Origin of the sequence: Bacillus cereus group sp. BfR-BA-01309 (assembly GCF_022664315.1) — a bacterium.
GTDB lineage: Bacteria > Bacillota > Bacilli > Bacillales > Bacillaceae_G > Bacillus_A > Bacillus_A mobilis.
The window spans coordinates 1-230,686 of record NZ_JAKUHE010000002.1; the positions used below are offsets into that span (position 1 = coordinate 1).

The window sequence follows — 230,686 nt, forward strand, 5'->3', positions numbered from 1 at the left end:
ATGATTTCGAACTTGTGCTTTATCCTAAGCTCCCTCAAGATGGCGACATATAAGCGTTTATGCTTTGTCGTCACCTTGTTGGTGTAATTAGATTTACTCCATTAAGCCCTAAAGCATCATTCGTCGAAACAGCCAATACGACAGGCTTGCCATTTCTTAGCGTCGCTTTCGCTGCCATTAATACTGGGGAGTCTGTCATTGCATTTGCAAATTTACTCATAGAATTTCCGGTTAGTGGTGCAATTACCATGCAATCTAGTGGGATTTTAGGTCCTAGTGGTTCTGCCCCAACGATTGAATTAATCGCTTTAAAGCCTGTTACTTCTTCAATCTTTTTAATCCACTCTGCCCCTTCTCCAAATCTCGTATTTGTTGATTGAACAGTGTAAGAAACAACGGGACGTACTTCTGCTCCCTCAGCAATTAATTTTTCTAAATGAGGCATTACTTCTTCATACGTACAATGTGAACCAGTAAAACCAAACCCTATTCTTTTCCCTTTTAAAATCATTCTCCATTCTCCTTTCTTGCGATTACATCTTCTGCTAATAACTGAGAAAGAACGTTCGCTAAAATTTGTCCCGCTGTTTTCGGAGCAACAATACCTGGTAATCCAGGTGCTAACAGCGCTTTAACTCCTCTTTTTTCCGCATATCTAAAGTCGGTACCGCCTGGTTTAGAAGCTAAATCAATTACTAACGTATGGGCCGGCATTTTTGAAATGACATTCGCTGTCACAACGAGATGCGGAATTGTATTAATGACAATATCGATATTCCCTACTTCTTTCTCAATATCTTGCATATGAAAAGGAGAAAACATCATTTCTGTAATACGTGCAATATGTTCCGATCGTCTTGCTCCAACTTTGACATGGGCTCCTAATGATTGAAACGCTCTGGCAACACTCATCCCGGTTCTACCAAATCCTAAAACCATTACATTGGAACCATGAATTGTATAGTCGGTATGTTGAATTACCATCATTAATGTACCTTCTACAGTCGGAATAGAATTGTAGATTGCGACATCATCACGATCAAATAATTTAACGAGTTTTCGGTTTGTAGTAGATACGAGATTTTCCAAGTAAGGCGTGCCAATACCTGAATATATAGTAAAGTGTTCTGGTGTATTTTCAATTTGTTCTTTCGTTATAGAAACTTTCTCGTTTGAAAAAATAGTATCTACTTCTCCCTTGGCATTTGTACCTGCAACTGGCAAAATAATTGCATCTACAGAAGTGAAATCTAAATTTTGTATACTTTCTTTTGCTGCCCCTGTGAAGCCATGATCTAACTGGTCAAACCCTATCAATGAAAGTTTCGCATCCAATTCAACTAGCTTGCGAATTACTTCTAGCTGTCTTGCATCTCCTCCTATGACAGCAATATGCATCTCAGTCAACATTCCCTAATTCACCTTCTTTTTCTGTCATTTATAAGAAAAGTGCCTACTTTTTCTTTTTCCTCCACATCATATGTAATGTACGGGTTTTAGGTGATTGAAAAACAAAAAGCACACATGATTGATCCCGCTCTTTGTATGCAGAAAGACCTCCCCTCAAAATTCCGCATATGAGAGGACATTATGTAGGAAATTGATTGCCCGTAAAAGCTCGATTCATGTGAGCTAATACTCTGCGGGGAATGCGCAAAAAAAGATGACCAAAATGGCCATCTTTCACTTCGAATTTGGACGATCTGTAATATCACAAAGGATCATATCATGCCCTACTTTCTTAATTTGGCTCCACGTGACTCTTACTTCTTGTGGTTCCTTTTTAAAGCCTCCCCATTTCCCAGCAGGTATGATAAGAGCCTGTATTTGACCATCCTTCTCATCAATTTCTAAATCCACATAACCTAGAACCCCCATTTTTTCGGCTCTTTCTAAATTTACGATCTCTTTACCGCTTAATTCACTTAATCGCATACGCTCTCCCCCTACAGAAGTTATGAATGTAAGTTATCCATAATTAGTACCTATTCTGTATATCCAAAAAAAATAACCGTATCTCATTTAAAAGAGATACGGTTATTTTTACATACTTTATATAAAGCAATTATAGTTTTATTCCTTTTGGAAGTTTTCCATCTGGACTAATTAATGCTGCAGAGAATTCATCTGTAAACATGTTACGAATTAACTCATCAACATTTGCTTTCGTTACAGTGTTTACACTTTCAATAATCTCATCAAGTGAACGATGCTTACGAAGTAGCAATTCATTCTTACCATTGCGGCTCATACGGCTATTCGTACTTTCTAAGCTTAACATTAAGTTTCCTTTTAATTGCTCTTTACTATTAATAAGCTCTTTTTCTGTAATACCTGTATTTTTCAATGTTTCTAATGTTTCCTGCATTGTGTCATACAGTGTATCTAATTGTTGGCTACCTGTTCCACCATACAGCGTTAACATACCTGTATCTTCATAAGAAGAATGGTAAGAAAATACTGAGTAGGCTAACCCGCGTTGCTCACGTACTTCTTGGAATAAACGGCTACTCATACTACCGCCTAAAACGTTATTTAATACAATTAAGTTATAAATATCTTCGTGTCCCATTTGTAAGCCTTTATATCCTAAACATAAATGAGCTTGTTCTGTTTCCTTTTTACGTGCTACCTTATTAAAATGGAAAATTGGGCTATGTACTTGTTCACGGTTTGTTGTTCCTTCATAACTACCGAAATACTGCTCTACCGTTTGTAAAAAGGCTTCATCAATATTTCCTGCAACTGAAACAACGACATTTTCAGGTGTGTAATGATCTTTTATATATTGACGTAGCGTATCACCTGTAAATGTATCAAGCGTTTCTTCAGTTCCTAAAATAGGATATCCAAGCGGATGCGTTTCATATGTTGCTTTCGTTAACATATCATGCACAATATCATCTGGAGCATCTTCGTACATTTTAATTTCTTCACATACGACATTCTTCTCTTTTTTCAGTTCTTCCTCATCAAATGTTGAATTAAAGAACATATCTGCTAATACATCTAAAGCATATTTAGCATGCTCATCTAGCACTTTTGCATAGTAACAAGTGTATTCTTTTGAAGTAAAAGCATTCACTTGCCCACCAATGCTATCAAATGATTCTGCAATTTCGCGTGCACTTCGTGTTTCCGTCCCTTTAAAGAACATATGCTCTAAGAAGTGGGAAACCCCATTATTTTTTTCATTTTCATTTCTTGATCCCGCATGGATCCAAATACCAATCGCAACCGATCTTACGGTTGGTATATTCTCCATAACGATTCTTACACCATTTTTACAAGTATATTTTTTAATCAAAAACTTTCCTCCTACTGCCAGTTTCTCTAAATAATTGCTATTATTTAATGATAACAAGTTTAAGGATGAATGTCATGCAAATGTATTTAATCCACACGTTTTTCATCCAGTAATTCTGTTATATTCCCTACTCGATATCCTTGTTCCTTCAATTTTGTAATCATTGTATCTAATGCTTCTGCTGTAGATGAAGTTGGATGCATTAATACGATAGCACCTGGATGTATTTTTCTCATTACTCTCTGCAATAGTACATCTGGATCAGGTCGTTTCCAATCAATTGTATCGACAGTCCACATGATCGTTCCCATTTGAAAATCATCAGCAATTTTAACGACTTCATCCCGAAAACTTCCACTCGGCGGGGCAAACCATCTCACCTTTTGATTCGTTGCAACTTCAATCATTCGATTTGTTTTTAGTAACTGATCTCGTATTTCATCAGACGATAACGTTTTCATATTAGGGTGTGTGTAAGAATGATTTCCAACTTCTTGATTTGCATCGACAATCATTTTTGCAAATCGCAAATTTTCTTTCACCCAGCGTCCTTCTAAAAAGAAAGTCGCCTTCACATCATGTTTTTTCAATATCTCTAATATACGCGGCAAATACTCGTTTCCCCATGCCACATTTATTGTTAATCCCACCATCTTTTTATTTGGATGTCCCCTATAAATTGGAGCTGGTGATAAATCTTTTAAGTGAACACTCGGTGATACTTCCTTGAATTCAAGATTTTTTTGATCAAATTTCTTCAGCTTCTTCATATTATTATAGGATGCTTCGATATCAACTTGTCTTCCATTATATCCCGGTGTTGCTTTCCATATTTTATCAATCATCGCATTTTGAGGTGCAATCTCATATTGTTTTGCATGTTTTTGAATTTCTTCATACAAGTTATCCTGTGCAAAAACGGAATAAGAGCCTACACTGACATATAAAAAAAATATACATATGTATGCCAATATACGAGCTTTCATATAAACCCTCCCATTAACTATATAAATACCTTTTTCTTCTTATCTTTGTTAATTTGAGCGTTATAATGAAAACTATACCTAAACTGACATAAAAATATATATAAATCATATTTTTTACATAACAAAAAAAGCCAGTTCAACTGGCTTTTACTTATTGCTGCTCTTGTTTGTTTTCTTCTTTAGCAGCTTCTTTTTCTTGCTCTTCTTTTAGCAATACTTTTCTAGATAGATTCACACGACCTTGCTTGTCAATCTCGATAACTTTAACTGTAATTACATCACCGATCTTCACAACGTCTTCTACTTTACCTACACGCTCAAGTGCAAGTTCAGAAATGTGCACTAATCCATCTTTACCGCTGAATAGTTCAACGAAAGCACCGAATTTCTCAACACGTTTCACTTTTCCTTCGTAGATTTCACCTACTTGTACTTCGCGAACGATATCTTCGATAATTTTCTTAGCTTTGCCATTCATTTCTTGATTTATTGAAGAAATGAATACTGTACCATCTTGCTCGATATCAATTTTAACGCCAGTTTCTTCAATAATTTTATTGATTTGTTTACCGCTCGGCCCAATAACGTCACGGATTTTATCTGGGTTAATTGTCATTGTAATAATCTTTGGAGCGTAAGCTGATAATTCAGTACGTGGCTCTGCAATAACAGATAACATATGATTTAGAATGTGCACACGACCAACTTTCGCTTGTTGTAATGCCTCTTCTAAAATTTCACGAGATAGACCATCGATTTTAATGTCCATTTGTAGTGCAGTAACACCTTTTGCTGTACCTGCTACTTTAAAGTCCATATCACCTAAATGATCTTCCATACCTTGAATATCAGATAAAATTGTGTAATGCTCACCAGTTTTAACTAGACCCATTGCAATACCTGCAACTGGAGCTTTAAGTGGAACACCAGCATCCATCATTGCTAAAGTACTACCACAAATACTTGCTTGTGAAGTAGAACCATTTGATTCTAAAACTTCAGATACAAGACGTACAGTATATGGGAAATCTTTTTCAGATGGAATTACAGGTTCAAGAGCACGTTCTCCTAGTGCACCGTGACCAATTTCACGACGACCTGGTCCACGCATCGGTCTTGTTTCACCAACACTAAATGATGGGAAGTTGTAATGGTGCATAAAGCGTTTTGATTCTTCTACACCAAGACCATCTAAAATTTGTACATCGCCTAATGCACCTAATGTACAGATACTTAATGCTTGTGTTTGTCCACGTGTGAATAAACCAGAACCGTGTGTACGAGATAAAATGCCAACCTCTGATGCTAATGGACGGATTTCGTCACCTTTACGGCCATCTGGGCGGATTTTTTCAACTGTAATAAGACGACGTACTTCTTCTTTTACAATCTTATATAAAATCTCATTTACTTGTCCCAATGTATCAGCGTCAGCTTCTTGCGCTTCGTAATGCTCAATTACACGCTTTTTCACTTCGTTAATTGCATCTTCACGTGCATGTTTCTCATGTACTTGAATTGCAGAATGCATATCCTTCTCAGACATTTCACGTACAGCTTGATTAAGATCAGCGTCAACTTCATAAAGTTTCACTTCTGATTTCTCTTTACCTACAGCTTGTACAATCTCTTCTTGGAATGCAATTAGACGTTTAATTTCGTCATGTCCAAACATAATTGCTTCTAACATCGTTTCTTCAGGCACTTGATCTGCTCCTGCTTCAACCATGTTAATTGCATCTTTCGTACCAGCTACAACAAGGTGAATATCACTTTGCTCTTGCTGTTCTACTGTTGGATTAATAACGAATTCGCCGTTAATACGACCAACTGTTGCACCCGCGATTGGACCTTCAAATGGAATATCTGAAATCGATAACGCTAATGAAGAACCAAGCATAGCTGCCATTTCAGAAGAACAATCTTGATCAACACTCATTACAATGCTGACAACTTGTACTTCGTTACGGAAACCATCTGCGAAAAGTGGACGAATTGGACGGTCGATTAAACGACTTGCCAAAATTGCTTTTTCACTTGGACGACCTTCACGTTTAATGAAACCGCCAGGAATTTTTCCGACTGCATATAAACGCTCTTCATAGTTTACTGTAAGTGGGAAGAAATCTACATTTTTTGGTTCTTTTGATGCAGTTGCTGTAGATAGAACCGCTGTATCGCCATATCTTACTAATACTGCTCCGTTCGCTTGCTTCGCAAGCTGACTTGTTTCAACTGTTAGCTGGCGACCAGCTAAATCTATCGAGAAGACTTGCTTTTCTTGACTCATTTAAGTACCCCTCTCAATTTAAAGTATTCAATTCTTCTATGTAAATGGATAGTATATCACAATATTCTACCTCTAGTATTACCGAAAATGAAGTAAGCTATAAAGGGTAGAAGATATATTTTTACCTAACAAAAAAGCGGGAATATTCCCGCTTCTTTGACTATCGACGTAAGCCAAGCTTTGTGATTAATTCACGGTAACGTGTGATATCGCTATTACGAAGGTAAGTTAGTAAGTTACGACGTTTACCAACCATCTTTAATAGACCACGACGTGAATGATGATCTTTCTTGTGAGTACGTAAGTGCTCGTTTAGAGTGTTAATTTGCTCCGTTAGGACAGCAATTTGAACCTCTGGAGAACCAGTATCAGTCTCATGAGTTCTAAATTGTGCAATGATTTCATTTTTACGCTCTTGTGTTAAAGCCATCCTATTTCACCTCCTATTAATTAAACCCCCAATTACCTAGCAAGCGTCGGTGAGTCGCAATGCCAAGCAATGGTTGTCATAAAGTACATAACATAGAATACTACTTTTCATTTGAAAAAGCAAGTATATTCTTTTCGTTCGCAAAATATTCTTGTGCTGTTTTCTTATCTTTTGCGATTTGTTCAACTAACTCATCGATGCCATTGAATTTCTTCTCTTCTCTTATACGCATATGCCACTCTACTGTAACATTTTGATCATATATGTCTTTGTTAAATTCAAATAAGTGCACTTCAATAGATAATTGACGCTCATCTTCTTTAAAAGTTGGTTTATATCCAATATTACATACACCATCGTACCATTCATCGTGAACCTTTAATCTCACTGCATAAACACCTACAGGTGGTAATAGATACTCATCACTTAAACCTACATTTGCTGTAGGAAAACCAATTTGACGTCCACGTTTATCACCGTGTACAACCGTTCCCCCTACTGTATATGCTCTGCCTAAAATAGATGGAATTTGTTCCATTTCGCCATTTCGAATTAACTTTCGTAATGCTGTAGAACTTACTTTCTCTTCTTGAAATTCAACTTTTTCAATCACAGTCTGTGTAAACTCCCCTCTTGCATGAAATGGTAAAGTCTCCATCTTTCCTTTTCCTAAACGTCCATATGAATAATCAAACCCTGCTACTACATGCTTTACATTTAAACCAATAATATAATCATCTACAAATTGTTGTGGCAATAAGCCTGCAAACGATTCATCAAATTTAATAACATATAATATATCGATCCCTAAGTTTTCGACTATTTTTTCTTTATCACACATTGGTGTAATATACTCCGCATGGGCTTCCTTTTTCCCTAAAACAACAGATGGGTGCGGATAAAATGTCATAACTGCACTTTTATATCCCCGTTCATCCGCTATTTGTTTCGCAGTTCGAATTACACATTGATGTCCTAAATGAATGCCATCAAAAAATCCTAATGCCATTACAGTCGGTGGTAATTCTAATTTATTTTGTTCATGTGGATGAGTTAAATGAATAAGTTTCACGCTTGAATTCACCTTTTTCTGTAATAATCCTTCCAATAATTCATTATAGCTTTAGTTCTTGATTATTCACAAGTACTTTCATCGGCTTTAGCATACCAGGGTGTTTTGGATGGTGCTCAAAAATTGCAAGGCAGCGATCATTTTTATCAAACACTGTTATAAATGGTGCTGTTATTTGCAATTCATTTTTTAAGAACATACCATTCTTTATTTTCTCTGCTTGCTTTTCATCTACAACAATTTTCGGGAACTTACTTAATGCTTCATCAATCGAAATGAAGATAGACTCTACTGTTCCATTTTGCACGTTTTCTTCAATTTCTTCAAATGATATGCAATCTTCTAATAAAAATTCTCCAGAAGCTGTTCTTACAAGGTGAGACATATGTGATGGAAAACCAAGTTTTTCACCAATCATTACTGCTAACGTTCTTACATATGTTCCTTTACTACACGTTACACGGAAACGGAATGAAATATTTTCCCCCTCAAACACTTCACGGTCATCTAGTAATACAAATTCATGAATTGTAATTGTACGAACTGGACGCTCAACTTCTTGTCCTGCTCTTGCATATTCATATAATTTTTTCCCGTTAACTTTTACAGCCGAAAACATCGGAGGCATTTGTTCAATCGTACCTGTTAATGCAGCAAGAGCCCCTTCTACTTCCTTACGAGTAATAACGCGATCTACATGTTTCGTTTCAACAACTTCACCAGAAGCATCTTCAGTTGTTGTTGAAAATCCAAGTGTTACTTCACCTTCATATGTTTTCGTCTCACTTGTTAAAAATTGTGCAATCTTCGTTGCTCGTCCCACACAAATAGGTAATACTCCTGTTACATCTGGATCTAATGTTCCTGTATGACCAATTCGTTTCTCACGCAATATCTTTCTTAATTTAAATACACAATCATGTGATGTCATGCCTTTTGGCTTATGTAATAATACTACACCTTCCATATATGTTCACCTCATCATAATTCTTTCATAATAATTATCCAAAATTTATTTTGCATTGAAAAAATGGATAGACAAATGTCTATCCATTATTCTTCACGTTTATCGTCTTTATTAATTTGATGTAAAAGTGTATCAATTCGATGACCATATCCGATAGACTCATCAAATTCAAAGGAAATTTCCGGTGTTTTACGAAGACGAATACGTTGGCCAATTTCTGAACGAATGAAGCCTTTTGCCTTCGCTAAACCTTTTAATGTACTTTCTTTCTGTTCTTCATCACCTAAAACAGAAATATATACTGTAGCAATTTGTAAATCCCCACTCACTTGTACATCTGTTACTGTAACAAATCCGACACGTGGATCTTTAATTTTACGACTGATGATGTCGCCTAATTCTTTTTTCATTTGCTCGCCTACACGGTTTGCACGTAATTTCATAACTCTTCACCTCATTCAATACCATTCCAATTGTGTTATTGTACGTTCAATTTCAGGAAATGAATCGATGTACTCGAGTACACGATTCATTTCTTTTTCACAAATAACACGATTAGAGGATACAGAAACAATTGCAATTTCTGTACGTTGCCATACATCTTGATGCCCTACTTCTGAAACAGCTACATTATAACGCTGCTTCACACGAGTTAGCACCCGTTGCAAAATTGCTCGTTTCTCTTTTAAAGAATGCACATCGTAAATCATACACTCGAATGAGAGTGAAGCGATAATCATCGCTTCACTTCTTCCATAATGTACGCTTCAATGATGTCCCCTTCTTTAAGATCATTATATCTCTCAATTGTAATACCACACTCATAGTTTTGTGCAACTTCTTTTACGTCGTCTTTGAAACGTTTTAACGTATCAAGTTGTCCTTCGAAAATTACTACGCCATCACGGATAATACGCACGCCACTATCACGTGTAATTTTACCGTCAATTACGTAACAACCTGCGATTGTTCCAACTTTTGTTACTTTGAATGTTTGGCGTACTTCCGCTTGACCGATTACTTTTTCTTCGAATTCTGGATCCAGCATACCTTGCATTGCTGATTCGATTTCTTCGATTACTTTATAGATAATACGGTGTAAACGAACATCAACATTCTCTAATTCAGCTGTACGCTTCGCATTCACATCAGGGCGTACGTTAAATCCAATTACAATTGCATTAGATGCAGAAGCTAAAATGATATCAGATTCTGTGATCGCACCTACGCCTGTATGGATAATTTTAACTTTAACACCTTCAACATCAATTTTACGAAGTGACGCTGCCATTGCTTCTACAGAACCTTGTACGTCTGCTTTCACAATTAAGTTAATTTCTTTTACATCGCCCTCTTGGATTTGTTGGAATAAATCTTCAAGGCTTAATTTAGATTTCTCACCACGTTGAGCAAGTAACGCTTCTTGTGCACGTGATTCACCGATTTGACGAGCTTTCTTCTCATCAGCGAATGCCATGAAACGATCTCCCGCTTGTGGTACTTCGTTTAAACCTGTAATTTCAACAGGAGTTGATGGTCCAGCAACTTTTACACGACGACCAATGTCACTTACCATTGCACGAACACGTCCGAATGAAGTACCAACAACGATTGGATCTCCAACTCGAAGTGTACCGTTTTGAACAAGTAATGTCGCGATAGTTCCTTTACCTTTATCAAGCTGTGCTTCAATTACAGTACCAGTTGCATAGCGGTTTGGATTTGCTTTATATTCTTCAACTTCACTTACAAGAAGAATCATTTCTAATAAGTTGTCAATTCCTTCACCTTGAATTGCAGAAATTGGTACGAAAATTGTATCTCCGCCCCAAGCTTCTGGAACTAATTCATATTCTGTTAATTCTTGCATTACACGATCAGGATTTGCCGCTGGTTTATCCATTTTATTCACAGCTACAATAATTGGTACTCCAGCTGCTTTCGCATGGCTAATCGCTTCAACTGTTTGAGGCATAACACCGTCATCAGCTGCAACAACAAGGATTGTAATATCTGTTACTTGCGCACCACGAGCACGCATCGTTGTAAATGCCGCGTGACCAGGCGTATCTAAGAATGTAATCTTCTTGTCATTTACTTCAACTTGGTATGCACCAATATGCTGAGTAATTCCACCTGCTTCGCCTGCAGTTACTTTTGAATTACGGATAGAGTCAAGTAAAGTTGTTTTACCATGGTCAACGTGTCCCATAATTGTAACTACAGCTGGACGTTCTTTTAAGTTCTCTTCATCGTCTTGCTCATCGATGAATGTTTCGAATTCAGTCTCGCTTACAACTACTTCTTCTTCTACTTCAATACCATAATCAGTAGCAATTAATTCAATTGTATCTTTATCTAAGTCTTGGTTAATTGTTGCCATAATTCCAAGCATAAAGAGCTTCTTAATAATTTCAGACGGCTCTTTGCTTAATTTTTTAGCAAGCTCACCTACTGTAAGACTTCCAGAGAAAGTAATTTTATCTGGTGTTTCTACAGTTTGTGTTTGTTGTCTTCCAGCAAAGTTATCTTGACGTTTGTCTTCATTTCCTTTGCCTTTTTTCTTTTTCTTATTGCTGTTCTTTTTACTACGAACAACTTTTTCTTCTACTTCAAACTCATCTGCAACAGAAGGTTTTTCAGTTTGATACGCATTATCTAATTTATTTACTACTTCATCTTCTAACATTGTCATATGATTCGAAACCTCGATATTCATTTCTTTTAGTTTTGTCATAAGATCTTTACTTGAGATATTATGTTGTTTTGCATATTCATGCACTCGAATTTTACTCATACCTTCACCCCCGGTAATTTGTATCGAGCATGCTACGCAGCTTTTTCGCAAAGCCTTCATCTAACACAGCTACAACGACTCGCTCATCTCTCCCAATCGCATGCCCTAATTGTTGTCGATTTTCGACCTTTCTCATTGGTACGTTGTAATACGTCGTTTTATCCATGATGCGTTTTGTAGTATTTGCTGACGCATCTTCAGATAGCAATACAAGCTTTGCTTTGCCACTTCGTACTTCTTTTAAAACAAGTTCTTCACCCGAAATAATTTTCCGAGCCCGGTTTGCTAGTCCTAAAAACGATTTCCAATCGGACACTTATTTCGACTCCTTCTCAACAAGCTCAAGAAGCTCTTCGTATAGAGAACCGTCGATTTTCGCTTTTAGATGATGTTCCAAAACATTTTTCTTTTGGGCTTGAAGAATGCTTTCTTTATCTTTTGATAAATAAGCACCTCGTCCTGATTTCTTTCCAGTTAAATCAATGGACACTTCTCCCTCTTTGGAACGAACAATGCGAACGAGCTCTCGTTTTGATTTCATTTCTTGCGTTGCAACACATTTTCGTAACGGAACTTTTCGATTGCTCATACTCATCACCTCTATTCGATTTCGTCTTCAACTGAATCGAATCCGAATGCGATTACGCTATCTTCTTCTGTTACAATACCAAGTTGTTTCGCATCAGACTCACTCTTAATATCAATTTTCCAACCTGTTAATTTAGCTGCAAGACGTGCATTTTGTCCACGCTTACCAATAGCTAATGACAGTTGGTGGTCTGGAACAACAACTGTTGTTGCTTTTTCTTCTTCATCTACAAGTACTTTAACAACTTGTGATGGGCTTAAAGCATTTGCAACATATTCTACTGGATCATTTGACCAGCGAACGATGTCAATCTTTTCGCCTTTTAGTTCGTCTACAATGCGTTGTACACGTTGTCCTTTTGGTCCTACACAAGAACCTACTGGATCAACATCAATGTTCTCTGCATGTACAGAAATTTTAGAACGATCGCCTGCTTCACGTGCTACAGAACGAATTTCAACAGTTCCATCATAAATTTCAGGAACTTCCATTTCGAATAAACGTTTTAAAAGACCAGGATGTGTACGTGATACGTAAATTTGTGGTCCTTTTGTTGTTTTTTCTACTTTCGTAATGAATACACGAATACGATCATGTGGTTTGTACTGTTCGTTTGGCATTTGCTCACTTACAGGTAATAAAGCTTCTACTTTCCCTAAGCTTACATAGATGAAACGAGCATCTTGACGTTGTACGATACCAACCATAATATCTTCTTCACGGTCACTAAACTCAGAGTAAATAACACCACGCTCTGCTTCACGCACTCGTTGTGTTACAACCTGTTTTGCAGTTTGTGCTGCAATACGACCGAAATCTTTTGGTGTTACTTCAATTTCTAGTACGTCACCATCTTGATAGTTTGGATTAATTTGTCTTGCTTCTTCAACAGAAATTTCAAGACGTGGATCAAACACATTATCAACAACGTCTTTACGTGCTAATACTTGAATTGTTCCCACTTCTGGGTTAAAGCTCACACGAACGTTTTGTGCTTGGTTAAAATTGCGTTTATAAGCAGAGATTAACGCTGCTTCAATCGCATCAATAATAATATCTTTGCTAATTCCTTTTTCTGACTCTAATACGAGCAAGGCATCTAACAACTCAGTGCTCATGAAGATCCCCCTTCTAACTAAAACGTAACAGCAAGTCGCGCATTTGCAACTTTGTCCATTGAAATTTGGATTTCTTTTTTACGTGTTTTAATTGTTAATAATAGTGTAATTGTAGTACCATCGTAGGAAAGTAGTTTTCCTTCAAACATTTTTTCACCATCAATCGGCTCATATGTTTTAATTGCCACTTGTTTTCCTACCGCTTGCTGGAAGTCTTTCTCTTTCTTTAATGGGCGTTCCGCTCCAGGAGATGATACATCCAAAAAGTAAAGATGAGGAATTGGATCCTCTTTATCTAAAGCTTCGCTTAAACGTTCACTTACCGCACCGCATTCTTCAATGTCGACTCCTTTGTCAGAATCGATGAATACGCGTAAGAACCAGTCTTGTCCTTCTTTCACATACTCTACATCTACAAGTTCAAGATTTAACTCTTCAACGATTGGCTGCGCAAATGCTTCTACAACTTCTGTGACTTTCTTATCCATAAACAGCCTCCTTCCTGCCGCCATGTACCATTTACAAGAAAAGACTCCGTCCATAAAACGGTTTATCTTATTCTTTCTCGTTAGCTAACAAAAGCCCCTGCCGTTAAGCAGGGAATATCTGTCTTAGTATTACCAAATTTAAGAAGTAAAACTTGTAACAAAATATGTATATACGACAGAAATTTCTTACCTCTCCACATCAATAAAACGTAGATAGTAACACGAAAGAGTGGGTTTCCCCACTCTTTTTTTTACACAATATACATGACATGGTTATCTCGGTTAATAGTATACCATAGCAAATGTTGATTTGCAAAGACTTTTCCTACCTACTAGAACAGTGATAACTGGTTTTGATCAGGTAGATCGCCTAAGCAACCTTGACTATCTAAATACTCAATAATTGTTTTCGAAACCTTACTGCGCTGCTGTAAATCTTCTTTTGATAAGAAATCTCCATTTTTGCGTGCTTCTACAATACTTAAAGCTGCGTTTGTACCAAGTCCAGGCACTGCATTAAATGGAGGAATTAAAGAATCCCCATCAATAATAAATTCTGTTGCATGCGAACGGTATAAATCAACCTTTTGGAATGAGTATCCACGCTCACACATTTCAAGTGTCATTTCTAGTACTGTTAATAAACTTTTCTCTTTCGGCGCTGCATCCAAACCTTTTTGTGCAATTTCATCAATTTTTACACGTATAGATGCTGAGCCTTTCGCCATCGCCTCTACGTCAAAGTCATCTGCACGAACTGTAAAGTATGCCGCATAGAATAAAAGCGCGAAATGCACTTTAAAATATGCAATACGTACAGCCATAAGTACGTAAGCAGCCGCATGGGCTTTAGGGAACATGTACTTGATCTTCTTACATGAATCAATATACCAACCCGGTACATTATTACTTTTCATGTCCTCTTCCCATTCTTCTGGTACACCTTTACCTTTACGAACCGACTCCATGATTTTGAAGGCTAATGATGGGTCTAAACCTTGATAGATTAAATATACCATGATGTCATCACGACAACCGATAACTTCACTCAGCGTACATGTACCGTTATAAATTAACTCGTTGGCATTACCAAGCCATACATCCGTACCATGCGATAGTCCTGAAATTTGGACTAACTCAGAGAATGTCGTAGGCTTCGTCTCTTCTAACATCTGCCTTACGAATTTCGTACCAAACTCTGGTATACCAAGTGTACCTGTTTTACAGTTAATTTGTTCTTCCGTTACACCTAACGATTCAGGTCCTGAGAAAATTTTCATTACTTCCGGATCGTCTGTTGGGATTGTTTTCGGATCAATACCGCTTAAATCTTGTAACATACGAATAACAGTTGGATCATCGTGTCCTAGTATATCAAGTTTCAATAAGTTATCATGAATCGAGTGGAAATCAAAGTGTGTCGTTCTCCACTCAGCACCTATTGAATCTGCCGGGAACTGAATTGGTGAAAAATCAAAAATATCCATGTAATCTGGCACAACGATAATACCACCTGGATGCTGTCCAGTCGTACGTTTTACACCGGTACATCCTGATACTAAGCGGTCAATCTCTGCATTTCGAATCGTTAAGTTATGATCATTTGCATAACCTTTTACATACCCATAAGCAGTTTTTTCCGCAACTGTACCTATTGTACCCGCACGGTATACATAATCTTCACCGAACAGTACTTTCGTATAGTTATGGGCACGTGGTTGGTATTCCCCGGAGAAGTTCAAATCGATATCGGGTACCTTATCTCCTTTAAATCCAAGGAACGTTTCGAACGGAATATCATGTCCATCTTTCACGTATGGAACATTACATGCCGGACATTCTTTATCCGGCAAATCAAAACCAGAACCTACAGAACCATCATTAAAGAATTCTGATTGCTTACACTTCGGACATACATAGTGTGGTGGTAATGGATTTACTTCTGTAATTTCCATCATCGTTGCAACGAATGATGAACCTACCGATCCACGCGAACCTACTAGATATCCATCTACTAACGATTTTTTCACAAGCTTATGTGAAATTAAATAAATTACGGCGAATCCATGCCCAATAATACTTTTTAATTCTTTTTCTAAACGCGCTTCTACAATTTCAGGTAACTCTTCACCATAAATGCTACGCGCCATTTTATAACTCATATCACGCGTTTCATCATCTGCACCCTCAATTTTCGGTGTATATAGATCGTCTTTTACTGGATGAACATCACCAATTAATGATGCAACCTTTTGTGTATTCGTTACAACAATTTCTTTCGCAACGTCTTCACCTAAGAATGAAAAACACTCTAACATTTCATCCGTTGTACGGAAATGTACAGGCGGTAATGAATGTCGGTTTAACGGATTGGCTCCGCCCTGCGAACTAACTAAAATTTTGCGATACATTCCATCCTCTGGATCTAAATAATGCACGTTTCCTGTAGCAACAACTGGTTTATCTAACGTCTCACCAAGTTTTACTAAATTAGAAATAATTGTTTTTAACTGTCCCTCATCTCGAACAAGTTCACGCTCTACTAAATGACGTAACACCTCTGGAGGCATTACTTCAATGTAATCATAGAACTGCGCAATTTCTTCTACCTCTTCAGGCGCTTTTTGCATCATCGCCTCAAACACTTCACCTTTATCACAAGCCGTTCCTACTAAAATTCCTTCGCGATATTTTTTTAATAGTGACCTTGGTACTCGTGGTACTCGGTAAAAGTAATTTAGGTGAGAATAGGAAACAAGTTTATATAAATTTTTCAATCCTACATCTGATGTGGCAAGTAACGTCATATGACTTGGACGTCCACGCTTATACGCATCCCCTTGCCCCATGCTATCATTTAATTGATCGTGATATTCAAATCCCTTTTCAATCACATCTTTTAACATTTTCACAAGTAAGTATCCCGTTGCTTCTGTATCATAAATCGCACGGTGATGTTGCGTTAATTCAATATCAAGCTTTTTACACATCGTATTTAATCGATGGTTTTTCATTTCTGGGAATAAGAATCTTGCAAGTTCTAACGTATCAATAACAGGATTATTCGTTTTTTCTAATCCAGCCTTTTTAAAACCTACGTTAATAAAGCCCATATCAAAACTTGCGTTATGCGCAACAAGTGTATGGTCGCCCATCCATTCTTCAAACTTTTTAAACACTTCGTCCACTTCTGGTGCATCCGTTAACATATCATCTGTAATACCTGTTAATTCAATAATCGTCGCAGATAATGGTTGATGCGGATTTGCAAACGATTCAAAGCGGTCAATAATTTCGCCGCCTTTTACTTTTACAGCCGCTAACTCGATAACAGTATCATATACAGCTGATAAACCTGTCGTCTCAACGTCAAAAACAACATACGTTTCCTCTGCAAGTAAACGATGCGCTTCGTTATATGCAATTGGTACACCATCATTAACTAAATTCGCTTCTACACCATATATAACTTTAACCCCAGCCTTTTTTCCCGCAGAATATGCCTCTGGGAAAGACTGCGCAACAGCATGGTCTGTAACAGCAATTGCCTCATGTCCCCATTTACCTGCTTGAGCAACAAGTCTAGAAACAGGAGTAACAGCGTCCATTTGGCTCATCGGTGTGTGAAGATGCAGCTCTACACGTTTTTCACCTTCTGGCGCTTTATCTTTACGAGACGGTCCTGTTATTTCATTAATATCATTTGCAATCATTACTAAATCTCGAACAAACGTATCATTTTGAACAGAACCACGCGCTTTCACCCACATTCCTTTTTTCAAGGATTGCAGCATAGGAATATCTTCTTTATCACGTGAGAACATTTTGATCATAATTGAATCCGTATAATCTGTTATTTTTAAAGTTAATAACGTACGGCCACTACGAAGCTCTTTCGTTTCTACATGAAAGACATACCCTTGAACTGTTTTTCTTCTTTCTTCATCTTGAATTTCTCGCATCGGTGTAATCTCTTCATCTGGCTTAATAAGATACCCAAGCACAACCGGTCCTTCATGCACAACGCTACTTTCTTCAGCTTGCTTCTTCGCCATTTCTTCCATAGCTTGTATAACACGTTCACGGTCTTCTTGCTGCGTTTGCTCACGAAACTTTTGCATTTCTTCTGTATTTTGCTGTATATGTGTGTCTAACTGAAAACGCGGGAATCCAAAAGCTTCGTATTGATCTCCTACTGGTTTCGCAACGTTTTTCTTTAAAGCGGTAGATTCCAGCTCGTTATTCACATTTATTAGCAACTTCACTCCATTCACCTGCGGAAGCTGCTTCTTTAAGTAAGCAAACATAGGTGAAAATGTAATTCGTTCCGTACAAAGCGGCCAATACGCCCTCACTTCTTCTTCTGTAAATTGTTTATTCTCTGCTTCTAATGCAAATGTTGTTCTTGCAATATGAGAAAATGATTGCTTAAGCTTTGTTTCTAGCAATTCATATAATTCTGTAGGCAAAATACGTGGCACTTGTAAATCAAAATGCCAACTTTTATTCGCTTTATCAATAACGAGCCTTTCAATACCACCGCCTTGTAAATATTGATTTATAAGGTCATCTGGTATTTGCAACTGCTGGAGCAAAATTTGAAATCGCTCTTGTTGTTCATTTGTTAAAGACATAAGCACTCTCCTTCCATTTGCTATTATAAATTGAAACGTACTACAAAGAAAGATTTCTCCCTTCTTCTTTTACAAAATACGTTTACAAAGAAAGAGAAGGTACCTCATTGCGAGGTACCTCTTCTTATTTTAAAATATTTGCAATATATGTTTGAAGTTCTTCTACTTTCACTTCTTCAGACTCGCCTGTAGCACGTACTTTCACTTCTACAATACCTTCGTCTGCTTTTTTACCAACTGTCACACGAACTGGAAGGCCGAATAAATCTGCATCTGCAAATTTAACACCTGCACGTTCTGCACGATCATCTAGTAATACTTCATATCCTTGCTCTTGTAATGAGTTGTAGATGTTTTCACCCATTTCACGTTGCGCATCAGATTTCATATTTACTGGAATTACATGCACATGGAATGGTGCAACAGCTTTTGGCCAAACTAAGCCGTTCTCATCATTAAACTGCTCTGCGATTGCTGCCACTGTACGAGATACACCGATACCGTAACAACCCATAATAAGTGGTTGTGTTTTTCCGTTTTCATCTAGGAATGTTGCGTTCATTGCTTCACTATAACGTGTTCCTAATTTGAATACATGACCAACTTCAATTCCGCGTGCGAAAAGAATTGTTCCGTTTCCGTCCGGAGACTGGTCTCCTTCTTGAATGAAGCGTAAATCTGTATATTGACTTACTTTAAAGTCACGTTCTGGATTTACATTTACATAATGGAATCCTTCTTCGTTTGCTCCTGAACATCCGTTAACAATTGATGCTACAGCATGGTCAGCGATAATTTCGATGTCATCTGTTACACCAATCGGTCCTAATGAACCAACTTCACAATGTAATAGTTCTTTCACTTCTTCATGAGAAGCAAGCTCAACAACTGAAGCACCGTATACATTTTTCACTTTTACATCGTTGACTTCATGATCACCACGAACAAGTACAACTACTAATTTCTCATCTACTTTAAATACCATAGACTTAATACACTTGTCAGCTTCAATGTTTAAGAATGTAGATACTTCTTCAATTGCTTTTTGATCCGGTGTTGCTACTTTTTCAAGTGCCTTTTCTGCTTCGTCACTCTTCGTATACGTAGCTACAACAGGAGCCATTTCGATGTTCGCTGCATAATTAGATGTATCAGAGTATGCAATTGTATCTTCACCAACATCAGATAATACCATAAATTCATGTGTATCTTTTCCGCCCATTGCTCCAGAGTCAGCAATAACCGCACGGAAATTCAAGCCACAACGAGCAAAAATGTTAGAGTATGCTTTGTATAAACGATCATACACTTCATCTAAGCTCTCTTGTGTAGCATGGAAAGAGTATGCATCTTTCATTAGAAACTCTCTTCCACGTAATAAACCGAAACGAGGTCTTTGTTCATCACGGAATTTTGTTTGAATTTGGTATAATGTTAACGGTAATTTTTTATATGACTTCACTTCATCACGTACAAGATCCGTAATTACTTCTTCATGTGTCGCTCCTAATGCGAATTCACGAGCGTTACGATCTTTCATACGCATTAATTCAGATCCGTAAGAATACCAACGGCCTGACTCTTGCCATAATTCTGCAGCTTGCATCGCTGGCATTAATAATTCTACAGCACCTGCGCGCTCCATTTCTTCTCGAACGATACGTTCTACTTTGTGTAGTACTTTTAAACCAAATGGTAGAAAACTATAAATACCTGAAGCATTTTGACGCATAAAACCTGCACGAAGTAATAACTGATGACTCTTAATCTCCGCATCAGCTGGAACTTCACGTAATGTAGGACTGAATACCATACTTTGTTTCATTTATTCGCACCTCTTCATTTTACTCTTATACGCAGTAAAACCCCTCACCTCGAGTTAGGTGAGGGATTTTATTCTACGATCTCTATTTCATTATAAGTTTCACTTTATTTTACAAGAAAAACTTACGAATGTCATTCCAAGTTACAACTAACATTAGTAACATTAGTAATGCAAAACCAATAAAGTGAACCATGCCTTCTTTTTGGCGGTCAATTGGTTTCCCTCGTAACGCCTCAATTAAGAAGAAGAACAAACGTCCACCATCTAAAGCAGGGACTGGTAGTAAATTAAATAAACCAAGGTTAATGCTTAAAACTGCTGCTAAACTTAATACACGTGTAAATCCATAATCTACAACTTGATCTGTTAGATTATAAATTCCTACTGGACCTGACAACTCATTAATAGAGAATTGACCAGTTACTAATTTCACAAGAGACTCAAAAATTAGTTTCGTCCATTGGTATGTTTGTTCAAAACCTGATTTAATAGAACCCATTACTGTTTTCTCTACTGGAGAGTAAACACCAATTCTACCAACTTCTTCTTTACCTTCTTTATCGAGCGTTGGCGTTACTTTCACATTAAACTGTTCACTATCACGCTTTACTTGTAACGTAATTTCTTTATTTGGATTTTCACGTACAATAGAAACAACATCTTTCCATGTACTTGTGTTTTTCCCATCGATTGCTTGAATTGTATCATTTTCTTTTAATCCAGCTTGCTGTGCTGCACTTTTCTCCATTACTTTTCCGACCATTGGCTTGTCAACGGGAACACCTTGTACAAATCCAAGAATCACAAAAATAACAAATGCTAAAATGAAGTTCATCGCAGGACCCGCAAAGATTGTTAAAGCACGTTGACCCAATTTCTTGGAGCCGAACTGCCTATTATACGGAGCAATTTGAATTTCTTCACCAGCAGTAATGATACGAGCCTTTTCATTCACTCGGAATGTTTGAAGCTCTTCCTCGTACTCTTCATAGCCCGAAATTGTTAAATTATGCTCTAAATCAGCTTGTTCGACTTCAATGACGCGAACATTTGGATACTTTTCATATCCATCAAAAACTAATTTCGCAACTTCGTCTTTTTCATTTAATACAAGGCCAACCTTTTTACCAGGCTTTAACTCAACTGTGTCTGCATCCTCGCCAGCCATTCTTACATAGCCACCAAGGGGCAGTAATCGAATCGTATACACCGTTTCATTCTTTTCAAATGAGAATATTTTCGGACCAAAACCAATCGCAAACTCACGGCATAAAATACCTGCTCTTTTTGCGAAATATAGATGCCCTAGCTCATGGAAAAATACGAGTGCACCGAAAATTAATATAAAGGCAATCGCTGTATTCAATTCCATAACCACCTTTGCTAAATTTGTTCCATCACAAACCGTCTTGTGGCTGCATCAATTTCCAGAATTTCCTCTAAGCTCGGACGTGCAATGACATTGTGATGGTTCATTGCTTTTTCAATGAGGTCTTCCACTGTTAAGAAACCAATTCTCTTTTGTAAAAAAGCTTCAACAGCTACTTCATTCGCTGCATTCATTACAGCTGGCATACTTCCACCTGCTTTTCCAGCTTCATACGCAAAACGTAGGCAACGGAATCGTTCTTGGTTCATTTTCTCAAAATGCAACGTTCCTATTTCCCATAAGTTTAACTGTTTTGTGTCTGAAAGAGGCAATCGATCAGGATATGTAAGTGCGTATTGAATTGGTACTCGCATATCAGGTGAGCCAAGCTGTGCCATTACACTACGATCTTCAAATTCAACCATAGAATGGATAATACTTTCTTTATGTAAAACAACATCGATTTGCTCATAAGGGATACCAAAAAGCCAATGTGCTTCAATTACTTCTAGCCCCTTATTCATCATTGTAGCAGAATCAATTGTAATTTTCGAACCCATTGACCAGTTTGGATGTCGAAGCGCATCTTCTACGGTCACATGATGCAATTCATCTCTCGTTTTATCACGGAAACTTCCACCAGAAGCCGTAATAACTAATCGAGAAATTCTTTTTTCATTTTCACCATTCAAACATTGAAAAATAGCTGAATGTTCACTATCTACTGGAAGTAACGAAACATTATGTTTTCGCGCTGCTTCCAGTACAAGATGCCCTGCAGTTACTAACGTTTCTTTATTTGCAATTCCAATTGTTTTTTTCGCCTCAATTGCACGAAGTGTTGGTAACAACCCTACGCTACCTACAACAGCATTTACTACAATCTCCGCATCTGGATGTAATGCCACTTCTAAAAGCCCTTCACTACCATATACAACTTTTGTATTTCCAGAAACAGCTTGTAATTTTAAAACATCTTCCTCTCTTTGCACAGAGACGATTTGCGGAGAAAATTCTTGAATTACCTTTACTGCGTAGTCAATATTTTTCCCTACAGAAAAAGCAACGAGACGGAATTGGTCTGGGTGCGAGCGTAATACATCTAAAGTTTGTGTACCAATTGATCCGCTTGCACCTAATAAACTAATGTTTTTCATGACTCCAACCCCTCGTTCATTTATTAATTATATTGTAATAAGAAGTAGAGAATTGGTAAAACAAATAACCAACTATCTGTTCGATCTAATATACCACCATGCCCAGGTAAAATTGTACCTGAATCCTTTACGCCGTAATGACGCTTAAATGCAGATTGTACTAAATCGCCAATTTGTCCAAAAATAGAAATGATAATTGTCAACACAATTAAAATCCCTACATTAGCCTCAACTGGGAAGAACATATTGTAAACAACTGCCACAACAATTCCACAAACGATGCCGCCTAATGAACCTTCAATTGTTTTATTAGGACTTATTTCTGGCCATAATTTTCTTTTTCCTAATGCTTTTCCTACGAAATATGCGCCTGAATCAGTAGCCCATATAACAAATAATGCACAAAACACATATTTAATTCCTAATATTCTCGTTTCATTCAAATATAGGAATCCCATTCCAACATATGCTGTTGCCATTAGTAAAAATGAAGCATTGTCAAAAGTAAATGTATTCTTAGAAAGGACTGTATATGATAAAAGTAATAAAACAATCACAAATGTGATCTCTAATTTACCTAATCCAATCTGCGTAAACAGTTCTGATGCACTACTTGGAATTAAAATAATCCATAATAATACTGCAGCTAAAACTGTTGGTACTGAAATAAGCGTAAGCTTATTCATACGAATTAATTCATATAAACCTATAGAAGCAAGTGCATACACTAAAACCGTAAAAGGCACGCCACCGTAAATTACGATGGGAATGAATAGCGCGGCAGCAACCACTCCAGTAATAATTCTCTGTTTCACTACCAAACCCTCTCTTTCTACACGCCTCCGAATCTGCGCCCTCTATGCTGAAAGTCTGTAATCGCATTTAGCAAATGTTCCTCGGTAAAATCTGGCCAATACACATCTGTAAACCAAAATTCCGAATATGCAATTTGCCATAACATGAAATTACTAATACGTAGCTCTCCGCTCGTACGGATTAACAACTCTGGGTCAGGTAAAGAACTCGTCATTAAATAGGAAGAAAGCATTTCTTCACTTACATCTTCAACACGAATTTTTCCTTCCTCACTATCTTTCACCATATGTTGCACAGCAGAAACGATTTCATCTCGACTTCCATAGTTTAACGCGAAATTAAGAATTAATCCCGTATTCTCTTTCGTATCTTCCATGGCCTTTTCCATCGCTCTGCGTGTATGCGTAGGAAGACGATCTTGTTGTCCTATTACTCGGACTTGTACGTTCTCTTCAATCAATTCTGGTAAAAATGTACCTAGAAATTCTTCTGGAAGCCTCATTAAATAGTCAACTTCCTTTTTAGGTCTTTTCCAGTTCTCAGTTGAAAAAGCATAAAGAGTTAATACTTTTACATTAAGTTTGCTTGCAAATTTTGTGATTTTCTTTACAACTTGCATGCCTTCATGATGTCCCGCAATACGAGGCATCGCTCTCCTCTTTGCCCATCTTCCATTACCATCCATAATGATGGCAATATGTTCTGGGATATATCCTTTTTTCACTTTTTCAACGAGATGATCAAACGATGCGACCTTTTTACTTTTAAAAAAAGGAAAGTTTTTAAACATCATTCATACCCTCCAGCAAGCAGACGTATGCCTAAAAGTGTAAAAAGACCCCCTTAAGAAGAGGGTCATATTTGCGAAGGTATCGCTATTACACTTCCATGATTTCTTTTTCTTTGTTTTTTGCGATTTCGTCAACTTTTGCAATATATTTATCTGTTTCTTTTTGGATATCTTCAGTATATCCTCTTAAATCATCTTCTGTAATCTCGCCAGCTTTTTCAAGCTTCTTAAGATCATCGTTACCGTCACGACGTACGTTACGAACAGCAACTTTCGCTTCTTCAGCATATTTTTTCACAACTTTAACAAGATCACGACGACGCTCTTCAGTTAATGCAGGGAATGCAATACGAATTACAGTTCCATCATTAGAAGGGTTTAAGCCTAAATCTGCTTTTAAAATTGCTTTTTCGATATCACCGATAGAAGTTTTATCATAAGGCTGAATTACAAGTAAACGTGCTTCTGGAACTGTAATGTTCGCTAATTGCACAACAGGTGTTGGTGCACCATAGTAATCAACTTGTACCTTATCTAATACAGACGAGCTTGCACGACCTGCGCGAACTGTTGCCAATTCACGAGAGTAAGCAGCAACTGCTTTTTCCATTTTTTCATTTGAAGACTTCAATACTTGTTGTCCCATATTTATTTCCCCCTTACAACTGTTCCGATATTTTCGCCTAAAACGGCACGTTTAATGTTACCTTTTTCCATAACAGAGAATACAATTAATGGAATATCATTATCCATACATAAAGAAGAAGCTGTTGAATCCATTACACCTAAACCTTCTTTTAATACATCTAAGTAAGTAAGTGTTTCGTATTTCGTAGCTGTTGGGTCAAGAGATGGATCTGCATTATATACGCCATCTACATTGTTTTTCGCCATTAAGATAACGTCTGCTTCGATTTCCGCTGCACGTAGTGCTGCCGTTGTATCTGTAGAGAAATACGGGTTACCTGTACCTGCTGCAAAGATCACAACACGTTTTTTCTCTAGATGACGAACTGCTTTACGACGAATGTAAGGCTCTGCTACTTGACGCATTTCAATTGAAGTTTGAACACGAGTTTGAATTCCAATGTTCTCTAGGCTATCTTGAAGAGCTAATGAGTTCATAACTGTTGCTAACATACCCATGTAATCTGCTCCAGCACGATCCATTCCCATTTCACTTCCGATTTTTCCACGCCAAATGTTTCCGCCACCAACAACAACAGCAACTTCTACATCAAGTTCTGCAATTTCTTTCACTTGTTCCGCAACTGATTTAATAACAGATGGGTTAATTCCAAATCCTTGTTCGCCAGCTAACGCTTCTCCGCTTAGCTTTAATACGACACGATTATATTTCGGTTTACTCATAATGAACCTCCAATTGCTTACATCTTTATTTTAAAAAAGGGAACACAATGTGTTCCCTAATCTTTATTAGTTACTACCTTTTACTTGGTTCATTACTTCTTCAGCAAAGTTGTCTTCGCGTTTTTCGATACCTTCACCAACAGCGTAGCGAACGAATCCTTTTAATGTTCCGCCTTTAGACTCAACGAATTGACGAACTTTCATATCAGGGTTTTTAACGAATGCTTGGTCAAGTAAGCAAATTTCTTCGAAGAATTTGCCAAGACGGCCTTCAACCATTTTTGCAACGATTTTTTCAGGCTTGCCTTCGTTTAAAGCTTGTTGTGTTAATACTTGACGCTCATGCTCAACTTCTTCAGCTGTTACAGCATCGCGGTCAATGTATTTAGGGTTAACTGCTGCGATGTGCATTGCTACATCTTTAGCAGCTGCTTCGTCAGTAGAACCTTCAAGAACTGTTAATACACCAATACGTCCACCCATGTGTAGGTAAGCGCCGAATGCATCAGCATCAGTTTTTGATACGATTTCGAAACGACGAAGTGTAAGTTTTTCACCAATTTTAGCGATTGCTTCGTTGATGTGCTCTTCTACTGTTTTGCCGCCTTCGATTGTTTGAGCCATAGCTTCTTCAATGTTAGCTGGTTTGTTAGCTAATAAGTGAGCAGCTAATTCTTTAATTAACGCTTGGAAACCTTCGTTTTTCGCAACGAAATCAGTTTCAGAGTTTAATTCTAAGATTAAAGCTTCGTTACCGTTTGTTTCGATGAAAGTTAAACCTTCAGCAGCGATGCGGTCTGCTTTTTTAGCAGCTTTCGCGATACCTTTTTCACGTAAGAAGTCAATTGCCTTCTCCATGTCGCCATTAGTTTCTGTTAAAGCTTTTTTGCAGTCCATCATACCTGCGCCAGTTTTTTCACGTAATTCTTTTACCATTTGTGCAGTGATTGCCATACTATTCATCCTCCTAAAATATGTATTTATACCTTTTATAAAGGTGTTTATACCTTAAAAAAGGTGATAAAAGGCCGAACCCCTTATCACCTTTCCAACTTTGTTACGCAGTAACAGTTTCTTCACCTTGTTTTGCTTCAAGGATCGCGTCTGCCATTTTAGATGTAAGAAGTTTTACAGCACGAATTGCATCATCGTTTGCTGGGATAACGTGATCGATTTCGTCTGGATCACAGTTTGTATCAACGATACCGATGATTGGAATGTGTAATTTGCGTGCTTCAGCAACTGCAATACGCTCTTTACGAGGGTCTACTACGAATAATGCACTTGGAAGACCTTTCATATCTTTAATACCGCCTAAGAATTTCTCAAGACGCTCTAACTCTTTTTTAAGTTGAACAACTTCTTTCTTAGGAAGTACTTCGAAAGTACCATCTTCTTGCATTCTTTCGATGTCTTTAAGACGCTTGATACGTTTTTGGATTGTTTGGAAGTTTGTTAAAGTTCCACCTAACCAACGTTGGTTAACGAAGTACATACCAGCACGAGTTGCTTCTTCTTTAATAGCTTCTTGTGCTTGTTTTTTAGTACCTACGAATAAGATGTCTCCACCTTCAGCAGCGATGTCGCGCATCGTTCTGTAAGCTTCCTCAACTTTTTTCACAGTTTTTTGTAAGTCGATGATGTAGATACCGTTACGCTCTGTGAAAATGTAACGCTTCATTTTTGGGTTCCAACGACGAGTTTGATGTCCGAAATGAACACCAGCTTCAAGCAATTGCTTCATAGAAATTACTGACATAATATAGTTCCTCCTAAATGGTTTTTGATATCCTCCGTTTACTTCATCTCTAAGCGAAACTACAAACGTAGCACCAACACTTAAATCAGTAAACGTGTGTACTTTGTACTGACACCACTGCTTACTATATCATACTGAAATATTACAATCAAGTCGAAAATGCGAAGAATGTAAAACTTTCTTTGTTCACACTCGAATTCTAGTATTACCAACCTGTATTTCTTTTAAGCAAAGAAATGAAATGAAATTCATAGCTTTTCCGAAAAACACGATTATGGCGCTACTTGCCAACACCAGCAATCTTTTATACACAAAAAACTCTCCTCAAAAAATGAGGAGAGTTTTATAAATTAGTTTGTTTTTAATTTAGCAAGTTCCTGTAGAAACTTGTCGTTTAGCACTTTAATGTATGTTCCTTTCATACCTAAAGAGCGAGACTCAATAACACCAGCACTTTCTAATTTACGTAATGCATTTACGATTACAGAACGAGTAATTCCTACGCGATCAGCAATTTTACTTGCAACTAGTAAACCTTCTGTTCCATTTAATTCTTCGAAGATATGCTCAATTGCTTCTAACTCACTGTAAGATAATGAGCTAATCGCCATTTGAACAACAGCTTTACTACGTGCTTCCTCTTCGATTTCTTCCGCTTTTTCACGTAAGATTTCCATACCTACTACAGTTGAACTGTATTCAGCAAGGATTAAATCATCGTCTAAGAACTCTTGACCAAGACGAGCTAATACTAATGTACCTAGACGCTCACCGCCACCAACGATTGGTACGATTGTAGTTAAACCTTGACCGAATAATTCTCTATTTTCTACTGGGAATGCTGTGTAAGCACTGTTTACATCTAAGTTAGAAGATGTTTCTGTAATGTTGAATAAGCTTTGTGTGTATTCTTCCGGGAATTGACGCTCTGCAAGCATTTGTTTCATACGCTCATTCTCAATTTGTTGGTGAATTGCATAACCTAGTAATTTACCACGACGACTTACTACGAATACGTTCGCTTCGATTACTTCACACATTGTGTCAGACATTTCTCTAAAGTTTACAGGCTTTCCTGCTGCGCTCTGTAATAACGCATTTAATTTTCTTGTTTTTGCTAATAATTCCATTTCAAAAGTTCCTCCTACATGTTACTCACATATTTTTTCATCACTTGGAAACTAGGGCGAGTCACCTGATGACACAATTACAAAATAAACTGGCTCACATCTTTATTTTTAGCAATCGTTGCTAATTTCTCCTCAACGTACTGAGGCGTTATCGTTATTTTCTCTAACGTAATTTCAGATGCTTCAAACGATAAATCTTCAAGGAGCTTCTCCATAATCGTATGAAGTCTTCTTGCTCCAATATTATCTGTATCCTGATTAACTTGATAAGCAATCTCAGCAATCTTACGAATAGCTTCGTCTGAAAATTCAATTTCTATACCTTCAGTCGCTAATAAAGCCATATATTGTTTAATTAACGCATTGTCAGGCTCGATTAATATTTTAACAAAATCATCTGTCGATAATTTTGTTAATTCTACTCGAATCGGAAATCTCCCTTGCAGTTCCGGAATTAAATCCGACGGTTTAGACATATGAAACGCTCCAGCTGCAACGAATAAAATATAATCCGTTTTTACTGATCCGTATTTTGTCGCAACATTCGATCCTTCTACAATCGGCAGAATGTCACGTTGCACACCTTCACGTGATACATCTACGCTATTCGACTGCTTACCAGCAATTTTGTCAATTTCATCGATAAAAATAATCCCGAGCTGTTCAGCACGATAAACAGCCTCTTGTGTAACTTCATCCATATCAATTAAGCGCTGTGCTTCCTCATTTGTCAAGAGTTTTCTTGCTTCTTTTACAGAAAGTTTACGTTTTTTTGTTTTTTTCGGCATAAAACTTCCTAATGCATCTTGGAAATTCATCCCCATTTGTTCCATGCCAGTTCCTTGTAACATATCGAACATGGAAGACTGTTGCTCAGTCACTTCAATCGATACAATTTCATCTTCAAGAAGTCCTGCAGCAAGCTTTCTTTCCACATCTTGACGTTTCTTTTCGATTTCAACATCTTCCTGTGCATCAGATGTTTGATTCGAATTTTGAGCACCACCAAATAGCATTTCTAATGGGTTTTTAAATCCAGATTGTTTCTCTGGACTCGGCACTAAAATTTCTACAAGACGTTGGTTCGCTTGTTCTTCTGCTTTATCTTGTACTTTAACTACCATTTCTTCTTTCACGATACGAACTGACGTTTCCACAAGGTCACGTACCATCGATTCTACATCTCTACCTACATATCCAACTTCTGTAAATTTCGTAGCTTCAACCTTAATAAAAGGTGCTCCAACGAGTTTCGCCATTCGTCGTGCTACCTCTGTTTTACCAACACCCGTTGGTCCAATCATTAAAATATTTTTAGGCGCAATTTCATCACGTAGATTTTCAGCTAATTTACTTCGACGATATCGATTTCTTAAAGCTACAGCAACCGCTTTCTTCGCATCTTTTTGACCGATAATGTATTGATCTAATTTTTCCACAATTTGACGCGGAGTAAAATGTAAATGCATATAAAATGCCTCCCTTACGATTCTACAATTCTTCCACAATTATATTGTGGTTTGTATAAACACAAATATCGCCAGCAATGTCTAAACTCGCTTTCGCAATTTGCTTCGCTGTTAAATGTTCACTTGCATATTGTTTTAAAGCACGACCTGCAGAAAGCGCATAATTCCCACCAGATCCAATCGCTAAAATACCATCATCTGGTTCGATTACTTCTCCTGTACCTGAAACAAGAAGCATAGTTGTTTTATCCATGACAATGAGCATCGCTTCTAGTTGACGTAACATTTTGTCGCCACGCCATTGTTTTGCCATCTCAACTGCAGCACGCTGCAAGTTTCCATTGTACTCTTCTAATTTTCCTTCAAACATTTCAAAAAGAGTAAATGCGTCAGCAACGGAACCTGCAAAGCCAGCTAAAACTTTCCCTTGGAAAAGTTTACGGACTTTACGAGCTGTATGTTTCATTACAACTGCATTTCCCATCGTCACCTGGCCATCTCCAGCCATTGCACATTCTCCATTATGATGAACTGCAAATATCGTTGTAGCGTGGAAATTTCCCATAGAAAAAACTCCTTTATATGTTTTTATAGCTTTAAAAGCAATTTATGCCCGTGGGTGATGCTTCATGTAGACCGAACGCAATCTTTCTTTAGAGACATGCGTATAAATTTGTGTCGTCGACAAATTCTCATGACCGAGTAGCTCCTGTACAGTACGTAAATCTGCCCCTTCATCTAACATATGTGTAGCAAATGTATGCCTTAACATATGGGGACTGATCCGCATTGTCAGTGAAGCTTTCTTAATGAGTTCGTTTAATACATAGCGTACCCCTCGACTTGTTAGCGGCGTGCCTTTCGCATTTAAAAATACCATATGAGAGTGTTCTTCAGTTTTGTGAGCTAACTGTTTTCTCCCGTTCTCTATATAAGTAATTAAAGCATCTTGCGCATAGCTTCCGAACGGAATATACCTTTGTTTTTTTCCTTTTCCCATTACTAAAATTGTTCCCACCGCGAAGTCAATATCGGTAAGTTGTAAATTGACACATTCACTCACACGGATTCCAGTCGCATACATCAATTCTAATAAAGCTTGATTCCTTTGACCTAGCGGCGTTTCCGTATCAGAAACTTCAAACAATTCCTCTAATTCTTCAGCATATAAAAACTTTGGGATTGACAATTCTTTTTTGGGGAGTGACGCAAGTGCAAACGGATTATCTTTCCGATAACCTTCACGCATCAAAAAACGATATAAACTTCGTAAGCTTGATACTTTTCTTGCGACAGATTTACGGGCTAACTTTTCATCGTGCAACGTCGTTAAGTACAAACGAACATCCGCGTATGTAACATCTAAAAAAGAGGATATGCCTTCTCGCTCCATAAATTGCACAAAATGTTCTAAATCATTTTGATAACTTGCAATTGTATATTTTGAATAATTTCTTTCAATTTGTAAATATCCAACGAATAATTGTAACAATTTCTTCACATTCACACAGTTCACCTCAATAAAGGCTACTAAATCGTATCACAACTTAGTAGCCTTTGCAAGAAATTTAACTAAATATTTACAAAATTTTGAATTGTTTCTAAAGCGCGTGTTGCATAGGCTTCATTTCGTTCTGCTTTTTTCTTAATTTTCTTCTCTAACGGTGCAAACAGACCGAAGTTCGCATTCATTGGTTGGAAGTTTTTCGCATTTGTCGCAGTAATATAATTCGCCATACTTCCCATTGCAGTTACAGATGGTAATACAACCGGCTCTTCACCTTTCACAAGTCGAGCAGCGTTAATACCTGCTAGTAATCCTGATGCTGCCGATTCAACATATCCCTCTACTCCAGTCATTTGACCAGCGAAGAATAAATCATCACGTTGTTTATATTGATATGTTGGACGAAGTAAGTTAGGTGAATTAATAAACGTATTACGATGCATTACACCATAACGTACAATCTCTGCGTTTTCCAGTCCTGGAATCAACTGTAACACTTCTTTTTGTGGTCCCCACTTTAAATGCGTTTGGAAACCTACGATATTGTATAACGTTCCTGCTGCATCATCTTGACGTAACTGAACAACAGCATATGGCGTTTTCCCTGTTTTCGGATCTTCTAATCCAACAGGTTTCATTGGTCCAAATACTAACGTCTGTCTTCCTCTACTTGCCATAACTTCTACTGGCATACAACCCTCAAAGAAAATTTCTTTTTCAAATTCTTTTAAAGGTACTGTTTCAGCAGCAATTAAAGCCTCGTAAAAACGGTCAAATTCCTCTTCCGTCATTGGGCAGTTTAAATATGCAGCTTCACCTTTATCGTAACGAGATTTTAAATATACTTTATTCATATCAATGCTGTCTTTCTCAACAATCGGTGCTGCAGCATCATAGAAATAAAAATAATCTTCACCTGTTAATTCTTTTAATTGTGCAGCAAGATCAGGAGACGTAAGTGGACCTGTCGCGATAACAGTAGGCCCTTCTGGAATTTCAGTAATTTCTTCATTCATCACAGTTACGTTCGGATGGTTTTTCACATACTCCGTTACCTTTGCCGCAAATTCATGACGATCTACAGCTAAAGCCCCCCCTGCTGGTACAGAGCACTCATCAGCTGCACGAATAATAACAGAGTCCATTAGACGCATTTCTTCTTTAATAACACCAACAGCGTTTGTTAATGTGTTTGCGCGAAGCGAGTTACTGCATACTAACTCTGCAAATTTATCTGTGTGATGAGCTGGTGTTTGCCTTACTGGTCTCATTTCATATAATTTTACTTGGACACCACGTTTTGCAATTTGGTAAGCTGCTTCACTTCCTGCAAGACCTGCGCCAATGACGTTTACTACTTGTGTTGTCATATTAATCACCTTTCCTTTTCTTCCCGAAAAAAATGTGAGCAGTTACGCTCACATTTGTTGTTCTTCTTCATAATCACACGAAATACATTGTACTTGCACGCCTTTTTTCAACTTCTTCTCTACAAGCATACCTTCGCACTTCGGACATTTACGACCAATTGGTTTATCCCAAGATACAAAGTCACACTCTGGATACGTACCGCATCCATAGAAAAGACGTTTCTTTTTATTACTACGGCGTTCAATAATTTGACCTTTATCACACTTCGGACAAGTAACACCGATTTCTTTCACAATCGGTTTTGTATTACGACAATCTGGGAAATTCGAACAAGCCATAAATTTCCCGTATTTACCCATTTTAAAGACCATTGGGTGATCACACAATTCACAGTCTTCCCCAGCTGGTTCATCTTTAATTTCCACTTCACGCATTTCTTTTTCCGCTTTTTCTAAACGCGGTTCAAAGCCTACGTAGAAATCATCAACAATTTTTACCCAATTCGCATTTCCTTCTTCTACTTCATCAAGACTTTGCTCCATGTTAGCAGTAAATTCAATGTTAATAATTTCTGGGAAAAACTCTAAAATAAGTTCAATTACTATTTCACCAAGTTCAGTTGGAACAAAGCGTTTATTATCCAAACCTACGTATCCACGTTTTTGAATCGTTTCAAGTGTCGGTACGTAAGTCGATGGTCTTCCAATTCCAAGCTCTTCAAGTGTTCTTACTAGACGAGCCTCTGTATAGCGCGGCGGAGGTTGTGTAAAGTGTTGCTTCGGTTCTAAATCCTTCGAAAATACCGTTTCCCCTACTTCTAAAGGTGGCAACATTTTATCCTTTTCTTCAGCCCCGTCATCTTTCGACTCTACATACACTTTCATAAATCCTGGAAACTTTACAACCGATCCACTTGCACGGAACTGAACATTGTTATTAATGAGTCTAGCTGTCACAGTATCCATTATAGCAGACGCCATTTGACTTGCAACAAATCGCTCCCAAATCAGTTTATACAACCGAAGTTGATCACGACTTAAGAAACTCTTTAGTTCCTCTGGCCTTCTCATTACCGAAGTAGGACGAATTGCCTCATGCGCATCTTGTGCGTTCGACTTTTTCGTTTCTTTCTTCTTTTCTGTTCCTATGTATTCCGCACCAAACGCCTCAGTAATGTAAGTACGCGCCTCTGTTTGAGCTGTTTCTGAGATACGTGTTGAGTCAGTTCTCATATACGTAATAAGACCTACAGTTCCTTGCTTGCCAAGATCTATCCCTTCATACAATTGCTGCGCGAGCATCATTGTTTTCTTTGCTCGCATGTTTAACTTACGAGCTGCCTCTTGTTGCAAGGAAGATGTTGTAAACGGTAATGCAGGATTACGTTTTCGCTCTTTTCGCGTTACATTTTCAACTGAAAACGCATTATCTTTCATCTGTTCAATTATTTCATTCACTTGCGTTTCATTCGTTAATTGAACTTTTTCACCATCTACACCGTAAAAACTTGCTTCAAATGTGTCTTTCCCCTTCACAAATTCTGTCTTGATTGTCCAGAATTCTTCAGGCTCAAAGATTTGAATTTCTTTTTCACGTTCGATAATTAAACGAACTGCTACAGATTGTACGCGTCCTGCACTTAATCCTTTTTTTACTTTCTTCCATAATAAAGGACTAATATTGTAACCCACAAGACGATCTAGTATACGTCTTGCTTGTTGTGCATCTACTAAATCCATATTAATCGCACGAGGATGTTTAAATGATTCTTTTATTGCATCTTTTGTAATCTCATTAAACACAACTCGGCAATCTGATTCAACGTCCACATTTAACGTATTGGCTAAATGCCAAGCAATTGCTTCCCCTTCGCGGTCTGGATCGGCCGCGAGATAGACTTTCTTTGCTTTTTTTGCCGCTGATTTTAAATCTTTTAAGACGGGACCTTTACCACGAATGGTAATATACTTCGGGGTGAAGTTGTTCTTTACTTCTATCCCCATTTGGCTTTTAGGTAAATCGCGAACGTGTCCCATAGACGCGACAACTTTGTATTTTTTCCCTAAATATTTCTCAATGGTCTTCGCCTTAGAAGGCGACTCCACGATTACGAGGTAATCTGACATGCTAGTGCCTCCTTAAGAGGTGGATTCAAGTCTTCATCAATCTTATTGATTTCTCTTGTTTTTGTCAATCAAGAATGAATATACCATACAGTGCCTTTCTACCATTTGTCAATAATTGTTTAATAAAAACATGAAAATATAAGGTTAATTTAAAATCTCTTCCAAGATATCTTCTGCATTTCTTACTAGTTTTGCTCCTTGTTGAATTAGATGATTCGTTCCTGATGCACTATCTATAAATATAGGTCCAGGAAGTGCAAATACCTCTCTATTTTGCTCTAAAGCAAGGTCCGCAGTAATAAGTGTTCCACTTCTTGATTTCGCTTCTACAACTAAAACACCCTTACTTATACCACTAATGATTCGGTTCCTTTTTGGAAAATACCATTTTTTCGGTGCATAGTGCGGCGGATACTCTGTTAATAACAATATATATTCATTCCATGTTTCATATAAATGTCTATTCTCTTTTGGATACATATACGATAATCCATGTCCTAGTATTGCAATAGTCGGACAATGCCGTCTTACTGTAATTTCATGAGCCATTGTATCTATCCCTCTTGCAAACCCACTGACAATAAGCCATTCTCTTTCTAATAATGGGTGTAAAATAAATTGTAAACTCTCATGCCCATATAAAGTCGGTTCTCTCGTTCCAATAACCGCTAATTTATTCGCCTTATTGAGAAAATCCTTCTCACCTTTTCCATATAACACAAAGGGCGAATCTTGTATTTCACGTAATAATTGTGGATAATCTTCATCACAGATAGTCATATAAAAGATTCGATTTTTCTCTAAATAAGATATATATTGCGAGAGATTTGAACTTTGAAGAAAACGTACTAATTCTGAAGATTTTTTCGAGGATATTCCAGTGTAGTATTCCATTTGTGTTGCATTAAAAGTGTATATTCCCTTCAATTCAGGATCGACATATAGTAGTCTTTCCATCGCCTTCCAATGATCTGCTAAAAAATAATGAAGATGTAATAATCGTTCTCTTTTCATCTTAATTCTCCTTACCCATAATTTTTATTATGTAAACAAGAATTACGTAAAAAGACACCTTCAAGCAAGAAGGTGTCTTTCAACAGATTAGTAGTTTTTACAAGTCTCAAATAGACCTTTTTCTTTTAAGACAGAGATTAGCGTTTCGCCCATAACCGCTGGAGTTTCCGCTACTTTAATACCACAAGCTTCCATCGTTTTAATCTTTTCAGCAGCAGTTCCTTTACCACCAGAAATGATTGCACCAGCATGGCCCATACGTTTGCCTGCAGGCGCTGTTTGGCCACCAATGAAGCCTACAACAGGTTTTGTCATATTAGCTTTCACCCATTCAGCTGCCTCTTCTTCCGCTGTACCACCGATTTCACCAATCATAATTACAGCATGCGTTTCTTCATCTTCATTAAATGCTTTTAACGCATCAATAAAGTCCGTACCGTTAACTGGGTCCCCACCGATACCTACAGCAGTAGATTGGCCAATACCTTCTTGTGTTAACTGATGTACAGCCTCATACGTTAATGTACCAGAGCGAGATACGATACCTACATGGCCTTTTTTATGAATGTAACCTGGCATAATACCAATTTTGCATTCATCAGGCGTAATAACACCAGGACAGTTTGGTCCAAGTAAACGTGTATGTTTACCTGCCATATATCTCTTTACGTTTACCATATCTAATACAGGAATTCCTTCAGTAATACATACTACTAAATCGATTTCTGCATCAACTGCTTCCATAATTGCATCAGCCGCAAAAGCGGGTGGAACGTATACAACTGAAGCATTTGCGCCTGTTGCTTTCACTGCATCTTCTACAGTATCAAATACTGGTACACCTTCAATATCAGTGCCACCTTTACCTGGCGTTACACCACCGACAATTTTCGTACCGTATTCAATCATTTGTTTTGTGTGGAATAATCCTTGAGAACCTGTAATACCTTGAACAATAACTTTTGTATCTTTATTAACTAATACGCTCATTTTTCTCCCCCGCTTTCTATTAGCCCACTAGTGAAACAATTTTTTGTGCACCGTCTGCCATAGATTCTGCTGCAACAATATTTAAGCCAGACTCATTTAAAATTTTCTTACCTAACTCTACGTTTGTACCTTCAAGACGTACAACTAAAGGCAATTCAAGACCTACTTGTTTCGTCGCTTCAATAACACCTTCTGCGATAACATCACACTTCATAATGCCACCAAAAATGTTAACAAAGATACCTTTTACATTTTTGTCAGAAAGGATAATTTTGAATGCTTCTGTAACTTTTTCAGCTGTTGCACCGCCACCAACATCTAAGAAGTTAGCTGGATCGCCATGGTAATGTTTAATGATATCCATTGTAGCCATCGCTAAACCTGCACCATTAACCATACAACCGATATTTCCATCTAAAGGAATGTAGTTTAAGTCATATTTAGAAGCTTCAATTTCTTTTGAATCTTCTTCATCAAGATCACGAAGTTCTAAAATGTCTTTATTGCGATATAAAGCATTAGAATCAAAGTTTAATTTTGCATCTAATGCCATAACTTTACCGTCACCTGTTGTAACAAGTGGATTAATCTCCGCGATAGAGCAATCTTTTTCGATAAACGCACGGTATAAGCCCATCATAAACTTCACAGCTTGTCCTACAAGCTCTTTTGGAATATTGATGTTAAATGCGATTCGGCGTGCTTGGAAGCCTTGCAAGCCTACTGCTGGATCAATGTATTCTTTAAAGATCTTTTCAGGTGTTTGTTCTGCTACTTCTTCAATTTCTGTTCCACCTTCTTCAGATGCCATTAAAACAACTTGAGAAGTTGCACGATCTAAAACTAGACCAACATAATATTCTTTCTTAATATCGCAACCTTCTTCGATAAGTAAGCGTTTTACTTCCTTACCTTCAGGACCTGTTTGATGTGTCACAAGTGTAGTTCCTAAAATGCTCTCTGCATATGTACGAACTTCATCTAAATTTTTTGCAACTTTTACTCCGCCAGCTTTGCCGCGTCCACCAGCGTGAATTTGTGCTTTTACTACACATACATCCGTTCCTAATTCTTTCGCTGCTTCTACAGCTTCTTCTACTGTAAATGCAACCTTCCCGTTCGGAACGCTAACCCCATAGCTTCTAAGGACTGCCTTACCTTGGTACTCATGGATATTCATGGTCCCATCCTCCCCTGTTTTCCTGTTTTACTCGAAAAGTTTTTTAATGTTTAAAAAACATTACATTGCCATTGTATAAGATGATTGGCACGCTGTCTACAATAAAGTGTCAGAAAACTGAAATCGCTTTATTCTTTTTTGAAAATAATAATGTTCATATACCAAAATAAAAAAATAAGCTGCATATTCGCAGCTTATTTTTGAATCATATCTTTAATTGGTGCAAACGATTTCCGATGTTCTTCTAATACTCCATGCGCTTCAATCGCTTCTAAATGTTGTTTTGTACCATATCCCATATGTTGCTCAAATCCATATGCAGGATACTTTTCTCCAAGTTCTTTCATCATACGATCTCTCGTTACCTTCGCAATAATGGATGCAGCTGAAATAGAAATACTTTTCGCATCACCTTTAATGATGGATGTTTGCGGAATTGGTGTAGGAAGTTTCATCGCATCAATTAATAAATATTCTGGTGCACAAGATAAATTCGCAACAGCATCTAACATCGCTTGTTTCGTCGCTTGATAAATATTTATCTCATCAATAATTTGTGGTGATACAATTCCAACTCCAATTGCAATTGCTTGTGCTTTGATTTCATCATAAAAACGCTCTCGCTTCGCCTCACTCAGCTTTTTCGAGTCATTTAACCCTGGAATATAAAAATCTTCCGGAAGGACAACAGCTGCCGTCACGACAGGCCCAGCTAGTGGCCCACGCCCTACTTCATCTATACCCGCGATAAGTGTGAGCCCTTTTTCACGTAATGCAATCTCGTACCTAGACATTTCGAAAAACTTTTCTTTTTCTTTCTGCGCTAATTCTTTTTGTTTATGCCACTTCAAAATGAGCTTTTGTATCCCTTTTCGCTCGTCTTTCATTAATAGTTGAAAGCGATCATCTTCTTCACTCATTATTTCATGCAGTAAACGTTCCGCTTCTTGAATAGTCACTTTTTGCATTCATGCCACTCCCTTTATATACAAAAAAGAAAAGACGTACTAACGCACGTCTTATACTTCTTCTATTTTTTCTGCATCTTCTGTCTGCTCTGCAAACTCTTCCGGTGTTTCAAACGTCATTTTTCCAAGTTTTCCACCGCGAAGCTCACGAAGTACAAGCTCAGATGTTTTATCATAATCAATCATTCCGCCGCCCATTAAACAGCCTCTATTTTTTCCAATTGCATCGAATAACTCTACAATATCTTCTGGAATTTCATTTAAATTATATCGCTCTTTCAAACGTTCTGGATAATGTTTCTCCATAAAACGTAGTGCGTAAACAGCAACATCTTGTAAATTTAAAATTGAATCTTTAATTGCGCCTGTTGTCGCTAAACGAAGACCCACTAGTTGATCTTCAAATTTAGGCCATAAAATACCAGGTGTATCTAACAGTTCCATTTCCTTCCCAACTTTAATCCATTGTTGAGCTGTTGTTACACCAGGGCGATCTCCTGTTTTAGCAATATTTTTCTTCGCTAACTTATTAATTAACGTAGATTTACCAACATTCGGTATACCTACAATTAATGCACGAATCGCTCTCGGTCTAATACCTTTTGCAGCCATTTTATCAAATTTTTCTTTCACCAACACTTTACAAGCTGCTGCAATTTCCTTCATACCTTGTCCAGCTTGTGCGTTAATTGAAATTGCCATTTGGTCTTTTTCTTTAAAATATGCGATCCATTGCTTTGTTAAACGATCATCTGCCATATCCGCTTTATTTAAAACAACAAGCCTCGGTTTATGTGTAATGATCTCATCGATCATTGGATTTCGAGAAGATAAAGGTAATCGAGCATCTACAAGCTCAATTACAACATCAATTAACTTTAATTTTTCTGTTACTTGGCGTCTAGCCTTTGCCATATGTCCCGGGAACCATTGAATTACCATGTTGCCACCTTCTTTTTCTTTTATTTCACAATACGAGCATCTTTTAAAGGCCAATATAGTATATTTGCTTTTCCAATCACTTGGTCCATTGAAATTGTACCAATCGAGCGACTATCTTTACTAAAACGACGATTATCGCCTAAAACAAATAATTGACCTTCTGGAACAGTTTTCTTCCCTGTCATTTCTTCAAGAGTAAAATCATATGTAAGCGGTCCGTCAGCAATTCGTTTTTTCTGCTTGTCTAAATACGGCTCCTCATAAGCCTTTCCGTTAACATATAGTTTATCATTACGATACTCTATTTCATCGCCTGGCAGGCCGATAATACGCTTAATATAATCCTTATCTTCCGTTGCTCGGAATACGATAATATCAAATCGTTTCGGATCTCCTATGTGATAACCAATTTTATTGACAATCATTCGATCGCGATCATGTAAAGTAGACGCCATCGACACTCCATCTACGAGAATTGGCGCAAAGAAAAACTGTCTAATAACACCCGCTAATACAACAGCAATCAAAATTGCCTTGATCCATTCCCAAAGTGAACTCTTTTCTTTCTTCATGCATTTCCCCTCCACGATTATGTAAGCTGCTCGTATTATATCAAAATTTTATATAGATTGGAAAAAGGGAGCTTGTGCATTTACAAGCTCCCATACATGTCTTATCGAATTTCTTTAATACGTGCTTTTTTACCGCGAAGGTTACGTAAGTAGTATAACTTAGCACGACGTACTTTACCACGACGAAGTACTTCAAGTTTCGCGATTCTTGGCGTGTGAACTGGGAATGTACGCTCAACACCTACACCGTAAGAAATCTTACGAACTGTGAATGTTTCACTGATTCCGCCACCACGACGTTTAATTACAACACCTTCGAAAAGCTGAATTCTTTCACGAGTTCCCTCAACTACTTTTACGTGTACACGTAAAGTGTCTCCAGGACGGAATGAAGGAAGGTCAGTTTTTAATTGGCCTTGAGTAATTTCTGCGATTAATTGTTGCATATTAAATTCTCTCCTTTAAACAGATGCTCTTATAAAGTCTTAATAAATTACAGCGGAACATCGTTAATACGGCCACTGATTTCAGTAGCACAAGTGTTATAATAGCATATTGCTAGGACTGTTGCAATAGAAAATATATCTAGCCCTTACTTGTCTTCTTTAATCTGTTCTAGCCATTTCACTTCTTGCTTAGATAATTCTCGTTCTTCCAGTAAATCCGGTCTACGCGTGTACGTACGACGTAGTGATTCTTTGTGTCGCCATTCATCAATATTTTTATGATTTCCTGACATTAATACATTAGGTACCTTCATACCACGAAAATCAGCTGGACGTGTATAATGAGGATGCTCTAATAAACCTGTACTAAACGAATCCTCAACTTGTGAAGCATGATTTCCTAACACTCCTGGCAGAAGACGCACGACACTATCAGTAATAACCATAGAGGCTAACTCTCCGCCGGTTAATACGTAGTCACCAATAGAAATCTCATCTGTTACGAGATGCTCACGAATTCGTTCATCGTACCCTTCATAATGACCACACACAAAAATAACATGCTCTTCTTCAGCAAGCTCTTCTGCCTTCTTCTGCGTAAAACGCTCTCCTTGTGGACACATTAAAACAACTCTCGGTTTACGGTCTGTTTCCTTCGTTAACTCTTCCACTGCATCAAAGATAGGCTGAGGGGTTAATACCATCCCAGCTCCACCACCATACGGATAATCATCTACGCTATTATGCTTACTCGTTGTATAATCGCGGAAATTGACAACACGAAGCTCTACCGCTTCTTTTTCTTGTGCTTTCTTTAAAATTGAAGATCCAAACACACCCGTAAACATATCTGGAAACAATGTTAAAATGTCAATTTTCATTATAGCAATCCTTCCATTACATGAATGGTTACTAATTTATTCTCAATGTTAACTTGAAGTACAACATCATCAATATAAGGAATTAATAGATCTTGACCTTTTGGACGTTTAATTACCCAAACATCATTTGCGCCAGGAGATAAAATTTCTTTTATTGTTCCTAACGCTTCTCCTTCTTCCGTTACAACACTGCAACCAATAATTTCATGGTAGTAGTATTCGCCTTCAGCTAGTTCGCCTAACTGCTCTTCTGGTACTTTTATTAAAGAACCTTTAAACTTCTCTGCTTCATCTACATTGTTGTATCCTTCAAATGTTAATAAATCAAATGTCTTATGTTGACGATGAGAAGTTACTTTCACCGGAAGGTAGTCTGTACTTTTCTCATTACTTATGTATAATGTGTTTCCTACTTTATATCGCTCTTCTGGAAAATCAGTACGAGAAATAACACGAATTTCTCCTCTTACGCCATGAGTATTTACAATTTTCCCTACGTTAAACCACTTTGTCATAAATAGTATGTCACCCCTGGTTTCTATATAAATTAAGCATTTCCATTTCATATATGGAACATGCAACTTCTCTTTAAATGTTAAAAAAGGGAGAGGAAATAACTCCTCGCCCTTTTTACGTTTATTGAATTTCCAGTGTTACTTTTTCATCATTATGATGTCCCACTGAATACAAGAGCATTCGAATTGCTTTCGCAACTCTCCCTTGCTTTCCAATGACTTTTCCAACATCCTCAGGATGTACAGTTAATCGATACTTTATCTCTCCGTTGTAAAGTTCCTGTGTAACTTTTACATCTTCAGGATGATCGACAAGAGGCTTGACAATCGTCTCGACTAACTTCTTCATAGTCATTGCCTCAATTACTTACCTTGTTTAGATAAGTGGAATTTCTCCATGATACCTTGGTTAGAGAATAAGTTACGAACTGTATCAGATGGTTTAGCACCATTTCCTAACCATTTTAATGCTGCTTCTTCGTTGATCTTAACTTCAGCTGGTTGAGCAACCGGATTGTAAGTACCGATTTCCTCAATGAAACGTCCGTCACGAGGAGAACGAGAATCTGCAACAACTACACGATAGAAAGGAGTTTTTTTAGCTCCCATACGTTTTAAACGAATTTTAACTGCCATTTATAAAGCACCTCCGAATTTATTTCACACAGATAATTATATTAGCAAAAAGACTATTGCTTTGTAAAGTATTTTTTCTTAACAGAGCCATCTTTTTTCCTTACATGAATGGAAACTTCAATCCACCTAGTCCTTTTTTCTTACCTTTTTGCATTCCAGTCATCGTTTTCATCATCTTTTTCATATCATCAAATTGCTTGATTAAACGATTGATCTCTTGTACCGTTGTACCGCTACCTTTGGCAATGCGCTTTTTGCGACTAGCATTGATTATTTCCGGTTGTTCTCGCTCTAATTTAGTCATAGAACGAATAATTGCCTCAATATGCCCAATTTGTTTTTCATCAACTTGCGCATTTTTCAGCCCTTTAATTTTATTTGCACCAGGAAGCATTCCTAACAATTCATCAAGTGGTCCAAGTTGACGCACTTGTCCAAGTTGTTCTAGGAAATCGTCAAGCGTAAACGAAAGCGTACGCATTTTTTGCTCAAGTTCTTTTGCTTTCTCTTCATCAACTGTAGCTTGCGCTTTTTCAATTAATGTTAAGACGTCTCCCATCCCTAAAATACGGGATGCCATACGCTCTGGATGGAACGCTTCAATCGCATCTAGTTTTTCACCCATACCAGCAAATTTAATCGGTGTATTTGTTACAGCCTTAATAGATAATGCCGCACCACCGCGCGTATCACCATCTAATTTCGTTAATACAACACCTGTTAAACCTAACTGTTCATGGAAACTTTGTGCAACATTTACCGCGTCTTGACCCGTCATCGCATCGACAACAAGGAAAATTTCATCCGGTTTCGCAACTTCTTTCACTTTCGCTAATTCATCCATTAGTTCTTCATCAATATGCAGACGACCTGCTGTATCGATTAAAACATAATCGTGATGATCTTCTTTTGCTTTTGCAATCGCTTGTTTCGCAATTTCAACAGGACTTACTTGATCTCCTAAAGAGAATACAGGCATGTCCAATTGCTTCCCTAATGTTTCAAGCTGTTTAATCGCTGCTGGACGGTAAATATCCGCTGCAACAAGCATTGGTTTACGATTATGCTTTTTACGAAGCAAATTCGCAAGCTTACCTGTCGTCGTTGTTTTACCCGCACCTTGCAGACCAACCATCATTATAACAGTCGGTGGCCTATTAGCAACAGCAATTTTGCTTTGCTCTCCGCCCATAAGTTCTGTAAGTTCTTCCTGTACGACTTTAATTACTTGTTGTCCAGGTGTCAAACTTGTCATTACATCTTGTCCGACAGCACGTTCAGACACACGCTTTACAAAATCTTTTACTACTTTAAAGTTAACGTCCGCTTCTAAAAGAGCTAGACGAACTTCTCTCATCATTTCTTTCACATCGGCTTCAGAAACTTTTCCTTTGCCGCGGATTTTTTGCATTGTCTGTTGAAGTCGGTCGGCTAATCCTTCAAATGCCATATTGCCGCCCTCCTAATCTAATTTTTCGATAGCTTCAACAACTTGTTTCATTTCTTCATTCACATGCTCTTCTTCGCTGATTAGCTGTTTTAGCTTTGCAACAAGTCGCTGTCGCTCTTGAAACTTTTGAAGTAATACTAATTTATCTTCATATTCTTCAAGCATCGCTTCAGTCCGTTTAATGTTATCATACACGGCTTGGCGACTTACATCAAATTCTTCCGCAATTTCACCAAGAGATAAATCATCTAGATAATAAAGCGACATATAACTTCTTTGTTTTTGCGTTAACAACGATTGATAAAAATCAAATAAATAGTTCATTCTCGTTGTTTTCTCGAGCATGTTGGATCATCCTTTGTTAAGTGATTTCCCTTTACATGAATTAGTTTACATGGAGTACAAAAGAGTGTCAAGTTTTTTTCTTAACATCACATATTTTTTATAGAAAAAGAAGCGGAAAATACCGCTTCTTTCACTTACACTTACACTTCTTCTGTTTCTACTAAGTTCGCAAATAAACCATACACATATTGTTCTGGATCAAACTGCTGCAAGTCATCCATTTGCTCCCCTAATCCAACAAATTTCACCGGTACATCCATTTCGTTACGAATCGCTAATACAATACCACCTTTAGCAGTTCCATCTAACTTCGTTAAAACAATACCAGTAACATTCGTTGCTTCACGGAATGTTTTCGCTTGACTTAAACCGTTTTGTCCTGTTGTTGCATCAATAACAAGTAATACTTCATGAGGAGCCCCCGGTACTTCACGCTCAATTACACGCTTCACTTTCTCTAACTCTTTCATTAAGTTTACTTTATTTTGTAAGCGCCCTGCTGTGTCACATAGTAATACGTCTACTTTACGTGCTTTCGCAGCTTGTACAGCGTCATACATAACCGCCGCTGGATCAGATCCTGATCCTTGTTTAATCACTTCTACACCAACGCGATCGCCCCATACTTCTAATTGTTCAATCGCTCCCGCGCGGAATGTATCTCCTGCTGCCAATAGGACAGACTTACCTTCTGTTTTGAATTTATGTGCTAGTTTACCAATCGTCGTCGTTTTTCCTACGCCATTAACACCGACAAATAAAACAACTGTTAATTGATCCTCTTGCATATTAATTTCGTTGCTAAATTCACTGTCACCTTTGTAAATTCCTACTAACTTTTCTGAAATAACAGCTTGTACTTCTTTTGGATCTTGGATGTTACGACGTTGCACTTCTTCTTTCAATTGATCAATTAATTCCATTACCGTCGAAACTCCGACATCTGCACCAATTAAAATTTCTTCTAGTTCCTCAAAAAAATCTTCATCTACTTTACGATAACGATAAACTAAATCATTTACTTTATCTGCAAACGAATTCCTCGTCTTTTCTAACCCTTGTTTAAATTTCTCTGTTACCGTATCTGTTTGTTTTGAAATTTTTTCTTTTAATTTTTTAAAAAAGCTCATACTGTCCCATCCTTCCTAATTACTTACCACTAGTTCTTCTCCATCATCTAAACGAACCGAAACAAGTTTAGATACCCCTGACTCTTGCATCGTTACACCGTACAATACGTCAGACTCTTCCATTGTACCTTTTCTATGTGTAATGACAATAAACTGTGTCTCATCACTAAATTTCTTTAAATACTGTGCAAAACGGGCAACATTCGCCTCATCAAGAGCCGCCTCTACCTCATCTAGTACACAGAATGGAACTGGACGCACTTTTAAAATACCAAATAACAGCGCAATTGCTGTTAAAGCACGCTCTCCACCTGAAAGTAAACCTAAGTTTTGCAGTTTCTTCCCTGGCGGTTGCGCTACAATATCAATACCCGTATTTAATAAGTCCTCTGGATTCGTCATGACTAAATCCGCTCTACCGCCTCCAAATAATTCAGAGAATACTGATTGAAACTCCATTCGGATTCCTTCAAACGTAGTAGAAAAGCGTTTTTTCATCTCTTCATCCATTTCAGTAATAAGCTGGTGTAATGTCGTTTTCGCTTCTTCTAGGTCATCTTTTTGCTCTAGTAAGAATGTATGACGCTCTGCTACACGCTCATACTCTTCAATTGCCCCTAAGTTTACTGTGCCTAGCTCTTCGATGGATAGTTTAATTAGTTTCACCTTTTTACGTGCATCCTCGGCAGGCATTATCATTGTATACTTCAGTTTTGCTGCTTCAAATGAAATTGTATATGTTTCACGTAAATGTTGTAATCTATTTTCTAACTCTACATCAAGTCGGTTTATTTTTACTTCTTGATCTTTCAACATCTCAAGAATGTATTTATGCTTACCTGTTGTTTCTTTCAGATTACGCTCTAACTGTTCTACTCTTTCTTGTAACGATACGCGTTGTTCACGACGAGAGCGAATTAACTCTGAAGTTTGATTACGATCATATGCTTTCTTCTCAATCATATTCGTAATTTGTTCTTCACCACTTGAATTCGATGTCATTTCTTGTTTTAAGAATGCTAAATCCTCTTTCGTTTTGACAAGCGTTGCATCCGTTTCTTCTTTTTCCTTCGTCAATCGTTCAACTTTTTCTTTTTGATTAGATAAGCGTTGTTGCTTTTCAGCCGCCAACACTTTTAACTCAGTCATTTCTTTTTGAACTTTTTCTTTAGAAGAATGCTGCTCACTTTTTTGTTTTGTTAAAGCGACAATTTTGCTATCTAATCCCGTAATCTCCGCTTGAAGAGTCGCTAAAATCTTTTCTAGCTCTTCTTTACGCCCTTGTATCTTCACTTGATCTTGTAAGAATCCTTCAATCTCTAAATCGTAAATAGATAAACGATCATTAATACGATGTTCTTCTAATTCTAAACGATTAATTTCTTCTCTTAATTTCTGTTCATCTACACGCTCTACTTCTACACTTTGCCTTAGTTCGCGTATTTGCACTTCTCTTTCTTGAATCTCTTGCTTTACTGCTTTAACAAAGTTTTCTAACTTCGTTGTTTTCTCTTCCATATCAGTTAACTTGCTCGTCCACTCTTCTAGTTCACGTTGACGTCCTAATAAAGAAGATTTCGCCTGTTTTACCGCTCCACCTGTCATAGAACCACCAGGGTTCACGACATCACCTTCGATTGTTACAATGCGATAACGGTATTGCAGTTGTTTCGCTAACTCATTTGCCCCGCGTAAATCTTTCGCAACAATAACAGTACCTAATAAATTCGAAACTACATTTTCATACTTATTGTTATATTGCACAAGTTCTGCCGCCACACCTACAAACGATGGGTGTTGATTTACAGTACGTAATTGTTCAAATGATAACGATCTACTTTTAATAACAGCTTGCGGTAAAAACGTTGCTCGCCCATGTTTATTTTGTTTTAAAAACGCAATTGCATTACGAGCATGTTCTTCTTTTTGTACGACAATATGCTGCATTGCTGCACCTAGAGCAATTTCCATTGCAATTTCATATTCTTTCGGTACTGTTAGCAGTTCTGCGACAGCACCCTCGATACCTTGCAGCTTATTTTCTCTAGCTTTTAATACTTCACGTACCCCTTGATAGAAACCAGAGTAATCTTCTTGCATCTCTTCTAGCATTTCTTTTCGAGAACGTGCCTGTTGTACAAATTGATACGCTTGATACAGTTTTGTTTCATTTTCACTATACTGCGTCTTGCATTTCCCAAGTGCCGCTTCTGTCTTTTGTATATTCGAAAGGATACCAGCTACTTTTTCTTTCACTTGTTCATAACTTTCCACAAGCTTCGTCTTTTTCGCGGTAATTTCCATACGCATTTCTACATATTTCGCATTTTCTTCATCAAGGCGTTCATTTTTAGAGTTTTGTTGTTTAGATTGTTCTTCAATCATAGATAACTCATTGCGATGACTAGCTTGTTGATTTAAAAGTTCAATATAGTCACCTTTTAAATTCTCAATTTGTTCCTCTAAATTGTCAGCAAAAGTTGCAAGCAGTAACTCATTATCATGCAATTTCGTTTCCAACTCTTTTACTTGATTTACAAATTGCATCAACACTTCTGTACTGGATTCAATTTCACCATCATAACTTGTAGCTTTCTCTGTTAATTCAACAATTAACTGCTCGAGTTGCGCACAATGCGTCGTTGCATTTTGTTTTCTCTCTTTTAATAACTCACGCTGTCCTTCTAACTTTTCTAGCTCTTTACTAGAAAGAAGAAGTACTTCTTGTAAGGAATCTACAGACTCATCTACAGCTTGTAATTGTCCTCGTAATTCCTCTAGCTCTTCTTCACCTTTTTGTAAATGCGTTGACATTTTAGCTTCTTCGTTTTTATTATGCCCAAACTGATTTCGAAGCGCTTCCCATTTCTCATGTAATTCTTCAATTTCATGTACAATAAGCGCCGCTTCTACTTTCTCTAATTCTTCTTTTTTCTCAAGATAATCTTTCGCAATAGAAGCTTGTCTTTCTAAAGGTTCTACTTGACTACTTAATTCGTGAATGATATCTTGTACACGATTTAAGTTTTCTTGTGTATCTGCTAATTTTGCTTCAGCTTTCTTTTTACGAAGTTTGTATTTCAGCACTCCAGCAGCTTCTTCAAATACACCACGACGTTCTTCCGATTTACTACTTAAAATCTCTTCAACTTTCCCCTGGCTAATAATCGAAAAAGCTTCTCTTCCCATACCAGAGTCCATAAATAAATCGATAATATCTTTCAATCTACATGATTGTTTATTAATATAAAAATCACTATCACCAGAACGAGATACACGACGTGTTACACACACCTCATTATATTCAATCGGCAAACGTTGATCTTCATTATTTAAAGTTAATGTTACTTCAGCAACATTAACTGCTCTTCTCGTATCACTGCCTGCAAAAATAATATCCTCCATCTTTGCACCACGTAACGATTTTGCAGATTGTTCACCAAGTACCCAGCGAATCGCATCAGTAATATTACTTTTCCCACTTCCATTAGGTCCTACTACAGAAGTTACACCTGGGACAAAATCAACAGATACACGCTCAGCAAACGACTTAAATCCTGCTATTTCTAATCTTTTTAAAAACACGAAAGGCCTTCCTCCTATTCTCCGTTGTTATAACTGTTGTCTATACAAAAACAAGCTATTATACGGATTTCCCTTCCTTTTATTCACAAACAAAAAGAAAGTTTCATTCTATGCATAAGGAATCCCCCTCATTCAAAGGGGGATTCCTTATAGTTGTTCTTTTAATTTTTTCAATGCTTCTGCAGCAGCTTGTTGCTCTGCTTCTTTTTTCGACTTGCCACTACCAAGACCTAAAGCCACATTATTTAACGTAACACGTGACACAAATTCTCGGTTATGAGCCGGTCCTTTTTCTTGCAAAATTTGATACTCAATATTGCCACTACCATCACGCTGAATCAACTCTTGTAATTGACTCTTATAATCCATCACATGAGAAAAAGCACCTTCATTAATTTTCGGATATACAACTTCTTTTAAGAATCCCCAAACTGTTTCAAGCCCTTGATCAAGATAAAGGGCACCAATAAACGCTTCAAAGACATCCGCTAATAAAGCTGGTCGTTCACGTCCACCCGTCATTTCCTCGCCTTTTCCTAATAAAACAAGGCTACCAAATGACAATTCGTTTGCAAAACGAACAAGAGATGGTTCACATACAATAGCTGCACGTAGTTTTGTTAACTCTCCTTCGCTCATTGTCGGATATTTTTGAAACAGATACTGCGATACAGTGAGTTCCAATACAGCATCACCAAGAAATTCAAGACGCTCATTGTCCTCATGCGGTTTTTTTCGATGCTCATTCACATACGATGAATGCGTAAATGCTTGAATCAATAATTTTTCATCAGAAAACGTAATACCTATTTCTTCTTGAAATACTTTAAACGCTTCACGATATTTTGTTTCGTATTTTTTTTCTCTATGTTTTCGGTACGGCATAAGTCCCTCCAGATATAAGCCGAGAAGCCCCGCTAAAAAACGGGACTTCACTTAAGCATTATAGATGACTCTCTATGTAAGTCACAGCATCGCCAACAGTAGCAATCTTTTCAGCATCTTCATCAGAAATTTCCATTTCGAATTCATCTTCCAATTGCATTACAAGTTCTACTACATCTAGGGAGTCTGCGCCTAAATCTTCTTTAAAGCTCGCAGCTGGTACTACTTCAGTTTCTTCTACACCTAAACGATCAACGATGATTTTTGTTACACGCTCTAAAACATCTGCCATTCCATTCACCTCCCCTCAAATATTATATTAAATATTGGCCAAAAAAACTAGCTGAAATCAATTCTTTTATTACATTACCATACCGCCATCAACATTTAACGTTTGACCTGTAACATATTTGCTTTGATCAGAAGCAAAGAAAGTTACAACATTTGCGATATCCTCCGCTTCACCAAACTGAGCTACAGGAATTAATTTTAACATTTCAGCTTTTATATTTTCATCTAATACGTCTGTCATATCTGTGGCAATAAACCCAGGAGCAATTGCATTTACAGTAATATTACGGCTCGCTAACTCTTTTGCTGATGTTTTTGTTAATCCAATTACACCCGCTTTAGCAGCAACATAGTTTGCTTGTCCTGGATTACCTGTTACTCCAACAACAGAAGCGATATTAATAATACGTCCATGACGTTGACGCATCATATATCGAGATACTGCCTTCGTACATAAGAATACACCTTTTAGGTTTGTATTAATAACTGTATCCCATTCTTCTTCTTTCATACGCATTAATAAATTATCTTTTGTTACACCTGCATTATTTACAAGAATATCAACTTGTCCAAATGTATCTACAGTTTGTTTCACCATATTTGTAACGTCTTCAGCATTTGCAACATCTGCTCTTACTGCAATTGCATCCGAACCTAATTTCTTTATTTCATCAACTACTTCATTTGCCTTTTGCTCATTACCAGCATAATTTACTACAACATTTGCCCCTTGTTTCGCTAAATCAATCGCAATCGCACGACCAATTCCACGTGACGCGCCAGTTACTAATGCTACTTTCCCTTTTAACATCAGTTTTCTCCTCTCAAATTTGAAATGGTATCTTTTAATGTCTCTTCATCATATATCGCATATGCTTTCACTGATGAATCAATTGACTTCATAAGTCCAGCAAGTACTTTCCCAGGTCCAATCTCAATAAATGTATCTACACCTTGACTCACCATATTTTCAATGGACGGGTACCATAAGACAGGCGAATAGAGCTGTTCAATTAGCTTTTCTTGAATATGTGTACCGCTTGTAATAACGTCTGCTGTTACATTTGCGATAACAGGAATATTCGTATCTTGAATTGTAATTTCATTTAGGACACTTTGGAACTTCTCAGCTGCCGGCTTCATAAGTGAAGAGTGGAACGGTCCACTTACCTTAAGCGGAATTGCTCTCTTTGCACCATTTTCTTTCGCTCTTTGAGAAGCAATCTCGACTCCTTGCTTTGTTCCAGAAATCACAATTTGCTTCGTACTATTCATATTAGCGATTTGTACCGCATATCCTTCACTTGTTACTTCTTCTGTAACTTGTTTCAGCATATGTGGATCAGCACCTAAAATAGCCGCCATTGCACCTTCTCCGCCAGGAACAGCTTCTTCCATATATTCCCCACGTTTCCTTACAGCGTATACAGCGTCTTCAAAAGTTATTGCACCCGCTGCTACAAGAGCGCTATATTCACCTAAACTATGTCCTGCAACAAAGTCTGGTGTAATATCATACTCTTTCAAAGCTGTCAAAATAGCAAAACTCGTTGTTAATAAGGCAGGCTGCGCATTTGTCGTTAACGTAAGCTTTTCCTGCGGTCCTTCAAAAATCACTTCTGAAAGTGAATCTTGCAACACCTCATCTGCTTTTGCAAACACATTTGCAACCTCTTTATTATTCTCCGCTAACTGTTTACCCATTCCAACTGCCTGTGAACCTTGGCCCGGAAAAAGAAATGCTAGTTTTCCCATTTCAAATCCTCCTCTTATTGGAGTGGCTCTTTCTCCATTACACTTGAAATAGTAGGAATTACTTCTTTCGCTACCATTTCTCTCGTTTGACGAATCGCACTAAATATCGATTGGTCATTGGAAGAACCGTGAGCCTTAATGACAGGAGCTTTCAATCCAAACAATGCCGCTCCCCCATACTCCGAATAATCCATTTTATCTTTTAATACCATAAGTTTTGGCTTTAATACCGCTGCTGCTAATTTACTCGTAAACGAACTCATTAACTGCTCTTTTAACATAGAGAATAATGCAAGTGCCGTTCCTTCTAATGATTTTAGCGCTACATTCCCTGTAAAACCATCACACACAACAACATCTGCTACACCTTGCAATAAATCTCTTGATTCAACGTTCCCAACGAAATTAATTGGGGCATCCTTAAGCATTGCAAAGACTTGTTTTGAAAGCTCGTTCCCTTTGCCATCCTCTGTTCCAACGTTCAAAAGTCCAACGCGAGGATTTTTAATTCCCCTTACTTTCTCAGCGTATACAGATCCAATTACTGCATATTGATATAAATGAATTGGTTTTGCATCAACGTTCGCTCCAACATCTAACATAACAAAACCTTCTCCATCAACAGTTGGCATTGTAGGGGATAAAGCTGGTCGCTCAATTCCTTCCATACGACCTACAACAAACAATCCAGCCGCCATTAAAGCTCCTGTACTACCAGCTGATATACAAGCATCCGCTACGCCGTCTTTCACTTGCTGCGCTGCTAGTACCATTGAAGCTTGTTTTTTTCGACGAACCGCTCTTACTGGTTCATCTGTCGATTCGATTTTTTCATCTGTATGAAGTATAGTAATTCGTTCTTCACTCGTTAAGTATTGACGAATTTCCTCTTCTTTCCCTACTAACGTAATATGTAAATCAGAATATTCCTTAATAGCTTTCATTGCTCCTAATACGACAGCCTTTGGAGCGTGATCGCCGCCCATTGCATCTATTGCGATTTTCATAAGTTGTTACCTTCCTCACTATAATTACTAGATCGATACATTTCAAAAGTGCCTGTAAAAACAAGTTCTTCTCCAACAAAGCTACGCACTTTTACAACGGTCCGTCCTTTATCATTCTCTACATCTTCAACGCGTGCTTTTGCAACAACACGCTCTCCTAATTTTACAGGACGAATGTATCGAATGGTAGACTTTGCAGTTAAAGCTAATTCTTCATCAATAACTGCAACAGCTAGTGAGTTTGCTTGTGCAAACAAATGATGCCCACGGGCAATCTGATTTCTTTTAAATACGTGTTCTACCTTCACTTCAAAGATAGAAATCGCATGTCTATCTAATTCTATATCGATAATTTCTCCGACAACCTCTTCTAACGGTAAAGATTTCACATCTTCTTCATGTTGCTTCGTAGCTACATGTTTAATTCTTTCTCTTAATTCAGGAATAGATAATTCCATACGATCAAGACGTACGGTTTGTATACTCACTTGAAATTTTTCTGCTAAATCTTCATCCGTAATAAAAGGATTCGTTTCTATTGTTTGTTGTAATAATTCTTGTCTTTCTTTTTTACTTCTTCTTTTTTTCATACCGCACCATCCATTTTTATGACTAGGTACTAACAGTAGTATATAATCATTAAAAGTAGAATGCAACAAAAACTTTTGTTGCCTCCCTTTAATCGAGCTTCTCTCCTTGGAACACACCTGTCCCGTCAAGATAAGTACGCAGCGAAGCATATTGATCATTATGCCAAAACGCTTCGGAATCTACTAGTAATGCTGCATCTTGTCTTGCAGTTTCTAACGCTCGATAATCATGTACCATATCAGCAACCTTGAATTCTGGTAAACCACTTTGCTTACTTCCAAAGAAATCTCCAGGACCTCTTAACTCTAAATCTTTTTCTGACAATACAAATCCATCGTTCGTTTCGGTCATAATACGCATTCGCTCTTTTCCCGTTTCCGATTTTGGATCCGCGATTAATAAACAATATGATTGTTCACTACCACGCCCAACACGTCCCCTGAGCTGATGAAGCTGCGATAAACCGAAACGTTCTGCATCATAAATAACCATGACAGTCGCATTCGGTACGTTCACACCTACTTCAACAACTGTTGTCGACACGAGAATTTGCACTTTATTTTCACTAAATTGTCCCATTATCTCTTCTTTTTCTTGAGATGATAATCTTCCATGCATTAATCCAACTTGACATTTCCCTTGATAGTGATAAGTCAGCATACTATGTAAGTCAATCGCATTTTGTACATCAAGTTTCTCAGATTCTTCAATAAGGGGACAAATTACATATGCTTGTCTCCCTTTTTTTATCTCCTTCTCTACAAAACCGAGAACTCGATCTAACATATCATGTTTTGCCCAGTATGTTTCAATTACCTTTCTACCAGCTGGCATCTCATCGATTATAGAAACATCCATCTCTCCAAATGCAGTAATTGCTAACGTACGTGGAATTGGGGTCGCTGTCATAAATAATACATCTGGACTTTCACCTTTCTCCCTTAAAACCCGTCGCTGCGCTACACCAAATCGATGTTGTTCATCAGTAATAACGAGACCTAACCTATGAAAGATAACTTCATCTTGAATTAAAGCATGTGTTCCGACAAGGATATCTATTTCTCCTTGTTCTAATTTAGCCAAAATCTCTCGACGCCTTACACCTTTAACAGAACTTGTTAGCAATTCAACCTTCATACCAAAGTGTGAGAACGTCTCTGCGAGCGATTGATAATGTTGCTCCGCTAAAATTTCTGTAGGAACCATTAAAGCACCTTGATAATGTGCTAATTTCGCTGCATAAAGGCCAATCGCTGCAACGACTGTTTTCCCAGAACCTACATCACCTTGCAACAGACGATTCATCCGATAAGGAGATGCCATATCTTTCATAATTTCATCTACTACCCGGCTCTGTGCACCAGTTAACGGAAACGGAAGTGCATCGATAAACTCTTGCAATTCTGCTGAAGGAATTTCTTTTTTCGTCCCTTTCGAATTTTCCCTCTCCATTTTCCGTAATGTTTGCATTTTCAGCTGAAATAAGAAAAACTCCTCATACACAAAACGGCGACGTGCTTGTTTTAAATCTTCCTGCCCTGCTGGAAAATGCAATGCCCGAAGCGCTTCATAACGCGGCAATAATTTATATCGACTAAGCAATCCATCAGGCAGCACTTCAACTATAGATTCTCCATACTCCTTGAATGCTTGGGCAATAAAACGGCGCATCTGCTTTACTGTAAGTTTCCCTTTCACTGAGTATACAGGCTCTACTTCTTGTTGACGTGCAACTGGTCCAAAATGAAGCTCTGATACCGCAATCGTTTGACGATGCTGATCCCATTTACCAGTAATCGTTACCGTTTCATCTAAATTTAACTTCTGCTTATAGTACGGCCTATTAAAACATACAGCTGTAATTAAATAACGACCGACGAGGACACGAACCGTAAGACGCGACTTCTTCTTCCCGTAATATTGTAGTAAAGGAGAACTATGAACTTTCCCTTCAACTGTTACCCGTTCATCATGCTTTACTTCAGCAAGATCTTTCATCGCATAATCTTCATAACGGTACGGAAAATGTTCTAATAGATGAGAAACTGTATAAATTCCCATCTCGTGTAGTAATTCAGATGTTTCTCCTCCGATTCCCTTTACATCCGTAACAGGAACTTGTACAACTTCATTCAAGATTCTCACGCTCCGTCACATTATTTTCTTTGATTCATTATCCATTAACGCGATTGACATCAGTAATCGCTCTATTTCACCTTATATATTCTATCATAGGCATTCTAAGAGAAACTACTCAAATCCATCATAAGCAACACGAAAGAAAAGAGCCTTACTATTAGCAGCAAGGCTCTTTTTTATCTTCAATATACTAGCCTTTTGAATAAAAACTAGTAATAAACTTCATATTACTACTTCTTATCCATTAGCAAGTAAGTAATCCATTTATTTTCAAAACGAATTTTTTCTTATTCTACAGAGAAGATGAAAGAATACACCGGTTGGTTTCCAGCATGTACTTCTACTTCTGCATCTTCAAAATTCTCTTCTACAAATTCAACTAACTCAGCTACTTCTTCGTCAGTCGCATCTTCACCTTGTAGAATCGTTACGATTTCAGAATCTTCATCAATAAGTGCTTCTAGTAATTGCTTTGCAGCCCCTACTTTTTCAGCATTTGTTGATACGATTTTTCCATCTGCGATACACATGAAATCATCTTTTTGAATTGCTACACCATCAATTTCCGTATCACGTACCGCATACGTAATTTGACCGGTTTTCACATGAGATAAAGCTTCTTTCATGTTTTCTTCATTCTCTTCTAACGTTCCAACTGGATTAAATGCTAACATTGCAGCCATACCTTGAGGAACTGTTTTCGAACGAATCACAATCACTTCTTGATCAACAACAGACGCTGCTTGTTCTGCTGCCATCACGATATTTCCGTTATTCGGTAAAATAATGATTTTTTCAGCGTTCGCTTCTTCAATCGCCTTCACAATATCCTCCGTACTTGGATTCATCGTTTGGCCACCTTCGATCACTTTCGTCGCGCCAATGCTCTCAAATAAAGTTTTGATACCAGATCCCATAGCTACAGTTACGATACCGTACGGTTGTTTCTCTTTAGACTGGCTAGTCGGCTCAGGCATCATAGTAGGCTCATCTAATAAAGCAGTATGCTGTTCACGCATATTTTCTACTTTAATTTTAATTAAACTACCATAGCGTTGTCCATAATTCATAGGATCTCCAGGATGTTCCGCATGAATATGAACCTTAACAACCTCATCATCTGATACAACAAGTAGTGAATCTCCGTATACACTAATATCTTCACGGAATTTTTGTTCAGAGAAATTATGTTCTTTCATTTTTTCAGGCTCTAATTTCACCATGAATTCCGTACAATATCCATACTTTATATCTTCTGTACTCAATTGGCTTTGTACACTACGGTGATGTTCTGCGCGTACCATGTCATTCATAGATGGTTGGGCAGACACATTAGAAGAAATCGTTTCTCCTTTTAAGTCAGCTAAAAATCCTTCATATACAACAACAAGACCTTTACCACCGCTATCTACAACGCCAACTTGTTTTAATACAGGTAATAAATCTGGCGTACGATTTAACGATGCATTTGCTTCTTTCACAACGTCTTCCATAAACAAAACAAAGTCGCGCTGTTTTTTCGCAACTGTCACTGCATATTTACCCGTTTCTCTTGCAACCGTTAAAATCGTTCCTTCAATCGGTTTCATAACCGCTTTGTAAGCCGCTTCTACCCCAGCATCTAAAGCTGCAGCAAAATCAACTGTTGTTAATTCTTCTTTTTGTTCAATGGATTTAGAGAAACCACGGAATAACTGAGATAAAATAACACCAGAGTTACCACGAGCTCCCATTAATAATCCTTTGGCTAAACTTACGCCGACTTTACCAGCATGCTGTGAAGGATTTTCTTTCACTTCACGTGCGCCTGAAGTCATTGATAAGTTCATGTTTGTACCGGTATCGCCATCTGGAACTGGAAATACGTTTAATGCATCAACAAGCTGAACATTATTTGTTAAATTATTCGCTCCTTGCATGATCATTTGTGATAAACGTTTCCCATCAATTTTTTGAATTGACACAGATTTTCCTCCTTAATGCACATTACAAGTTTATTACTTTAACTCCTTGTACGTAGATGTTTACAGAATCTACTGCTAGTCCTACAGTTTGATCTAATGTATATTTCACTTTCGTCTGCACGTTATGTGCTACTTCTGAAATTTTCGTACCATAGCTCACAATAATATACATATCAATATGTACTTCATCTTCATCTTTACGAACAATAACACCTCTAGTGAAGTTTTCTTTTCGTAAAATATCTGTTAAACCATCTTTTAACTGATTTTTTGATGCCATACCTACGATACCGTAGCAATCTACTGCGGCACCTCCAGCAATTGTTGCAATTACATCTGTACTAATATCAATTTGACCATACTTCGTTTTAATTTCAATTGACATCTCGTTTCCCCCTTCATAAATGGTGAAAGTGAGCTAGACTACTTTAGTTACTATCATATAATCTTTTTAAAGAAAATTCCATCGTTCTTTCTTTTCACTCTCATATTTTATGTTTTAAATCACATTTTTTATGATGAGCAAAATAGTCCATTGTTATTATACAACATGTACCACTATAATATGTCAAGTAATTTTTCTTGATTTCAGCTTTTCATCATCGACATATGGTGTCAAGTAATTTTTCTTGATTTCTTTTTTCTACGGTGTTGCATTCTCTTTTTAGTTGTGTTAAATTATAGTAGTGTTTTTAGCATCGCAAAAAAGACTAACATTGAAAAATTACGTATGGTAAGGTATCAAGGGAGGGAAATATAAATGGCTCGTGTTTGTGCTATCACTGGAAGAAAAGCTCGTTCTGGTAACTCTCGTTCTCACGCAATGAACGCTACAAAACGTAAATGGGGCGCTAACCTTCAAAAAGTTCGCGTACGCATCGACGGAAAAGTTCAACGTGTTTACGTTTCTGCTAGAGCATTAAAATCTGGCAAAATCGAACGTGTTTAATAATAAAAAAAAGAGCCTCTAGGCTCTTTTTTTACTATGACAATGAAAAAAGCACCGGTAATAGGTGCTTTTTTTAATCTTTTTTGAAGGTATTTAACATGGCACGAACAATTCCACCAAGAAATTTAGGTAACTTAATTGTATAAAATCTCATGGTTTCCCTCCTAATCCCCATTACTCCACTTGTTCACTATATGATGTAAGGAGCAAAATTGTTTCTTTAATCAGTGCTTCTTATCACCATTAATATGCCAGAAGTAAATGAAAAAGTACCTTTTTCCTCAACGAGTTCATTACTGATACAAAGTGTTGATCCCCATTCTATTGTTTTATTAGTTAGAGGATACTTAAATCCAAGCAATGTAATCCCTTCCACTATTTCAGTAACCGGCACAAAAGATACATAAGGGAAATTTTTATTGTCTTCAATTATATGTGTACCCACTTTTTTCACGCTTATTTCATTTTTATTGTCTACAATACACATTTCTATCTCTACTTCTAACCCTCTTAAAAGCATCTGTATATTTGCTAAACCGTGATCCAGCCTTCCACCAGTGGCACCAAAAATACGAATCAATGTCGGATTTTGTTCTAACGCCCAGTTAATCGCAATTTCTAAATCTGTTTGATCTTTTTCACGAGGAACAATATGTAAGTCATTTGTTTGCTGGCCCATCCATACTAATTCTTCTTCAGTAACTGAATCGTAATCTCCAAACGCAACAGCTGGAGTAATTCCTCCTTTTAATAAACGATATACGCCTCTATCAACTGCCGCCCACACTACTTTCTCACTTTCATATCGAGAAAAATCTGCACAATATTCCGCAGGTCCGCCCGCTAAAATATGAATAATCATGTTTCCTTCCCCTTCTATTGTAAAAAGGCAATCTGCCATTCGGTAGATTGCCTTTTTACATATTTTTTCTCTATCCTTTATAAATAGTGAAAACTTACTACACTAGAAGTTTCACTGGGATAAAGACTCGTTCATTCATTATCCACGAATGACACGAATTGCTTCACCGCGGTCTTTTTGATTGTATACTGCTGATCCAGCTACAAGCACATTTGCTCCTGCTTCAACACAAAGTCTTGCTGTTTCAGCATTGACACCACCATCAACTTCAATTTCTACTTCTAGATTGCGCTCTTTAACCATTTCTGCAACTTGTTTGATTTTCGGTAATACAGAATGGATAAATTTCTGCCCACCAAATCCTGGGTTTACTGTCATAAGTAATACCATATCTACATCTTCTAATACATGCTCAATCGTTGAAACTGGCGTATGCGGATTTAATACAACTCCCGCTTTAATGCCATGAGATTTAATTAACTGAATTGTACGATGCAGATGAGGGCACGCCTCTACATGAACAGTAATAATATCCGCTCCCGCTTTTGCGAAAGTCGGGATATAGTTATCAGGATTTTCAATCATTAAATGTACATCTAATGGTAACGATGTAATCGGACGGATAGCTTCTACAATTAATGGTCCAATCGTAATATTTGGTACGAAATGTCCATCCATTACATCGACGTGAATGTAATCCGCTCCGCCTTTTTCTACATCTTTAATCTCTTCCCCTAATTTTGAAAAATCTGCTGATAAGATCGATGGTGCAATTTTAATCATAACTAATACCTCGGCTTTCTCTCTCTAATTTCTTCTACGAATTGTTTGTAATTCTTATAACGATATTCTGTAATTTTTCCTTCTTCAACCGCAGCCTTCACAGCACATTTCGGTTCGGAAAGATGTGTACACCCTCTAAATTTACAGTATTGGCTCGCTTCTTTCAACTCTGGAAAACAATATGTAAGATCTTCTACCTCTATATCTATGAAATCAAGTGAACTAAAACCAGGTGTATCTGCAACTAGTCCGCTTCCAACCGCAATTAATTCTACGTGTCTTGTCGTATGTTTCCCGCGTCCTAAATGCGAGGAAATATCATTCGTTTTCAATTCTAAATCTGGGCGTAAAACGTTAAGCATAGAAGATTTCCCAACACCAGATTGCCCTGCTACAACAGAAACACAGCCTTCTAAGAATGGTTTTAAAATATCAATACTTTCCGATGTATTTATAGAAGTAAATAATACATCATATCCCATCTCACGATAGTCATTCGCATAAGATTCAACAGTCTCTCTCATTCTTTCATCCACTAAATCCATCTTACTAATGCAAATAATCGGCTTAATATTATGATATTCAATCAGCACTAAAAATCGATCTAACAGTCCCGGATTAAAATCTGGTTCTACTGCTGAGAAAACGAGAATTGCTTGATCAACATTAGCAATAGGAGGCCTAACAAGTTCATTTTTTCGATCAAATACTTCAAGCACGTATCCTTCACTCGGATTATCTGCTTGAAAAACAACTTGGTCTCCTACCAGTGGTGTAATTTTATTTTTTCTGAACACACCACGCCCGCGGCATTGGGTAATCCCTTCTTCATGCTGCACATAATAAAACCCACTTAGAGCTTTTACAATTTTTCCTTCTGGCATATAATTCTCCTTTATTTTGTATAAAGTGAACCTGTAATTCATATTGAATGGATTAGAATTCTTTAAATACTTATTTCAAAACCCGTCATATATACAAGTTAATATATTTAATCTACCATCAAATTCAACATATTATTTATAACAGTATCACTTTTATAACTTTTTGAATCATATATTTTTGCCTGTTATACATTCCACTATAAGTGGACAGCATAACAGGCAAGAGTAATACATTCCATCCCCTCTAGAAAGAAAATGGAAGTCATTATTATTGAGTTGGGTATGGTACTTCTTTGTCGATAATCGTTACACCATCTCGTACAATTTTATAGTGTCCTTTTGTACCTTCTTGAATTACAAATTCTAAAGAAATAGTTGCCGACTCTGAAATTGTTCTAGTTTCAATTGGTCTATCCATTTTTTGTTGCATATCTTCTTTATAAATTTCTATCGTTTGCGGTTTTTTCTCACCTATTATAGAAGACTCATACGGAATAGAAATATTACCCACTTTCACTGTTTTCGTTACTTTCGGCTTAGGACCCTCTGAGATGACAATCGTCACTTTATCTCCTTCTTTTAACGGTGTTCCTGGTTTTGGAGATTGCGAAATTACAAGTCCTTTATCAACAGTATCGGAATACTCTCGTTTTATATCTGGAGTTAGTTTTCTCTCATTCAAATAACCATTTACGCTATTTTCAGTCCATCCTGAGAAATCACCTGGTCTAATTTGATAAGGACCTTTACTTACCCAAATTTTCAGTTCTTGTTCCGCCTCTACTACCATTTGATCCGGCGTCGGAATTTGCTCTACGATTTCACCTTTTGGCCTATCATTTTCAATATAATTTATTGTAACTTGCTTATATTTTTCTTCTAATTCAGCCCTTATACTCTCAAAATCTTTTCCTGTGAGATCACTCATCTTACTTTTCTTTTTTCCGCCTGATTGATAGATAGTAATTTTAGAGTTTTCTTTCACGACTCTTCCTGCCACAGGGTCTGTTTTTATCACATCACCGGCTTCAACATCATCTGTATATACAATATTAGGTTCCGTAACCTCAAAACCCTTTTCAACTAATTTATTTACTGCTGTCGCATACTTCATACCCGCCACATCAGGGACTTTTACATCTTTTGGAATAAAGAATCCCGGAATAACAGTAAGCGCTAACGTTATTCCAATTGCTAAAAGTAAAAATGTCGTTATTAAAACTTTAATCCATTTATTACTTCTTTTTTTCTTCTTATTTGATTCCGTTTCTTCTTTTCTTTTTTGTTCGTCCACTTTATTTCCTTTTAAAACAATTGTTTCATCAGTTACATTTTCGAATAATTGTTCTTGTTGAATAATAGGAATCGCTTTTGTCGCTTCCATATCTTCCGGTATGTAAAATGGCTGCTCATTTATCCTCTCTGGATATAGCGCAGTTTCAATATCTCGTTTCATCGCATTGGCAGATTGATATCGGTGAAACGGATCTTTCGCAGTTGCCTTTAATATAATATTTTCGACACTTTGCGGAATATTTTCATTCCATCTCTTTGGAGACGGAATTTCACTTTGTAAATGTTTTAAAGCTATAGCAACAGCAGATTCGCCAGAAAACGGTTGTCTTCCTGTTAACAACTCAAACATAACGATTCCTAGAGAATAAATATCTGATTGTTTATTTGCTATCCCGCCGCGTGCTTGTTCTGGTGATAAATAATGCACCGAACCGAGTACCGAATTTGTATGTGTAATTGTTGTTGCACTTGTAGCTGTCGCAATTCCAAAATCTGTTACTTTTATTACTCCATCAGCTCGAATTAAAATATTGTGCGGTTTAATATCACGGTGCACAATTTCAAAATGATGGGCGTGTGCCATGGCGGATGTTAACTGCTCCATAATATCAAGAGCTTCTCCTATAGGTAACATCCCTCTCTCAATTATGTATTGCTTCAATGTTTGTCCTGGTACATACTCCATTACAAGATAATATATACCATCTTCTTCTCCGACATCATACATATTCACAATATTTGGATGCGACAACGTTGTAACAGACTGCGCTTCTCGATGGAAACGTTTAATAAACTCTTCGTTATTTGAATAGTCGAGTCTTAATATTTTTACCGCTACATCTCGGCCAAGTATATCATCATGAGCTAAATACACATTGGCCATTCCACCGCCACCAATCATTTTCAGTAGCTTATAACGGTCATTTAAGCGTTTTCCAATCAGCACGTTGCACTTCACCTACTTTCGTTTGTCGAACCCGCATAATCAATAAGAACAAGGGTGATATTATCTTCCCCGCCACGATCATTCGCCAATTGAATGAGACGTTGTCCCTTAGTTTCAAGCTGTTCATTTAGCTGTAAAATTTGTTGCATATCAGCAATAGAAACTTTGTTAGATAATCCATCAGAGCAAAGAAGTAACTGATCATCTTCCTCAAGCACCAATGTTTTCACATCTAAGCCGACTTTTTCTTCTGTTCCTAATGCCCTTAACAAAACATTCTTTTTCGGGTGATATTCTGCGTCTTCTTTTGAAATTTCACCATGTCTCACAAGTTCATTTACAAGGGAATGATCTTCCGTTACAAGCGAGATTTCCCCCTCTGATACCATATAACAACGACTATCTCCTATATGACCTATTGTCACAAAGTTTGGCGTACAAATCGCTATTATAAGTGTTGTTCCCATACCATTACATTCTACATGTTGTTTAGAGTACTCATATATACGCTCATTAATAATCCCAACACTCGTATGTAACCACTCTTCTACTTTTTTTGGTTCATTCATATTATGCGTTTGCTTCCAATAATCATGGAATAATTGAATGGTCATCGAGCTAGCCACATCACCAGCTCGATGACCTCCCATTCCATCTGCTACTACCGCTAAAATATTTCCATCTAAATTGTGAAAAACTCCTGCACTATCTTCATTATGTTGACGAACTTTTCCTTTATCCGATAGAAACACGGCTTTCATCTCGTCACCTCGTCTCTTCTTTACGCTCCTTCGCACGTAACTGACCGCAGGCTGCATCAATATCATGACCTTGTTCACGGCGAATTGTTACATTCACTCCACGATCTTTTAACGTTTTTTCAAATAAGAAAATTTGTTCACGTGGCGTACGTACATAATCACGTTCAGGTACGTAGTTTACCGGAATTAAGTTTACATGACATTTTACACCTTTTAAAAGCGCAGCAAGTTCTTCAGCTTGCTCAACTTGGTCATTTTCTCCTCCAAATAAGCCATATTCAAACGTAATACGACGCCCTGTTTTATTTACATAGTATTTAACAGCTTCCATTAAGTCTGGTAGCTTATAAGCACGGTTAATCGGCATTAATTTAGAACGTAACTCTGTATTTGCAGAATGCAATGAAATCGCAAAATTAATTTGCATATCTTCTTCAGCGAACTTATAAATTTTTGGAACAATTCCACTTGTTGAAACTGTCATATGTCTTGCGCCAATATGAATTCCTTTTTCATGGTTTATAATGCGTAAGAATGACATTAAGTTGTCGTAATTATCAAACGGTTCTCCAATTCCCATAACAACAAGTGAACTTACACGTTCTTCTGTTTCATCAAGTGCACGTTGCACTTCTACTACTTGCGCTACAATCTCTCCAGCCTCTAAGTTTCGTTTTAACCCACCAAGTGTAGATGCACAGAACGTACAACCAATACGGCATCCGACCTGTGTTGTTACACAAATAGAATTTCCATATTCATGTCGCATTAACACTGTTTCAATAGAATAACCATCATATAATTGGAATAAGAATTTAATTGTTCCATCAGAAGACGTTTGTTTTACCAATGTATTTAAAGTAGTAATATCAAAGGAATTCGACAATTTATCGCGTAATCCTTTAGAAAGATTCGACATGTCGTCATAATTTTTTACACGTTTTTTATATAGCCAATCAAAGATTTGTCCTGCACGGAACTTTGGTTCTCCTTGTTCCTTTAACCAATCTTGCATTTCATGAAGTTGTAAAGAATAAATTGATGGTTTCTTCGTTTCTAGATTTTTCTTTTGTTTTCTCACAGTCGTTTCCACGATGCTACACCTTCTTCCTTAAACAAGCAATATAAAAGCCATCTGTTGCAAAATAATGCGGTAAAATTCGTACTTGACCTTCATCAATATACGGATTTAACTTTTCTGGCATGCGATCTTTTATCGTAGTATCCCATTCAAATTCAGGATGCTCTTGTAAAAATTGCTTAATTACTTGTTCATTTTCTATTTTTTCTATTGTGCACGTACTATAAACAAGGCGACCACCTTGTTTTAACAATGGTGCTATTTTTTCTAGTATTGCAAGTTGAATCGTCGATAATCTTTCACTATCGCCTTTATTTTTACCTAACTTAATATCAGGTTTACGTCTAATCACACCAAATCCAGAACATGGTGCATCTACTAATATTTTATCAAATGTTTCATTTGCAAAGTGTTCTTGCACTTTTCTAGCATCTAGTGCTTTTGTTTCGACATTTTCTAGACCAAGTCGCTCTGCTTGTTGCTTAATTAAACGTACTTTGTGTGCATGTAAATCAAGAGACATAACTTGACCTGTTCCTTTTAATCGCTCTGCAATGTGCGTTGTTTTTCCGCCCGGAGCAGCACAACTATCAAGAACTACATCTCCCTCATTTGGTTCTAAAGCGCGCGCTACAAGCATAGAACTTTCATCTTGAATAGAAAGAAAACCTTTTTTGAACGCATCTGTATGCGCTACATTCCCTCTTTCAATTTGAATTGCATCCTCTGATAAATCGCCGCTCTTCGCTTCAATACCTTCACTAGCCAACAACTCAATCGCTTCTTCTACTGTTATTTTATCAACATTTACACGCGCTGTTGGTACTGGGGGTAACATGTTCACTTCACACATTTTCTCTGCTGTCTCTAAACCATATTCAGATGCCCAGTCTTGAACAAGCCACATTGGATGACTTGTTGCAATTGCCAAACGTTCTACTGGATCCTTGATTTCATCTACAGAAGGTACTCCTTCTCTCTGAATCGAACGTAATACCCCGTTTACCATACCAGCAATCCCTTTATGCCCGCGACGCTTTGCAATTTCAACTGCTTCATGAATAGCCGCTCTTTCGGGCACTCGATCTAAATAAATCATTTGGTATAAAGATAAGCGAAGTAATACTCTTACCCACGCCTCAACCTTCTTTTTTAAAAAAGGCTGTAAATAATAATCTAATGTGTCACGACGTTGAATCGTTCCATATACAATTTCAGTTAACAAACCAATATCTTTTCTATCAATTGCATTTTTTTCAATTAGATTGTTTAAAAGTAGGTTACTGTATGCACCACTTTTTTCTACTTGAATTAAGCCATCAAGAGCTAACTCACGAACATTTTTACTCATGCATTTTCTCCTAACTTCGTTCCAATTTCAGGTTTTGTGCCGCGTAAAAATTGTGAACAACTCATACGTTTTTTACCAGAAGGTTGCAATTCAGTGATTTTAACACCTGTCTCATTCCCTGTTGCAACAACAAACCCATCTTCTTCAAGAGCTACTATTGTACCTGGTTCAGCTTTCTCTGTAATAGAGACCTTCTCTCCCCACCATACTTTAATAACTTGTCCTGCCAAAGTCGTATAAGCAACTGGCCATGGATTCAATCCGCGAATGTGATTGTATACTTCTTCACCTGTTTTTGTCCAATCAATTTTCTCTTGCTCACGTTTTATATTATATGCAAACGTTACTTCTTCTTCGTTTTGTTTAATTGGTTCTAACTTACCTTGGATTAATAAAGGTACTGTTTTAGATAGAAGGTGTGCCCCTGCTTCACTTAACTTATCGAATAAAGAACCTGTCGTTTCACGCTCTTCAATCTCCACTTCTACTTGCGTTAAGATATCACCAGCATCCAATTTCTCTACCATATACATAATTGTAATACCCGTTTTTTCTTTACCTTCCATAATTGCATAATGGATTGGTGCACCACCACGAAGTTCAGGTAGTAAAGACGCATGGACGTTAATACATCCATACTTCGGTGCTTCTAAAATTTCATTTGGTACAATTTGACCGAAAGCAGCTGTTACAATTAAATCTGGCTCTAATGCCAAGACCTGTTCATATTCGTCTTTTTCACGAATTCTTAACGGTTGTAACACCGGAATACCATGTTTTTCTGCTTCAACTTTAACAGGTGTAGGTGTTAATACTTTTTTTCTACCTACCGGACGATCAGGCTGCGTCACAACACCTATTACATCATAGCCATCTTCGATAAGACGACGAAGCACCGGCACTGAAAAGTCCGGTGTTCCCATAAATACTACTTTTATCATTAAAAAACCGCTCCTTTTAATACCTATTCTAATTCGTTTTCCTCATAATATCTTGTCGCTTTCGATGTAAATAACACACCGTGTAAATGATCGATTTCATGTTGAATGGCACGTGCTAAAAATCCTTCTGCTTCTAGTAAAAATACTTTACCTCGGCGATTTTGCGCACGTACTTTAATATAATCCGCACGTTCCACTTCACCATAAAGTCCCGGGAAGCTTAAACAACCTTCGGGACCTACTTGTTCACCACGTTTTTCTAGTATCGATGGATTGATTAACTCGATTTTCCCCGTATCATCATCGGTATCAACTACCGCTACTTGCAAGCTTACACCTACTTGAGGCGCGGCTAAACCGACTCCGTCCGCAATTAACATTGTTTCATGCATATCTTTCAACAATTTCACTAACTTTTTATCAAAGTTAATTACTCTTTCGCATGGTGTTTCTAACACTTCATTTGGATGCTTTACTATTTCTAAAACTGCCATATTTCCCTCCGCTACATTAACATTGTTGGATTAAAATCAATTGAGATTTGTAGCTCTTTTTGCATTTCTGCTTGATAATGTTCATTTACCATTTTGAGCACGTTCTTTAAGTTTGGTTCCCGTTTGTATTTTATCATGCATTGATAACGATATCTATCTTTTATCCTTGGAATTGCTGAAGCAACCGGTCCTAACACCATCGTTTGCTGCGTGCAGTGCGCCCGTAAATGACCGACAATTTTTTCCGTCACTTGCACTGCCTTTAATAATTCTGGATGAGATACTGTTACAAGTACAACATAGTAATAAGGTGGATATTGTCTTGTTCGTCTCATTTGCATTTCTTGATCAAAAAACACATCATAATGTTGGTTCTTTGCTAATTCTATACTGTAATGTTCTGGCGTATACGTTTGAATTATAACTTCCCCTGGCAATTCATGTCTGCCTGCCCGTCCACTTACTTGCGTCAATAACTGATACGTCTTTTCACTCGCTCGAAAATCAGGTAAGTGAAGCATCGTATCTGCAGTTAAAACCCCGACAAGCGTTACTTTAGGAAAATCTAATCCTTTCGCAATCATTTGTGTTCCAAGTAGTATATCTGCTTTTTCTTCCCCGAATGCCTTTAATAATTTTTCATGCATTCCTTTGCGACTTGTCGTATCTACATCCATTCGAATGACTCGTGCCTCTGGAAATAGTTTTGTAATTTCTTCTTCTACCTTTTGTGTACCTGTACCAAAGAAACGAATATATGTACTTTGACAAGCAGGACACTCAGTCGGCATATTCTCTTCGTAACTGCAATAATGACATTTTAAACGATGGTTCATTTTATGATATGTCAGCGAGATATCACAATGCGGACATTGTACAACATACCCGCAATCACGGCACATAACAAATGTAGAATGACCTCTTCTATTTAAAAAGAGCACCATCTGTTCTTTCTTTTCTAATCGATCTGCTATTTTTTCATGCAATGCCTTCGAAAACATTGAACGATTCCCGTCACGAAGTTCCTCACGCATATCAACAATCTCTACTGTTGGTAAAGCTTGTTCGTTCATACGTTTTTCCATCGTTAGTAATTCATACACACCTTTTTTCGCTCTTGCAAACGATTCAAGTGTCGGTGTTGCACTACCAAGAACGATAGGACATTTATGATATTGTCCCCTCCACACAGCTACATCCCTTGCATGATACCTCGGATTATCTTCTTGCTTATAGCTCGATTCGTGCTCCTCATCAATAATAATAATCCCTAAATTTTCAAAAGGTGCAAATACGGCTGAACGTGCACCAACTACAACTTTCACTTCTTTTCTTAAAATCTTACGCCATTCATCATATTTTTCTCCAACAGACAGCGCACTATGAAGAACCGCAACTTGCGAGCCAAATCTACCTTTAAAACGATCTACCATTTGAGGCGTTAGTGCAATTTCAGGAACAAGCACAATAGCTTCTTTCCCTTTCGCAAGTACCGCTGCTATAGATTGTAAATACACTTCTGTTTTTCCGCTTCCTGTAACACCATATAGTAAAAATGGATTGTAAGTTTCATTTGTAATTGATGATAAAATCGGTGTAATAACTTGCTTTTGTTCCTCCGTAAGTGGGAATGGTTTCGTTTGTTCAAAATCATCATCGTCATACGGATTCCGATATACTTCCACATACTTTTCTGAGATTAGCCCTTTTTTAACAAGTGCTTTAATCGGAGCATCTGTTATTTGCAACTCTTCTGTTATGACTTTCAACGGCACACTTTTATAATTTTCCACAAAATAATAGAGTACATCTTGTTGTTTTTTACTTTTCAGTTCAAATGCTGCTAATTCTAATTTATCTTCTGGCAACTCCGGTTGGACGACTCTTTGTTTCTTCTTTTGCACTTTATCTTTTACTTGATAAACAACTTCAATCGTGCCATTTTTAATTTCTTGTTGAATCGTGCGGTATAGATGTGGCTGTGTCTCAATAACTTCCCAATCTATCGCTTCTTTGTCCTGAAATAAAAACAGTAGTTCAGGTGCTACTTCTTCTTGTTTACGAAGTTGTAGACGCTTTTTATACGTCGCTTTTATCGCCGTTGGAAGCATGACTTGAAAAGCTGAAATCATATAACATAATGTTTCGCTTGTAAGCCAATATCCAAGCTTTAATAATTCTTCGTTTAAAACTGGTGTTACATCTAATATTTCATGGATTGTCTTTAATTTCTTACTTTCTACTTCAGCCGAATCTTTGATCCCAATAATAAAGCCTTGCAATTTCCTTGGACCAAATGGAACTACTACACGCATGCCTGTCTGGACAATATCTTCCCACTTTTTAGGGATAATATAATCAAATGGTCGATCTGTCTGACGTGCAGGTACATCAACAATTACACTTGCAAATTTCATAGACGATCATCTTCTAACATCATTTCAATTTGCTTTAATATTTCACGAGCAACCTCTTTCTTCGTTAAAAGTGGCAACTCTATAACTTCTCCATCTTTTCTATACATTGTTACAATGTTCGTATCTGTACCAAATCCGGCTCCTTGCGCCTTTACATCGTTCGCAACAATCATATTCGCATTTTTCTCACGTAATTTTTTTGTTGCGTATTCTTCTACGTTTGTCGTTTCAGCCGCAAAACCGATCAGTAACTGTTTGTCCTTCATCTCACCTAACGTTTTTAAAATATCTACTGTTCTCTCGAGTTCGATTACAGCATCACCATTTTTCTTTTTCATTTTATTATCATGAACATATTTCGGGCGATAATCTGCAACTGCTGCTGTTTTAATGACAACATCTATGTTTTGATACTGTTGCAGAACTACTTCTAACATATCTTGTGCAGATTCCACTTGTACCGTATTTACATGTAATGGTGGGTTTAATGCTGTCGGTCCCGAAACAAGTATGACATCAGCACCTAAGTTCGCTGCCACTTCCGCAATTGCATATCCCATTTTTCCAGAAGAAAAATTGGTCATAAAACGAACTGGATCAATCTTTTCACGAGTTGGGCCAGCAGTTATTAATATTTTTTTTCCTCGCAATGGTTTTTGTTCTGAAAAAGCCTCTTCTAATCGTGCAATAATTGCTTCCGGTTCTTCTAGTCTTCCCTTCGCTACATAACCACACGCTAAAAAACCTTCTCCAGGCTCAATAAATGTATATCCTAACGTTTTTAACGTCATCATATTTTTTTGAACAATTTTATTTTCATACATATGCACATTCATAGCAGGTGCAATCCACACTGGGGCTGTAGTAGCTAACAAAGTAGTTGTAATCATATCGTCTGCAATACCGCCAGCTAACTTCCCAATACAATTGGCAGTAGCTGGTGCAACAAGTACTACATCTGCCCAATCTGCTAAATCGATATGTGCAATAACAGCTGAGTCTTTCTCATCGAATGTATCTGTATATACGTCATGGCGAGAAAGTGCTTGAAATGTAAGAGGCGTAACAAACTTCATTGCCGACTCACTCATCATTACTTTTACAATAGCACCAGCTTGTGTCAATTTACTAGTTAACGCAGCCGCTTTAAAGACCGCAATGCCTCCTGTTACACATAGAAGTATCTTTTTCCCTTTTAGCATATGGCTCGTCCTCTTTCTTTTTCAAACTTATAATACTGAATCAGAATTCCCAGCTCGTCAGTACCAATATTTCTTCCCTATCGTAAAAAAATAACAACCTACTTGTAAATAGGTTGTTACCGTTACATAGAAAATTATAAAGTCTATGTTTTCATTTGTCGAAAAGAATGTCTTAATCGATGATTTTGCCTTCACTCGGTACATATTTTAATACTTCTGCATCGATTTCTTCTAGTGATTTACCTACACATTTATGAGAAACAGGTTGCTCGATAACACAGTTATCAGCAAGTTGCATTTCACGCGCACGTTTTGCAGCTACTGTTACAAGTGTATATTTAGAATCGATTTTTGTTAATAATGAATCAATTGATGGATTTAACATAATTATAGACCCTCCGTCATTTCTTTATAATATTTTGCTACTCTTTCGCGGCGGCAATGTTCACCAACCACAATTGCTTTAATTCTTTCACAAGCTAATTCAACTTGATCGTTTTCTACAACATAGTCGTAAGCGTCCATCATTTCGATTTCTTCTTTCGCTACCGTTAAACGATTTTCAATAACATCTTCAGTTTCTGTACCACGACCGACAATACGGTTCTTTAGTTCAGATAAACTTGGAGGTGCTAAGAAAATAAATACACCTTCAGGGAATGCTTTCTTAACTTGAATTGCTCCTTGCACTTCAATTTCTAAGAATACATCTTTTCCTTCTTGTAATGTTTTTTCAACATAGTCAATCGGTGTTCCGTAATAATTACCTACGAACTCAGCCCACTCAAGTAATTTTTCATTACGAATCATTTCCTCAAATTCTTCTCTCTCTTTAAAGAAATAATCCACACCATCTACTTCACCTTCACGTGGCTTACGTGTCGTTACTGAAATGGAGTACTGAAAACGTGTATCCTCATGACTAAACAGCTCTTTTCGAACCGTTCCTTTACCAACCCCAGAAGGTCCTGAAAGAACGATGAGCAATCCTCTTCTACTTCTCATAAATATGTAAAACCTACCCTTCCTCACTTAAATCTTCTTTATTATTCAAACGATGTGCAATCGTCTCTGGCTGAATTGGACTTAATACCACATGCCCATCATCCATAACAATAACCGCCCTTGTTTTTCTCCCATACGTAGCATCAAGCAAAGCATTATGTTCGCGTGCTTCCTGTACTGTTCGTTTAATAGGAGCTGACTCCGGACTTACAATAGCAATAATTCGATGAGCAGATACAATATTTCCGTATCCAATATTTAAAAACCGCATGGCCATAGTTTGCGCCTCCTAGTAAGTCTATCCGATTTCTCCACCACGTATAACTTTATATATTTTTTGAAAGCTACTCAATATTTTGTACTTGTTCACGAATTTTTTCAAGGTTATTTTTCATTTCTACAACATATTTTGAAATTGTTAAGTCATTTGCCTTAGAACCAATCGTATTAATTTCTCTATGCATCTCTTGTACGATGAAATCCATTTTCCTTCCAACAGGCTCTTCAATCTGCAGTGTTTCACGAAATTGCTCTAAATGACTTTGCAAACGAACTAACTCTTCGTGAATATCACAACGCTCTGCAAAGATTGCGACTTCTGTTAACAATCTTTGTTCATCTAGTTCTTGATTATGTAATTCTTTTAAGCGATTTTCTAATCGTTCACGATATTTTTGCGTAACAATCGGTGCATGCGGAATAATTGCATTTACACAATTGTGAATCTCTTGTAAACGATACGCTATATCTTTATGTAATCGTTCTCCTTCGCCATCTCTCATCGTTTTTAACATATGAGCAGCTTGGCGAACAGCCTCATATAAACTGTTCTCAAATTGTTCATTTACATTTTCTACTTCTTCAATCGCTGTTACTTCTGGCATTGCCATTAATTGCTGAAGTGTAATAGAATCTTGTAATTGAAATTTTCCTTTTATATCTTCCATAATCGATTGGTACTGCTCAAGAAGCGACCAATTCACACTTAATTTTCTTTCAACAAGCCCTTCACCCGTTATACTAATAGACACTTCAATGCGCCCACGTCGAACTTGCTCTGCAATTATTTTACGAATTTTGTCTTCAAATACCATCATTTGCTTCGGAAGTCGAATACTCATCTCTAGAAAACGGTGGTTCACCGATTTCATTTCTACTGTAATTTGAAAAGTATCATTTTCTACTCTCGATCTTCCAAATCCTGTCATACTACAAATCATTTTTTATCACATCCAAGCCATGAAATAACTCAATGAAAAAGGTAATAGAGACAAGGCTCTACTACCTTCTGTAAATTATATCACATTTTCATATCATTGACTATTTCAAGTTTAATCCCTTCTTATATAATACTGGCTTTTCCTTCTTCCCTTTTTTCCCTGTTAATAAAGAACCTACTAATAAGAAGGTCGGAATTGATGACAAGCCTCCAATTAACAACCAATCTCTCGCTTGTATTGGCATTGTACTAAAGATCGGTTGTAGCGGTGGGTAATATATAACCACTAACATTAACAGTAAAGAAATGATAACCGCTCCTACTAAATACACGTTCCCAAACGGATTACGGTGGAAGATAGAATGTTCACTTCGGCAATCAAATACATGAATAAGTTGTGCAAGTACCAACGTCGCAAACGCCACAGTTTGTGCATATTTCAGCTCATTTGGATGTTGATTATATGCAATAATAAACGCCACTAACGTCACTGCTCCAATTAGAAAACCACGGCTTATAATTTTCCATGCAAGCCCTCTAGCAAATACCCCTTCTTTCGGATGACGCGGCGTTCTCTTCATCACGTCCCCTTCCGCCTTATCCAATCCTAATGCCATCGCCGGTAAACCGTCAGTAACTAAGTTCACCCATAAAATTTGAATGGGAACCATCGGCAACGGTAATGCAAGTAACATTGCAAATAACATGACTAAAATTTCTCCTACGTTCGACGCTAATAAATAACGAATAAACTTACGTATATTCTCGTATATATTTCTACCTTCCTTAATTGCTGATTTAATCGTAGCAAAATTATCATCTAGCAAAACAAGAGAAGAAGCTTCTTTCGCAACGTCTGTTCCTGTAATCCCCATCGCTATCCCAATATCCGCTGTTTTTATAGCCGGAGCATCGTTTACTCCATCACCTGTCATCGCTACTATATGCCCTTTATTTTGCAACGCCTTAACAATTTTCAATTTATGTTCGGGTGATACTCGAGCAAATACATACGTATCTTCTACAACACTTTCTAGTTCCTCTACATCCATATTCGCGAGTTCTACTCCTTCAACAACACGCCCACCAGGTGGTAAAACCCCTAATTGTTCCGCAATTGCCATTGCTGTCACTTTATGATCTCCTGTAATCATCACTGTTCGAATACCAGCTTCTCTGCACTCTTTCACAGCCTGTTCTACTTCTGGTCTTGGCGGATCAATCATTCCCTGTATCCCGACCAACATAAAATCTTTTTCAACGTCTCTTTCATGTTCAATAGAATCTGTTACTTTTAACGGCTTAAATGCAACTGCAATTGTTCGAAGCGCTTGACTACCTAAACTATGAATAGCTGCCTGTACTTCTTTTCTATATAACTCACTTAACGGTTGTTGCTTATCCCCCCATAAAATCGTTTGACTCATTTGCAGGAGGACGTCTGGTGCTCCCTTCGTAACAAGAAATTTTTTCCCCTCTCTATCTCGCACAATAACACTCATCATTTTTCGAGTTGAATCGAATGGAAATTCACGAATAATTTCAAATTTCCCTTTCAGCGCCTCACGCGTTATCCCCGCTTTCATTGCTGCAGCTACAAGCGCTCCCTCAGTTGGATCTCCATCTAATACATACGCCTTTTTCTTTTGAATAATATTTGCGTTATTACATAGTAAGCCAAATGTAAGTAGTTGATACAGTGCTTTTGTTTTAGCTGGATCGAATTCTTTTTCACCTTTCAAAAAAGAGCCATTAGGTTCATATCCTTGCCCCGTCACTTTCCATAACTCTCCACCTGACCACATATGTGTCACCATCATTTTGTTTTGCGTCATTGTTCCTGTTTTATCAGAGCATATAACAGAAGCGCATCCTAACGTTTCTACCGCTGGTAACTTCCTTACAATTGCTCTCTTTTTAATCATACGCTGTACGCCAAGCGATAAAGCTACTGTAACGATTGCTGGTAATCCTTCAGGAATAGCAGCAACAGCTAGCGACACGCCTGCTAAAAACATATGATATACTTCATTCCCTTGATACACACCGGCTAATACGACAAGCGCTGTCAAAATAAGTGCCACAATAATTAATATTTTTCCGAGTTGCTCTAATCTTCTTTGCAGTGGCGTTTCCATCTGCTCTGCATTTTGTAACATATTTGCAATTTGGCCCATCGCTGTATTCATACCAGTTGCTACAACGACTCCTGTTCCAGCTCCTCGTGTAATCATCGTACCCATAAAAGCCATATTTTTTTGATCACCAATTGAAACATCTTGCCCTTGCAGAGCTTCTACCTTCTTCTGCACTGGTACTGACTCTCCTGTCAAAGCTGATTCTTCGATATATAAACTTGATGCCTCAACAAGACGTACGTCTGCCCCAATACGATCACCACTAGAAAATTTAATAACATCCCCTAAAACGAGTGCTTTAGATGGTGCCTTTACCCACTTTCCATTCCGTAGCACAGTAACTTGCGGGGCGGCTAGCTCTTTTAAAGCTTCCAGTGACTTTTCAGCCTTTCTTTCTTGAAAAAAGCCAAGAATACCATTGATAATAACAATTGCCACAATCGCAATAGAATCAATGTATTCACCTAAAAAAGCCGACACTATTGTTGCACCAAATAAAACAAGTACCATAAAATCTTTAAATTGCGCCAAAAATACCATCAGTGCAGAAGGTCTTTTTGCTTCATCCAATTCATTTGCACCAAATTTTTCTATTCGCCCTTCTGCTTCTTTCTCGGTAAGTCCAACCTTCACATTCGTATTCGTTCTTTCTTCCACTTCATGTGCGCGCATTCCATACCAGTTCATCCCACTATCGACCTCCTGATTCCAGACATACTCTATTGAAAGCTTATTCAGCCTCGTCCAAAAAAATGCTATAATTAACTTTTAGTTAGAAAGGAGTGTTCATTTATGGCATTCGATGGATTATTTACAAGAGCAATTACACATGAAATTGCAAATTCTCTTTACACAGGAAGAATTTCCAAGATATACCAACCTTCAAAATACGAGATTTTATTACATATTCGAGCAAACGGAAAAAATCAAAAACTGATTCTTTCCGCTCATCCGACATATGCACGTTTACACTTAACAAATCAAAATTACGATTCACCCGCACTTCCGCCAATGTTTTGTATGCTTCTTCGCAAGCATTTAGAAGGTGGATTCATTGAAAAAATTGAACAAATTGATTTAGAGCGCATTATTCAAATTACAGTTCGCAGCAGAAATGAAATTGGTGACGAATCGCTAAAAACATTAGTAATTGAAATAATGGGACGACATAGTAACATCATTTTAGTAGACACAAAAACAAACAATATTTTAGATAGCTTAAAACACGTTTCTCTAGCAGTAAACCGACATCGAACTGTATACGCCGGGGCGGAATATGTTGCACCACCAGCACAACATAAAATTAACCCACTTCAGATTGAAACAAATGATGAATTTATTAGGCCGCTAGACTTTCTATCTGGAAATATGGATAAGCAGCTTGTCGGCACCTTTACGGGAATATCGCCGTTATTTGCAAAAGAAGTAGTGAAAAAAGCAGGTATGGTAAATGAAAAGGCATTAGCGGATGCATTTTTCTCCATACAAAAACCATTACTAACTCATACATATTCACCAACAATGACTACTTCAAATGGGAAAGAATTCTTTTATCTTTTCCCTCTTGCACACTTGCAAGGAGAAAACAAGACATTCGCATCTGTTAGTGAATTGCTAGACCGTTTCTTTTTCGGAAAAGCAGAGCGCGACCGTGTAAAACAACAAGCTTATGATTTAGAGCGCTTTATGCAAAACGAAAAAAATAAAAATGAGAAGAAGCTCATTAAACTAGAAAAAACATTACAAGATGCCGGAAAAGCAGATAAATATCAGCTATTTGGAGAACTACTTACAGCCAATATGTACGCTTTGAAAAAAGGTGATAAAGATATTGAAGTCGTTAACTATTACGACGAAAATGGCGGAACTGTAAAAATTACATTAGATCCTTTAAAAACACCATCTGACAATGCGCAACGCTATTTCCAAAAGTACCAAAAAGCGAAAAATTCAGTTGTTGTTGTAGAAGAACAAATCGAAAAAACAAATGAAGAAATTCTTTATTTTGATAGCTTACTTCAACAAATGGAAGCTGCTTCTTCAAAAGATATTGAAGAAATTCGTGAGGAATTAGCTGAAGAAGGTTATATGCGCAATCGTAAAACGAAAAACGCAAAGAAAAAGCCTACCAAACCAGTATTAGATAAATATTTTGCAAGTGATGGTACAGAGATTTTCGTTGGTAAAAACAATAAACAAAATGATTATTTAACAACGAAGTTTGCCCGTCGTGATGAAATTTGGTTACATACGAAAGATATCCCTGGGTCTCATGTTGTCATTCGTTCTCTTGAACCTACCGAAGAAACTGTGTTAGAAGCTGCTAAAATCGCTGCCTATTTTAGTAAAGCAAAAGATTCTAGTTCTGTTCCTGTAGATTTCACTAAAATACGCCATGTCAAAAAACCGAGTGGTGCAAAACTTGGTTTTGTTACGTACGATAATCAGCAAACCGTATATGTAACACCGGATGCTGATACTGTAATGAAATTAAAAGCGTAAATATAAAAAATGCGTTGTTTATAAGCAACGCATTTTTTATTTATTTTCAATTTAGTTGCTATATCTATATCCATTCAATATTGTCAAAAAAATTGACAGTGTCATTTCACGTTTGTATAAATTTTTTTACAGCATGTAAATAAAGTACGAGGGTAACTCCAATCAATATTTTTTTATCCCCCTGCTATTTATTGAAGCAATCTGGATTTTATGAATAAACCGTCTCCCGCAAATGGTGGGCTATTTTCTTATCTCCCCTAAAATATATGTTTTCCCTACTATCCTTTCTTCAAATATACATTTTGGCACACTATTTGCTTTATTCAATACTGTGAATAGGGGGAATGAACATGATTTTAAAAATTAATAAAATCCAAAATCAACTACAAAACTATGAAATTGACGGATTACTGATTACAAAAAAAGAAAATCGCCAATATGCAACAAGCTTTACAGGTAGTGCTGGCGTCGTCTTAATCTCTGCGGATAAAGCTGTTTTTATCACTGATTTTCGCTATGTAGATCAAGCGAAATCACAAATAAAAGATGCTGAAATTATTATGCATACAGGAAATTTAGAAAAAGAAATTGCAAATCAAGTATCGAAATTAAACATTCAAAAACTCGGAATTGAAGAAAACAACATGACATTGCAACAATATAAAAACTTACAAAAATACGTACATGCGGAAATGGTTCAAGTGTGCGAAATCATCGAAAATATTCGTATTATTAAAGACACGCCTGAAATAGAAACAATGAAAATCGCAGCTAATATTGCTGACGAAGCATTTCACCACATCCTTACGTTTCTCAAACCAGGAATAAGTGAAAATGATGTACGAGATGAGTTAGAATTTTTCATGCGAAAAAAAGGGGCTACATCCTCTTCCTTCCAAATCATTGTAGCTTCTGGCATCCGTTCTTCACTTCCTCATGGAGTTGCATCAAATAAAATAATCGAACGAGGCGACGTCGTTACATTAGATTTCGGTGCACTTTACGATGGATATTGTTCCGATATAACACGTACTGTAGCAATTGGTGAACCATCAGAAGAATTCAAAAAGATATACAATGTTGTACGAGAAGCGTTAAAACGTGGGACGGAAGCGATTAAACCTGGAGAAACTGCGAAAACTATCGATGATATAACGAGAGATTACATTACAGAACATGGATACGGTCAATATTTTGGACACTCTACTGGTCATGGTCTTGGGTTAGAAATTCATGAACCTCTCCGCTTATCCCAAGAAAGTAAAGCTACTTTAGAAGAAGGTATGGTTGTTACAGTGGAACCAGGCATTTATATACCAAACTGGGGCGGTTGTAGAATTGAAGATGATATTGTCATTACAAAAGACGGATATGAAGTTATTACAAAATCAAATCGGGAACTAATTGTTATCCCTTGTTAAAATCATAGCCTATTTAAAGGAGTTTTTCGTTGCACATAGAATTCTTTCTCTGGAGTCATCGTTTAAAGAGGGGGAATTAAAATTGAATTTTGTAATTGATAAAATAGATGGTTTACATCCTGAATTTTCTAAACTTGTTTCCATGATGAATTACGCTCGCTACACAACAATGCAAGCGGTGGAAGGTTTAACAATTGAAGAACTTGATTATTTATATGATGAGGAAGCAAACTCAATTGGCATGCTTTTGTACCATATGGCTGCTATTGAATTTTACTACCAGATTCATACTTTTGAAGACCGTGAACCAACGGAGGCTGAGTTAGTACGGTGGTTACCTGCTATTGAGTTAGGTGATCTTGGACGCGAGAAAATAAAAGGAAAATCGATAGAATTTTACATAAATTCATTACAAGAAGTACGTTCCAAGACGATCGAGACTTTTCAATCGTTACCTGATGAATGGCTATTTCAAACGACAGAATTTTGGTATGACAAACCTGCAAACAACTACTTTAAATGGTTTCACGTTTTTGAAGATGAAATCAATCATCGCGGACAAATTCGTTTAATTAAAAAGATGCAAAAAGCTCATTCAGTAAAATGAGAAAATGCCACCGAATAAGGTGGCATTTTCTTTTATTCATTAGCGAAAAGCTTTTCATTTACTTTTTTGGCGACTACCGCTACCAACATTAAAATGCATATTAAATATATCAATTTCGCAATAAATAACCAGCCTTGAAACATTACAATTCCATCTATTATCTCATTTCCTTTCAATAACAAAAATGGAATCGTGCTTATTACAATGATAAACTCGATGCTGAAAACAATTTTCTTTTTTCGGCTATATGCCTTCCATTCTTTCCAGCGATACATAGGTGCAAAAATCAATACTCCTATACATAATATAACTGGCACCCATTCACTTTTAAGAAATTGCCCTGAAACAACCGATAATAGTAAACAAACGAGCACGCCATAATACCCTATTTTCTCTCTCAATCGTACTCCCCCATTCTACTTCTTCTTTAATATGTAACTTGCTATGCTTATAACAATTTTCAGAAAAATAACTACTACAATGACAATATAAAGACCTTTTGCAGACGACATCCATTCTTGAAAAATAGACATTTTTTCCATTTGCTTCTGACCTTCTATTAAAATAAACCCTACGACAAACGAACTAACAACAATGATACCTATCATAATTCCAATACTTTTCTTGCTATATTTTTTCATATCATCCCAGTTATATAAAAGTACAAATACAAACCCGAAAACAGGTATGATACTGGTCCATTCATTGTTTGTAAACAGATTTAAAATGATTAATAGACTACAAGATATAACGAATCCCCAGAATCCAATTTTTTTGTGCATAAGCCCTCCCTAAATCCCATTTTTAGGATTAATTGTATTGTATCATCCATTTACTATTACAGTACATGAAATTTCACTTTTTTCTTTTTCCTATACTCACATACTTTCACTGCTTTCATACAATAAACTACACGAATGCCTAAAGGATGTGAATGTTATGGGAGTTGAATTAACACTGTTACACGCTCTCTATATTCTTTGTTTACTCACTATTATCGCCTTTTTTATTCTCCGGAAAGATACAACGATTATTTGTATCGTTTTTATCTTTTTATTAGCATTATCCGCTACAAGTTCTATCCCTCTTGCCATTAGCGGTATTTTTCAAAGTTTCATTTACGCTATTACTGAGCTATTACCAACTATATTAATCATCTCCATTATCGTATCCATGAGCAATCTACTCGTTCATACTGGTATAAATGATACGATGATTTCACCATTTACAAAGATGATTCGTACCCCTACCCTCGCCTACTGGATTATCGGTCTTTTAATGATGACTATTTCTTTCTTCTTTTGGCCTTCTCCAGCTGTCGCCTTAATGGGAGCTATTTTATTACCCGTCGCTGTACGCGTCGGTCTTCCTCCAATTGGAGTTGCCATTGCTATGAACTTATTCGGGCACGGCATCGCCTTATCTGGTGACTTCGTTATTCAAGGTGCACCGAAATTAACAGCGGATGCTGCTGGTCTTCCTGTTTCCAGCGTTGTTTCTGCTAGTGTTCCGCTCGTTGTCGTTATGGGCATTGTAACAACTTCCGTCGCATTTTTCTTCTTACGTAAAGAATTTCATACAGGCTTATCGATGCAAGAATCTATTTCATCAACTGAGTCTTCTAAAACGCTCACTTCATTATCTTCTCGGACAAAAAAATGGATCGCTATTTGCATTCCGATCGTATATGCCATCGATATCCTTTGCATGATTCAATTTAAACTACAAGGCAACGACGCAACTGCACTTATCGGCGGGACGACTGTTATTATGATTATCATCATTTCCCTTATCGCCTATAAAGGTAATGGACTAAATAAAACGACCGATTATTTTATAGAAGGGCTCCAATTTGGCTTTAAAATCTTTGGTCCAGTTATCCCAATTGCCGCACTCTTTTATTTAGGAGATAGCGGCTTTGTAAAAATTATCGGGGATTATTTACCGAAAGGTTCACACGGAATCATTAACGACTTAGGAATCGCCTTATCTCAAACTGTTCCTTTAAACCAATATGTATCAGCGGGAACATTAACTATCGTTGGTGTCATAACAGGGTTAGATGGATCTGGCTTTTCCGGTATATCACTTGCTGGTTCAATTGCCAATCTTTTCGGAACAGCACTTGGGCATGGAACAGCTACATTAACAGCACTTGGGCAAATTGCTGCAATCTGGACCGGAGGCGGGACTTTAATTCCTTGGGCGCTTATTCCTGCCGCTGCCATTTGTAAAGTGGATCCGTTTGAACTTGCACGCCGAAACTTTTTACCAGTTGTGATTGGCTTAATTGTCACCACCATCGTTGCGATGTTTATCCTATAACATAAGCAAGTGTTCTCTTGCTTATGTTTTTTCATTGTAAAATTCATCATGAATTATTGGCTTTCAAAAGGGATTATGTATATGTTAGCGAAGTTATATTAGGAGAGTATTTATTTCAAAACGTTTACGAGAAACAGATTACTTCCATTCGAAAAGGGGACATAACTATGAATGAATTGATTTTCGTCTTATTAATTTGTCCATTACTTATCTTTATCGTTTCTGTTATTGGAACACGCAAGACGAAAACGTATTACGTCATGCCGATTGTAACGTTTGCTAGTTTTTTAATAATAGGTGTTATCGCCTTTACTCCAAAATTTTTCTTTTGGGTTGGCATGTACAGCATCTTCTCATTTATTGTTTCTTATATGACGCTATTGTTTGTGAAAGGATATGAGGTTGCGGAAAACGCTAAATAGTTATTAACGAGGAGATTGTCATATGATTTTTTTTGATATCGACGGAACTTTACTTGATTATGAGGCCGCGGAAAGAAATGGTATTATAGATTTCTTTCAAGTATATAGTACTATTTTTTCAGATAATGAATTAGAGGCCACGAAAGTCTGGCATGAATTATCCGAAGAATATTTCAACAAATTTTTATCCAAGGAATTATCTTTTCAAGAACAACAAGGGATGCGAATGTATCATTTATTTAAAACATATGGATTAAACTTATCACCCGAGGAATCTCAGCACAGATTCAATCAATATATAGAACTATATAAGAACAACTGGACCTTGTTTGAAGATGTACACTATACATTACAGACCTTGCAGCATGGTGGACACTCATTAGGTATCATTAGTAATGGTGACTATGAACAACAAGTCGAAAAATTAACCGCTCTAAACATTCTACAATATTTCAAATGCATATTTACTTCTAGTGAAATTGGTATATCGAAACCAAACCCTGAAATTTTTCAAAGAGCTGTATTACAATCGAATCTTGAAATGAAAGATTGCTATTATATTGGCGATCGATTAGAAACAGATGCAATTAGTAGTACAGCAGCTGGAATGCAAGGGGTATGGTTAAATCGGGATAACTTGCAACTCAATTGTGATGTTCCTACTATCTGTTCTTTACATGAATGTTTAACAATAATATAAAAACAACGACCGCGTTCCCCCGCAGTCGTTGTTTTTCGTGTTACGCTGTGATCCAAGCTTCGTTTGCTGGATTTTTACGCCACTCTTGTAATTTTCTCGTTTCAGCTTGTCCGATCATACCTTTTTCTGCCGCTACTTCAGTTAATGCACTGTAGTCGCTTAAAGAGTATGATGCTACGTTAGCTGCTTCTAGTTTTTCTTTTCCTGCTTCTAGCTCGTATGTGAAGATTGATACGATTCCTAATACTTCACAGCCAGCTTCGCGAAGTGCTTCTACACATGTAATTGCACTACCGCCAGTTGAAATTAGGTCCTCTACTACTACTACTTTTTGACCCTTTTCAGCTTTTCCTTCGATTTGGTTCCCTTTACCGTGACCTTTTGCTTTACTACGTACGTAGCACATTGGTAAATCCATACGATCGCTTACCCATGCAGCGTGCGCAATACCAGCAGTTGCTGTTCCTGCAATAACTTCTACAGTTGGGAAGTGCTCTTTAATTAACTCTTCTAATCCAGCTGCAATTGCTTGACGTACTTTTGGATAAGATAAAGTTAAACGGTTATCACAATAAATTGGTGATTTCATACCTGAAGACCAAGTGAATGGATCATTCGGTTGTAAAAATACTGCTCCAATTTCTAATAAATGCGATGCGATTTCTTTTTTCATACTGTTACACCTTCCCACTGTTGTTTTACTGTTTTATACGCTTCAAGCGGATTTTCTGCTTTTGTAATACTACGTCCAACTACGATGTAGCTTGAGCCAAGTTCCCTCGCACGTTTCGGTGTTGCTACGCGCACTTGGTCATTTACATCATCGCTTGCAAGACGAATCCCCGGTGTTACTGTTACAAATTCATTTCCGCATACTTCACGTAATTTTGGAACTTCAAGTGTTGAACAAACAACGCCATCAAGTCCACTTTCTTTCGTTAGTTTTGCATAATGAGCAACCGCTTCTTCTAACGTTTTCTCAATGCCGATCTCTTTTTTCATCATAGCTTCCGAAGTGCTTGTTAGTTGTGTAACTGCAATACAAATCGGTCTCTCTTTTCCTTCTTGCTTACCTTCCTCTAATCCCTCAATCGCAGCTTTCATCATACTGCTTCCCCCAGCAGCATGAACATTTACCATATCAACATCTAGACCAGCTAGGCTACGCATAGCGCTTTTTACTGTATTCGGAATATCATGAAGTTTTAAATCTAGAAAGATCTTATGTCCTTTTTCTTTTAAGTACGTAATAATTGCAGGGCCTTCTTTATAAAATAACTCCATACCAACTTTGACAAATAACTCTTCCCCTTCAAAGTGGCGCAAGAATTGCTCTACATCTTGTTTCCCTGGAAAATCTAGTGCAACGATTAACGACTGTGACATGTTTGCTTCCAGCTCCTTCCTTGACATTCCGAAATGTGATCAAATCCTAATTCATCTAATAGTGCTGGTAACTCTTCAATAATTGTCGGACATACGAACGGATCGATAAAGTTCGCTGTACCTACTGCAACTGCGCTTGCACCAGCGTAGAAGAATTCAATTACATCTTCCGCTGTTTCAATACCACCCATTCCGATAATTGGAATGTTAACCGCTTGACTTACTTCATGTACCATACGAATCGCTACTGGCTTAATCGCAGGACCTGATAATCCGCCTGTACGGTTTGCTAAAATTGGTTTAGCTGTTTTTAAATCTAGACGCATACCAAGCAATGTATTAATCATCGTTAAACCGTCTGCACCTGCATTTTCAATCGCTTTTGCAATTTCCACAATGTTTGCCACGTTCGGTGACAACTTCACGTATACAGGTACTTCAGAAACCTCTTTTACTCGCTTCGTTAAATCAGCAGCAATTTCAGGATTTGTACCAAAGGCGATACCACCTGTTTTTACGTTCGGACAAGAAATATTTAATTCTAGTGCGTGGACATTAGGCGCTTTAGAAATTTCCTTTGCAACCGCTACGTAATCCTCAGCTTGTGAGCCTGCAACGTTCGCAATGATTGGAAGATCAAATTGTTCTAACCATGGTAATTCAGAATTCATTACTTTTTCTAACCCTGGGTTTTGAAGTCCGATTGCATTTAACATGCCGCCCGGTGTTTCAGCAACACGAGGCGTCGGATTTCCATAACGTGGTTGTTCTGTCGTCGCTTTGATCATGATTGATCCTAGTACACTTAAATCGTAAAACTGTGCATATTCACGACCAAATCCAAAGCATCCAGATGCCGGTATAATTGGATTTTTTAATGATAATCCCGGTAATTCAACTTGCAATCTGTTCATAGTACAACCTCCCCGATTGGAAATACTGGTCCGTCGCTACACACCTTCTTGTAAGAATGTCCACTTGGATCTTCTTGTAAGTGGCATACACATGCGAAACAAGCTCCAATACCACAGCCCATACGTTCTTCTAAAGAAATATAAGCTTTTTTCTCTTTGTAACGTCCTTCTAATGCACGAAGCATCGCTAACGGACCACATGAATAAAGAATATCAAAGTCAATTCCGTAATTATCAATTACATCTGTGACAAATCCTTTTGTGCCGTGTGTACCGTCTACTGTCGCAACGTACGTATCACCAAGTTCTGCAAATTTCTCTTCATAGAAAACGACATCTTTCGTTTGAAAACCTAAGATGTGAATTACGCGTACACCTTTTGCAACAAGGCGCTGTGATAATTCATAAAGTGGTGGTACGCCAATCCCCCCGCCGACTAGTAAAGCTGTTTGACCAGCTTCTGCTTCTTCTACAGGAAAACCGTGTCCTAGTGGTCCTAGTACGTCTACCATTTCACCTTTTTTTCTAGTTGCTAATGTTTTTGTCCCTTGTCCTTCTGCACGATATAGCATTGTAAATTCGTTCTTCTCTTGATCTACATTACAAATACTAATTGGGCGGCGCAGAAGGGGCGCAATGCCCTCTGCTACCTTAATGTGTACAAACTGCCCTGGTTCGTTCATTTGCTGTACTAACGTTCCTTGAAGCACTAATTCGTAAATGTTTTTTGCGATTTCTTTTTGATTAACGACGATCATATTTTGCTTTTGCATCATGCATGTACCACCTCGTGACGCTTTGTTTGCGTAATTTCTTTCATTGAATGAGCTGAGAATGTCATAGATTCTAGTACTCGTAAGATTGCTCTCGTTGTATCAAGTGATGTTAAGCAAGCCACACCATTTTCTACTGATTCACGGCGAATGCGGAAACCATCACGCGCTGGTTGTTTGCCTTTTGTTAATGTATTGATTACAAACTGTGCTTTTCCTTGACGGATAATGTCTAGTAAGTTGTAGTCTTCAGAATCAATTTTGTTTACAACTTGTACTGGAATGTTTTGCTCTGCTAACGATTGTGCTGTTCCAGCTGTTGCTAATAAGTTATAGCCGATTTCATGGAAACGTTTTGCAATTTCCATCGCCTCTTCTTTATCTTTATCCGCTACAGTAATGATTACTGATCCGTGCGTTGGAATGTTAATTCCAGAAGCAACTAACCCTTTGTATAATGCTTTTTCAAGTGTTAAGTCTTTCCCCATTACTTCCCCTGTTGACTTCATTTCAGGTCCTAATGTTGTATCAACTGAACGTAGTTTCGCAAATGAGAATACCGGTGCTTTTACATACACTTCTTTCTCTTCTGGGTGATAACCAGTTCCGTATCCTTGTTCTACAAGGTTTTGACCTAAAATAACTTTCGTTGCAACATTCGCCATCGGTACACCTGTAATTTTACTTAAGAATGGTACTGTACGGCTCGCACGTGGGTTTACTTCAATTACATACACTTGATCTTCAAATACTACAAACTGGATATTTAGTAATCCAACAATATTTAAACCTTTTCCAAGTGCAATGGTATGTTCAATAATTTGTTCTTTCAGTTTTGCAGATAAGCTTTGTGGTGGATATACTCCGATTGAGTCACCAGAGTGAACTCCAGCGCGTTCAATATGTTCCATAATACCTGGAATGAATACATTCTCACCGTCTGAAATTGCATCTACTTCAATTTCTTTACCAACCATGTAACGATCGATTAATACTGGATGATCCGCGTGAACTTTTACCGCATTTTTCATGTAGTGCAGCAGTTCTTCTTGACGATATACGATTTCCATCGCGCGTCCACCTAGTACGTAAGATGGTCTTACTAATACTGGGTACCCAATTTTGTCAGCGATTGCTACCGCTTGCTCTACAGTCGTTGCTGTTTTACCAACTGGTTGCGGGATACCAAGCTGTGTTAGAGCTGCTTCAAACTTATCACGATCTTCTGCACGGTCTAAATCTTCAAGTGATGTTCCTAAGATTTTCACACCGTGAGCTTCTAATTTAGCAGCTAAGTTAATTGCCGTTTGTCCACCGAATTGGACGATAACACCTTCTGGCTTTTCTAAATCGATAATGTGCATTACATCTTCGATTGTTAATGGTTCAAAGTATAATTTGTCAGAAATACTGAAGTCTGTTGAAACTGTTTCTGGGTTGTTATTAACAATGATTGCCTCATATCCAGCCTCTTTAATTGCCCATACAGAGTGAACTGTTGCATAGTCAAACTCAACACCTTGACCGATACGAATTGGACCAGACCCTAGTACGACAACACTCTTACGATCTGTTCTAACCGATTCATTCTCGTCACCATATGTGCTGTAATAGTATGGTGTTGCAGATTCAAACTCTGCCGCACAAGTATCTACCATTTTATAAATAGGAGTTATATTGCTTTCTTTACGCATATCGTAAATTTCACGCTCTGTTTTGTTCCAAGCTGCTGCAACGTAGTGATCACTGAAGCCCATTTCTTTCGCAGATTGTAGTACTTCCATATTTTCTACATTTGCTTTTACTTCGCGTTCCATATTTACGATATTTTCAACTTTTTGTAAGAAGAAGAAGTCCATTTCACACCAATCGTTGATCTCTTCTTTCGTTACACCTTGACGAATTGCTTCTGCTACAATAAACAGTCGCTCATCATCCGCTTTTATAATGCGTTTTTTCATTGTCTCTTTATCAAGCTCTTTTAAATGCGCTAACTCTAAGTGATAAACGCCAAGTTCTAAAGAACGGATCGCTTTTAATAATGATTGCTCTAGGTTACGTCCGATTGACATAACTTCACCAGTTGCCTTCATTTGTGTACCCAGTGTTCTGTTCGCTGATTCAAACTTATCAAATGGCCAGCGCGGAATTTTTGAAACAACATAGTCTAATGCTGGTTCGAAACAAGCGTATGTTTTTTGTGTTACTGGATTTATAATTTCATCTAATGTTAAACCGACTGCAATTTTTGCCGCTAGCTTCGCAATTGGATACCCAGTTGCTTTAGATGCTAGTGCAGATGAACGACTTACACGTGGGTTTACTTCGATTACATAGTATTGGAAGCTATGTGGATCAAGTGCAAGCTGAACGTTACATCCACCTTCAATTCCTAATGCACGAATAATTCGTAATGAAGTGTTTCGTAACATTTGATATTCACGGTCACTTAATGTTTGGCTCGGTGCTACAACGATAGAATCACCTGTGTGAACTCCAACTGGATCGATATTTTCCATGTTACATACTACAATCGCGTTATCATTTGAATCACGCATTACTTCATATTCAATTTCCTTACAACCAGCAATGCTCTTTTCTAATAAACATTGTGTTACTGGACTATGTTTTAATCCACCTGATACGATTTCAATTAGTTCTTCTTCATTACTACAGATTCCGCCACCTGTTCCCCCCATTGTAAATGCTGGGCGAACAATAACTGGATATCCAATTTCTTTTACAAATTCATGTGCTTCTTCTAGCGTATGGATAATGGTACTAGATGGAATTGGTTCATTTAATTCCTGCATTAATGTACGGAATAAATCACGATCCTCCGCTTGCTCAATTGCTGATAATTTTGTTCCTAAAATTTCAACTCCGCACTCTTCAAGTATGCCTGATTTCGCAAGTTCAACAGCCATGTTTAAACCTGTTTGACCACCTAATGTTGGTAAGATTGCATCCGGACGTTCTTTACGAATGATTCGGCTTACAAATTCTAATGTTAAAGGCTCAATGTATACTTTATCTGCTGTTGCAGTATCTGTCATAATTGTTGCTGGGTTAGAGTTAACAAGGATTACTTTGTAACCTTCTTCTCTAAGAGATTGACAAGCTTGTGTACCAGAGTAGTCAAACTCTGCTGCTTGCCCAATTACAATTGGTCCTGATCCGATTACTAAAATTGTGTTAATGTCTAGGCGTTTTGGCATAACTCTTCCCCTTCTTTCTTGAAGTTTTCAATCATTGCTAAGAAATCTTCGAATAAATCATTTGCATCTTCTGGTCCTGCTGAAGCTTCTGGATGGTATTGTACTGTAAATGCTGGGAACTTCGTATGACGAAGACCTTCTACTGTTCCATCATTTAAAGCGACATGTGTAATTTCAAGTTCTGTATTTTTAACTGATTCTTCTTCTACTGCGTAACCATGGTTTTGAGATGTAATTGCTACTTTTCCAGTTGCAAGATGTTTTACTGGATGATTTAAACCACGGTGACCGAATTTTAACTTACTTGTATTCGCACCAGATGCTAGAGCGAACAATTGATGTCCTAGGCAAATTCCGAATAAAGGAACTTTACCGATAATGTCTTTTAACATTTCAATTGCTTCTGGTACATCTTTTGGATCCCCAGGTCCGTTACTTAACATAATTCCATCTGGGCTAAGGCGTAAAATCTCTTCTGCTGTTGTATTGTAAGGTACTACAATTACATCACAATCACGTTTATTTAATTCTCTTAAAATACCATGTTTCATTCCGAAGTCTACAAGTACAACTCGGTGTCCACGGCCTGGGCTTGGGTATGGATCTTTCGTTGATACGCGTTTCACGTGATCTGTAAATACTGTCGCTTTTAATTGGCTCACGATGTATTCTACATCTGCATCCATGTTACATAGACGCCCACGTAATGTACCGTATTGACGAATTTTTCTCGTTAATTTTCTCGTATCAATTCCTGCTAAGCCTGGGATATTTCTTTCTTTTAAGTAATCATTTAACGAAATTTCATTACGGAAGTTTGATGGGTGATCACAAATTTCGTTTACGATTAAACCATTTACAGATGGATGAATCGATTCAAAATCGTCACGGTTGATGCCGTAGTTTCCGATTAATGGGTACGTGAATGTTACGATTTGACCGCAATATGATGGATCAGATAATGTTTCTTGATATCCAGTCATTCCTGTTGTAAATACAACCTCACCTGACTTTTCGATTTCTCCTCCGAAACCTTTTCCAATTAATACTGTTCCATCTTCTAAGATAAGTTGTCTTTTCATACTAATGCACTCTCCTTTTGCCATGCGATCTTACCACCAACGATTGTCATTACCGGCCATCCTTGGCATTTCCAACCTGCGAATGGTGTATTTTTTCCTTTTGATAAGAATGTTGTTGGGTCAATCTCTTCTTCTTGTTCTAAATCAATGATTGTAATATCAGCTGTTCTACCTTCTTTCAGGCGACCTGCTTCTAAGCCGAATGTATCAGCTGGCTTTTCTGTTAAGAATTGAATTAACTGTTCTAATGTAATAATTCCTTTTTTCACAAGGTTTGTGTATAGAAGTGGGAATGCTGTTTCAAAACCAGTAATTCCGAATGGTGCTCTTTCAATTCCTTGTGCTTTCTCTTCCGCTGTATGCGGTGCATGATCAGTTGCGATCATATCGATTGTTCCATCTAGTAGACCTTCAATTAATGCTGCGTGATCTTCTTTTCCACGAAGCGGTGGGTTCATTTTAAAGTTAGGATCAGCTGATGGGATATCATCTTCACATAACACTAGGTGATGAGGTGTTACTTCTGCTGTTACTTTAATTCCAGCGCGTTTCGCATCACGGATTACACGTACAGATCCTTTCGTACTTACGTGACATACGTGATAGTGACAATCTGCCGCTTCAGCAAGCAGTATATCCCTTGCAATATGTACAGATTCACATACTGATGGGATACCGTTTAATCCGTGTTTCTCAGAAAACTTCCCTTCATGTACACAACCTTTATTAATAAGAGTATTCTCTTCACAGTGCGCAACCACTGCCATATTTAATTTCGCTGCATGCTTCATAGCAGCCAACATCATGCTAGCATCTTGTACGCCTACACCGTCATCAGTGAAAGCAAATGCTCCAAGTTCTTTTAACGTCTCGAAATCTGTCATTTCAGAACCCGCTTGGCGTACTGTAATTGCTCCGTATGGTAGTACGTTGACATGCGCTTTTTCTTTAATACGATTTTGCAAGTCTTCCATATGTTCTCTGCAATCTGGTACTGGGCGTGTATTTGGCATTGCACAAATTGTAGTGAATCCACCTTTTGCCGCTGCTAGTGTACCTGTTTCAATTGTTTCTTTATGTTCACCACCTGGTTCACGAAGATGTACGTGTACATCTACTAATCCAGGTGCGATTAACTTTCCGTTCACTTCGATTACTTCAGCATTATCTGCCGTAATATTTTCTGCTACCTTAGCGATTTTACCGTCTTGTACGAGAAGATCTGTTGCTACGATTTTTCCTTCTTCATTCATATAACGACCATTTTTAAACAAGTAATTCATGTTTCATTCCTCCTAATACATTTGGTAAGGCGCGTTTTAGTACAGCCATTCTTACGTAAACTCCATTTTCCATTTGTTTAAATATGCGTGAACGCTCACACTCAACAAGTTCACTTGCAATTTCAACATCACGGTTTACAGGAGCTGGATGCATAATAATGCTTCCTTCTTTCATACGCTTTTCTCTTTCCACTGTTAATCCGTGTTTCTCATGATACTCTTTCATAATGTCTGTTTCATAATGATCATGACGCTCATGTTGTACACGAAGTAACATCATTACATCCACTTCTGGAACAAGTTCATCTAATGGTTTGTATGTTCCAAATGTGCTGTCTTCATCTTTCCACTCTTCTGGACTTGCAAAGTAAATTGTTGCACCCAGTTTCGTTAATGCTTCTGCATTAGAACGTGCTACTCGGCTATGACGAACATCTCCTACTATCGCAATCTTTAATCCTTCAAATCTTCCAAACTCTTGTTTAATTGTAAGAAGATCGAGTAGGCACTGCGTTGGGTGGTTTCCACATCCATCTCCAGCGTTTAAGATTGGGATATTTACCTGATCTTTCAGTTCATCGAAGTAGCGATCTTGCTCATGGCGGACGATTACCGCTTTTGTTCCGATTGATTCTAGTGTTCTTATCGTATCGTATAAAGTTTCTCCTTTTTGTACGCTAGATGCATCAGCTGAAAAGTTTAAAACTTCAAGTCCTAATCTCTTCTCAGCAACTTCAAAGCTAAATCTCGTTCTCGTACTATTCTCAAAGAACAAGTTCGCAACAAAAGTTTGCTCTGTCGTTTTGCTCTCTTTTCCATTCGCGAAATCTTCTGCGTCTTTTAGGATTTCTGAAATTTCTACTTCCGATAATTCACTCATCGTTAACAAATGGCTCATCGTCATCCCTCATCTTTCTGATTTTTATGTTACCACTTTTGTATTTTTATAACAACCTTTGTATAAAAATACCCTAGTCATGTGAGACTAGGGTGCAAGAAAGAAGCCACCCTTTCCGGTCTCACAGGACTGAATTAAAAGGTTATTATTATGAAGCAATCTGCTTAGATTGTGTTATTTGTTTCGTTTCTGGTAGTAGTAGATTTAACAGTACACCTACAATTGCTGCTAGTGCCATTCCTTCTACTTGGAACGATTCTCCTACGTGAAGTACCGCTCCACCAATACCGATTACTAGTATTACTGATGCAATCATTAAGTTTCGTTTGTCACTTAGGTCTGTTTTATCATCTACCATCATGCGTAATCCGCTTGATGCGATTACACCGAATAGTAAGATTGATACGCCACCCATAACCGGTGTTGGGATCGAATGAATCAGTGCAGAAATCTTACCGATAAACCCGAACATGATTGCGAACACTGCTGAACCGATGAATAAGTATACACTGTATGCTCTCGTAATTGCTAGGACACCGATGTTTTCACCATACGTTGTATTCGGTGGCCCACCGATAAGTGATGCGATTAATGTTGCTACTCCATCACCGAAGATTGAACGGTGTAAACCTGGTTTTTCAATTAAATCTCTTTTAATAACATTTCCAAGTACAATTTGATGTCCGATATGCTCTGAAATTGTTACTAGTGCAACTGGTACCATCAAGAGTACAATCTTCCACGAAAACTCCGGAGTATATGTTACAAATGGTACTGTGAAATCTGGTACAACAAACCATTTTGCCTCAGCTATCGGCTTTAAGTCTACTAGCCCTTGGAAGTAAGCGAAGATATATCCGCCGATAATACCCAGTAACACTGGTATGATACTGAAAAACCCTCTTCCGAATATAGAGCAGATAATTGTAATTGCTAATGTTACTAACGCTACTGAAAAGTGTGTAAAGCTATATTTGCCATCCGCACCGTTCATCGCCATGTTAACTGCTGTATGTGCTAAAGCTAGACCGATTACCATTACTACTGGACCAACTACGATTGGCGGAAGTAATTTCATAATCCACTCTGATCCTGACTTCTTAATTCCGAGTGAAATTAAGATGTACACAAGTCCTGCTAACAAACCACCGAGCATTGCTGCTCCAGGTCCACCTGCTGTTTTCGCTGTTATTATCGGTGCGATAAAGGCGAATGATGATCCTAGATAGGCAGGTACTTGACCTTTCGTTATAAGAAGAAACGCTAGCGTTCCTAATCCACTTGATATTAATGCTACTGACGGATTCAATCCTGTTAAAAACGGAACCAGCACTGTTGATCCAAACATCGCGAACAAATGTTGTATACTTAAAAATAACCATTTTCCCGGTTTCGGTACTTCATTAACGTCTAACACTGGCTTTTGTTCCATTGTTACATCCTCCTTCAGTTTAATTCTTTGCAATAAAAAAACTCTTTGTGCCTGTGCACAAAGAGTCCTACACTTTCGTATGCCAAATTTGACATATGAAAGCCAAGACCCTTTGGCAGCCTCACAGGACTACATTTAAAAGGGCTTTACTTATCGTATATGCTTACTCGATCTTGTTGATCTGTCTCTTGCAAATCAACTTCGATACGCTCTTCACTTGATGTTGGAATGTTCTTTCCTACATAATCAGCGCGAATTGGTAGTTCACGATGACCTCTATCAACAAGAACCGCCAGTTGGATTTGTGATGGTCTACCTAAATCCATAAGAGCATCCATTGCTGCTCGAACTGTTCTTCCTGTATATAATACATCATCTACAAGGATTACTTTTTTCTTTGTAATATCTACAGGGATATCAGAACCTTTTACAAGTGGTTCTTCGTTTTTCGATTGTAGTGTTAGATCATCACGATATAACGTAATATCTAGCTCTCCAACTTCCATTTCTTTTCCTTCAATTTGACCAATTCGTTCTGCCAAACGTTGTGCAATAAAAATTCCACGAGTTTTAATTCCGACAAGAACACAATTATCGACACCTTTATTTCGTTCCACGATTTCATGACTAATTCGTGTTAAAGCGCGGCGAATCATTTGGTCATCTAAAACGACTGCTTTCTCTTGCATGCTCTACACCTCCAAGCTTTTTTTCTTGCGTGAGAGTAATGGTATAAAAAAAGTCCTCTCAGCGTGTGCGAGAGGACTTTTGAAAAAGGGTACAGCATACCCTATGTATTTCAAACCGTTACCTTCTCAACCTCACGGGGCTGTGTTAAAGGATCATTATTTAACTGTTGTCAGTATCTCAGTTTTCTTATGATTTGTCAATACTATTTTCGTAAAATATTTAATGCATCTTCAAACACTTCTGGAATCGGTGCCTCAAACTGAATATACTCACCAGTACGAGGGTGGTCAAATCCTAAAATACCTGCGTGAAGTGCTTGTCCATTCATGTCTAATGTTTTCTTCGGACCATACTTTGGATCTCCAGCAAGTGGATAACCAATATATTTCATATGAACACGAATTTGGTGCGTACGTCCCGTTTCTAAGCGACATTCTACAAGTGTGAAATCTTTGAATCGCTCTAACACTTGGAAATGCGTAACAGCATGCTTACCATTTTCATCAACCGTCATGCTTTGACGCTCTTTCTTATCACGAGCAATCGGAGCATCAATTGTTCCCTTATCATGCGGAATAACACCGTGTACAATCGCTTTGTAACGTCTTGTTACTGTTTTTGCTACAAGTTGATTTACAAGTGATTCATGCGCCACATCATTTTTAGCAACCATTAATAGGCCTGATGTATCTTTATCAATACGATGCACGATACCTGGACGCATTACACCGTTAATGCCTGATAAGTCTGTACAGTGGTGCATAAGACCGTTCACAAGCGTACCACTTGTATGACCTGGTGCTGGATGTACAACCATACCACGCGGCTTATTAACAACGAGTACATCTGCATCTTCATAATAAATTTCTAAGTTCATATCTTCTGCTTGAATATCTAACTCTTCTGGATCAGGAATCGTTACTGTAATTTCATCGTTTTCTCTAACTTTATAATTCACTTTTACCGACTTTCCATTAACTGTAACAACATCATCTTTAATCCATTGTTGTACTTGTGAACGTGACCATTCACTGTTTATTTCTGCAACGAATTTATCAATTCGCTCGCTTTTTTGTTCTTCTGCAACTGTTACTTGTACTACTTCACTCATTCAATTACTCCTTCGTTTTCTTGCCTTCTAATAATGTTTGAATAATAATTAATACAACACCAATACATAATGCTGAATCAGCTATATTAAATACTGGATAGTTGTACGAGAAAATATACACGTGAATGAAATCCACTACTTCTTGTCTAAATACACGATCAATGAAATTACCAATTGCTCCGCCTAATATTAGACCTAATGAAATTCCTAGAAGTTTGTCTGTTTTCGCATATTTTTTCATATAAATTACGATAAATGCTACAAAAACGACTGTAATAATGTAGAAGAACCACATTTTGTTTTCTAAAATCCCCCAGGCAGCTCCTCTATTTCGATGTGATGTTATGTATAATACATTATCGATAATCGGAATGCTCGTACCCAATTCCATGTTCTTTACAATTAGCCATTTCGATATTTGATCGATGGCAATGACAAATAACGCTATTACATAATATATCATTTTCATTTCCCCCACAAAGACAGTGTACCTCAAAATTTTAGCATAGCTGCAACCTTTTCACAATGAACCTTTATAGAAGAATAAAATAAATTAAAAAAAGGTAATATAATATCGTTGTGCGCATTCATACATTTACTTTTTCATAGAAAAATTCATGAATGGTACGGGCAGTCGGCATCGTCTTCATTTGTTTTACCGAGATTACTCTCCCTGTCTCTTCACAAATACCATACATATCTATTTCCATTTTAAATAATGCACGTTCTACATCTTTTAAGTCCTCTTTTATATCATGTAATAGGAGTTTTTTCTTTATCTCTTCCTTAATTTCATATCCAAGCTCTTCGCTAAACTCTGTATCATATTTGTGTATGACCTCTTTAGCTAGCCTCTCTTGTAACTCTTTTCGCATCAATTGCAATTCTTCTTTGATTTCCATATACATTTCATTCACGTGTACATTCCTCCCAGCTGCAATGTACGATTAGTGTGTCCGAAATTTCTATGCTTACCTCACACACATTTTTCCTTCATAGGAAAGAGAGTGAAAGTTATTTCAATATATCGTCAATAAAAAAACTGACTGCACTTAGGCACAGTCAGTTTTTTCATTATTTTACATAGTTTTCTTTAACAACTGTTGCACAACGCTCACATAATGTTTCATGTTCAGCATCTTTACCAATTGTTTCTGAAACTACCCAACAACGTTCACATGTTTCACCAGTTGCTTGAGCAACAACAACCGCTGTATGCTCATACTTCGGCGCATCTGCTGGCGCTTCTTCCATCATGCCACCAAGTTTATACTCAGAGACGATGAATAATTGCTTTAAGTCTTCACTAATAGACTCTAACATAGCTTTCATTTCTGCAGTTGGATATAGTGTAATGCTTGCATTTAATGACTTACCGATTACTTTTTCATTACGAGCTACTTCTAACGCTTTTAATACGTCATCACGTAATGTCATAAATGCATCCCATTTTGTTTTTAATTCTTCCGCACCATCTAATTGTACAGCTTCTGGCATATCAGTTAATTGTACACTTTCTTCTGTTACACCTGGAACGTATGGCCATACTTCATCAGCCGTATGCGGTAAGATTGGTGTTACAAGTTTCGTCAACGCAACAAGAACATCATATAATACAGTTTGAATTGCACGACGATCTTCATGGTTTGCACCTTCAATGTATAAAATGTCTTTTGCAAAGTCTAAGTAGAATGAACTTAAATCAATTGTACAGAAGTTATGAATTGCATGATATACAGCCGCGAAGTCGTATGTTTCATATGCTTCTTTTACTTTTGTAATTAAGTCATTTAATTTCACTAACATGTAACGATCTACTTCACGAAGTTCAGCTACAGCTACTGTATTTTCACTTGGCTTAAAGTCATCTAAGTTTCCTAATAAGAAACGGAATGTGTTACGGATTTTACGATACACTTCTGCTACTTGTTTTAAAATATCATCTGAAATACGTACATCAGATTGATAGTCAACTGAAGATACCCATAAGCGTAAAATGTCTCCGCCTAGTTGATCCATAATTTTCTTCGGTACGACGATATTTCCAATCGACTTACTCATTTTACGTCCTTCACCATCTAATACGAAACCATGGCTTAGTACGCCTTTATATGGAGCTTTACCTGTTACAGCAACTGCTGTTGATAATGAAGAGTTAAACCAACCACGGTACTGGTCAGATCCTTCTAAATATAAATCAGCTGGACGTTGTAAGTCATTGCGCTCTTCTAATACCGCTTGGTGAGAAGAACCTGAATCGAACCATACATCCATGATGTCTGTTTCTTTACGGAATTCACCATTCGGGCTACCTGTATGTGTAAATCCTTCTGGTAATAGATCTTTCGCTTCACGCTCGAACCATACATTTGAACCGTGCTCACGGAATAAATCTGCTACATGGTTAATTGTTTCATCTGTAATAATTGGATCGCCATTCTCTGCATAGAATACAGGGATTGGTACACCCCATGCACGCTGACGAGAAATACACCAGTCACCACGGTCACGAACCATATTATGAAGACGAGTTTCTCCCCATGCTGGTACCCATTTTGTTTCCGCAACAGCTTCTAATAATTCTTTACGGAACGCTTCAATAGATGCAAACCACTGTGCTGTCGCACGGAAAATAATTGGTTTTTTCGTTCTCCAATCATGTGGGTATGAATGCGTAATGAATGTTAGTTTCAGTAACGCGCCTACTTCTTCTAATTTCTCTGTAATTGGCTTGTTAGCTTTATCATAGAATAAGCCTTCAAATCCAGGTGCTTCATTTGTTAATACACCTTTATCATCAACTGGACAAAGTACTTCTAATCCATACTTTTTACCAACAACAAAGTCATCTTCCCCGTGTCCTGGCGCTGTATGAACACAACCTGTACCTGCATCTGTTGTTACGTGATCTCCTAGCATAACTAATGAATCACGATCGTAGAATGGATGTTTTGCAACTGTATACTCAAGTTCGCTACCTTTTACCGTTTTCACAACTTTAGTATTTTCCCACTCTAACGTTTTTGCAACTGTCTCAAATAGTTCAGAAGCAATAATATATTTTTCATCATTTACTTTTACAATAGCGTATTCAAGTTCTGGGTGAACAGAAATACCTAAGTTTGCAGGTAACGTCCAAGGTGTTGTTGTCCAGATAATGAATTTCTCATCACCTTCTAATACGTTCTTTCCGTCTTTTACAGGGAATGCTACGTAAATAGATGCTGATTTTTTATCTTGGTATTCAATTTCAGCTTCTGCTAAAGCAGATTCACTCGTTGGAGACCAATAAACTGGTTTTTGCCCTTTATAGATATAACCTTTTTTCGCCATATCACCAAACACTTTAATTTGTTGCGCTTCATAAGCTGGCTCTAAAGTAATGTATGGGTTATCCCAATCAGCACGTACACCTAAACGCTTAAATTGTTCACGTTGACGTTCTACTTGTTCATATGCATACTCTGCACATAACTTACGGAACTCAGCAACTGTCATTTCTTTACGCTTTACACCTTTATTTGTTAAAGCTTGCTCAATTGGTAAACCGTGTGTATCCCAACCTGGTACATATGGTGCACAGTAACCAGTCATTGATTTATAACGAACAATAAAGTCTTTTAACACTTTATTTAACGCATGTCCCATATGAATGTCACCATTCGCATATGGAGGGCCATCATGCAATACAAATAAAGGACGACCTTTCGTATGTTCTTGTACCTTTTCATAAATATTCATTTCAGCCCACTGTTCTTGCATTGCAGGCTCACGTTTTGGTAAATTCCCACGCATTGGGAACTCTGTTTTTGGCATTAGTAATGTATTTTTGTACTCCATGCTCAATTCCTCCTTACATGTATAAAAGAAACACTTAAAAAACGGAATAAAAAAGAGACCTTCTCATCCCAAAAAGGGACGAGAAAGTCTCCCGCGGTACCACCCTAGTAGATCCTATACATATGTATACAATCCTCTTTATATTCTTAACGCGAATATACGCCTACGCTTACTCTATTTGTTCAGCGCGGAACTCCAGGGTGATATTCCCATTATCTCCTTATCCTGAGCTTACACCATCCTCAGTTCGCTATATAAGGTATGAAAAGGTACTTATCCCTATCTTCGTTTTTCTTAATAAATATGTTGTTTAAAATTATATGTAATAATGAGAAAAACGTCAAGCTTACACTGTTTCTTCTTTTTTCAACAGTTCATCTACTTCGTCTTCTAACTCAATTAGTTTATCCCAATCATCGTTGTTTAACATTTCAAGCTGTGTTTCTAGTAACATACGGAAACGAGTGCGGAATACTTTCGCTTGTTTCTTTAGCTCTTCAATATCAAAAGCAACTTTTCTTGATTTTACTAACGCTTCGTTAATAATACGGTCTGCATTCTTTTCAGCTTCACGTACGATTAATTTTGCTTCTTTTTGCGCATTACGTTTTACTTCTTCCGCTGCTTCTTGTGCAACAACGATCGATTTGTTTAACGTATCTTCAATATTAGAGAAATGATCTAACTTTCCTTCTAATTGCGCAACTTTTTCTTCTAAAGCTTTTTTCTCACGAATGACTAATTCATAATCTTTGATAATTTGATCAAGAAACTCATTTACTTGATCTTCATCATAGCCACGGAATCCGCGACCAAATTCTTTGTTATGAATATCTAATGGTGTTAACGGCACAACGCCACCTCCAAGTAATTATCTAAATTTCCTCTTTCAATTATATCTTTTCTTCGACAAAATAGGAGGATTTCCTTCTAAAAAACCAATCATTTTAGTATACCATACAAAATTCTCCATTTGTCGCGCTTTGTTCTACCTTCTACAGAAAACAATTTACTTCGCCCATATCCTCTCACTGAAAAAACATCTCCTGGATAACATTCATAAGAAGTTTGCTCCACTGTTTTCCAGTTCACTTTTACTAAACCATTTTTTATGAAAGGTTGTACTTTTTGTCTGGATATATGTAACATTTCAGCTAACATAACATCTAAACGAAGTGAAGAAACCGTTCCAGATTTCTCTCCCCATGTTTCTTGCATCTGTAGAATTTTTTCTCCTTGCACTGGCGATAAGGAAACTTTCGTTTTCCCTATAGATTGTAAGTTCATCTCAATATAAGATACAACTTCTTTTGCGACTACAATTTGGGCACGATCTTCTTGAAGCAAAATATCACCACACTTTTCTCTCGTTAAACCGAGAGACATAAATGTACCTAATATTTGCCTATGTTCTAGCGTATAAAACTTGGAAGGATAGTCAATTTCCAATACTTCTACTTGAAATTCTTCTTCATTTACTACTAGATAGTCCGGATAAATGAGTGCTCTTTTGCGCTCTGCATGAGACGTTGCACCATCAAACTGTACAGAAACATCCCCTTGTCCTATCACCATAGTGACAATTTGTTGTTGTCTTGGATCAAGGAAGTCTGTTAACTTCACTTGATGGTACTCCGCTACCCGCTTCCACTCTAACACCTTATCCACAAAGACCTCTTCATCTGGTCTGAAATGTTCATAGATGCTCATGTATTTAACCTCTTACTATAAGAAATAGCCGAATATACTTACTAAACCCTTCGTAGCAAGCTTTAATGTAAAAATCGCAACGAGTGGAGAGATATCAATCATACCAAGCGGCGGGATAAATCTGCGAAATGGTTCTAAATACGGTTCACAAATACGCGCAAGAATATCTCCAAAAGTTGATTCCTTTGCACCTGGGAACCATGATAGGAGAATGTAAATAATAAGTGCCCACGAGTAAATCTCGATAGCAGTAATTAAAACGTTTAAAACTGTTACCATGGCGTATTACCACCTCTTTATATTTGTGTCTTCTTCTTCACCGAATAACTCTGAAATTGCACCAACAATATCTACATTTTCAGGGGTACACATAAATGTTTTCGGTCCTATTTTTTGAATGTCCCCGCCTATAGCGTATACAGTACCACTTAAAAAGTCAACGATACGTACAGCTTGATCAGTAGACATTCGTTGTAAATTAATTACAACAGCTCGTCTACCTTTTAAATGGTCCGCAATCCCTTGCGCTTCTGAATATGTGCGTGGTTCTAATAAAACAACTTTTGAAGATTGCTTTGCCGTTTCAATGCTCACAACATTTTGTTTCGGTTGCGCTTTTGGAAACGTAACATCTTGTTGTTCTGGCGGATCTTGCTGCTTCTTCATGTCTGTTTGCTCCTTTTCATAACTATATTGAGCTGCTTCTTTTTCTTCCGGTGTATCAAAAAAGAAGTATTTTACTTTTGACCAACTCATAATAAGATTCTCCTTCCTTTTACGCTTTTCCTACTAAAATCGTCCCCAAACGAATATATGTAGCACCTTCTTCAATTGCAATCGTGTAATCATTGGACATTCCCATTGATAACTCTCTGCATGGCGCATGTAATAATTCTAGCTCCTGCACCTCTGTTTGTAGCTTACGTAACTCCTTAAAACAGCGTCTGATTTCTTCCTCTTCTTCTGTAAACGGAGCCATTGTCATTAGTCCAACCACTTCAATCTTATCCAGTTCTTGCAAACTTTGAATAAAAGAAATAGTTTCTTCTATTGCCAATCCTTGCTTTGATTCTTCAGATGATGTTTTCACTTGAATAAAACATTTCACTTTTTTATCAGCACGTTTTTGAATTTCTTTTGCAAGTGAAAGACGATCTAACGAATGTAAATAATCAATTTCATTAATGATTTCTTTTACTTTTCTCGTTTGTAATGATCCAATAAAATGCCAATTCACTTTTGAACCGAAATGTTCGTACTTCTGTAAGAAACCTTCATTTCTATTTTCACCTAAATCAATAATTCCAGCTTCAATTACTTCGTTTGTCTTTTCAATTCCTACCGTTTTTGTAACTGCAACGAGTTTAATATCTTGCAACGAACGTCCTGCTCGTGCGCAAGATTGTTTAATTGCTTCGTTTACAGTTGTTAAATTTTTTTGTACTGTCACTTGCTTTCTTCCTCCTTAAAACCTATGAAACTCAACATTCTCCCTGTCTTACCTTGATCACGGCGATGAGAGAAAAATAGTTGCTCTTCACAGCTTGTACAAAGAGATGACATTACAATATTCTCTTCTTTTATGCCTGCTTGTACACATAATATACGATTAATTTCTTTTAAATTAATTGCGTACTGCCCATCAGAAATTTTTTTATAAGGGACAGAACCATTTACTACTTGCTCTGCTGCTGTTAACACTCTATCATCAACAACGTAACAACAAGATCCAATTGCTGGTCCAATTGCAACATGAATTTCATCACTTGAAATCCCTTCTGCATTCCATTTTTGAATCATTTCCTTTGCAATCTCTTTTACAGTCCCTTTCCATCCAGCATGCGCAAGTCCTATCATACCATGTGATGGCGCATAAAAATAGAGTGGAACACAATCCGCGTAACATGATGTTAAAAGAACATCATTATCAGTCGTATAAATGCCATCTGTTTTTGAAATACCGTCTTCATATGAATAGACGCCACTTCCTTTTTCCTGTTGTCCTACTTTTTCAACATGATGATCATGAACTTGTTCAGAGCAAATCCAGTTTTCTAATGGTTTTTGTAACTTATTTGCTAAAATACGTCTGTTTTCATGAACGTTCTCCACGATATCATTCACATGTAATCCTAAATTCATCGCATGAAAGGAGCCCGTACTTATCCCATCATCTTTTGTCGTAAATCCAGCAGTAATGTTTCCAAGTTCTTTCCACGCTTGTAAATACAGTATACCGTCCACATATTTAAATGGTTCTCTCATAACAAAGCGACCCCTTTTTAATTAAAATAACATAAAAAAGCATGGTACTTCCTGTCTATTTTACCATACTTTTATTTTTTCATAATCCCAACAGAAAAAAAAGAGGAATTTGTAATATTCTTTATGAAATTGTCGGTGTTTGTATTGATTCTGTTACAGAATTAACCGGATTTACTCTAACAAGTATGACATCTTCCCCAATTTTCACAATTTCCTTCCAAGGAATTACAATTTCTACATCTTTCCCAAAAATCCCTAACATGCGTGCCTGTTTGGAAATAATAATAGACCCGATCTTCCCTGTGTTTATATCGATTTCGATATCTCCAATATTTCCAAGCCTTTTTCCATCTGAAACATTTATTATCTCTTTCATCTGCAACTCCGAAATTCTTATCACTTTCATCCTCTCCCTTATATATGACGAATTGAAAAAACACCGTTTCTCAAATTTACAGGAAGCACCTCTACTAACCCCATATGATTTTCATTATATGAACACAACTTCCCTACTATGAGCGAAGACAAACTATATTACATATAAAAAGGTTTCACCATAAATGGTGAAACCTTATCCTTGAATCGTCTTATTCATTTGTTTAATAGCCGATTTCTCTAAACGTGACACTTGCGCTTGAGAAATCCCAATTTCTTCTGCGACTTCCATTTGTGTTTTTCCTTGGAAGAAACGTTTTCGAATAATCATTTTCTCACGATCATTTAAGCGCTTCATTCCTTCTTTCAACGCTAACTCTTCAACCCACTGCTCGTCCTTTTGTTTTTCATCACTTAACTGATCCATAACAAAAATAGGATCTCCCCCATCGTTATAAATCGGCTCAAATAATGAAACCGGATCTTGAATCGCATCTAAAGCAAAAACAATTTCTTCATGAGTCACTTCAAGCACTTTTGCAATATCCATTGCTGTTGGTTCTTTTGAATTTTCTGCAATCAATTTCTCTCTTACTTGTAACGCTTTATACGCAATATCTCGTAATGATCGAGATACGCGAATCGGATTGTTATCACGCAAATATCTGCGTATTTCCCCAATAATCATCGGCACAGCATACGTTGAAAATTTTACATTTTGGCCTAAATCAAAATTATCAATGGATTTCATAAGTCCGATACAACCAACTTGAAATAAATCGTCAACATATTCTCCTCTGTTATTAAATCTTTGGATGACGCTCAGTACAAGACGTAAGTTTCCATTCACTAATTTCTCTCTTGCGCTTATCTCTCCACTTTGCATTTCACGAAATAATTTACGCATTTCATCATTTTTTAGTACGGGAAGTTTAGCTGTATCAACACCGCAAATTTCTACTTTGTTTCTCGTCAAAGTGTTCCCTCCTATCGGGAGTTGCTGTACAGTGTAAAGTATTTCCTTTGGAGGGGATTTTATGCATGCGGTTTTCTCTTCATTTTTCATTATCGTTGTCTCTTCTCATACAACGACAGAGAATAAGACCAACCTAGATAACGGCTGGTCTTATTCTTTACACCATTTTATTAAATTCTTTTCGTAATCTTTTTATGATTCTTTTTTCTAAACGCGAAATGTATGACTGTGAAATCCCAAGCATATCTGCCACATCTTTTTGCGTCTTTTCCTCTTCGCCAGCAAGCCCAAACCGGAGTTCCATAATTTGTTTTTCACGATCATTTAATTGATGCAATGCTTTCATTAGAAGATGACGATCTACAGTAGCTTCTAAATCTTTTGTAATAATATCATCGTCTGTACCTAATACATCCGATAATAAAAGTTCATTCCCGTCCCAATCGATGTTAAGCGGTTCATCAAAAGAAACTTCTGATCGGTTTTTATTATTTCGGCGCAAATGCATTAAAATTTCATTTTCTATACAACGTGAGGCATACGTTGCTAATTTTATTTTCTTTTCTGGATTAAATGTATTAACCGCTTTAATAAGGCCGATTGTTCCAATACTAATCAAATCTTCAATATTTATCCCTGTATTTTCAAACTTTCTTGCTATATATACAACTAGCCGTAAGTTTCGTTCAATCAGTAACGACCTTGCTGCCTGATCTCCTTTTGGCAATTTATTCAAAAGAACTTCCTCTTCTTCTTTCGTTAACGGTGGTGGCAACGCTTCACTTCCACCAATATAATAAATTTCATCGGTCTTAATTCCTAATTTCAACAATACTTTATACCAAAGGTATACTAAATAAAATTTTAATTTCATCATATTATCCCGCCTCCCATTATTAAGCAATTACTACTTTTTGCGAAATTAACATTTTCGGATGCACAATACATTGATACTCTCCATTGGTTGACAACTGTTGTGTATTTAATCCAATCAATACTTTGCTGACTACAATAGAACTACCTTCATAATCAATTTGCACACTGTCTGGCTTAACGGCCCATAAAAATTGACTCTCTACTCCTACTGCTCGGAAAGGAATTAATCGTAATTTTGTCGCCCACCCAGAATCATTCTCTGGTATTTGAGGAATCTCTGTTTTGGAATAAATTTGTTCTGTTAACCACGCTGGCAAGCAATGTTCTAATGATGAAATATGCATAATCATAACGGGTGTTTTTGTTAACGGGTCGTAAAGTTGGTTCCCACTATCAATTAAACCTGCAAGTTCTAGTTCCTCTTCAGCTAATTGAATTTTCAATTTCACAATTTGATCATAGTGTATTTTTGTAACCTCTACGCTTTCAATACGCTTTTTAGAAAAATAATAAATTACTGGAAAACCAAAAACGACAAACAACCAGCTAATTGGATCACCATAAGAAATGGATTGAGATTGAACCAATCCATTTACCATTTCATTCGTTTGCAAAAAGAAATGAGTGCCAATTAACCCTCCGCCAACCATAAAGGTTACAAAGTAAAAAGTAAAAACAGTTTGTGCATAATTTCTAAACGTTGTAAACCCAAATGCTGTATACACAATTAGTAACGAGTACAGTAGTTTCATAATTGGATGTGTCATCATAGAAGCAAAAGGAGTAAAGGCAAAAATAACAATGGTTGAACCTATAAATGCCCCTAACACAAGCCTCCATCTTTTGATCTTCTTTTTTAACACGGTAGCTGTTAATAAAAGTAAAAGAAAATCAATGCAGGCGTTTAGCAACCAAACAACGTCGGCGTAAACAACCAAACAATTCACCTCTTTTTTTGAGTTGAGACTAGTATAATGCATATCCAATAGGAAAGTGTGTCAATTTGCGGAGGTGTTTTTTTGTTATTTTGTGCTTTCTAGACAGAATCTGTCGGTAAAAAATAAAAGTATATGTTTCATAGAATACTATACTTGTTTGCTTTCGCCGAATTTTCAGGTTGGGGGCTTACTGCCCGAAAAACAGCTGGATAAACCGAAATATATAAAATAAAAAAAGACCTGCTTAGCAGATCTTTTCCCTGTATAAAACAAAAAAGGAGCATGAAAGCTCCTTTTCTTTTATCGTCTACGACGGTTACGTAAAAATGCTGGAATATCGATGTCATCTGAATCTGTATGACGCTCATGCACAACCGGCTCTTCACGTTTCATTTCACGCTTAACTTCACGTTGTTTTGAAGGTTGAGCTACTTGCTGTTGCTGTTGTTGCGTGTGATTCGCAGTCGGACGGATAATTGGTTTTGGTGGCTGCGTCGCAGCACTATCATCAAAACCAGTTGCAATTACAGTTACAACGATATCATCTTTTAATCCTTCATTAATAACAGAACCGAAGATCATATTTACTTCTGGATCTGAAGCTGAAGCTACAATGTCTGCCGCTTCTTGTACTTCATATAAGCTTAAGTTAGCTCCACCCGTAATGTTCATGATAACACCTTGAGCTCCATCAATAGATGTTTCTAATAATGGACTAGAAATCGCTTTTTTCGCAGCTTCAGCAGCACGATTTTCTCCATTACCAGAACCAATACCCATTAAAGCAGAACCTCTATTAGACATAATTGTCTTTACGTCTGCGAAGTCTAAGTTAATTAAACCTGGTGTTGCAATTAAATCAGAAATACCTTGAACACCTTGACGTAATACGTTATCTGCTTCACGGAATGCTTCTAACATCGGCGTATTTTTATCAACAATCTCTAATAAGCGATCATTTGGAATTACAATAAGTGTATCTACATTTTCTTTAAATGCTGCAATACCAGATGCTGCTTGTGTTGCACGCTTGCGTCCTTCAAATGTAAATGGACGTGTTACAACACCAACTGTTAATGCACCTAATTCTTTTGCAACTTGAGCAACAACTGGAGCTGCACCAGTTCCAGTTCCGCCGCCCATACCAGCAGTTACGAAGACCATATCTGCACCACGAAGTGCTTCTTGGATCTGTTCTTTACTTTCTTCTGCAGCTTTTTTCCCTACTTCAGGGTTTGCACCTGCACCAAGTCCACGTGTTAATTTTCCACCAATTTGCATTTTTGTTTCAGCTTTTGATAGATTTAATGCTTGTGCATCAGTGTTCACAGCGATAAAGTCTACACCTTGTACACCGTGTTCAATCATACGGTTTACAGCATTGTTTCCGCCACCGCCGACACCGATAACTTTTATATTCGCTAATTGATCTTGAGTAGTATCAAACTCTAACATGTCGAAATCCCCCTAGAACCTCATTTTTCGTGTCCAATTTTAATCCCATAAATAACGGAATACACGTTTTACTTTTGACATCATACGGTCATCATTTTGATTATTATTGTTTTGATTACGAGTTTTTTGTTTCGCAGGTTGCTGTTGTACCGGCGTTGGTGCTGGTGCTGGTACTGGTTCAAAATGTTCTTGCTTTTCCTGCACATTTTTCCCACGTAATTTAGCTTTTTGATAAGAATGTTTAATTAATCCTACTCCGCTTGTATATTGAGGCTCACGCACACCAATATAATCAGGAGTCGCTATACGAACATTTTCATGTAAAATATCATATGCAAGATCAAGAACACCAGGCATAGAAGCAATTCCACCAGTTAGTACATAACCAGAAGCTACTTGCTTTACTCCTAACTTACGCACTTCATCTTGAACAAACATTAAAATTTCCTCTACACGAGCCTCTATTATATCCGATAATTCCAACTGAGAATATTGTTCTGTTTGATCGCTTCCCATAATAGGAACCGTAAACATCTCTTCTTCAGATGCTGTATCATAAAAAGCATGTCCATATTTCAACTTAATTTGATCTGCATTTTCTGTTGAAGTTTTCAACCCAATCGCAATATCCTTTGTTATATGGTCTCCACCTAACGGTAATACGCTCGTCGCTTGTAACTCTCCATCTTTAAAAATAGATAAAGTTGTAGATCCTCCCCCCATATCAACAAGGGCTACTCCTCTATGTTTTTCATCTGAAGATATAGCAACTGTTGCAGCCGCTAAAGGTTGAAGACAAATATCAACTATTTCAAGACCTGCTTTTTCTACACAACGAAGTAGGTTATGTAGTAAAGTTCTCGAGCCTGTTATAAGTGTACCTTCCATTTCTAATCTTACACCGATCATCCCGCGTGGATCGTTAATCTCGTCAAGACCGTCTACAATGAACTGTCGAGGTACCACATCAATAAACTCACGTTCTGGAGCAATTGACACAACTTGTGCTGCATCTAGAACGCGTAAGACATCTTCATTCCCGATTTCACGATCTTCATTTGAAACAGCGACTACTCCGTGACAAGGAAGTAGCTGTACCTGGTTTGCATTGACACCTACTACAACTTGCTCAATGTGGATACCCACCATGCGCTCAGCTTGTTCAATTGCTTTTTTAATTGATCGAACAGTCTCGTCTATATCAACTATCGATCCCTTCTTTAAACCATTTGATTTTACATTTCCAACACCAATAATGTTTAAGCTGTCATTAACCATTTCACCAATGATGACTTTAACATTGGATGTACCGATGTCAAGACTAACATATATTTCATTGCTGTTCATTCTTTGGCACCTCCTTCTTTATTTATACCATACAACTCAATATATGGAACAACAATCGCAACTTTACTATTTATAAGAAAAATATTCAACGTCTTTATACGTTTCCCTTTTTTAACCCTATATTTTTCTTATTTTTATTTAACATTCATTTAAGAATATCGCAGTAAACTGTGAATAACTGCTTATCTTGAAATAATTCTATTTCAAGTGTAAAGATTACCGCCAAGTATAAGTCTACACTAAGATGTACTCATAGAAAAGTGAAACTTGTACCAATCCTAGTATGAATCTAAGAATTTTTACATCTTTTTCATCAAATGAACCATTCTTGTAAATTCAGATGCATCAAGCAGAACGTTCGTTTCGTTTTTTCTACCATGACGTAGTGAAAACTATCTTTCTATTCTTTCTTTTCTTCCGCTCCTAATTCTTTCGTATATGCCCCTACTTCTAAGTCAATTAACACCTTTTTACCCGGCTCAATTGTTTTTAGGATAAGCGGATAAGCTTCCATACGCTTTGCGAAATTTTGAATCGTAGTGCTCACTTCGTATCCTTCGTTCATATATAAAGTAAGATGATCTTCATTCGCATTCGTCGGTGAATAACGAATCTCAGAAATAGATCTTAAAATAGTTGGTGTTAATTTTTCAAGCTCAGCAATTAACTCCTTCATTTTCTCCTCTTTAAAAGGTTCAAAAATTGGCGCTGCAACAGGGAGTTTTCCGTTCGGAAGTACATCGAGTGTTTTCCCGTTCTCTAATAACGGTTGTAATTTCCCATCTTTGTTTATATAACCAATCGTTAAATATTCTTCAATATGAACATCAATTTTATTTGGAAAACGTTTTTTTACATTTACCGATTTAATTTCTTTTCGTTTCGTTAGGTTTTCTTCGGCTTTATGTGCTGTCACTCGGAAATAACTTGTATCATACGTCACACCTGATTCCTTCATCACTTGTTCATCTGTCATATAATGATTTCCAAACACACTTATCTTTTTGATATTGCTTAGTGGAGACCGAAAGTAAATTAAAAAGAGCACTAATAAAAATAAAATTGATATGTATAAAATCAACCGATGATTAACATTTTTCTTGTTTTTCTTCTGTTGATTTTTTAACTTTGGTACACGATCCTGTAGTTTAATCACTTTACTATTTTTCATGTACGATCCCCCTACGTAACATAAAGAACGGCATGTTCCTCATGCCGTTCTTATCTTCTTATTATAACATAAATGATAATGAGCGGAACGAATAACCGTTATCTTCCAATGATTTCTACTTCTGTATGCATTTCTACGCCAAATTTATCCTTGATTGTTTGTTTTATGAATCCAATTAAAGATAAGACATCTTGCGCACTGGCTCCCCCAGTATTAATAATAAAATTTCCATGCATTTCAGAAATTTGAGCTCCACCTATTTGATAACCACGAAGCCCCGCCTTTTCTATTAAGTTTCCTGCAAAGTATGGGATTGGGTTCCGAAATATACTTCCTGCACAAGGATGATTCCACGGCTGTGTTTCACGGCGGTAGTCTTTATTCTTTTGCATGACGCTTACGATTCCTTCACGCTCTCCTACCTGCAATTGAAACTCGGCTTCCAAAACAATACCAGGACGTTTCGTTTGCAATACAGAAGTACGATAGGAAAACTCCATTTCTTCATGCGTTAACCAATCAATTGTTCCGTTTTCAAACAAAATAAGAGCTTTTGATAATATGTTTGATATATCCGATTGATGTGCTCCTGCATTCATATACACTGCACCACCAACACTTCCTGGAATACCACTGGCAAATTCCAGACCGGATAACCCTTGACGACTAAGTAAAGTTGATAATTTAATAAGGGGATACCCACCACCAACTCTTACTCTATGTTTTTCGACTTCTAAGTGGTCTAATCCTTCTCCTAAACGAATAACGACACCTTCTATACCTAGATCAGATACAAGAAGGTTCGAACCGCGACCAATTACAGTCCACTTTGTTTTATATTTTTTTACTAACTGCAACGTTTTTTCAATACCGGCAACATGCTTTGGCACAATTAAAATATCAGCTGGTCCACCTATTTTCATAGTGGTATAACGCGCTAACGCTTCATTCACTAACACGCGACCAACGTTTGCTTCTATAAGCTCATTTACTAATTGCTCCATAAACAATCTCCCCCATACTAATTATCCTTATTACAGTAGTATGCAGGGCGTTCACCTAACGTTATTTTTTTACAAGCTTATTCATTACTTCATACAGCTTATTTGCTGCATCTGGAATACCTAATTGTGCAGCAGCCAGCTTCATATTTTGTAATGTTTGGGCATCTAATAAAATTTCATCAATATCACGAATAAGCGTTTCTGCTGTTAAATCTTTTTCAAGTAACATTTTTGCTGCTCCTTTATCGACAACAGAACGCGCATTTTTTTCCTGATGGTTATTTGTTACGTAAGGACTCGGAATTAACACACTTGGCTTACCTAGCGCTGTTAATTCTGCAAGTGTTGTTGCCCCCGCTCTTGAAACAACAAGATCTACACCTGTAAGTACCTCTGGCATATTATGAATGAAAGGTTTAATAATAACATTATTCGGATTCCCTTTTTGCTTCACAGCTTCCATCACTTTGTCATAATGAACTTCACCGGTTACATACAATATTTCGTAACTTTTATTTCCAAACTGTTCAATTGCCTCTACGAAAGCATCGTTAATTGGTCTAGCCCCACGGCTTCCACCAAAAATAAGTACGGACTTTTTAGGAAGAGATAAACCTACTGAACGTTTTCCTTTCATTCCATTCTGATCCATTACTTCTGATGCTCGTGGATTTCCTGTCATTACCACTTTTGACTGTGGAAAATGTTCTGCAGCCGCTTCAAAACAAACTGCAACTTTATCAACATAGCGGCTTAAAAATTTATTCGTTACACCAGGTACACTATTTTGTTCATGTACAATAGTTGGAATACCTAATTTTGCCGCAGCATATACAACTGGTCCACATACATATCCACCCGTTCCAATCACAATATCCGGATTAAAACGACGAATATATCGTTTACTATCTTGTACACCCTTTAGGAAACGCATCACCGTTTTCACATTATCTAACGATATTTTACGCTTAAATCCACTTATAACAATAGATTGAAACGGTATTCCTGCTTTTGGAACGATTGTGCTCTCTAATCCACTCTCCGTACCAATATATAAAAACCTTGCTTCCGGATTTAATTTTTTTATTTCTCTTATTAAAGCAAGAGCCGGATAAATATGACCTCCAGTGCCCCCACCACTTACTAATACACGCACTACTAACTCCTCCGCTTCTCTTTTCTGATTTCAGTCGTATTTATTTCTATATACATCATGTTTCTTCGCGCACATACGAAAAACCCTGTCTTATAAAACAGGGTTTAGTAGCGAGAATGGCGACTTATATTTAATAATACACCTACTGCCATTAACATTAATGTCAAACTTGATCCACCATAACTTAAAAACGGCAAAGTAATACCCGTAACAGGCATCAATCCTGTTACAACACCAACATTAATCATTACTTGAATCGCAATCATCGCCACAATACCTACTGCTAAAAACGTACCATATAAATCTGGCGCTCCTAAAGCTATACGAATCCCACGCCATAATAACAGACTAAATAATAATAACACAAATGAACCACCAATAAAACCTAATTCCTCAGATAAGATTGCAAATATAAAGTCTGTTTGTGGTTCAGGTAAATAAAGAAACTTTTGTCTACTTTGTCCAAGTCCGAGCCCGAATAATCCACCAGGTCCAATTGCGAGTAACGATTGAATAATTTGAAATCCACTTCCAAGCGGATCTGACCACGGATCTAAATATGATGTAATACGTTTCATCCGATACGGTGCTGATGCAATTAGCCCTACAAATCCTGCTACACCAAGCAAACCAAACATTGCAAAGTGAAAGACCCTTGCTCCCGAGACAAATATCATGATGATACATGTCCCAACCATTACCGTTCCTGTCCCAAGATCTGGCTGTAACATAATCATTCCAAAAGCAAGAAATACAAAACCTAGTGCTGGTAGTAAGCCACGTTTAAAAGAGGTAATTAATTTTTGTCGCTCCGCTAAAAATTTCGCTAAAAAAATAATCATCGCGAACTTCATAAATTCTGACGGTTGAATGGAAAATGCCCCGATTCCAATCCAGCTTCGCGCTCCTCCTCGAACGAGTCCTACTCCAGGAATAAGAACAAGAATAAGAAGAATGAAGCAAACTAGCAAAATTACTTTTGAATACGTACGCCACACCCAATAATCAATTTTCATAATAAAAAACATAGCCACTACACCTAGACTTGCAAATAGCAATTGCCTTTTTGCAAAAAAGAATGAGTCCCCCATTTTATAAGAGGCCCAAACCGCACTCGCACTATACACCATAATCATTCCGATTGTTAACAACGCAAGTGTAACGATGATGAGAATAAAATCAGGCGTTTTCTTCATTACCCATAAACACCACCTCTTTAGGCAGAAACTTTTGCCTATGTAACAAAACATCAGTAGGTGTTAGCCTACTGATGTTTTGATTTACTTTATATAAGTTTATGCACAGCTTGTATAAAAATGTCTCCTCTTTCTTCAAATGTTTTAAATTGATCCCAGCTTGCACATGCTGGAGAAAGAAGGATTACATCGCCATCTGTAGAATGAGCATAAGCTTTCACTACAGCTTCATCTAAAGTATCGACACTTTCAATTGTATCTAATCCCGCTTTTTCTGCAGCTCTTACTAATTTTGGAGCTGTTTGTCCAAATGTCACAATTGCTTTTACATTTTTGAAATACGGAATTAAATCATCGAATTCATTTCCACGATCAAGCCCACCTGCTAATAACACAATCGGTTGTGTAAACGCAGATAAAGCTTTCTCAGTCGCTAACATGTTCGTAGCTTTTGAGTCATTATAAACCTTACGATTGTTAATAGTTGTTACATATTCTAAACGATGTTTTACACCTGTAAAACGTTTTAACACCGCCGTAATCGCTTCATTAGAAACACCCAATAATTTTGCGATACTCATCGCTGCTAAAATATTTTCTAAATTATGTTGACCAGGTAAAACGATATCGCCTACTTCAACAACTTTTTCACCTTTAAAATAAAGAGCATTCTCTTTTATACACGCACCATCTTCAATTTCTTTCGTTGTCGAGAATAGTACTTTTTGCCCTTTACTATAAGCAGATAAAGCCATCACATCTGCATCATCTGCATTTATTACACTATAATCATTTTCTGTTTGGTTTTTAAAAATATTTGCTTTTGCTAAACCATATTCCTTCTTCGTCCCGTGATAATCTAAGTGGGCCTCAAATAAATTTAAAAACGCAGCAATTTTAGGTTGGAACAATTCTACTCCCATCAATTGGAAAGATGAAAGTTCTGTAACTACAACTTCATTTTCTTTTGCATCCTGTGCTACTTCACACGCTACAGTTCCAATGTTCCCTGCAATTACAGGATGCTTTTGTCCTTCTTTTAGCATTTCAAATGTAAGCATTGTCGTCGTCGTTTTACCGTTAGACCCCGTAATCCCAACAAATGGAGCTTCTGAAATACGATATGCAAATTCCACTTCCGTAACAATCGGAATTTGCTTTTCTTTCGCAGCTACTAATATTGGATTAGAATACGGGATTCCTGGATTTTTTACTACAAGAGAAATATTTCTCTCTAACAATTCTAAAGGATGACCTCCGCATACAACGTCCATTCCTTTTGCTTGTAATTCTGCCGCAAGTACATTATCCGCTAAAGGCTTTCCGTCATTTACAATAACATTTGCCCCTAATTTTTGTAACAGCGTAGCTGCTGCATAACCACTTTTTGCAATGCCTAATACAAGAATATTTTTATTTTGAAATTCAGTTACAGTTTTCAATTACATCCACACCCCGATATAAATTCCTAACACAGCTAATAAAAATCCTACAGACCAAAACGTCACAACTACACGCCACTCTGACCAACCACATAATTCATAATGATGGTGTAATGGACTCATTTTAAAGACACGTTTTCCTGTTGTTTTAAAAGAAATGACCTGAATAATAACAGATAAAGTTTCCATTACGAATACTCCACCAATGATTACAAGTAGTAATTCTTGTTTTAATAAAATCGCTACAGCTGCAATGGCTCCACCTAAAGCTAAAGAACCTGTATCTCCCATAAACACTTTTGCTGGATTTGCATTGAATACTAAAAATCCAAGTACAGCTCCTACAACTGCCATACAGAATATCGCTACTCCAAATTGCTCTTGTGCGACTGCAATAATACTAAACGCTCCAAATGCAATAGCAGCTGTTCCTGATAATAAACCATCTAAACCGTCAGTTAAGTTAACTGCATTTGATCCACCAATAAGCATAAATAATACAAGTACAAAATACGCCCAACCTAGTTCAAACTTAACGTATGTTCCCGGAATCATGATGTATGTGTGGAACGCTTGCCCTTTTCCAATTAAAAAGAACGCAATAGCAATAACAAGCTGACCTACTAATTTTTGTTTTGATGTTAAACCAAGATTTCTCTTCTTAACTACCTTTATGTAGTCATCTAAAAATCCAATTAATCCGTAGCCAAATGTCACTAATAATAATAACGAAACCTCTGCACCTAAATGATTAAATTTAATTGCCATAATAAGTGAAGTTACCATCATAGATACATATATGACAATACCACCCATTGTCGGTGTCCCTGATTTTTTTTGATGTGACTTTGGTCCCTCATCACGAATACTCTGTCCGAACTTTAATTTCCTTAAAAATGGAATAAACAATGGCGAAAGGGCAACAGAAATTAAGAATGCTACCCCAGCCGTTACTAATAAACCTTGCTCAAGCACATGTAGTCCTCCTCTCACGTTGTTACTCTTCGTTGTTTAAACGCTCTGTAATTGCTTCTTTAGCGACTTCACGATCGTCAAAATGATGAACGTCTTTACCAATAATTTGATACGTTTCATGACCCTTACCAGCAATAATGATGATATCTTCAGCTTTCGCGTTAGCAATTGCATGGTATATCGCTTCTTTTCTATCAATAATTACTTCATAATTATTCCCATTTGCACCCTGCACCATATCATCTAAAATAGCCCCCGGCTCTTCACTTCTTGGGTTATCTGAAGTGTAAATTGCATGAGTTGCATATTTTGTTGCAACACTTGCCATGATTGGTCTTTTTGTTCGATCTCTATCTCCGCCACAACCGACGATACAATATACATCGCCTTTTGCAAACTGTTTTGCTGTTTTTAATACATTCTCTAAGCTATCTGGTGTATGTGCATAATCAACAATAACTGTATAATTTTGTCCACCATCAACTACTTCAAAACGTCCCGGAACTCCAGCTAGTTGCTTTATTACATCAATAACCGTTTCTAAACTTACACCAGAAACAAGTCCTGCCGCTGTTGCCGCTAATACGTTATATACATTAAATTTCCCAATCAATTTCATCGTAACATTTACACTTTCATACGGTGTGACAAGCGTAAATGTAGTTCCACCACTCGTCATAACGATATCTTTGGCCATAATATCACTTGTTGTATCAATTCCATACGTTACAACAGTCGCCGCAGTACTTCTCATATATTCCGGAGTTACAGCATCATCGTTATTCAGTACCGCGTACTTTTCACGATTATGATTATAACTATTGCCAAGTTGTGCAAATAGCAACCCTTTTGCATGTTTATATTCTTCCATCGTTTTATGATAGTCTAAATGATCTTGTGTTAAATTTGTAAACACTGCTACATCGTAATCACATCCGTGTACACGACCAAGATCTAAAGCATGTGACGAAACTTCCATTACTGTACTATCTACACCGTGCTCAACCATTTTTGAAAATGTCTGTTGAAGTGTTAGTGCATCTGGTGTTGTATTTTTCACCTCAAATGTTTCATCACCGATTTTCATATTAATTGTTCCAATTAACCCCGTTTTATGACCATGTGCGCGCATAATCTCATCCATAATATGCGATGTTGTTGTCTTTCCATTTGTACCTGTAATTCCGATTAAATGTAACTTGTGTGTTGGTTGACCATAAAAATAATCAGCTAAAATCGCTAACGAACGAAAAGTGTTTTTCACAAGTACAACTGGAACGTCAACATCAATTGGTCTTTCCGCAACAATAGCAGCCGCTCCTTGTGCCGCTGCTTGCTTAGCAAAATCATGGCTATCAACCGTATATCCTTTCATACATATAAATAAGCTTCCCTCTTTCACTTTACGTGAATCAGCTTCTATAGATGTGATTTCTGGATTTTCTTTTGGAACAACTGGAAAATCATGCAAACATGATACAAGTGTATGCAACTTCATTTCACTAAACCCTCTCTACATTGTGTATTTATCTCTTTTTTAATAAGCAACACGTTACCTCCTAAATATATAAAATAGGAGGTAAGTGCTACTGTGTCTAATAAATAGACTTATTTATAATTGAAACTCTTACGGTCTCAAATTAAGTAACTCTTCTATAAAGAACTCACTTCCACCAATTGTACCATAAAACGTACTAGGTTACCTTTAATTCCCGAAGTAAATTCTAATTTTTGAGCCCTCTTTCACTTTAGCTCCTGCTTCTGGAGATTGTTTAATAACTTTATCTCCGTCTCCGCTTATATCAAGCTTCAAATCGACGAGTTGCGTCTGTAAATCTTTCTTTTTCATACCAATTAAATTCGGAACTTCCACAGTTGGTATATCGCCCCATTTATATTCTCTCTCTACTTGTTCTGTTCTCGGTTTCACGCCCATAACAGGAAGTGCATCACGAAGAATGTTCCCAACAATTGGCGCTGCTACCACTCCACCAAATTGCGTTACACCTTTCGGATTATCAACAGCAACATAGACAACAATTTCCGGATCATCCGCTGGAGCAAAACCGATAAAAGATACTATATAATTATTCTCTAAATATTTACCATCTTTCACTTTTTGAGCCGTACCTGTTTTTCCACCTACACGATACCCATCAATGAAAGCACCTTTACCTGATCCCTTTGCTACAACATTCTCTAGTGCATACCGAACTTTTTCTGAAGTTTCCTTGGAAATAACTTTTCTTTTTTCCACAGGTGTCTTTTTACTTACAACTTGATTGTTCTTCGGATCAATAAATTCCTTAGCTATATACGGCTGGTACAATGTTCCACCATTTACAGCCGCTGCTACTGCCGCTACTTGTTGAATTGGCGTAACAGAAACACCTTGACCGAATGAAGTTGTCGCTTGCTCGACTGGACCGACTTTATCTAAATTAAATAAAATCCCACTACCTTCACCTTGCAAATCAATTCCGGTTTTCTGTCCAAAGCCGAAATTACGAATATATTTAAACAATCGGTCTTTACCAAGACGATCACCAAGTTCAATAAATCCTGGGTTACATGAGTTTTGAACTACTTCTAAAAACGTTTGGCTACCATGGCCTCCCGCTTTCCAGCATTTCAATCTAGCTCCACCCACTTCAGCTGCTCCATCATCATAAAACGTATCTTTCTCTAAGTCTACTAAATTTTCATTCAAGGCTGCTGCTAACGTAATGATCTTAAATGTTGAACCAGGCTCATACGTACTCCATACTGGTAAATTTCTATTATATACTTCTGGAGAAACACTTTGAAAATCTGCTGGATCAAAGCTCGGTCGACTCGACATACCTAAAATTTCACCATTTTTCGGATTCATTGCAATCGCAATCATACCATCTGGATTATATGTCGACTCTGCAATATTCATTTCTCTTTCCATAATTCTATTAATACGTGCATCAATTGTTAAACCTAAATTCAAACCAGCTTCTGGTTTTTTGAAATCATCGCCAACATTAGGCATCCTTTGTCCCTTTGCATCTGCAAAAAAACGCACATGACCGTCATCACCATTTAGCTCTTTATCATAATATTTTTCTAGTCCCATAAGACCTTGGTTGTCACTACCTGCAAACCCTAATACGTGTGATAAAAAGTTGCCAAATGGATAGTACCGGATCGAGTCCTCTGCGATATAAACACCTTTCAAACTTAATCCTCGTACCTCTTTCGCTTTACCATGCGATATTTTCCTTCCGCCTTTATCTAACCTTACAATTGATTCTTTTTTTGTAATCCTCTTATAAATCTCATCTTTTTCCACACCTAATACTGCAGCTAACTTCTCTGCAGTCTCTGCTGGTTTTTCAATTTGCCTCGGTACAACAAAGACAGTTGGGGCACTTTTATTCGTAGCAAGTTCCACACCATTTCGGTCTAAAATTTTCCCACGTTCAGGTTCAAAAGTAATATTACGACTCCATGAATCCTTCGCACGATCCGTTAACATATTTCCAAGAAAAAATTGCACATATCCAAGACGAATATCGATGATAGTGAAAATAAGTATACCTGATATAAGTATAAAAATAAGTCGTTTTCTAACCGTTACATTTGATACACGCATATTGGAACAAGCCTCCCTTACGCCTAGCTTGTTCCAATATATGCTTGTACCTATTTAATTAGAACTTCTTCTCTTTTACCATTACGGTTTTTCTGCTTCTTGTTGTGGTTCAAGTGGCGGTACAAGTGTTACACCTAACTCTGTACCAGGTTGCAACAATGTTCCTTCTGCCACACTTTGTTCAGTTACGTATCCGGTACCCGTAGGTTTTAGGTTAAGCTTTAATGTTTTCGCTAAATTCATAACATCACGCAGTGCCCAGCCTTGTATATTTGGCATTGTAGGTTTATCTCCTACTAAGAAGACTCGGTCACCCTTCAATGTTTGCTCAGTCGCTTTCGGCACTTGCTGCTGTACTTTCCCTTCACCTAATACGATTGGACGAAGTTTTGCTTTATCAATAGCTTTTTTTGCTTCTTCCATCGTTTTTCCTGTTACATCTGGAACAGCAGTTTGTTGTTCTTTCACATATTTCTTCGGGTCTTTTATTTCATTTGGCTTAATCTTTAAATACTCTAAACTATTTTTGGTTACATATTTAAAAATATCAGCTAAAGGCTGTGCGCCACTCTCATCATCTTTCAATTTCGGTTGTTTCACAGCTACATATACAACAAGTTGCGGATCATCCATAGGTGCCATACCTAAGAACGAGAATATATAATTCTCTCTTCCTGTCATATAGCCACCTTTTCCATCCGGAATTTGTGCTGTTCCTGTTTTACCACCAACTGAATAACCATCGACTTTATAAGCTGTTCCTGTTCCTTTCGGTGATGTAACAACACGTTCTAATAACTGTCTTACTTGCGCTGCTGTTTCTTTTGTAACAGGTTTTCCCACTTCTTCTGGCTTATGTTCTAATTTTACTTCCCCTGTTATTGGATTTACAATTTTATCAACTGTATAAGGTTTCATCATTTTTCCATCATTTGCAATAGCAGTTGCAGCTTGCACAAGCTGAATTGGCGTTACAGTAGAACCTTGTCCAAAAGCTGTTGTTACTTGCTGTATTTGCTGATCGAATAAAATTGTATTTGAACCTTCACCAGGTAAATCAATCTTCGTTTTTTCATCTAATCCAAAGCTATGAATATACTTTCGGAAACGTTCTGGACCAAGTTTTTGATCCCCTAAAATCGCAAACGCTACGTTGGAAGAGCGCTCTACCCCTTCATCAAATGTGATAGATCCCCATCCAGCGCCGCCGTTATGATCTTTTATTTTTCGGTTTCCGACTTGATATGTACCAGACTGATAATAATCTTGTCCTTTATACACACCTTCATTAATAGCTGCTGCTAGCGTGAATATTTTCATTGTTGATCCAGGTTCAAATGCATTTGCAATTGCGTCATTGAAAAAATATTTAATTTGACGGCTATTTGGATCATAACTAGGTTTACTAGACATCCCTAATATTTTCCCTGTTTTTGGATCCGCAACAATTCCTATTAAGCTTTCCGGTTCATAATGCTTACTCGCAGCTTTCATCGCATCTTCTAAATAACTTTGAATACGTTGATCTATCGTTAAATACGCGTTATCGCCGTTTTTAGGTGCCTCTACATTCACTTTCCCGCCGTCAAGAGACACACCTTTACGATCGCCTGTATAAGCTACTTTTCCGTTAGAAGCACTTAAATACTTATCTAAACTTTTTTCTAAACCAAATTGTCCTACCGAAGTTCCCTTATCATTCGGTTTAGCATGACCTATAACATAAGATGCAAAATCACCGTTTGGATACACTCTTGCATTTTCAGTAATAAAGGATATGCCTGGCAATTTCAATGCTTCTATTTGTTCCTTCTGTTCTTTCGTCAAATCTTTACCTAGCGTTCCAAATTCGACTTGGCTTCTATCTTCTTTATTTAGCGTATCTAAAATCTTCGCTTCATCTTTTCCGAGTACTCCCGCAATTTTCTTTGCAGTATCCTCTTTATCCTTAACCTGATTCGCACCTTTTAATTCCGCTACAAGTTTATAAGAGTTTGCATCTTGCGCTAATACATGACCATTTTGGTCATAAATCGTTCCTCGATTTGCTTCGAGAACTCCTGCTTTACTATGTTTTTGCTGAGCGAGTTTATCCAAATCTTGATTATGCACTGTTCCTGTTGCTTGTATGTAAAAAAATCGGGCTAATAATAGCAAAAAGAGCAGGAGGAATAAAATCATAAAGTACCCTGCTCCCTTATTGGTATGAAATTTAGTCATATTTCTCTTCATTTTCCCTTCACACCTATTGCCTTATTTGAGGCCCTTCACATTATTCGCATTAATTTCTAGCCCGTGTTTTTTTGCAACTTCAGCGATTCGTTCATAGCGACTTAACTTCTCTACTTCAGCCTGCAACTCTTGATTCTCTTTTTGCTGCTGCACAATTTTTTGTTCTATCGTCGCTGCTTCTACATTAACTTGATAAAGGCCTGCTTTATTTCCAATAAACGCTACACAGGCATACAATAAAAAGCCAATAAATGCTACATACAACAGTTTTTCGATTCTTGTAATCTTCGCTTTAGCTTTTGGCTGAACCATTTGCTGTGGGGGCGTTTGAATCTGTACCTCTTCTTGCGCTTGTTGTTTGTACTTTACAGCTAAGTTACTCATACCTCTCTCCCCTTTTTATCGTTTTTCAGCGATTCTCAATTTCGCAGAACGCGCTCGATTATTTTCTTCTAACTCTATATCAGAAGGTAAAATCGGTTTTCTTGTAATAAGCTTTAGTTTCGGCTTAAATTCTTCAGGAATAATCGGTAATCCTGGTGGCAATTGTGGAGTTGTACTATTTCGCTTAAACGTCGTTTTACAAATACGGTCTTCTAAAGAATGGAATGTTATAACACTAACTCTTCCGCCTGGCTTGACCATCTCAATTGCAGATTCCAACGCTTCTTCAAATACTTTCAATTCATCATTTACGGCAATACGGATCGCTTGGAACACTCGCTTCGCAGGATGTCCACCCGTTCTACGAGCAGGAGCTGGAATACCCTCTTTAATTAGTTCTACTAATTCCGCTGTCGTTTCAATAGCTTTATTCTCACGATATGCTTCAATTTTCCTAGCTATTTGTTTTGAAAATTTCTCTTCACCATACTGGAAGAAAATCCTTACAAGCTGCTCATATGACCAGCTGTTCACAACATCATATGCTGTTAAGGGGGCATCTTGATCCATTCGCATATCTAACGGTGCATCATGATGATAACTAAAGCCACGCTCTGGTGTATCTAATTGCGGGGATGAAACACCTAAATCAAATAAAATACCGTCTACTTCTGTTATACCTAATTCCTGTAGTTTTTCAGATAAATAACGGAAATTACTTTTTACTGTTATAAACTGCTCACCGTATGAAGAGAACTTTTCTTTCGCATTTTGAATCGCTATCTCATCTTGATCAAACGCGATTAATTTTCCACCTTCAGTTAATTGGGATAATAAATAAGAACTATGTCCTCCTCCCCCCAGTGTACAATCTACATATGTACCACCTGGCTTTATATCTAAGCCGTCTACTGTTTCCTTTAAAAGCACTGTTACGTGTTTAAACATTGTTGCACCTACTCTTTTTCCAATTAATTATGTTGAATGCATCTCTTCCCCTAAACGCATATTTCACGATTAGAGAACGAAATACTATGAAAGAACGACTCATTTAACTTGCCTACAAAGGCAGCATACTATACAAATCGCTATTTTCTTTTATTATATACTAAATTTTATCATCTTTTGCGGGAATTTAAATAAAAAACTGTCGAAAAAGATAATAATACGTTTACATTTTGTGCTATTTTGTCATATATTTAAGTATCCTGCATAATTACGATATCTATTGTTTCCAAATTGATAATTCAGAAAAATTTCACTTCACAGTAAATTCAACGGAACAAAAATAAAATCCTGCTCCTAAGAGCAAGATTCTATAGTTTTATAACATGATGTTTTCCATCCCAAGAAAACGGGTTTTCCATTACACGATCAACAAAATCCAAACCGAACTGATTTAAATAGTAACATACATTCCACACACGCTCTTGCGGCGCCCCTAATGGACGAAGCGCAAATTGTATGCGACGGAATTTATTTAACTGCACTTCATGTTTTTTCTCAACATTTCTTTTCAACATTCTTTCCAACAGTTCAATTTGTTCATTAATTTTGAATTCATTTTTCCCTGCAAACGTACTTAATCCAGGATCTATTTTCTTCACAAACTGTTGTAATGACGTATGGATATCAATGATTTCTTTTTTCGCCTCTACAAATCGATCATCTATCGGTTCCTCTATTTGATTAGATAACCAGTTTTCACGCAGCGTATCTACGTTATTTAAGAACGGATCACTGTCTTGCAATTGTAAATCGCGTAAATCTGTCGCTATATCCCTCTCTATATAAGTGATTGTAATACGCGGAACGACAGGTGGCATTCGGAAACCGATAGTATGGAAGACTTGTTGTAATTCACTCCAGTAAGCTAATTCCCCTGGCCCTCCAATAAACGCAAGCGTAGGAAATACATACTCTTGCATAAGAGGGCGCGTTACAACATTATTACTAAAGCGTTCCGGGCTTCTCTCCATCTCTTCCATCAATTCCTCATACGAAAAGGAATACGCTCCATCCTTCCCAACAAACTTCCCTTGATTATCTTCAAGTAATACTCGCTCATTATCAATTTCCATGAATATATGCAATGCATTATACTTTGTTTCAATAATTGGTTTATATCCTAATTCTTTAATTACTTCCTGTTGGTTATGAAGCCCCTCTTGCACTTCTTTATACTTACCTATAATTCGCTTGAAAAACGGCACTTCTAATTTTCTTAATTCAGGATGATGCGAATCAACAAGAATTAAACCAGAATGCACGAACATTTTCATAATAAGATGGCCAAAGAAATCTACATACGTATTCGATTTCTCCAAAGAATCATCAATAAATTGTAGTACATCCTTTGTAAAATTCGTTTCAGGGTATGTTTTGAAAATTTCTTCAACCCACTTTCTACAGTCTTCCAAAGCAAGTTCAGACTCTGAAGCACTCGCCTTTTTCGGATTACGATCATGAAAAATAGTCTTTTTGATTTTTTTATTCTTCGTTACAAAAGTATGATTAATTTCATCCATATCATGGTCTTCACCAGCAATCCAGAAAACAGGAACAACTTTAACACCTAGACTTTTTTCCTTTTCCCTCGCAAGCTGTAAAACTGAAATAATTTTATGAATTGTATAAAGTGGTCCAGTTAATAACCCAGCTTGTTGTCCAGCTATAACAACATATGTATTTTCATCTTCAAGCGCTTTTACATTTTGAATCGTAGCTTCTCCCGCTTGTAATTTTGTATTATATTCTAATAAATGCGCTACTAAATCTTGGCGGAAAAACTCCCTCTCACGCAAATCATGTACACGCTGTTTAAAAGCATCTTCTGTTAACATATAGTCAAAACACGACTGTATCTCTTTTTTACCGTTCATATAGTCCGCTACAACACCTTGTTGCGGAACAGAGATTTCTTTTATCTCCATATAATTCTTCCTTTCGTATCCTGTTCTCTCACCAATCCACATTGTAGTCAATGTTGCACGTAAAAGCAAAGAATTACACTTATCCTTTTACTTCTAATCCTTTTATTGCATCGAACAAAAATTGAAGTGTCGGAACGGATCGTTGCTGTTTCTTAGCTTCTTCTATCACATATCCAACAATCGCACCGATTTCCGTTTGTCTACTCGCCCTCACGTCAGCCAGCATAGATGATGTATTATGAGACGTTCTTTCACATATGCGGCGTACCATTTCCCATACCATTTCTTTTTCTTCTTTAACGAGAAAGACGACTTCCTGAAATACTTGTTCCATCAATCGATAAAAAAAAGGGTTCGTAATCAACTCTCCGTTCTGAACTTGTAATAATGCTGTCAACGGATTAATACATGCATTAACTACTAATTTTTTGTGCATAACATTCTTCCAATCATCTTCTATTTGAATCGGAAAATGAGGAAAAGGAAAACAATTAAATATTTTTTCAAACTGCATAGACTGACCGTGCACGATTCCAAACTTCGTTACACCTATCCCTGTATGATAAACGATATGTTCTTCTTTTTTCGCACCATGCTCTACAATCCCAACCGCAATATTTTCATTCCCGATTTGCTGCATAACATGAAGATGCGACATTCCATTTTGCAAAAAGATTAATGAGGATTCCCTTCGCACAAAAGGTAGTATGTCAGTTATATGATATTGCTTAACAGCAATAAATATATAGTCTAACTGCTGGTCTATCATACTTTCTATTGGTAAAACAGGCGGGAATACCGTTTCACATTTCCCCTCCCTCATACAAGTTACACCCATTACATTCAATTCCTCAGCCTGTTTAGCTGTCCTTGTAAACAACGTAACATCTTGCTTACTTTTTTGTAAATAAAATGCATACAATAGACCGATAGCTCCTGGTCCTACAATTCCGATTTTCATTTTCACACAAGGAACTCATATGAACACGATACATAAGTCCCTTTTCCCTCCCCCTTTTCATCCCGCAAAAACCTGATTGATGCGGAATCATAATTAACTACAGGTGAACAAATCCCACCGATTACAGTTTCACTTTATCTTCCTCAATTATATGAATACAGTTTACAATTTTATTGCTCTTTGACAAACAAATGCAACCTCTTCTTCAATATGTATATACTACCTATTAATATGCTTCTACTCTTAGTTTAGCAAATCCTCAAAAAAATAATAAAAGAAATATACTATAATCTTCATAAAAATAAAAAAATGAGTTATAATATTATTATAAATATTTTTACTTTTCTGCATTCAACGAGACAAGAAAAGGATGTGATGTTATGGGATTCCCAAAAGTTGAGCGCTTGCTCATCAATTATAAAACATTAGACGAATTTAAAAAATTTAAAGGTTGCGGAGCTCAAGAACTATCCATGTTAGAAGAATTACAGGCAAATATTATTGAAAATGATAGTGAATCTCCATTTTACGGTATTTATTATGGCGGATCACTAATTGCACGTATGAGTCTATATATGAAACGGAACGGCGGGGAACCATTCGAAATTACGGGTACTTACCTAGAACTCTATAAACTTGAAGTGTTACCAACTTTCCAAAAACAAGGATTCGGAGAAATGCTTGTAAATTATGCGAAGGGGCTACAGTTCCCAATTAAAACGATCGCGCGTATCCATTCAGCTGGTTTTTGGGATAAATTAAATTTCCAGCCTGTATCAGTACCCGATGGTGATTTTTATGTTTGGAACCCAGAAACAAATTTGAATACGGTTACAAACGAAGAGTCTGCATAAGAAATAAAAAAACAGCTACATAGCAGCTGTTTTTTTATTTCTTTAACTTTTCTAATTTCCCATTCGAACGAGCACTATTTCTTTCTGCTACCATTACACTTCTTTTTTGATCGATATAATCAAGCAATGTTCTATATTCTTCCTCATATACTGATAATCGCTCCAAAAGACTCTCTCTCTCTGTTTGTAACGAGTCAATTTGCTGTTGCAACACCATTAAGGAGTTTTCATCTTTATAATTTTGCAAGAAATCAATAACATCATTCAATGTAATTGACGTGGGCTCTAATACCTTTGTCTCTTTCACTTCATAATTTTCTACTTTACGTAGTTGCTTCGCTTCTTCGATACGTTCTTTGTATTGCTTCCTAACGTAAGAATTCCATCTAAAGCCACATGCTGCTGGTGTACGAGATAAATGTCTTCCCACTTCTTTAAAGGCAGATAATTGCGTTCCACCTTCTTGAATATGCCGGAGTACTACTTCTGCCAGAAGCAAATCTTCATCATCAGTCCAAGCATCTTGTCTTGTTGTCGCCATCTCTCTAGTCCTCCCTATGCATTTTTTATTAAACATATGCAGTTACTAGAAAAGATAGAATACAACAAATGAAGAATAAGACAAAAAAAATAAACGTAGAAGATATCTTCTACGTTTATTTCCCGCAATTACTTGCTGATTACTTCTTTACCTTTGTAAGTACCGCATGCTTTACATACACGGTGAGCTAATTTCGCTTCACCACAGCTTGGGCACTCTACCATACCAGGTACTGATAATTTGAAATGCGTACGACGCTTTCTTTTTACTGTTTTAGAAGTTCTTCTAAAAGGTACAGCCATTCTTCCCACCTCCTTAAAAGAAATAGTTATTTTCATATGAAGGCCTAAACCAGTCTTCCGATTATTTGTCAAAAAACTTTGCAAGTCCTGCTAATCGTGGATCAACAGTCTTTTCTTTGTTTTCTTCCGAAATCACTTGCCAGTCTTGACCTTGCATCGGTGCTCCACCAGAAACATCATCACTGAAAATTTGCATTGGAATCTCCAAAAGTATATTTTCCTTGATTACGGGCAGTAAGTCAAGTACTTCTCCTTCTAAACAATGAATTTCAGCTTCAGTTTCAAATTCTTCTTGTGAAGTTTGGAACACCTCAGTTGTTTTAATGTCAAATGGTAATGTCACATCTACTAAAGAGCGAGAACATGGTAAAACCATGCTTCCAGTTATATGTAGATGGAACGTAAACTTACCGGATCCAAAATCAACTCTTCCTGTTACATGAACAGGATTAATTTCACGAATATCTTTCTCGACCTCTTGTAGCTCACTTACATCTACCATCTCATCCAATGTCAATCCTTTATTTCTCAATTTATTCAATTGATGGATGGACCATTTCATATCATATCACCTCAAGGCAACAAACAAAATTATAGCTAGCCATTTTATATTTGTCAATGTTTTTTCTTTACACTATAATGAAGTCATCATAGTAAATAATATATAGAGTATCACGTTTTTCAAAAAGATGCTACATCGAAAGGAGAGATTACCATAAAAGCCAGTGGTATAGTTGTTGAATATAACCCTTTTCATAACGGTCATGATTATCATGTGCAACAAACAAAAAAGTTAACACACGCTGATATTACAATCGCTGTTATGAGTGGCCCTTTTTTACAGCGTGGTGAGCCAGCACTCCTATCCAAATGGTATCGTACCAAAATGGCCTTATCATGCGGTGTAGACCTTGTTGTAGAGCTTCCATACGCCTTTTCAACACAAAAGGCTGAAACCTTTGCAAATGGTGCTATTTCCATTTTAAACGCCCTACACGTTTCTGAAATTTGTTTCGGTAGTGAAGATGGACAGATCGAAAATTTTTATAACACCATTTCTGTGCAAAAAGATGAAGAAGAGACTTTTAATCGTCTTGTAAAGCAATTTATGAATGCGGGTAACAGTTACGCAAAAGCTACATCTGACGCCTTCCTACACATTTTACCATCCGAAAAAAACATAGACATGTCACAACCGAATAACATATTAGGATTCCAATACATGAAATCAATTTTCTTACAAAATAGTTCTATGCAAGCACAAACGATAAAAAGATTCGCATCTCATTATCATGATGAAACATTTAGCGATCAACATATTGCAAGCGCAACTAGTATTCGCAAGCAACTTTTTAGCGAAAATAGTTCTTTTGCAGAAATTGAACCTTTTATCCCAAAAGCGACTGCTTCTCTTTTAGCAAGCTACAAACAAAACTACGGGATATTACATAATTGGGAACAATACTTTTCATTTTTTAAATACAAACTCATGACGATGTCTCCAGAAGACTTACGACATATATATGAAATAGAAGAAGGTTTAGAGCATCGTATTTTATCAAAAATACAAACCAGTTCTTCCTTCCATTCATTCATGGAAGCATTAAAAACGAAGCGTTACACGTGGACTAGATTACAAAGAGCTTGTACACACATTTTAACAAATACAACAAAAGAAGAAATACATAGCGCAAATATAGAGCAGCATGCACCGTACATTCGTCTACTAGGCATGTCACAAAAAGGACAAACTTACCTTTCAAAAAACAAGAAAAAAATAGAACTTCCCATCCTTACCCATACAAAAACATTTGACCATCCTATTTTATATATAGAGAGAAAAGCCAATTCTGTATATTTCTCCATCATGCAAGAACCATTACGAACACAACTACTAAAACAAGATGCAACACACCATCCAATTCGTTATGATGAATCAACTGCAAAATTTCTATAAAAAAACCTCTCTTTTTCAGAGAGGTTTATTTTTTCTTACCCATTTTTTCCAAATACAGTAATGCATCATCCAGCGTATCTACTGGCACAACTTTCATTTTTGTTTTAATATCTTTCGCAGCCTCAAGTGCATCTTTATAATTCGATTTCTCCTCACCTTTTTCATTTGGCGCAAAGAACACTTCAGCACCAGCATCACTTGCAGCGACCACTTTTTGCTGAATACCACCAATCGGTCCAATTTCTCCCTTTTCATTAATCGTCCCTGTTCCAGCTATTTCATGCCCTCTTGTTAAATCATCTTCCACAAGTTGATTATATATTTCTAATGTAAACATTAGGCCTGCCGATGGTCCGCCTATTTCATGAGAATCAATTTTCACTTTCGGATCTACCACTAATTCTCTTTCCGTAACGATAGAAACCCCTATGCCAACGCGTCCATTTCCATTTGGGATGGTCTTTGCATTTAGATCTTCTTTTAACTGTTTTCCATTCCTCTTGTACTCAATATTTACTGTATCTCCTTCTTTTTTCCCTGTCATATATTCAATAAATTGCTCCGTCTTTTCAAAAGTTTTTCCGTCGACAGCTACGATAACATCTCCAAGTTTAAGCTTTCCTTCTGACGGCATCCCTTTCGCTACACCAGCAACCAATACACCTTTATTTTCAAAAGAAACAGTACGATTTGCACGTTTATAAGCATTATAGATGGCTGCATTTTGCGAATCTTTCATCGCATAATTTTGCCGAAATTGATATTCTTCATCACTTTCACCTTTTTGCAATATTTCTTCCGCTTTCGAAATATGTGTATATTTATTAAACTGTGCCGCTATTAAATTCACCACATTTGCTGGTCCCATTGAAACCGTAACAAGCATAAAATCACCAGATTCTTTCGTTCCACCCTCCACTTGAACGTAAGGCTCTAATTTGGCCGCCATCCCTGGTTTTGTTACATAATACGGTAAACGTACGTAAACAAGTAACATCGCCAATATAACCCCTATTAAAATTGCATATATAAACCGAAAACGCTTAAACATTATGTTTCTCCTTCCATTGCTCAATTAATAAAAAAATATTTGCAACATGTTTTTCAGCTTCTACTTCTCCAACTCGAATAATGTCTTCAATATTTGTAAAAGCACGTGAACTAAATTGTTCTACAGCTGGTCGCATCATTAAATCCGATGCAATTTGCCGATTCATCACAAGCTCATGTTGCATAATTTCAATACTCTGCATAATTACATCATAAATAGACGTAACCTCTCCATTCACTTTAATCGGGGATACATCAACAGCAATAACAATATCGGCACCTAACTCTTTCACAACCGATACTGGAATGCGATCAATCACTCCGCCATCCACCAATAATCGTCCATCTATTTTTTCTGGCACAAACACTCCAGGTACAGATATGCTAGCTCTCACCGCCTCTGCAACAGGACCACTTGTAAAAACTACTTTTTCCCCCTTCAAGATGTCAGTAGCCACAACAGCCGTCGGGATATCTAACTCTTCTAAATTTTTATTATATGTAAACATTTTAATCATATCTTTGACACGTTTTCCAGCAATAAATCCCATTTTCGGAACCGTAAAATCTAAATAATATTTCCTCTTAAAAACATTTGCCAGTTTATACAGCCTTTCAACGTTTGAGCTAGCTGCATAAAATGTACCTACTAAAGCCCCCATACTACTTCCTGCAATCATATGAATCGGTATACCATTTTCCCTTAAAACTTTTATAACACCAATATGAGCAAATCCTTTTGCCCCCCCAGACCCAAGAGCTAAACCAATTTTCGGTTCTTTCATTTTTCTCACCCTTTATTTTTTTTCATTCCTTTTTTCATACTTATGGTCTAAATTCACCACGTATCCACGTATACTGAAATGAACGTTTTTGGGACAAAGGGGGATTTACTTACATGTATGAAAAATGGAAAACAGCTTTCCTTACCATATCAACATTGTTTTTAACCTTTTCTCTTGTACTCCACCCCCAAGCTGCTTTGCAAGCTTCCATTCGAGGGTTAAATATATGGTGGGAAGTTGTATTCCCTTCACTTTTACCGTTTTTCATCATTGCGGAACTTCTAATTAGTATTGGTGTTGTAAAATTTATAGGTGTTATATTAGAACCACTCATGCGACCACTTTTTCGCGTTCCAGGGATAGGCGGATTTGTCTGGGCAATGGGAATGGCTTCAGGATTCCCTGCTGGCGCCAAATTAAGCGCTAGACTGCGTAAAAGTAATCAGCTAACACAGATCGAAGCAGAGCGCCTCGTATCTTTTACAAACTCATCTAATCCACTCTTTATTTTTGGAGCTGTTTCTATCGGTTTTTTCAATAATCCGAAATTAGGAATCGTATTAGCTGCTGCACATTATTTAAGTAACTTTGCCGTCGGGTTATTGATGCGTTTTTACGGCAATAACAACGTTTCCACGAATGATAAACATACTACTAAAAAACGTCCTTTTCAAAACCCTTTTTCAATCCTACACGAGACACGCATGCAAGAAAAAAGACCAATAGGAAAATTACTTGGGGACGCTATCGTTTCTTCTATTCAAACGTTACTTATGATTGGTGGATTTATTATTTTATTCTCTGTTTTAAATAAAATGATTACTGTATTCCATATTACAGCAGCACTTTCTTTTATTATGCAACATATTTTATCATTCTTCCAACTAACTACAGAATTTAGCCTTCCGATATTATCAGGCATTTTTGAAATGACACTCGGAAGCCAAATGATTAGTCAAGTAAATGAAACACCCCTCCTGCAACAAGCTATGGTAACAAGCTTTATTTTAGCATTTAGCGGCCTTTCTATTCAGGCACAAGTTGCTAGCATATTAGCTGAAACAGACATCCGATTTAAGCCCTATTTTTTCGCGCGAATTATTCAAAGTATTCTTGCTCCTATTTTCACTCTTATATTTTGGAAACCATTTTATGAAAAAGTAACCTCTTTTTCACCTATGCAAAAAGATATCCCCGTATTTTTACCAAATCATTCTTCTATATTGCATGAAATTTGGACATCTTTTGTGCATTATGGACCGATATTCACATTATTTTGTTTATATGTATATGTTATCTTATTATTTTTTCGTAGCAACAAAGAAAAACCCCGTTCACTTTAACGGGGTTTGAAACTTTTCTTTTAAAGCACGTTCTACAACAGGAGGTACAAGATCTACTACGCTTCCGCCATATCTCGCAACTTCTTTCACAATGCTCGAGCTTAAAAATGAATATTGATTGTTTGTCATAATAAAAAATGTTTCAATATTTTCATCTAATTTTCGATTCATAGAAGTAATTTGCATCTCATATTCAAAATCAGAAACCGCTCGTAACCCACGTAAAATCGCGTTTGCATTACGCATTTTCGCATACTCCACTAATAGTCCACTATGTGAATCTACCTTTACATTCGGGATATCCTTTGTTGCTTCTCGAATTAAATCTAAGCGCTCTTCAACTGAAAAGAACGGTTTTTTTGACGAGTTGTTTAAAACTACTACGTATACCTCATCAAATACTTTTGCTCCCCTTTTAATAATATCCAGATGTCCAAGGGTAATTGGATCAAAACTTCCCGAAGAAATAGCTATACTAGTCATTCCGTCCCCTCACCTTCATACTTATAAATCGATATTGCTGTAATCCCATAATTTTCAGCTCTTACTTTTACAAGTCTCCCTATAGACTCAGGTAAAACCACATCATTACCATGCTCTGACATAATTAATCCATCTCTATGTAACAATCCATGTTGATCCATCACACTAATTAAAGATACAATTTTTTGATCTTTATATGGAGGATCAATTAATATAAGGTCGAATGATATTTCACGTTTTATAAGAGCCTTTACCGCACGTTCTGCATCATTTCGATATACTTCAGCTTGTTCCTGAATTCGACAACTTTCTAAATTTTGATGGATTACCTTTATCGCTTTATTATCTCGATCAACAAAGATTGCTTTATCAATCCCTCTACTTATAGCCTCGATTCCAAGACCACCACTACCGCCAAATAAATCAAGAGCGGTACCGCCATCAAAATAAGGGCCTATCATATTAAAAATTGATTCTTTTACTTTATCTGTCGTTGGACGTGTTGTATTACCTGGCACCGCTTTAAGTGGATGCCCTTTACATTTTCCTGAAACTACTCTCATCTGTTGTCACTACCTTTATTTCAATCTATCGAGCAATTATAGAAAGCCTTTCTCCATTCGGTAACCGCTACCAAACTATACGATTCCATTCATCTTTCAACAAACATTAGAAGAACTTAACTTAAAATAATCGCTCAGCATTTTTATGTATTCATCTCACTATTCGCTAACACGAACTATTCCTTTCACTTTACCTTTTTTATCCTATCATAAAATAAAAAAAAGAAAAATAAAAAGCCAAACATAAAATTTAATTTCATGATGTATATCTTCATTTAGATTGGACATAAATAATTATAACAACATCACCTTCGATGTTGTTGCCAACCGCGGAGAAGACTTACGTTTCCCCATAAGTTCTTCCTCCGGTTTCTCCTCTCCCTTTGCCTTCTTACTAGTACAAGCTAGTATAAGAAGGGCCCTGCTTTGCAGGGTTTTTTTTCTTTGTCTACTTTTCATTTAAAAAGTGAGATGGTACAGTAAGTAAAAGAAAGAGGAGGAAAAAATATGATTCAACGTTTTATAGAACTCGGAGAAGGCTACTCTGATTTATATGAATTACTTGAAATTGCCAAATCAAATCAAGAACGTATAACACATATGTTACAATTTGAAACGATTAAAAATGAAAAAAAAGTGTGCTCACTTGTTGTAATATTAAAACCAACTACTACTGGTGATTTCCAACCATTATACATATGTCGTGAAGGCATTCCTGTATTTGAAAATAAAAAAAGTAAACGCGTCATTTTATTTGAAGAAACAGCTGAACAAATAGGAAAAAAAGTAACTACCTTTACGGTAAAACCATCCACAACTTTCCCAGAAAAAGAACTATTCTTCAATCATTTAATTGGTATTTTACGAATGAATAATTTCATTCCTCCAATGAAATAACACTTTATTTCAAATAAAAAATCCCCCGCTAAAATTAGCAAGGGATTTTTTTATTAGCTATAATCGTATTCTTTTGCCCGATCAGGACGTGAATTTTCAAATTCCGTTTTTAAATACGGGCGGTACGACGGTTCTATCTTTTTCACAAAAGGAAGTTTGTTCAACTTTTGCATCATATGCTCAATTTGTTCCATATCACAATATACTACTGCGTATTTTAAGCGTTTTGATATGTAATGTATGTTACCATATTTCCTTAAAATCTTGGCATGTTTCAATGAATGTAAATAAACAATCATACTTTGTCGTTGCCCGAACATAATCTTCTCCATCTTCTCCTTTTAAAAACATATATTTTATATTTTATGAAAACCAATCAGAAATTTATGACATTACAGGACAAACTCTGTATACGTTTTCTTCTACCTTCTAAAAAACGGGGTGATTTACCCCGTTTTACAGCCACAACCTCCGCCGGTACCACAACCGCCACCACAGCCACCAGCATCAAAAAATGGATTTCCTGTTGGAACTTTGATGGAAGAAGACACCTCCGAACCGATTGCTACACTAACTTCATCTAACAACTTTTGCAAAGCTGTTTCTACTCGTTTAAAAGCTGCAATCTTATCGTGTAAGTCTATAGAACGCTTTAACTCCCTCATTTTCGTCGAAACGAAAGTATAATCAGGATGGTATTTACCGAAACGTTGCACTTCTTCATATCGTTCTTTCATCGCTGTAAATTGCTGAATTAGCGTCTGAACTTCCACATCTTCATGCAATTCTTTATAACACTTACGATAATCTTCTGCTATATCTGAACAGATGATCGCTTTTGCAAGCTGCTCTGCCTTATCTAATATCAATACGCTTTCCAGCGTCGCTACAATCATGAGAGACACCTCCGAGTATTCATCATACCACATTTAGAATAGAACTACTAATTGAAGTGCCTCACTAAACAGAAAGATATCACTCTAACTATTTTCCATATAATTCTAGCACATACTTATACATTAATATGTTCCGCAATATTATATTTCAGAACATCCCATTTCCCACTATTTTCTTTCACGTAACTAATACATGCATTTTTTAATGGTGTCTTAAACGAAATATCTTCCGGTGCAATTGCATGTAAAATTGCTTTTATCGCATGTGAATGAGCTACAATGATAATACGTTTGCCAGAATGAGTTTCTGCAACATTTTTTACAGCAGCAAAGCAACGAGTTACAATCTCTTCATCTTGCTCCATACCTTCTACTTTACCTTCTGCAATTAGCTCCCTAACAGTCGCAACCGGCTTCCCAGAAGCTTCACCAAAATTACGTTCAACAAATCGCTCATCTAATAAAATCGATTCCAGTCCTGTAGCCCCTGCAATTTCCTTAGCTGTTTCGTGCGCTCTAATTAATGGGCTACTTATAATCACATCCCATGCTTCCGCTTGCAAAGCAGCTGCACTTTGACTTGCTTGCTTCTTTCCCACTTCATTAAGTGGAATATCTTCACGTCCCTGAATAATCTCTTGAAAATTCCAATCAGTTTGTCCATGTCGTACTAAACAAATTTCCGTCATGCTCATGCTGCAACTCCTTTTTAAATAATCCGCTTCTATTGTATCAAAAGTTCTGCATGACGGACATAGTTTTCCCTTCCAATTATGTTGTATTTTGCTGCTTCATATACTGAAACATATCGATCATAATGGAAGCCACTGCCAATTGATTTTGAAATTTCTCAACTTTATCTGGTATCGTTTTTTTGAAATGTTGCATAGCCGCTAACTCAAATGCCTCTTTTTCTTCAGGGTTTCGCGTTAATTTTCTATACCAGTACGGTTGTTCCCTAATATAGCGAGATAAATCCTCATCCGCCTTTATAAACTCCATAATTTCTGCTCTCATCCGCTTTCCCCCCTAATCCTTCTGAAAGAAAAATGGATTATTTTCGGAAGTACTTTCTTCTTGCCGCGCGGGCTTCCCTTGAAATTGTTGAAACACTTGTTGCACACTACCAATAGCACTCGTCACATTCGCTAAATGGTGTTGCATCTGTTCCACATCTAGCTTTTTAAAGAAAGAAAGCATTTGTCCCATCACATCAGCAGTTTTTTCCTCTTCAGTTCGATTATCTTTTTCTTGTTTATTTTCCTTTACCGAAGAAAAAGCTGGCGCTCCATCCGGTCTGAAAGTTGCCCATATCGGATCTTCTTCACCAAGTAAGTACCATTCTTCATAAAACTGTTGCCAAGTTTTGTGACCACTTCTAACCTCATGAACCATTTTAGGGTGATGGTTTACAAACTCTTTAAACTGTTGAACCGATGGATGTAACGGTCCTTTTGTTGTTGGCATAATCCTCACCTCTTCATGTATATCTACTATATAGTAAGAAAAAAAAGGCACATGGTTCGCCTATTTTTAGACGATTCATGCACCTTTTTATCCTGCTATTTGCATACGGTAAGATTCTCACCTACAATTCAGTAAATACGAAGTACTTAAACGTCAGGTGTCCCCTACACAACTTAAAGTTTCACTTTATTTCCGAATAAAGTTTTGTGTATAAAACTTATCGTATACCCCAACACCTAACCCTGTAAATTGTTCATTTAATACATTCTTTCTATGCCCTTCACTATTTAACCAACCTTGCACCGCCGCAATTCCATCACTATGTTGCGCCGCTATGTTCTCACCAGCAAGTTGAAACCCGACTTTCCCGCGCTGTAAACGATCTCCTAACGTACCTTGTGTAGGTGAATCGTGTGCAAAGTAATTATTATCCTTCATATCTTTACTATGCCCTATAGCCACATCTGCTGTTTCTTGATCCCAAGCTAACAACGGTAACTTATGACGACTTCGAATAATATTTGTTAAATCAAAAATTTGTTGCATATTCCCATTCTCTATTTGTTTCATTTTATCTGGAGTCAATGGTTGTTCCGCTAGTAATTCACCTGAATAAACAAGCTGATACGGTTTTTGGCGTAATAATGTTTCATCATCCATATAACGAACACCAACAAGCTCATGTGTAAAATGATCAAAATATAATTGTGCCCAGCCATCTTCTACAGGTATTAATGGTTGTTCCATCACTTCCGTGTCAGATAACTCAAATTGATAACTATTTTTCCCTCTTTTTAACGAAATCTCATGCGAGAGTGGATTCTTTTTATACACTTCTTCATACTTTTCATTTATATAATAAGGCGACACCTTAACTTGCTCTCCAGCAACATACGCCGTTACAACTTTTCGTTCTGCAACCCCAAATTGCACATACTGAGTTAAATCTTGATTGTATACCCACCATTCATATCCGTAAGCAGATGGCTCTATTCGAGATGGTTCGCCCCATTTTGCTAATAAATTTTCAGAGTCCCCACCAATTATACTTAAAACAGTATCGGACGAGTCTTCATTTACTTGTTTTTTCTTTTTCACAATTTTATTTTCTTGCTTTGATTGAGATGGGGTTAATATATATTGTGAAACGAGTAATTTCCCGTATAAATCAATAGCTAAAATTAAAAATGTAATCATTACGATACGCAATAATTTCTTCACTCGATATACCTCCTGCAGAAAACATAAAATTGAGATATACACAAATCCTTTTCTTTCCTTTTTTGTGTGTACCGTACTCTTTTCACTATATCATATTTTCGCAAAAAAAGTCTGGATTATCCCTTTTCTCTCAATATGAATTGCACTTTCTTATTATTCATACTATTATAAAAATAATAACGTAACATGAAAAGAGGAGGTATTATATGCAATTTACAAATACGAAATTTAATGGGGCAGTCGTTGATTTAACACTATTAACAGAAATTATGGAAAAGAACCATTTTGTACTTGCTGGACAATGGGATTATGAGCGGGTTACATACGATTATAAATTCGAAATATTAGACGATGTTTATTATTTGCGTGTACAAGGTTTTGCTGTTGAAGGTGACATTGGTAGCAGACACGCTGAAGTAAAGTTACTTCCTCCCTTATTAGGAAAACATTATTATCCTCATGGCGTTGAATATGGTGATGGTGAAACTTTCCCAACGAATGTACTTCAAAAAAGCGAACAACTCCTACAAAATGTCGAAAAAGAGTTAAAAGAGTTCCAAATCATTGAATAAAATAAAAGTGAGTGCATCAATATGATGCACTCACTTTTATTTCGTTTGCAAATACGGCGGCAATTGCTGTAACTGCTCTTTATCCTTTTCACGCTCTCGACGCGCCCATCGAAAGAATACATAGCCGATAATTGTACCATACACTATTTCCTGGACAATTTTCATAATGATGCCACCTGTTTGTTGGTCTTGTACGACTGGCATCCAGTGTAAAAATTCTGGTCCTGTTATATTTAAATCTGATAAGGTTCCCGCCGGTACACATAGTTCCATCGCCTTCATCCAAGCAGCCGGATCCGTATACGTTGCAAATAACGGTGCAGTCGCAAAAATGATTAACGCGCAAGCTGGCGTTAATAATATACCGTTAGCAAACATATAACCAAGTTTCTTTATATCACTTAACGTTTGATATTCGGGTAATGGATTTAGCATCGGCCACCACATCATGATTGCCGTAAAGAACAATATAGCAAGACAAATAGGATGTGCAATTTGACTTTGTTTTACTGTATCGAAAACAACTGGTAAATGATAAAAAGAAAACAGGCCATTAAATACAAACAATGCAATTAGCGGCTTAGCAAATACCTTTAATATAATTTGAACGAACTTAAAAGAAGTAATATAACGATATAACCAAACTGGTATACCAAGCAACAATAACGGTGGAACTGCAATATACATAACTGCCATTTCAAACATATGTGCACTAAATATAATATGACCAATTAAATCAATAGGCCCTCCCTTTACAAAGTACAAAAGAACAATCCCAGTCGTAAAATAAAAAATTTGCTTCTTACTTACCTTCGTCGCATTTTCAAATCGCGTTCTATATGGCCCAATAATTAAAAAGTACCCAATAAGAATCGAAAGCATAAATAATAAAAAGATTGGACTCCATAAAGCTTGAAAACCAAATATCCACAAGTTGCCCATTGCCACACCCACCTTCTGAAGGTTACCCTTTCACATAATATGAAGAGGGAGCTGTGACAACACAAGCTCCCTTATTTTTCACTTTTCAAATCCACACAATTGTCATAAAAGCTAAAATTGTAATTAACCCGATTAACAGACCAGAATAAAGAAAGAAACTTGCCGCTTCATGTCCTTTATGACTCATATGCATAAAATAATACAATTGAAAAATTACTTGTACCACTGCTAATAGTAAAATAAATGGTACTGAGAAAGTCGGACTAAAAGTTTTCGGATATGCTACTGCTGCAAATGCAACTAATGTTAAAAAAATCATTAATGTAAATGTAATAACTTGATGCTTCATTTCCTCCGCACTTTTTCTCTTCCGATAAACAAGATCAACTTTAGGATTATTCGTTTGCTTTATCGCCATTGTTTATCCCACCATTCCCATCAAATATACTACAGTGAAAATAAACACCCAAACTACGTCAATAAAGTGCCAATAAATCGATGCAACATAAAACTTCGGTGCATTGTATAAATTTAGCCCTCTCTTCGCATTTCTAAAGATTAATGTTAAAATCCAACACAATCCAAACAATACGTGGAGTCCATGCGTACCAACAAGAGCATAAAACGCGGAACCAAACGCACTACTTCTCATAGTATGCTTAAATTCATGCGTATAATGATAAAACTCATATATCTCAAACCCTAAAAATCCTAAACCTAGCAACACTGTTACTAGTAGCCAAAGTTGCATTTTCTTAAAGTTAAAGTTTTTCATATGATACATCGCATATACGCTAGTTAAACTACTCGTTAATAAAAGCATCGTCATAATGAAAACGAGTGGCATTTGGAACATCTCTTGAGATGTCGGTCCACCATTTGTAGAATTTTTTAACGCTAAATATGTGCCAAACAAGGAAGCGAACAATACTGTTTCGCCTCCAAGAAATAACCAAAAACCGACAAACTTATTTTTTCCCTCAAGGGTTGCTTTTTCAGGCTCTGCTGGAAATGTTTCATTCGTTAATTTTTCATCTACATGCATTATGCCTTGCCCCCCTTATCTTCTAAATCTTCCTTATGAATATGATATCCATGATCATCGATTACTGAACGTAGGAACATCGTTCCAAAGGTAATGATTAAACCAATAATTGCTACTAATAACCAAAACTTATCTTTTCCGCCCTGCATATACATTGCACCGAATGCCGCTATAAACAATCCTAACGAAATGATAAATGGTGAAAACGATGGATTTGGCATATGAATATCACCAACTGGTTCCGCCGCTGTCATCTCTTTATTCCCTTCACGTTTTTCAATCCAAAACGGATCTAATCCACGCACAAATGGTAATTGTTTAAAGTTATATTCCGGTGTAGGTGCTGGCATTGTCCATTCTAATGTACGTGCATCCCATGGATCACGACCAGCCTTTTCTTTTGATACTGTTGTTTTTATTACATTGAATAGAAGAACAATCGTTCCAAGAGCCATAAACACCGCTCCAATAGAACTAACCATATTCCCCATTTCCAATCCTTGACCTTCAAGATATGTGTAGTAACGACGCGGCATACCAATTAACCCTAGGAAATGCTGAATAAAGAACGTTAAATGGAAACCAATAAAGAATAGCCAAAACGTTATCTTCCCTAACGTTTCATTCAATACTTTATTAAACATCAGTGGCCAATAATAATGAGCTCCTGCTAGTAAACCAAATACAACACCGCCGACAATTACATAGTGAAAGTGTGCTACTACGAAATAGTTATCATGAAATTGATAATCAGCTGGTGCAGATGCTAGCATAACACCTGTAACTCCCCCCATTACGAATGATGGAATGAAAGCTACTGCCCACATCATTGGTGTCGTAAAACGAATACTTCCGCCCCACATTGTAAAGAGCCAGTTGAATATTTTGATACCGGTCGGAACCGCAATCGCCATTGTTGCAACTGAGAAAATAGCATTTGCAACTGGACCAAGCCCAACAGTAAACATATGATGCGCCCATACCATAAATCCTAAGAATCCAATTAATACCGTCGCAAACACCATCGATGAATAACCAAATAATCGCTTTTTCGAAAATGTCGCGAAGATTTCCGAGAATATTCCGAAAGCTGGGAGTATAAGAATGTATACTTCTGGATGACCGAAAATCCAGAATAAATGCTCCCATATAATTGTATTCCCGCCCAATGCTGGATTAAAGAAACTTGTTCCAAATAAACGATCTAACATTAAAAGTCCTAATCCTACAGTTAACGGCGGAAAAGCGAATAATATTAGCGAAGATGTTACAAATGTCGTCCATGTAAACATCGGCATACGCATATACGTCATCCCTGGCGCACGCATATTAATAATGGTTACAAGGAAGTTAATACCTCCAATTAATGTACCAATACCAGAGATTTGCAAACCGAGTACATAAAAATCAACACCATGGCCTTTAGAGGCTAAAGCTAAAGATGCATAAGACGTCCATCCTGCATCAGGTGCTCCACCTAAAAACCAACTTAAATTTAAAAATACTCCACCAAAGAAAAATAACCAAAATCCGAGTGAATTCAAAAACGGGAACGCTACATCGCGTGCACCAATTTGAAGTGGTACAGCGGCGTTCATAAATGCGAACACGAGTGGCATAGCTGCGAGGAAAATCATTGTTGTACCGTGCATCGTTAATACTTGATTATAAGCATCCCCAACAAGAAAAGCGTTGTTAGGAATCGCTAATTGAAGGCGAATAAATAGAGCTTCTATTCCGCCTATTACAAAAAACAATCCACCTGCAATTAAATAGAGAATGGCAATCTTTTTATGGTCTACTGTCGTTAAATAATCCCATATGACAGCACCCATCCCCTGTTTTTTTGCTACAGAACTCACGTTTTCAACCTCCCCTTCGCGAATAATCCCTCTTTACTTTTCAACTTTTAACGTTTGTAAGTATGCATTTAATGCATCAATTTGATCATCCGTTAAGTTGCCATATTTACCAGTCATTTTATTTCCTGGTTTCATATTTTCAGGATCTTTCAGCCATTTTTTTAAGTTTTCTTCATTGTTTTCGGCAATACCGGCAACCATATCGCGATCCGCAAAGTTTGCTAAGTTTGGTGCGATACGAGCGGAAGGTGGTCTACTATCATTAGATCCAACTGCGTGACAACCAATACAGCTTTTATTAAATATTTCTTGGCCCTCTTGCGCCTTTGTTGAAGCTACTTCTTTCTTCCCATCAATCTTCTTCATATCAGCAAGCCACTTTTTGTACTCGCTTTCATCTAAAGCTTTCACTTTGAATTGCATTAAAGAATGTGATGGGCCGCAAAATTCTGTACAAAAACCATTATAAGTGCCCGATTTATCTGCCTTTAACCACATTTTGTTCACATTATCTGTATTTGTATCCATCTTCCCAGCTAAAGATGGAACCCAAAACGAATGTTTAATATCGGCACCCTTCAAATTCAAATACACTTTCTTACCTGTGGGGATGACTAAATCTTGAGAAGTTACTATTTTTTCTGATTTATAAGAAAATTCCCACCAATAAAGATTCGCTGTTACATCAACAACGATAGTATCTTTATCAATATTCTTTTTCTCCATCGCACTTACATCAGCAAGTTTGAATGTATATGTAACCGTCGGAACAGCTAAGATTAACAAAAGAATAATCGGAATAACTGTCCAAATAATTTCTAGTTTGTGATTCCCTTCAACTTGCTCCGGAATATAATCTTCCTGACCCTTCTTTTGTCGGAAACGCACAATTACATATAAGAAAATAATAGTAACTACTAGTACTACTCCTACCATAATCGCAGTTGCTAGTAAGAGCAAATCATATTGCATTTTTGCTACTTCTCCTTGCGGAATTAAAGTAGATTGAAAGGCTTTACCGCATCCCCCTAACAGTAAAGCCAGCAGTGAAACGAACGAAAGCAGTCGCCACTGTTTCTTCATACAAACAACCCCCACTTTCCTTGTGAATTAGATTGTACTTTATAGTTAAGTAAAGTAAATCTCAACGTAAAGAAATCCAATTATGTCGTTGTCTTAGAAGAATGTAACTACAATCATTGATACAAATAAGATTGTTAAATAATTTAGGGAATAAACAAACATTTGTACGGACCATTTGATGTCATCTTTCTTACGGAAGCCATAAAATCCTAAAACGATCCATCCGATGTTTAACAATGTTGCAATTACCATAAATGTTATCCCTAGACCACTCATATAAAATGGTAGTGGTAATAAACATACTGTCCAAATCATAATTTGGCGTTTCGTAATTTCAAATCCATGAACTACAGGAAGCATTGGAATTCCTGCATTTCGATATTCATCAACACGTTTCATTGCTAATGCAAGGAAATGTGGGATTTGCCAAATAAACATAATCAAAAATAGCATCCAAGCAATTGGATGGCCTAAAGATGGATCGATTGCTGCCCATCCAATTAAAGGTGGAACTGCACCAGAGATACTACCTACAACAGTATTTAGTGTATACTTTCTCTTTGTCCATAAACTATATAGAACAACATATGTGAAAGCACCAATAAACCCCATTAACACTGCCATTGGTGTTGTTAATAATAAAAATACAAACCCAAGAAGTAATATAACTAATCCAAATGTAAGTGCAAATCCTGGTTTATACTTTCCAGTAACCGTTGGACGAGTCTTTGTTCTTTCCATTAATGGATCGATGTCTCGATCAATGTAGTTGTTTAAACAACATACCCCTGCCATAACTAATCCAGAACCAACAATTGTAAAAAATAACTTATCCAGATTGTCCATCACACTTAATCCATTAAAGTGTAATGCCAACCAAAATCCTGTAAATACAGTAAGTGTATTTGAGTTTACAATCCCCATTTTAACGAGCGCTTTTAAATCTTGTAACCGAGTTGTTTCCGGTACACTTGTAACAGCAGACTCATCATGCAGCTCACTTGTTGCATGGTTCATCACTTTAACCCCCTCTTAAAACTTTCATCTTTCTTTTTGCGCCTATTTCCAATGAAATATTTCGCTTCTATATAGCAATATTATTACAGTAGAAACATTGTTAACCCATTCTACTACTAATCTACGCCCATACTCCAATATATTAAATCATATTTCCCGAACATTTTGTGAAGAAAACATGAACTTTTTGTGTCGAACATAAAAAACTTAATTCTTACGTGTCCTTATCATAACATGATGTTACCTTCTATCATAAACTTTTTTGTCATATTTAACACGTATTCTCCCCATTTCTTTTCAAAATAGCCTATTTTCTCCCTAAAATTTTCCTTATACATCCTATTTCTACACCCATTTTCTCTCCCCTGTCTTCCCCCGCCATTTCTTTGCTATTTTATTATTTTTTATATATCATAGGAACTAGCGCGTTTTATTCTATACATAATGGAATGAAAATATTTCGCAATAACTTCATAGCAGAAAGATGGTGAAAGAGATTGCAACGCTTTATTAAATGGTTAGCAGTCATTACGAGTCTTGATTTATTAATAGTTTTACTAGGAGGCGCCTTAGTTACAAAAACGGGTTCTGGCCAAGGCTGCGGTAAATCATGGCCACTTTGTAACGGTGAATTTGTTCCATCTAATTTATCAATGGAAACTATTATTGAACTGAGTCACCGCCTTACATCAGGATCCGCAGGAATTCTTGTCACTCTCCTTTGTATTTTGTCCTGGAAATATTATAAGCATGTGCGCGAAACAAAAACGTTAGCAATTTTATCCTTCGTATTTTTAGTTGCACAAGCATTAATGGGGGCTGCTGCAGTTGTTTGGGGACAAATGCCAGCTGTACTTGCTATCCATTTCGGTATTTCCTTAATTTCATTTGCTTCTGTTATTTTATTAACGTGTCTTATCTTTGAAATTGACCAAAAATTTGATGCACGTTCACTTATTATGGACAAAAAAATGAAATTTCATATTTATGGTGTAACAATTTACTGTTATCTCGTTGTCTACACAGGAGCTTTAGTACGCCACGAACGAGCTAGCTTAGCCTGTCCAGACTTCCCTTTATGTAGCAAAAATAGACCTATGCCAACTCAACTCCATGAATGGGTTCAAATGGGACATAGAGTTGCAGCGATGCTAATTTTCGCTTGGATACTATACGCGATGATTCTCGCTATTCGCCATTACAAACAGCAGCCTGTCGTATACTGGGGATGGATCATTTCATTTATCCTTGTTACACTTCAAGCTATCGTAGGAATTTTAGTCGTATTTACAAATGCTAGTTTAGCAATGGCATTATTACATTCACTATTCATTTCTTGCTTGTTTGCTGTACTATGCTATTTAGTTATGTTAGGTACAAGAAGTAAAGCGAATGCAAAAGAAGCTGAATCAACTTCTAAACAAACAAAATAAATTCAAATTAAAATACCTTGCCGAATTGGCAAGGTATTTTTTACGATAAAGTGAAACTTTAATCAATGGGGGATTTCTTCATCCCCCATTGATTATTAGCCCGCACCAATCGGGATAAAGAAAAAGAGCTGCATGTACACAGCTCTTTTTCTATTTTAGTGATCTAATTCAATCAGTAAATCACCCGTTTGAATTGCATCTCCATCGTTAACATATACTTTTTTCACTTTACCATTGAACGGCGCTTGAACTGTCGTTTCCATTTTCATCGCTTCTGTAATTGCCATAGAATCGCCTTTTTTCACTTCATCGCCTTCTTTAACAACTACTTTAATAACCGTTCCTGGCATTGTTGCACCAATGTGGTTTGGATTTTCACGGTTTCCTTTCACACGTTGTGCCACTGTTGCTTTCACACTTTCGTCTTTCACAACAATCTCACGTGGTTGACCGTTAAACTCCAAGTAAAGAACACGATTTCCATCTGGCTGAGGCTCTCCGATTGATACTAGTTTTACCATCAATGTTTTACCTTGTTCGATTTCCACATTGATTTCTTCACCAAGTCTCATACCATAGAAGAATGTCGGTGTATCAAGCACAGATACACTTCCATAAAGCTCAGCAACTTTTTCGTAATCCATAAATACTTTTGGATATAATGCATATGCAACGACATCAAAAATCGTCACTTCGCGTCCAAGTTTATGGAATAGCTCTTCTTTTAACGCGTCGAAATCTACTGGCTCTAATAATTCACCCGGTCTTACTGTTAATGGCTCTTTCCCTTTTAAAATAATTTCTTGTAATTGTTTCGGGAAACCACCGTATGGTTGCCCTAAATCCCCTGAGAACATTTCAACAACAGATCCTGGGAAGTCCATAGAATGCCCACGTTCTAAAACATCTTGTTCTGTTAAGTGGTTTTGAACCATAAATAATGCCATATCACCGACAACTTTAGATGATGGTGTTACTTTAACAATATCGCCAAACATGTCATTCACACGGCGATACATTACTTTCACTTCATCGAAGCGATCTCCTAAGCCAACCGCTTTCGCCTGTTGTTGTAGATTACTATACTGTCCGCCTGGCATTTCGTGCATATATACCTCTGTATGGGGTGCATTCATACCGCTTTCAAACGGTGCGTAGTATTTACGTACATCTTCCCAGTAATGAGATAATTTTTCTAATGAATCTATATTAACGTCTGGCTGTCTTTCGTTTCCACCTAATGCATAGTATAGCGTGTTCGCACTTGGTTGTGACGTTTGACCAGCCATAGAACTTACTGCTACATCGACTATGTCAACACCTGCTTCAATTGCCTTTGTATACGTTAATATACCATTTCCACTCGTATCGTGTGTATGCAAGTGAATCGGAATCGATACCGTCTCTTTTAATGCAGAAACTAAATCATATGCCGCATTAGGTTTTAATAAGCCTGCCATATCTTTAATTCCTAATATATGTGCTCCTGATGCTTCTAACTCTTTTGCTAAGTTTTTATAGTAATTTAAATCATATTTACTACGTAACGGATCATGAATATCTCCTGTGTAGCACATTGTTGCTTCTGCAATTTTGCCAGTATCTCGCACAGCATCAATCGCAACTCTCATACCTTCTACCCAGTTTAAGCTATCAAAAATACGGAACACATCAATTCCAGCTTGAGCAGAACATTCCACAAATTTTTGAATTAAATTATCTGGATAGTTTTTGTAACCAACTGCGTTTGAAGAACGAAGTAACATTTGGAATAAAACGTTTGGCATTTTTTCACGAAGATCTAGTAATCGTTCCCATGGATCTTCCTTTAAGAAACGATATGCAACATCAAACGTTGCACCGCCCCACATTTCCGCTGAGAATAGGTTCGGTAACATTCTCGCTGTCGGCTCTGCAATTTGATGTAAATCTTTTGTACGAATACGCGTCGCAAGTAATGACTGATGCGCATCACGGAATGTTGTATCCGTTAAAAGTACACGATTTTGATCTTGTACCCACTTTACTAATCCGTCTGCTCCACGCTCATCCAAAATTTGTTTCGTTCCATTTTGGATCGGCTCTGAGTGTAATACATTCGGTATACGAGCATCCGGGAAAATTGGTTTCTCTTTTTTTCCTACTCCTGGGAAGCCATTGACCGTTACTGTCCCAATGTAATTTAACATTTTCGTTCCGCGGTCTTTACGTTTCGGGAACAAGAATAGTTCAGGTGACGCATCAATAAATGAAGTGTCATATTCTCCTGATAAGAAGTTCTTATGTTTTACTACATTCTCTAGGAATGGAATATTTGTTTTAATACCACGAATACGGAATTCTTTTAAGTTACGTTCCATTTTCGCAGCAGCTTGTTCAAAAGTAAGTGCCCATGTTGTAACTTTTACAAGTAAAGAATCGTAGTACGGTGTAATAACAGCACCTTGGAAACTATTACCTGTATCAAGACGAACACCGAAACCACCACCTGAGCGGTATGCCATGATTTTCCCTGTATCCGGCATGAAATTATTTAATGGGTCTTCAGTCGTTACACGAGATTGTATTGCAAATCCATGTACAACTACTTCCTCTTGCTTCGGAACACCCACTATTTTACTATGTAATGCATGTCCATCAGCTATTAAAATTTGCGATTGAACGATGTCCACTCCTGTAATCATTTCTGTAATCGTATGTTCAACTTGAACACGTGGATTTACTTCTATGAAGTAAAACTCATCACCTTTTACAAGAAATTCTACTGTTCCTGCGTTTAAATAATTTACATTTTTCGTTAACTTAACAGCAGCATCACAAATACGCTGACGCAAATCATCTGAAAGTGACACACTAGGTGCAATTTCTACAACTTTTTGGTGACGACGTTGTACAGAACAGTCACGCTCGTATAAATGAACAACATTGCCCTCTTCATCTGCTAAAATTTGAACTTCTATATGTTTAGGTTTTTCAACGAATTTTTCTACGTATACTTCATCATTACCAAAGGCTGCTTTTGCTTCTGACTTCGCTCGATTATACGACTCTCTTAATTCTTCACTAGTACGTACAATACGCATACCACGACCGCCACCGCCAAGGGAAGCTTTAATAATAATCGGGTAATCATACTTTTCAGCAAATTCTTTGACTTCTTCTATTGAATTTACTGGCCCATCACTACCAGGAATAACTGGAATTTGTGCTAGCTGCGCTTGTGTTCTTGCTTTCACTTTATCTCCAAACATATCTAAATGCTTACTCTTTGGACCGATAAAGATAATTCCCTCTTCTTCACAACGTTTTGCGAATTGAATATTTTCTGACAAGAAACCATATCCAGGGTGGATTGCATCTACATGATTACTTTTCGCAATCTCAATAATGCCCTCAATATCTAGATAAGCATCAATTGGCTTTTTCCCTTCCCCAACTAAATAGGACTCATCGGCTTTATAACGATGATAAGAACCACTATCCTCTTTAGAATAGATTGCAACTGTTTTTAATCCAAGTTCCGAACAAGCTCGAAACACACGAATTGCAATCTCTCCACGGTTAGCTACCAATACTTTTTGAATACGTTGCAGCTTTGTCATGATTTTCCCCCTCTACTTTCCTACCACTCTAGAGATAAAATATATACACACCATAAAGAGCGTGAAGTTCTTCACTTTCTACATTATATTATACTTAGAAAGCTTCACTTTATTTTTATCCATCATACCTTATTTTTTAACAAATGATAAGTTTTCTGATCAATTTGTTTCACAAAAATAGTATAGCATACCTCTTCCTTTTCTAACAACTTAATTGTATATCACATTAGTTCAAATGTGATATATTTTTTATTATGAATACCGATTAATGTATCCTATTTAATATTTTTAAAAAATAAAAAACACATCGCGCTCTAAAGCACAATGTGTTTTTATTTTACAACAACAAGACGTGGTCCATCTTGTTCTCTTTCTTTCATTTCCTCATTTTGCTGCTTCTCTTGTCGTTTTACATGACTAGCAATATTTAACAATATACCCATCGAGATTAGATTAGCCAACAAGGAACTACCACCATAACTAATAAACGGTAAAGGTACCCCTGTAAGCGGTATTAATCCAGACATACCACCAACATTAACAAAAGTTTGTATCCCAAGTAAACTTGCAATTCCAATCGCAACTAAACTTCCAAATGGATCTTTACATTTTTGTGCCACTCTAAACGAACGAATAATAATAAGTAATAAACAGATTAAAATGATAGCTACTCCTATAAACCCGAGTTCTTCAGATATAATCGCCATAATAAAATCCGTTTGTGGCTCTGGCAAGTAGCCATACTTTTGTATACTATTTCCTAATCCTCTACCATTTAACCCACCTGAAGCAATTCCAATAAAAGAATTAACTAATTGAAATCCATCATTTTGAGGATCACTAAATGGATCAAGAAAAACTGAAAATCGAGCTTTTTGGTATTTACTTAATTTGTAGTTTCCAATAAAATACAATGCCGGAATCCACACGACAGATGTTAATAAAAATCTTTTTATCCACAAGTTCACATTAACTCCTGAACAGAAGAACATAATTAACACTGTTCCACCTATTAAAATGTCAGTTCCCAAGTCATTTTGAAATAAAATTAATGCCATCGATCCACCGACAATAACTAGGGGAGGTATTATCCCTTGGAAAAAAGGGGTTTGCCTCTCTTGTTTCTTAGCAAAAAAGGTTGCTAGCGTAATAATAACCGTTATTTTTACAAACTCAGCCGGTTGTATACCTAATATCCATCCTTTTGCACCATTTATAACCTGCCCGAAAACTAAGGCTGCTGTTAGTAAGGCTAGACTCCCGAACCCGATTGCTGCTAGAACTATTTGTTCTCTCCAAAATTTATAAGGGATTATAACGACAATCACTAGTATTACCGTTCCAATAGCAAGAGCAACTAATTGTTTTTTAAAAAAGTAATCTGCTGGCCAGTTATTTTTCGACGAAATCGCGACAATGGAACTAGAACTATATACCATTATAACTCCCAACACACATAAGATAACAAGAGGAAGTAATAATGAATAATCCATTGATTTCCATACTCTTTTCATTTCATTTCCTCTTTCTGTTTCAATTTAATTATTGTTGTATTCCATATGTACATTGATTCTTCCTGCTTTATTATACAAATAAAAAGCCCAAACTATTTCAGTTTGAGCCCCCCTATTTGAACCCGTTATTGTTGTTTGTTTGTAAATGCTTCATGAAGTGCAGATAACTCACGTTCAAGCTCTCCTAACATTGCTTTCCCTTGTTCTTCTGCAATAAGACCAAGGCGAACTGCAAAATCGACCTCGCGGGATAGTCCAAACATTTGTGTGTCTAACACTTCTTCATATAATGGACATTGCGGCATTGTAAGATTGTCCATTTGCACCTTAATAAGTCTTAAAATCTTCTCCGCATCCGCTTGTAGAAGGGCTAGTGCCTTTTCCTGATGATTTGATACTGTCTCAGACGCCAAATTGATTCCCTCCGTTTCCGTCCTACTCTCTCCTATCTATTAATATTAGCGATAGTTTTAGTAAATTGCAATAGAAACATTTTTTGTGACAACCGTGTCTAATGCTATTATACTGAAAAGTGGGAGTATAATACAAATGGGGGAACAACAATGAGTGAAATTTTATTTATTAATGGAAAAGTTCGTTTTCCAATCACTATCGATCCAACTGTTTGGATCTTTGATGATCGAAAAGTAGATTTGACAACTTACTTTGATGAAACAAGAGAAAACACATCAGAACTAGAAGCTTATTTAAAAAACACTTCAGAACATTGGGATCGCGAAATTCGTGATGGTGCTGCGTTTCCACCGATACAACAAAGTGTAAAGAAATATAAAAAAGAACAGCTAATTACCGGAACGTTCGGTATACCATTTCATCCATTCCTTGCTAACGCCGAAATTTCAGATGACGCTACGCAAGTCGAAATTGAAACAGTAGATCAAACAATAATACTTCCATTAGAAACTGTAGAAAATGCTATTCTTGGTTTTTCAAAAGAAGGAAAGCCATTAAAAGAAGATGGACCTGTTCATCTATATTACAATGATGGGTCTAATAGACAAAATCCAATCCGTAACATCCGTAAATTCACAATTATTTAAAGTGTATACTTGGAAGAAAAAGGAGTGAGCCTCAGCTCACTCCTTTTATAATAAATCTGCTGCTAGTTGAGCTAAATTCGATCGCTCCCCTTTAACAAACTTTACATGCCCACTAATACGTTGCTCTTTAAACTTCTCTACAACATATGTTAAACCGTTATTATACTCATCCAAATACGGATGATCAATTTGCTGAGGATCTCCCATTAATACGATTTTACTTTTTTCTCCTACTCTTGTTAGTATCGTTTTCACTTCATGTTTCGTTAAATTTTGCGCTTCGTCAATTATAATGAACTGATCCGGAATACTCCTCCCACGTATATAGGTAAGAGCCTCTACTTCAATCGAACCCATTCCAGCTAAAATAGCATCTAACTCTCCTGGCTTTTTCGTATTAAATAAATACTCTAGATTATCAAAAATCGGTTGCATCCACGGTCTTAACTTTTCTTCTTTTTCTCCTGGTAAATAACCGATATCTTTTCCGACTGGAACAATTGGTCTTGCGACGAGTAGTTTTTTATATAACCCTAAATCTTCAGTTTGCATGAGCCCCGAAGCTAAAGCTAGTAATGTTTTTCCTGTACCAGCTTTCCCTGTTAACGTTACTAGCGGAATATCTTCACGAAGCAACAATTCTAATCCCATAATTTGCTGCACATTTCGAGGTCGTATCCCCCACACTTGTTCATTGTGAAAAATAAGTTTCTTTACCTTCTTACCTAAGTGATCCACAATACCAAGCGCTGAACTAGATCCCCCTAATGCATCTTTCATTACTACAAATTGATTTGGATAAAAAGGGTGATTTGCAATTTCGGATAAAGGCAATTCACCTTTTTCATAAAAATAATCCAATTGCTCTTTTGATATATACCCTTCTAAAAATCCTGAATATATATTATCTACTTCAATTACACGATCACTTAAATAATCTTCCGCCTTCAAACCAATTGCATCAGCTTTTACCCTTACGAGCACGTCTTTACTTACTAAAATAACAGACTTCCCATCCTCTTTTCCTTGCTCTTCTAAAGATAAATTTTTTGCTACAGCTAAAATTCGATTATCATTTGTTTTCTCTACAAAAATATCTTGTAGTTGAACAAATGAACGATGATTTAATTCAATACGAAATGTACCGCCGTTTTCTAGCGGAATACTTTCATGCAGCTTTCCTATTTCACGAAATTTGTCTATTAACTTAGATACATAACGAGCATTTCGTCCTACTTCATCCATATAACGTTTTTTCGAATCAACCTCTTCTAATACAACTGCTGGAATCACTACTTCATTTGTTTCAAATGAAAAAATAGATAAAGGATCCTGCAAAAGTACATTCGTATCTAACACATAAATTTTATCCAACCTGTTACCCCCTGACTCCACTTTTAAATTTGTAGAACAAGGGTTTCATCCATAAAATATGGACGAACCATTGTTATAATTATATGTACCGTATAAACGAGGTAGAATCGAAATCCATAGCCATTAAACCTTTTATTTATTTTTTATTCATTTCTATTCAATATATTACTTTTAATTATAATTATTAACATAAAATCACAATAACCGATTACAAAAGTTAATAACTGATTTTCTTATTTATCACATTTATAATTCTTTTATTCCTACTAACACCTGGTTATCCAGCTTCTTCGCTGCGCGAATATCATATGTTTTTTCATACGTTGGTTCAGTTGCAAGTTTCGCTCCATAAAACATAACATCACGTACTTCTTGTACATTTACTTCTATTACAGTTAATTTTAGAGGAATGCCTTCCATTCTATCAGTCAAAATTTCACCTGCACCACTTATGGAAAATACGGATTCATTCGCCATTATAGTCAATACCACCCCAGTACTATGCCGTATATTTTCCACAATACGTGAACGCTGATCTACTGCAAATCGAATACTAGTTTTACTCACTGCATACACCCAAGAAATAGCACTTACGTTAGGAACTTGTTTTTCGAAGTCTGTTGTTGCTATCATAACAATACATTCTTTACGTAACGTTTGTACTAAATCATCTGTTAATGTAGGCTCTACTACATTCGCCATATTTCCACCTCCAAATATACTTAATATATCCTTATCATAACTTATTTTTCGAATTGCGAAAATATTATTTTTTCCCGCTATTATTCAAAAACATTATACTTCCATGATATACTTATACTGATAGAATTCGTATTGAGGTGACGAAATGAGAGTCAAATGTATGATTTGTGATAAAAAAGATATGTTAGATGATGAAAATCCTATGGCAAAAAAACTGCGTAACCGCCCTATTCATACATATATGTGCATGGAATGTTCGGAACGAATTGCAGAACGTACGATGGAACGTCATGCAAGTGGTAATTTCCGATTATATCGTGATAAAAAAGTCGAAGACGATTGGTAAAATGTAAATAAGTCCTTAATCACATAGATAAGGACTTATTTATATTTTTCAGGTTCACGATTCATTTGATCCAAAAAGCAATCAATAGCTTCTAATGGAAACCTGGCAGTTTTTTTTTCTCCATTCATTTCATATGTAATCAAATACATTTCTTCGTTCTTTTTAATTTCCACATCCGTTAATTTATGTTCTTCATATATCATATTTTGAAATAACAAATACGTTTCTTTTGCAGCACGATCATCTGGACGTGCTTCGGCAACTGTTTTAATTGTTAACCAATTATATAGTGCATCTTGTACTGAACGCATAAAAATCCGCCCCCTCACCCTGCTTTTTGTTGTCTTGCTTGACGTAAACGCAACCTATAAATCCCAAGTACAATCGCCGCTACAACAAGCCCCTCTCCAACAGGTAAAAAAACTGCAAAGAAAGTTAAAACTGTACACCCAATCGCTAACGATATATATATCACTATATTTTTTATTATTGATAGTTTTCTTGCAAAACCTAAATTATACACAAGTGCGCTTAATATAATAATGGTGCCATATAGTAACCACATCCCTAGTTCTGGATTTTCATCAACTTTACATAATTTCGCAAAAAACGACATTCTTTCTAACATCATTCATCCCCCTTTCTCACAAAAAACAAATTTTATTTATGTACTTAATACAAGAGTAACCTGCAAAAAAAATACTGTCCACAAAAAAGAGTAAATATTCCAAAAATAAATACAATAAAAAACAGCTACCCCTCAAAGGTAGCTGTTCTATTATTTTACGCTTCTACAGATTTCTTTTTCTTAGCAGCTCTTTCACGCTCACTCTTATCAAGAATCTTTTTACGTAAACGAATTGATTCTGGAGTTACTTCACAGAACTCATCATCGTTTAAGTACTCTAATGACTCTTCTAAAGTCATTAAGCGTGGTTTTTTCATTGTTGAAGTTTGATCTTTCGTCGCAGAACGAATGTTAGTTTGTTGTTTCATTTTCACAACGTTAACTGTTAAGTCGTTCTCACGAGTGTGTTCTCCGACAATCATACCAGCATATACTTCTGTACCTGGTTCAACGAAGATTACACCACGGTCTTCAACTTGCATAATACCGTATTGTGATGCTTTTCCTGTTTCAAGTGAAACTAGAACACCTTGGCGACGTCCACCAACTTGTCCAGCGTGTACTGGTTGGTAGCAATCGAATGTATGGTTTAAAATACCGTAACCACGAGTTAATGTTAAGAATTCTGTTGTGTAACCAATTAAACCACGTGCTGGAACCATGAAAGTAAGGCGAACTTGACCGTTTCCGTTATTCACCATATCTAACATTTCACCTTTACGTGCACCCATAGATTCCATAATAGAACCAGTGTATTCTTCAGGTACATCGATTTGTACGCGCTCTACAGGCTCACATCTTACGCCATCAACTTCTTTAATAATTACTTCAGGCTTAGATACTTGTAGTTCATAACCTTCACGACGCATGTTTTCAATTAGGATAGATAAATGTAATTCCCCACGTCCAGATACGATCCACGCATCAGGAGAATCTGTATTATCTACACGTAAACTTACATCTGTTTCTAATTGTGAACGAAGACGCTCTTCAATTTTACGAGATGTAATGAATTTACCTTCACGACCTGCAAATGGGCTGTTGTTTACAAGGAATGTCATTTGTAGTGTTGGCTCATCAATACGTAATAATGGTAAAGCCTCTTCATGCTCAACCGGACATACTGTTTCACCTACGTTAATGTCTTCCATACCTGAAACAGCTACTAAATCTCCAGCTTTTGCTTCTTCAATTTCTTGACGTTTTAATCCAATGTAACCAAATAATTTCGTTACACGGAATTGTTTTACAGTTCCGTCAACTTTCATTAATGCAACTTGTTGTCCTACTTTCATTGTACCACGGAATACGCGTCCAACCCCGATACGACCAACATAGTCATTGTAATCAAGAAGTGCTACTTGGAATTGAAGTGGCTCTTCGCTGTTATCAACTGGTGCTGGAATATGTTCAATAATTGTGTCAAATAATGATTTCATATTCTCTTCTTGATTTGCTGGATTTGAATCTAAGCTTGCTGTTCCGTTCATTGCTGATGCAAATACAACTGGGAACTCTAATTGATCTTCGTTTGCACCAAGTTCGATGAATAAGTCAACTACTTCATCAACTACTTCATCAGGGCGAGCGAAGTCACGGTCAATTTTGTTTACAACAACGATTGGAGTTAAGTTTTGCTCAAGAGCTTTCTTTAAAACAAATCGTGTTTGTGGCATACAACCTTCATATGCATCAACAACAAGTAGAACACCATCAACCATTTTCATGATACGTTCTACTTCTCCACCGAAGTCAGCGTGACCAGGTGTATCTAAAATGTTAATTCTTTTATCTTCATAGTGAATCGCAGTATTCTTCGCTAAAATTGTAATACCACGTTCTCTTTCTAGATCGTTTGAGTCCATTGCGCGTTCTTCAATATGTTCATTCGCACGGAACGTCCCCGCTTGACGTAATAACTGGTCAACAAGTGTTGTTTTACCATGGTCAACGTGGGCAATAATTGCTATATTTCGTAAATCTTGTCGTTTTTTCAACATGTCCAACTCCTAATGTCTTTTTAATCCTTCTCTATTATAAGAGCGAAGGGGATACAATGGCAATCAAAATAAAATCAAGAATGAAAATATAGTTGTATTCTTACTTTTGTGAAAGTAAAATAAAATTGGAGGGTGAAGAAATGGAACACATTCAATATCGCTTTTTATTAACTGCAATTATCGGTGTTATTTTCTTAATCGGTATCGGTATTATGGTTGCTGAAAATAGTCCCATCGGTGTTATTATTTGCATTATCGGCACATTTGTTACAGTTGGATACGGTTTTGTAACAAAAAGAAAAATGCGTAAATCGCAATAACGTCAAAAAGTAAGAAGCGCTTATACAGCCTCTTACTTTTTTTGTTACTCCGCTATAAATCGTAACACCTCTTCATACACTCCTGGTTTTGCAACTAATACGCTGCTCTTTTCTACGATAGAAAGCGAGGATCCAGCAAATGTTGTCGCCTTGCCTCCAACTTCCTCTACAATTATCTGTCCCCCACCAAAATCCCATGGTGATAATCTCGGTGTTACATATGCATCTATTCTTCCTGTTGCAACGTATACCATCTCTAACGCTGCACAACCATATGATCTCGTGCCTCTTGCTTTCTTAACCAGCGCCATCATACTTTCCTTATTCAGCAATGGATTGTCGGTAAGCCATATCGCATTTAAAGCTACAATACCTTGCTCTACAGTTCCTTTTTCCAATAAAGGTATTGGTACTTCATTACAAAATGCTCCAGCTCCCTTTACCGCATGGTATAATTCATCATGAACTGGATCATAAATGAGTCCAACCTTTCCGATACCGTTCTCATAAATTCCAATTGAAATTGCGAAATTTCTTTTTTGATGAACAAAGTTCATCGTGCCATCAATTGGATCAATTAACCAAACAACCCCATCAGACGAAGTTACCTCATCTCCATAACCTTCTTCTCCTAAAATATTATGGTTCGGGAATGTTTCTTTAATTTTCCCAATTAAAAACTGTTCTATTTCTCGGTCCATATTTGTTACTAAATCAGCTGCATTGGATTTCGTTTCTATAATAAGTGCTTTTTCCATTGATGCCATTAAAAACTCTCCTGCATCTCGAATCCACTGTTTGGCGTGTGCATCGATGTCTTTCCATACTTCTTGCATGTTTAAACACTCCGATCTATACTGTTCACAGAAAAAACGAACCCTTTATAAGGTTCGCACCAACTAATTTTTTATACATATACTATTATTACGCCTCTAAACGAATCATTTCAAGTCTTAACACTTCTAACTTTTGTACACACTCTTCTTTTTTCAGTTTATCATTTTCCATCATCGCATCATATAAAGTTGCTAATTCATAATCTAGCTCCAAACGTAGCACCGGTATTCTCTTTTCAGCATCTGTTCTCTTTAACGCATTAATCACCTGTCTCATATTATTTGCCTCCTCCCAATATTCGTCTGCCCTCGGACTAGAATTGATTCAATTTTCTGATTTTTTGTTTTATACTATACTATGTTGGATAAATCATCTATGCAACAAAATTATATTTTTTTATTTAAATTTTTTTGTGCTGTTTTTTTTATGAATAGTACAAGCTATGCTAAAATAAAAGCAAAATAGGAGTTGGAGGAACAATCATGACACTACAAACATTCAAGTCAACTGATTTTGAGGTCTTTACAGTTGATGGTCTCGAAGAACGAATGAGTGCAATTAAAACGAACATTCATCCTAAGCTGGAAGCTTTAGGGGAACAGTTTGCAACGTATTTATCCAAACAAACTGATGAGAACTTTTTTTATCATGTAGCAAAACATGCACGTCGCAAAGTCAATCCACCAAACGATACTTGGGTTGCTTTTTCAACAAATAAACGCGGATATAAAATGCTACCACATTTCCAAATTGGATTATGGGGTACTCATGCCTTCATATACTTTGGATTAATCTATGAGTGTCCACAAAAAGTGGAGACGGCTCACGCCTTCTTAGAACATTTAAATGATTTAAAAACAAACATTCCAAATGACTTCGTTTGGTCCATTGACCATACTAAACCAAGTGTAAAATTACATAGAACACTTGAAACAGAAGACTTACAAAAGATGATTGAACGTCTAGCTACTGTGAAAAAAGCAGAATTATTAGTTGGTATTCATATATCACCAGAGGAGTTTTCAGCAATGACCAACGAACAATTCCTTGCTAAGATTGAATCTACGATGCAATCACTCCTTCCTTTATATGCACTTTGTAATCGATAGTAGAAAACGGACAATTTATATTGTCCGTTTTTAGTTGTTATCACATTATATCACTTCAGTTTTCATTTTTCAAAATATTTTTTACATTTTCACAAGCTTTTGTTCTTCAGTTTCTTTTGCCCTTTGAATCGCACGATATATAGAATATCCACTTACTTCTTGGAACTCTTTATCAATTTTCTTCTCTTCTGCTTTAGATGGAACAATCTCTTTAAAACGACGGTATAATCCCATTAATTCTTCTCTTATAATTCCTTTTTCGTTTGCTTTCTCAATTGCTTCATAAAACTTCACAATTGCAACCATTTCCTCATTTGACCAATCATAATCTAGCGGATATTGATATTCCATTTTGCACCTCATTTATCATTTCTTCTTATTTCAATATGCTATCTTAAAGGAATTTTTTCTTCTTCATTATAGCCACTTTGCATTATACACTATTTATTCCTTATGATGGAATTGTCTTCCTCTATAAGATAATTGGAAATAACTATTTAACATACTCACTGTAAAAATATTTTTTTCTATACATCTATAATTATTGGTGATATAATGCTTTTGTTTTATAGAAAACAAAGTGAACCTACCATCTCAAAAACACTTTTGTGAATGGCAGAAAAACAAGCCTCATACTAAAAAGGACTTAACTTTTTTTAGAACAGGATTATATAAAACAAATATTACTAAATATTATGAAGAAGAAGGAGTGTATAGATTGTCCCAATACGAAACACCATTGTTTACCGCTTTAGTTGAGCACAGTAAGCGAAATCCAATTCAATTCCATATTCCTGGTCATAAAAAAGGACAGGGTATGGATCCTACATTTCGCGAATTTATTGGGCATAATGCATTAGCAATTGATTTAATTAATATTGCGCCGCTCGATGATTTACATCATCCAAAAGGTATGATTAAAGAAGCACAAGCTTTAGCAGCCGCTGCATTTGGTGCGGATCATACTTTCTTTTCAATTCAAGGTACAAGTGGTGCAATAATGACAATGGTGATGAGCGTTTGCGGTCCTGGTGACAAAATCCTAGTGCCACGAAACGTGCATAAATCAGTAATGTCAGCTATTATTTTCTCAGGTGCAAAACCGATTTTCATGCATCCTGAAATCGATCCAAAACTCGGTATTTCACATGGAATCACAATTCAATCTGTCAAAAAGGCACTTGAAGAGCATTCTGATGCAAAAGGCTTACTTGTTATTAACCCAACATACTTTGGCTTTGCTGCGGACTTAGAACAAATTGTCCAATTAGCACATTCTTACGATATCCCTGTACTAGTTGATGAGGCTCATGGTGTTCATATTCATTTTCACGATGAATTGCCGATGTCAGCGATGCAAGCCGGTGCAGATATGGCAGCAACAAGTGTTCACAAATTAGGAGGGTCTTTAACGCAAAGTTCTATTCTTAACGTGAAGGAAGGCCTTGTGAACGTAAAACATGTTCAATCTATAATTAGCATGCTTACGACGACATCAACTTCTTACATCTTGTTAGCATCCCTAGATGTTGCTAGAAAACGTCTTGCTACAGAAGGAACAGCACTCATAGAACAAACAATACAATTAGCGGAACAAGTTCGTGATGCTATTAATGCTATTGGGGATCTTTACTGTCCTGGGAAAGAAATGTTAGGTACGGATGCTACTTTTAACTATGATCCTACAAAGATAATTGTATCTGTAAAAGATTTAGGTATTACAGGCCATCAGGCTGAAGTATGGCTTAGAGAGCAATATAACATTGAAGTAGAACTCTCAGATTTATACAACATACTATGTCTTGTCACTTTCGGAGATACAGAAAGTGAGACAAATACACTTATTGCAGCATTACAAGATTTAGCAGCAACATTTAGAAATAAAGCCGATAAAGGTGTTCAAATACAAGTAGAAATCCCAGAAATACCAGTGCTAGCACTTTCTCCTCGAGATGCTTTTTATTCGGAAACAGAAGTCATTCCGTTTGAAAATGCAGCAGGTCGTATTATAGCTGATTTCGTTATGGTTTATCCGCCAGGGATTCCAATCTTTACTCCGGGGGAAATTATTACACAAGATAACTTAGAGTATATTCGTAAAAACTTAGAAGCAGGTTTACCTGTACAAGGTCCTGAAGATATGACATTACAAACATTACGTGTGATTAAAGAGTACAAGCCTATCAGTTGATAGGCTTTTCTTTCACCCTTTTTCCCTTTTCTCATACGATATGAAGTAATGTAATGTATAGGTGGGGATACTATTATGATTGTAATAGGCCGTTCTATTGTACATCCTTATATCACAAATGAATATGAGCCATTTGCATCTGAGAAACAACAAATTTTATCTATAATGGCAGGAAATCAAGAAATCTATTCCTTCCGAACAGCTGATGAACTCAGCTTTGATCTAAATTTGCGCGTTAATATTATTACTTCTGCATTAGAACTTTTTCAAAGTGGATTTCAGTTTCGCACATTTCAACAGTCTTTTTGCAACCCCCAGTATTGGAAAAGAACGTCACTTGGGGGATTCGAGCTCCTTCCAAACATACCCCCTTCCATTGCCATACAAGATATTTTCAAAAACGGAAAACTATATGGAACTGAATGTGCCACCGCTATGATCATTATTTTTTACAAAGCTTTACTATCCTTGTATGAGGAAGAAACTTTCAACCGTCTCTTTGCAAACCTTTTACTTTATACGTGGGACTACGATCAAGATTTAAAGCTCATAACAAAAACGGGTGGCGATCTAGTTCCCGGCGACCTCGTTTATTTTAAAAATCCACAAGTGAATCCAGCTACAATCGAGTGGCAAGGAGAAAATACAATCTATCTAGGAAACTTCTTTTTTTACGGACATGGCGTAGGTGTAAAAACAAAAGAAGAAATTATATACGCGTTAAATGAACGACGCGTCCCTTACGCTTTTATTTCAGCTTTCTTGACCGATACTATTACCCGTATTGATAGCCGTCTCATGAGCCACTACGCCTCTTCTAACACTCCACAGACATCGATAGGATTTATTCCGATTAGAGATGATGCAATCGTTGCAACAGTTGGTCATACAACTACAATTTATTAAAAAAGCGCCTACAGATGTATGCAGGCGCTTTTTCTTATTTAAGCTTTTGTATGTTCTTTATGGTCACATTCGCAATGAGATCCACATTTCCCGTATAGTACTGTTGATTTTTCATCTTCAAAATGTCCGATTGTTCCTTCACATACTTGGCATACGATTGTTCCCATTTTTCATTTCCCCCTAAGTTTATGGTCCTAAAAACTTTTAGCTGTCCATTTCCTATCAATTATTGGGCTTTTGTATGCTCTGTGTGATCACATCCGCAAGATCCACATTTCCCGTAAAGTACCGTTACTTTCTCATCCTCGAAGTGTGCAATTGTACCTTCACAATCTTGACATACGATCGTTCCCATTTTTCATTTCCCCCTAAGTTTATAATCCCAAAAACTTTTGTAACCGCTTAACTTTCTGTCTTTATTTTAATATGTTATACTTTTTACGTCAATAGGTTTTTAGTATAACACATTAAATATTTTTAATTTAAATTAGTATGCGATATTCAAACAAAAAAACAGCCATATTTATACGTACGACTGTTTTACATTAATTATTCTTCATATTCCGCATGCAAAGAAGTAGCTGGGACTAAAAATTTAAAAAACTGCGCTAACTCTGCCGCCTCCTCTTCTGATCCTAATTTAAAAACTTCCTGTATATGTTGCACATTCTCTACATCATCTCGTCCAAGTAAAGTAGATCTTCCTGTTTGCATGCAAACAATGAGTGGCTTTCCAAAAAACATATTTGTATAAATAACACCAAAATCATAACGAGTATCATGTGTCATAAACCCCAAAAATCGTACCTTCACACTTTCATGCTCATCATACAATTTTTCAAACATCGGTTTCCACCTTTCTACATCACCTTTCATTAGTATATTAAACAAAAAAAGGAATACTCCTTTTAATTGTCAAAAAATTCAGTAGGATGTAGAATGAGAGTATTCTACTAAGGTTAGGGGGAAACTTATATGCAACATGCCTTTATTACGCTTGTACCTAAATCCAATCAACAAGCTGTTTCAACAGATGATATAAAACAACTTTTTCAGTACTATAAAACAGTTACTTCCAAAACTGGTGTTCAAATCAATTACGCTTATACAAATACCGCTTTTCCTTATGAAATTTTGGATACATCAGCAACAACATTAAAACTACAATCTACTCACGATCGATATGACTCTATTTATGTTGGTGTTGGTATAGAAAAGGAACAATCTTTTATTCAGATTTCTTTACCACCTAATGCAACATTTGGTGATAAAGGAAAAGCAAATGAATTTTGCCGTTTTCTAGCGAAGAAATTAGAAGGAGAATTACAATTATTTAACGGAAGAACAATGTATTTCTATAAACGTTAATTTAAAAAATAGAAAATATAATTAAGAAAATTATGCAATTTGAACACGTAAGGAATAAAGCCTGCTTTCTGATATGTAATACAAAATATGCAATCACATATGCTAAATAAAGGAATACAAAAAATAGAATGACTTTGTAATGCAACTTATCACCATTTGACAATGATAATACAACAGAAAAACCACTCCATAATAAAAAATGATAAAATATAACATGTAATATTCTCATGGAATCTTCTCCTTTGACATGCTCTATTTTATTAATATATGGGATTATGTTTGAATCAATTACATATTATATGAAAGCACGTATACAGCTTTTGGATTCATATATGTTCTACCGATTCATTTAAAGTATTATATATTCATTCGACAAGTACCTATAAAGACCTTGCAAGCCATTTTATTAAAATAAAAAACAGCCCATCTCTTTAAATAAGAGATGGGCTGTTTTCATTACTTAAATTATTTTACAATGTGAATTGGCATTCCAAGAGCAACCTCAGCTGCTTCCATTGTGATTTCACCTAATGTTGGGTGAGCGTGGATTGTTTGAGCGATATCTTCTGCAGTCATTCCTGCTTCGATAGCTAAACCAATCTCAGAGATAATATCAGAAGCGCCTGCACCTGCAACTTGAGCACCTACAAGAAGACCGTCTTCTTTACGTGTTACAAGTTGTAGGAAACCGTCAGTGCTGTTTAATGATAACGCACGACCGTTAGCAGCGAATGGGAACTTAGATACAGCTACTGTCATTCCTGCTTCTTCTGCTTGTTTCTTAGTGTAACCAACAGATGCTAATTCTGGATCAGTGAAGCATACTGCAGGAATTCCGATGTAATCGATTGCTGATGCATGGCCACTAATTGCTTCAACAGCTACTTTACCTTCGTAAGAAGCTTTGTGAGCTAATGGTGGTCCAGGAACGATATCACCGATTGCATAGATGTTTGATACGTTTGTACGACATTGCTCATCGATTTCGATGATGCCGCGGTCAGTCATTTTAACTCCAACTTGCTCAAGACCGATTTCTTGAGTGTTTGGACGACGACCTACAGTTACTAATACGTAATCTGCTTCTACAGTTTGGATTTCACCTTTAACTTCAAAGCTAACTTTTACGCCAGTTTCTGTTTCTTCAACGCCTTTAGCCATAGCTTTTGTATGGATATTAACGTTACCTTTCTTTTGAAGAGCACGTTTAACAACAGAGCTCATAGCTTTTTCGAAACCAGCTAAGATTTCGTCACCAGCTTCTACTACAGTAACTTCTGTACCGAAGTTAGCATATGCAGTTCCTAATTCCATACCGATGTAACCGCCGCCGATTACAACAAGTTTTTTAGGAATTTCAGGTAAGCTTAAAGCGCCTGTAGAGTTGATAACACGTTTAGAGTATTTGAATCCTGGAATTTCGATTGGTGTAGAACCAGTTGCAAGAACAGCATTTTTAAACGTATACGTTTGAGCTGCATCTTCAGTCATTACGCGTAATGTGTTAGCATCTACGAAGTAAGCTTCACCGCGAATGATTTCAACTTTGTTACCTTTAAGAAGGCCTTCAACACCGCCAGTTAATTTCTTAACTACGCCGTTTTTCCATTCTTGAACTTTTGTAAAGTCAACTTTTACGTTCTCTGCAGTGATACCCATGTCATCAGAATGCATTGCATTCTCATAACGATGACCTGCATTGATTAACGCTTTTGAAGGAATACATCCAACGTTTAAGCATACGCCACCAAGGTTAGCTTTTTCAATGATTGCTACCTTTTGACCTAATTGTGCTGCACGAATTGCCGCAACGTATCCACCAGGACCTGCACCAACAACGACTGTATCTAATTCAATTGGGAAATCTCCTACTACCATTGTTATTACGCCTCCATTACTAATAATTGTGGGTCATTCAATAGACGTTTAATTTGGTTTAATGCTTTTTGAGCAGTTGCGCCGTCAATTAAACGATGGTCAAAGCTTAGAGATAATGCTAATACTGGAGCTGCAACGATTTCACCGTTTTTCACAACTGGTTTCTCAGCGATACGGCCGATACCAAGGATTGCTACTTCTGGGTGGTTGATAACTGGAGTGAACCATTGTCCACCTGCAGAACCAATGTTTGTGATTGTGCAAGAAGCACCTTTCATTTCAGCCGGAGCTAAACGACCATCACGTGCTTTACCAGCAAGATCATTGATCTCGTTAGAAATAGTGAAGATAGACTTGCGATCTGTATCTTTAACAACTGGTACTAATAGACCTTTGTCTGTATCAGCTGCGATACCGATGTTGAAGTAATGTTTATGAACTACTTCTTGAGAAGCATCATCTAAAGAAGTGTTTAACATTGGGTATTCACGTAATGCAGATGTTAAAGCTTTAACAACGTATGGAAGGTAAGTTAATTTAATACCTTTGTCAGCTGCAACAGCTTTGAACTTCTTACGGTGAGCAACAAGTTCTGTTACATCTACTTCATCCATTAATGTTACGTGAGGAGCTGTATGCTTAGAGTTAACCATTGCTTTAGCAATCGCTTTACGGATACCACTCATTTTCTCACGAGTTTCTGGATATTCACCAGCTGGGATTGGTTGTGCTTTTGGCGCTTCTTCTTTCGCTGCTGCTGGAGTAGCTTCTACTGCTGCTGGAGCCTCAGTTGCTGCTACTGCTTGTCCACCATTTGCAAATGCATCGATGTCAGCTTTAACGATACGGCCGTTCTTACCAGAACCAGCTACTTTATGAATGTCTACGCCGTTTTCACGAGCATATTTACGAACAGATGGCATAGCGATTACGCGCTCATTTACTACTTCTGCAGTTGCTGCTGGAGTAGCTTCCGCTGTTGGAGCTTCTACTGCTGCTTCTTCAGCTTTTGGAGCTGCATCATGATCGTCACCTTTAAATTTAAGGTTTTCGTATCCAGGAGCATCAAATTTAATTAATGTATCTCCTACAATTGCAACTGTTCCTTCTTCTACAAGTACTTCAAGTACTTTACCTTTAACAGGAGAAGGGATTTCTACTACTGCTTTATCATTTTGTACTTCAAGAAGTACATCGTCTTCGTTTACTTCATCGCCTGGTTTAATAAACCATTTTACGATTTCACCTTCGTGGATACCTTCACCGATATCTGGTAGTTTAAATTCAAATGCCACGGAATTCAGCCCCCTGATTCATTTCATTATTATGGAATATGTACAAAAGAAACCAGCATGTGCTGATTTCTTTTGCACATGAAAAGCTAAAAATTAGAAGTTCATTACTTTGTTAACAGCTTCAACAATATCTTTATGGTTTGGTAACCATACGCTCTCAGCTTGAGAGAATGGGAATACAGTATCAGCAGCTGCAACACGTACAACTGGAGCTTCTAAGTTTAAGATTGCACGGTCGTTAATTTCCGCTACAACGTTAGCTGCAATACCAGCTTGTTTTTGTGCTTCTTGAACTACAACTACGCGACCTGTTTTTTCAACAGAAGCGATGATAGTTTCGATATCTAATGGTTGAACTGTACGTAAGTCAACAACTTCTAAAGAGATACCTTCTTTTTCAAGTTCTTCAGCAGCTTTTAATGCAGCGTGAACCATAGCACCGTAAGCGATAACAGATACATCTGTACCTTCACGTTTGATATCAGCTTTGCCTAAATCAATTGTGTATTCGCCTTCTGGTACATCTTGACGGAATGAACGGTACAATTTCATATGCTCTAAGTAGATAACTGGATCGTTGTCACGAATCGCAGAGATTAAAAGACCTTTTGCATCGTATGGAGTAGATGGAATAACAACTTTTAGACCAGGTTGTTGAGCCACTAATCCTTCTAAGCTATCAGCATGTAGTTCAGGAGTATGAACACCGCCACCGAATGGAGAACGAATTGTTACTGGAGCAGTCCAACGTCCACCAGAACGGTAACGCATACGAGCTAATTGACCAGAAACTGAATCCATTACTTCATAAATGAAACCGAAGAATTGGATTTCTGGAACTGGACGGAAACCTTCAAGTGCAAGTCCAACTGCAAGTCCACCAATACCAGACTCTGCAAGTGGAGTATCCATTACACGATCTTCACCGAATTCAGCTTGTAAACCTTCAGTAGCACGGAATACACCGCCGTTTACACCAACGTCTTCACCAAACACAAGTACGTTAGGGTCATTTTTCATTTCAACGCGTAAAGCATCAGTGATTGCTTGAATCATTGTCATTTGAGCCATGGCTTACTTCGACTCCTTTTCTTTGTAAATTTCATATTGTTCAGCTAAGTTGTAAGGCATTTTTTCGTACATGATTTCCATTAAATCAGTAACTTTTTGTTTTGGAGCTTGGTCAGCCTTAGCAATTGCTTGTTTGATATCTTCTTTTGCTTCTTCGATTACTTTCTCTTCAACTTCTTGAGACCATAGGCCTTTGTTTTCTAAGAATGCACGGAAGCGTACGATTGGATCTTTTTGTTCCCATTCGTTCTCGATATCTTTTGTACGGTAACGAGTTGGGTCATCACCAGCCATTGTATGTGGACCGTAACGGAATGTTAAAGTCTCGATTAAAGTAGGGCCTTCGCCGTTTACTGCACGCTCACGAGCGAAAGCAGTTGCTGCGTATACAGCTAATGGATCCATACCGTCTACTTGAATTCCGTAAATACCTGCTGCTACTGCTTTCTGTGCTACAGTTTTAGCTGCAGATTGCTTTTCTACTGGAGTAGAGATTGCATAACGGTTGTTTTGAACAACGAAGATTGCTGGAGCTTTGAAAGCACCTGCAAAGTTCATACCTTCGTAGAAGTCACCTTGTGAAGCACCACCGTCACCAGTGTAAGTAATTGCAACAGATTTTTTACCACGTAGTTTCATACCTAACGCAACACCAGCAGTTTGGATGATTTGCGCACCGATAATGATTTGTGGAGCAAGTGCATTTACATTCTCAGGCATTTGGTTACCCATGAAATGTCCACGAGAGAATAAGAATGCTTGGTATAATGGTAAACCGTGCCATACTAATTGTGGCACATCACGATATCCTGGTAAGATGAAATCTTCTGCTTCAAGTGCGAAATGACTTGCTAATTGAGAAGCCTCTTGTCCAGCTGTTGGTGCGTAGAAACCTAAACGTCCTTGACGGTTTAAAGAAATAGAACGTTGATCTAGTACGCGAGTATACACCATACGGCGCATTAATTCTTTTAATTGATCATCTGATAATTCAGGCATAGCTGCTTCATTCACAACTTCGCCTTTTTCATTTAAAATTTGTAATGTCTCAAATTGAGCTGCGATAGCTTTCATTTGCTCATCAACATTAAATAGGGTCTTTTTTGTTTTAGTACCCATTCCGTTCACCTCTTCCTCTCTTGAACCATATTCTGAAACGCTTTCACTGTCTATTAGCTAGACTGAAAACGCAACAATGTAAACCAACAAATTTATTTGTCGGTTGAGAATAATTTTGTGTACCTAACAATCTGTACTAATGTTTTTTCAGAAACATATTAATACAATCTTGATCACGTTTTTTAGTTTACAACTATTCTAATTACGATGTCAATTACTTTGAATACGTTTTTTTATAAATAATCTGCAGGTTTCTTCTACACAAACGTGTTTTTATTTTTCACATCTGTATTAGTAAGCATTAACCTGCTGTTATATTATTCCCTTTTTAACTTGTTTTTTCTCTTAGAATAATATGTAAACGATTTAATTCTCTTTAGTTTTTCTCTCTTCTTAACAAAAATATACAAACTCTTCTTCCTTTTATAGGTAATTACCCATACATTTCTACTCTTCCCTCCATACATTATAGTAACCGCAATATTAGCGGGAAATGATAAAGGAGGTCATCTCATGTACGGATACTCATATTGCTATCCAACTTGTTCATATCCTTCCTACGGTTATGGCGATTCTTGTGGTGGGTCTGGACGCGGCTTCGCCTTAATCGTTGTGTTGTTTATTCTTTTAATTATCGTTGGTGCTGCTTGCATTCGCTAATGTAAAATGAAACAACTATGGAAAAAACAGACGGCTTTGCCGTCTGTTTTTTTATTACATACATAAATATTCTATAGTAAAACGCTTTTCAAAGCGCTTCCCTACTTGTCGATGACTTTTTTCATCTCCTTTGGTAGACTAAAGAAGAAAGGAGAGATTACATATGCTTACAATGAAAGATGTCATTCGCGAAGGAGATCCTATTTTGCGAAACGTTGCAGAAGAGGTATCAATGCCGGCGAGCGAAGAAGATACAACTGCCCTTAAAGAAATGATTGAATTTGTAATCAATAGCCAAGATCCTGAAATGGCTGAAAAATATAGTTTACGCCCTGGAATCGGATTAGCTGCTCCGCAAATCGGTATTTCAAAGAAAATGATTGCAGTTCACGTAACAGATACGGACGGTACGTTATATAGTCATGCATTATTCAACCCAAAGATCATTAGTCATTCTGTTGAACGTACATTTTTACAAAGTGGGGAAGGCTGTCTATCGGTAGACCGCGAAGTACCTGGTTATGTCCCTCGTTACACAAGAATTACAGTGAAAGCAACATCTATCAACGGCGAGGAAGTAAAATTACGTTTAAAAGGTTTACCAGCAATCGTATTTCAGCATGAGATTGACCATTTAAATGGTGTTATGTTCTATGACCACATTAATAAAGAAAATCCATTTGCTGCTCCTGACGATTCAAAACCTCTAGAGCGATAATAAAAAAAGGCGGGAGTAAATCTTCCGCCTTTTTTATATGAAATGGGTTCCATATTCACTTATAGCAATCCAGCCCATTTTAAGCCATGATATATGCCGTCTTCACTAACATCCTTTGTCACATGATTTGCAAGTTTTTTCAAGTCTTCATGACCGTTCCCCATCACAATACCTGTCCCAACTGCTTCAATCATTTCTAAATCATTTAAGCCATCTCCAAATGCATACACTTGTTCACGGTTAAATCCTAATTTTTCAATGAATTTCTCAATTCCTTTCGCCTTCGAACCACCATTTGGAATAATATCCATTGAATATGCATGCCAGCGAATGAAATGAAAGTCTGGATACTGATTAATAAACTTTTCCTCTTCATTCACTTCACAGAAAAGAAGCGTTTGATAAATATTACGTTTCTCATAGAAATCAGGTTCATATGCCGGATGCTCAAAATTTAAGCTTCCAAAACCTTCTTTCACATAATCATGATATTCCACTGATGCTCTCATTTCTTGATGATCAAGATATACAAGTGGATATCCTTCTTGTTTTGCAAATTGAGTAAACTTATGTAAGGCAGCTGGATGTAACGGGTTAGTAAATACTACCTCATCTTCAAATACAACGTACTGTCCATTAAAGCTAACATAATTGTGTATATTGAGTTCCTCACGAATATCTTCAAACATAAATGGCGCACGTCCTGTCGCAATTGCTACATGCACGCCTTTTTCTTGTAAATGTCTTACTGCATCTCGTGTAGATTGCGGAATCTTCTTATCATGATCTAATAATGTTCCATCAATATCAAAAAAGACAATTTTATCATTCATTTGTCAAAATCCTTTCTGTTACTCTATATTCCCATTTTGATTATCGCTTTTCAAATTCTAAAAAAAAGTATAACATATTAAACATCTGTGAAGAAAGCGTTCACTTTCTGACCTTATTTATGAAACCTGCATATATATATTAGTAAAAAATGTGGATACTTGTTCGTATGAATTTTCTTTTCTATTCTTTCTCATACTATACCTATAACTAACGGCTACTAATCGTTGCTATAGAATAACTTTCCCTGTATGAGAAAGGACAAGATTCAACATTCACTTTTGTCTTCTTTCTTATATCAGAGGCGGAGTTTTCACTAGTAATATGCATGTTTAAAATAAGGAAAGGAAGGAGTAATCATGCTGAAGAAGCTGAAGAAAAAGCTCAAGCGTTATTTAAAAGATCTAGTCCGTAAAAAGACAATCGCTTAAATTGTGCCCATTTCGGGCTTTTTCTTCATTCTCATTCGAAAAAACATGAAAATCGTGACTGTTTGCTTTATAATAAGTAACAGATAATGCAAAACATAGACAAGGAGAGGTTTTCCAAATGATTTTTAAAGTATTTTATCAAGACAAAATGACTGAGGTTCCAGTACGTGAAAATACAAAAGTTTTATATTTAGAGGCTACGTCTGAAAAGGATGTTCGTAAGAAATTAAATAAGTTCGCATATAATATCGAGTTCGTTCAGTCTGTTACTGGTGCTCATCTTGAATATGAAAAAGAAAACGCTGATTTAACATTAGCGGAAATCGTATAGTCATATGAAATTTCTAAAGAATGATCAGGCTGCCGTTTTTGCTTTAGGTGGACTTGGTGAAATCGGTAAAAATACATATGCTGTTCAATTTCAAGATGAAATTATTATTATTGATGCTGGAATTAAATTCCCAGAAGACGAACTCCTCGGAATCGATTATGTAATACCAGATTACACTTATCTTGTGCGAAACGAAGATAAAATTAAAGGATTATTCATTACACATGGTCACGAAGATCATATCGGTGGAATTCCTTACTTATTACGTCAAGTAAACATCCCTATTTATGGTGGGAAATTAGCAATTGCGCTAATCAAAAACAAATTAGAAGAGCACGGATTACTTCGTAAAGCAAAACTTTATGAAATTCAAGAAGATGATGTTATTAAATTTAAAAAGACATCTGTTTCCTTCTTCCGTACAACTCACAGTATCCCAGATTCATACGGAGTTGTTGTGAAAACACCTCAAGGACAAGTTGTTCATACTGGTGATTTCAAATTTGATTTCACACCAGTTGGTGAACCAGCAGACTTAACAAAAATGGCTGAAATCGGAAAAGACGGTGTACTTTGTCTCTTATCTGATAGTACAAACAGTGAAGTTCCAAACTTTACAATGTCTGAGCGCCGTGTTGGTGATAGCATTCAAGATATTTTCCGCAAAGTAGAAGGTCGTATTATCTTCGCAACCTTTGCATCAAATATCCATCGTCTACAACAAGTTGTTGAAGCCGCTGTTGAAAACAATCGTAAAGTTGCTGTATTCGGTCGCAGTATGGAAGCAGCGATTGAAATCGGACAAAACCTCGGTTATATTCGCTGTCCGAAAGATACATTCATAGATACATCTCAACTAAACCGCCTGCCGGCTAATAAAGTTGTTATTTTATGTACAGGTAGTCAAGGTGAACCAATGGCAGCACTTTCACGTATTGCTAATGGTACTCATCGTCAAATTCAAATCATTCCTGGCGACACAGTTGTTTTCTCTTCTTCACCAATCCCTGGTAACACAATTAGTGTAAGCCGTACAATTAACATGTTGTATCGTGCTGGTGCTGATGTAATCCACGGAAAACTGTCAAACATTCATACAAGTGGACACGGTGGACAAGAAGAACAAAAACTAATGCTTCGTCTAATTAAACCGAAGTATTTCATGCCAATTCATGGTGAATATCGTATGCAACGTATGCATATGAAGTTAGCAAATGATTGTGGTATTCCAGAAGAAAACTGTTTCATCATGGATAATGGAGATGTTCTTGCTCTTCGTTCAGATGAAGCAAGCGTAGCTGGTAAAATACCATCCGGATCTGTCTATATTGACGGAAATGGCATTGGAGATATCGGTAATATCGTATTACGCGATCGTCGTATTCTTTCTGAAGAAGGACTTGTTATTGTAGTTGTAAGCATTGATATGAAAGAGTTTAAAGTTGCAGCAGGACCTGATATTATCTCACGTGGTTTCGTGTATATGCGCGAAAGTAGTGATTTAATTAATGATGCTCAAACATTAATTACAACTCATTTAGAAAAAGTAATGGAGCGTAAAACAACACAATGGTCTGAAATTAAAAATGAAATTACAGACACATTAGCACCATTCCTATATGAAAAAACGAAACGTCGCCCAATGATTTTACCAATCATTATGGAAATATAAGAAAAAGGACAATACCTTCATGGTATTGTCCTTTTCTCTTATCTTAAAAAGTGTTTAAAACGATCTACTTCATCGTCATGACCAATTACAATTAATATATCTCCCGCTTGAATATTTTCCGTAGCTCGAGGAGATACAATAACTTCTTTACCACGTTTAATCGCTACAATATTCAATCCAAACTTCGCACGAATATCTAATTCGATTAAAGAATGACCATCAATTTTTTTATTTGCAATAATCTCTACAATACTATGCTCATCTGAAAGCTCAAGATAGTCTAATACATTACTTGATGCAATATTATTAGCAATCCTTTTTCCCATATCACGCTCTGGGTGCACAATGTGATCTGCACCTATTTTACTTAACACTTTTTCATGGTAATCATTTTGAGCTTTTACAGTAATATTTTTTACACCTAACTCTTTCAGAATTAATGTTGTTAAAATACTTGAATTTAAATTGTCTCCAATAGCAACGACTACATGATCAAAATTACGAATACCAAGACTTTTTAATACCATCTCATCTGTCGAATCTGCAATTACAGCATGTGAAGCTATATTTGCAAACTCATTAATTTTATCCTCATCTGAATCAATTGCCATTACTTCCATACCTAATTGAGCAAGTTCCCGGCAAATACTTCCACCAAAACGTCCAAGCCCAATAACAGCAAATTCTTTCTCTTTTTCACCCACAGGAATTCCTCCAATAACATCGAATACTATGTATTTTTATTGTAACATACTTTAGATTTGCTACAAAAACCTGTATATCATTCTTATTTTTGTTTTTGCATATAAAAATACTGTTGTAAATAAAATGCAATACTGAAAATTAACATACCAAATACAAATATATTTCCAAATGAACTAAATGTTTCAAAAACGAATAATAACGTTTCTTGTCCGAAGAAAGCAAATAATAATTGTGTAAATGCGAATAGTAATGCCAATATATAATGATGTTGATGGAATAAATAATGTGTTGCGCCTAAAAAAGCGATAAACGAAATGATGAAAATCCACCAATTTTCTAAAAATAGTTGCCAATTAGTAAATTGATATCCATTTACTAATATCGCAATAATCCCTATAACCGCCATCGTTGGCACACTCCAAAATAATGCTCGTCCTCTAAAGAAGAGAGTTCCTTTAACATCACCTTTTTCATGTGCAATGTATGTTAGTACTACCGTACTTATATACAAAACTGAAAGAATTGTTAAAACGATAATAAGCCAAAAATGCAATTGATAATACTCATGCTCTATGTTTGTCACGATAGCCGCTAACATACACGGGATTAGCATTCCAGTCCAGCCATCTACTTTTCTTTCATTCCAAAACACCGTGTTACCAATCCGTATTCCTAACAACATAAAAATAATGATACCTAGTACAAATAATGTCGTTTTATTCCCTACTAAACTCGTTGAGAAAGCAATCAATCCAATAAATAAAAAAAGCACAAACCCATTCATAATTTCTAATACAGGTGATAAATATCTCTTCACCCATTTATATGTTTCGTCATATTCATGATTATCTACTAAACGGTAGGCATAAAAACTTATCCCAAAATACACCGCCGCAATAATTACATACGCATATAAGACGAAACACAAGATTGCACTGCTAATTTGCACGTAATTCCCCACCCTTTTTTCTATGTTTCACATTGATTTTACACACTTTTTACACGAAATGTAAACATATATAAGCTAGTTAACTAATCATCTTCTCAATAAGCGATAATGAATAATGAGCAGCGGCTCAAAACCACTGCTCATTACTTTATCCATTTGTATGCCGATGAATATCCAAAACAAATATAAAAGATGTTTTCATCTTGGAACTAACAAGTACCCACTTTAAATTTTTGCAAATTTGGCGAGCAAGTTTACTTTCTAGTCCCTTTCCACTTCACATATTGATCTAAAAATGCGATAGCTTTCTCAATAGCCTCTTCATCTGGTTTTAATTTTGCGTGGTGTAAACCATATTCTGAATTTACCCCAAGCCAAAACATAAAGCCAGGAATCTCTTGAAGCATATAACCAAAATCTTCCCCTGTCATTGCCTCAGTACATGTAATTACATTCATATCAGTTTGTTCACTTACAAACTGCATAAACTCTCTCGTTAATGCTTCATGGTTATATACTTGATGATACATCGCCCCGTAGTCAATGGCCGCTTCACATTGAAAGGAAGCTTCTATACCTGCAACAATTGCCTCAATCCTACTTTTAACACGACTCATTGATTCCACTGATAACGTTCGGATCGTTCCTTCTAACCGAGACTTTTCTGCTATGATATTTTGAACTGTACCACCTGTTATTTTTCCGATTGTAATTACTGCACTATCAAGAGGATTCACATTACGACTAATAACGGATTGAAGTTGTGTAACAAGGTGACTTGCTGCAACAATCATATCATTTGCAGTATGCGGGTAGGCTGCATGTCCACCTTTCCCCTTTAAATCAACATATAACTCTGATGTATTCGCAAATAATAGCCCCTCTTTTGTTGCAATTGTTCCTACAGCATATTCAGGTGCAATATGAAGGCCAAGAATTATATTCGGCTTCCATTCTTTTAACTCTTCACTCTCTAACATAGGAAGAGCCCCTCCTGGACCTTCTTCAGCTGGTTGGAATAGAAACACAAGGTCATCATCTATTCTTTCTGTTACAGCTGCTGTTAGAAGGCCTAAACCGATTGTTGTATGTAAATCATGTCCACATGCATGCATCATTCCTTCATGAATAGAAGCGAATTCATATCCAGTTTCTTCGGTAATTGGTAAACCGTCTATATCTGCACGATAACCAATAATTTTTTCTGGATTCTTTCCATTTACTTTAACAATGACACCCGTTTTCCATACTTTCACTTCCACATACTCATTCGAAAGCGTTCCTATGTAATCTAAAATATACTGTTGTGTTTTCCACTCTTTAAATCCAATTTCCGGTATTTTGTGTAAGTCTCTACGTATTTGAATGAATTTGCTTACTGCCATTTTTGCACCTCTATCTATAAAAAGCGTAAGAGCCAGTTATGCTCTTACGCTTTTTTTGTTTTTATTTCTCTGGGTTTAATTGACGAAGCTCTTGTTTAATTTCAGTTTTTGCTTTTGTCTTCTCATCAATCTCTTTAATTACACGTGCTGGAGTACCCGCAACAACTGTATATGGAGGCACATCTTCTGTTACAACAGCGCCTGCTGCTACAACTGCCCCTTTACCTACTGTAACGCCTTCTAACACAACTACGTTAGCACCAATTACAACATCATCTTCAACAATAACTGGTTTTGCTGACGGCGGCTCAATAACACCTGCAAGAACTGCACCCGCACCTACGTGACAGTTCTTACCAACTGTTGCACGTCCACCAAGTACCGCGTTCATGTCAATCATAGTACCTTCACCAATTACAGCACCGATATTAATTGTTGCATTCATCATAATAACAGCGTTGTCGCCGATTTCAACGTGGTCACGAATAATCGCGCCTGGCTCAATACGAGCTTTAATACCTTTTAAATCAAGCATTGGAATCGCAGAATTACGACGGTCATTTTCAACAACGTAATCAACAATGTGCTTGCTATTTTCATCAAGAATTGTCTTAATATCAGACCATTCTCCAAATAATACACCAGATTTTTTATTTACAAATGCTTGTACCGTTTCAGGGAATGTTACTTCTTTTAAATCCCCTTTTATGTATACCTTTACAGGAGTTTTCTTTTCACTTTTTTGAATAAACGAAATAATTTCGTTAGCGTCCATCATTTTCATTCTTGTTGCCTCCTAAATCCATTTATAATGTTACTCTACCAAACGATAGAGCGAGTAGCAAGATAATAATCCTATTTTTCCATTTGAATTTCTTCTATAATTTCTAAAAACGCCCGTACTTGCTTCAATTGTCTGGCCGATTCACTCGTCAATAACCATGTTTCTCTCGTTAATTGAACAGGTGTTTTATACATATTTTCCTGTACTTCTTTTAAAACAGTAGAAGGTAAAAGAGCATAACCTATACCATTTAAAACGAGTTGTTTGCAAGTCTCAATTTGATCAACCACAATTGTTCTCTTAGGCGGATTAGAAAATAAACCATACCACCAATTTTGTATTTGTCCATAATAAGTCGAATCACTTTTAAATTGAATAAATGGTCTATTTGTTTCTTTTAACATCGAAATATCTTTTATTTCTTTATCCACTAAATAAAGTTCATCTTCAAATAATTGTTGTTTCTGACCTTTATATTCTTGTGTGCCTCTCAATATAGCAACATGAACGTCCCCTTCATAAAATTGCTTTTGCACTTCACTACTCCAGCCAGTAAACAGCGATATTTTCACAGAAGGGTATTTATGTACGAACTTCTTCAAAACGGGCGGAAGCCAATATTGACCAATAACTGATGCAACAGCTATTTTTAACGTTCCATGAGTTTCTGTTCTAAAAACAGCTAGCTCACTTTTAATATCCTCTTCCTTTTGTAGCATCTCTTTTGCATAATTTGCGACTTTTTCCCCTTCAGGTGTAATTGTCAATCCTTTTTGTGAGCGAATAAAAAACTTCATTCCCCATTGCTTCTCCATAGATTGTAATCGTTGACTAAGCGCAGGTTGTGAAACAAATAAACGTTCCGCCGCTTTTCTCATATTTGATTCCTGAGCTAACACAACCATCATTTGAAAATCATCAATTTGCAACTTTCTCCCTCTTTCCTTAGCTTCCATACACCTTATCTCAATAAGCTTTTCATCCTTAATTTAACTATATACTCTTATATTTTTTATCTTTTTAAATATAATACATACACAACTGATATGCACGAAAAAAAAGTGACTTCTCCGCTTCTATGAAGTCACTTTTCTCACATTATCTATTATGTTGTCTTACTTTTTTATTCAACAATTTTAAAATAGCTCGACGCGTTAAAATCCCCTCAAAATATCCCTCTTCATTGACAGCGCAAATAAAAGGATGATCAATTGTCATTTCTAAAGCTTTTGCAAATGAATCTTCTAACTTAAGAACCGGAATGTCTTCCTTCATCACCTGTTCTACTTTCATTTCGTCAAGTCGTTCAAACTCAATGCGCTCCAGCCCTAACATACCGTCTAAAATCATCGCAGTACTAATTAACCCATGTAATTTATACATCGGGTCTAAAACAGGTATCGCCGAATATCCAGATTTCACAAGAACGAGTAAAGCATGCTCTAAACCATTTCCCATTTGGACATGTGCTACTTTTTCTGATGAAATCATTAAATCTTTCACAAAAATTTGTTGAAACTCGTCTTTCGGAATACTAATCATGTTACATCCCCCATCTTCCCTTTTTCCTACTTTTAATCACCGACTCTATTCACATTTTATGATAGCGTTTTCACATTATTATTTTGTCCTTACTTTATTTCAATAAAAACAAAATTACACAGCTATTTTAGCATACAACACAAAAAAAAGACTACCATTCCGGTAGCGCTTAATACCCCTTATTTTTTAATCTGTAAAATAACCTTGTGATTTTTTTATATTGCGTCACATCTGTCCGTTTTAAACCATTCTCAATATCTGTAAGTTCCACAGCTAAAATTTCACTCGCATAATTTTGCTGAAATAAAATATCTAGTAACAAACTCTCTTCTTCTTCTGTTAAAACAACTTCCCTTTTCATATACCCCTCTCCTTATACTCGCATCGTTACTCTTATTATATAAAATTTCCAGCCTATTTAATAGATGTAATATTCAGTTTTTAGTGAAAGATATATAAAAATTGTTCTTTATTTCGTATATCGATTTGCATAACTAAACGCTGCATAAGCATCTGGCTTAATTTTTGCAGTTAATCCCATCGCTTGGATTTTCGCTGTCATATCTAGAATAAATTCTTTTGTTAAACCATCATTTCCGATATCCAAGTGAATTTCCATTATAAACCCAGCCCCATCTTGAGCATATGGATGCAATAAATCCCATATTGTTTGTATATGTTTTGGAGTAAATAGGCATGCGATTTCTTGGCTAAACTGCGTCTCTAAATATATTTTCTCACGTAAAGTTGCTGGCTTATCTTTCACTGATTTATGGTGTAAACACCCCCAGGCACCTTTTCCAACGCGATGAATATGAATTGCCGTAATAAACCTCGTATCCTTTTGATGTGCTTGTGAGTCTGTCCCAATGGATAAGCGATATAAATTTCGTGGATCCTTTTCAATGAAGCTACAAATACGGCTAAAGACCATATCAAAATTTAAATGTCTCTCTGAAACATTATAAAATGTATGTTCACCGGCCACATAGTCACGTCCTTTCAATTAGACAGACTTTTCGTATTCTCATTGTATGGGACAAAAATAAAAATTATAACTTCCTATCCTTTATTCGTTTCAATATTTCGTATTACACAATGACAAACTTGGCACGTATAAATTACATTTTGATTCGATTGAGCCGTTAATACATGAATAATCTCAGCAGAATTGTGACATTTAGGACAAATCACAACTGGTAAACGTTCCATACAACACACCTCCTCGTTATCTTTATCCCGCTTTTGCTATCTGTAAACAACCAATTGGTGATGGCTAATAATCAGTATCGGACGAAGAAGCCCTACTGATTACAATGTTACTTTATTACCATTGTAGGAAAAATGAAAAATCCCTATACATATATGCTAAAAAGTAATAGAACTAAAAAAGGTGTTGCCATATGGCAACACCTTTTTTATATGTATCAAGAAATGATATCGTAAATCTCAATTGCAACCATGTCGATGTTATCGAATTGATACACTTGAGGTTTTTCACCTTGTTGATACACTTCTAACTCATACATTTCACTTTTATCGAAAAATTTCACGCTACATTTGCGCTCACCGTTCACTTCAAAATAGCGTTGTGCTACTTCACCGCTTTCAGCTTGTTCTTGTAGACTAACAAGTCGAGTTAAAATTCCTTGGAGTAGAGACATGAAATCTCTCCTTTCTCTGATCTTCCTACCAATAGGTTTTACAGCTATACTCATTCTATCCGTCATAACAGAAAAAATGTTCCACAGTCTAGGATAAAGGTTATTGGCCAGAAACTCAACTAAAAATTTGTCGAAATGCGAAGGAAAAAACAGAAAGAACATCTTTTCCCTTCTTTATTGCGATTTTTATACTGGAAGAATATAATAAAAAAACAGAAAAAAGGAGGAATTACAATGAAAAAAATTGAGGTTTACACACAACCTGATTGTCCGCCATGTGTCATTGTGAAAGAATTTTTAAAGCATAATAACGTTGTATACGAAGAATTTGACGTAAAAAAAGACGCTGCTGCACGCAATCGTCTTTTATATGACTATGATTCATATTCAACTCCAACAGTTGTAATTGATGGAGAAGTTGTTGCTGGTTTTCAAATTGAAAAATTACAACAGCTACTCAATATTGAATAAGAATAGGTAAAGACCTATTCTTATTCAATATTTGTGGGTAGTAATAGCCCGATTGGTGCAGGCTATTACTCAGTGAGAGGTGAATATCCCCCAACGGTTAAAGTTTTACTTTATAATTGTTGTAATCTTTTTATTTCAGTTAAAAGCTCTTGACTTTCATGATATCCAGCCATTTTCCATTTTCCTTGATCTCTTTGCAATGTTACAATTTGATATTGTCCACTTTTTGCCCGCTCATATACATATAAAATTTTATGCTCTTCATCATATGACATTTTCGTTTCTGAATGAAAAGAAAACGGTGCTTCTTTTGCCGGAAGTAAATATTCACCACTTTGTTTATCACTTCTACTATTTTCATCTGTAAATACTTGAAGGAAATTCTCTGTAAAATATGGTGATAACGTTTCTATCATCTTATTCATCGGCAAATGCTTCCCACGAATTGAGAATTGGGTTTCATATCCTTTTTGTATCGTTGTAAACACTTCTTTCTGATCGATTTTCACTTCCTCTTTTCCTAAAACAGTTGTGACACTATAACCAACTAGAAAGGCAACGCATACAAATAGAACTAACCATATTCCATATTTCCTCATTTTTTCACCTTCCTTTTAAGAGAACTTGTCTTTGTAGTATTCATTGTAACAATGATTATGCCAAGAAAGGGCTGGTTTCGTTCGTAAAATCTTTACAACGATAGACAGCATTTTCATCACCATTTTCACTATTACCAATTTATGATAAAAACAAACAAAAAATGCACGAATCTCTTCGTGCATTAAAATAAAACATCTTCTTCATATAAATATTCATACGATAAATCTATAAATAAAAAGTTTTCATCATCAATTGGGAAAGAAAATGTTCGTACCATCTCACCGGTTTCAATATCAGCATATAAATCTGAAAGTCTTGCCTTATTTTCAAAACGCATTTTCATAATATTTTCTAGAAAATACGGACGCCAACTCCAGTTCTTCATATAATACTCGGGCATCACAATCCATTCCCCATCTTTTTTCATAACGTTTCCTGATTGTTGGAAACCATCTTCGTTACAAATAAATATGCGGAAACTATACTGCGATACACTTTGGCTAAATTGTAATAACCAATCATTTATATCTTCATTCTTTTTCTGTTTGGCTAGAACATCACCAATTCGATCACGTAACATTTCTGTCAAATTATAAATTTTTTGTAATTTCTTCTTCTCATGTTGAATAAATTGATGACACTCATTACCAAGTCGTTCTTTCAAAACGTTCGTTTCAATAAAATCAGGTAAGCACTCTTTCAAATAATTCCCTTGATAATATCTACCACCGTTTTTCCAAGCGTATTGTAGTTGATAAAAAGCATCTATTTCTTCATACAACAATGTCGCACCAATTCTTCTAGCAAGTAATGATAAAGAATATAAAATATCTTGATAAGATTGTAAAAGTGCAGTTTGCCTTAAGTTTGTTAAATCTACTTTTAAAATATCTGGCGCTAACACGCTAATACGTTCTAAATTACTTGTACCCGTTCCGACTTTATTAATCGAAATTTGAATACCATATGTACGATAATACATAAGCAAATGATTAAATTGCTCTATATCTTCTTTACATTCATGTTCTGTAATTTCTAAAACAATGTGTTTCAAATTTAAACCTTGCTCTTCATACATCAATAAAAGTTGAAGTAAACTTTCATCATCATCGTTCATTAATACGTTAGCATTCCGATGTATAAATAATAATAGTTTTTGATCACTTTCTAAATAACGATTTAAAGCTTTTTCTACTATAATGTTGTCCGCTTCCAGTTGAAACTCACTTGGAATAGAATCATCATGAAAGAAAGAAGCTAAACTTTGTATGCCCTCTTCTGTTTGAATACGTCCTACTACTTCATATCCGATTACAGTATGCTCATCAGCACTAAAAATAGCTTGATAATAAGGAAGGACTTTATCCAAGTTACTCATTACATCTAATGCATCTATCAACGTGCTTCCCTCCCTTTACTTTTCAAAAATTATAACATGATATTTACGGAAAAATAATAAAAAATCCCTTCAGTTTTCCTGAAGGGATTAGAGGGGTAAAATGCTAAGGGGAATTAGCAATTCTACTATGAAGAAAAAAGAGGTCTTAAATATAACGTATATATGACCTCTTGTAAACACCTTTCTTTCACATGTCACAATTCCGACACATTTAACCGTAGAAAAATGAATCAAACCTTCATTTTCTCATCCCTTTTAAAATGGATATTGATGTAAATGTTGTCCTCCATCCATTGTCATGCAAGTTCCATTTATGTACGCAGCTTCATCTGAACATAAATAATAAGCTAAACCTGCGATTTCTTCTGGCGTACCCAGCCTTCCAAGCGGAACACTTTGTATCGTACGCTTAGCCATTTCTTCTGAAATCCATAATTTATCAGCACCGCCCGTACGTTCAATTGGTCCTGGTGCGATGGCATTTACTCGTATTCCATATTTACGTCCCCACTCAACAGCAAGCGTCTTCGTCATTGCTAATACTCCAGCCTTCGCTGCAGCCGAATGAATAACTCCTGGACCTGCATCCCATGCATATGTTGCTACCATGTTAATGATATTCCCTTTTATCCCTTTTTCAATCCAATATTTTCCGACAGCCTGGCTACAGTAAAATGTACCATTTAACACAATATTAATGACCGAATTCCAGCCATTTACGGATAAATCTTCTGCTGGACAAATAAAGTTTCCAGCTGCATTATTTATTAAAATATCAATTCGTCCAAACTTCTCATCAATCTGTTCAATCATTTTCTGAATATCGTCCGTACTCCTTACATCCATTTGTACAGGTAATATTTGTCCTGGAAATTGTTCAATTTCCAACTTTGTTTCCTCTAGTTTTTCCTTTGTACGTCCTGTAATAACAACTCGTGCCCCTTCTTTTGCAAAACGAATTGCCATTCCTTTTCCCATTCCGCTTGATCCACCTGTTATAATAACTACCTTTTCTTTCACATACATCCCCTCCAAAAAATGAATACACATTCATTTTATCATTTTATTTGATAGAAATCTTTATATTTTTAAACTTTTCTGATATTTTAACGTAAAGAGGTTTCTTTTCATTTGTTTATTTCGTAATCTATACTACTTTTTTATTATTTAAAATATATTTTAAATAAACTGAAAGGAGATTTGAGTAACCTGCAAATGTAACAAACATATGTAATATAAGTCAAATAGGTATACTCATATTTTTATGAAGAAAATTACAAGAAGAGATTTTTTAAAAGTTGGCATGCGCACTTGTCTATATTCATTTATAACCACTAGTATCGGATACTATTACGCTAAATATATTGAGCCTCATTTACTCGCTTTGACAGAACATACACTTACATCACAGCTCATACCAAAAAGTTTTCATGGTATGAAGATTCTTCAATTTAGCGATTTACATCTTGGATACTATTTCTCTCTCCAACATTTATCTCAAATCGTTTCTAAAATTAATGATGTAAAGCCAGATATTGTTCTTTTTACAGGTGATCTCATTGATAATTATCAAACATATACTGACACTCCTTTCGTTGCATCTATTTTAAAAAATATACAAGCACCCTTCGGTAAATTTTCTATTTATGGTAACCACGATCACGGTGGATATGGAACGGAATACTACGAGCACATCATGCGTGAATCTGGATTTGAACTATTACTAAATAGCGAAAAGAAAATTCGTCTACTGGATAATAGTGAAATCTCCATTTTCGGGCTCGATGATATACTACTAGGTAAACCAAAAATAGAGGAGACACTACAGCACGCAAGGGAACACACTTATAACATTGTTCTTGTTCACGAGCCAGATATTGCACCTCAAATAGCGAAGTATCCAGTTAACTTGCAACTTTCTGGTCATAGCCATGGCGGACAAGTACAAATTCCTTTTGTAGGCGCTATTATTACCCCATCACTTGCTAAAAACTATGTTGAGGGCTTCTATACGATTCAAGATTTAGCTCTCTATGTCAATCGAGGCCTTGGAAGAACACGTGTCCCATTCCGATTTATGTCAAAACCTGAAATTACGATTTTCACGCTCCAACATTCGCAATAATTCGCCTATTTTCTTACATATCCTTTCTTGTACGCGCTCATCCACGTTTCATTTACCATATGATAAAAGTGAGTCCAATAAAGGAGGTTTGTTCATGTATCCATATTATCAACCAATCCCAGTCCGTTCAGCACCTATTGGTCCAGTAGGCGACTCACGCTTCTTTCCGTTTTTTGGCGTCCCATTTCTAGCTGGCATTGCTGGTGGACTGCTCGGCGGAGCATTGGCTTTCGGTCCTAGACCGTATTACCCACCATATCCACCACCTTTCCCACCGCCAACACCTTTCCCTTGTTATGGTGGACCTTGTCAACAACCATACTATTATTAATGTACTGTAACAATTCTACCAATGTTATTCCCTCTCTTGACCAATCTATAATCTATTAACATGCTTACAATAAAAACTATTCTCTCTACAGATTCTTCTATATTAGAGAACCTATAATAAGTAGAGAACAAAGTAAAAAACCTCTTAAAAAAAGAGGTTTTTTACTTTGTTCTCATTATTCAGCATCCGTGTTTTGATACGCCATTTTAAACAACTTCACTTGGCTATCAATTTCTTCTGTACTACTATTAATAACATAATAATAGTCACCAGTTTTATTTTGTTCACGCGTTTTCACATTATCAGCTAATGTAAGCTGTAAAATCGCCTTAATTCTCGCCTTCATTTCAATATCTAATATCGGGAAAGATATTTCTACTCGCTTTTCCATATTTCGCGTCATCCAATCAGCCGAAGATAAATATATCTTTTCCTCTCCATTATGATGGAAATAATAAATTCGGCTATGCTCTAAGTATCTCCCGACAACACTAACTACCCGAATATTTTCACTTACATTTGGAATACCAGGCCTTAAACAACATGTTCCTCGAACGATAAGCTCTACCTTTACTCCCGCTTGCGATGCTTCATACATTTTTTTTATTAATGGTTTATCTGTTAATGAATTCATTTTAGCGATAATATATCCATTTCCATATTGTCTATGATAACGGATTTCTTCATCTATTAAATCCATAAATTGCTCTCTTATATCAAATGGCGCAACCGATAAATGATGAAAATGTGGCTTTGTTGTATAACCACTCAAATAATTAAAGAAATTTGTTGCATCGACCCCAAAGTCTTTTCGTGATGTAATATACCCGAAATCAGTATATAACTTTGCTGTTGCGTCATTATAATTCCCAGTCCCAAGATGTACGAACCTTTCAATTTTTCCGTTTTTTCTTCTTACAACTAGTGTAATTTTACTATGTGTTTTCAAATGACTTACACCGTAAATAACGTGACAGCCTGCCTTTTCTAATTCTTTAGCCCAATGCACATTATTTTCTTCATCGAATCTTGCCTTTAACTCAACTAATACCGTCACTTGCTTTCCTTTTTCAGCCGCTACTTTTAGCGCCTGAATAATCGGCGAATCCCCACTTACTCGATATAATGTTTGTTTGATCGCAAGTACATTCGGATCGTCTGCCGCATCACGGACAAAATCAACTACTGGCTGAAACGATTCAAAGGGATGATGTAATAAAATATCATGCTCAATGGCTTTTTCAAATACATCTTCCGCATCCCCTAAGTCTTGAGGTCTTTGCGGAATAAGAGCCGGATATACTAAATGTTCATATAAAGGAGCTAGTTTTTTATATAAAGAAAATAGACATGTTAAATCTAGCGGTCCATCCATTATATACACATCTTCATCTTTTACTTCCAACACCTCATATAATAATGCTAATACTCTTTCATCAATATGCTCTTTGCCAACTTCTAAACGTACAGCAGCTCCCCACTTACGCTTCTTTAATTCTTTTTCAATTACCTTTAATAAATCCCTCGCACCTTCTTCATGAATTGTTAAATCCGCATTGCGTGTAATACGGAAACGAGTAACAGATGATACATTATATCCTGTAAATAATTTATGAGTAAAACCACTAATTACATCTTCTAATAAAATAAATTTATGCTTTTGCCCTTCACTCGGTAAAAATATGAAACGTTCGAGTAATGAAGGAACTTGTACAATTCCTAACTTCGTACGGTTTTCTTCCTCCACTTGTTTCTCATCATATAAAAGAGTAGCTAAATTCAAACTTTTATTTAATAACATTGGAAATGGACGATATGCATCGATAGCTACAGGTGTTAAGACTGGGAAAATTTGCTCATCAAAATACTCTTCTATAAATTCTCTCTGTTCCTTCGTTAAATCATGGAATGTTAAACGCTCAATTCCTTCTAGCTCCAGCGCTGGCAACACATAATTTTTAAACGTATTATATTGTACAGTCATTAATTCATGGGCCTTTATCGCAATTTTGTTTAATTGCTTTTTTGGTGTTAAGCCAGCCTTATTTTCTGGTTGGTTAAACCCAGCACTCACTTGATCCTTCAATCCTGCCACGCGTACCATAAAGAATTCATCTAAATTTGAGCTGAAAATGCTAATAAACTTTAATCTTTCCAAGAGCGGATTCGTTTCATCCTGTGCTTCTTGCAGTACACGTTCATTAAATGCTAACCAACTTAATTCTCGATTATTGTAATAAGCTGTATCATTTAAATTAACTATATTCCCCTTCAACATTTCCATCCTCTTCACACTTCCCTTGAAACTTTTTTACTATAATTTAGTTACTTTCATTTTAGCAAATTACAATATTCCAAAGTGTTAATTTTTTGTAAAGACATCCGTACAACTTAACAGTTTGATTCGAAGGATAAGTGAATAGTCGTTTTCAACACTCTTTCCAGCTGCTTTTTTTGCTTTTCAGCTTGCACTTTTTCCGCTAATGCCGATTGCTCACATACAATTGTAAATGTTAATCCCTCTTTACTATCTGTTATAGATATCGATTCAACAAGCGATCTTTGCCTTATATTTAAAGCTGCTGAAAATTGTAAAACAGCCCCTAATAGACGAATTTTTTTTTGTTCATTTTTATCGAACCATCCTTCAAATGGGGACAAGTGTTGTTTGAATAACATTTTTGATTTATAAGACGCAATAAGCGCTAATCTAACTCGCTCTTTATGCATCATGCCATCGATTGTTTTATTCGCTAATAAATAAAACGTATGTAAGCGGCTCGCTTCTTCGTCTATATATTTACCTATATTAAATACTTTCGCCGCTTGATGGAATACTTCCCAGTCTTTTTCTGACATAGAAATTAGCCCTGTTTCCTCAAGCTGTTGACAAATCAATCTTCCATGTTTAATAAGCTGAATTACAAATTCCATATCCATTTCATATTCATGTGATAATAAATGCAGACTTTCTTCGACTACGTTCGGATAATATGAAATCCCCAAATCTTTTGTCAACTCTTCATAGAAAACACCTTCTCGTAACCCTTTTCTACTTAATACAAATGCGGGTGCCTCTATAACGTTAACAAGCGTATGAAAAACTTCGACTGCTGGAATAATTGTATCTGCTCGATCTTTTGCCAATCCTTCCAATTTTTGAAGTTCTATGAACGACAATGCTTCCAATTCTTCTTTCACATTTTTAATATCTGCTTCTTTCATTTTATATAAATGTACCCCTGCTATAGGATAACAAATTAAATTTTGATGGATTTTCACTAAGTTCCTCGCACTACCACCAATTGCAATAAGAGGCAATTTCTTATCAATTAACCATGGTAATGTTCGAAATTGATATTCTAAGTACGTTTGAATCTTTTCCAACTCGTCTTCAGTAGGTATATCCTCTTTAATAAATTGTTGCTTTAAAGAAAGTGCTCCAAAAGGAAAGCTATGGTACTCTAATATTTCTCTATTTCGAAAGTATGTAACTTCCGTACTTCCTCCACCAATATCTACTGTAACTCCTTCAGAGAACGAAGTTGAATTCATAACTGCTAAATAGCCGTAACGTGCTTCCTCATATTCTGATAATACTCTAAGAGTAAAGTCTGTTTGTCCTTCAACAAGCTTTTTAATAGCCTCTTGATTCTCAGCCTGTCTAATTGTTGCTGTAGCAACACAAAGTACATGATGCAACTGGTGGAATCGTGTACTTTCTTGAAATTGAAATAATGTTTGTAACAATACCTCTATTCCTTCTTCAATCAACACACCATCGATTAAGTAATTCCTTAACCGAGCAACTACTTTCGTATTTTCAATCTCCTTATAAAAACCACCGTTTTGCTTTTCATAAATAACTAAACGTATTGTATTAGATCCAATATCTATAATGGCATATTGCTGTTTTAATATTTCTTTCAAACTTCTCACTCTTTCATTATCAAATTTCTAAAGCACATTCTATTACTATTATACAAAATAGTTGTTTTTTGTAACAATATTGCTTTAATATTGAAAATATATACAATCACTTTTTGCATATAATAAAAATCTATTTTATTTATGTTATAATAATGAAAAATTGAAAGGAGATTCCATATGAAACCTTCACAACCACAATCTCAATTACAAAACCAACATTCTATTAATCGACTAGCCCAATCTATTTTCGTTGTGAATCGTCATGCTAAAGCTGCAACTAATCCGAAGTATTTATATTGGTTAAAAAAGACGGCTTTAGAACGCTTAATTGCTGAAAAAAAAGCTATTAAAGAAGGATTACATTTTTCTAGAAATCCACGCTTTAGCCAACAACAATCGGATGTTCTTATCCGTTTAGGTGATTATTTTTTCCATATTCCTCCTACAAAAGAAGATTTTCGAATCCTACCACATCTTGGTCATCTTGAATCCTCCTATCGAAATCCGAAAACAAACTTATCTTTAACAGTAGCAAAAAAGACACTTCAAGATTATATTGGTCCTGAAGCACTGAAACAAGAGAAAAAATTAAGTGAACCTGTCCCATGGTATAGTCGTACTTATACAAAAAAATAAAACAGTTTGGCCAATTGTAGGCCAAACTGTTTTATTTTTTCTCTTCTTTAATTTTAATATTTGCTTGTTTATAAAAAGCTATTTTTTCTGCATTATAAGATTTCGTAAATTCATTAAACTTGTCCTTTTCTGATTCAATATCTTTATAAGATTGATTTACTACTTTTACTTTTTCACTAATATCTTTTAATTTTGTACCTTTATCTTGTAGCATTGTATATAATTCTTTTTCTTGTTTTAACGATTTACTATAGCTATCATACATTTTGTTAAATGAGTCATGTCGTTTCTCATACGTGCTTTTCACTTTATCCGCTTGATCTTTCAATTTCTTATCTTCAATTTTCTTCACATACTTATCTGCTGATTTCACTTCTTCTTGTGCCTTATTTAAAGATTCTTTTTCTTTTGTTAGCACTTTTTCTCGTTTATCTGTATTTTTCACTGCTTGATTCAGTTTTTCCTTAACAGTTTGATTATTATCTTTTCCCTCTTGAACAATCTGGTTATATAATTCTTGTCCCTCTTTCTCTAAAGTTTCAAGTTTTTTTGCATCTTCAAACATTGTTTTTTCTTGCTTTGCAGCATTTTCAAACGAAACATATAATTCCTCTTCTGGTTTCGGCCCGAAACAACCGGCTAATAAAGTCATTGATAATGCAGTTACAATTGCTAATTTACTATACTTCAACATCTTTTCCTCCTACTTATATACGATCATCGTGTAAAAAGCTATGAAAATTATATACCCTTCTATAAACTCCACACTCGCACCTTTTTTACGAAAATCATTGATATTATTTATTAATACTTATCAAATTGTATTGCTTGAAATTACATTTTACGTCTTTGAACTTAATAGCAATTTCGTATCCATCTTTACATATACTTTTACTTGGCACTTTTTAAAACTTGTTCATACTATGTATTACATAAAAGTACAACGGAATTCATCACAGCCATAATAATTTGAAGAACAACAGTAATAATTCACCTGATAAAAGATGTTCGTTGTTCTCTCACGTCTATCATTCTATCATTCCCTTTCCGCTTTCTATCAAATAATTTCTTTGTTCATTTTACACAGTTTAAACGCAACCTTGCAACAACTTACAATTATTCTTATTATTCCCTAAAAAGGAAAAGTGTAGAGCATGCTTTCCTCTACACTTTTAAAATGAAACACATTGTGCAAAATGCATTGACACATCCATCATAATTATATGCTTATTCTATATATTTTTAAAGACTTTTATTACAATAAAAGTTCTTTTTGTAATAAAAGTCAAAAAAATGTTACATTTAAAACTTCTTCATTTCATATTTCTTTAAATCAAAGTTTCACTCATTTCCTTACAAATCCCTATGTTGGTACAATTGATTTTGTGCCTTTCTTAACAATTCTTCAAAAGTTTTTCCTTCTATTGGATAACTAGCAGCTCCAAATAATAGGGTTATACTTAACAAACCATTTTCTATTTCGCTTTCAATACTTTTCATTAATCGGTTTGTTATTGTCGACTTTTCATGTCCGTTATCAATCGCCACAATAACATACTTATTTTCATCCCACTTAGTAACGACATCTCCTTTACGAATTGTCTTTACAATCGTACTCTCCAATTTTTGTACTAACACCTCCAATTTTTTTTCTTGCACTGTTTCTTTTAGTCCTTTCCATTCTTTCACAGAAAGAATGTACACTGTAATATTATGAGAATCCCGCTCTGATAAAGCAGCTACTTTCTCAAAGAAATCATCTACAAAATTATTACTTGCCATTCCTCCTACTTCCGTATCCAGACGCCCACTCGCTCTTTTATCATACCAATGTCCAAAATAATAGCTGAGTATCATTTGCAATATATAAATAATAAAGACGGTATAAAATGATCGCGAATCCAGTTTTGTAATTACATCCTGAAGCGCAATCCATTCTGTAACTGCCACTGTATTCCCAAGTAATAATCCACTAATTTTCCCTTTATGTTTCATACTTTTCCTCCCTTCTATACCAATATATGTTTCTATAACAATTATGTTTTTCTACAAAATAAAAAATGTACATATTGAGTGTACATTTCCGCTTAAGCTTGTCTACCATTTCTATTCCATTTCATATATATACCATATATCGTTTTTAGGAAGAGGTGATCTGTATGCTACAAAAAGAAAATCTATCAGATATTATACGTTTACTAGCAGGCTTTCTATTATCATTAAAATTACTGTTTAATTCTTTCGGAGTGAGCTTTATTACCAACGATCAAATAGACGCTATTGTAAATGTTGCTTCCTTTCTTTTCATCCTATATTTTGGTTATACAAATAATTATGTAGGAAAAAAAGGAATCGAGCAAAAAAAAGTACTCAAAAAACACAACCTCCATTAAAAAAAGGAACCTTTCGTACAGGTTCCTTTTTATCATTGCCGCACTACAACTTCATTTGTTTGCAGTGGACCATATGATACTCCTTTATATTGAAATGTATATGTAGCCTGAAATAATGCGTTTTTAAGTGCTTTATCTTTATTTGCTTTTATTTTACAAATTAGTTCTACCTTCTCATTTGGTAACAAATTATCAATCCGCCATCTTACAAGCTGGAACAGGAACTCACTCATCCCCTTATCAGCCTTTAATGAGTTTGGAATATAGGCAAAATAATCTCGAATCATATGACTTACTACAACTCGTGAAATCATTTCCATTCCTTTATTTTCAACTTCCATTCGAATAATAAGTATGTCATTTACATCATAGGTCAGTTCATATGAAAATTTTTCTTTATACATACTACGGATTTGCAATGTAACTGCTACATTAGGACATTCGTTTTCCTTTTTTGAGCCATCAATCCATAACACTGGTTGTAGCGGTATTGAACGCCTTCCTTGATCCGAAATTCGTTTCCATATTTTCATAATAATATTCACCCCATTTCAGATGCATCATATCCATACGACCTTATTCTGCCTCTCTACACCATATTAATAAAGCTTGTTACAAACGATATATAGTTATTATTCTTCCTTTTATCCTATTCGACAATGTAAAGAAAAAACCATTTTTCCTCTGTTCACAGACGGTATTCTTACTGAAATATTTTTTTACAATTTCCTTCATTGACTTTATACCAATATTAAGTATTACTCACTCTTTCACAGTCCATACAACAGAATATTTTGACGGAAGAAAAAGTTTGCCTTTTAGTCAAATTTGACTATAATATTCTTTATGGCTTGTGCACTTGTGTAAATTGATTTGAAAGAACTATACTTTACATTTTTATGCGCTGCACTCAAAACTTCATATAGTTTACTTATTATTAAAGGAGGGTTATATTTGGAATCTCAATTATCAAAAAAAGACTCCAACAATACAAAATTTGTTGTTGCAGGTTTATTACTTGGTATTTTAATGGCTGCAATGGATAATACAATCGTTGCAACAGCAATGGCAACGATTGTTGGAGACCTAGGAGGATTTGACAAGTTCGTTTGGGTCACGTCTGCATATATGGTAGCAACAATGGCAGGGATGCCTATCTTCGGAAAACTTTCTGATATGTACGGACGGAAACGCTTTTATATTGGTGGTCTTATTCTTTTCTTATTCGGTTCTGCACTTTGCGGAACAGCATCTAGTATTGAGCAACTAAGTATTTATAGAGCAATTCAAGGAATCGGTGGCGGTGCTCTTATGCCTATCGCCTTCACAATTATGTACGATATATTCCCACCAGAAAAGCGCGGAAAAATGACAGGGCTATTCGGTGCGGTTTTCGGGACATCTAGTGTATTCGGTCCTTTATTAGGTGCATATATTACAGACTATATAAGTTGGCATTGGGTCTTCTATATTAATATTCCATTAGGACTTATCTCCTTCTTCTTCATTACTAAATACTACAGTGAATCTCTAGAATTTAGAAAACAAAAAATCGATTGGGCTGGCGCTATTACACTTGTTATTAGTATCGTGTGCTTAATGTTTGCCTTAGAACTTGGCGGTAAAGAATATGCATGGAATTCCACTGTAATTATCGGTTTATTTACAACAGTTGTTATTATGCTTATTGTTTTCTTCTTCGTAGAACGAAAAGCAACTGAACCTATCATTTCTTTCCACCTATTTAAAAAGCCTTTATTCGCAGCTAGCCAAGGCGTTGCCTTTTTCTATGGTGCCGCTTTTATTATCTGTACAGTCTATATCCCAATCTTCGTTCAAGGTGTTCTCGGCGGTTCAGCCTCAAATGCTGGATTAATTTTAACACCTATGATGGTTGGCTCTGTAATTGGAAGTCAAACAGGTGGACAGTTAGCTTCTCGAACAAGTTATCGTAACATCATGATGGTATCTGGTATTTTCTTCGTAATTGGTATTTATTTACTAAGCACGTTAACAATGGATACACCTCGTCTACTTGTAACGCTATTTATGGTTCTCACTGGACTTGGAGTTGGTTTCTCGTTCTCAGTTTTAAGTATGTCTTCTATCCACAAGTTAGAAATGCGAGACCGTGGTTCTGCTACATCAACAAACTCATTCTTCCGTTCACTCGGTATGACTCTTGGTGTAACGATTTTTGGTACCATTCAAAATCATACTTTTACGGATAAACTAAACACTGTATTCCCTCCTGAGCTAGCAAAATTAGCTCCAAAAGGTGGAGACACAAGTTTCTTATTATCACAAGGTGCTACCGAGAAAATTCCAGCTGAAATATTAACTGGTATTAAAGAGGCTCTAGCAACATCTATTGCCAGCACATTCTTCTGGGCACTTATCCCCGCTGTACTAAGTATTATTTGTATTTTACTTATGGGAAATGAACGCCTCTTTACGGGTCCAAAAACGAAACAAAAACAAAAGCAAGTAAGTTAGTATAGAAAAAAGAAACGGCATACCCTTTATGAAAAAGGGTATGCCGTTTATAATATGTATAAAGTTTTTATTTATAGGAGTTGAGATAGCATGAGCATGAAATTAGTCATTCTCGGCTTGCTACTCGAAGGGGATAAACATCCATATGAAGTGCAACACATCATGAAAGAAAGACAAATGGATTGTTATATTAAATATGCAAAAGGATCACTTTATTACGCCTTCGAGCAATTAGAAAAGCAAGGTGCAATTAGTATTACAACTATTGTTCGAGATACGAATAGACCAGATAAAACAATCTTTCATATAACAGAAGAAGGTAAACAATTATTTCACAAGTTACTATTAAAACAATTCGAAGCAAAAAATCAAATATATAAACCAATTTATTCGGCACTCTCTTTCGCTCATTTTGGTGATGACCAAGAGTTAGTTCCGATTTTAGAAAAAAAGAAAAATGATACCGTTCAATATTTACATAAAATGCAAACTATTTATGATTGTAGCAAAGGACAAATCCCACGTGCACAACTATATATTTTACAAAGTGTTATTGAACATATTACAGTTGAATTGCAATGGTTAAATACCCTCCTTACAGATGCAGTTGCAGGACGCCTTTCAGAAATTGATAAAAATGAAGGTTGAGGTTATAAAGAAGCAACTGTAAAAAAACAATAAAGTTATTTCATTTTAAAATCTTAAACAAGCATAACCCCGTTCTAATTTAGGACGGGTTATGCTTGTTTAATTTTGGTTATAAGATACTTCACTGCGCTCAAAAATATAACAAGGATTTCTTCATCACCATAGTCCCATAATGGAAGATTATTTCTTAAAACTCTATATAAAAAGGTTGTCGATTTTCATCCAAGCTATATTCAATTCTTTGTCTGAAATTCATAAAATTCACCATCTCTAACGCCTGCTCAATAGGATAAAACCCTACTTCCAAACTTTCTGGTGTAGTCGTTAATTTACCTCCAACTGCTCTAGCTAAAAACAATGTGTTACATATTGAATGGTTCACATTTTGAAATACTCCACAAAATTTTAAAACTTCAATATCAATACCCGATTCCTCTTTAGTTTCCCTTATTGCAGCATCTTTCAAAGACTCTCCTTCTTCAACTTGTCCACGTGGCATTTCCCACCCTCTTCTAGGTCCCTTAATTAATAGGATTTCTTTTTGTTCATTCATTACAATTGTCGCTGCTGAAACTATATGTTTTGGCGGTGAATAAATATTTTGTTTACTTTGTTCCAAATGAAATTCCCCCATTTCTATAAACTTAGTATATTTATCTTTATACAGGAACCTTGTTCTGTCTTGTGATAACTTACTATTTCAAAATGAGCCATCCAATTCCCTTCCTTATTCCAGAATACTGACAAATTCCTACATAACATAACTGACATCTTATCTCTGTTCAGGTACTCTCTTCTTTATAAGTTTACTCGTACTTCATTTCAATTCTGCTCAATTTTCTCCGTTTTAAAAGTCAGAAAAATCCTAATAATTAAAATAAAAAACTTTAGAATTTTCTTATTTTAAAACAGTAGACAAAATTCCAAAAATTGTGTTAGAATTTGTTTCAATATCATATCGCTTGTTAAATTCCTTTCAAAAGGAAAATAGGTACACGAAAATTTCGTTTCGTGTTTAAAAGGGAAGATTGGTGAAAATCCAACACGGTCCCGCCACTGTAAATGCTGAGATTTCTTTTTAGTGCCACTGTGAAAACGGGAAGGTGAAAGAAATTATATGAAGCATAAGTCAGGAGACCTGCCTGTTTTAACAACACTGATAGATTCACGGATGATGATGAGGTGTTAAAACAAAAAGGAAGGCTTATTTTCTATGCCTTTATACTTTTTGTTATAGGTATTTCCTAGTAAACGGAAATGCTTACTTTCAATTAGGGAGGAATTTGAAATGGCAATTCAAACAAGTAATTTAGGTTATCCACGTATCGGACTACAACGAGAGTGGAAAAAAACATTGGAAGCTTTTTGGTCCAATAAAATCGATGAAGAACAATTTTTAACAACGATGAAAGAAATTCGCCTTCAACACGTTAAAGTACAGCAAGAAAAAGGGATTGAACTCATTCCAGTTGGCGACTTTACATATTATGATCACGTTTTGGATACTGCTTATATGCTAGGATTTATCCCATCACGTTTTTCTGAGTTTACATCTTACCTTGATGTATATTTCGCAATGGCGCGTGGCTCTAAAGATCACGTAGCTTCCGAAATGACAAAATGGTTTAACACAAACTATCATTATATCGTTCCTGAATATGAAGAGGGATTACAAATCTCTTTAAAAGATAATCGTCCACTTCGCTTATACGAAGAGGCAAAACAAGAATTAGGAGTAGATGGAAAGCCTGTTATTTTAGGACCATATACTTTCTTGAAATTAGCTAAAGGTTATACACAAGAACAATTCGCTACTATTTTAAAACAATTAGTTGCACCATACGTACAACTGCTTTCAGAACTACATGCAGCTGGTGCACAAGTCATTCAAATTGATGAACCGATTTTCGCTTCTTTAACGAAAGAAGAAGTGCAACAAGCAAAAGAAATTTATGAAGCTATTCGTAAAGATGTTCCAAATGCGACTCTTCTTTTACAAACATATTTTGATAGTGTAGAAGAAAACTATGAAGAAATTATTACATTCCCTGTATCCGGTATTGGATTAGATTTCGTTCATGGTAAAGAAGGTAATCTAAATGCTATTTCAAAATACGGATTCCCAGCTGATAAAACTTTAGCTGTCGGTTGTATAGATGGCCGTAACATTTGGAGAGCTGACCTTGATGAAGTTCTTACGTTATTTACAACGTTACAAAAACAAGTCCAAACGAAAGATTTCATCGTTCAGCCTTCTTGTAGCTTATTGCATACACCAATCGATAAAACAGAAGAAACTCACTTATCGACTGAGCTATTTGATGCGTTAGCATTTGCAAATCAAAAATTAGAAGAGTTAGTTCTTATTCATTCCGCTCTGACTCAAGGTACAGAAAGCATTAGTAATGAGCTGGAAACATACCGAAATGTACATCATACAATTCGTTCGTCTGCTGCACGTAACCGAGAAGATGTTAAAGTAGCACGTACAGCACTAAAAGAAGAAGATTTTTCACGTCCTCTTCCATTTGAAAAGCGATACGAATTACAACAAGTTGCCCTAGAGTTACCATTGTTACCAACAACGACTATCGGTAGCTTCCCGCAAACAACTGAAGTTCGTCAAACGCGAAAAGAATGGCGTAACGGTGTTATTTCAAATGAACAATATGAACAATTCATTGAAAAAGAGACAGAAAAATGGATTCGTTACCAAGAAGAAATTGGTCTTGATGTCCTTGTACATGGTGAATTCGAAAGAACTGACATGGTCGAATATTTCGGTGAGCGTCTTGCTGGTTTCTCATTCACTAAAAACGGTTGGGTGCAATCATACGGTTCCCGCTGCGTAAAACCACCTGTTATTTATGGTGATGTAGCCTTTATTAACGGAATGACTATTAAGGAAACTGTTTATGCACAAAGCTTAACAGAGAAAGTTGTAAAAGGAATGTTAACTGGACCTGTTACAATTTTAAATTGGTCCTTCGTTCGAAATGATATTCCAAGAAAAGAAGTTTCGTATCAAATTGCATTAGCTCTTCGTCACGAAATTGAATTACTTGAATCTTCCGGAATTCGAGTAATCCAAGTCGATGAGCCAGCACTTCGTGAAGGAATGCCACTAAAAGAAAAAGATTGGGACGCTTATATTACATGGGCAGTACAATCCTTCCTTTTAGCAACTTCTTCTGTAGCAAATGAAACACAAATTCATACTCATATGTGTTACAGTAACTTCGAAGATATTGTTGACGCGATTCGCGCATTAGATGCAGATGTGATTTCTATCGAAACTTCAAGAAGTCACGGTGAATTTATTGATACATTAAAACATACAACATATGAAAAAGGCATCGGTCTAGGTGTATATGATATTCATAGCCCACGTGTACCGAGTAAAGAGGAAATGTATAAAATCGTAGAACAATCTTTAGAAGTATGCGATCCTAAATATTTCTGGATTAATCCTGATTGTGGTTTAAAAACGAGAAGAACGGAAGAAGTTATCCCCGCTTTAGAACACATGGTGCAAGCAGCAAAAGATGCTCGTTCCCTACTAAAAACAAACGCATAACAAAAATGGGTTATCCTTTTTGAGGATAACCCATTTTTTATTCTTTACTTTCAAAAAAGAATTCGTATTGTATTTTATATAATTCATCATCCGTTGGTTCTTCAAGAGGAGTTGCCTGTAATACAACTGTATACTCACCATTTGGAATAGGGATTTGAAATTTATTTGAAAGAATACTTGTTACAATGATACATTCATTTTCAACTATAAAAGGAACTGTAACTGTTCTAATCGCTTCTTCTTTTTCAATATGTTTCCCTGGGGTCACTTTTACTTCACAAGTATAATCAGAGAGTGCTTCAAAAATAACAGTTCCATCCGCCTTCGCATAACCTCTTTCAAAATCTTCATCTGTCCAGTCAACGTAAGGCTGCTCACCGTCATAGTTCATCAACATTAATTGCGAATACGAAATTGTTAACTCCATCGTTCCCCTTCTCCTTCATTATGAAATATGTAACTACTACTTTACGTCAAATTTCACACGCGTACCATCTGGGTATTTATCTAACTTATTTCCTACCCAAGACCCTGCCCCGCGGTTATCTGCCGGACTTATATATTCAATATGTGCTCCTTTTCCGCCTTCTTTACACATCGCCATTGGCCATTCATCACGATCATACCCTTTTTTTGATGGGTATGGAGCTAACGATAATTTTCTTCTATCCGCAGCACCGCCACGGTCGATTGTACAAACTTCTGAATGTCCTTCTTTTATAGCATCCGTAATATGTTTCCCTGTCTCTGGATATCGCTCTTTCGGAAATTCTAGAACTTGATCATACGCATTTGTTTTTTTGATACTTGTTTCCTCTGGAACAAGTACTTCATAAACCGCTACTACAATAGAAAGAATTGCAATAATTGAAATGATAATACCTTTTAATTGCTTCATGTATACCTCCATGATTCTCTACCAGTTTCTTTTCCTCAGTTATTATAACAAACTTCTCCTGTATATGTTTTCAGACATTATTTTAGCTCTTCTTCGTCATTCCGCCAAAAACTCTCATTTTTTCTTCATCTTTTCACTAATGCTGTAGAAAACTAATAACCTTACGACATTCTTTTTCAAAGGAAGTCCTCGTAAAAGATTGAAATGATATATACGATACTTTTTGGGGAGGAAATATTATGGAAGCTACCTATAAAACGAAAGATGTCACGAATAAAACAGGCATCCCAAAACATATAGTTCGCAAATATAGTCAACTGTTAGAGGAACATGGTTATATGATTTCCAAAACAGCTGATGCTCGTATTTATAAATTGGATGATTTAAAACTATTAAAATCCATACATGAAAGAGCTGCTACATTGCAAGAAGATATTTCAGAAACGATACCCCTTATTTTAAAAGAAAAAGAGTCCCCACCTGTGCCAGTTATACAAGATACGCAAGAAATACAACCGAAAGAAAAAGAAGATGGGCGTAACTTTGAGGAATTCATGTTAAAACTTGAAATGCTCGCTCAATTAAATGAAGCAATTATTCATCAAAATTCTACCCTTATTACTCAAAATCGTTTAAAAGACGAAAAGCTAGATGAATTGATGCAACAAGTCTATGTAAAAGAAGGCTCTCAAGAAAAAATGCTACAAGAGTTAGTAGATCATGCCGCTCAAACAGATGCTCTGCAAAAAGAAAAGATGGACTTATTAATGAATCATATGTATAAACGAGAATCTAAGCAAGAAGAAAAAATGAATAAACTCGTAAATCAAATTTATAATAAAGACAGCAACCGCGATGCACAACTTATGCAAGTGATTCGTGAAATTCAAGAAACAAAACGATTAGTCGCAGCTTCAAAAGAACAAAGCTTTTTCCAATCATTTAGAAGTTTATTTAGCAGAACAAAACAAGAAAAAACAACTGAATAAAATAATATATTTTTTCCTATATAAAATAAAAAGTTACCTTCCAACGGTAACTTTTATTCCTTATTTCGTACAGCTGGCAATATAATAATCGCTTCAGTCCCTTTCCCACTTTCGCTTTTATATTCCAGCGTACCATTATGCGCTTGTAAAATACTAAATGTTACCATAAGCCCTAATCCTGTCCCTTTTTCTTTTAAAGAATAATATGGTTGTCCTAGCCTTGCTAACTGTTCTTTCGTCATTCCAACACCACTATCTTTAACTCTTATTACAATCGTTTCGTCTTTTTGCATAGCCGTTACTTTTAAATATCCTTTATTTCCTTGAATTGCTTCAATACCATTTTTAACAACATTCATAATAGCTTGCTTCAATTTCGTCTTATCACCAATCGTATAAAGACTTTCAGAAATCTCAACTTGCAAATATACACCTTGCATCGCTGCAAATGATGACATCAGAGTTGTCATTTCTATCAATTGAGCGGATAAGCAAATGTGTTCTTTTTTCTCAATTTGTGGCCTTGCTAAATTTAAATAATCTGAAATAATTTGTTCTGCCCGGTCCAATTCAGCTAATACGAGACGCATATAATCCTTATTCTTCACATCTTCCGTACTTTCTAGCAATTGAATAAAACCACGAACAACAGTGAGCGGATTTCGAACCTCATGTGCAACACTTGCTGCCAGCTCACTTACAATATTAAGCTTTTCTGACTTTTGCATCTCTGTACGTAGTATTGCATTTTCATTTAAGTATTCTGTTAAGTACACCTGAAATACCATTGTCATAACCATAATAAGCGAAGCAAATATATATCCGCTATATAGGTGCGAAATATGCGGTGTAAACCCCGATTCTAACAGAACGTTAATCATGCCAATCACTAAAGAAACAAGTACGTACAATGATGAAATCATAAATGCTAAAATTAGCTTCTTATCCCTAGAAAATAGCGACCATTTCTTTGATAAAAATAATGGAACTATTAATAGAAATATTACTTCTATCACTGGAAGAAGATTCATTCCTTTTAGCGCCCATTCATATGCAACAAAAATAACGGCCGGGATTAAACCAACAATCCCACCATATAGAAAACCACTAACGATCGGGATTGGGTGAAAGTTATACCCACAAATGTCACCAAAACAAATAGAGTATGTCATGGAGAGAACGAGTGTAATGCTAGATAGAAACATAATAAAGTAGCGGTTCGGCTTCGGAGGCATTTCTTGATAACGATTTAGGCGAATCGCTTCATATAAAAATAGTGGCAAAATAATGATGGCAATTTGGATCATTAAATCACGGATAAGCTCCATAGCCTCTCATCCCCTATATGTATTTTGATATGATTATATCATTTTACGGGTTTATTTGTTTTAAAATTTTGATTTTTCTTAACATTTTTGTTAATTCTTTGTTAACAACACATAATAATTGTTACAGATTTTCGAAATGAATGTAAACCCTGTACCAAATTTCTGCCGGGCAGTATACAATGAATACGGATTACAAAGAAAATAAAAAATACTTCATGAGACGGACAACTATAGCAAAATACAGCATATAATCCATACTATCTATGTTTACAAATAAGTGATCATTATTTTAGTAGGAGGAAGATAAATATGGCGGGTACTACGCTTGTTTTAAAAGAAGAAAATTTGGTCGTTCTAGAAAATGTTGAAAAATCAGTATATGAAGAGTTACAGCATAAAACCGGAGAAGAAAATTGCACATGTGCTGTGAATGAATCAGTTGTTCACCTTGGCAAAGTATCCTCTGTACTTTGGAATGAAGATGAAATAGATTGGGAGTACGGATATTAAAAAGTCGCTTACAGCGGCTTTTTTTCTATTCTCCCCCTCTTTCTACATAACATATACGCAAGCGAAATCATAGAAAATATGTTAAAATGAACTTAATTTTCAAACGGAAGAAAGGGAGATACAATGGAACAATTCATTAATCCTAGAGTGAAGGACATCCAAATTTCTGGGATCCGTCAATTCTCTAACATGATTCAAAACTATGATAATCTTATCTCTTTAACAATTGGACAACCCGATTTCCCTACACCTTCTCTCGTAAAAGAAGCGGCAAAACGGGCTATTACAGAAAATTACACAAGCTATACACATAACGCCGGTTTATTAGAATTACGCAAGGCAGCTTGTAACTTTGTAAAAGATAACTACGATTTACAGTATTCACCTGAAAACGAAACCATCGTTACAATTGGTGCTAGTGAAGCAATTGATGTAGCATTCCGAACAATTTTAGAGCCAGGAACAGAAGTTATTTTACCTGCCCCTATTTATCCAGGATACGAACCAATTATTCGATTATGCGGCGCAACACCTATTTTTATCGATGTTCGTGAAACTGGCTTCCGTTTAACAGCCGAAGCACTAAAAAATGCTATTACAGAAAAAACAAGATGCGTCGTTTTGCCGTATCCTTCTAATCCAACTGGTGTAACTTTATCAAAAGAAGAACTACAAGATATTGTAGATGTTTTAAAAGATAAAAATATTTTCGTCCTTTCTGATGAAATTTATAGCGAACTTGTATATGAGCAAAAGCATATGTCTATTGCCCATTTCCCAGAAATGCGTGAAAAAACTATCGTCATTAACGGTTTATCAAAATCTCATTCTATGACTGGCTGGCGTATCGGTCTATTATTCGCACCAAGCTATTTAGCAGGACATATACTAAAAGTTCATCAGTACAACGTAACGTGTGCTACTTCAATCGCTCAATATGCTGCAATTGAAGCGTTAACAGCTGCTAAAGATGCACCAAAAATGATGCGTCATCAATACAAAAAGCGCCGTGATTACGTATATAATAGACTCATTCAAATGGGCTTAACAGTTGAAAAGCCAACAGGTGCATTTTACTTATTCCCATATGTTGGACATTTAACATCTTCATCATTTGATTTTGCACTTGATCTTGTAAAAGAAGCTGGATTAGCTGTCGTTCCTGGGACAGCATTTTCTGAATATGGTGAAGGCTATCTTCGCTTGTCCTATGCGTATAGTATTGAAACTTTAAAAGAAGGCTGTGATCGATTAGAGGCCTTTCTACAACAAAAAGCTAAGAGTTAAACTCTTAGCTTTTTTTATGCATAATGATCGCAAGTTTGGCGCTTCAGTAATTTATGAGGAATAATAATACACTTTGCAGTAGACTCCGCATTCTCTACTTTATCCACTAAAGCTTTTGCTGCCTCATACCCTAGTTGATATATATTCACATCAACTGTCGAAAGTGGCGGACTCGCAATTTCTGATAATAAAGCATTATTAAAGCTTACAATAGAAACATCCTTCGGTACAACAAATCCTTTTTTAGAAAGTGCACTTAACACACCAAGTCCAATTAAATCATCCGTTGCCACAATTGCTGTCGGTGGTTGCTTCAGCCCCATTAACTCCTCAACGGCTTGTTGACCACTCTCCCTTGAAAAATCAAAATGTAAAATATACTCTTTTGGTAATACAATGTCTGCTAATTTTAAAGCATCACTCATACCAGCCAAACGATCTCTCGTTACAAGTAAATCTGATCCACCGCCGATAAACGCGATTTGTTTATGACCTAATGAAATCAAATATTCTGCCACTTCTCTTGCAGCTGTATAATTGTCATTATCTACATATGTAATTTCATCTTTTCGATCATACGGTTTCCCAATTAAAACAAACGGGAAATTTTGTTCATGCAAATATTGAATAATCCGATCATTCTCTCTTGAATATAAAAGAATAATGCCACCAATTTGACGTCCCTGTACCATCTTTACAACACCATTAAAAATTTCATCTTCCGTTTCACCTGTCGACATATAAAGCGCATATCCTTCCACATGTGCAAATGAACTAATCCCTCTTATAACTTCTGGGAAAAACGGATTTTGAAAAGCTTTACTTGCAGAACTTGGCATAACAAGTCCAAGTGTTTTCGTTGTTTGGTTAGCTAGATTTCTTGCGTTTAAATTGGGATGATACCCTAGTTCACTCATTACTTTCCGAACACGGCGCTTTGTTTTTTCACTTATACTTGGATTATCAGCAATTACACGAGAAACGGTAGATGGTGCTACATTCGCCTTCTTCGCCACATCTTTAATTGTAACTGTCATAAAAATCCCCCTCCTCTCACTTCTCTGTCATTTTTTATATTTTAATCTTGCACCCGTTGCAAGTAATAGGAGAAGTCATTAACTTTTATTGAGTCTATCTTGTAAAACCTATCATATTCTCCCTCTCCATGTATTGTAAGGGATATAGCTCTTTTTTCCTATACTATAATATACTATTTATTTCACTTCTTTTCATATGTGATGTCAAATCTCTTTTCATCGCCCTATAAAATTTTTTATAGGGCGATGAAAAGAAAAATGGGACGTAACGTCCCATTTTTCATCCTTTCGTACCTCCAGCAGTTAAACCAGAGATAAAGTATTTTTGTAGTGATAGGAATAAAATTGAAATTGGGATTGCAATCAATACTGAACCCGCTGCGAACGTTGTAAATTCATTACCAAATTTCTTCGCTACCATTTCATATAAGCCAACTGCTAATGTATAATTTTCTGGTGTGCGCAAAATAACACTCGCTAAAATGAAATCTGTAAATGGACCGATGAAAGTAAATAACGCCACAACCGCTACGATTGGCTTTGCAAGTGGCATAATGATTTGCCAAAAAATACGGAAATGTCCTGCCCCATCCATACGAGCTGACTCATCCAATTCTTTCGGAATCGTATCAAAATATCCTTTCATAAGCCATGTATTCATTGGAATTGCCCCGCCTACATAAATTAAAATTAATGCAAGGTGCGTATCGATTAACCCTGTTAACTGTGCTAATACGTATAGAGCGATTAGCGCCGCAAAGTTCGGAATCATTTGTAGAATTAAAAATGTTAATAAACCATTTTTTCTCCCAACAAAACGGTATCTTGAAAATGCATAAGCTGTAAAACTAATTGCTAACACTGAGAAAATCATCGTTATAACACTTACTTTTAATGTGTTTTTATACCATAGTAAATAATTACTATTCTCTAAATCTAATAACTTACGATAATGATCTAACGTTGCATTTTGCGGAATAATACTTGATCCAGATAAACTATCACCCGGATTAAACGATGAGCCAATAATCCATAATAACGGATAGAAAATGATGGCACACATTACGAAAATAACGAAATAACTTAATGAGAGACGTAACATCTTTTGTCTTTTAATATTCATTTACATCATATCCTCTTCTTGGAATGATTTTGTTCTCTTAAATTGCCATAACGCAACTGTAATAACGATTAACGATAATATCATTGTAAGAGCTGCCGCTTTCCCGTACTGCGCTGAAGTCATCGTTAACTTATAAATCCATGAAATTAAAATATCCGTTCCACCTGCGTCTTGTCCAGCTACAGCAGGACCTCCACCATTAAATAAATAGATGATACTAAAGTTATTAAAGTTAAACGTATATTGCGTAATTAATATTGGTGCTGTTGCATATAGAACAAGTGGCAATGTAATTTTACGAAACTGTTGCCAAGCTGTAGCTCCATCTACTGTAGCAGCTTCATATAACTCCCCTGGAATCGATTGCAGTATACCTGTTGTCATTGCAAAGACGAACGGGAATCCAAGCCACGTTTGAATCATAATTAAAGCGATTTTTGCCCAAAACGGATCTGTCATCCAAGCAATCTTTTCGATTCCAAATAACGCCAATACTTGATTGTTAATTGCTCCAAATGTTTCATTAAACATACCAGAGAAAACAAGAATAGATACGAATGCTGGGACCGCCCACGGTAAAATGAAGATTGTTCGAATAATTGCCTTCCCTTTAATACCAGGCTGATTTACGATAATCGCTAAGAAAATACCAAGCGCAACTTGTAATGTCGTTGCAACGAATGTCCAAATGACAGTCCAAGAAAATACGCTTAAAAATGTCTCTCTCCACATCGGTAATGTAAAGATATCAATAAAGTTTTTGAAGCCCACCCAATCTACTAATTTAGCTGGAGGAGAGTGGTATAAATCATAATTCGTAAATCCAATTAAAATTACGAAGATGATTGGAAATACAACTACAAAGATAAGTAATAGAAAACCTGGTGAAACCATTAAATATGGAAAACCTTGATCTAGTAAATTACGGTATTGCTCTTTTACAGAGTTTAATGGGGTTCCTATATCACGTTTCTTCCCGTTTTGGTATGCATCATATAAATTAAATGCATATATTCCGAGTCCAAACACGATGACAATGAGTGCCAAGATTCCTTCTACTAATAGAAAGACAGAATGGTCACGTGGAACTTCTGTACCAAGCGTTACAATTCCCCATAATCCCATATTTAATAAATCAGCAAATGCTACAATAAATGAACCTGTTAATACTAGAAAAATAAGACCTTTTACAAATTGTTTATTATACATTTGGCCCATGCCTGGAATGATTGATAACATGGTTGCCATTTTCCTATGTTTTGAACCGTTTAAGCCGTTTGCTGGTTCCAATGTTTGCATGTTCCTTCCCCCTTTTTTCTGGGAGAGAATTCGTGCCTCTCATATTAGAGGCACGAATTTCACCTTATTTTTGCTTACTATGATTTGCCTCAATATTACCTTTAATTTGCTTCACTGCATTATCAAGTGCTGCTTTTGGTGCCTCTTTCTCCGTAACAACTAATTGAAGCGCATCTCCAGCTGGTTTCCATACTTCTTGCATTTCTGGAATGTTTGGCATTGGAATTCCATTTTCAGATTGCGTTGCAACTGCTTTTGCAGCTTCATTATCTTTAATAATTGGATCTTCCATTACTGATTTTACTGGAGGAATTTCTTTTGTTTTCTCAAATCGAATTTTTGCGTTTTCTTCATTCGTTACCCATTCAGTGAACTTTGTAGCTAAATCATTTTGTTTAGAGAAACTTGTTACATGCCATCCTTTAACCCCAACAAACGTTTTCATTGGTTGACCATTTGGTAATTTAGGCATTGGAGCAACACCATAATCAATTCCGTTCTTTTCCATCGCTTGGAACGCCCAAGGTCCGTTCATGATAGATGCTGCTTTTCCTTCGTTAAATAGTCCATCAGCAGCAGGTCCACCAGATTCACCGATAATACCTTTCGGGAATAACTTTTCTTTGTACCATTTTTGAAGGTATTCCGCACCTTGTACTGCTCCGCTATTATTTAATCCAACATCACTTGCATTTGGCTTTCCATCTTTTTCACCAAACACATAGCCACCCATACCTGCCATGAATGCATTAGCAAAGTAGAAGTTATCTCCTAGTGTTAAAAATCCGTACTTGCCATCCTTCGTAAATTCTTTCGAGAAGTTAAACAGCTCGTCCATCGTTTCTGGTGCTTTTGGCATTAATTTTTTATTGTAAATAAAGATTGGTGTCTCAATTGCTTTTGGTAAACCATATAATTTCCCGTTATATGTCTGTGCTGCTATTGATGAATCAGTAAATTTACTCTTTACAGCATCATCAGCTTTCACTTCTGAAAGTAAACCTTCTGTTACTGCGTTTCCGATTTGATCATGTGGCAATGTTACAACATCTGGTCCAGTCCCCGCTGGTCCATCAAGGCGTAACTTCTTCACTTGATCTGTCATTTGCATTTCAACAACTTTTACTTTTACTTTATATTTTTCCTCAAAACTTTTCACTGCTGGTTCTAAAGCAACACCTTTTTTATCATCTTCCCAAACGAGAAGATCGTAATCTTTCTTTGCTTTACTTTCTTCTTTCTTCCCTGAATCTTTCGGTCCACATGCAGATAACATACCAATTGATAATGCTGAAATCGTTAATAATGATAATGCTTTCTTCATCCCAAAAACCTCCCTAAGTTATATATGTACCTTACTATTTGAAAACGTTTGCATTGAATAGTTTAATAGAAGCGCAAACAATATCTCAATCTATGAAAACGTTTGCGCTATTTGTCTATCATTATACATTCTTTTATTCATTTTGCAAATATTAATTTTTAAAATATTATTACTATACTCCTTATACATTGACTTTATATGAAATGAATACTACTCTTATAAGCAATATTAAAGCTATGCAAAAGGCAATCGTTTGCAACATATGCTTTATTATTACACGTAAGGGAACAATAAGTATGGAGATATTAAAGGGGGATTTTCTATATGCTTAAAGAAGCCATTTATCATAGGCCAAAAGATAATTACGCATACGCTTACGATGAAAAAACGATTCACATCCGAATACGTACTCAAAGAGACGATATTCAAAGCGCCACTCTTATTTACGGTGATCCTTATGACTGGAAAGACGGGAAATGGATTACATCAAATACACCGATGAAAAAAACTGGTTCTACCGCATTGTTTGATTATTGGTCCATTTCTATCGAACCGAAATTTAAGCGCTTACGTTATGGATTCGAATTAAAAAATGATACAGAAACGCTTATTTATTCAGAACGCGGATTTTTCTCTACCATTCCAAATGATGACGTTGGTAACTTTTTCTGTTTTCCATTTATTCATGCAAATGATGTATTCAAAGCACCTTCTTGGATTAAAGAAACCGTTTGGTATCAAATTTTCCCAGAACGGTTCGCGAATGGTGATCCTGCACTAAATCCAGAAAACACTCTTCCTTGGGGCTGTGCTGAGCCAACTCCAACTAATTTTTTCGGTGGAGATTTTGCTGGTATTATTCAAAACCTTGATTACCTTGTGAAGCTTGGAATTTCAGGGATATACTTCACACCTATTTTCAAAGCACATTCAAACCATAAATATGACACAATTGACTACATGGAAATCGATCCGCAATTCGGGACGAAAGAAACGTTCAAAGAACTCGTTCAGGCATGTCATACACACGGTATAAAAGTAATGCTCGATGCCGTGTTTAATCATAGTGGATACTTTTTCGATAAATTCCAAGACGTGCTAGAAAACGGTGAGAAGTCTGCTTATAAAGAGTGGTTCCATATTCATGAATTTCCAATTAGAACTGAGCCACTTCCGAATTACGATACTTTCGCGTTTACACCGTATATGCCTAAATTAAATACAGCACACCCGGATGTAAAAGAATACTTACTTGAAGTTGGGCGTTACTGGGTAAGAGAATTCAATATAGACGGTTGGCGCCTTGATGTAGCAAATGAAGTCGATCACAGTTTTTGGAGAGAATTCCGAAGTGAGATAAAGACATTAAATCCTGAAGTATATATTTTAGGAGAAATTTGGCACGATGCACTTCCATGGCTACAAGGAGATCAATTTGATGCTGTAATGAGCTATCCTGTTACAAACGCTCTACTTTCTTACTTTGCTAACGATTCCATTAAAGCAAATGAATTTATGAAACAAATTACAGAATCTCTCCATTCCTACTCTATGAATGTAAATGAAGCAGCGTTTCATTTATTAGACAGCCATGATACACCAAGAATATTGACAACATGTAACGGAGATAAAAATAAATTAAAGTTACTTTATGTATTCCACCTTTCTTTCATCGGCTCTCCTTGTATTTATTATGGAGACGAAATTGGTATGGACGGCGGTATGGATCCAGCTTGCCGCAAATGTATGATTTGGGATACGAAAGAACAAGATCATCTATTATTTACACATATACAAACATTAATTTCATTACGAAAGCAATATAAAGCATTTGGAGGACATGGTACTTTCCAATTCATCGAAGCAAATGATGAACATAATTATATTTCTTATACGAAAACATATAAAGATGAAACTATCTTTTTCGTTTTAAATCCGACTGATAGTGAAGTTACTGCTTCACTCCCTCTCCATGTTACCGGAAAGAAAATCATTAACATTTATACAAACGAAGAATTTTCAGCGGAAGCAAATGCATTACAAGTTACACTTCCTCCATATGGATTCTCAATCTTAAAATGGTAATAAAAAATCCTTATACCAAGTGGTATAAGGATTTTTTATTACCATTTTAATTTAAATACCATCGCTTCATACGGACGTAATGTCATTTTATCTATCGATCCATTCTCTACGTCGTAATTGTGTATGAATAACTCTGCTTCACTATACTTAATGTCCTCAGGCAATTCAAATACACATTCTTCCGCCGTAAAGTTTGCAATGACAAGAAGTTTTTCTTCTCCATATGTTCTTACGTATGCAAAAATAGAAGGGTTATTCTCTAATATTAAATCATATGATCCATACACAATAATCTCATTATTTTTACGTAACTCAATTAATTTTTTATAGTAATAAAAAATTGAATCTTTATTTTGGATCGCTTGTTTCACATTGATTTCTTTATAGTTAGGGTTTACCGTAATCCAAGGCTCACCTGTTGTGAATCCAGCATGATTCTGATCGTCCCACTGCATCGGTGTTCTAGCATTATCTCGGCCTTTTATATAAATAGACTGCATCACTTTATCTATATCTTCACCGCGCTCTATCACTTTTTCCTTATACATATTTAATGTTTCAATATCTCGATATTCATCAATCGATTCAAATCGAACGTTTGTCATTCCGATTTCTTCTCCTTGATAAATATACGGTGTTCCTTTCATCATATGAAGTACCGTCGCTAACATTTTAGCAGATTCAATGCGATACATTTCATCATTACCAAAACGAGATACAACGCGAGGCTGGTCATGGTTATTCCAATACAGGCTATTCCATCCAGTATGCTCTAATGCTTTTTGCCATTTCGTTAAATTCTCTTTTAAAGTAAGGAGTGAGCATGGTTTTACATCCCATTTTCCGCCTTCTCCTGAATCTAAATCCATATGTTCAAATTGGAATACCATCTGCAGTTCTTTTCGTTCTTCCCCAGTGTACATTTTCGCCTCTTCTGTCGTTACACCAGGCATTTCACCAACCGTCATAATATCATAATGAGACAATACTTCTTCATTCATTTCATGTAAATATTTATGAATGTTTGGACCGTTCATAAAATGCTTATGACCTGAAACATATCCCTCTTCTTCTGTTTCAACAGCTGGTAAGCCCTCTTCTTTAGAAATAAAATTAATAACATCCATACGGAAGCCATCAATTCCTTTTTCTAACCAAAACTTCATCATTCCATAAACATCTTGTCTTACCTTTTCATTATCCCAATTTAAATCCGGCTGTTTTTTAGAAAACAGATGTAAATAATATTCATCTGTCATTTCATCATACTTCCATGCTGATCCACTAAAAGCTGCTCCCCAGTTGTTCGGCTCTTTTCCTTCTTTTCCAGGACGCCATATATAGTAATCTCTATATTTATTATCTTTTGATTTACGTGATTCAATAAACCAATTATGTTCATCAGAAGTATGATTAACAACTAAGTCCATCATAAGTTTCATATTACGTTCATGCATTTCATGTAATAGCTCATCCCAATCTTCCATCGTTCCGAACTCATTCATAATTTTACAATAATCACTTATATCATAACCATTATCATCATTTGGAGATTCATAGACTGGCGATAACCAAATGACATCAATCCCTAATTCTTTTAAGTAATCTAACTTTGAAATAATACCACGAAGATCACCAATACCATCACCGTTACTATCCATAAAGCTACGAGGATAAATTTGATATACTACACTTTCTTTCCACCACTGTTTTTCCATTATGCTACCCCATTTCATTAATAATTCGATTTTCTTTTTTAAGGCGCAAACGTTTTCATTAATGAATGATAACAGATTCTATCTTAATTTAAAATAGCGCTTACAACTTTTGTTCATATTTTTTCTAAGAAAACATATGAAAATTACTAATATTCCTCTAACAAATGAAAACGTTTTATTTTTTTGTTTATTTTTTAAATCTATTAGTTTATAATGAACTCAAAGAAAACGTTTGCATAATTATTTCTAGGGGGAAATACCATGGCAGAACTGAAATTAGAAAACATTTATAAAATATATGATAATAACGTAACAGCTGTAACAGACTTCAATTTACACATTCAAGATAAAGAGTTTATCGTATTTGTCGGTCCTTCTGGATGCGGAAAATCTACAACATTACGAATGGTGGCTGGGCTTGAAGATATTTCAAAAGGAGAGTTTTCAATTGATGGTAAGCTGATGAATGATGTCCCTCCAAAAGATCGCGATATCGCAATGGTCTTCCAAAACTATGCTCTATATCCACATATGAGTGTGTATGATAATATGGCATTTGGATTAAAACTTAGAAAAATACCAAAAGATGAAATCGATCGTCGTGTGAAAGATGCGGCAAAAATTTTAGGACTGGAACAATATTTAGATAGAAAACCGAAAGCGTTATCTGGTGGACAACGTCAACGTGTTGCGTTAGGTAGAGCAATTGTTCGAGACGCGAAAGTTTTCTTAATGGATGAGCCTTTATCTAACTTAGACGCGAAATTACGTGTTGCAATGCGCTCAGAAATTTCTAAATTACACCACCGTCTTGGAACGACAACAATTTACGTAACACATGATCAAACAGAAGCAATGACAATGGCTTCACGCCTTGTTGTTATGAAAGACGGAAAGATTCAACAAATCGGAACTCCAAAAGAAGTATATGAAACACCTGAAAATATTTTCGTTGGTGGATTTATCGGCTCTCCAGCGATGAATTTCTTCCGTGGTAAATTAACTGAAAACGATTTCGTTATAGACAATACAATAAAGCTCAAAGTATCTGAAGGAAAAATGAAGATGTTACGTGAACAAGGCTATGTAAATAAGGAAATTGTTTTAGGCATTCGCCCTGAAGACATTCATGATGAACTCTTATTTTTAGAAGCTTCTCAATCTACTACTTTCAAAACAAAAATCGAAGTTGCTGAGTTACTTGGTGCTGAATCTATTTTATATATGAAACTTGGAGATCAAGATTTTGCAGCACGTGTTGATGCAAGACATACATTTTCACCTGGTGACGAAATTAAACTAGCATTGGATATGAATAAAGCGCATTTCTTTGATAACCAAACTGAGCAACGTATTCGTTAAAAAATAACTTTCTACTATATAAGATACAAAAAAACCGTCCACATATTTTGAGGGCGGTTTTCATTATTATACGAGGGCTTCTACTGTATGAAATGATTGTCCTTTCGTGCCAATAATACCGAAAATCGGTAAGTCACTCAGCACCACTTCTTCTTGCTGTTTCATAAAAGATGACGTTAATTGTTTTATCTCTATCCAAACGTCATTAATACAAAGTACATTGGAATCGTTCTCTTGTTGGCGAGAAAAAATAGAATCTATTTTATATAAACCAGCATTTTGAAAAAGCATATCAATGCGACTGAATGCATTCAAAGTAACACTGATAACGCGTTGCCAATCTCCTTGCTTTTCCATATCATAGGATACAAAAAGTGCTTCTCCGCCTAGATTCGTAATTTCCTCCACTGTTGCTTGTCCACTTTCTTGATCAATGTCCGTCACAATTACTTTTGCGCCTTGTTTAGCCAACAAAAGAGCTGTATTACGTCCAATACCGATGCCACCGCCAGTTACGATAGCAACTTTTCCTGCAAGCTTCATTTTCATTACCCCTTCTATAAGTCTTACCGTTATTCAGTATACTGCTTTATAAGATTAGTCTGCAAGCAAGAAAAGTTGCTCATTCGTTTGTAAACGTTTACTTTTTTGTTTCTTCTTTTTTCTTACTATTACGCTGATCAAAAACTAAACCGATGAAAATTAAAATCCCCCAAAAGATTACGCTACCTCCAGTCATTTCAATTTCCCCCTTATTATATAAAGATATTATTTTAATTATTATAACATTTTCTTAATTTTCAATCTATTAAAACCGAAAATGATATGGATTAACTTTTTCTTATTATATATCCTTTAAAATATATTTGAATAATAAAAAAAGACCCTCTTATTTTATGTATAAAAAGGTCTCTGTTTTATTATACAAGACTTATCACTTTTGTTTTTGTAATTAAATCTTGAAAACCACAATTATCTTTGCGGAATAACATCATATATACGTTACATAATATCGGAATTCCAAGTAGCAATATGTTCGGTAATAACAATACAAAAAATCTTATAATTAATGTTTGTAATGTTAATTTTTCACTCTTCAATGAAATTAATTTTATTCTCGTTACCTTTTTACCAAGTGTAACACCGTTCCAAATAAAGGGTACCAAAATAAAATATATCGCCATTAATATAAAAACTACTGCGAGATCATATCTATAATCACCAAAACTAATATTAAAGCGATTAAAAATAGCACTATAATTTCCGGTCATAATAGCTACTACTGCACCATACATAACCGAGATTAAAAACATGTCAATTAGGGAAGCACCTATGCGATTCATTACAAGCGCTGGACGATGCATCTTTAACTTCATTTTATGTCGACTCCTTCATATCCTTCTTTACCCGTCTCATCGTACCACTTCTAAAAAACATTGTAAACTAGCGTTTCTCTTACTTTTCTTGTACAATGTGTTACAACAGCATTATAAAGGAGGTTCCCATATTGAAAAAATGGATAATCCTATTCGTCGCATTCCTATTAGCCGGTTGTGCTGGAAATACAAATCATATAACTTATACGATTAACGATGAATACGAACTCATACGTACTTCTGGAAATGCATTTGAACTTTTCCCATCGCAAGATGCTGTATATGCTACACAATACATTCCTGCAAAACTTACAGACATAGCTTGGGATGATAAATACATTATTGCAAAACAAATTGAGGAAAAATCAGATCCGAATAACCCTGACGGGGCAATTGCAAATAAAAAAAGTGAGTATTATTGGATTATCGACGTAAAGCATAATAAACGGTTTGGCCCGTATAATGAAAAGCAATTTAATGAACAAAAAGATGCGTTTAAAATTAAGGTACCTTTTCAAAGTGTAGATTCATACATAAAAGAACAGAAAAAACAGTCAGCATAGTTGTTTGAGCGCTGACTGTTTTTTCTTACATATTTTTAAAAAACTCTTACTCAGAAAGTGAGATGTTAAAAGTTTGTGGCTCTTTTACAACATCTTGCGTTTCTATATCTGCTGCGATTACATTATCTGTTGTAAACTTAATATCCTTTACCTTTTCTTTTCCATCATCAAGTATTAAGCCGATAATACCATCTCTTGTTTCACCAGGCTTATAGTCTTCTCTTGATACATTTTTTGTACCAACGAGCGTATCTTCATCATATAAAAAGTTTTGAGTTGCTACTTTAAAATGTTGCTTATCATTAATCGTAACATCATTCATAGAGAAAAATTGCATATTTTTATTCCCGCTATTTTCCACCTTATATGTAATTTCAACGTAACGAATCGTATCACTAATCTCAGTACCACTGATCGATGCATATAACTCCGCATCTTCTTGACTTACTTTATCTCCTAATCTACGCTTTACTTCTTCAGGAGTTAATGCCGTATATACTTTTAATGTATTTTTTGCATCTTTACTCATCTGCGATAAAGAGATTACTTTCACATCTTGTACGTGAATTTTCATTGGTGCTACTTCAAATGTTTGATTCACAGAATGGATCTGTTCTAATTTAAAAGTACCCCATCCTGTTTCTTTCACTTTTTGTCCTACTTTTTTCAGCTCACGCCCACCATATTCTTTTGTTTCAGGAATAGATTCTTTCTTCTTCGGTTCAGCTTTCTTTTCTTCTTGATGGAAGCAACCACTTAACATAAGAAGAAAACTACATAAAACAAAAATACTTTTCCATGCTTTCATCATATAATTTCTCCTAACACTATCATTCAGTAATGTAAATTAGTCCCTTGCTTTGTAAACTATAGAAACAATGAGAAGTCCACAAAACGAACTTGTCAGTCCAGATACTATTATACCTCCTATTTGGAAAATATGAAAATAGGGATCTATAAACGCATGAACGATAAATACTAGAGCTGCGACAATGATTGACGAAACCCAATACTTCCTTTTTTCTGAAGCTATCATAATATCTTTCCCTGTTTCATCTTTATACTTCCATAGTACGTATAATAGTAATAATAAACCTACACATGTACTTCCGTGTTGCATGTATTTATACATTGGAATACTATGTAATTCTCTTTGTAACAATGCTATTTTCATAACAAAGTAGCCTGTATGATGAGTAAACGCATCCCAAACGACATGCGTGAGCATACCAAATAAAGCGGAATAGCAAAATACAAAGAAATCCTTCCATGTATGAAGCCCCCACCTCTCATCTACTGCATATGTATAGTAGCCAGCAAACGGTTTAGGTAAATGTGTTATAAACGGCTTTTTTAAAATGTAATGATATATGTATGCGAGTAGAAATACAAGCGGTAAATTTAAATATAAGAACCCAAGCCATGTATGGCCAATAACACCATACGGTCTAAAGTGTAAAAAATATTCAAAATCAGGCGCCATACTCCCTAATATAAGAGCCGTTACTGAAACATATTGAGAACGCTTTTTCACCAAAGGAAGAATTGCTGCTGGATGTGCAAATGTAAACGGCATGTTTTAACTCCTTTTCAAATCTTCAATAGGATACCATCTATCATAACGAGAGAATTGATCTTGATGCAATATTTATTTTCACATTGGAATATGGTAGTTTACATGTTATAATCCACATGAAATATTCAGAAAATAAGGAGGGGTTCACGTGTCATTAACACTTGTCTTTTTTCTTGTTCTGTTTATCTTTTTTATGTACATACATTGGCTTCTTTCTATGGAAGCACTACAAAATTATAAAGTGAAACTTTAATCAGTGGGGGTTTTCTTCATCCCCCACTGATTATTAGTTGAACCAATCTGACTTTTATGGGCAGTTGATCCCCCATCTAACTTCCTTGCTTTCGCTGAATTTTGAGGTGGGGGTCTTACTGCCCATTAAAGCGGGATAAAATATATGCCTGCTCTCGTTGGTTTTATAAGCGTTCTTTTTATTTTCATATGGAAGAGAATGTCTTTTGGCTGGGAAGGTATCGTTTTTGGTGCACTTCAATATACAATTTTATTCGCAAGTTGTCTTACACTTGTATTTGCTGCTTTTTTAGAATCAAAATCCGTTATGAATTGAGGTTTATATATTGATTGACGTACCCTTTTTAAAAAATGTCACATTAAAAAAAGAAAATATCCCTAGTTTTTCCGCATATCCTTACTGTTTACCCGCTATCCGAACATTACAATCTCTAGCTTTTCATCCAAATGTAACATTCATTATTGGAGAAAACGGAACCGGTAAATCAACATTACTCGAAGCAATTGCTATTGCCTTAGGATTTAATGCAGAAGGTGGAACGAAGAATTTTCGCTTTAGTACAAACGATTCACATTCATCTTTACATGAATACCTGCGAATTTCCAAAAGTTTCAATACACCCAGCGACGGTTTCTTTCTTCGCGCTGAATCATTTTATAACGTTGCTTCTTATATTGATGAAATGGATGCCGATCTAGAAGCACGCGGAAATCCAATTATTGACTCATATGGCGGTACCTCACTCCACAAACAATCACACGGTGAATCATTTTTCTCCTTATTTATGAATCGTTTTTCAGGACAAGGTTTATACATTTTAGATGAGCCTGAGGCCGCTCTATCACCAATGAGACAACTTTCCATGCTCATTCGAATGCACGAACTAGCGGAACAAGGTTCACAATTTGTTATTGCGACGCATTCTCCTATTTTAATGGCTTATCCTGAATCTACTATATACTCTTTAACACAAGAAGGGATTCATGAATCCACATTAGAAGACACTGAGCATTATCAAACGATGAAACTGTTCTTTGAAAACCGTGATCGACTATTCCAGCATCTATTTGAATCGTAAAAAAGAAGCAGCAATCGCTGCTTCTTTTTTATAGTGCTTCTATAAATAACGCTACCCCAATACCGCCGCCGACGCATAGAGAGGCAATTCCTTTTTCTAACCCGCGTCTCTTCAATTCATGAATTAAACTTACCGTAATACGAGCTCCTGTACAACCGATTGGATGTCCAAGTCCTACACCACTACCGTTTACATTCACTTTTTCACGGTCTAAACCTAATTCTTTCTCTACAGCTAAGTATTGAGCCGCGAAAGCTTCATTGATTTCCAGTAAATCAGCATCTTCTAATGACCAATCTACTTTTTCTAATCCTTTACGAATTGCTGGTGCTGGTCCAATACCCATAATTTTCGGATCTACTCCAGCTACTGAGTATCCAACAATTCTAGCTAACGGTTGTAAGCCTTTTTCTTTCGCTTTTTCTTCGCTCATTAATACTAGAACCGCACTTCCGTCATTCAGGCCAGATGCATTCCCTGCAGTTACTGATCCGTCTTTGCGGAAAGCTGGTTTTAATCCTGCTAATTTTTCCGCTGTAATATCTGCACGTGGATGTTCATCCTTCGAAAATACTACTTCTTTTCTACGTTCTTTTATCGTAATAGGAACAATTTGATCGTCAAAGTATCCAGACTCAATTGCTTGCAGTGCCAATGTATGGCTACGAAGCGCAACTTCATCTTGTTCCTCTCTTGTAATTTCATATTGGTCAACTAGATTTTCAGCTGTTTCACCCATCATAATATGGTGAATCGGATCTTCTAATACTTCCCACACCGTATCACGAATTTCTCCGTGCTGTAGACGTTGTCCCCAGCGGTGCTGTTTTAATGCATAAGGGCTTGAACTCATTGCTTCTACTCCACCTGCAATAACAACATCACTTACACCTAATTGAATTTGCATTGCAGCTGACATAATTGCTTGCATACCTGAAGAACATTGGCGTTGGATTGTATAACCCGTAACTGTGTCAGGAAATCCTGCCGCTAATGCAGCTGTTCTTGCAGTATTTGCTTCATCAGTTCTTTGAATACAATGACCTAAAATTACTTCATCAACTTCGTGTGGTTCTACCCCGCCTCGTTTTACAGCTTCCTGAAGTACAGGAACCGCTAATTCTACTGGCGTTACATTTTTTAGCGCTCCTCCAAAAGTTCCAATTGGCGAACGAACTGCAGCTGTAATAACAACATTATGCATTTTGCACTTGCCCCTCTCTTATGTACCCTAGTCAGTTTTTAGGTGAAATTCCATAAGATGTATGTCTACATCTATCATACTATAAACATACTAAAAAATCAAAATATTTAATATAATAAAAATAGAAGGAATTAACCTTCTATTCTGTTAATGCATATAAAAATTTTTGTAAAATTTTCTCTGTCGTTTCATTCAATTTTGGTAACTTATCTACCTGAAAATATTGAAGCTTCAATCCCTCATGATCAAGCCTTAATTCTCCACTCACATGATGCCCCTGATACAGATGAATAACATTAAAAATTTCATCCCCATTAGGATAACGGAAATATACTTCTTTTCCTGATAAGACACCTAGAAATTGCATTATTTTTGCAGTTAATCCCGTCTCCTCAAATAATTCTCGGCGAGCAGTTTCTTCTGTCGTTTCTCCTAGCTCCATCGCACCGCCAGGTACACCCCAATCATATGTATCTGAACGATATTGAAGCAATACTTCTTGATTATCATTTAGTATAATTATTGCTGATCCAACGAGAATAAGTGGTCTTGTCCCAACGACTTTGCGTAACTCTTCAATATACCCCATTATGTAAACTCTCCTTTCCTCACCCTCCCTTATCATAACAAAATTTTTCTCCTTTTGTTGATGTAATTTCCAAGAAAAAAAAGGAAGCTTTCGCCTCCCTTTTTCATCCTTATTTCTTAAAACTTTCATATTTTACAGCTTCAAAAGCTTCTTCAATTTCATCATTACGATAATGAACATATGTAAAACGTCCTAACTCTACTAATCTTGCTATTTCTTGTAACGCTTTATGTTGCTCATATGTTTCCTCCAGCTTAATATGTACATAAAACTTCATTAATGGATGTTCATATAAAGGTTCTCCCACCTCTACATATACATCTTCAACCCCTTGTACAACTCTTACATAACTTGCAAATTGATAAAGAGCTTCTCTGTCTGAAACGATTTTTAATGTATACATATATTCTCCCCCTTTTCTTTACTATATCAAAAAGATGATCACACTACGTTATAGAACTATGAAATTTTTTCGACTTGTAATAAATAAGGCGTTTATCCATACATCGGGTCTTTTCCCAACATATATTATAAGAAGAATTTTTTCAGTTGAGGTGTTCCTTATGGATCCATACGTCAATATATGTATTTGCATTACTCCAGGCGCCGATATTTCTGATGACCGTATCGCAAAAGATTTAGCAGTTGCAGAGTCAATTTGGCACCCGATTACATTTCAAATTAAAGACGTAATTATTTTAAATGAACTTTTTCGTTTTTCTGACCGTGAAATTAGTTATAAAAATTCTATTCAAAGTCAGGAAAAATTAGCATCCTTTTTCCAAACGTGTGTAAATGAAGCTCCTGAATGCGACCTTTACATTTGTTATATTGGCAGTGATTATTTCAAAGAAACAGCAGTAATTGCCTGCGCTTACTCTTTAGCAAAACAACAGCAACTTACTGGTTATATCGTTTTAACAAATTCGGCTGCTCCTATGAAAAATATATATACGCTCGCTCATGAAATCGGTCATATTTTATTTACAAGACGTATTCATGGAAAACTTACTCACGCAGATCCTCATTCCCCAACTGGCTCGGAGCACCATCCTTCTCCATCAAATCTTATGTATCCAATAGTCCCGCACCCTGAAAATGTCCATATTCAGTCCCTATTAACGAACGAACAAAAAACACTCTCTTTACAAAGTTCTTTATTACAAAGAAAAAAACAGTAACCGTCATGTTACTGTTTAAAAACAACTTATTCCAATTAACAAACGAAAGCACGGCTGCAAAGGATACACTACACATCTAAACCGAATCCCTCTAAAAATCAAAATATAGTATTTCTTTGGAAATAATTTTTTGTATATCCAGAGCAGCCCTTTTCCTATAATAAAAAAATTCAATTCGTTCACTATTAATATAAAGCTAGCTTACAGTTTTTTTCTCCTCATTTTTTAAAGACCATCGCATTAATACATATAAACTTCCGTACAGAAGTACAGATTCTAACATTCCCCAGTATGGATTTTTCTCTCCTAACGCTTTAAATAGAAACATAATGACTAGCGGTACGATAACAGCTAATATTCCAATCCATCCAAGTATGTACGCTTCACCAATTAACAACACTAATAAGACAATTCCAGCTAGTATATAACTTTGCATAGTAGTTAATTGTAATACAGGTGTCCCGTACCATTTATTCATAAACATTAATAATACTAGTAATAAAATTGGTAGCAAAGATGCTACATAAATAATGCTAAATTCTTTTATTTTGCTCTTAAATGAAGACATTTTAAAAGCAAATATAGTCCCCACAATAGTAATCATTAAAACAATTGGATACCCAATCAACTGTACATTTGTTAATGTAAATTCATGATTAGGATTTTCAAATAATATATTAGTTAGTAGCCAATATCCGCCAATACCAATTATCATCGCAAGAATACTCTTTATACTCCCGCCTTTATCCTTTTCCATCTCTTTCGCTAATTCTTCCGCATACTCTTTTGGTGAATCACCAAATATATCCTTTACCGTCTTTCCCTCTTTCTCGCCTTCTATTAAATGAAGTTCTGCATCTTCTAGAAAGGCGTCCACATCTTCCTCTTTCATTCCTTTTGTTATTAAATACACTTTCGTATCGATTAAAAACTTTTCTCCCTCTTTAGAAATCTGCATGATAACCCCTCCCTTATTTAACCGTTTCTCTTCTATTCGTCTTCAACATAATTTCAAGGAAAATTAAAATAAACAAACTTCCGTATAAACATATAATTTGAAATAATATTGGCATGAGATCTTCCGAAGTAAATGTTTTAAACAGTAACATAATTGAAAGTGGAATGATTAAATATAAGTTTTTAAACCATCCTTCAAAATATATATTTATTGCTATTGTAATAATAAAAATAGCTCCAGCTAATATATAACTTTGCGTTTGGGTGAATGTAAACATTTTTGTAGGATAAATCACATCTAATATCGTAACAACTCCTATTAAAAACATTGGCGCAACCATAACTAAAAACCACATAGAAAACCACGTTTTTGTAAAGCTTGTTACGAAGGTCATTTTACGAAGTAGAAAATTAGGACCCATAACAACTAAAATCAATGACAAACTATACCCCACGCACTGAATAATTGATATCTGTAACATTCCGTTATTCACTATTAAGATAGAAGCAATGATCCAAAACGATACGATATTCATTACTGTAAAACCAATTTGCTTCCACGTTTCCTGTCTATCCTTTTCCATTACTTTTACAAGTTCATTTGCATATTCTTTCGGTGAGCTTCCAAAAATATCTTCTACACTTTTCCCATCACTCTCACCCTCGATTAAATGAAGTTCTGCATCTTCTATAAAATTTTCAATATCGCTTTCTTTCACACCCTTTGCCACTAAAAATAATCTCATATCTAATAAAAACTTTCGTGCTTCATTTGATAGCATTATTTTTTTCTCCCCTTCCCCTCAAGTAGACGCTCTACACTACTTTGCATCGCTTCCCAGCGATCCATAAATTCATTAAGTGCTTCCTCGCCTTTTTCTGTTAATGTATAATATTTTCGCTTTGGGCCAGATGGAGATTCCTTCATTACACTTGTTATTAATCCTTCCTTTTGCATTCGTATTAATAACGGATAAATACTTCCCTCACTCGCCATTGTAAAGCCATACTTCGCTAGCTTTTCACTCATTTCATAACCGTATATTTCACCTTCAGAAATAATAGCAAGTAAGCATCCTTCTAAAATCCCTTTCAGCATTTGACTTGTCGACATAATTCGAATCCTCCCACTATCTTGTTTTACAAGATAGATAAGCGTAAGTATCTTGCTTTACAAAATAGTATAGCAGAGACTATTTTGCAAAACAAGATAGCTAACAATATTTTTCCAAATCTTTGCAGGAATTTTATTATCCGCCCTCTAAATAGAGCAATATGAGAACTTTATTACGAAGGGATGTTTTTCACCATGGTTACAAATCGTGTTGTCTTTTTAACAGGTGCTGCAAGTGGTATTGGTTATGAAATGGGAAACGCTTTTGCAAAAGAAGGTGCAAAAGTTGTGATTACCGATCGTCTTGAAGAACGTGCAAAAGAAGCTGCTGACCAATTACAAAAAGAAGGCTATCAAGCTATCGGTTTAAAATGTGATGTTACATCTGAAGAAGAAATTACAGCTGCAATTTCTCAAACGGTTAATCATTTCGGTTCATTACATATATTAATTAATAACGCAGGAATGCAGCACGTTTCACCAATTGAAGATTTTCCAACCGAAAAGTTTGAACAACTTATTAAAATTATGCAAATCGCTCCTTTTATCGCAATTAAGCATGCCTTCCCAATTATGAAAAAACAAAAGTATGGCCGAATTATTAATGTAGCCTCCATTAATGGCCTCGTTGGATTTGCAGGGAAATCAGCCTACAATAGCGCAAAACATGGCGTAATTGGATTAACAAAAGTCGCCGCTTTAGAAGGCGCTACTCACGGAATTACCGTTAATGCGCTTTGCCCTGGTTATGTGGATACCCCTCTTGTACGTAATCAACTACAAGATTTAGCGACTACACGAAATGTACCACTTGAAAATGTTTTAGAAGATGTTATTTATCCACTTGTACCACAAAAACGCTTATTGCAAGTACAAGAAATCGCTGATTATGCTATGTTTTTAGCGAGCGAAAAGGCGAAAGGTATAACTGGTCAAGCTGTCGTTATCGATGGTGGTTATACCGCTCAATAAAAATAAAGTTTGCTCCCGAAGAGCAAACTTTATTTTACTTTCTATCGTGAGGACCTTCCTACTTTAGTAATTGTTTAGGGAGTTTCTCGATCGCAACAATTACCCCATCTAATTTGCTTTCAATACGATGAAGTAAATATAATGTTACAACAATTGGAAAACCTACATTACCTACCATCCTGATCCACTCTTCCATCTTTCTCTCCTCCTTTCATTATATAAATAAGAGAAAAGAAAACATTTAGGCATAAAAAGACAAGCTATTATGTATTAGCTTGTCTTTCAAATAATGATGCAATTTCCTGTTCATAATCTCCTCGTATAATACCTTTCTCGGTAATAATACCTGTAATTAATTCATTCGGCGTTACGTCAAATGCAGGATTATAAACATCAGTTCCAATTGGCGCCACTTGTTTTCCAAAAATTTTCGTAACTTCTGTTTCATCTCTTTCTTCAATAACAATTTCACTACCTGTTTGTTTCGTAATATCAAATGTCGATAGCGGAGCTGCAACATAGAACGGGATATCAAAATACTTTGCTAATATAGCTAAATTCATTGTTCCAATTTTATTTGCTGTATCTCCATTTGCGACAATTCGGTCCGCTCCTACTATAATCGCGTTTATTTCTTTCGTTTGAATAGCATGAGCTGCCGTATTATCTGTAATAAGTGTTACATCAATATTTGCCTGTTTTAATTCCCAGGTTGTTAAACGCCCACCTTGTAAAACCGGTCTCGTTTCACACGCATACGCATGTAAACGTACACCTTTTTCTTTCCCAATATAAAACGGTGCTAATGCAGTACCATATCTAGCAGTTGCAATACTGCCAGCGTTACAAATTGTTAAAATGTTATCATCGTCTTTAAAACATGTTAATGCATGTTCTCCAATACTCCGGCATACGGCTTCATCTTCTTGCTGAATGAGAAGCGCTTCTTCTTCTAATTTTTTTTGTGCTTCTTTTATTGTAGTAATTTCTCGAATAGATTCTCTCATACGATCGATTGCCCAAAATAAATTGACTGCTGTTGGGCGTGACGTTCCTAAATAATTACAATCTCTATTAAACTTCTTTTGAAATTCTTCAATATGTACAGTGTTATATTTTTGGGATGCAAGCGCCAAACCAAATGCAGCTACAATTCCAATTGCAGGTGCCCCTCTTACTTCTAGCATGATAATACTTTTCCATACCTCTTCAATCGTCGTTAATGTTTTGTATTCTGTACTGTGTGGCAACTTTGTTTGATTTAATACTGCAATAGCATCCCCTTTCCAACTAACAGACCTCGGAATAGTAACAATTGTACTCATGCTTTTACCCCTCCAGAAACTGTCTGTTGGAATAGTGTTCGGAACAGTTGAATATCAGCGTTCTTAGATTCATATTTTATTAGTTCTTTACCTAAGGATAACGCTTGTTTCTTAGCTTGAATTCTCGTTTCTTTATTTGCTATTTCATCTAAATCAGCTACATGCGCTAAGCCAATCGTTCTACGGATAAGCTCACATCCAGCGAATCCAACGGCATCCGTAAAAATATTTTGCAAAATAATTGGCAACCATTGTTTCTCTTTCGTATATGCTTCTACACCTTCTCCAATCCATAACTTCGTAAAAGTTTCTACAAAATAACTCCATGTTTTTTCAATATGGAAAAATAGCACATTTCTTTTTGCCTCTTCACGTGATAACGCATTTAATAATAAATTTGCAATAAATTGCCCAAGATCGAATCCAAATGGACCATATGTTGCAAATTCTGGATCAATCACTTTCGTTTCAGAAGGTGATGAAAAAATACTTCCCGTATGTAAATCTCCATGAATAAGTGCTTCTTTTCTCGTTAAAAATTTATATTTATACTGTGCCACTTTTAATTTGACAGTTTTGTCACTCCATAGTTCATCTACAGCTAGCTGCAAATCTGGTTCATAATCATTCGTATCGTAATGGCCAAACGGATCTGTAAACACTAAATCTTCTGTAATTTTGCAAAGGTCTGGGTTTACAAATGCACCTTCTAGTACCCTTTTCTCTTCTGACTCTAACCCGAAATCTGAAGTATAAAACAACACATGTGCTAGAAAACGACCGATATGTTGGGATAAAAGTGGGTACTCCTCTCCATCTATAAATCCTTTTCTTGTAATTGTTAGTCTTGATAAATCTTCTATAACTGTTACTGCTAACTCTTCATCATGACTGTACACTACCGGCACATATTCCGGCACATACTTCGCAAAAATTTGTAATGCTTTACTTTCAATCGTCGCTCTTTTTATAGACAATGGCCAGCTCTCACCAACTACTTTCGCATATGGCAGTGCTTGTT

General features: G+C 36.4%; 233 protein-coding genes, 4 pseudogenes, 1 riboswitch and 1 other annotated feature (1 of these 239 cut by a window edge). Of the genes and pseudogenes, 42 read left to right on the forward strand and 195 right to left on the reverse strand.

Going from position 1 to position 230,686, the window contains the following annotated elements:
* Positions 1-85 precede the first annotated feature (85 nt).
* The 56 genes and pseudogenes from dpaB to MR115_RS03810 form a co-directional block, all read right to left on the reverse strand.
* Positions 86-511: pseudogene (gene dpaB / locus MR115_RS03535) on the reverse strand (dipicolinate synthase subunit B); the annotation flags it as partial.
* Positions 508-1,410, reverse strand: a complete 903-nt coding sequence (gene dpaA, locus MR115_RS03540) for a dipicolinic acid synthetase subunit A (RefSeq protein ID WP_000954736.1) — start codon at positions 1,408-1,410, stop codon at positions 508-510. The gene dpaA and the pseudogene dpaB, both read right to left, overlap by 4 nt.
* A gap of 273 nt (positions 1,411-1,683) precedes the next feature.
* Complete coding sequence (locus tag MR115_RS03545; RefSeq protein ID WP_060631972.1) at positions 1,684-1,935, reverse strand: YlmC/YmxH family sporulation protein; 252 nt, start codon at positions 1,933-1,935, stop codon at positions 1,684-1,686.
* A 130-nt stretch (positions 1,936-2,065) separates the two neighbouring features.
* Positions 2,066-3,307, reverse strand: a complete 1,242-nt coding sequence (locus MR115_RS03550) for a M16 family metallopeptidase (RefSeq protein ID WP_000593004.1) — start codon at positions 3,305-3,307, stop codon at positions 2,066-2,068.
* 86 nt (positions 3,308-3,393) lie between these two features.
* A complete protein-coding gene (locus tag MR115_RS03555) occupies positions 3,394-4,293 on the reverse strand; it encodes a polysaccharide deacetylase family protein (RefSeq protein ID WP_071721397.1) in 900 nt (299 codons plus the stop codon).
* A gap of 151 nt (positions 4,294-4,444) precedes the next feature.
* Positions 4,445-6,583, reverse strand: coding sequence for a polyribonucleotide nucleotidyltransferase (gene pnp / locus MR115_RS03560; RefSeq protein ID WP_242240009.1), 2,139 nt, complete (start codon positions 6,581-6,583; stop codon positions 4,445-4,447).
* A 160-nt stretch (positions 6,584-6,743) separates the two neighbouring features.
* Complete coding sequence (gene rpsO, locus MR115_RS03565; protein ID WP_001229392.1) at positions 6,744-7,013, reverse strand: 30S ribosomal protein S15; 270 nt, start codon at positions 7,011-7,013, stop codon at positions 6,744-6,746.
* Positions 7,014-7,113: 100 nt separating this feature from the next.
* The gene (gene ribF, locus MR115_RS03570) at positions 7,114-8,085 is read right to left on the reverse strand and encodes a bifunctional riboflavin kinase/FAD synthetase (RefSeq protein WP_000766716.1); all 972 of its coding nucleotides are present in this window, start codon (positions 8,083-8,085) and stop codon (positions 7,114-7,116) included.
* Between the two features lie 43 nt (positions 8,086-8,128).
* A complete protein-coding gene (truB, locus tag MR115_RS03575; protein WP_063260410.1) occupies positions 8,129-9,052 on the reverse strand; it encodes a tRNA pseudouridine(55) synthase TruB in 924 nt (307 codons plus the stop codon).
* Between the two features lie 86 nt (positions 9,053-9,138).
* Positions 9,139-9,495: a 30S ribosome-binding factor RbfA gene (gene rbfA, locus MR115_RS03580; protein WP_000776444.1), complete on the reverse strand. Its 357-nt coding sequence runs from the start codon at positions 9,493-9,495 to the stop codon at positions 9,139-9,141.
* A gap of 15 nt (positions 9,496-9,510) precedes the next feature.
* Positions 9,511-9,792: a DUF503 domain-containing protein gene (locus MR115_RS03585; protein ID WP_000582364.1), complete on the reverse strand. Its 282-nt coding sequence runs from the start codon at positions 9,790-9,792 to the stop codon at positions 9,511-9,513.
* A complete protein-coding gene (gene infB / locus MR115_RS03590; protein ID WP_061678197.1) occupies positions 9,789-11,849 on the reverse strand; it encodes a translation initiation factor IF-2 in 2,061 nt (686 codons plus the stop codon). The genes MR115_RS03585 and infB overlap by 4 nt, the downstream gene beginning before the upstream one ends.
* A gap of 4 nt (positions 11,850-11,853) precedes the next feature.
* Positions 11,854-12,165 (reverse strand): YlxQ family RNA-binding protein, encoded by a 312-nt coding sequence (locus MR115_RS03595; protein ID WP_001286520.1) that lies wholly within the window; start codon positions 12,163-12,165, stop codon positions 11,854-11,856.
* Positions 12,166-12,438 (reverse strand): RNase P modulator RnpM, encoded by a 273-nt coding sequence (rnpM, locus tag MR115_RS03600; RefSeq protein WP_000071127.1) that lies wholly within the window; start codon positions 12,436-12,438, stop codon positions 12,166-12,168.
* A gap of 11 nt (positions 12,439-12,449) precedes the next feature.
* On the reverse strand, positions 12,450-13,556 hold the full coding sequence (gene nusA / locus MR115_RS03605) for a transcription termination factor NusA (RefSeq protein ID WP_000102596.1): 1,107 nt from the start codon (positions 13,554-13,556) through the stop codon (positions 12,450-12,452).
* A gap of 17 nt (positions 13,557-13,573) precedes the next feature.
* Positions 13,574-14,044, reverse strand: a complete 471-nt coding sequence (gene rimP, locus MR115_RS03610) for a ribosome maturation factor RimP (RefSeq protein ID WP_063260411.1) — start codon at positions 14,042-14,044, stop codon at positions 13,574-13,576.
* Between the two features lie 332 nt (positions 14,045-14,376).
* Positions 14,377-18,678 (reverse strand): PolC-type DNA polymerase III, encoded by a 4,302-nt coding sequence (locus MR115_RS03615; protein ID WP_061678198.1) that lies wholly within the window; start codon positions 18,676-18,678, stop codon positions 14,377-14,379.
* 124 nt (positions 18,679-18,802) lie between these two features.
* Positions 18,803-20,503: a proline--tRNA ligase gene (locus MR115_RS03620; RefSeq protein WP_242240012.1), complete on the reverse strand. Its 1,701-nt coding sequence runs from the start codon at positions 20,501-20,503 to the stop codon at positions 18,803-18,805.
* Between the two features lie 109 nt (positions 20,504-20,612).
* A complete protein-coding gene (gene rseP, locus MR115_RS03625; protein ID WP_061678200.1) occupies positions 20,613-21,869 on the reverse strand; it encodes an RIP metalloprotease RseP in 1,257 nt (418 codons plus the stop codon).
* A 17-nt stretch (positions 21,870-21,886) separates the two neighbouring features.
* Positions 21,887-23,029 carry a 1-deoxy-D-xylulose-5-phosphate reductoisomerase gene (dxr, locus tag MR115_RS03630; RefSeq protein ID WP_242240014.1) on the reverse strand — a complete coding sequence of 381 codons (1,143 nt, stop codon included), beginning with the start codon at positions 23,027-23,029 and terminating at the stop codon, positions 21,887-21,889.
* A 23-nt stretch (positions 23,030-23,052) separates the two neighbouring features.
* Complete coding sequence (gene cdsA / locus MR115_RS03635) at positions 23,053-23,844, reverse strand: phosphatidate cytidylyltransferase (protein WP_000813582.1); 792 nt, start codon at positions 23,842-23,844, stop codon at positions 23,053-23,055.
* 17 nt (positions 23,845-23,861) lie between these two features.
* On the reverse strand, positions 23,862-24,638 hold the full coding sequence (uppS, locus tag MR115_RS03640) for an isoprenyl transferase (RefSeq protein WP_000971311.1): 777 nt from the start codon (positions 24,636-24,638) through the stop codon (positions 23,862-23,864).
* Positions 24,639-24,723: 85 nt separating this feature from the next.
* Positions 24,724-25,281, reverse strand: coding sequence for a ribosome recycling factor (frr, locus tag MR115_RS03645; protein ID WP_000531505.1), 558 nt, complete (start codon positions 25,279-25,281; stop codon positions 24,724-24,726).
* A 2-nt stretch (positions 25,282-25,283) separates the two neighbouring features.
* A complete protein-coding gene (pyrH, locus tag MR115_RS03650) occupies positions 25,284-26,006 on the reverse strand; it encodes a UMP kinase (protein ID WP_000042667.1) in 723 nt (240 codons plus the stop codon).
* Positions 26,007-26,072: 66 nt separating this feature from the next.
* A complete protein-coding gene (gene tsf, locus MR115_RS03655; RefSeq protein WP_001018583.1) occupies positions 26,073-26,960 on the reverse strand; it encodes a translation elongation factor Ts in 888 nt (295 codons plus the stop codon).
* Positions 26,961-27,063: 103 nt separating this feature from the next.
* On the reverse strand, positions 27,064-27,765 hold the full coding sequence (rpsB, locus tag MR115_RS03660) for a 30S ribosomal protein S2 (protein ID WP_000111485.1): 702 nt from the start codon (positions 27,763-27,765) through the stop codon (positions 27,064-27,066).
* A 350-nt stretch (positions 27,766-28,115) separates the two neighbouring features.
* Positions 28,116-28,895, reverse strand: coding sequence for a GTP-sensing pleiotropic transcriptional regulator CodY (codY, locus tag MR115_RS03665; RefSeq protein ID WP_000421290.1), 780 nt, complete (start codon positions 28,893-28,895; stop codon positions 28,116-28,118).
* 77 nt (positions 28,896-28,972) lie between these two features.
* Entirely contained in the window at positions 28,973-30,364 is a 1,392-nt protein-coding gene (hslU, locus tag MR115_RS03670) for an ATP-dependent protease ATPase subunit HslU (RefSeq protein ID WP_061678204.1), read from the reverse strand.
* 22 nt (positions 30,365-30,386) lie between these two features.
* On the reverse strand, positions 30,387-30,929 hold the full coding sequence (hslV, locus tag MR115_RS03675) for an ATP-dependent protease proteolytic subunit HslV (RefSeq protein WP_000526271.1): 543 nt from the start codon (positions 30,927-30,929) through the stop codon (positions 30,387-30,389).
* A gap of 42 nt (positions 30,930-30,971) precedes the next feature.
* Complete coding sequence (gene xerC / locus MR115_RS03680; RefSeq protein ID WP_001101238.1) at positions 30,972-31,871, reverse strand: tyrosine recombinase XerC; 900 nt, start codon at positions 31,869-31,871, stop codon at positions 30,972-30,974.
* 65 nt (positions 31,872-31,936) lie between these two features.
* Positions 31,937-33,241, reverse strand: coding sequence for an FADH(2)-oxidizing methylenetetrahydrofolate--tRNA-(uracil(54)-C(5))-methyltransferase TrmFO (gene trmFO, locus MR115_RS03685; protein ID WP_000211998.1), 1,305 nt, complete (start codon positions 33,239-33,241; stop codon positions 31,937-31,939).
* 48 nt (positions 33,242-33,289) lie between these two features.
* On the reverse strand, positions 33,290-35,368 hold the full coding sequence (gene topA / locus MR115_RS03690) for a type I DNA topoisomerase (RefSeq protein ID WP_001286953.1): 2,079 nt from the start codon (positions 35,366-35,368) through the stop codon (positions 33,290-33,292).
* Positions 35,369-35,512: 144 nt separating this feature from the next.
* Positions 35,513-36,382 carry a DNA-processing protein DprA gene (gene dprA, locus MR115_RS03695; protein WP_242240016.1) on the reverse strand — a complete coding sequence of 290 codons (870 nt, stop codon included), beginning with the start codon at positions 36,380-36,382 and terminating at the stop codon, positions 35,513-35,515.
* Between the two features lie 87 nt (positions 36,383-36,469).
* Complete coding sequence (gene sucD, locus MR115_RS03700) at positions 36,470-37,372, reverse strand: succinate--CoA ligase subunit alpha (RefSeq protein WP_000115178.1); 903 nt, start codon at positions 37,370-37,372, stop codon at positions 36,470-36,472.
* Positions 37,373-37,391: 19 nt separating this feature from the next.
* On the reverse strand, positions 37,392-38,552 hold the full coding sequence (gene sucC, locus MR115_RS03705; protein WP_001020792.1) for an ADP-forming succinate--CoA ligase subunit beta: 1,161 nt from the start codon (positions 38,550-38,552) through the stop codon (positions 37,392-37,394).
* Positions 38,553-38,746: 194 nt separating this feature from the next.
* A complete protein-coding gene (locus MR115_RS03710; protein ID WP_088097494.1) occupies positions 38,747-39,520 on the reverse strand; it encodes a ribonuclease HII in 774 nt (257 codons plus the stop codon).
* 51 nt (positions 39,521-39,571) lie between these two features.
* Positions 39,572-40,462, reverse strand: coding sequence for a ribosome biogenesis GTPase YlqF (gene ylqF / locus MR115_RS03715; protein WP_063260421.1), 891 nt, complete (start codon positions 40,460-40,462; stop codon positions 39,572-39,574).
* A gap of 20 nt (positions 40,463-40,482) precedes the next feature.
* Positions 40,483-41,034, reverse strand: coding sequence for a signal peptidase I (lepB, locus tag MR115_RS03720; RefSeq protein ID WP_242240018.1), 552 nt, complete (start codon positions 41,032-41,034; stop codon positions 40,483-40,485).
* A 101-nt stretch (positions 41,035-41,135) separates the two neighbouring features.
* Positions 41,136-41,480 (reverse strand): 50S ribosomal protein L19, encoded by a 345-nt coding sequence (gene rplS, locus MR115_RS03725; RefSeq protein WP_001186518.1) that lies wholly within the window; start codon positions 41,478-41,480, stop codon positions 41,136-41,138.
* Positions 41,481-41,626: 146 nt separating this feature from the next.
* Positions 41,627-42,361, reverse strand: coding sequence for a tRNA (guanosine(37)-N1)-methyltransferase TrmD (gene trmD / locus MR115_RS03730; RefSeq protein ID WP_061678208.1), 735 nt, complete (start codon positions 42,359-42,361; stop codon positions 41,627-41,629).
* A complete protein-coding gene (gene rimM, locus MR115_RS03735) occupies positions 42,361-42,876 on the reverse strand; it encodes a ribosome maturation factor RimM (protein ID WP_000170282.1) in 516 nt (171 codons plus the stop codon). Before rimM ends, trmD begins: the two co-directional genes overlap by 1 nt.
* Before the next feature lie 121 nt (positions 42,877-42,997).
* Entirely contained in the window at positions 42,998-43,225 is a 228-nt protein-coding gene (locus MR115_RS03740; protein ID WP_000737399.1) for a KH domain-containing protein, read from the reverse strand.
* Between the two features lie 14 nt (positions 43,226-43,239).
* Complete coding sequence (rpsP, locus tag MR115_RS03745; RefSeq protein ID WP_000268750.1) at positions 43,240-43,512, reverse strand: 30S ribosomal protein S16; 273 nt, start codon at positions 43,510-43,512, stop codon at positions 43,240-43,242.
* A gap of 100 nt (positions 43,513-43,612) precedes the next feature.
* Positions 43,613-44,962, reverse strand: coding sequence for a signal recognition particle protein (ffh, locus tag MR115_RS03750; protein WP_000863466.1), 1,350 nt, complete (start codon positions 44,960-44,962; stop codon positions 43,613-43,615).
* Positions 44,963-44,974: 12 nt separating this feature from the next.
* A complete protein-coding gene (locus MR115_RS03755; RefSeq protein ID WP_000891061.1) occupies positions 44,975-45,307 on the reverse strand; it encodes a putative DNA-binding protein in 333 nt (110 codons plus the stop codon).
* 140 nt (positions 45,308-45,447) lie between these two features.
* Entirely contained in the window at positions 45,448-46,437 is a 990-nt protein-coding gene (gene ftsY, locus MR115_RS03760; RefSeq protein WP_000007660.1) for a signal recognition particle-docking protein FtsY, read from the reverse strand.
* A gap of 15 nt (positions 46,438-46,452) precedes the next feature.
* Complete coding sequence (gene smc / locus MR115_RS03765; protein WP_242240020.1) at positions 46,453-50,022, reverse strand: chromosome segregation protein SMC; 3,570 nt, start codon at positions 50,020-50,022, stop codon at positions 46,453-46,455.
* 147 nt (positions 50,023-50,169) lie between these two features.
* Positions 50,170-50,907, reverse strand: coding sequence for a ribonuclease III (gene rncS, locus MR115_RS03770; RefSeq protein ID WP_001146868.1), 738 nt, complete (start codon positions 50,905-50,907; stop codon positions 50,170-50,172).
* A gap of 58 nt (positions 50,908-50,965) precedes the next feature.
* Complete coding sequence (gene acpP / locus MR115_RS03775; protein ID WP_000786062.1) at positions 50,966-51,199, reverse strand: acyl carrier protein; 234 nt, start codon at positions 51,197-51,199, stop codon at positions 50,966-50,968.
* A 69-nt stretch (positions 51,200-51,268) separates the two neighbouring features.
* Positions 51,269-52,009, reverse strand: a complete 741-nt coding sequence (gene fabG, locus MR115_RS03780; protein ID WP_242240022.1) for a 3-oxoacyl-[acyl-carrier-protein] reductase — start codon at positions 52,007-52,009, stop codon at positions 51,269-51,271.
* Positions 52,009-52,953, reverse strand: coding sequence for an ACP S-malonyltransferase (gene fabD / locus MR115_RS03785; protein ID WP_061678212.1), 945 nt, complete (start codon positions 52,951-52,953; stop codon positions 52,009-52,011). Before fabD ends, fabG begins: the two co-directional genes overlap by 1 nt.
* 14 nt (positions 52,954-52,967) lie before the next feature.
* On the reverse strand, positions 52,968-53,960 hold the full coding sequence (gene plsX / locus MR115_RS03790; RefSeq protein WP_242240024.1) for a phosphate acyltransferase PlsX: 993 nt from the start codon (positions 53,958-53,960) through the stop codon (positions 52,968-52,970).
* Positions 53,957-54,550, reverse strand: a complete 594-nt coding sequence (fapR, locus tag MR115_RS03795) for a transcription factor FapR (protein ID WP_000747352.1) — start codon at positions 54,548-54,550, stop codon at positions 53,957-53,959. The genes plsX and fapR overlap by 4 nt, the downstream gene beginning before the upstream one ends.
* 88 nt (positions 54,551-54,638) lie before the next feature.
* Positions 54,639-56,687, reverse strand: coding sequence for an ATP-dependent DNA helicase RecG (gene recG, locus MR115_RS03800; RefSeq protein ID WP_242240026.1), 2,049 nt, complete (start codon positions 56,685-56,687; stop codon positions 54,639-54,641).
* 290 nt (positions 56,688-56,977) lie between these two features.
* Positions 56,978-58,654: a DAK2 domain-containing protein gene (locus tag MR115_RS03805; RefSeq protein ID WP_061678214.1), complete on the reverse strand. Its 1,677-nt coding sequence runs from the start codon at positions 58,652-58,654 to the stop codon at positions 56,978-56,980.
* A gap of 22 nt (positions 58,655-58,676) precedes the next feature.
* Positions 58,677-59,039 (reverse strand): Asp23/Gls24 family envelope stress response protein, encoded by a 363-nt coding sequence (locus MR115_RS03810; protein ID WP_000021109.1) that lies wholly within the window; start codon positions 59,037-59,039, stop codon positions 58,677-58,679.
* A 375-nt stretch (positions 59,040-59,414) separates the two neighbouring features.
* Between MR115_RS03810 and rpmB the strand changes: the two genes are divergently transcribed.
* The gene (gene rpmB / locus MR115_RS03815; protein ID WP_000124776.1) at positions 59,415-59,603 is read left to right on the forward strand and encodes a 50S ribosomal protein L28; all 189 of its coding nucleotides are present in this window, start codon (positions 59,415-59,417) and stop codon (positions 59,601-59,603) included.
* 73 nt (positions 59,604-59,676) lie between these two features.
* Here the strand turns inward: rpmB and spoVM are convergent, their stop codons facing one another.
* From spoVM to MR115_RS03900, 17 genes are all read right to left on the reverse strand, one after another.
* Positions 59,677-59,757 (reverse strand): stage V sporulation protein SpoVM, encoded by an 81-nt coding sequence (gene spoVM, locus MR115_RS03820; RefSeq protein ID WP_001213599.1) that lies wholly within the window; start codon positions 59,755-59,757, stop codon positions 59,677-59,679.
* A gap of 66 nt (positions 59,758-59,823) precedes the next feature.
* A complete protein-coding gene (locus MR115_RS03825; RefSeq protein ID WP_061678215.1) occupies positions 59,824-60,504 on the reverse strand; it encodes a thiamine diphosphokinase in 681 nt (226 codons plus the stop codon).
* A 99-nt stretch (positions 60,505-60,603) separates the two neighbouring features.
* On the reverse strand, positions 60,604-61,248 hold the full coding sequence (rpe, locus tag MR115_RS03830; protein WP_242240029.1) for a ribulose-phosphate 3-epimerase: 645 nt from the start codon (positions 61,246-61,248) through the stop codon (positions 60,604-60,606).
* 2 nt (positions 61,249-61,250) lie between these two features.
* The gene (rsgA, locus tag MR115_RS03835; RefSeq protein ID WP_001113938.1) at positions 61,251-62,132 is read right to left on the reverse strand and encodes a ribosome small subunit-dependent GTPase A; all 882 of its coding nucleotides are present in this window, start codon (positions 62,130-62,132) and stop codon (positions 61,251-61,253) included.
* 268 nt (positions 62,133-62,400) lie between these two features.
* Positions 62,401-64,374 carry a serine/threonine protein kinase PrkC gene (gene prkC, locus MR115_RS03840; RefSeq protein ID WP_242240031.1) on the reverse strand — a complete coding sequence of 658 codons (1,974 nt, stop codon included), beginning with the start codon at positions 64,372-64,374 and terminating at the stop codon, positions 62,401-62,403.
* A gap of 8 nt (positions 64,375-64,382) precedes the next feature.
* On the reverse strand, positions 64,383-65,135 hold the full coding sequence (locus tag MR115_RS03845) for a Stp1/IreP family PP2C-type Ser/Thr phosphatase (RefSeq protein WP_000648694.1): 753 nt from the start codon (positions 65,133-65,135) through the stop codon (positions 64,383-64,385).
* Positions 65,136-65,139: 4 nt separating this feature from the next.
* Complete coding sequence (gene rlmN, locus MR115_RS03850; protein WP_000450538.1) at positions 65,140-66,228, reverse strand: dual-specificity RNA methyltransferase RlmN; 1,089 nt, start codon at positions 66,226-66,228, stop codon at positions 65,140-65,142.
* 4 nt (positions 66,229-66,232) lie between these two features.
* A complete protein-coding gene (gene rsmB, locus MR115_RS03855; RefSeq protein WP_242240034.1) occupies positions 66,233-67,567 on the reverse strand; it encodes a 16S rRNA (cytosine(967)-C(5))-methyltransferase RsmB in 1,335 nt (444 codons plus the stop codon).
* The gene (gene fmt / locus MR115_RS03860; protein ID WP_000598793.1) at positions 67,564-68,508 is read right to left on the reverse strand and encodes a methionyl-tRNA formyltransferase; all 945 of its coding nucleotides are present in this window, start codon (positions 68,506-68,508) and stop codon (positions 67,564-67,566) included. Before fmt ends, rsmB begins: the two co-directional genes overlap by 4 nt.
* Before the next feature lie 23 nt (positions 68,509-68,531).
* Entirely contained in the window at positions 68,532-69,002 is a 471-nt protein-coding gene (gene def / locus MR115_RS03865) for a peptide deformylase (protein ID WP_242240037.1), read from the reverse strand.
* Between the two features lie 11 nt (positions 69,003-69,013).
* The gene (priA, locus tag MR115_RS03870; protein ID WP_242240040.1) at positions 69,014-71,419 is read right to left on the reverse strand and encodes a primosomal protein N'; all 2,406 of its coding nucleotides are present in this window, start codon (positions 71,417-71,419) and stop codon (positions 69,014-69,016) included.
* Positions 71,416-72,621 (reverse strand): bifunctional phosphopantothenoylcysteine decarboxylase/phosphopantothenate--cysteine ligase CoaBC, encoded by a 1,206-nt coding sequence (gene coaBC, locus MR115_RS03875; protein WP_242240042.1) that lies wholly within the window; start codon positions 72,619-72,621, stop codon positions 71,416-71,418. The genes priA and coaBC overlap by 4 nt, the downstream gene beginning before the upstream one ends.
* Positions 72,622-72,793: 172 nt before the next feature.
* Positions 72,794-73,006 (reverse strand): DNA-directed RNA polymerase subunit omega, encoded by a 213-nt coding sequence (gene rpoZ, locus MR115_RS03880; protein WP_000933965.1) that lies wholly within the window; start codon positions 73,004-73,006, stop codon positions 72,794-72,796.
* A gap of 2 nt (positions 73,007-73,008) precedes the next feature.
* The gene (gene gmk, locus MR115_RS03885) at positions 73,009-73,626 is read right to left on the reverse strand and encodes a guanylate kinase (RefSeq protein WP_001257740.1); all 618 of its coding nucleotides are present in this window, start codon (positions 73,624-73,626) and stop codon (positions 73,009-73,011) included.
* Positions 73,627-73,639: 13 nt separating this feature from the next.
* Entirely contained in the window at positions 73,640-73,903 is a 264-nt protein-coding gene (gene remA / locus MR115_RS03890; protein ID WP_001251456.1) for an extracellular matrix/biofilm regulator RemA, read from the reverse strand.
* 67 nt (positions 73,904-73,970) lie between these two features.
* Complete coding sequence (locus tag MR115_RS03895) at positions 73,971-74,846, reverse strand: YicC/YloC family endoribonuclease (RefSeq protein ID WP_061678224.1); 876 nt, start codon at positions 74,844-74,846, stop codon at positions 73,971-73,973.
* Positions 74,847-74,946: 100 nt separating this feature from the next.
* Positions 74,947-77,670, reverse strand: coding sequence for a calcium-translocating P-type ATPase, SERCA-type (locus tag MR115_RS03900; RefSeq protein ID WP_242240044.1), 2,724 nt, complete (start codon positions 77,668-77,670; stop codon positions 74,947-74,949).
* Between the two features lie 105 nt (positions 77,671-77,775).
* On the opposite strand from MR115_RS03900, the gene MR115_RS03905 reads away from it, so the two are divergent.
* The 3 genes from MR115_RS03905 (at position 77,776) to MR115_RS03915 (ending at position 81,513) form a co-directional block, all read left to right on the forward strand.
* Entirely contained in the window at positions 77,776-79,485 is a 1,710-nt protein-coding gene (locus tag MR115_RS03905; protein ID WP_097816863.1) for an Rqc2 family fibronectin-binding protein, read from the forward strand.
* A 350-nt stretch (positions 79,486-79,835) separates the two neighbouring features.
* Entirely contained in the window at positions 79,836-80,906 is a 1,071-nt protein-coding gene (locus tag MR115_RS03910; RefSeq protein ID WP_242240047.1) for a M24 family metallopeptidase, read from the forward strand.
* A gap of 82 nt (positions 80,907-80,988) precedes the next feature.
* A complete protein-coding gene (locus MR115_RS03915; RefSeq protein ID WP_242240049.1) occupies positions 80,989-81,513 on the forward strand; it encodes a DinB family protein in 525 nt (174 codons plus the stop codon).
* A 32-nt stretch (positions 81,514-81,545) separates the two neighbouring features.
* Here MR115_RS03915 and MR115_RS03920 read toward each other — a convergent pair whose 3' ends face one another.
* Positions 81,546-81,914, reverse strand: coding sequence for a YoqO family protein (locus MR115_RS03920; RefSeq protein ID WP_048546051.1), 369 nt, complete (start codon positions 81,912-81,914; stop codon positions 81,546-81,548).
* 15 nt (positions 81,915-81,929) lie between these two features.
* On the reverse strand, positions 81,930-82,295 hold the full coding sequence (locus tag MR115_RS03925; RefSeq protein WP_242240052.1) for a YoqO family protein: 366 nt from the start codon (positions 82,293-82,295) through the stop codon (positions 81,930-81,932).
* 157 nt (positions 82,296-82,452) lie between these two features.
* Here MR115_RS03925 and MR115_RS03930 point away from each other — a divergent pair, with 157 nt between their 5' ends.
* The 3 genes from MR115_RS03930 to MR115_RS03940 all read left to right on the forward strand — a co-directional run bounded on the left by MR115_RS03930 (position 82,453) and on the right by MR115_RS03940 (position 84,960).
* On the forward strand, positions 82,453-83,838 hold the full coding sequence (locus MR115_RS03930; RefSeq protein WP_242240054.1) for a hypothetical protein: 1,386 nt from the start codon (positions 82,453-82,455) through the stop codon (positions 83,836-83,838).
* A gap of 167 nt (positions 83,839-84,005) precedes the next feature.
* Positions 84,006-84,260, forward strand: a complete 255-nt coding sequence (locus MR115_RS03935) for a YbeF family protein (protein ID WP_025689243.1) — start codon at positions 84,006-84,008, stop codon at positions 84,258-84,260.
* A gap of 22 nt (positions 84,261-84,282) precedes the next feature.
* On the forward strand, positions 84,283-84,960 hold the full coding sequence (locus tag MR115_RS03940; protein ID WP_242240057.1) for an HAD family hydrolase: 678 nt from the start codon (positions 84,283-84,285) through the stop codon (positions 84,958-84,960).
* 40 nt (positions 84,961-85,000) lie between these two features.
* On the opposite strand, the gene pyrE is transcribed toward MR115_RS03940, so the two are convergent.
* From pyrE to panE, 39 genes are all read right to left on the reverse strand, one after another.
* Positions 85,001-85,633, reverse strand: a complete 633-nt coding sequence (gene pyrE / locus MR115_RS03945) for an orotate phosphoribosyltransferase (protein WP_242240058.1) — start codon at positions 85,631-85,633, stop codon at positions 85,001-85,003.
* Positions 85,630-86,346: an orotidine-5'-phosphate decarboxylase gene (pyrF, locus tag MR115_RS03950; protein WP_242240062.1), complete on the reverse strand. Its 717-nt coding sequence runs from the start codon at positions 86,344-86,346 to the stop codon at positions 85,630-85,632. The genes pyrE and pyrF overlap by 4 nt, the downstream gene beginning before the upstream one ends.
* Positions 86,331-87,260 (reverse strand): dihydroorotate oxidase B catalytic subunit, encoded by a 930-nt coding sequence (pyrD, locus tag MR115_RS03955; RefSeq protein WP_001081057.1) that lies wholly within the window; start codon positions 87,258-87,260, stop codon positions 86,331-86,333. The genes pyrF and pyrD overlap by 16 nt, the downstream gene beginning before the upstream one ends.
* Positions 87,257-88,036, reverse strand: coding sequence for a dihydroorotate oxidase B electron transfer subunit (pyrK, locus tag MR115_RS03960; RefSeq protein ID WP_061678233.1), 780 nt, complete (start codon positions 88,034-88,036; stop codon positions 87,257-87,259). The genes pyrD and pyrK overlap by 4 nt, the downstream gene beginning before the upstream one ends.
* A complete protein-coding gene (gene carB, locus MR115_RS03965; RefSeq protein ID WP_242240065.1) occupies positions 88,033-91,251 on the reverse strand; it encodes a carbamoyl-phosphate synthase large subunit in 3,219 nt (1,072 codons plus the stop codon). Before carB ends, pyrK begins: the two co-directional genes overlap by 4 nt.
* Positions 91,236-92,333 (reverse strand): carbamoyl phosphate synthase small subunit, encoded by a 1,098-nt coding sequence (locus MR115_RS03970; RefSeq protein WP_000828668.1) that lies wholly within the window; start codon positions 92,331-92,333, stop codon positions 91,236-91,238. Before MR115_RS03970 ends, carB begins: the two co-directional genes overlap by 16 nt.
* Positions 92,330-93,616, reverse strand: coding sequence for a dihydroorotase (pyrC, locus tag MR115_RS03975; RefSeq protein ID WP_242240068.1), 1,287 nt, complete (start codon positions 93,614-93,616; stop codon positions 92,330-92,332). The genes MR115_RS03970 and pyrC overlap by 4 nt, the downstream gene beginning before the upstream one ends.
* Positions 93,600-94,514: an aspartate carbamoyltransferase gene (gene pyrB, locus MR115_RS03980; RefSeq protein WP_000018864.1), complete on the reverse strand. Its 915-nt coding sequence runs from the start codon at positions 94,512-94,514 to the stop codon at positions 93,600-93,602. Before pyrB ends, pyrC begins: the two co-directional genes overlap by 17 nt.
* 148 nt (positions 94,515-94,662) lie before the next feature.
* On the reverse strand, positions 94,663-95,946 hold the full coding sequence (gene uraA / locus MR115_RS03985) for a uracil permease (protein ID WP_097816872.1): 1,284 nt from the start codon (positions 95,944-95,946) through the stop codon (positions 94,663-94,665).
* Between the two features lie 146 nt (positions 95,947-96,092).
* Positions 96,093-96,635: a bifunctional pyrimidine operon transcriptional regulator/uracil phosphoribosyltransferase gene (pyrR, locus tag MR115_RS03990; RefSeq protein ID WP_001156490.1), complete on the reverse strand. Its 543-nt coding sequence runs from the start codon at positions 96,633-96,635 to the stop codon at positions 96,093-96,095.
* A 203-nt stretch (positions 96,636-96,838) separates the two neighbouring features.
* Positions 96,839-97,747 (reverse strand): RluA family pseudouridine synthase, encoded by a 909-nt coding sequence (locus tag MR115_RS03995; RefSeq protein WP_242240070.1) that lies wholly within the window; start codon positions 97,745-97,747, stop codon positions 96,839-96,841.
* A 4-nt stretch (positions 97,748-97,751) separates the two neighbouring features.
* Positions 97,752-98,210, reverse strand: a complete 459-nt coding sequence (lspA, locus tag MR115_RS04000) for a lipoprotein signal peptidase LspA (RefSeq protein ID WP_000642179.1) — start codon at positions 98,208-98,210, stop codon at positions 97,752-97,754.
* A gap of 124 nt (positions 98,211-98,334) precedes the next feature.
* Positions 98,335-98,664 carry a TraR/DksA C4-type zinc finger protein gene (locus tag MR115_RS04005; protein ID WP_242240073.1) on the reverse strand — a complete coding sequence of 110 codons (330 nt, stop codon included), beginning with the start codon at positions 98,662-98,664 and terminating at the stop codon, positions 98,335-98,337.
* Positions 98,665-98,821: 157 nt separating this feature from the next.
* A complete protein-coding gene (gene ileS2 / locus MR115_RS04010; protein WP_242240074.1) occupies positions 98,822-101,587 on the reverse strand; it encodes an isoleucine--tRNA ligase in 2,766 nt (921 codons plus the stop codon).
* A 71-nt stretch (positions 101,588-101,658) separates the two neighbouring features.
* Positions 101,659-101,882 (reverse strand) — a binding site (T-box leader).
* Positions 101,883-101,933: 51 nt separating this feature from the next.
* Entirely contained in the window at positions 101,934-102,440 is a 507-nt protein-coding gene (gene divIVA / locus MR115_RS04015) for a septum site-determining protein DivIVA (RefSeq protein ID WP_001131611.1), read from the reverse strand.
* 89 nt (positions 102,441-102,529) lie between these two features.
* Entirely contained in the window at positions 102,530-103,297 is a 768-nt protein-coding gene (locus tag MR115_RS04020; RefSeq protein ID WP_242240076.1) for a YlmH family RNA-binding protein, read from the reverse strand.
* Positions 103,298-103,312: 15 nt separating this feature from the next.
* Complete coding sequence (locus MR115_RS04025) at positions 103,313-103,576, reverse strand: YggT family protein (RefSeq protein WP_097816876.1); 264 nt, start codon at positions 103,574-103,576, stop codon at positions 103,313-103,315.
* A gap of 6 nt (positions 103,577-103,582) precedes the next feature.
* Complete coding sequence (locus MR115_RS04030; protein ID WP_000119136.1) at positions 103,583-104,053, reverse strand: cell division protein SepF; 471 nt, start codon at positions 104,051-104,053, stop codon at positions 103,583-103,585.
* Positions 104,054-104,072: 19 nt separating this feature from the next.
* On the reverse strand, positions 104,073-104,747 hold the full coding sequence (locus MR115_RS04035) for a YggS family pyridoxal phosphate-dependent enzyme (RefSeq protein ID WP_063260449.1): 675 nt from the start codon (positions 104,745-104,747) through the stop codon (positions 104,073-104,075).
* The gene (pgeF, locus tag MR115_RS04040; protein ID WP_063260450.1) at positions 104,744-105,562 is read right to left on the reverse strand and encodes a peptidoglycan editing factor PgeF; all 819 of its coding nucleotides are present in this window, start codon (positions 105,560-105,562) and stop codon (positions 104,744-104,746) included. Before pgeF ends, MR115_RS04035 begins: the two co-directional genes overlap by 4 nt.
* Before the next feature lie 121 nt (positions 105,563-105,683).
* Entirely contained in the window at positions 105,684-105,968 is a 285-nt protein-coding gene (locus MR115_RS04045; protein WP_033665236.1) for a YlmC/YmxH family sporulation protein, read from the reverse strand.
* A 165-nt stretch (positions 105,969-106,133) separates the two neighbouring features.
* Positions 106,134-106,913: an RNA polymerase sporulation sigma factor SigG gene (sigG, locus tag MR115_RS04050; protein ID WP_000197753.1), complete on the reverse strand. Its 780-nt coding sequence runs from the start codon at positions 106,911-106,913 to the stop codon at positions 106,134-106,136.
* Between the two features lie 157 nt (positions 106,914-107,070).
* Positions 107,071-107,790: an RNA polymerase sporulation sigma factor SigE gene (gene sigE, locus MR115_RS04055; RefSeq protein WP_000976947.1), complete on the reverse strand. Its 720-nt coding sequence runs from the start codon at positions 107,788-107,790 to the stop codon at positions 107,071-107,073.
* Positions 107,791-107,809: 19 nt separating this feature from the next.
* The gene (gene spoIIGA / locus MR115_RS04060) at positions 107,810-108,727 is read right to left on the reverse strand and encodes a sigma-E processing peptidase SpoIIGA (protein ID WP_061678244.1); all 918 of its coding nucleotides are present in this window, start codon (positions 108,725-108,727) and stop codon (positions 107,810-107,812) included.
* Positions 108,728-109,027: 300 nt separating this feature from the next.
* Positions 109,028-110,182: a cell division protein FtsZ gene (ftsZ, locus tag MR115_RS04065; protein ID WP_000888981.1), complete on the reverse strand. Its 1,155-nt coding sequence runs from the start codon at positions 110,180-110,182 to the stop codon at positions 109,028-109,030.
* A gap of 39 nt (positions 110,183-110,221) precedes the next feature.
* A complete protein-coding gene (ftsA, locus tag MR115_RS04070) occupies positions 110,222-111,529 on the reverse strand; it encodes a cell division protein FtsA (RefSeq protein WP_001087544.1) in 1,308 nt (435 codons plus the stop codon).
* Positions 111,530-111,929: 400 nt separating this feature from the next.
* Complete coding sequence (gene divIB, locus MR115_RS04075; RefSeq protein ID WP_242240078.1) at positions 111,930-112,700, reverse strand: cell division protein DivIB; 771 nt, start codon at positions 112,698-112,700, stop codon at positions 111,930-111,932.
* A 98-nt stretch (positions 112,701-112,798) separates the two neighbouring features.
* Positions 112,799-113,704 carry a UDP-N-acetylmuramate dehydrogenase gene (gene murB, locus MR115_RS04080; protein WP_242240080.1) on the reverse strand — a complete coding sequence of 302 codons (906 nt, stop codon included), beginning with the start codon at positions 113,702-113,704 and terminating at the stop codon, positions 112,799-112,801.
* A gap of 61 nt (positions 113,705-113,765) precedes the next feature.
* Positions 113,766-114,860: an undecaprenyldiphospho-muramoylpentapeptide beta-N-acetylglucosaminyltransferase gene (gene murG, locus MR115_RS04085; protein WP_061678246.1), complete on the reverse strand. Its 1,095-nt coding sequence runs from the start codon at positions 114,858-114,860 to the stop codon at positions 113,766-113,768.
* A gap of 104 nt (positions 114,861-114,964) precedes the next feature.
* Positions 114,965-116,056: a stage V sporulation protein E gene (gene spoVE, locus MR115_RS04090; protein WP_000753515.1), complete on the reverse strand. Its 1,092-nt coding sequence runs from the start codon at positions 116,054-116,056 to the stop codon at positions 114,965-114,967.
* Positions 116,057-116,145: 89 nt separating this feature from the next.
* On the reverse strand, positions 116,146-117,498 hold the full coding sequence (gene murD, locus MR115_RS04095; RefSeq protein ID WP_242240082.1) for a UDP-N-acetylmuramoyl-L-alanine--D-glutamate ligase: 1,353 nt from the start codon (positions 117,496-117,498) through the stop codon (positions 116,146-116,148).
* A complete protein-coding gene (gene mraY, locus MR115_RS04100) occupies positions 117,499-118,473 on the reverse strand; it encodes a phospho-N-acetylmuramoyl-pentapeptide-transferase (protein ID WP_242240083.1) in 975 nt (324 codons plus the stop codon).
* 22 nt (positions 118,474-118,495) lie between these two features.
* Entirely contained in the window at positions 118,496-119,971 is a 1,476-nt protein-coding gene (murE, locus tag MR115_RS04105; RefSeq protein WP_061678248.1) for a UDP-N-acetylmuramoyl-L-alanyl-D-glutamate--2,6-diaminopimelate ligase, read from the reverse strand.
* Between the two features lie 207 nt (positions 119,972-120,178).
* On the reverse strand, positions 120,179-122,095 hold the full coding sequence (locus MR115_RS04110; RefSeq protein WP_242240085.1) for a stage V sporulation protein D: 1,917 nt from the start codon (positions 122,093-122,095) through the stop codon (positions 120,179-120,181).
* A gap of 81 nt (positions 122,096-122,176) precedes the next feature.
* The gene (locus MR115_RS04115; RefSeq protein WP_472926388.1) at positions 122,177-124,327 is read right to left on the reverse strand and encodes a penicillin-binding protein; all 2,151 of its coding nucleotides are present in this window, start codon (positions 124,325-124,327) and stop codon (positions 122,177-122,179) included.
* A 21-nt stretch (positions 124,328-124,348) separates the two neighbouring features.
* Complete coding sequence (gene ftsL, locus MR115_RS04120) at positions 124,349-124,711, reverse strand: cell division protein FtsL (protein ID WP_000067081.1); 363 nt, start codon at positions 124,709-124,711, stop codon at positions 124,349-124,351.
* A gap of 15 nt (positions 124,712-124,726) precedes the next feature.
* Complete coding sequence (gene rsmH / locus MR115_RS04125; RefSeq protein WP_242240087.1) at positions 124,727-125,659, reverse strand: 16S rRNA (cytosine(1402)-N(4))-methyltransferase RsmH; 933 nt, start codon at positions 125,657-125,659, stop codon at positions 124,727-124,729.
* Positions 125,660-126,027: 368 nt separating this feature from the next.
* A complete protein-coding gene (bshC, locus tag MR115_RS04130; protein ID WP_242240094.1) occupies positions 126,028-127,644 on the reverse strand; it encodes a bacillithiol biosynthesis cysteine-adding enzyme BshC in 1,617 nt (538 codons plus the stop codon).
* Between the two features lie 79 nt (positions 127,645-127,723).
* Positions 127,724-128,611, reverse strand: coding sequence for a 2-dehydropantoate 2-reductase (gene panE / locus MR115_RS04135; protein WP_242240096.1), 888 nt, complete (start codon positions 128,609-128,611; stop codon positions 127,724-127,726).
* A gap of 374 nt (positions 128,612-128,985) precedes the next feature.
* Between panE and MR115_RS04140 the strand changes: the two genes are divergently transcribed.
* Positions 128,986-129,459, forward strand: a complete 474-nt coding sequence (locus MR115_RS04140) for an N-acetyltransferase (protein ID WP_000506704.1) — start codon at positions 128,986-128,988, stop codon at positions 129,457-129,459.
* A gap of 34 nt (positions 129,460-129,493) precedes the next feature.
* On the opposite strand, the gene MR115_RS04145 is transcribed toward MR115_RS04140, so the two are convergent.
* From MR115_RS04145 to MR115_RS04155, 3 genes are all read right to left on the reverse strand, one after another.
* Entirely contained in the window at positions 129,494-130,000 is a 507-nt protein-coding gene (locus tag MR115_RS04145) for an RsfA family transcriptional regulator (RefSeq protein WP_242240099.1), read from the reverse strand.
* 128 nt (positions 130,001-130,128) lie between these two features.
* The gene (gene rpmF, locus MR115_RS04150) at positions 130,129-130,302 is read right to left on the reverse strand and encodes a 50S ribosomal protein L32 (protein ID WP_001984764.1); all 174 of its coding nucleotides are present in this window, start codon (positions 130,300-130,302) and stop codon (positions 130,129-130,131) included.
* A gap of 61 nt (positions 130,303-130,363) precedes the next feature.
* Positions 130,364-130,864: a YceD family protein gene (locus MR115_RS04155; RefSeq protein ID WP_061678255.1), complete on the reverse strand. Its 501-nt coding sequence runs from the start codon at positions 130,862-130,864 to the stop codon at positions 130,364-130,366.
* Positions 130,865-131,017: 153 nt separating this feature from the next.
* Here MR115_RS04155 and MR115_RS04160 point away from each other — a divergent pair, with 153 nt between their 5' ends.
* Positions 131,018-132,259, forward strand: a complete 1,242-nt coding sequence (locus tag MR115_RS04160; protein WP_309243093.1) for a nucleotidyltransferase — start codon at positions 131,018-131,020, stop codon at positions 132,257-132,259.
* Positions 132,260-132,284: 25 nt separating this feature from the next.
* On the opposite strand, the gene MR115_RS04165 is transcribed toward MR115_RS04160, so the two are convergent.
* Positions 132,285-133,310, reverse strand: a complete 1,026-nt coding sequence (locus MR115_RS04165) for a SepM family pheromone-processing serine protease (protein ID WP_242240105.1) — start codon at positions 133,308-133,310, stop codon at positions 132,285-132,287.
* A complete protein-coding gene (locus MR115_RS04170; protein WP_061678258.1) occupies positions 133,303-134,094 on the reverse strand; it encodes a patatin-like phospholipase family protein in 792 nt (263 codons plus the stop codon). The genes MR115_RS04165 and MR115_RS04170 overlap by 8 nt, the downstream gene beginning before the upstream one ends.
* 113 nt (positions 134,095-134,207) lie before the next feature.
* Here MR115_RS04170 and ylbJ point away from each other — a divergent pair, with 113 nt between their 5' ends.
* Entirely contained in the window at positions 134,208-135,437 is a 1,230-nt protein-coding gene (gene ylbJ, locus MR115_RS04175; protein ID WP_063260455.1) for a sporulation integral membrane protein YlbJ, read from the forward strand.
* On the opposite strand, the gene coaD is transcribed toward ylbJ, so the two are convergent.
* Positions 135,429-135,920 (reverse strand): pantetheine-phosphate adenylyltransferase, encoded by a 492-nt coding sequence (gene coaD / locus MR115_RS04180; RefSeq protein ID WP_000200598.1) that lies wholly within the window; start codon positions 135,918-135,920, stop codon positions 135,429-135,431. The two genes, ylbJ and coaD, sit on opposite strands and share 9 nt — an antisense overlap.
* Positions 135,917-136,483, reverse strand: a complete 567-nt coding sequence (gene rsmD / locus MR115_RS04185) for a 16S rRNA (guanine(966)-N(2))-methyltransferase RsmD (RefSeq protein ID WP_001266982.1) — start codon at positions 136,481-136,483, stop codon at positions 135,917-135,919. Before rsmD ends, coaD begins: the two co-directional genes overlap by 4 nt.
* 507 nt (positions 136,484-136,990) lie before the next feature.
* Here rsmD and MR115_RS04190 point away from each other — a divergent pair.
* A complete protein-coding gene (locus MR115_RS04190; protein ID WP_242240106.1) occupies positions 136,991-137,380 on the forward strand; it encodes a DUF7147 family protein in 390 nt (129 codons plus the stop codon).
* A gap of 53 nt (positions 137,381-137,433) precedes the next feature.
* Here the strand turns inward: MR115_RS04190 and MR115_RS04195 are convergent, their stop codons facing one another.
* The 6 genes from MR115_RS04195 to MR115_RS04220 form a co-directional block, all read right to left on the reverse strand.
* Positions 137,434-137,700, reverse strand: a complete 267-nt coding sequence (locus MR115_RS04195; RefSeq protein ID WP_061678315.1) for a YlbG family protein — start codon at positions 137,698-137,700, stop codon at positions 137,434-137,436.
* Positions 137,701-137,826: 126 nt separating this feature from the next.
* On the reverse strand, positions 137,827-138,276 hold the full coding sequence (locus MR115_RS04200) for a YlbF/YmcA family competence regulator (protein ID WP_061678260.1): 450 nt from the start codon (positions 138,274-138,276) through the stop codon (positions 137,827-137,829).
* A gap of 116 nt (positions 138,277-138,392) precedes the next feature.
* On the reverse strand, positions 138,393-138,965 hold the full coding sequence (locus tag MR115_RS04205) for a histidine phosphatase family protein (protein WP_242240607.1): 573 nt from the start codon (positions 138,963-138,965) through the stop codon (positions 138,393-138,395).
* An 82-nt stretch (positions 138,966-139,047) separates the two neighbouring features.
* On the reverse strand, positions 139,048-139,293 hold the full coding sequence (locus MR115_RS04210) for a YlbE-like family protein (protein WP_001200991.1): 246 nt from the start codon (positions 139,291-139,293) through the stop codon (positions 139,048-139,050).
* Positions 139,294-139,305: 12 nt separating this feature from the next.
* Positions 139,306-139,743 (reverse strand): YlbD family protein, encoded by a 438-nt coding sequence (locus tag MR115_RS04215; RefSeq protein WP_061678261.1) that lies wholly within the window; start codon positions 139,741-139,743, stop codon positions 139,306-139,308.
* A 186-nt stretch (positions 139,744-139,929) separates the two neighbouring features.
* Complete coding sequence (locus tag MR115_RS04220) at positions 139,930-140,964, reverse strand: CAP domain-containing protein (protein ID WP_242240108.1); 1,035 nt, start codon at positions 140,962-140,964, stop codon at positions 139,930-139,932.
* A gap of 206 nt (positions 140,965-141,170) precedes the next feature.
* On the opposite strand from MR115_RS04220, the gene MR115_RS04225 reads away from it, so the two are divergent.
* A complete protein-coding gene (locus MR115_RS04225) occupies positions 141,171-141,536 on the forward strand; it encodes a YugN family protein (RefSeq protein WP_061678263.1) in 366 nt (121 codons plus the stop codon).
* 36 nt (positions 141,537-141,572) lie between these two features.
* On the opposite strand, the gene ctaG is transcribed toward MR115_RS04225, so the two are convergent.
* The 6 genes from ctaG to ctaB all read right to left on the reverse strand — a co-directional run bounded on the left by ctaG (position 141,573) and on the right by ctaB (position 147,485).
* Positions 141,573-142,478 (reverse strand): cytochrome c oxidase assembly factor CtaG, encoded by a 906-nt coding sequence (ctaG, locus tag MR115_RS04230; protein WP_242240110.1) that lies wholly within the window; start codon positions 142,476-142,478, stop codon positions 141,573-141,575.
* 85 nt (positions 142,479-142,563) lie between these two features.
* The gene (gene ctaF, locus MR115_RS04235) at positions 142,564-142,896 is read right to left on the reverse strand and encodes a cytochrome c oxidase subunit IVB (RefSeq protein WP_061678265.1); all 333 of its coding nucleotides are present in this window, start codon (positions 142,894-142,896) and stop codon (positions 142,564-142,566) included.
* Positions 142,897-142,899: 3 nt separating this feature from the next.
* A complete protein-coding gene (gene ctaE, locus MR115_RS04240) occupies positions 142,900-143,523 on the reverse strand; it encodes a cytochrome c oxidase subunit III (RefSeq protein WP_000557861.1) in 624 nt (207 codons plus the stop codon).
* Positions 143,523-145,358 carry a cytochrome c oxidase subunit I gene (gene ctaD / locus MR115_RS04245; RefSeq protein WP_242240609.1) on the reverse strand — a complete coding sequence of 612 codons (1,836 nt, stop codon included), beginning with the start codon at positions 145,356-145,358 and terminating at the stop codon, positions 143,523-143,525. The genes ctaE and ctaD overlap by 1 nt, the downstream gene beginning before the upstream one ends.
* A 60-nt stretch (positions 145,359-145,418) precedes the next feature.
* A complete protein-coding gene (coxB, locus tag MR115_RS04250; RefSeq protein WP_000745278.1) occupies positions 145,419-146,468 on the reverse strand; it encodes a cytochrome c oxidase subunit II in 1,050 nt (349 codons plus the stop codon).
* Between the two features lie 93 nt (positions 146,469-146,561).
* Complete coding sequence (gene ctaB, locus MR115_RS04255; protein ID WP_001015058.1) at positions 146,562-147,485, reverse strand: protoheme IX farnesyltransferase; 924 nt, start codon at positions 147,483-147,485, stop codon at positions 146,562-146,564.
* A 497-nt stretch (positions 147,486-147,982) separates the two neighbouring features.
* On the opposite strand from ctaB, the gene ctaA reads away from it, so the two are divergent.
* A complete protein-coding gene (gene ctaA / locus MR115_RS04260) occupies positions 147,983-148,918 on the forward strand; it encodes a heme A synthase (protein WP_061678266.1) in 936 nt (311 codons plus the stop codon).
* 155 nt (positions 148,919-149,073) lie between these two features.
* On the opposite strand, the gene pyc is transcribed toward ctaA, so the two are convergent.
* The 3 genes from pyc to MR115_RS04275 all read right to left on the reverse strand — a co-directional run bounded on the left by pyc (position 149,074) and on the right by MR115_RS04275 (position 154,447).
* Positions 149,074-152,520: a pyruvate carboxylase gene (gene pyc / locus MR115_RS04265; protein ID WP_242240112.1), complete on the reverse strand. Its 3,447-nt coding sequence runs from the start codon at positions 152,518-152,520 to the stop codon at positions 149,074-149,076.
* A gap of 332 nt (positions 152,521-152,852) precedes the next feature.
* Positions 152,853-154,034 (reverse strand): FtsW/RodA/SpoVE family cell cycle protein, encoded by a 1,182-nt coding sequence (locus MR115_RS04270; protein WP_242240114.1) that lies wholly within the window; start codon positions 154,032-154,034, stop codon positions 152,853-152,855.
* 125 nt (positions 154,035-154,159) lie between these two features.
* On the reverse strand, positions 154,160-154,447 hold the full coding sequence (locus MR115_RS04275) for an Fpa/YlaN family protein (protein ID WP_000135698.1): 288 nt from the start codon (positions 154,445-154,447) through the stop codon (positions 154,160-154,162).
* Positions 154,448-154,597: 150 nt separating this feature from the next.
* Between MR115_RS04275 and MR115_RS04280 the strand changes: the two genes are divergently transcribed.
* A complete protein-coding gene (locus MR115_RS04280) occupies positions 154,598-155,095 on the forward strand; it encodes a molybdopterin-binding protein (RefSeq protein WP_242240117.1) in 498 nt (165 codons plus the stop codon).
* A 45-nt stretch (positions 155,096-155,140) separates the two neighbouring features.
* Here MR115_RS04280 and MR115_RS04285 read toward each other — a convergent pair whose 3' ends face one another.
* Together MR115_RS04285 and MR115_RS04290 are read right to left on the reverse strand one after the other, a co-directional pair.
* Positions 155,141-156,469: a PhoH family protein gene (locus MR115_RS04285; protein WP_242240120.1), complete on the reverse strand. Its 1,329-nt coding sequence runs from the start codon at positions 156,467-156,469 to the stop codon at positions 155,141-155,143.
* Positions 156,470-156,715: 246 nt separating this feature from the next.
* Entirely contained in the window at positions 156,716-157,171 is a 456-nt protein-coding gene (locus tag MR115_RS04290; protein WP_063260458.1) for a pyridoxamine 5'-phosphate oxidase family protein, read from the reverse strand.
* 145 nt (positions 157,172-157,316) lie between these two features.
* Here MR115_RS04290 and MR115_RS04295 point away from each other — a divergent pair, with 145 nt between their 5' ends.
* Positions 157,317-157,517 (forward strand): YlaI family protein, encoded by a 201-nt coding sequence (locus MR115_RS04295; RefSeq protein ID WP_001995040.1) that lies wholly within the window; start codon positions 157,317-157,319, stop codon positions 157,515-157,517.
* Between the two features lie 35 nt (positions 157,518-157,552).
* On the opposite strand, the gene MR115_RS04300 is transcribed toward MR115_RS04295, so the two are convergent.
* The 3 genes from MR115_RS04300 to typA form a co-directional block, all read right to left on the reverse strand.
* Positions 157,553-157,828: a hypothetical protein gene (locus MR115_RS04300; RefSeq protein WP_242240122.1), complete on the reverse strand. Its 276-nt coding sequence runs from the start codon at positions 157,826-157,828 to the stop codon at positions 157,553-157,555.
* A gap of 14 nt (positions 157,829-157,842) precedes the next feature.
* Complete coding sequence (locus MR115_RS04305; protein WP_000893660.1) at positions 157,843-158,145, reverse strand: YlaH-like family protein; 303 nt, start codon at positions 158,143-158,145, stop codon at positions 157,843-157,845.
* Between the two features lie 155 nt (positions 158,146-158,300).
* A complete protein-coding gene (gene typA / locus MR115_RS04310; RefSeq protein ID WP_000914755.1) occupies positions 158,301-160,145 on the reverse strand; it encodes a translational GTPase TypA in 1,845 nt (614 codons plus the stop codon).
* 140 nt (positions 160,146-160,285) lie between these two features.
* Between typA and MR115_RS04315 the strand changes: the two genes are divergently transcribed.
* On the forward strand, positions 160,286-160,465 hold the full coding sequence (locus tag MR115_RS04315) for a DUF5325 family protein (RefSeq protein ID WP_000400130.1): 180 nt from the start codon (positions 160,286-160,288) through the stop codon (positions 160,463-160,465).
* Between the two features lie 44 nt (positions 160,466-160,509).
* On the opposite strand, the gene MR115_RS04320 is transcribed toward MR115_RS04315, so the two are convergent.
* On the reverse strand, positions 160,510-161,301 hold the full coding sequence (locus MR115_RS04320; RefSeq protein WP_063260460.1) for an inositol monophosphatase family protein: 792 nt from the start codon (positions 161,299-161,301) through the stop codon (positions 160,510-160,512).
* Between the two features lie 88 nt (positions 161,302-161,389).
* Positions 161,390-161,578, reverse strand: a complete 189-nt coding sequence (locus tag MR115_RS04325) for a hypothetical protein (protein ID WP_001250166.1) — start codon at positions 161,576-161,578, stop codon at positions 161,390-161,392.
* Between the two features lie 206 nt (positions 161,579-161,784).
* On the opposite strand from MR115_RS04325, the gene MR115_RS04330 reads away from it, so the two are divergent.
* On the forward strand, positions 161,785-162,411 hold the full coding sequence (locus MR115_RS04330; RefSeq protein ID WP_000175088.1) for a YktB family protein: 627 nt from the start codon (positions 161,785-161,787) through the stop codon (positions 162,409-162,411).
* A gap of 81 nt (positions 162,412-162,492) precedes the next feature.
* On the opposite strand, the gene MR115_RS04335 is transcribed toward MR115_RS04330, so the two are convergent.
* Complete coding sequence (locus MR115_RS04335; protein WP_242240124.1) at positions 162,493-162,762, reverse strand: UPF0223 family protein; 270 nt, start codon at positions 162,760-162,762, stop codon at positions 162,493-162,495.
* Between the two features lie 367 nt (positions 162,763-163,129).
* On the opposite strand from MR115_RS04335, the gene speA reads away from it, so the two are divergent.
* Complete coding sequence (gene speA / locus MR115_RS04340) at positions 163,130-164,602, forward strand: arginine decarboxylase (protein WP_242240127.1); 1,473 nt, start codon at positions 163,130-163,132, stop codon at positions 164,600-164,602.
* 75 nt (positions 164,603-164,677) lie between these two features.
* Complete coding sequence (locus tag MR115_RS04345) at positions 164,678-165,508, forward strand: protein-glutamine gamma-glutamyltransferase (protein ID WP_242240130.1); 831 nt, start codon at positions 164,678-164,680, stop codon at positions 165,506-165,508.
* Between the two features lie 38 nt (positions 165,509-165,546).
* Here MR115_RS04345 and MR115_RS04350 read toward each other — a convergent pair whose 3' ends face one another.
* From MR115_RS04350 to MR115_RS04360, 3 genes are all read right to left on the reverse strand, one after another.
* Positions 165,547-165,675: a GapA-binding peptide SR1P gene (locus MR115_RS04350; protein ID WP_000536796.1), complete on the reverse strand. Its 129-nt coding sequence runs from the start codon at positions 165,673-165,675 to the stop codon at positions 165,547-165,549.
* Between the two features lie 59 nt (positions 165,676-165,734).
* Positions 165,735-165,863, reverse strand: a complete 129-nt coding sequence (locus MR115_RS04355; protein ID WP_000536778.1) for a GapA-binding peptide SR1P — start codon at positions 165,861-165,863, stop codon at positions 165,735-165,737.
* A gap of 194 nt (positions 165,864-166,057) precedes the next feature.
* Positions 166,058-166,354, reverse strand: a complete 297-nt coding sequence (locus MR115_RS04360; RefSeq protein WP_242240611.1) for a DUF3055 domain-containing protein — start codon at positions 166,352-166,354, stop codon at positions 166,058-166,060.
* 129 nt (positions 166,355-166,483) lie between these two features.
* Here MR115_RS04360 and MR115_RS04365 point away from each other — a divergent pair, with 129 nt between their 5' ends.
* Positions 166,484-166,876, forward strand: a complete 393-nt coding sequence (locus MR115_RS04365) for a DUF1885 family protein (protein ID WP_061678276.1) — start codon at positions 166,484-166,486, stop codon at positions 166,874-166,876.
* A gap of 1 nt (position 166,877) precedes the next feature.
* Here the strand turns inward: MR115_RS04365 and MR115_RS04370 are convergent, their stop codons facing one another.
* The 5 genes from MR115_RS04370 to pdhA form a co-directional block, all read right to left on the reverse strand.
* Positions 166,878-167,105, reverse strand: a complete 228-nt coding sequence (locus MR115_RS04370) for a hypothetical protein (protein ID WP_242240133.1) — start codon at positions 167,103-167,105, stop codon at positions 166,878-166,880.
* A 236-nt stretch (positions 167,106-167,341) separates the two neighbouring features.
* Positions 167,342-168,754: a dihydrolipoyl dehydrogenase gene (lpdA, locus tag MR115_RS04375; RefSeq protein WP_000260106.1), complete on the reverse strand. Its 1,413-nt coding sequence runs from the start codon at positions 168,752-168,754 to the stop codon at positions 167,342-167,344.
* A gap of 5 nt (positions 168,755-168,759) precedes the next feature.
* Positions 168,760-170,049 (reverse strand): pyruvate dehydrogenase complex dihydrolipoyllysine-residue acetyltransferase, encoded by a 1,290-nt coding sequence (pdhC, locus tag MR115_RS04380; protein ID WP_242240136.1) that lies wholly within the window; start codon positions 170,047-170,049, stop codon positions 168,760-168,762.
* Positions 170,050-170,142: 93 nt separating this feature from the next.
* A complete protein-coding gene (gene pdhB / locus MR115_RS04385; RefSeq protein WP_088097569.1) occupies positions 170,143-171,120 on the reverse strand; it encodes a pyruvate dehydrogenase complex E1 component subunit beta in 978 nt (325 codons plus the stop codon).
* 3 nt (positions 171,121-171,123) lie between these two features.
* Positions 171,124-172,239, reverse strand: a complete 1,116-nt coding sequence (pdhA, locus tag MR115_RS04390) for a pyruvate dehydrogenase E1 component subunit alpha (protein ID WP_000536893.1) — start codon at positions 172,237-172,239, stop codon at positions 171,124-171,126.
* Between the two features lie 579 nt (positions 172,240-172,818).
* Here pdhA and MR115_RS30210 point away from each other — a divergent pair.
* Positions 172,819-172,899: pseudogene (locus MR115_RS30210) on the forward strand (YjcZ family sporulation protein); the annotation flags it as partial.
* Positions 172,900-173,062: 163 nt separating this feature from the next.
* Complete coding sequence (gene def, locus MR115_RS04400; protein ID WP_097816907.1) at positions 173,063-173,617, forward strand: peptide deformylase; 555 nt, start codon at positions 173,063-173,065, stop codon at positions 173,615-173,617.
* Positions 173,618-173,676: 59 nt separating this feature from the next.
* Here the strand turns inward: def (MR115_RS04400) and MR115_RS04405 are convergent, their stop codons facing one another.
* Positions 173,677-174,450 carry a Cof-type HAD-IIB family hydrolase gene (locus MR115_RS04405; protein ID WP_242240139.1) on the reverse strand — a complete coding sequence of 258 codons (774 nt, stop codon included), beginning with the start codon at positions 174,448-174,450 and terminating at the stop codon, positions 173,677-173,679.
* A gap of 547 nt (positions 174,451-174,997) precedes the next feature.
* Here MR115_RS04405 and MR115_RS04410 point away from each other — a divergent pair.
* Both MR115_RS04410 and rnjA read left to right on the forward strand, forming a co-directional pair.
* Positions 174,998-175,210 carry a DNA-dependent RNA polymerase subunit epsilon gene (locus tag MR115_RS04410; protein WP_000576434.1) on the forward strand — a complete coding sequence of 71 codons (213 nt, stop codon included), beginning with the start codon at positions 174,998-175,000 and terminating at the stop codon, positions 175,208-175,210.
* Positions 175,211-175,214: 4 nt separating this feature from the next.
* Positions 175,215-176,882 carry a ribonuclease J1 gene (gene rnjA, locus MR115_RS04415; RefSeq protein WP_144564914.1) on the forward strand — a complete coding sequence of 556 codons (1,668 nt, stop codon included), beginning with the start codon at positions 175,215-175,217 and terminating at the stop codon, positions 176,880-176,882.
* Between the two features lie 38 nt (positions 176,883-176,920).
* Here the strand turns inward: rnjA and MR115_RS04420 are convergent, their stop codons facing one another.
* From MR115_RS04420 to MR115_RS04465, 10 genes are all read right to left on the reverse strand, one after another.
* Positions 176,921-177,586 (reverse strand): potassium channel family protein, encoded by a 666-nt coding sequence (locus tag MR115_RS04420; protein ID WP_000504032.1) that lies wholly within the window; start codon positions 177,584-177,586, stop codon positions 176,921-176,923.
* 83 nt (positions 177,587-177,669) lie between these two features.
* The gene (locus MR115_RS04425) at positions 177,670-178,536 is read right to left on the reverse strand and encodes a hypothetical protein (protein ID WP_061678283.1); all 867 of its coding nucleotides are present in this window, start codon (positions 178,534-178,536) and stop codon (positions 177,670-177,672) included.
* 254 nt (positions 178,537-178,790) lie between these two features.
* Positions 178,791-179,921: an N-acetyldiaminopimelate deacetylase gene (locus tag MR115_RS04430; protein WP_061678284.1), complete on the reverse strand. Its 1,131-nt coding sequence runs from the start codon at positions 179,919-179,921 to the stop codon at positions 178,791-178,793.
* 61 nt (positions 179,922-179,982) lie between these two features.
* On the reverse strand, positions 179,983-180,705 hold the full coding sequence (dapD, locus tag MR115_RS04435) for a 2,3,4,5-tetrahydropyridine-2,6-dicarboxylate N-acetyltransferase (protein ID WP_061678285.1): 723 nt from the start codon (positions 180,703-180,705) through the stop codon (positions 179,983-179,985).
* 71 nt (positions 180,706-180,776) lie between these two features.
* Positions 180,777-181,661: a LysR family transcriptional regulator gene (locus MR115_RS04440; RefSeq protein WP_061678286.1), complete on the reverse strand. Its 885-nt coding sequence runs from the start codon at positions 181,659-181,661 to the stop codon at positions 180,777-180,779.
* A 142-nt stretch (positions 181,662-181,803) separates the two neighbouring features.
* Positions 181,804-182,247: a cyclic-di-AMP-binding protein CbpB gene (cbpB, locus tag MR115_RS04445; protein WP_016086509.1), complete on the reverse strand. Its 444-nt coding sequence runs from the start codon at positions 182,245-182,247 to the stop codon at positions 181,804-181,806.
* Between the two features lie 169 nt (positions 182,248-182,416).
* Complete coding sequence (abbA, locus tag MR115_RS04450; protein WP_000818083.1) at positions 182,417-182,608, reverse strand: antirepressor AbbA; 192 nt, start codon at positions 182,606-182,608, stop codon at positions 182,417-182,419.
* A 108-nt stretch (positions 182,609-182,716) separates the two neighbouring features.
* The gene (locus MR115_RS04455; protein WP_000896653.1) at positions 182,717-183,235 is read right to left on the reverse strand and encodes a ribonuclease H-like YkuK family protein; all 519 of its coding nucleotides are present in this window, start codon (positions 183,233-183,235) and stop codon (positions 182,717-182,719) included.
* Between the two features lie 74 nt (positions 183,236-183,309).
* Positions 183,310-183,459: a hypothetical protein gene (locus MR115_RS04460; RefSeq protein WP_242240142.1), complete on the reverse strand. Its 150-nt coding sequence runs from the start codon at positions 183,457-183,459 to the stop codon at positions 183,310-183,312.
* 215 nt (positions 183,460-183,674) lie between these two features.
* Positions 183,675-183,911 (reverse strand): YkuJ family protein, encoded by a 237-nt coding sequence (locus MR115_RS04465; protein ID WP_000055151.1) that lies wholly within the window; start codon positions 183,909-183,911, stop codon positions 183,675-183,677.
* 234 nt (positions 183,912-184,145) lie between these two features.
* Between MR115_RS04465 and MR115_RS04470 the strand changes: the two genes are divergently transcribed.
* Positions 184,146-184,382 carry a glutaredoxin family protein gene (locus MR115_RS04470; protein ID WP_000717880.1) on the forward strand — a complete coding sequence of 79 codons (237 nt, stop codon included), beginning with the start codon at positions 184,146-184,148 and terminating at the stop codon, positions 184,380-184,382.
* A gap of 110 nt (positions 184,383-184,492) precedes the next feature.
* Here MR115_RS04470 and MR115_RS04475 read toward each other — a convergent pair whose 3' ends face one another.
* The 3 genes from MR115_RS04475 to fadH all read right to left on the reverse strand — a co-directional run bounded on the left by MR115_RS04475 (position 184,493) and on the right by fadH (position 187,401).
* Positions 184,493-184,981, reverse strand: coding sequence for a DUF3993 domain-containing protein (locus MR115_RS04475; protein ID WP_061678288.1), 489 nt, complete (start codon positions 184,979-184,981; stop codon positions 184,493-184,495).
* Positions 184,982-185,163: 182 nt separating this feature from the next.
* Positions 185,164-186,381, reverse strand: a complete 1,218-nt coding sequence (locus tag MR115_RS04480; protein ID WP_000564301.1) for an EAL domain-containing protein — start codon at positions 186,379-186,381, stop codon at positions 185,164-185,166.
* 255 nt (positions 186,382-186,636) lie between these two features.
* Positions 186,637-187,401 carry a 2,4-dienoyl-CoA reductase gene (gene fadH / locus MR115_RS04485; RefSeq protein WP_061678289.1) on the reverse strand — a complete coding sequence of 255 codons (765 nt, stop codon included), beginning with the start codon at positions 187,399-187,401 and terminating at the stop codon, positions 186,637-186,639.
* A 244-nt stretch (positions 187,402-187,645) separates the two neighbouring features.
* Between fadH and MR115_RS04490 the strand changes: the two genes are divergently transcribed.
* Complete coding sequence (locus MR115_RS04490; protein ID WP_063260471.1) at positions 187,646-188,506, forward strand: metallophosphoesterase; 861 nt, start codon at positions 187,646-187,648, stop codon at positions 188,504-188,506.
* A 94-nt stretch (positions 188,507-188,600) separates the two neighbouring features.
* The gene (locus MR115_RS04495; protein ID WP_061678291.1) at positions 188,601-188,837 is read left to right on the forward strand and encodes a hypothetical protein; all 237 of its coding nucleotides are present in this window, start codon (positions 188,601-188,603) and stop codon (positions 188,835-188,837) included.
* 175 nt (positions 188,838-189,012) lie between these two features.
* Here the strand turns inward: MR115_RS04495 and MR115_RS04500 are convergent, their stop codons facing one another.
* Positions 189,013-191,121 carry a polyphosphate kinase gene (locus tag MR115_RS04500; RefSeq protein WP_097816912.1) on the reverse strand — a complete coding sequence of 703 codons (2,109 nt, stop codon included), beginning with the start codon at positions 191,119-191,121 and terminating at the stop codon, positions 189,013-189,015.
* 107 nt (positions 191,122-191,228) lie between these two features.
* Positions 191,229-192,767 (reverse strand): exopolyphosphatase, encoded by a 1,539-nt coding sequence (gene ppx / locus MR115_RS04505; protein WP_242240144.1) that lies wholly within the window; start codon positions 192,765-192,767, stop codon positions 191,229-191,231.
* 177 nt (positions 192,768-192,944) lie between these two features.
* On the opposite strand from ppx, the gene MR115_RS04510 reads away from it, so the two are divergent.
* Positions 192,945-193,403: a YkyB family protein gene (locus tag MR115_RS04510; protein ID WP_000804861.1), complete on the forward strand. Its 459-nt coding sequence runs from the start codon at positions 192,945-192,947 to the stop codon at positions 193,401-193,403.
* Between the two features lie 31 nt (positions 193,404-193,434).
* On the opposite strand, the gene MR115_RS04515 is transcribed toward MR115_RS04510, so the two are convergent.
* Both MR115_RS04515 and MR115_RS04520 read right to left on the reverse strand, forming a co-directional pair.
* Positions 193,435-194,097 carry a YkyA family protein gene (locus MR115_RS04515; RefSeq protein ID WP_242240148.1) on the reverse strand — a complete coding sequence of 221 codons (663 nt, stop codon included), beginning with the start codon at positions 194,095-194,097 and terminating at the stop codon, positions 193,435-193,437.
* A 659-nt stretch (positions 194,098-194,756) separates the two neighbouring features.
* Complete coding sequence (locus MR115_RS04520; protein ID WP_242240149.1) at positions 194,757-195,398, reverse strand: diguanylate cyclase domain-containing protein; 642 nt, start codon at positions 195,396-195,398, stop codon at positions 194,757-194,759.
* Positions 195,399-195,562: 164 nt separating this feature from the next.
* Between MR115_RS04520 and MR115_RS04525 the strand changes: the two genes are divergently transcribed.
* The gene (locus MR115_RS04525; protein WP_097816916.1) at positions 195,563-195,796 is read left to right on the forward strand and encodes a phage holin; all 234 of its coding nucleotides are present in this window, start codon (positions 195,563-195,565) and stop codon (positions 195,794-195,796) included.
* Between the two features lie 32 nt (positions 195,797-195,828).
* Here MR115_RS04525 and MR115_RS04530 read toward each other — a convergent pair whose 3' ends face one another.
* A complete protein-coding gene (locus MR115_RS04530; RefSeq protein WP_063260475.1) occupies positions 195,829-196,329 on the reverse strand; it encodes a hypothetical protein in 501 nt (166 codons plus the stop codon).
* 421 nt (positions 196,330-196,750) lie between these two features.
* Here MR115_RS04530 and MR115_RS04535 point away from each other — a divergent pair, with 421 nt between their 5' ends.
* Both MR115_RS04535 and MR115_RS04540 read left to right on the forward strand, forming a co-directional pair.
* On the forward strand, positions 196,751-198,292 hold the full coding sequence (locus tag MR115_RS04535; protein ID WP_242240151.1) for an MDR family MFS transporter: 1,542 nt from the start codon (positions 196,751-196,753) through the stop codon (positions 198,290-198,292).
* 90 nt (positions 198,293-198,382) lie between these two features.
* Positions 198,383-198,940: a PadR family transcriptional regulator gene (locus tag MR115_RS04540; protein ID WP_061678299.1), complete on the forward strand. Its 558-nt coding sequence runs from the start codon at positions 198,383-198,385 to the stop codon at positions 198,938-198,940.
* Between the two features lie 187 nt (positions 198,941-199,127).
* Here the strand turns inward: MR115_RS04540 and MR115_RS04545 are convergent, their stop codons facing one another.
* Entirely contained in the window at positions 199,128-199,559 is a 432-nt protein-coding gene (locus tag MR115_RS04545; RefSeq protein ID WP_242240153.1) for an NUDIX hydrolase, read from the reverse strand.
* A gap of 353 nt (positions 199,560-199,912) precedes the next feature.
* Positions 199,913-200,100: riboswitch (cobalamin riboswitch) on the forward strand.
* Between the two features lie 128 nt (positions 200,101-200,228).
* Between MR115_RS04545 and metE the strand changes: the two genes are divergently transcribed.
* Positions 200,229-202,517 (forward strand): 5-methyltetrahydropteroyltriglutamate--homocysteine S-methyltransferase, encoded by a 2,289-nt coding sequence (gene metE / locus MR115_RS04550; RefSeq protein ID WP_242240154.1) that lies wholly within the window; start codon positions 200,229-200,231, stop codon positions 202,515-202,517.
* Positions 202,518-202,554: 37 nt separating this feature from the next.
* On the opposite strand, the gene comJ is transcribed toward metE, so the two are convergent.
* Together comJ and nucA are read right to left on the reverse strand one after the other, a co-directional pair.
* Positions 202,555-202,944, reverse strand: coding sequence for a competence protein ComJ (comJ, locus tag MR115_RS04555; protein WP_242240156.1), 390 nt, complete (start codon positions 202,942-202,944; stop codon positions 202,555-202,557).
* A gap of 36 nt (positions 202,945-202,980) precedes the next feature.
* Entirely contained in the window at positions 202,981-203,415 is a 435-nt protein-coding gene (nucA, locus tag MR115_RS04560; protein ID WP_000811502.1) for a DNA-entry nuclease, read from the reverse strand.
* Between the two features lie 239 nt (positions 203,416-203,654).
* Here nucA and MR115_RS04565 point away from each other — a divergent pair, with 239 nt between their 5' ends.
* Positions 203,655-204,404 (forward strand): DUF3967 domain-containing protein, encoded by a 750-nt coding sequence (locus MR115_RS04565; protein ID WP_242240158.1) that lies wholly within the window; start codon positions 203,655-203,657, stop codon positions 204,402-204,404.
* Positions 204,405-204,457: 53 nt separating this feature from the next.
* On the opposite strand, the gene kinB is transcribed toward MR115_RS04565, so the two are convergent.
* On the reverse strand, positions 204,458-205,732 hold the full coding sequence (kinB, locus tag MR115_RS04570) for a sporulation sensor histidine kinase KinB (RefSeq protein ID WP_097816923.1): 1,275 nt from the start codon (positions 205,730-205,732) through the stop codon (positions 204,458-204,460).
* A 309-nt stretch (positions 205,733-206,041) separates the two neighbouring features.
* Between kinB and MR115_RS04575 the strand changes: the two genes are divergently transcribed.
* On the forward strand, positions 206,042-206,242 hold the full coding sequence (locus MR115_RS04575) for a hypothetical protein (RefSeq protein WP_000929285.1): 201 nt from the start codon (positions 206,042-206,044) through the stop codon (positions 206,240-206,242).
* 123 nt (positions 206,243-206,365) lie between these two features.
* Entirely contained in the window at positions 206,366-207,529 is a 1,164-nt protein-coding gene (locus tag MR115_RS04580) for an aminotransferase A (protein ID WP_098585726.1), read from the forward strand.
* Between the two features lie 14 nt (positions 207,530-207,543).
* On the opposite strand, the gene malR is transcribed toward MR115_RS04580, so the two are convergent.
* The 4 genes from malR to MR115_RS04600 all read right to left on the reverse strand — a co-directional run bounded on the left by malR (position 207,544) and on the right by MR115_RS04600 (position 212,312).
* Positions 207,544-208,566, reverse strand: a complete 1,023-nt coding sequence (malR, locus tag MR115_RS04585) for a maltose operon transcriptional repressor MalR (protein WP_061678306.1) — start codon at positions 208,564-208,566, stop codon at positions 207,544-207,546.
* Positions 208,567-208,846: 280 nt separating this feature from the next.
* Positions 208,847-209,689 carry a maltosaccharide ABC transporter permease MalD gene (gene malD / locus MR115_RS04590; RefSeq protein WP_001022594.1) on the reverse strand — a complete coding sequence of 281 codons (843 nt, stop codon included), beginning with the start codon at positions 209,687-209,689 and terminating at the stop codon, positions 208,847-208,849.
* On the reverse strand, positions 209,690-210,988 hold the full coding sequence (gene malC, locus MR115_RS04595; protein WP_071721312.1) for a maltosaccharide ABC transporter permease MalC: 1,299 nt from the start codon (positions 210,986-210,988) through the stop codon (positions 209,690-209,692).
* 64 nt (positions 210,989-211,052) lie between these two features.
* Positions 211,053-212,312: an extracellular solute-binding protein gene (locus MR115_RS04600; RefSeq protein WP_063260482.1), complete on the reverse strand. Its 1,260-nt coding sequence runs from the start codon at positions 212,310-212,312 to the stop codon at positions 211,053-211,055.
* A 324-nt stretch (positions 212,313-212,636) separates the two neighbouring features.
* On the opposite strand from MR115_RS04600, the gene MR115_RS04605 reads away from it, so the two are divergent.
* Positions 212,637-214,397: an alpha-glycosidase gene (locus tag MR115_RS04605; RefSeq protein ID WP_242240160.1), complete on the forward strand. Its 1,761-nt coding sequence runs from the start codon at positions 212,637-212,639 to the stop codon at positions 214,395-214,397.
* A gap of 38 nt (positions 214,398-214,435) precedes the next feature.
* Here MR115_RS04605 and malL read toward each other — a convergent pair whose 3' ends face one another.
* Positions 214,436-216,115: an oligo-1,6-glucosidase gene (gene malL / locus MR115_RS04610; RefSeq protein ID WP_242240163.1), complete on the reverse strand. Its 1,680-nt coding sequence runs from the start codon at positions 216,113-216,115 to the stop codon at positions 214,436-214,438.
* Positions 216,116-216,376: 261 nt separating this feature from the next.
* Between malL and MR115_RS04615 the strand changes: the two genes are divergently transcribed.
* Entirely contained in the window at positions 216,377-217,477 is a 1,101-nt protein-coding gene (locus MR115_RS04615) for an ABC transporter ATP-binding protein (protein WP_098764838.1), read from the forward strand.
* Between the two features lie 66 nt (positions 217,478-217,543).
* Here the strand turns inward: MR115_RS04615 and MR115_RS04620 are convergent, their stop codons facing one another.
* The 3 genes from MR115_RS04620 to MR115_RS04630 form a co-directional block, all read right to left on the reverse strand.
* The gene (locus MR115_RS04620) at positions 217,544-218,053 is read right to left on the reverse strand and encodes an SDR family NAD(P)-dependent oxidoreductase (RefSeq protein ID WP_000218421.1); all 510 of its coding nucleotides are present in this window, start codon (positions 218,051-218,053) and stop codon (positions 217,544-217,546) included.
* Between the two features lie 64 nt (positions 218,054-218,117).
* A complete protein-coding gene (locus MR115_RS04625) occupies positions 218,118-218,216 on the reverse strand; it encodes a flagellar motor protein (RefSeq protein WP_132131154.1) in 99 nt (32 codons plus the stop codon).
* Positions 218,217-218,397: 181 nt separating this feature from the next.
* Complete coding sequence (locus MR115_RS04630) at positions 218,398-218,853, reverse strand: RDD family protein (protein ID WP_000769076.1); 456 nt, start codon at positions 218,851-218,853, stop codon at positions 218,398-218,400.
* Positions 218,854-218,984: 131 nt separating this feature from the next.
* On the opposite strand from MR115_RS04630, the gene MR115_RS04635 reads away from it, so the two are divergent.
* Positions 218,985-219,416 (forward strand): DUF3997 domain-containing protein, encoded by a 432-nt coding sequence (locus tag MR115_RS04635; RefSeq protein WP_242240167.1) that lies wholly within the window; start codon positions 218,985-218,987, stop codon positions 219,414-219,416.
* Between the two features lie 46 nt (positions 219,417-219,462).
* Here MR115_RS04635 and MR115_RS04640 read toward each other — a convergent pair whose 3' ends face one another.
* Together MR115_RS04640 and MR115_RS04645 are read right to left on the reverse strand one after the other, a co-directional pair.
* Complete coding sequence (locus MR115_RS04640) at positions 219,463-220,227, reverse strand: hypothetical protein (RefSeq protein WP_242240170.1); 765 nt, start codon at positions 220,225-220,227, stop codon at positions 219,463-219,465.
* A gap of 36 nt (positions 220,228-220,263) precedes the next feature.
* A complete protein-coding gene (locus MR115_RS04645; RefSeq protein ID WP_242240173.1) occupies positions 220,264-220,992 on the reverse strand; it encodes a DUF4184 family protein in 729 nt (242 codons plus the stop codon).
* Positions 220,993-221,380: 388 nt separating this feature from the next.
* On the opposite strand from MR115_RS04645, the pseudogene MR115_RS04650 reads away from it, so the two are divergent.
* Together MR115_RS04650 and MR115_RS04655 are read left to right on the forward strand one after the other, a co-directional pair.
* Positions 221,381-221,560 (forward strand): annotated as a pseudogene (locus MR115_RS04650) (hypothetical protein); the annotation flags it as partial.
* Positions 221,561-221,570: 10 nt separating this feature from the next.
* On the forward strand, positions 221,571-222,323 hold the full coding sequence (locus MR115_RS04655; RefSeq protein ID WP_242240183.1) for an AAA family ATPase: 753 nt from the start codon (positions 221,571-221,573) through the stop codon (positions 222,321-222,323).
* Positions 222,324-222,351: 28 nt separating this feature from the next.
* Here the strand turns inward: MR115_RS04655 and MR115_RS04660 are convergent, their stop codons facing one another.
* From MR115_RS04660 to MR115_RS04670, 3 genes are all read right to left on the reverse strand, one after another.
* Positions 222,352-223,527 carry an acetyl-CoA C-acetyltransferase gene (locus MR115_RS04660; protein ID WP_063223112.1) on the reverse strand — a complete coding sequence of 392 codons (1,176 nt, stop codon included), beginning with the start codon at positions 223,525-223,527 and terminating at the stop codon, positions 222,352-222,354.
* A 139-nt stretch (positions 223,528-223,666) separates the two neighbouring features.
* Positions 223,667-224,116 (reverse strand): NUDIX hydrolase, encoded by a 450-nt coding sequence (locus MR115_RS04665; RefSeq protein ID WP_063263325.1) that lies wholly within the window; start codon positions 224,114-224,116, stop codon positions 223,667-223,669.
* A 109-nt stretch (positions 224,117-224,225) separates the two neighbouring features.
* On the reverse strand, positions 224,226-224,519 hold the full coding sequence (locus tag MR115_RS04670; RefSeq protein WP_000288327.1) for a DUF3928 family protein: 294 nt from the start codon (positions 224,517-224,519) through the stop codon (positions 224,226-224,228).
* Between the two features lie 160 nt (positions 224,520-224,679).
* Here MR115_RS04670 and MR115_RS04675 point away from each other — a divergent pair, with 160 nt between their 5' ends.
* Positions 224,680-225,297 (forward strand): ImmA/IrrE family metallo-endopeptidase, encoded by a 618-nt coding sequence (locus tag MR115_RS04675; protein WP_061680444.1) that lies wholly within the window; start codon positions 224,680-224,682, stop codon positions 225,295-225,297.
* A 78-nt stretch (positions 225,298-225,375) separates the two neighbouring features.
* On the opposite strand, the pseudogene MR115_RS04680 reads toward MR115_RS04675, so the two are convergent.
* The 4 genes and pseudogenes from MR115_RS04680 to MR115_RS04695 all read right to left on the reverse strand — a co-directional run.
* A pseudogene (locus MR115_RS04680) lies at positions 225,376-225,471 on the reverse strand (DNA-binding protein); the annotation flags it as partial.
* A 22-nt stretch (positions 225,472-225,493) separates the two neighbouring features.
* A complete protein-coding gene (locus MR115_RS04685) occupies positions 225,494-226,255 on the reverse strand; it encodes a DUF1129 domain-containing protein (RefSeq protein WP_242240185.1) in 762 nt (253 codons plus the stop codon).
* 13 nt (positions 226,256-226,268) lie between these two features.
* Entirely contained in the window at positions 226,269-227,036 is a 768-nt protein-coding gene (locus MR115_RS04690; protein ID WP_242240187.1) for a DUF1129 domain-containing protein, read from the reverse strand.
* Positions 227,036-227,368: a PadR family transcriptional regulator gene (locus MR115_RS04695; RefSeq protein WP_000107987.1), complete on the reverse strand. Its 333-nt coding sequence runs from the start codon at positions 227,366-227,368 to the stop codon at positions 227,036-227,038. Before MR115_RS04695 ends, MR115_RS04690 begins: the two co-directional genes overlap by 1 nt.
* A gap of 195 nt (positions 227,369-227,563) precedes the next feature.
* Here MR115_RS04695 and MR115_RS04700 point away from each other — a divergent pair, with 195 nt between their 5' ends.
* Positions 227,564-228,340, forward strand: a complete 777-nt coding sequence (locus MR115_RS04700) for a 3-hydroxybutyrate dehydrogenase (RefSeq protein ID WP_098585020.1) — start codon at positions 227,564-227,566, stop codon at positions 228,338-228,340.
* Positions 228,341-228,398: 58 nt separating this feature from the next.
* Here MR115_RS04700 and MR115_RS04705 read toward each other — a convergent pair whose 3' ends face one another.
* From MR115_RS04705 to mtnK, 3 genes are all read right to left on the reverse strand, one after another.
* Positions 228,399-228,536: a YvrJ family protein gene (locus MR115_RS04705; protein ID WP_000393345.1), complete on the reverse strand. Its 138-nt coding sequence runs from the start codon at positions 228,534-228,536 to the stop codon at positions 228,399-228,401.
* A 67-nt stretch (positions 228,537-228,603) separates the two neighbouring features.
* A complete protein-coding gene (gene mtnA / locus MR115_RS04710) occupies positions 228,604-229,665 on the reverse strand; it encodes an S-methyl-5-thioribose-1-phosphate isomerase (RefSeq protein ID WP_242240189.1) in 1,062 nt (353 codons plus the stop codon).
* Positions 229,662-230,686, reverse strand: the 3' portion of a protein-coding gene (gene mtnK, locus MR115_RS04715; RefSeq protein ID WP_242240190.1) for an S-methyl-5-thioribose kinase. Its footprint extends 157 nt past the window's final position; only the last 1,025 of its 1,182 coding nucleotides appear in the window; its start codon lies beyond the right edge, outside the window — the gene reads right to left on this strand; it ends in the stop codon at positions 229,662-229,664. The genes mtnA and mtnK overlap by 4 nt, the downstream gene beginning before the upstream one ends.

Bases quoted from the DNA above. Each gene is read 5' to 3' on its own strand.
- MR115_RS04405 (WP_242240139.1), bottom strand. From the start codon at position 174,450: ATGAATGATAAAATTGTCTTTTTTGATATTGATGGAACATTATTAGAT.
- MR115_RS04270 (WP_242240114.1), bottom strand. From the start codon at position 154,034: ATGAAAAGAGTATGGAAATCAATGGATTATTCATTATTACTTCCTCTT.
- MR115_RS04165 (WP_242240105.1), bottom strand. From the start codon at position 133,310: ATGTTTAAGCGTTTTCGGTTTATATATGCAATTTTAATAGGGGTTATA.
- pyrB (WP_000018864.1), bottom strand. From the start codon at position 94,514: ATGAGCCATTTGTTAACGATGAGTGAATTATCGGAAGTAGAAATTTCA.
- def (WP_097816907.1), top strand. From the start codon at position 173,063: ATGCTTACAATGAAAGATGTCATTCGCGAAGGAGATCCTATTTTGCGA.
- MR115_RS04170 (WP_061678258.1), bottom strand. From the start codon at position 134,094: ATGAAAGAACCGAAAATTGGTTTAGCTCTTGGGTCTGGGGGGGCAAAA.
- MR115_RS04675 (WP_061680444.1), top strand. From the start codon at position 224,680: ATGGATCCATACGTCAATATATGTATTTGCATTACTCCAGGCGCCGAT.
- MR115_RS04665 (WP_063263325.1), bottom strand. From the start codon at position 224,116: ATGGGGTATATTGAAGAGTTACGCAAAGTCGTTGGGACAAGACCACTT.
- MR115_RS04525 (WP_097816916.1), top strand. From the start codon at position 195,563: ATGCTACAAAAAGAAAATCTATCAGATATTATACGTTTACTAGCAGGC.
- rpe (WP_242240029.1), bottom strand. From the start codon at position 61,248: ATGATTAAAATTGCACCATCGATCTTATCAGCAGATTTTTCAAAATTA.
- MR115_RS04190 (WP_242240106.1), top strand. From the start codon at position 136,991: ATGATTCAACGTTTTATAGAACTCGGAGAAGGCTACTCTGATTTATAT.
- MR115_RS04225 (WP_061678263.1), top strand. From the start codon at position 141,171: ATGCAATTTACAAATACGAAATTTAATGGGGCAGTCGTTGATTTAACA.
- MR115_RS03895 (WP_061678224.1), bottom strand. From the start codon at position 74,846: ATGATTTGTAGTATGACAGGATTTGGAAGATCGAGAGTAGAAAATGAT.
- rsmB (WP_242240034.1), bottom strand. From the start codon at position 67,567: ATGAGTAAAAATGTTCGTGAGTTAGCTCTTGATGGCTTAATTCAAGTA.
- MR115_RS03935 (WP_025689243.1), top strand. From the start codon at position 84,006: ATGAATGAATTGATTTTCGTCTTATTAATTTGTCCATTACTTATCTTT.
- MR115_RS04325 (WP_001250166.1), bottom strand. From the start codon at position 161,578: ATGAGACAGGTGATTAATGCGTTAAAGAGAACAGATGCTGAAAAGAGA.
- metE (WP_242240154.1), top strand. From the start codon at position 200,229: ATGGCAATTCAAACAAGTAATTTAGGTTATCCACGTATCGGACTACAA.
- MR115_RS04195 (WP_061678315.1), bottom strand. From the start codon at position 137,700: ATGTTCGGGCAACGACAAAGTATGATTGTTTATTTACATTCATTGAAA.
- MR115_RS04660 (WP_063223112.1), bottom strand. From the start codon at position 223,527: ATGCATAATGTTGTTATTACAGCTGCAGTTCGTTCGCCAATTGGAACT.
- ftsY (WP_000007660.1), bottom strand. From the start codon at position 46,437: ATGAGCTTTTTTAAAAAATTAAAAGAAAAAATTTCAAAACAAACAGAT.
- MR115_RS04315 (WP_000400130.1), top strand. From the start codon at position 160,286: ATGGAACACATTCAATATCGCTTTTTATTAACTGCAATTATCGGTGTT.
- rpmB (WP_000124776.1), top strand. From the start codon at position 59,415: ATGGCTCGTGTTTGTGCTATCACTGGAAGAAAAGCTCGTTCTGGTAAC.
- fmt (WP_000598793.1), bottom strand. From the start codon at position 68,508: ATGATAAAAGTAGTATTTATGGGAACACCGGACTTTTCAGTGCCGGTG.
- remA (WP_001251456.1), bottom strand. From the start codon at position 73,903: ATGGCCATGCGGTTTTTAAATATTGGATACGGAAATATTGTATCTGCT.
- MR115_RS04145 (WP_242240099.1), bottom strand. From the start codon at position 130,000: ATGGCGACAACAAGACAAGATGCTTGGACTGATGATGAAGATTTGCTT.
- MR115_RS03810 (WP_000021109.1), bottom strand. From the start codon at position 59,039: ATGTCAATTGAAATTAAAACGAAGTATGGTCAAATTGATATTAGTACA.
- MR115_RS04690 (WP_242240187.1), bottom strand. From the start codon at position 227,036: ATGCTATCAAATGAAGCACGAAAGTTTTTATTAGATATGAGATTATTT.
- sigE (WP_000976947.1), bottom strand. From the start codon at position 107,790: ATGATGAAATTAAAATTTTATTTAGTATACCTTTGGTATAAAGTATTG.
- MR115_RS04305 (WP_000893660.1), bottom strand. From the start codon at position 158,145: ATGTTAGAAAGAATGTCGTTTTTTGCGAAATTATGTAAAGTTGATGAA.
- MR115_RS04365 (WP_061678276.1), top strand. From the start codon at position 166,484: ATGCAACATGCCTTTATTACGCTTGTACCTAAATCCAATCAACAAGCT.
- pyrF (WP_242240062.1), bottom strand. From the start codon at position 86,346: ATGTCACAGTCGTTAATCGTTGCACTAGATTTTCCAGGGAAACAAGAT.
- MR115_RS04030 (WP_000119136.1), bottom strand. From the start codon at position 104,053: ATGAGTTGGTCAAAAGTAAAATACTTCTTTTTTGATACACCGGAAGAA.
- MR115_RS04210 (WP_001200991.1), bottom strand. From the start codon at position 139,293: ATGAGAGCAGAAATTATGGAGTTTATAAAGGCGGATGAGGATTTATCT.
- MR115_RS04410 (WP_000576434.1), top strand. From the start codon at position 174,998: ATGATTTTTAAAGTATTTTATCAAGACAAAATGACTGAGGTTCCAGTA.
- divIB (WP_242240078.1), bottom strand. From the start codon at position 112,700: ATGAAAAATAGTAAAGTGATTAAACTACAGGATCGTGTACCAAAGTTA.
- MR115_RS04580 (WP_098585726.1), top strand. From the start codon at position 206,366: ATGGAACAATTCATTAATCCTAGAGTGAAGGACATCCAAATTTCTGGG.
- MR115_RS03905 (WP_097816863.1), top strand. From the start codon at position 77,776: ATGGCATTCGATGGATTATTTACAAGAGCAATTACACATGAAATTGCA.
- lpdA (WP_000260106.1), bottom strand. From the start codon at position 168,754: ATGGTAGTAGGAGATTTCCCAATTGAATTAGATACAGTCGTTGTTGGT.
- dpaA (WP_000954736.1), bottom strand. From the start codon at position 1,410: ATGTTGACTGAGATGCATATTGCTGTCATAGGAGGAGATGCAAGACAG.
- frr (WP_000531505.1), bottom strand. From the start codon at position 25,281: ATGGGACAACAAGTATTGAAGTCTTCAAATGAAAAAATGGAAAAAGCA.
- trmD (WP_061678208.1), bottom strand. From the start codon at position 42,361: ATGAAAATTGACATTTTAACATTGTTTCCAGATATGTTTACGGGTGTG.
- cbpB (WP_016086509.1), bottom strand. From the start codon at position 182,247: ATGATTAGTATTCCGAAAGACGAGTTTCAACAAATTTTTGTGAAAGAT.
- MR115_RS03940 (WP_242240057.1), top strand. From the start codon at position 84,283: ATGATTTTTTTTGATATCGACGGAACTTTACTTGATTATGAGGCCGCG.
- rimM (WP_000170282.1), bottom strand. From the start codon at position 42,876: ATGACAAAGTGGTTTAACGTAGGGAAAATTGTAAATACTCATGGCGTA.
- MR115_RS04020 (WP_242240076.1), bottom strand. From the start codon at position 103,297: ATGAGCATCTATGAACATTTCAGACCAGATGAAGAGGTCTTTGTGGAT.
- MR115_RS04600 (WP_063260482.1), bottom strand. From the start codon at position 212,312: ATGAAGAAAGCATTATCATTATTAACGATTTCAGCATTATCAATTGGT.
- ctaE (WP_000557861.1), bottom strand. From the start codon at position 143,523: ATGCATGTAGATGAAAAATTAACGAATGAAACATTTCCAGCAGAGCCT.
- uppS (WP_000971311.1), bottom strand. From the start codon at position 24,638: ATGATGTTTAAAAACTTTCCTTTTTTTAAAAGTAAAAAGGTCGCATCG.
- rimP (WP_063260411.1), bottom strand. From the start codon at position 14,044: ATGGATAAGAAAGTCACAGAAGTTGTAGAAGCATTTGCGCAGCCAATC.
- ftsL (WP_000067081.1), bottom strand. From the start codon at position 124,711: ATGAGTAACTTAGCTGTAAAGTACAAACAACAAGCGCAAGAAGAGGTA.
- pyrR (WP_001156490.1), bottom strand. From the start codon at position 96,635: ATGCAAGAGAAAGCAGTCGTTTTAGATGACCAAATGATTCGCCGCGCT.
- gmk (WP_001257740.1), bottom strand. From the start codon at position 73,626: ATGAGAAGTAGAAGAGGATTGCTCATCGTTCTTTCAGGACCTTCTGGG.
- MR115_RS04295 (WP_001995040.1), top strand. From the start codon at position 157,317: ATGAGAGTCAAATGTATGATTTGTGATAAAAAAGATATGTTAGATGAT.
- MR115_RS04320 (WP_063260460.1), bottom strand. From the start codon at position 161,301: ATGCAAGAAGTATGGAAAGACATCGATGCACACGCCAAACAGTGGATT.
- MR115_RS03970 (WP_000828668.1), bottom strand. From the start codon at position 92,333: ATGAAAAGACAACTTATCTTAGAAGATGGAACAGTATTAATTGGAAAA.
- MR115_RS04280 (WP_242240117.1), top strand. From the start codon at position 154,598: ATGAGTGAAATTTTATTTATTAATGGAAAAGTTCGTTTTCCAATCACT.
- pdhA (WP_000536893.1), bottom strand. From the start codon at position 172,239: ATGGGTACTAAAACAAAAAAGACCCTATTTAATGTTGATGAGCAAATG.
- MR115_RS04625 (WP_132131154.1), bottom strand. From the start codon at position 218,216: ATGACTGGAGGTAGCGTAATCTTTTGGGGGATTTTAATTTTCATCGGT.
- rpsP (WP_000268750.1), bottom strand. From the start codon at position 43,512: ATGGCAGTTAAAATTCGTTTAAAACGTATGGGAGCTAAAAAAACTCCT.
- MR115_RS04360 (WP_242240611.1), bottom strand. From the start codon at position 166,354: ATGTTTGAAAAATTGTATGATGAGCATGAAAGTGTGAAGGTACGATTT.
- fabD (WP_061678212.1), bottom strand. From the start codon at position 52,953: ATGGGAAAACTAGCATTTCTTTTTCCGGGCCAAGGTTCACAGGCAGTT.
- acpP (WP_000786062.1), bottom strand. From the start codon at position 51,199: ATGGCAGATGTTTTAGAGCGTGTAACAAAAATCATCGTTGATCGTTTA.
- pdhB (WP_088097569.1), bottom strand. From the start codon at position 171,120: ATGGCTCAAATGACAATGATTCAAGCAATCACTGATGCTTTACGCGTT.
- coaD (WP_000200598.1), bottom strand. From the start codon at position 135,920: ATGACTAGTATAGCTATTTCTTCGGGAAGTTTTGATCCAATTACCCTT.
- dapD (WP_061678285.1), bottom strand. From the start codon at position 180,705: ATGAAAATGATGGACGCTAACGAAATTATTTCGTTTATTCAAAAAAGT.
- MR115_RS04530 (WP_063260475.1), bottom strand. From the start codon at position 196,329: ATGAAAATATGGAAACGAATTTCGGATCAAGGAAGGCGTTCAATACCG.
- MR115_RS04520 (WP_242240149.1), bottom strand. From the start codon at position 195,398: ATGAAACATAAAGGGAAAATTAGTGGATTATTACTTGGGAATACAGTG.
- MR115_RS04645 (WP_242240173.1), bottom strand. From the start codon at position 220,992: ATGCCGTTTACATTTGCACATCCAGCAGCAATTCTTCCTTTGGTGAAA.
- ftsZ (WP_000888981.1), bottom strand. From the start codon at position 110,182: ATGTTAGAGTTTGATACTACTCAAGATCAATTAGCGAATATAAAAGTT.
- rpsO (WP_001229392.1), bottom strand. From the start codon at position 7,013: ATGGCTTTAACACAAGAGCGTAAAAATGAAATCATTGCACAATTTAGA.
- MR115_RS04465 (WP_000055151.1), bottom strand. From the start codon at position 183,911: ATGTCTCTACTCCAAGGAATTTTAACTCGACTTGTTAGTCTACAAGAA.
- rpmF (WP_001984764.1), bottom strand. From the start codon at position 130,302: ATGGCTGTACCTTTTAGAAGAACTTCTAAAACAGTAAAAAGAAAGCGT.
- MR115_RS04335 (WP_242240124.1), bottom strand. From the start codon at position 162,762: ATGGAATATCAATATCCGCTAGATTATGATTGGTCAAATGAGGAAATG.
- MR115_RS04670 (WP_000288327.1), bottom strand. From the start codon at position 224,519: ATGTATACATTAAAAATCGTTTCAGACAGAGAAGCTCTTTATCAATTT.
- pnp (WP_242240009.1), bottom strand. From the start codon at position 6,583: ATGAGTCAAGAAAAGCAAGTCTTCTCGATAGATTTAGCTGGTCGCCAG.
- rsmH (WP_242240087.1), bottom strand. From the start codon at position 125,659: ATGTTTAAACACGTAACAGTGCTTTTAAAGGAAACAGTAGACGGCTTA.
- MR115_RS04630 (WP_000769076.1), bottom strand. From the start codon at position 218,853: ATGAAGTTAAAGATGCATCGTCCAGCGCTTGTAATGAATCGCATAGGT.
- comJ (WP_242240156.1), bottom strand. From the start codon at position 202,944: ATGGAGTTAACAATTTCGTATTCGCAATTAATGTTGATGAACTATGAC.
- MR115_RS04300 (WP_242240122.1), bottom strand. From the start codon at position 157,828: ATGCGTTCAGTACAAGATGCACTATATAATTGGTTAACAATTAAAACA.
- ylqF (WP_063260421.1), bottom strand. From the start codon at position 40,462: ATGGTAATTCAATGGTTCCCGGGACATATGGCAAAGGCTAGACGCCAA.
- lepB (WP_242240018.1), bottom strand. From the start codon at position 41,034: ATGAAGAAAGAAAAGAGTTCACTTTGGGAATGGATCAAGGCAATTTTG.
- MR115_RS04155 (WP_061678255.1), bottom strand. From the start codon at position 130,864: ATGAAATGGTCCATCCATCAATTGAATAAATTGAGAAATAAAGGATTG.
- MR115_RS04705 (WP_000393345.1), bottom strand. From the start codon at position 228,536: ATGGAAGAGTGGATCAGGATGGTAGGTAATGTAGGTTTTCCAATTGTT.
- pyrK (WP_061678233.1), bottom strand. From the start codon at position 88,036: ATGATGCAAAAGCAAAATATGATCGTCGTTAATCAAAAAGAAATCGCA.
- infB (WP_061678197.1), bottom strand. From the start codon at position 11,849: ATGAGTAAAATTCGAGTGCATGAATATGCAAAACAACATAATATCTCA.
- MR115_RS03910 (WP_242240047.1), top strand. From the start codon at position 79,836: ATGATTTTAAAAATTAATAAAATCCAAAATCAACTACAAAACTATGAA.
- tsf (WP_001018583.1), bottom strand. From the start codon at position 26,960: ATGGCAATCACTGCACAAATGGTAAAAGAATTACGTGAAAAAACTGGC.
- MR115_RS04540 (WP_061678299.1), top strand. From the start codon at position 198,383: ATGAGCATGAAATTAGTCATTCTCGGCTTGCTACTCGAAGGGGATAAA.
- sucC (WP_001020792.1), bottom strand. From the start codon at position 38,552: ATGAATATCCATGAGTACCAAGGTAAGGCAGTCCTTAGAAGCTATGGG.
- coxB (WP_000745278.1), bottom strand. From the start codon at position 146,468: ATGAAGAAACAGTGGCGACTGCTTTCGTTCGTTTCACTGCTGGCTTTA.
- MR115_RS04350 (WP_000536796.1), bottom strand. From the start codon at position 165,675: ATGGGAACAATCGTATGCCAAGTATGTGAAGGAACAATCGGACATTTT.
- rplS (WP_001186518.1), bottom strand. From the start codon at position 41,480: ATGCAACAATTAATCGCAGAAATTACTCAAGGCCAATTAAAAACTGAC.
- lspA (WP_000642179.1), bottom strand. From the start codon at position 98,210: ATGATATATTATGTAATAGCGTTATTTGTCATTGCCATCGATCAAATA.
- MR115_RS03585 (WP_000582364.1), bottom strand. From the start codon at position 9,792: ATGATTATCGCTTCACTCTCATTCGAGTGTATGATTTACGATGTGCAT.
- MR115_RS04215 (WP_061678261.1), bottom strand. From the start codon at position 139,743: ATGCCAACAACAAAAGGACCGTTACATCCATCGGTTCAACAGTTTAAA.
- MR115_RS04495 (WP_061678291.1), top strand. From the start codon at position 188,601: ATGTATCCATATTATCAACCAATCCCAGTCCGTTCAGCACCTATTGGT.
- ylbJ (WP_063260455.1), top strand. From the start codon at position 134,208: ATGTATGAAAAATGGAAAACAGCTTTCCTTACCATATCAACATTGTTT.
- rncS (WP_001146868.1), bottom strand. From the start codon at position 50,907: ATGCCGTACCGAAAACATAGAGAAAAAAAATACGAAACAAAATATCGT.
- abbA (WP_000818083.1), bottom strand. From the start codon at position 182,608: ATGAAAAGGGAAGTTGTTTTAACAGAAGAAGAAGAGAGTTTGTTACTA.
- ctaG (WP_242240110.1), bottom strand. From the start codon at position 142,478: ATGGGCAACTTGTGGATATTTGGTTTTCAAGCTTTATGGAGTCCAATC.
- priA (WP_242240040.1), bottom strand. From the start codon at position 71,419: ATGAAATTTGCAAGTGTAATTGTTGATGTACCTGCACGTCAGACAGAT.
- MR115_RS04025 (WP_097816876.1), bottom strand. From the start codon at position 103,576: ATGGTAACAGTTTTAAACGTTTTAATTACTGCTATCGAGATTTACTCG.
- ileS2 (WP_242240074.1), bottom strand. From the start codon at position 101,587: ATGGAGTACAAAAATACATTACTAATGCCAAAAACAGAGTTCCCAATG.
- ffh (WP_000863466.1), bottom strand. From the start codon at position 44,962: ATGGCATTTGAAGGATTAGCCGACCGACTTCAACAGACAATGCAAAAA.
- ctaF (WP_061678265.1), bottom strand. From the start codon at position 142,896: ATGGCGATAAAGCAAACGAATAATCCTAAAGTTGATCTTGTTTATCGG.
- pyrD (WP_001081057.1), bottom strand. From the start codon at position 87,260: ATGAACAGATTGCAAGTTGAATTACCGGGATTATCATTAAAAAATCCA.
- malL (WP_242240163.1), bottom strand. From the start codon at position 216,115: ATGGAAAAACAGTGGTGGAAAGAAAGTGTAGTATATCAAATTTATCCT.
- MR115_RS04515 (WP_242240148.1), bottom strand. From the start codon at position 194,097: ATGTTGAAGTATAGTAAATTAGCAATTGTAACTGCATTATCAATGACT.
- typA (WP_000914755.1), bottom strand. From the start codon at position 160,145: ATGTTGAAAAAACGACAAGATTTACGAAATATAGCAATTATTGCCCAC.
- MR115_RS03755 (WP_000891061.1), bottom strand. From the start codon at position 45,307: ATGCTCGAGAAAACAACGAGAATGAACTATTTATTTGATTTTTATCAA.
- MR115_RS04345 (WP_242240130.1), top strand. From the start codon at position 164,678: ATGATTGTAATAGGCCGTTCTATTGTACATCCTTATATCACAAATGAA.
- MR115_RS04640 (WP_242240170.1), bottom strand. From the start codon at position 220,227: ATGATGAAAGCATGGAAAAGTATTTTTGTTTTATGTAGTTTTCTTCTT.
- ftsA (WP_001087544.1), bottom strand. From the start codon at position 111,529: ATGAACAGCAATGAAATATATGTTAGTCTTGACATCGGTACATCCAAT.
- dxr (WP_242240014.1), bottom strand. From the start codon at position 23,029: ATGAAAAACATTAGTTTATTAGGTGCAAGCGGATCAATTGGTACACAA.
- MR115_RS03620 (WP_242240012.1), bottom strand. From the start codon at position 20,503: ATGAAACAAAGTATGGTATTCAGTCCTACATTACGTGAAGTTCCAGCT.
- MR115_RS03995 (WP_242240070.1), bottom strand. From the start codon at position 97,747: ATGAGTGAAGTAGTACAAGTAACAGTTGCAGAAGAACAAAAAAGCGAG.
- hslU (WP_061678204.1), bottom strand. From the start codon at position 30,364: ATGCATTTACATTTTACTCCGCGTCAAATTGTGGAAAAATTAGATCAA.
- bshC (WP_242240094.1), bottom strand. From the start codon at position 127,644: ATGGAGATAAAAGAAATCTCTGTTCCGCAACAAGGTGTTGTAGCGGAC.
- rbfA (WP_000776444.1), bottom strand. From the start codon at position 9,495: ATGAAATTACGTGCAAACCGTGTAGGCGAGCAAATGAAAAAAGAATTA.
- pyrC (WP_242240068.1), bottom strand. From the start codon at position 93,616: ATGAATTACTTGTTTAAAAATGGTCGTTATATGAATGAAGAAGGAAAA.
- MR115_RS04110 (WP_242240085.1), bottom strand. From the start codon at position 122,095: ATGCGTGTATCAAATGTAACGGTTAGAAAACGACTTATTTTTATACTT.
- MR115_RS04430 (WP_061678284.1), bottom strand. From the start codon at position 179,921: ATGGCAGTAAGCAAATTCATTCAAATACGTAGAGACTTACACAAAATA.
- rnpM (WP_000071127.1), bottom strand. From the start codon at position 12,438: ATGAGCAATCGAAAAGTTCCGTTACGAAAATGTGTTGCAACGCAAGAA.
- pyrE (WP_242240058.1), bottom strand. From the start codon at position 85,633: ATGAAAAAAGAAATCGCATCGCATTTATTAGAAATTGGAGCAGTATTT.
- hslV (WP_000526271.1), bottom strand. From the start codon at position 30,929: ATGGGAAATTTCCACGCTACAACGATATTTGCAGTTCATCATAATGGA.
- pgeF (WP_063260450.1), bottom strand. From the start codon at position 105,562: ATGAGAGAACCATTTAAATATGTGGACGGTATACTGTATTTACAAGCG.
- nucA (WP_000811502.1), bottom strand. From the start codon at position 203,415: ATGAAGCAATTAAAAGGTATTATCATTTCAATTATTGCAATTCTTTCT.
- rpoZ (WP_000933965.1), bottom strand. From the start codon at position 73,006: ATGTTAAATCCATCAATTGATTCATTATTAACAAAAATCGATTCTAAA.
- MR115_RS04685 (WP_242240185.1), bottom strand. From the start codon at position 226,255: ATGCAGATTTCTAAAGAGGGAGAAAAGTTTTTAATCGATACGAAAGTG.
- MR115_RS04370 (WP_242240133.1), bottom strand. From the start codon at position 167,105: ATGAGAATATTACATGTTATATTTTATCATTTTTTATTATGGAGTGGT.
- mtnA (WP_242240189.1), bottom strand. From the start codon at position 229,665: ATGAGTACAATTGTTACTATTCCGAGGTCTGTTAGTTGGAAAGGGGAT.
- MR115_RS04700 (WP_098585020.1), top strand. From the start codon at position 227,564: ATGGTTACAAATCGTGTTGTCTTTTTAACAGGTGCTGCAAGTGGTATT.
- malD (WP_001022594.1), bottom strand. From the start codon at position 209,689: ATGAATATTAAAAGACAAAAGATGTTACGTCTCTCATTAAGTTATTTC.
- MR115_RS03825 (WP_061678215.1), bottom strand. From the start codon at position 60,504: ATGGCAGATTGCCTTTTTACAATAGAAGGGGAAGGAAACATGATTATT.
- malR (WP_061678306.1), bottom strand. From the start codon at position 208,566: ATGACAGTTACAATTAAAGATGTGGCGAAGAAGGCGAATGTAGCACCA.
- MR115_RS04510 (WP_000804861.1), top strand. From the start codon at position 192,945: ATGAAACCTTCACAACCACAATCTCAATTACAAAACCAACATTCTATT.
- topA (WP_001286953.1), bottom strand. From the start codon at position 35,368: ATGTCAGATTACCTCGTAATCGTGGAGTCGCCTTCTAAGGCGAAGACC.
- rnjA (WP_144564914.1), top strand. From the start codon at position 175,215: ATGAAATTTCTAAAGAATGATCAGGCTGCCGTTTTTGCTTTAGGTGGA.
- MR115_RS04355 (WP_000536778.1), bottom strand. From the start codon at position 165,863: ATGGGAACGATCGTATGTCAAGATTGTGAAGGTACAATTGCACACTTC.
- fapR (WP_000747352.1), bottom strand. From the start codon at position 54,550: ATGAAAAAAAGAAGAAGTAAAAAAGAAAGACAAGAATTATTACAACAA.
- sucD (WP_000115178.1), bottom strand. From the start codon at position 37,372: ATGAGCGTATTAGTTAATAAAGATACAAAAGTTATTGTTCAAGGTATT.
- MR115_RS04695 (WP_000107987.1), bottom strand. From the start codon at position 227,368: ATGTCGACAAGTCAAATGCTGAAAGGGATTTTAGAAGGATGCTTACTT.
- MR115_RS04565 (WP_242240158.1), top strand. From the start codon at position 203,655: ATGGAAGCTACCTATAAAACGAAAGATGTCACGAATAAAACAGGCATC.
- MR115_RS04290 (WP_063260458.1), bottom strand. From the start codon at position 157,171: ATGGCGAATGTAGTAGAGCCTACATTAACAGATGATTTAGTACAAACG.
- MR115_RS04605 (WP_242240160.1), top strand. From the start codon at position 212,637: ATGCTTAAAGAAGCCATTTATCATAGGCCAAAAGATAATTACGCATAC.
- MR115_RS04470 (WP_000717880.1), top strand. From the start codon at position 184,146: ATGAAAAAAATTGAGGTTTACACACAACCTGATTGTCCGCCATGTGTC.
- dprA (WP_242240016.1), bottom strand. From the start codon at position 36,382: ATGAAAAGAGAACGATTATTACATCTTCATTATTTTTTAGCAGATCAT.
- codY (WP_000421290.1), bottom strand. From the start codon at position 28,895: ATGGAATTATTAGCAAAAACAAGAAAATTAAATGCGTTATTACAGAGC.
- MR115_RS04460 (WP_242240142.1), bottom strand. From the start codon at position 183,459: ATGGAACGTTTACCAGTTGTGATTTGTCCTAAATGTCACAATTCTGCT.
- coaBC (WP_242240042.1), bottom strand. From the start codon at position 72,621: ATGCTAAAAGGGAAAAAGATACTTCTATGTGTAACAGGAGGCATTGCG.
- plsX (WP_242240024.1), bottom strand. From the start codon at position 53,960: ATGAAAATCGCAATAGATGCAATGGGCGGCGATCACGCTCCAAAGGCT.
- spoVE (WP_000753515.1), bottom strand. From the start codon at position 116,056: ATGAAGAAAACGCCTGATTTTATTCTCATCATCGTTACACTTGCGTTG.
- rpsB (WP_000111485.1), bottom strand. From the start codon at position 27,765: ATGTCAGTAATTTCTATGAAGCAATTGCTTGAAGCTGGTGTTCATTTC.
- rsmD (WP_001266982.1), bottom strand. From the start codon at position 136,483: ATGAGAGTAGTTTCAGGAAAATGTAAAGGGCATCCACTTAAAGCGGTG.
- MR115_RS03930 (WP_242240054.1), top strand. From the start codon at position 82,453: ATGGGAGTTGAATTAACACTGTTACACGCTCTCTATATTCTTTGTTTA.
- trmFO (WP_000211998.1), bottom strand. From the start codon at position 33,241: ATGACAACACAAGTAGTAAACGTCATTGGCGCAGGTCTTGCAGGAAGT.
- MR115_RS03710 (WP_088097494.1), bottom strand. From the start codon at position 39,520: ATGCAAAAAGTGACTATTCAAGAAGCGGAACGTTTACTGCATGAAATA.
- MR115_RS04440 (WP_061678286.1), bottom strand. From the start codon at position 181,661: ATGGAAGCTAAGGAAAGAGGGAGAAAGTTGCAAATTGATGATTTTCAA.
- MR115_RS03900 (WP_242240044.1), bottom strand. From the start codon at position 77,670: ATGAACTGGTATGGAATGCGCGCACATGAAGTGGAAGAAAGAACGAAT.
- carB (WP_242240065.1), bottom strand. From the start codon at position 91,251: ATGCCAAAACGCCTAGACATTAACACAATTTTAGTAATCGGATCAGGA.
- rsgA (WP_001113938.1), bottom strand. From the start codon at position 62,132: ATGCCAGAAGGAAAAATTGTAAAAGCTCTAAGTGGGTTTTATTATGTG.
- MR115_RS04490 (WP_063260471.1), top strand. From the start codon at position 187,646: ATGAAGAAAATTACAAGAAGAGATTTTTTAAAAGTTGGCATGCGCACT.
- truB (WP_063260410.1), bottom strand. From the start codon at position 9,052: ATGGAAGGTGTAGTATTATTACATAAGCCAAAAGGCATGACATCACAT.
- MR115_RS04475 (WP_061678288.1), bottom strand. From the start codon at position 184,981: ATGAGGAAATATGGAATATGGTTAGTTCTATTTGTATGCGTTGCCTTT.
- nusA (WP_000102596.1), bottom strand. From the start codon at position 13,556: ATGAGCACTGAGTTGTTAGATGCCTTGCTCGTATTAGAGTCAGAAAAA.
- fabG (WP_242240022.1), bottom strand. From the start codon at position 52,009: ATGTTAAAAGGGAAAGTAGCATTAGTAACTGGCGCGTCACGTGGAATT.
- pyc (WP_242240112.1), bottom strand. From the start codon at position 152,520: ATGACAAAGCTGCAACGTATTCAAAAAGTATTGGTAGCTAACCGTGGA.
- MR115_RS04045 (WP_033665236.1), bottom strand. From the start codon at position 105,968: ATGAAAGTGATAAGAATTTCGGAGTTGCAGATGAAAGAGATAATAAAT.
- spoVM (WP_001213599.1), bottom strand. From the start codon at position 59,757: ATGAGATTTTATACAATTAAGTTACCTAAATTTCTTGGTGGAATTGTT.
- MR115_RS03740 (WP_000737399.1), bottom strand. From the start codon at position 43,225: ATGAAGAAGTTAGTCGAGACGATTGTCAAGCCTCTTGTCGATCATCCT.
- MR115_RS04500 (WP_097816912.1), bottom strand. From the start codon at position 191,121: ATGGAAATGTTGAAGGGGAATATAGTTAATTTAAATGATACAGCTTAT.
- ctaD (WP_242240609.1), bottom strand. From the start codon at position 145,358: ATGGGTGCTGTCATATGGGATTATTTAACGACAGTAGACCATAAAAAG.
- MR115_RS04115 (WP_472926388.1), bottom strand. From the start codon at position 124,327: ATGAAGAGAAATATGACTAAATTTCATACCAATAAGGGAGCAGGGTAC.
- def (WP_242240037.1), bottom strand. From the start codon at position 69,002: ATGGCAGTTTTAGAAATAGTAAAGCATCCAAATGAAGTGTTAGAAACA.
- MR115_RS04575 (WP_000929285.1), top strand. From the start codon at position 206,042: ATGGCGGGTACTACGCTTGTTTTAAAAGAAGAAAATTTGGTCGTTCTA.
- MR115_RS03615 (WP_061678198.1), bottom strand. From the start codon at position 18,678: ATGTCTTTAACAAATGAACAACAAGAGCGATTTCAAATTTTGCTCCAG.
- MR115_RS04330 (WP_000175088.1), top strand. From the start codon at position 161,785: ATGACACTACAAACATTCAAGTCAACTGATTTTGAGGTCTTTACAGTT.
- MR115_RS04140 (WP_000506704.1), top strand. From the start codon at position 128,986: ATGGGATTCCCAAAAGTTGAGCGCTTGCTCATCAATTATAAAACATTA.
- MR115_RS03555 (WP_071721397.1), bottom strand. From the start codon at position 4,293: ATGAAAGCTCGTATATTGGCATACATATGTATATTTTTTTTATATGTC.
- murE (WP_061678248.1), bottom strand. From the start codon at position 119,971: ATGAAGTTGCATACACTTGTATCATGTTTGCATGATTTTCCAGTTGTT.
- pyrH (WP_000042667.1), bottom strand. From the start codon at position 26,006: ATGAGTAAACCGAAATATAATCGTGTCGTATTAAAGCTAAGCGGAGAA.
- MR115_RS03925 (WP_242240052.1), bottom strand. From the start codon at position 82,295: ATGCACAAAAAAATTGGATTCTGGGGATTCGTTATATCTTGTAGTCTA.
- MR115_RS04615 (WP_098764838.1), top strand. From the start codon at position 216,377: ATGGCAGAACTGAAATTAGAAAACATTTATAAAATATATGATAATAAC.
- uraA (WP_097816872.1), bottom strand. From the start codon at position 95,946: ATGGAACAAAAGCCAGTGTTAGACGTTAATGAAGTACCGAAACCGGGA.
- MR115_RS03545 (WP_060631972.1), bottom strand. From the start codon at position 1,935: ATGCGATTAAGTGAATTAAGCGGTAAAGAGATCGTAAATTTAGAAAGA.
- ctaB (WP_001015058.1), bottom strand. From the start codon at position 147,485: ATGAACCATGCAACAAGTGAGCTGCATGATGAGTCTGCTGTTACAAGT.
- MR115_RS04200 (WP_061678260.1), bottom strand. From the start codon at position 138,276: ATGATTGTAGCGACGCTGGAAAGCGTATTGATATTAGATAAGGCAGAG.
- kinB (WP_097816923.1), bottom strand. From the start codon at position 205,732: ATGGAGCTTATCCGTGATTTAATGATCCAAATTGCCATCATTATTTTG.
- MR115_RS04205 (WP_242240607.1), bottom strand. From the start codon at position 138,965: ATGACGGAAATTTGTTTAGTACGACATGGACAAACTGATTGGAATTTT.
- malC (WP_071721312.1), bottom strand. From the start codon at position 210,988: ATGCAAACATTGGAACCAGCAAACGGCTTAAACGGTTCAAAACATAGG.
- murB (WP_242240080.1), bottom strand. From the start codon at position 113,704: ATGGAGCAATTAGTAAATGAGCTTATAGAAGCAAACGTTGGTCGCGTG.
- MR115_RS03845 (WP_000648694.1), bottom strand. From the start codon at position 65,135: ATGAAAGCCGTGTTTCTATCGGATAAAGGAAAAGTTCGTCAACATAAT.